The 223,449-nt window shown below is 64.2% G+C and carries 231 protein-coding genes, 8 pseudogenes and 1 riboswitch (1 of these 240 only partly in view); of the genes and pseudogenes, 161 read left to right on the top strand and 78 right to left on the bottom strand.

The window, feature by feature from the left end:
* A protein-coding gene (locus FJ951_RS17005; protein ID WP_140516127.1) for a hypothetical protein crosses the window boundary here: on the bottom strand, positions 1–225 show its 5' portion. 42 nt of this gene lie to the left of the window's left edge; only the first 225 of its 267 coding nucleotides appear in the window; the start codon lies at positions 223–225; its stop codon lies beyond the left edge, outside the window.
* A gap of 608 nt (positions 226–833) precedes the next feature.
* Between FJ951_RS17005 and FJ951_RS16995 the strand changes: the two genes are divergently transcribed.
* Positions 834–2,456, top strand: coding sequence for an ABC-F family ATP-binding cassette domain-containing protein (locus tag FJ951_RS16995; RefSeq protein WP_140499032.1), 1,623 nt, complete (start codon positions 834–836; stop codon positions 2,454–2,456).
* Positions 2,457–2,492: 36 nt separating this feature from the next.
* Here FJ951_RS16995 and gcvA read toward each other — a convergent pair whose 3' ends face one another.
* A complete protein-coding gene (gene gcvA, locus FJ951_RS16990) occupies positions 2,493–3,377 on the bottom strand; it encodes a transcriptional regulator GcvA (RefSeq protein ID WP_140499030.1) in 885 nt (294 codons plus the stop codon).
* Between the two features lie 111 nt (positions 3,378–3,488).
* On the opposite strand from gcvA, the gene FJ951_RS16985 reads away from it, so the two are divergent.
* Positions 3,489–3,974 carry a VOC family protein gene (locus tag FJ951_RS16985; RefSeq protein WP_140499028.1) on the top strand — a complete coding sequence of 162 codons (486 nt, stop codon included), beginning with the start codon at positions 3,489–3,491 and terminating at the stop codon, positions 3,972–3,974.
* Positions 3,975–4,006: 32 nt separating this feature from the next.
* Positions 4,007–4,738 carry an SDR family oxidoreductase gene (locus FJ951_RS16980; protein ID WP_140499026.1) on the top strand — a complete coding sequence of 244 codons (732 nt, stop codon included), beginning with the start codon at positions 4,007–4,009 and terminating at the stop codon, positions 4,736–4,738.
* Between the two features lie 24 nt (positions 4,739–4,762).
* Here the strand turns inward: FJ951_RS16980 and FJ951_RS16975 are convergent, their stop codons facing one another.
* Both FJ951_RS16975 and FJ951_RS16970 read right to left on the bottom strand, forming a co-directional pair.
* Complete coding sequence (locus FJ951_RS16975; protein ID WP_246671743.1) at positions 4,763–5,380, bottom strand: DUF1629 domain-containing protein; 618 nt, start codon at positions 5,378–5,380, stop codon at positions 4,763–4,765.
* 1 nt (position 5,381) lies between these two features.
* Positions 5,382–5,735, bottom strand: a complete 354-nt coding sequence (locus tag FJ951_RS16970; protein WP_140516125.1) for a hypothetical protein — start codon at positions 5,733–5,735, stop codon at positions 5,382–5,384.
* A gap of 126 nt (positions 5,736–5,861) precedes the next feature.
* Between FJ951_RS16970 and FJ951_RS16965 the strand changes: the two genes are divergently transcribed.
* From FJ951_RS16965 to FJ951_RS16900, 14 genes and pseudogenes are all read left to right on the top strand, one after another.
* Complete coding sequence (locus FJ951_RS16965; RefSeq protein WP_140516123.1) at positions 5,862–6,989, top strand: KamA family radical SAM protein; 1,128 nt, start codon at positions 5,862–5,864, stop codon at positions 6,987–6,989.
* A 124-nt stretch (positions 6,990–7,113) separates the two neighbouring features.
* Entirely contained in the window at positions 7,114–8,151 is a 1,038-nt protein-coding gene (locus FJ951_RS16960) for a helix-turn-helix domain-containing protein (protein ID WP_181172248.1), read from the top strand.
* Positions 8,152–8,478: 327 nt separating this feature from the next.
* Entirely contained in the window at positions 8,479–9,441 is a 963-nt protein-coding gene (locus FJ951_RS16955; protein ID WP_140516119.1) for an AraC family transcriptional regulator, read from the top strand.
* Positions 9,442–9,446: 5 nt separating this feature from the next.
* Entirely contained in the window at positions 9,447–9,947 is a 501-nt protein-coding gene (locus FJ951_RS16950) for a hypothetical protein (RefSeq protein WP_140516117.1), read from the top strand.
* 283 nt (positions 9,948–10,230) lie between these two features.
* Entirely contained in the window at positions 10,231–10,476 is a 246-nt protein-coding gene (locus FJ951_RS16945; protein ID WP_140499012.1) for a DUF680 domain-containing protein, read from the top strand.
* Between the two features lie 109 nt (positions 10,477–10,585).
* Positions 10,586–11,557, top strand: a complete 972-nt coding sequence (locus FJ951_RS16940; RefSeq protein WP_140499010.1) for an MBL fold metallo-hydrolase — start codon at positions 10,586–10,588, stop codon at positions 11,555–11,557.
* Positions 11,558–11,588: 31 nt separating this feature from the next.
* Positions 11,589–12,086 (top strand): tetratricopeptide repeat protein, encoded by a 498-nt coding sequence (locus tag FJ951_RS16935; RefSeq protein ID WP_140516115.1) that lies wholly within the window; start codon positions 11,589–11,591, stop codon positions 12,084–12,086.
* A 217-nt stretch (positions 12,087–12,303) separates the two neighbouring features.
* On the top strand, positions 12,304–12,825 hold the full coding sequence (locus FJ951_RS16930; RefSeq protein WP_140516113.1) for a DoxX family protein: 522 nt from the start codon (positions 12,304–12,306) through the stop codon (positions 12,823–12,825).
* 111 nt (positions 12,826–12,936) lie between these two features.
* Positions 12,937–13,533, top strand: coding sequence for a BA14K family protein (locus FJ951_RS16925; RefSeq protein WP_140516111.1), 597 nt, complete (start codon positions 12,937–12,939; stop codon positions 13,531–13,533).
* A gap of 277 nt (positions 13,534–13,810) precedes the next feature.
* On the top strand, positions 13,811–14,062 hold the full coding sequence (locus FJ951_RS16920) for a hypothetical protein (RefSeq protein ID WP_140516109.1): 252 nt from the start codon (positions 13,811–13,813) through the stop codon (positions 14,060–14,062).
* A gap of 200 nt (positions 14,063–14,262) precedes the next feature.
* Positions 14,263–14,595, top strand: coding sequence for a DUF2934 domain-containing protein (locus FJ951_RS16915; protein WP_140498999.1), 333 nt, complete (start codon positions 14,263–14,265; stop codon positions 14,593–14,595).
* Between the two features lie 511 nt (positions 14,596–15,106).
* Complete coding sequence (locus FJ951_RS16910; protein WP_140516107.1) at positions 15,107–16,264, top strand: sulfite oxidase; 1,158 nt, start codon at positions 15,107–15,109, stop codon at positions 16,262–16,264.
* Positions 16,265–16,497: 233 nt separating this feature from the next.
* Positions 16,498–16,577: pseudogene (locus FJ951_RS28825) on the top strand (PRC-barrel domain containing protein); the annotation flags it as partial.
* Between the two features lie 156 nt (positions 16,578–16,733).
* A complete protein-coding gene (locus FJ951_RS16900) occupies positions 16,734–17,081 on the top strand; it encodes a hypothetical protein (protein ID WP_140500147.1) in 348 nt (115 codons plus the stop codon).
* Between the two features lie 189 nt (positions 17,082–17,270).
* Here the strand turns inward: FJ951_RS16900 and FJ951_RS16895 are convergent, their stop codons facing one another.
* Both FJ951_RS16895 and FJ951_RS16890 read right to left on the bottom strand, forming a co-directional pair.
* Positions 17,271–19,328 carry a TRAP transporter permease gene (locus tag FJ951_RS16895; RefSeq protein WP_140516105.1) on the bottom strand — a complete coding sequence of 686 codons (2,058 nt, stop codon included), beginning with the start codon at positions 19,326–19,328 and terminating at the stop codon, positions 17,271–17,273.
* Positions 19,329–19,413: 85 nt separating this feature from the next.
* Entirely contained in the window at positions 19,414–20,403 is a 990-nt protein-coding gene (locus FJ951_RS16890) for a TAXI family TRAP transporter solute-binding subunit (protein ID WP_140516103.1), read from the bottom strand.
* 337 nt (positions 20,404–20,740) lie between these two features.
* On the opposite strand from FJ951_RS16890, the gene minC reads away from it, so the two are divergent.
* The 4 genes from minC to FJ951_RS16870 all read left to right on the top strand — a co-directional run bounded on the left by minC (position 20,741) and on the right by FJ951_RS16870 (position 24,641).
* Positions 20,741–21,586 carry a septum site-determining protein MinC gene (gene minC / locus FJ951_RS16885; protein ID WP_140500141.1) on the top strand — a complete coding sequence of 282 codons (846 nt, stop codon included), beginning with the start codon at positions 20,741–20,743 and terminating at the stop codon, positions 21,584–21,586.
* 173 nt (positions 21,587–21,759) lie between these two features.
* The gene (gene minD / locus FJ951_RS16880) at positions 21,760–22,575 is read left to right on the top strand and encodes a septum site-determining protein MinD (RefSeq protein ID WP_140500139.1); all 816 of its coding nucleotides are present in this window, start codon (positions 21,760–21,762) and stop codon (positions 22,573–22,575) included.
* Positions 22,572–22,844: a cell division topological specificity factor MinE gene (gene minE / locus FJ951_RS16875; protein ID WP_140500137.1), complete on the top strand. Its 273-nt coding sequence runs from the start codon at positions 22,572–22,574 to the stop codon at positions 22,842–22,844. The genes minD and minE overlap by 4 nt, the downstream gene beginning before the upstream one ends.
* A 339-nt stretch (positions 22,845–23,183) precedes the next feature.
* Positions 23,184–24,641, top strand: a complete 1,458-nt coding sequence (locus FJ951_RS16870) for a hypothetical protein (RefSeq protein WP_140516101.1) — start codon at positions 23,184–23,186, stop codon at positions 24,639–24,641.
* Positions 24,642–24,803: 162 nt separating this feature from the next.
* Here the strand turns inward: FJ951_RS16870 and FJ951_RS16865 are convergent, their stop codons facing one another.
* A complete protein-coding gene (locus tag FJ951_RS16865; RefSeq protein ID WP_140516099.1) occupies positions 24,804–25,340 on the bottom strand; it encodes a DUF6428 family protein in 537 nt (178 codons plus the stop codon).
* Positions 25,341–25,382: 42 nt separating this feature from the next.
* Here FJ951_RS16865 and FJ951_RS16860 point away from each other — a divergent pair, with 42 nt between their 5' ends.
* The 4 genes from FJ951_RS16860 (at position 25,383) to FJ951_RS16845 (ending at position 28,465) form a co-directional block, all read left to right on the top strand.
* On the top strand, positions 25,383–25,736 hold the full coding sequence (locus FJ951_RS16860; RefSeq protein WP_140516097.1) for a metalloregulator ArsR/SmtB family transcription factor: 354 nt from the start codon (positions 25,383–25,385) through the stop codon (positions 25,734–25,736).
* Positions 25,737–25,821: 85 nt separating this feature from the next.
* Positions 25,822–26,235 carry an arsenate reductase (glutaredoxin) gene (gene arsC / locus FJ951_RS16855; protein WP_140516095.1) on the top strand — a complete coding sequence of 138 codons (414 nt, stop codon included), beginning with the start codon at positions 25,822–25,824 and terminating at the stop codon, positions 26,233–26,235.
* A complete protein-coding gene (arsK, locus tag FJ951_RS16850; protein ID WP_140516093.1) occupies positions 26,216–27,454 on the top strand; it encodes an arsenite efflux MFS transporter ArsK in 1,239 nt (412 codons plus the stop codon). The genes arsC and arsK overlap by 20 nt, the downstream gene beginning before the upstream one ends.
* A gap of 129 nt (positions 27,455–27,583) precedes the next feature.
* Positions 27,584–28,465 carry a DMT family transporter gene (locus FJ951_RS16845; RefSeq protein ID WP_140516091.1) on the top strand — a complete coding sequence of 294 codons (882 nt, stop codon included), beginning with the start codon at positions 27,584–27,586 and terminating at the stop codon, positions 28,463–28,465.
* A 52-nt stretch (positions 28,466–28,517) separates the two neighbouring features.
* Here FJ951_RS16845 and FJ951_RS16840 read toward each other — a convergent pair whose 3' ends face one another.
* Together FJ951_RS16840 and FJ951_RS16835 are read right to left on the bottom strand one after the other, a co-directional pair.
* Positions 28,518–32,606 (bottom strand): autotransporter domain-containing protein, encoded by a 4,089-nt coding sequence (locus FJ951_RS16840; RefSeq protein ID WP_281405591.1) that lies wholly within the window; start codon positions 32,604–32,606, stop codon positions 28,518–28,520.
* 225 nt (positions 32,607–32,831) lie between these two features.
* The gene (locus FJ951_RS16835; protein ID WP_140516087.1) at positions 32,832–33,791 is read right to left on the bottom strand and encodes an AraC family transcriptional regulator; all 960 of its coding nucleotides are present in this window, start codon (positions 33,789–33,791) and stop codon (positions 32,832–32,834) included.
* Positions 33,792–33,990: 199 nt separating this feature from the next.
* On the opposite strand from FJ951_RS16835, the gene FJ951_RS16830 reads away from it, so the two are divergent.
* Entirely contained in the window at positions 33,991–35,127 is a 1,137-nt protein-coding gene (locus FJ951_RS16830) for a helix-turn-helix transcriptional regulator (protein ID WP_140516085.1), read from the top strand.
* Positions 35,128–35,280: 153 nt separating this feature from the next.
* Here FJ951_RS16830 and FJ951_RS16825 read toward each other — a convergent pair whose 3' ends face one another.
* From FJ951_RS16825 to FJ951_RS16815, 3 genes are read right to left on the bottom strand one after another with little or no spacing between them, the layout of a single operon-like run.
* A complete protein-coding gene (locus FJ951_RS16825) occupies positions 35,281–37,578 on the bottom strand; it encodes a xanthine dehydrogenase family protein molybdopterin-binding subunit (protein ID WP_140516083.1) in 2,298 nt (765 codons plus the stop codon).
* Positions 37,575–38,558: a xanthine dehydrogenase family protein subunit M gene (locus FJ951_RS16820; protein ID WP_140516081.1), complete on the bottom strand. Its 984-nt coding sequence runs from the start codon at positions 38,556–38,558 to the stop codon at positions 37,575–37,577. Before FJ951_RS16820 ends, FJ951_RS16825 begins: the two co-directional genes overlap by 4 nt.
* A complete protein-coding gene (locus tag FJ951_RS16815; RefSeq protein ID WP_140516079.1) occupies positions 38,555–39,034 on the bottom strand; it encodes a (2Fe-2S)-binding protein in 480 nt (159 codons plus the stop codon). The genes FJ951_RS16820 and FJ951_RS16815 overlap by 4 nt, the downstream gene beginning before the upstream one ends.
* A gap of 302 nt (positions 39,035–39,336) precedes the next feature.
* Between FJ951_RS16815 and FJ951_RS16810 the strand changes: the two genes are divergently transcribed.
* Both FJ951_RS16810 and FJ951_RS16805 read left to right on the top strand, forming a co-directional pair.
* Positions 39,337–39,951 (top strand): TetR/AcrR family transcriptional regulator, encoded by a 615-nt coding sequence (locus FJ951_RS16810; protein ID WP_140500115.1) that lies wholly within the window; start codon positions 39,337–39,339, stop codon positions 39,949–39,951.
* Positions 39,952–40,008: 57 nt separating this feature from the next.
* Positions 40,009–41,007: a bestrophin family ion channel gene (locus tag FJ951_RS16805; protein WP_140516077.1), complete on the top strand. Its 999-nt coding sequence runs from the start codon at positions 40,009–40,011 to the stop codon at positions 41,005–41,007.
* A gap of 312 nt (positions 41,008–41,319) precedes the next feature.
* On the opposite strand, the pseudogene FJ951_RS16800 reads toward FJ951_RS16805, so the two are convergent.
* Positions 41,320–41,574 (bottom strand): annotated as a pseudogene (locus tag FJ951_RS16800) (hypothetical protein); the annotation flags it as partial.
* Positions 41,575–41,694: 120 nt separating this feature from the next.
* On the bottom strand, positions 41,695–42,447 hold the full coding sequence (locus tag FJ951_RS16795) for a DUF899 domain-containing protein (RefSeq protein ID WP_140516075.1): 753 nt from the start codon (positions 42,445–42,447) through the stop codon (positions 41,695–41,697).
* 107 nt (positions 42,448–42,554) lie between these two features.
* Here FJ951_RS16795 and FJ951_RS16790 point away from each other — a divergent pair, with 107 nt between their 5' ends.
* The 3 genes from FJ951_RS16790 to FJ951_RS16780 all read left to right on the top strand — a co-directional run bounded on the left by FJ951_RS16790 (position 42,555) and on the right by FJ951_RS16780 (position 45,434).
* A complete protein-coding gene (locus tag FJ951_RS16790; protein WP_140516073.1) occupies positions 42,555–43,775 on the top strand; it encodes a helix-turn-helix domain-containing protein in 1,221 nt (406 codons plus the stop codon).
* Between the two features lie 35 nt (positions 43,776–43,810).
* Positions 43,811–44,443 (top strand): PQQ-binding-like beta-propeller repeat protein, encoded by a 633-nt coding sequence (locus tag FJ951_RS16785; protein ID WP_140516071.1) that lies wholly within the window; start codon positions 43,811–43,813, stop codon positions 44,441–44,443.
* Positions 44,444–44,603: 160 nt separating this feature from the next.
* The gene (locus tag FJ951_RS16780) at positions 44,604–45,434 is read left to right on the top strand and encodes an aldo/keto reductase (protein ID WP_140516069.1); all 831 of its coding nucleotides are present in this window, start codon (positions 44,604–44,606) and stop codon (positions 45,432–45,434) included.
* A 223-nt stretch (positions 45,435–45,657) separates the two neighbouring features.
* Here the strand turns inward: FJ951_RS16780 and FJ951_RS16775 are convergent, their stop codons facing one another.
* Positions 45,658–45,963 carry a hypothetical protein gene (locus FJ951_RS16775; RefSeq protein WP_140500102.1) on the bottom strand — a complete coding sequence of 102 codons (306 nt, stop codon included), beginning with the start codon at positions 45,961–45,963 and terminating at the stop codon, positions 45,658–45,660.
* Positions 45,964–46,184: 221 nt separating this feature from the next.
* On the opposite strand from FJ951_RS16775, the gene FJ951_RS16770 reads away from it, so the two are divergent.
* The 12 genes from FJ951_RS16770 (at position 46,185) to FJ951_RS16715 (ending at position 61,079) form a co-directional block, all read left to right on the top strand.
* Complete coding sequence (locus FJ951_RS16770; RefSeq protein WP_140516305.1) at positions 46,185–46,826, top strand: glutathione S-transferase family protein; 642 nt, start codon at positions 46,185–46,187, stop codon at positions 46,824–46,826.
* 254 nt (positions 46,827–47,080) lie between these two features.
* Positions 47,081–48,604 (top strand): ATP-binding protein, encoded by a 1,524-nt coding sequence (locus FJ951_RS16765; protein ID WP_140516067.1) that lies wholly within the window; start codon positions 47,081–47,083, stop codon positions 48,602–48,604.
* Positions 48,605–48,735: 131 nt separating this feature from the next.
* Entirely contained in the window at positions 48,736–50,508 is a 1,773-nt protein-coding gene (locus FJ951_RS16760; protein WP_246671741.1) for an N-6 DNA methylase, read from the top strand.
* Positions 50,505–51,596 (top strand): BsuBI/PstI family type II restriction endonuclease, encoded by a 1,092-nt coding sequence (locus tag FJ951_RS16755; RefSeq protein WP_140516063.1) that lies wholly within the window; start codon positions 50,505–50,507, stop codon positions 51,594–51,596. Before FJ951_RS16760 ends, FJ951_RS16755 begins: the two co-directional genes overlap by 4 nt.
* Positions 51,597–51,783: 187 nt before the next feature.
* Positions 51,784–51,984 carry a hypothetical protein gene (locus FJ951_RS16750; protein ID WP_140500096.1) on the top strand — a complete coding sequence of 67 codons (201 nt, stop codon included), beginning with the start codon at positions 51,784–51,786 and terminating at the stop codon, positions 51,982–51,984.
* 189 nt (positions 51,985–52,173) lie between these two features.
* Complete coding sequence (locus FJ951_RS16745; RefSeq protein ID WP_246671746.1) at positions 52,174–53,283, top strand: AraC family transcriptional regulator; 1,110 nt, start codon at positions 52,174–52,176, stop codon at positions 53,281–53,283.
* Positions 53,284–53,457: 174 nt separating this feature from the next.
* A complete protein-coding gene (locus FJ951_RS16740) occupies positions 53,458–53,976 on the top strand; it encodes an AraC family transcriptional regulator (RefSeq protein ID WP_140500094.1) in 519 nt (172 codons plus the stop codon).
* 196 nt (positions 53,977–54,172) lie between these two features.
* Entirely contained in the window at positions 54,173–58,576 is a 4,404-nt protein-coding gene (locus tag FJ951_RS16735; RefSeq protein ID WP_140516061.1) for a YadA-like family protein, read from the top strand.
* Positions 58,577–58,583: 7 nt separating this feature from the next.
* A complete protein-coding gene (locus tag FJ951_RS16730) occupies positions 58,584–59,171 on the top strand; it encodes an invasion associated locus B family protein (RefSeq protein ID WP_140516059.1) in 588 nt (195 codons plus the stop codon).
* 13 nt (positions 59,172–59,184) lie between these two features.
* On the top strand, positions 59,185–59,871 hold the full coding sequence (locus tag FJ951_RS16725) for a hypothetical protein (RefSeq protein WP_140516057.1): 687 nt from the start codon (positions 59,185–59,187) through the stop codon (positions 59,869–59,871).
* Between the two features lie 50 nt (positions 59,872–59,921).
* Positions 59,922–60,389, top strand: a complete 468-nt coding sequence (locus FJ951_RS16720; RefSeq protein ID WP_140516055.1) for a DUF4189 domain-containing protein — start codon at positions 59,922–59,924, stop codon at positions 60,387–60,389.
* Between the two features lie 198 nt (positions 60,390–60,587).
* The gene (locus FJ951_RS16715; protein WP_224684818.1) at positions 60,588–61,079 is read left to right on the top strand and encodes an invasion associated locus B family protein; all 492 of its coding nucleotides are present in this window, start codon (positions 60,588–60,590) and stop codon (positions 61,077–61,079) included.
* An 18-nt stretch (positions 61,080–61,097) separates the two neighbouring features.
* Here FJ951_RS16715 and FJ951_RS16710 read toward each other — a convergent pair whose 3' ends face one another.
* Positions 61,098–63,083, bottom strand: coding sequence for an ABC transporter ATP-binding protein/permease (locus FJ951_RS16710; protein ID WP_140516051.1), 1,986 nt, complete (start codon positions 63,081–63,083; stop codon positions 61,098–61,100).
* A 296-nt stretch (positions 63,084–63,379) separates the two neighbouring features.
* Here FJ951_RS16710 and FJ951_RS16705 point away from each other — a divergent pair, with 296 nt between their 5' ends.
* Entirely contained in the window at positions 63,380–63,820 is a 441-nt protein-coding gene (locus tag FJ951_RS16705; RefSeq protein WP_140500175.1) for a hypothetical protein, read from the top strand.
* A 48-nt stretch (positions 63,821–63,868) separates the two neighbouring features.
* On the opposite strand, the gene FJ951_RS16700 is transcribed toward FJ951_RS16705, so the two are convergent.
* The 8 genes from FJ951_RS16700 to FJ951_RS16660 all read right to left on the bottom strand — a co-directional run bounded on the left by FJ951_RS16700 (position 63,869) and on the right by FJ951_RS16660 (position 73,263).
* The gene (locus FJ951_RS16700) at positions 63,869–64,855 is read right to left on the bottom strand and encodes an ABC transporter permease (RefSeq protein ID WP_140516049.1); all 987 of its coding nucleotides are present in this window, start codon (positions 64,853–64,855) and stop codon (positions 63,869–63,871) included.
* 229 nt (positions 64,856–65,084) lie between these two features.
* The gene (locus FJ951_RS16690) at positions 65,085–66,056 is read right to left on the bottom strand and encodes an ABC transporter permease (RefSeq protein ID WP_140516047.1); all 972 of its coding nucleotides are present in this window, start codon (positions 66,054–66,056) and stop codon (positions 65,085–65,087) included.
* Positions 66,053–67,603 (bottom strand): sugar ABC transporter ATP-binding protein, encoded by a 1,551-nt coding sequence (locus FJ951_RS16685; RefSeq protein ID WP_140516045.1) that lies wholly within the window; start codon positions 67,601–67,603, stop codon positions 66,053–66,055. Before FJ951_RS16685 ends, FJ951_RS16690 begins: the two co-directional genes overlap by 4 nt.
* 277 nt (positions 67,604–67,880) lie before the next feature.
* On the bottom strand, positions 67,881–68,930 hold the full coding sequence (locus tag FJ951_RS16680; RefSeq protein ID WP_140516043.1) for an ABC transporter substrate-binding protein: 1,050 nt from the start codon (positions 68,928–68,930) through the stop codon (positions 67,881–67,883).
* A gap of 101 nt (positions 68,931–69,031) precedes the next feature.
* On the bottom strand, positions 69,032–69,946 hold the full coding sequence (locus FJ951_RS16675; protein ID WP_140516041.1) for a sugar phosphate isomerase/epimerase: 915 nt from the start codon (positions 69,944–69,946) through the stop codon (positions 69,032–69,034).
* A 38-nt stretch (positions 69,947–69,984) separates the two neighbouring features.
* Positions 69,985–71,520 carry a mannitol dehydrogenase family protein gene (locus tag FJ951_RS16670; protein ID WP_140516039.1) on the bottom strand — a complete coding sequence of 512 codons (1,536 nt, stop codon included), beginning with the start codon at positions 71,518–71,520 and terminating at the stop codon, positions 69,985–69,987.
* Positions 71,517–72,299 carry an SDR family oxidoreductase gene (locus FJ951_RS16665; RefSeq protein ID WP_140516037.1) on the bottom strand — a complete coding sequence of 261 codons (783 nt, stop codon included), beginning with the start codon at positions 72,297–72,299 and terminating at the stop codon, positions 71,517–71,519. Before FJ951_RS16665 ends, FJ951_RS16670 begins: the two co-directional genes overlap by 4 nt.
* Before the next feature lie 70 nt (positions 72,300–72,369).
* Positions 72,370–73,263, bottom strand: coding sequence for a MurR/RpiR family transcriptional regulator (locus FJ951_RS16660; RefSeq protein ID WP_140500070.1), 894 nt, complete (start codon positions 73,261–73,263; stop codon positions 72,370–72,372).
* A gap of 331 nt (positions 73,264–73,594) precedes the next feature.
* Here FJ951_RS16660 and FJ951_RS16655 point away from each other — a divergent pair, with 331 nt between their 5' ends.
* Complete coding sequence (locus FJ951_RS16655; RefSeq protein WP_140516036.1) at positions 73,595–74,779, top strand: Gfo/Idh/MocA family oxidoreductase; 1,185 nt, start codon at positions 73,595–73,597, stop codon at positions 74,777–74,779.
* Between the two features lie 280 nt (positions 74,780–75,059).
* On the top strand, positions 75,060–75,593 hold the full coding sequence (locus tag FJ951_RS16650) for a sterol desaturase family protein (protein WP_140500066.1): 534 nt from the start codon (positions 75,060–75,062) through the stop codon (positions 75,591–75,593).
* A gap of 47 nt (positions 75,594–75,640) precedes the next feature.
* Here the strand turns inward: FJ951_RS16650 and dinB are convergent, their stop codons facing one another.
* Positions 75,641–76,882, bottom strand: a complete 1,242-nt coding sequence (gene dinB / locus FJ951_RS16645) for a DNA polymerase IV (protein WP_140516035.1) — start codon at positions 76,880–76,882, stop codon at positions 75,641–75,643.
* A gap of 141 nt (positions 76,883–77,023) precedes the next feature.
* Between dinB and FJ951_RS16640 the strand changes: the two genes are divergently transcribed.
* Entirely contained in the window at positions 77,024–77,260 is a 237-nt protein-coding gene (locus tag FJ951_RS16640) for a hypothetical protein (protein WP_140500063.1), read from the top strand.
* Between the two features lie 144 nt (positions 77,261–77,404).
* On the opposite strand, the gene FJ951_RS16635 is transcribed toward FJ951_RS16640, so the two are convergent.
* Positions 77,405–77,821 carry a helix-turn-helix domain-containing protein gene (locus tag FJ951_RS16635; protein ID WP_140516034.1) on the bottom strand — a complete coding sequence of 139 codons (417 nt, stop codon included), beginning with the start codon at positions 77,819–77,821 and terminating at the stop codon, positions 77,405–77,407.
* 140 nt (positions 77,822–77,961) lie between these two features.
* Here FJ951_RS16635 and FJ951_RS16630 point away from each other — a divergent pair, with 140 nt between their 5' ends.
* Complete coding sequence (locus FJ951_RS16630; RefSeq protein ID WP_140516033.1) at positions 77,962–78,549, top strand: dihydrofolate reductase family protein; 588 nt, start codon at positions 77,962–77,964, stop codon at positions 78,547–78,549.
* A gap of 150 nt (positions 78,550–78,699) precedes the next feature.
* Here the strand turns inward: FJ951_RS16630 and FJ951_RS16625 are convergent, their stop codons facing one another.
* From FJ951_RS16625 to ada, 4 genes are all read right to left on the bottom strand, one after another.
* Positions 78,700–79,443: a 2OG-Fe(II) oxygenase gene (locus tag FJ951_RS16625; RefSeq protein ID WP_140516032.1), complete on the bottom strand. Its 744-nt coding sequence runs from the start codon at positions 79,441–79,443 to the stop codon at positions 78,700–78,702.
* Positions 79,440–79,994, bottom strand: a complete 555-nt coding sequence (locus tag FJ951_RS16620; RefSeq protein ID WP_140516030.1) for a methylated-DNA--[protein]-cysteine S-methyltransferase — start codon at positions 79,992–79,994, stop codon at positions 79,440–79,442. The genes FJ951_RS16625 and FJ951_RS16620 overlap by 4 nt, the downstream gene beginning before the upstream one ends.
* Before the next feature lie 283 nt (positions 79,995–80,277).
* On the bottom strand, positions 80,278–80,508 hold the full coding sequence (locus tag FJ951_RS16610) for a hypothetical protein (RefSeq protein ID WP_140500055.1): 231 nt from the start codon (positions 80,506–80,508) through the stop codon (positions 80,278–80,280).
* A gap of 12 nt (positions 80,509–80,520) precedes the next feature.
* Entirely contained in the window at positions 80,521–81,600 is a 1,080-nt protein-coding gene (gene ada / locus FJ951_RS16605) for a bifunctional DNA-binding transcriptional regulator/O6-methylguanine-DNA methyltransferase Ada (protein WP_181167217.1), read from the bottom strand.
* A 123-nt stretch (positions 81,601–81,723) separates the two neighbouring features.
* On the opposite strand from ada, the gene FJ951_RS16600 reads away from it, so the two are divergent.
* On the top strand, positions 81,724–82,122 hold the full coding sequence (locus FJ951_RS16600; protein ID WP_140516028.1) for a type II toxin-antitoxin system HigA family antitoxin: 399 nt from the start codon (positions 81,724–81,726) through the stop codon (positions 82,120–82,122).
* Positions 82,123–82,136: 14 nt separating this feature from the next.
* On the opposite strand, the gene FJ951_RS16595 is transcribed toward FJ951_RS16600, so the two are convergent.
* Positions 82,137–82,829: a helix-turn-helix domain-containing protein gene (locus tag FJ951_RS16595; RefSeq protein WP_140500050.1), complete on the bottom strand. Its 693-nt coding sequence runs from the start codon at positions 82,827–82,829 to the stop codon at positions 82,137–82,139.
* A 177-nt stretch (positions 82,830–83,006) separates the two neighbouring features.
* Here FJ951_RS16595 and FJ951_RS16590 point away from each other — a divergent pair, with 177 nt between their 5' ends.
* Positions 83,007–83,333 (top strand): DUF1330 domain-containing protein, encoded by a 327-nt coding sequence (locus FJ951_RS16590; RefSeq protein ID WP_140500048.1) that lies wholly within the window; start codon positions 83,007–83,009, stop codon positions 83,331–83,333.
* Positions 83,334–83,454: 121 nt separating this feature from the next.
* On the top strand, positions 83,455–83,991 hold the full coding sequence (locus tag FJ951_RS16585) for a hypothetical protein (protein WP_181167216.1): 537 nt from the start codon (positions 83,455–83,457) through the stop codon (positions 83,989–83,991).
* A 55-nt stretch (positions 83,992–84,046) separates the two neighbouring features.
* On the opposite strand, the gene FJ951_RS28820 is transcribed toward FJ951_RS16585, so the two are convergent.
* Together FJ951_RS28820 and FJ951_RS16575 are read right to left on the bottom strand one after the other, a co-directional pair.
* On the bottom strand, positions 84,047–84,745 hold the full coding sequence (locus tag FJ951_RS28820; RefSeq protein ID WP_246671740.1) for a phosphatase PAP2 family protein: 699 nt from the start codon (positions 84,743–84,745) through the stop codon (positions 84,047–84,049).
* A 635-nt stretch (positions 84,746–85,380) separates the two neighbouring features.
* Positions 85,381–85,830, bottom strand: coding sequence for an ester cyclase (locus FJ951_RS16575; RefSeq protein ID WP_140516026.1), 450 nt, complete (start codon positions 85,828–85,830; stop codon positions 85,381–85,383).
* 216 nt (positions 85,831–86,046) lie between these two features.
* Between FJ951_RS16575 and FJ951_RS16570 the strand changes: the two genes are divergently transcribed.
* On the top strand, positions 86,047–88,143 hold the full coding sequence (locus FJ951_RS16570) for an EAL domain-containing protein (protein WP_140516024.1): 2,097 nt from the start codon (positions 86,047–86,049) through the stop codon (positions 88,141–88,143).
* 145 nt (positions 88,144–88,288) lie between these two features.
* Here FJ951_RS16570 and FJ951_RS16565 read toward each other — a convergent pair whose 3' ends face one another.
* Entirely contained in the window at positions 88,289–88,486 is a 198-nt protein-coding gene (locus tag FJ951_RS16565; protein ID WP_181165267.1) for a hypothetical protein, read from the bottom strand.
* 205 nt (positions 88,487–88,691) lie between these two features.
* On the opposite strand from FJ951_RS16565, the gene FJ951_RS16560 reads away from it, so the two are divergent.
* Both FJ951_RS16560 and FJ951_RS16555 read left to right on the top strand, forming a co-directional pair.
* Entirely contained in the window at positions 88,692–89,411 is a 720-nt protein-coding gene (locus FJ951_RS16560) for a 3-keto-5-aminohexanoate cleavage protein (RefSeq protein WP_140516022.1), read from the top strand.
* Positions 89,412–89,559: 148 nt separating this feature from the next.
* Positions 89,560–90,114 carry a cytochrome b gene (locus FJ951_RS16555; RefSeq protein WP_140500038.1) on the top strand — a complete coding sequence of 185 codons (555 nt, stop codon included), beginning with the start codon at positions 89,560–89,562 and terminating at the stop codon, positions 90,112–90,114.
* Here FJ951_RS16555 and FJ951_RS16550 read toward each other — a convergent pair.
* From FJ951_RS16550 to FJ951_RS16540, 3 genes are all read right to left on the bottom strand, one after another.
* A complete protein-coding gene (locus tag FJ951_RS16550; RefSeq protein WP_140516020.1) occupies positions 90,077–91,198 on the bottom strand; it encodes a serine hydrolase domain-containing protein in 1,122 nt (373 codons plus the stop codon). The two genes, FJ951_RS16555 and FJ951_RS16550, sit on opposite strands and share 38 nt — an antisense overlap.
* A 183-nt stretch (positions 91,199–91,381) precedes the next feature.
* A complete protein-coding gene (locus FJ951_RS16545; RefSeq protein WP_140516018.1) occupies positions 91,382–92,986 on the bottom strand; it encodes an ABC transporter substrate-binding protein in 1,605 nt (534 codons plus the stop codon).
* A 50-nt stretch (positions 92,987–93,036) separates the two neighbouring features.
* The gene (locus tag FJ951_RS16540; protein WP_140516016.1) at positions 93,037–94,170 is read right to left on the bottom strand and encodes an FAD-binding oxidoreductase; all 1,134 of its coding nucleotides are present in this window, start codon (positions 94,168–94,170) and stop codon (positions 93,037–93,039) included.
* Between the two features lie 131 nt (positions 94,171–94,301).
* Here FJ951_RS16540 and FJ951_RS16535 point away from each other — a divergent pair, with 131 nt between their 5' ends.
* Positions 94,302–94,919, top strand: coding sequence for an XRE family transcriptional regulator (locus FJ951_RS16535; protein ID WP_140516014.1), 618 nt, complete (start codon positions 94,302–94,304; stop codon positions 94,917–94,919).
* A gap of 44 nt (positions 94,920–94,963) precedes the next feature.
* Here the strand turns inward: FJ951_RS16535 and FJ951_RS16530 are convergent, their stop codons facing one another.
* Positions 94,964–95,959, bottom strand: a complete 996-nt coding sequence (locus tag FJ951_RS16530) for an ornithine cyclodeaminase family protein (RefSeq protein ID WP_140516012.1) — start codon at positions 95,957–95,959, stop codon at positions 94,964–94,966.
* A 131-nt stretch (positions 95,960–96,090) separates the two neighbouring features.
* Between FJ951_RS16530 and FJ951_RS16525 the strand changes: the two genes are divergently transcribed.
* From FJ951_RS16525 to FJ951_RS16515, 3 genes are all read left to right on the top strand, one after another.
* Complete coding sequence (locus tag FJ951_RS16525; RefSeq protein ID WP_140516010.1) at positions 96,091–96,558, top strand: Lrp/AsnC ligand binding domain-containing protein; 468 nt, start codon at positions 96,091–96,093, stop codon at positions 96,556–96,558.
* Positions 96,559–96,680: 122 nt separating this feature from the next.
* The gene (locus FJ951_RS16520) at positions 96,681–97,385 is read left to right on the top strand and encodes an SDR family oxidoreductase (protein WP_140516008.1); all 705 of its coding nucleotides are present in this window, start codon (positions 96,681–96,683) and stop codon (positions 97,383–97,385) included.
* A 94-nt stretch (positions 97,386–97,479) separates the two neighbouring features.
* A complete protein-coding gene (locus FJ951_RS16515; protein ID WP_140516006.1) occupies positions 97,480–98,538 on the top strand; it encodes a Gfo/Idh/MocA family oxidoreductase in 1,059 nt (352 codons plus the stop codon).
* A gap of 16 nt (positions 98,539–98,554) precedes the next feature.
* Here the strand turns inward: FJ951_RS16515 and FJ951_RS16510 are convergent, their stop codons facing one another.
* Positions 98,555–99,202 (bottom strand): DUF922 domain-containing protein, encoded by a 648-nt coding sequence (locus tag FJ951_RS16510; RefSeq protein WP_140516004.1) that lies wholly within the window; start codon positions 99,200–99,202, stop codon positions 98,555–98,557.
* 236 nt (positions 99,203–99,438) lie between these two features.
* Between FJ951_RS16510 and FJ951_RS16505 the strand changes: the two genes are divergently transcribed.
* From FJ951_RS16505 to FJ951_RS16480, 6 genes and pseudogenes are all read left to right on the top strand, one after another.
* Positions 99,439–99,891 (top strand): GNAT family N-acetyltransferase, encoded by a 453-nt coding sequence (locus FJ951_RS16505; protein ID WP_140500024.1) that lies wholly within the window; start codon positions 99,439–99,441, stop codon positions 99,889–99,891.
* A gap of 148 nt (positions 99,892–100,039) precedes the next feature.
* The gene (locus FJ951_RS16500; RefSeq protein WP_181172251.1) at positions 100,040–101,239 is read left to right on the top strand and encodes a PLP-dependent aminotransferase family protein; all 1,200 of its coding nucleotides are present in this window, start codon (positions 100,040–100,042) and stop codon (positions 101,237–101,239) included.
* Between the two features lie 110 nt (positions 101,240–101,349).
* Entirely contained in the window at positions 101,350–101,730 is a 381-nt protein-coding gene (locus FJ951_RS16495; protein ID WP_140500021.1) for an ester cyclase, read from the top strand.
* An 11-nt stretch (positions 101,731–101,741) separates the two neighbouring features.
* A pseudogene (locus FJ951_RS16490) lies at positions 101,742–101,906 on the top strand (PLP-dependent aminotransferase family protein); the annotation flags it as partial.
* 115 nt (positions 101,907–102,021) lie between these two features.
* Positions 102,022–102,813 carry a hypothetical protein gene (locus tag FJ951_RS16485; protein ID WP_140516000.1) on the top strand — a complete coding sequence of 264 codons (792 nt, stop codon included), beginning with the start codon at positions 102,022–102,024 and terminating at the stop codon, positions 102,811–102,813.
* 134 nt (positions 102,814–102,947) lie between these two features.
* A complete protein-coding gene (locus FJ951_RS16480; protein ID WP_140515998.1) occupies positions 102,948–103,496 on the top strand; it encodes a YbhB/YbcL family Raf kinase inhibitor-like protein in 549 nt (182 codons plus the stop codon).
* Between the two features lie 133 nt (positions 103,497–103,629).
* Here FJ951_RS16480 and FJ951_RS16475 read toward each other — a convergent pair whose 3' ends face one another.
* Positions 103,630–104,100 (bottom strand): nucleoside deaminase, encoded by a 471-nt coding sequence (locus FJ951_RS16475; RefSeq protein ID WP_140515996.1) that lies wholly within the window; start codon positions 104,098–104,100, stop codon positions 103,630–103,632.
* Positions 104,101–104,318: 218 nt separating this feature from the next.
* Between FJ951_RS16475 and FJ951_RS16470 the strand changes: the two genes are divergently transcribed.
* The 8 genes from FJ951_RS16470 to FJ951_RS16435 all read left to right on the top strand — a co-directional run bounded on the left by FJ951_RS16470 (position 104,319) and on the right by FJ951_RS16435 (position 111,914).
* Complete coding sequence (locus FJ951_RS16470) at positions 104,319–104,936, top strand: C39 family peptidase (protein ID WP_140515994.1); 618 nt, start codon at positions 104,319–104,321, stop codon at positions 104,934–104,936.
* A gap of 35 nt (positions 104,937–104,971) precedes the next feature.
* Positions 104,972–106,057 (top strand): D-alanine--D-alanine ligase family protein, encoded by a 1,086-nt coding sequence (locus FJ951_RS16465; RefSeq protein WP_140515992.1) that lies wholly within the window; start codon positions 104,972–104,974, stop codon positions 106,055–106,057.
* Positions 106,058–106,130: 73 nt separating this feature from the next.
* Positions 106,131–106,553, top strand: a complete 423-nt coding sequence (locus tag FJ951_RS16460) for a VOC family protein (RefSeq protein WP_140500011.1) — start codon at positions 106,131–106,133, stop codon at positions 106,551–106,553.
* Between the two features lie 209 nt (positions 106,554–106,762).
* Positions 106,763–107,122 carry an SPW repeat protein gene (locus FJ951_RS16455; RefSeq protein ID WP_140500009.1) on the top strand — a complete coding sequence of 120 codons (360 nt, stop codon included), beginning with the start codon at positions 106,763–106,765 and terminating at the stop codon, positions 107,120–107,122.
* A 190-nt stretch (positions 107,123–107,312) separates the two neighbouring features.
* Positions 107,313–108,686, top strand: coding sequence for a nodulation protein NfeD (locus tag FJ951_RS16450; protein WP_140515990.1), 1,374 nt, complete (start codon positions 107,313–107,315; stop codon positions 108,684–108,686).
* Complete coding sequence (locus tag FJ951_RS16445; RefSeq protein ID WP_140515988.1) at positions 108,683–109,447, top strand: slipin family protein; 765 nt, start codon at positions 108,683–108,685, stop codon at positions 109,445–109,447. Before FJ951_RS16450 ends, FJ951_RS16445 begins: the two co-directional genes overlap by 4 nt.
* 326 nt (positions 109,448–109,773) lie before the next feature.
* Positions 109,774–110,766, top strand: coding sequence for a sterol desaturase family protein (locus FJ951_RS16440; protein ID WP_140515985.1), 993 nt, complete (start codon positions 109,774–109,776; stop codon positions 110,764–110,766).
* Entirely contained in the window at positions 110,763–111,914 is a 1,152-nt protein-coding gene (locus FJ951_RS16435; RefSeq protein ID WP_140515983.1) for a GNAT family N-acetyltransferase, read from the top strand. Before FJ951_RS16440 ends, FJ951_RS16435 begins: the two co-directional genes overlap by 4 nt.
* Positions 111,915–111,940: 26 nt before the next feature.
* Here FJ951_RS16435 and FJ951_RS16430 read toward each other — a convergent pair whose 3' ends face one another.
* Positions 111,941–112,948, bottom strand: a complete 1,008-nt coding sequence (locus tag FJ951_RS16430; RefSeq protein WP_140515981.1) for an aldo/keto reductase — start codon at positions 112,946–112,948, stop codon at positions 111,941–111,943.
* A 147-nt stretch (positions 112,949–113,095) separates the two neighbouring features.
* On the bottom strand, positions 113,096–113,386 hold the full coding sequence (locus tag FJ951_RS16425) for a hypothetical protein (RefSeq protein ID WP_224519116.1): 291 nt from the start codon (positions 113,384–113,386) through the stop codon (positions 113,096–113,098).
* 257 nt (positions 113,387–113,643) lie between these two features.
* On the opposite strand from FJ951_RS16425, the gene FJ951_RS16420 reads away from it, so the two are divergent.
* Both FJ951_RS16420 and FJ951_RS16415 read left to right on the top strand, forming a co-directional pair.
* Positions 113,644–113,889, top strand: coding sequence for a hypothetical protein (locus FJ951_RS16420; RefSeq protein WP_140499998.1), 246 nt, complete (start codon positions 113,644–113,646; stop codon positions 113,887–113,889).
* A 281-nt stretch (positions 113,890–114,170) separates the two neighbouring features.
* Positions 114,171–115,235: a PAS domain S-box protein gene (locus FJ951_RS16415; protein WP_140499996.1), complete on the top strand. Its 1,065-nt coding sequence runs from the start codon at positions 114,171–114,173 to the stop codon at positions 115,233–115,235.
* Between the two features lie 58 nt (positions 115,236–115,293).
* On the opposite strand, the gene FJ951_RS16410 is transcribed toward FJ951_RS16415, so the two are convergent.
* Positions 115,294–115,500 carry a hypothetical protein gene (locus tag FJ951_RS16410; protein WP_140515979.1) on the bottom strand — a complete coding sequence of 69 codons (207 nt, stop codon included), beginning with the start codon at positions 115,498–115,500 and terminating at the stop codon, positions 115,294–115,296.
* Between the two features lie 109 nt (positions 115,501–115,609).
* The gene (locus FJ951_RS16405; protein WP_140515977.1) at positions 115,610–115,900 is read right to left on the bottom strand and encodes a hypothetical protein; all 291 of its coding nucleotides are present in this window, start codon (positions 115,898–115,900) and stop codon (positions 115,610–115,612) included.
* A gap of 227 nt (positions 115,901–116,127) precedes the next feature.
* Here FJ951_RS16405 and FJ951_RS28475 point away from each other — a divergent pair, with 227 nt between their 5' ends.
* Entirely contained in the window at positions 116,128–116,280 is a 153-nt protein-coding gene (locus FJ951_RS28475; protein WP_181172247.1) for a hypothetical protein, read from the top strand.
* Between the two features lie 28 nt (positions 116,281–116,308).
* Here FJ951_RS28475 and FJ951_RS16400 read toward each other — a convergent pair whose 3' ends face one another.
* Both FJ951_RS16400 and FJ951_RS16395 read right to left on the bottom strand, forming a co-directional pair.
* Positions 116,309–116,623 carry a plasmid stabilization protein gene (locus FJ951_RS16400; RefSeq protein ID WP_140515975.1) on the bottom strand — a complete coding sequence of 105 codons (315 nt, stop codon included), beginning with the start codon at positions 116,621–116,623 and terminating at the stop codon, positions 116,309–116,311.
* 154 nt (positions 116,624–116,777) lie between these two features.
* Positions 116,778–117,710: an alpha/beta hydrolase gene (locus FJ951_RS16395; protein ID WP_140515973.1), complete on the bottom strand. Its 933-nt coding sequence runs from the start codon at positions 117,708–117,710 to the stop codon at positions 116,778–116,780.
* 194 nt (positions 117,711–117,904) lie between these two features.
* On the opposite strand from FJ951_RS16395, the gene FJ951_RS16390 reads away from it, so the two are divergent.
* Together FJ951_RS16390 and FJ951_RS16385 are read left to right on the top strand one after the other, a co-directional pair.
* Entirely contained in the window at positions 117,905–118,882 is a 978-nt protein-coding gene (locus tag FJ951_RS16390; RefSeq protein ID WP_140499988.1) for an SDR family oxidoreductase, read from the top strand.
* 75 nt (positions 118,883–118,957) lie between these two features.
* Positions 118,958–119,254 (top strand): hypothetical protein, encoded by a 297-nt coding sequence (locus FJ951_RS16385; protein WP_140499986.1) that lies wholly within the window; start codon positions 118,958–118,960, stop codon positions 119,252–119,254.
* 60 nt (positions 119,255–119,314) lie between these two features.
* Here FJ951_RS16385 and FJ951_RS16380 read toward each other — a convergent pair whose 3' ends face one another.
* The 3 genes from FJ951_RS16380 to FJ951_RS16370 form a co-directional block, all read right to left on the bottom strand.
* Positions 119,315–119,566, bottom strand: a complete 252-nt coding sequence (locus FJ951_RS16380) for a DUF982 domain-containing protein (protein ID WP_140499984.1) — start codon at positions 119,564–119,566, stop codon at positions 119,315–119,317.
* Between the two features lie 87 nt (positions 119,567–119,653).
* Positions 119,654–120,097 (bottom strand): GFA family protein, encoded by a 444-nt coding sequence (locus FJ951_RS16375; RefSeq protein WP_140515971.1) that lies wholly within the window; start codon positions 120,095–120,097, stop codon positions 119,654–119,656.
* Between the two features lie 81 nt (positions 120,098–120,178).
* Positions 120,179–120,358, bottom strand: a complete 180-nt coding sequence (locus FJ951_RS16370; protein WP_115144153.1) for a DUF3606 domain-containing protein — start codon at positions 120,356–120,358, stop codon at positions 120,179–120,181.
* A gap of 396 nt (positions 120,359–120,754) precedes the next feature.
* On the opposite strand from FJ951_RS16370, the gene FJ951_RS16365 reads away from it, so the two are divergent.
* The gene (locus FJ951_RS16365; RefSeq protein WP_140515969.1) at positions 120,755–121,183 is read left to right on the top strand and encodes a DoxX family protein; all 429 of its coding nucleotides are present in this window, start codon (positions 120,755–120,757) and stop codon (positions 121,181–121,183) included.
* On the opposite strand, the gene FJ951_RS16360 is transcribed toward FJ951_RS16365, so the two are convergent.
* Positions 121,184–121,489 (bottom strand): hypothetical protein, encoded by a 306-nt coding sequence (locus FJ951_RS16360; RefSeq protein WP_140499979.1) that lies wholly within the window; start codon positions 121,487–121,489, stop codon positions 121,184–121,186.
* A 253-nt stretch (positions 121,490–121,742) separates the two neighbouring features.
* Here FJ951_RS16360 and FJ951_RS16355 point away from each other — a divergent pair, with 253 nt between their 5' ends.
* The 8 genes and pseudogenes from FJ951_RS16355 to FJ951_RS16315 all read left to right on the top strand — a co-directional run bounded on the left by FJ951_RS16355 (position 121,743) and on the right by FJ951_RS16315 (position 128,067).
* Positions 121,743–122,390, top strand: coding sequence for a glutathione S-transferase family protein (locus tag FJ951_RS16355; protein ID WP_140515967.1), 648 nt, complete (start codon positions 121,743–121,745; stop codon positions 122,388–122,390).
* Positions 122,391–122,508: 118 nt separating this feature from the next.
* Positions 122,509–123,486, top strand: a complete 978-nt coding sequence (locus FJ951_RS16350) for an IS1595 family transposase (RefSeq protein ID WP_140515965.1) — start codon at positions 122,509–122,511, stop codon at positions 123,484–123,486.
* A 244-nt stretch (positions 123,487–123,730) separates the two neighbouring features.
* Positions 123,731–123,994 (top strand): hypothetical protein, encoded by a 264-nt coding sequence (locus FJ951_RS16345; RefSeq protein WP_140515963.1) that lies wholly within the window; start codon positions 123,731–123,733, stop codon positions 123,992–123,994.
* A gap of 223 nt (positions 123,995–124,217) precedes the next feature.
* Positions 124,218–124,850, top strand: a complete 633-nt coding sequence (locus tag FJ951_RS16340) for a hypothetical protein (protein ID WP_140515961.1) — start codon at positions 124,218–124,220, stop codon at positions 124,848–124,850.
* A 723-nt stretch (positions 124,851–125,573) separates the two neighbouring features.
* Complete coding sequence (locus tag FJ951_RS28815; protein WP_246671739.1) at positions 125,574–125,960, top strand: hypothetical protein; 387 nt, start codon at positions 125,574–125,576, stop codon at positions 125,958–125,960.
* Positions 125,953–126,348, top strand: a complete 396-nt coding sequence (locus FJ951_RS16325) for a hypothetical protein (RefSeq protein WP_140499976.1) — start codon at positions 125,953–125,955, stop codon at positions 126,346–126,348. Before FJ951_RS28815 ends, FJ951_RS16325 begins: the two co-directional genes overlap by 8 nt.
* Positions 126,305–126,964, top strand: a pseudogene (locus tag FJ951_RS16320) (terminase family protein); the annotation flags it as partial. The gene FJ951_RS16325 and the pseudogene FJ951_RS16320, both read left to right, overlap by 44 nt.
* Before the next feature lie 347 nt (positions 126,965–127,311).
* A complete protein-coding gene (locus tag FJ951_RS16315; protein WP_140515959.1) occupies positions 127,312–128,067 on the top strand; it encodes a terminase family protein in 756 nt (251 codons plus the stop codon).
* A gap of 100 nt (positions 128,068–128,167) precedes the next feature.
* On the opposite strand, the gene FJ951_RS16310 is transcribed toward FJ951_RS16315, so the two are convergent.
* Positions 128,168–128,626, bottom strand: a complete 459-nt coding sequence (locus tag FJ951_RS16310) for a nuclear transport factor 2 family protein (protein WP_246671738.1) — start codon at positions 128,624–128,626, stop codon at positions 128,168–128,170.
* Positions 128,627–128,697: 71 nt separating this feature from the next.
* On the opposite strand from FJ951_RS16310, the gene FJ951_RS16305 reads away from it, so the two are divergent.
* A complete protein-coding gene (locus FJ951_RS16305) occupies positions 128,698–129,231 on the top strand; it encodes a hypothetical protein (protein WP_140515957.1) in 534 nt (177 codons plus the stop codon).
* Between the two features lie 4 nt (positions 129,232–129,235).
* Complete coding sequence (locus FJ951_RS29015; RefSeq protein ID WP_263486360.1) at positions 129,236–129,361, top strand: hypothetical protein; 126 nt, start codon at positions 129,236–129,238, stop codon at positions 129,359–129,361.
* 143 nt (positions 129,362–129,504) lie between these two features.
* Here the strand turns inward: FJ951_RS29015 and FJ951_RS16295 are convergent, their stop codons facing one another.
* Positions 129,505–130,119, bottom strand: a complete 615-nt coding sequence (locus FJ951_RS16295) for a methyltransferase domain-containing protein (RefSeq protein ID WP_224519113.1) — start codon at positions 130,117–130,119, stop codon at positions 129,505–129,507.
* A 259-nt stretch (positions 130,120–130,378) separates the two neighbouring features.
* On the opposite strand from FJ951_RS16295, the gene FJ951_RS16290 reads away from it, so the two are divergent.
* The 6 genes from FJ951_RS16290 (at position 130,379) to FJ951_RS16260 (ending at position 134,833) form a co-directional block, all read left to right on the top strand.
* Positions 130,379–132,157 (top strand): portal protein, encoded by a 1,779-nt coding sequence (locus tag FJ951_RS16290; protein ID WP_140515951.1) that lies wholly within the window; start codon positions 130,379–130,381, stop codon positions 132,155–132,157.
* Positions 132,154–132,477, top strand: coding sequence for a hypothetical protein (locus FJ951_RS16285; protein ID WP_140515949.1), 324 nt, complete (start codon positions 132,154–132,156; stop codon positions 132,475–132,477). The genes FJ951_RS16290 and FJ951_RS16285 overlap by 4 nt, the downstream gene beginning before the upstream one ends.
* A 458-nt stretch (positions 132,478–132,935) precedes the next feature.
* Positions 132,936–133,595 carry an HNH endonuclease gene (locus tag FJ951_RS16275; RefSeq protein ID WP_140515945.1) on the top strand — a complete coding sequence of 220 codons (660 nt, stop codon included), beginning with the start codon at positions 132,936–132,938 and terminating at the stop codon, positions 133,593–133,595.
* 135 nt (positions 133,596–133,730) lie between these two features.
* Positions 133,731–134,045, top strand: a complete 315-nt coding sequence (locus tag FJ951_RS16270; protein ID WP_140515943.1) for a hypothetical protein — start codon at positions 133,731–133,733, stop codon at positions 134,043–134,045.
* A gap of 190 nt (positions 134,046–134,235) precedes the next feature.
* Complete coding sequence (locus FJ951_RS16265) at positions 134,236–134,583, top strand: SMI1/KNR4 family protein (protein WP_246671737.1); 348 nt, start codon at positions 134,236–134,238, stop codon at positions 134,581–134,583.
* A 43-nt stretch (positions 134,584–134,626) separates the two neighbouring features.
* On the top strand, positions 134,627–134,833 hold the full coding sequence (locus FJ951_RS16260; protein WP_140515941.1) for a hypothetical protein: 207 nt from the start codon (positions 134,627–134,629) through the stop codon (positions 134,831–134,833).
* A gap of 251 nt (positions 134,834–135,084) precedes the next feature.
* Here the strand turns inward: FJ951_RS16260 and FJ951_RS16255 are convergent, their stop codons facing one another.
* The 3 genes from FJ951_RS16255 to FJ951_RS16245 all read right to left on the bottom strand — a co-directional run bounded on the left by FJ951_RS16255 (position 135,085) and on the right by FJ951_RS16245 (position 136,153).
* A complete protein-coding gene (locus FJ951_RS16255; RefSeq protein WP_140515939.1) occupies positions 135,085–135,399 on the bottom strand; it encodes a YMGG-like glycine zipper-containing protein in 315 nt (104 codons plus the stop codon).
* 222 nt (positions 135,400–135,621) lie between these two features.
* Complete coding sequence (locus tag FJ951_RS16250) at positions 135,622–135,981, bottom strand: type II toxin-antitoxin system HicB family antitoxin (RefSeq protein ID WP_140515937.1); 360 nt, start codon at positions 135,979–135,981, stop codon at positions 135,622–135,624.
* Positions 135,982–135,985: 4 nt separating this feature from the next.
* On the bottom strand, positions 135,986–136,153 hold the full coding sequence (locus tag FJ951_RS16245; protein ID WP_140500170.1) for a type II toxin-antitoxin system HicA family toxin: 168 nt from the start codon (positions 136,151–136,153) through the stop codon (positions 135,986–135,988).
* Positions 136,154–136,268: 115 nt separating this feature from the next.
* On the opposite strand from FJ951_RS16245, the gene FJ951_RS16240 reads away from it, so the two are divergent.
* From FJ951_RS16240 to FJ951_RS16195, 10 genes are all read left to right on the top strand, one after another.
* Positions 136,269–137,180, top strand: coding sequence for a hypothetical protein (locus tag FJ951_RS16240; RefSeq protein WP_140515935.1), 912 nt, complete (start codon positions 136,269–136,271; stop codon positions 137,178–137,180).
* A gap of 45 nt (positions 137,181–137,225) precedes the next feature.
* On the top strand, positions 137,226–138,215 hold the full coding sequence (locus FJ951_RS16235) for a Coat protein (RefSeq protein ID WP_140515933.1): 990 nt from the start codon (positions 137,226–137,228) through the stop codon (positions 138,213–138,215).
* A gap of 177 nt (positions 138,216–138,392) precedes the next feature.
* Positions 138,393–139,004: a hypothetical protein gene (locus tag FJ951_RS16230; RefSeq protein ID WP_140499954.1), complete on the top strand. Its 612-nt coding sequence runs from the start codon at positions 138,393–138,395 to the stop codon at positions 139,002–139,004.
* Positions 139,004–141,460, top strand: coding sequence for a hypothetical protein (locus FJ951_RS16225; RefSeq protein WP_140515931.1), 2,457 nt, complete (start codon positions 139,004–139,006; stop codon positions 141,458–141,460). Before FJ951_RS16230 ends, FJ951_RS16225 begins: the two co-directional genes overlap by 1 nt.
* A 293-nt stretch (positions 141,461–141,753) precedes the next feature.
* A complete protein-coding gene (locus FJ951_RS16220) occupies positions 141,754–142,407 on the top strand; it encodes a hypothetical protein (RefSeq protein ID WP_140515929.1) in 654 nt (217 codons plus the stop codon).
* A gap of 2 nt (positions 142,408–142,409) precedes the next feature.
* On the top strand, positions 142,410–142,913 hold the full coding sequence (locus tag FJ951_RS16215; RefSeq protein ID WP_140515927.1) for a hypothetical protein: 504 nt from the start codon (positions 142,410–142,412) through the stop codon (positions 142,911–142,913).
* Complete coding sequence (locus FJ951_RS28470; protein WP_181172246.1) at positions 142,913–145,294, top strand: HNH endonuclease signature motif containing protein; 2,382 nt, start codon at positions 142,913–142,915, stop codon at positions 145,292–145,294. Before FJ951_RS16215 ends, FJ951_RS28470 begins: the two co-directional genes overlap by 1 nt.
* The gene (locus FJ951_RS16205) at positions 145,291–145,770 is read left to right on the top strand and encodes a hypothetical protein (RefSeq protein WP_246671736.1); all 480 of its coding nucleotides are present in this window, start codon (positions 145,291–145,293) and stop codon (positions 145,768–145,770) included. The genes FJ951_RS28470 and FJ951_RS16205 overlap by 4 nt, the downstream gene beginning before the upstream one ends.
* 384 nt (positions 145,771–146,154) lie before the next feature.
* Positions 146,155–146,589, top strand: coding sequence for a hypothetical protein (locus tag FJ951_RS16200; protein WP_140515925.1), 435 nt, complete (start codon positions 146,155–146,157; stop codon positions 146,587–146,589).
* Between the two features lie 297 nt (positions 146,590–146,886).
* Positions 146,887–147,360, top strand: a complete 474-nt coding sequence (locus FJ951_RS16195) for a hypothetical protein (protein ID WP_246671735.1) — start codon at positions 146,887–146,889, stop codon at positions 147,358–147,360.
* Positions 147,361–148,216: 856 nt separating this feature from the next.
* On the opposite strand, the gene FJ951_RS16190 is transcribed toward FJ951_RS16195, so the two are convergent.
* Positions 148,217–148,399 (bottom strand): hypothetical protein, encoded by a 183-nt coding sequence (locus FJ951_RS16190; protein ID WP_140515921.1) that lies wholly within the window; start codon positions 148,397–148,399, stop codon positions 148,217–148,219.
* Positions 148,400–148,733: 334 nt separating this feature from the next.
* Between FJ951_RS16190 and FJ951_RS16185 the strand changes: the two genes are divergently transcribed.
* A complete protein-coding gene (locus FJ951_RS16185) occupies positions 148,734–151,307 on the top strand; it encodes a hypothetical protein (protein ID WP_140515919.1) in 2,574 nt (857 codons plus the stop codon).
* Positions 151,308–151,486: 179 nt separating this feature from the next.
* On the opposite strand, the gene FJ951_RS16180 is transcribed toward FJ951_RS16185, so the two are convergent.
* Positions 151,487–152,314, bottom strand: coding sequence for a class I SAM-dependent methyltransferase (locus FJ951_RS16180; protein WP_140515917.1), 828 nt, complete (start codon positions 152,312–152,314; stop codon positions 151,487–151,489).
* 184 nt (positions 152,315–152,498) lie between these two features.
* Between FJ951_RS16180 and FJ951_RS16175 the strand changes: the two genes are divergently transcribed.
* From FJ951_RS16175 to msrA, 6 genes are all read left to right on the top strand, one after another.
* Positions 152,499–153,236 (top strand): glycosyl hydrolase 108 family protein, encoded by a 738-nt coding sequence (locus tag FJ951_RS16175; RefSeq protein WP_140515915.1) that lies wholly within the window; start codon positions 152,499–152,501, stop codon positions 153,234–153,236.
* 2 nt (positions 153,237–153,238) lie between these two features.
* Positions 153,239–153,439, top strand: a complete 201-nt coding sequence (locus FJ951_RS16170) for a hypothetical protein (RefSeq protein WP_140499933.1) — start codon at positions 153,239–153,241, stop codon at positions 153,437–153,439.
* Positions 153,436–153,675, top strand: coding sequence for an ABC transporter permease (locus FJ951_RS16165; RefSeq protein ID WP_140499931.1), 240 nt, complete (start codon positions 153,436–153,438; stop codon positions 153,673–153,675). The genes FJ951_RS16170 and FJ951_RS16165 overlap by 4 nt, the downstream gene beginning before the upstream one ends.
* Positions 153,660–153,860, top strand: a complete 201-nt coding sequence (locus tag FJ951_RS16160) for a hypothetical protein (RefSeq protein WP_140499930.1) — start codon at positions 153,660–153,662, stop codon at positions 153,858–153,860. The genes FJ951_RS16165 and FJ951_RS16160 overlap by 16 nt, the downstream gene beginning before the upstream one ends.
* Positions 153,861–153,960: 100 nt before the next feature.
* Positions 153,961–154,272 carry a hypothetical protein gene (locus FJ951_RS16155; RefSeq protein WP_140516297.1) on the top strand — a complete coding sequence of 104 codons (312 nt, stop codon included), beginning with the start codon at positions 153,961–153,963 and terminating at the stop codon, positions 154,270–154,272.
* Positions 154,273–154,457: 185 nt separating this feature from the next.
* Entirely contained in the window at positions 154,458–154,976 is a 519-nt protein-coding gene (gene msrA, locus FJ951_RS16150) for a peptide-methionine (S)-S-oxide reductase MsrA (protein ID WP_140515913.1), read from the top strand.
* A gap of 127 nt (positions 154,977–155,103) precedes the next feature.
* Here the strand turns inward: msrA and FJ951_RS16145 are convergent, their stop codons facing one another.
* Entirely contained in the window at positions 155,104–155,421 is a 318-nt protein-coding gene (locus FJ951_RS16145) for a hypothetical protein (RefSeq protein ID WP_140515911.1), read from the bottom strand.
* Between the two features lie 218 nt (positions 155,422–155,639).
* Positions 155,640–155,753: riboswitch (TPP riboswitch) on the top strand.
* Between FJ951_RS16145 and FJ951_RS16140 the strand changes: the two genes are divergently transcribed.
* The 4 genes from FJ951_RS16140 to FJ951_RS16125 all read left to right on the top strand — a co-directional run bounded on the left by FJ951_RS16140 (position 155,744) and on the right by FJ951_RS16125 (position 158,985).
* Positions 155,744–156,352, top strand: a complete 609-nt coding sequence (locus tag FJ951_RS16140) for a YkoF family thiamine/hydroxymethylpyrimidine-binding protein (protein WP_140515909.1) — start codon at positions 155,744–155,746, stop codon at positions 156,350–156,352. (Overlaps the previous riboswitch by 10 nt.)
* A gap of 35 nt (positions 156,353–156,387) precedes the next feature.
* Positions 156,388–157,206, top strand: a complete 819-nt coding sequence (locus FJ951_RS16135; protein ID WP_246671734.1) for an ABC transporter permease — start codon at positions 156,388–156,390, stop codon at positions 157,204–157,206.
* Positions 157,203–157,970 carry an ABC transporter ATP-binding protein gene (locus tag FJ951_RS16130; RefSeq protein ID WP_140515907.1) on the top strand — a complete coding sequence of 256 codons (768 nt, stop codon included), beginning with the start codon at positions 157,203–157,205 and terminating at the stop codon, positions 157,968–157,970. The genes FJ951_RS16135 and FJ951_RS16130 overlap by 4 nt, the downstream gene beginning before the upstream one ends.
* Positions 157,963–158,985 carry an ABC transporter substrate-binding protein gene (locus tag FJ951_RS16125; RefSeq protein ID WP_140515905.1) on the top strand — a complete coding sequence of 341 codons (1,023 nt, stop codon included), beginning with the start codon at positions 157,963–157,965 and terminating at the stop codon, positions 158,983–158,985. The genes FJ951_RS16130 and FJ951_RS16125 overlap by 8 nt, the downstream gene beginning before the upstream one ends.
* Positions 158,986–159,153: 168 nt before the next feature.
* Here the strand turns inward: FJ951_RS16125 and FJ951_RS16120 are convergent, their stop codons facing one another.
* Positions 159,154–161,556: a tetratricopeptide repeat protein gene (locus tag FJ951_RS16120; protein ID WP_140515903.1), complete on the bottom strand. Its 2,403-nt coding sequence runs from the start codon at positions 161,554–161,556 to the stop codon at positions 159,154–159,156.
* A gap of 148 nt (positions 161,557–161,704) precedes the next feature.
* On the opposite strand from FJ951_RS16120, the gene FJ951_RS28810 reads away from it, so the two are divergent.
* From FJ951_RS28810 to FJ951_RS16035, 17 genes are all read left to right on the top strand, one after another.
* Positions 161,705–161,884 (top strand): hypothetical protein, encoded by a 180-nt coding sequence (locus tag FJ951_RS28810; protein WP_246671733.1) that lies wholly within the window; start codon positions 161,705–161,707, stop codon positions 161,882–161,884.
* Positions 161,885–161,979: 95 nt separating this feature from the next.
* Positions 161,980–162,144 carry a DUF3309 family protein gene (locus tag FJ951_RS16110; protein WP_023757858.1) on the top strand — a complete coding sequence of 55 codons (165 nt, stop codon included), beginning with the start codon at positions 161,980–161,982 and terminating at the stop codon, positions 162,142–162,144.
* A gap of 481 nt (positions 162,145–162,625) precedes the next feature.
* Complete coding sequence (locus FJ951_RS16105; RefSeq protein WP_140515901.1) at positions 162,626–163,351, top strand: GntR family transcriptional regulator; 726 nt, start codon at positions 162,626–162,628, stop codon at positions 163,349–163,351.
* 3 nt (positions 163,352–163,354) lie between these two features.
* Positions 163,355–164,407, top strand: a complete 1,053-nt coding sequence (locus FJ951_RS16100; protein WP_140515899.1) for an ADP-ribosylglycohydrolase family protein — start codon at positions 163,355–163,357, stop codon at positions 164,405–164,407.
* Positions 164,404–165,387, top strand: a complete 984-nt coding sequence (locus tag FJ951_RS16095; RefSeq protein ID WP_140515897.1) for a PfkB family carbohydrate kinase — start codon at positions 164,404–164,406, stop codon at positions 165,385–165,387. Before FJ951_RS16100 ends, FJ951_RS16095 begins: the two co-directional genes overlap by 4 nt.
* A gap of 39 nt (positions 165,388–165,426) precedes the next feature.
* Positions 165,427–166,488 (top strand): ABC transporter substrate-binding protein, encoded by a 1,062-nt coding sequence (locus tag FJ951_RS16090; RefSeq protein WP_140515895.1) that lies wholly within the window; start codon positions 165,427–165,429, stop codon positions 166,486–166,488.
* A gap of 65 nt (positions 166,489–166,553) precedes the next feature.
* Positions 166,554–167,423 carry an ABC transporter permease gene (locus FJ951_RS16085; protein WP_140515893.1) on the top strand — a complete coding sequence of 290 codons (870 nt, stop codon included), beginning with the start codon at positions 166,554–166,556 and terminating at the stop codon, positions 167,421–167,423.
* The gene (locus FJ951_RS16080) at positions 167,423–168,211 is read left to right on the top strand and encodes an ABC transporter permease (protein WP_140499911.1); all 789 of its coding nucleotides are present in this window, start codon (positions 167,423–167,425) and stop codon (positions 168,209–168,211) included. Before FJ951_RS16085 ends, FJ951_RS16080 begins: the two co-directional genes overlap by 1 nt.
* A complete protein-coding gene (locus tag FJ951_RS16075; RefSeq protein WP_140515891.1) occupies positions 168,211–169,275 on the top strand; it encodes an ABC transporter ATP-binding protein in 1,065 nt (354 codons plus the stop codon). The genes FJ951_RS16080 and FJ951_RS16075 overlap by 1 nt, the downstream gene beginning before the upstream one ends.
* A gap of 58 nt (positions 169,276–169,333) precedes the next feature.
* Entirely contained in the window at positions 169,334–170,584 is a 1,251-nt protein-coding gene (locus FJ951_RS16070; RefSeq protein ID WP_140515889.1) for an aconitase X, read from the top strand.
* The gene (locus tag FJ951_RS16065; RefSeq protein ID WP_140515887.1) at positions 170,581–171,030 is read left to right on the top strand and encodes a DUF126 domain-containing protein; all 450 of its coding nucleotides are present in this window, start codon (positions 170,581–170,583) and stop codon (positions 171,028–171,030) included. Before FJ951_RS16070 ends, FJ951_RS16065 begins: the two co-directional genes overlap by 4 nt.
* Positions 171,031–171,276: 246 nt before the next feature.
* Positions 171,277–171,873 carry a thioredoxin family protein gene (locus FJ951_RS16060; protein WP_140515885.1) on the top strand — a complete coding sequence of 199 codons (597 nt, stop codon included), beginning with the start codon at positions 171,277–171,279 and terminating at the stop codon, positions 171,871–171,873.
* Between the two features lie 27 nt (positions 171,874–171,900).
* Positions 171,901–173,526, top strand: coding sequence for an FAD-binding protein (locus tag FJ951_RS16055; RefSeq protein ID WP_140515883.1), 1,626 nt, complete (start codon positions 171,901–171,903; stop codon positions 173,524–173,526).
* The gene (locus FJ951_RS16050; protein WP_140515881.1) at positions 173,523–173,849 is read left to right on the top strand and encodes a ferredoxin family protein; all 327 of its coding nucleotides are present in this window, start codon (positions 173,523–173,525) and stop codon (positions 173,847–173,849) included. The genes FJ951_RS16055 and FJ951_RS16050 overlap by 4 nt, the downstream gene beginning before the upstream one ends.
* A gap of 13 nt (positions 173,850–173,862) precedes the next feature.
* On the top strand, positions 173,863–174,699 hold the full coding sequence (locus FJ951_RS16045; protein WP_140499899.1) for an ABC transporter ATP-binding protein: 837 nt from the start codon (positions 173,863–173,865) through the stop codon (positions 174,697–174,699).
* Between the two features lie 12 nt (positions 174,700–174,711).
* Positions 174,712–175,611 (top strand): ABC transporter permease, encoded by a 900-nt coding sequence (locus FJ951_RS16040; RefSeq protein ID WP_140515879.1) that lies wholly within the window; start codon positions 174,712–174,714, stop codon positions 175,609–175,611.
* A 36-nt stretch (positions 175,612–175,647) separates the two neighbouring features.
* Positions 175,648–176,667, top strand: coding sequence for an aliphatic sulfonate ABC transporter substrate-binding protein (locus FJ951_RS16035; protein ID WP_140515877.1), 1,020 nt, complete (start codon positions 175,648–175,650; stop codon positions 176,665–176,667).
* Positions 176,668–176,718: 51 nt separating this feature from the next.
* Here the strand turns inward: FJ951_RS16035 and FJ951_RS16030 are convergent, their stop codons facing one another.
* Positions 176,719–177,747: a LacI family DNA-binding transcriptional regulator gene (locus tag FJ951_RS16030; RefSeq protein ID WP_140515875.1), complete on the bottom strand. Its 1,029-nt coding sequence runs from the start codon at positions 177,745–177,747 to the stop codon at positions 176,719–176,721.
* A gap of 459 nt (positions 177,748–178,206) precedes the next feature.
* Between FJ951_RS16030 and FJ951_RS16025 the strand changes: the two genes are divergently transcribed.
* The 9 genes from FJ951_RS16025 to FJ951_RS15985 all read left to right on the top strand — a co-directional run bounded on the left by FJ951_RS16025 (position 178,207) and on the right by FJ951_RS15985 (position 186,646).
* Positions 178,207–179,304: a Gfo/Idh/MocA family oxidoreductase gene (locus tag FJ951_RS16025; RefSeq protein ID WP_140515873.1), complete on the top strand. Its 1,098-nt coding sequence runs from the start codon at positions 178,207–178,209 to the stop codon at positions 179,302–179,304.
* Between the two features lie 42 nt (positions 179,305–179,346).
* A complete protein-coding gene (locus FJ951_RS16020) occupies positions 179,347–180,261 on the top strand; it encodes a sugar phosphate isomerase/epimerase (protein ID WP_140499891.1) in 915 nt (304 codons plus the stop codon).
* A gap of 55 nt (positions 180,262–180,316) precedes the next feature.
* A complete protein-coding gene (locus FJ951_RS16015; RefSeq protein WP_140499889.1) occupies positions 180,317–181,261 on the top strand; it encodes a substrate-binding domain-containing protein in 945 nt (314 codons plus the stop codon).
* A 43-nt stretch (positions 181,262–181,304) separates the two neighbouring features.
* Positions 181,305–182,324, top strand: a complete 1,020-nt coding sequence (locus FJ951_RS16010; RefSeq protein ID WP_181165269.1) for an ABC transporter permease — start codon at positions 181,305–181,307, stop codon at positions 182,322–182,324.
* A 2-nt stretch (positions 182,325–182,326) separates the two neighbouring features.
* Entirely contained in the window at positions 182,327–183,103 is a 777-nt protein-coding gene (locus FJ951_RS16005; protein WP_140499887.1) for an ATP-binding cassette domain-containing protein, read from the top strand.
* A gap of 4 nt (positions 183,104–183,107) precedes the next feature.
* Complete coding sequence (locus tag FJ951_RS16000) at positions 183,108–184,289, top strand: aldose 1-epimerase family protein (RefSeq protein ID WP_140515871.1); 1,182 nt, start codon at positions 183,108–183,110, stop codon at positions 184,287–184,289.
* 85 nt (positions 184,290–184,374) lie between these two features.
* Positions 184,375–185,457 (top strand): fatty acid desaturase family protein, encoded by a 1,083-nt coding sequence (locus tag FJ951_RS15995; protein WP_140516296.1) that lies wholly within the window; start codon positions 184,375–184,377, stop codon positions 185,455–185,457.
* Between the two features lie 28 nt (positions 185,458–185,485).
* Entirely contained in the window at positions 185,486–185,797 is a 312-nt protein-coding gene (locus FJ951_RS15990) for a MocE family 2Fe-2S type ferredoxin (RefSeq protein WP_140515869.1), read from the top strand.
* Positions 185,798–185,845: 48 nt separating this feature from the next.
* On the top strand, positions 185,846–186,646 hold the full coding sequence (locus tag FJ951_RS15985; protein ID WP_140515867.1) for a 3-methyl-2-oxobutanoate hydroxymethyltransferase: 801 nt from the start codon (positions 185,846–185,848) through the stop codon (positions 186,644–186,646).
* On the opposite strand, the pseudogene FJ951_RS15980 reads toward FJ951_RS15985, so the two are convergent.
* Together FJ951_RS15980 and FJ951_RS15975 are read right to left on the bottom strand one after the other, a co-directional pair.
* Positions 186,611–187,045 (bottom strand): annotated as a pseudogene (locus tag FJ951_RS15980) (aromatic amino acid lyase); the annotation flags it as partial. The gene FJ951_RS15985 and the pseudogene FJ951_RS15980 overlap by 36 nt on opposite strands.
* Positions 187,045–187,272 (bottom strand): annotated as a pseudogene (locus FJ951_RS15975) (ornithine cyclodeaminase family protein); the annotation flags it as partial. The pseudogenes FJ951_RS15980 and FJ951_RS15975, both read right to left, overlap by 1 nt.
* A gap of 37 nt (positions 187,273–187,309) precedes the next feature.
* Between FJ951_RS15975 and FJ951_RS15970 the strand changes: the two are divergent.
* The 7 genes from FJ951_RS15970 to FJ951_RS15940 all read left to right on the top strand — a co-directional run bounded on the left by FJ951_RS15970 (position 187,310) and on the right by FJ951_RS15940 (position 196,659).
* Positions 187,310–188,743 carry a DHA2 family efflux MFS transporter permease subunit gene (locus tag FJ951_RS15970; protein ID WP_140515865.1) on the top strand — a complete coding sequence of 478 codons (1,434 nt, stop codon included), beginning with the start codon at positions 187,310–187,312 and terminating at the stop codon, positions 188,741–188,743.
* Positions 188,744–189,014: 271 nt separating this feature from the next.
* Entirely contained in the window at positions 189,015–190,001 is a 987-nt protein-coding gene (locus FJ951_RS15965) for an ABC transporter permease (RefSeq protein WP_140515863.1), read from the top strand.
* Between the two features lie 118 nt (positions 190,002–190,119).
* Positions 190,120–191,145 carry a sugar ABC transporter substrate-binding protein gene (locus FJ951_RS15960; protein WP_140499876.1) on the top strand — a complete coding sequence of 342 codons (1,026 nt, stop codon included), beginning with the start codon at positions 190,120–190,122 and terminating at the stop codon, positions 191,143–191,145.
* Positions 191,146–191,404: 259 nt separating this feature from the next.
* Positions 191,405–193,528, top strand: coding sequence for an SMP-30/gluconolactonase/LRE family protein (locus tag FJ951_RS15955; RefSeq protein WP_140515861.1), 2,124 nt, complete (start codon positions 191,405–191,407; stop codon positions 193,526–193,528).
* Positions 193,525–194,574: a hypothetical protein gene (locus tag FJ951_RS15950; RefSeq protein ID WP_140515859.1), complete on the top strand. Its 1,050-nt coding sequence runs from the start codon at positions 193,525–193,527 to the stop codon at positions 194,572–194,574. Before FJ951_RS15955 ends, FJ951_RS15950 begins: the two co-directional genes overlap by 4 nt.
* Positions 194,574–196,070 (top strand): sugar ABC transporter ATP-binding protein, encoded by a 1,497-nt coding sequence (locus FJ951_RS15945; protein ID WP_140515857.1) that lies wholly within the window; start codon positions 194,574–194,576, stop codon positions 196,068–196,070. Before FJ951_RS15950 ends, FJ951_RS15945 begins: the two co-directional genes overlap by 1 nt.
* Before the next feature lie 181 nt (positions 196,071–196,251).
* Positions 196,252–196,659 (top strand): carboxymuconolactone decarboxylase family protein, encoded by a 408-nt coding sequence (locus FJ951_RS15940; RefSeq protein ID WP_140499869.1) that lies wholly within the window; start codon positions 196,252–196,254, stop codon positions 196,657–196,659.
* Positions 196,660–196,670: 11 nt separating this feature from the next.
* Here FJ951_RS15940 and FJ951_RS15935 read toward each other — a convergent pair whose 3' ends face one another.
* From FJ951_RS15935 to FJ951_RS15885, 11 genes are all read right to left on the bottom strand, one after another.
* Positions 196,671–197,558 carry an amidohydrolase gene (locus FJ951_RS15935; protein WP_181167212.1) on the bottom strand — a complete coding sequence of 296 codons (888 nt, stop codon included), beginning with the start codon at positions 197,556–197,558 and terminating at the stop codon, positions 196,671–196,673.
* Positions 197,558–198,634, bottom strand: coding sequence for a VWA domain-containing protein (locus tag FJ951_RS15930; RefSeq protein ID WP_181167242.1), 1,077 nt, complete (start codon positions 198,632–198,634; stop codon positions 197,558–197,560). The genes FJ951_RS15935 and FJ951_RS15930 overlap by 1 nt, the downstream gene beginning before the upstream one ends.
* A 101-nt stretch (positions 198,635–198,735) precedes the next feature.
* Positions 198,736–199,617, bottom strand: coding sequence for a MoxR family ATPase (locus FJ951_RS15925; protein ID WP_140515853.1), 882 nt, complete (start codon positions 199,615–199,617; stop codon positions 198,736–198,738).
* A gap of 8 nt (positions 199,618–199,625) precedes the next feature.
* Positions 199,626–200,630, bottom strand: coding sequence for a molybdopterin cofactor-binding domain-containing protein (locus FJ951_RS29010; RefSeq protein WP_140515851.1), 1,005 nt, complete (start codon positions 200,628–200,630; stop codon positions 199,626–199,628).
* A 1-nt stretch (position 200,631) separates the two neighbouring features.
* The gene (locus FJ951_RS29005; RefSeq protein ID WP_140499863.1) at positions 200,632–201,999 is read right to left on the bottom strand and encodes a xanthine dehydrogenase family protein molybdopterin-binding subunit; all 1,368 of its coding nucleotides are present in this window, start codon (positions 201,997–201,999) and stop codon (positions 200,632–200,634) included.
* Positions 202,000–202,009: 10 nt separating this feature from the next.
* Positions 202,010–202,492 (bottom strand): (2Fe-2S)-binding protein, encoded by a 483-nt coding sequence (locus FJ951_RS15910; protein ID WP_140499861.1) that lies wholly within the window; start codon positions 202,490–202,492, stop codon positions 202,010–202,012.
* 52 nt (positions 202,493–202,544) lie between these two features.
* Positions 202,545–203,339 carry an FAD binding domain-containing protein gene (locus FJ951_RS15905; RefSeq protein WP_140515849.1) on the bottom strand — a complete coding sequence of 265 codons (795 nt, stop codon included), beginning with the start codon at positions 203,337–203,339 and terminating at the stop codon, positions 202,545–202,547.
* Positions 203,340–203,349: 10 nt separating this feature from the next.
* Positions 203,350–203,793 carry an SRPBCC family protein gene (locus tag FJ951_RS15900; protein ID WP_140515847.1) on the bottom strand — a complete coding sequence of 148 codons (444 nt, stop codon included), beginning with the start codon at positions 203,791–203,793 and terminating at the stop codon, positions 203,350–203,352.
* 117 nt (positions 203,794–203,910) lie between these two features.
* Complete coding sequence (locus FJ951_RS15895) at positions 203,911–204,738, bottom strand: AraC family transcriptional regulator (RefSeq protein WP_140515845.1); 828 nt, start codon at positions 204,736–204,738, stop codon at positions 203,911–203,913.
* Between the two features lie 177 nt (positions 204,739–204,915).
* On the bottom strand, positions 204,916–205,914 hold the full coding sequence (locus FJ951_RS15890; protein WP_140515843.1) for an ABC transporter permease: 999 nt from the start codon (positions 205,912–205,914) through the stop codon (positions 204,916–204,918).
* A 61-nt stretch (positions 205,915–205,975) separates the two neighbouring features.
* Positions 205,976–206,719: an ATP-binding cassette domain-containing protein gene (locus FJ951_RS15885; RefSeq protein ID WP_140500157.1), complete on the bottom strand. Its 744-nt coding sequence runs from the start codon at positions 206,717–206,719 to the stop codon at positions 205,976–205,978.
* A gap of 455 nt (positions 206,720–207,174) precedes the next feature.
* Here FJ951_RS15885 and FJ951_RS15880 point away from each other — a divergent pair, with 455 nt between their 5' ends.
* Together FJ951_RS15880 and FJ951_RS15875 are read left to right on the top strand one after the other, a co-directional pair.
* Positions 207,175–208,164 (top strand): sugar-binding protein, encoded by a 990-nt coding sequence (locus FJ951_RS15880; RefSeq protein WP_140515841.1) that lies wholly within the window; start codon positions 207,175–207,177, stop codon positions 208,162–208,164.
* Between the two features lie 181 nt (positions 208,165–208,345).
* Positions 208,346–209,128 (top strand): FadR/GntR family transcriptional regulator, encoded by a 783-nt coding sequence (locus FJ951_RS15875; RefSeq protein WP_140515839.1) that lies wholly within the window; start codon positions 208,346–208,348, stop codon positions 209,126–209,128.
* A 136-nt stretch (positions 209,129–209,264) separates the two neighbouring features.
* Here FJ951_RS15875 and FJ951_RS15870 read toward each other — a convergent pair whose 3' ends face one another.
* On the bottom strand, positions 209,265–210,203 hold the full coding sequence (locus FJ951_RS15870) for an NAD(P)-dependent oxidoreductase (RefSeq protein ID WP_140515837.1): 939 nt from the start codon (positions 210,201–210,203) through the stop codon (positions 209,265–209,267).
* Between the two features lie 118 nt (positions 210,204–210,321).
* On the opposite strand from FJ951_RS15870, the gene FJ951_RS15865 reads away from it, so the two are divergent.
* Together FJ951_RS15865 and FJ951_RS15860 are read left to right on the top strand one after the other, a co-directional pair.
* Complete coding sequence (locus FJ951_RS15865) at positions 210,322–211,218, top strand: NAD(P)-dependent oxidoreductase (RefSeq protein WP_140500155.1); 897 nt, start codon at positions 210,322–210,324, stop codon at positions 211,216–211,218.
* Positions 211,219–211,321: 103 nt separating this feature from the next.
* Entirely contained in the window at positions 211,322–212,098 is a 777-nt protein-coding gene (locus FJ951_RS15860) for a FadR/GntR family transcriptional regulator (RefSeq protein ID WP_140516293.1), read from the top strand.
* Between the two features lie 33 nt (positions 212,099–212,131).
* On the opposite strand, the gene FJ951_RS15855 is transcribed toward FJ951_RS15860, so the two are convergent.
* A complete protein-coding gene (locus tag FJ951_RS15855) occupies positions 212,132–212,419 on the bottom strand; it encodes a DUF3175 domain-containing protein (protein ID WP_140499848.1) in 288 nt (95 codons plus the stop codon).
* A 198-nt stretch (positions 212,420–212,617) separates the two neighbouring features.
* Here FJ951_RS15855 and FJ951_RS15850 point away from each other — a divergent pair, with 198 nt between their 5' ends.
* From FJ951_RS15850 to FJ951_RS15820, 7 genes and pseudogenes are all read left to right on the top strand, one after another.
* Complete coding sequence (locus FJ951_RS15850) at positions 212,618–213,862, top strand: MFS transporter (protein ID WP_140516291.1); 1,245 nt, start codon at positions 212,618–212,620, stop codon at positions 213,860–213,862.
* Positions 213,863–214,026: 164 nt separating this feature from the next.
* The gene (locus FJ951_RS15845; protein WP_140499846.1) at positions 214,027–215,055 is read left to right on the top strand and encodes a LacI family DNA-binding transcriptional regulator; all 1,029 of its coding nucleotides are present in this window, start codon (positions 214,027–214,029) and stop codon (positions 215,053–215,055) included.
* A 309-nt stretch (positions 215,056–215,364) separates the two neighbouring features.
* Positions 215,365–216,492: a sugar ABC transporter substrate-binding protein gene (locus FJ951_RS15840; RefSeq protein ID WP_140515835.1), complete on the top strand. Its 1,128-nt coding sequence runs from the start codon at positions 215,365–215,367 to the stop codon at positions 216,490–216,492.
* Positions 216,493–216,571: 79 nt separating this feature from the next.
* Positions 216,572–218,119, top strand: a complete 1,548-nt coding sequence (locus FJ951_RS15835) for a sugar ABC transporter ATP-binding protein (protein ID WP_140515833.1) — start codon at positions 216,572–216,574, stop codon at positions 218,117–218,119.
* A gap of 13 nt (positions 218,120–218,132) precedes the next feature.
* Positions 218,133–219,112: pseudogene (locus tag FJ951_RS15830) on the top strand (ABC transporter permease).
* The gene (locus FJ951_RS15825; protein ID WP_140499839.1) at positions 219,109–220,095 is read left to right on the top strand and encodes an ABC transporter permease; all 987 of its coding nucleotides are present in this window, start codon (positions 219,109–219,111) and stop codon (positions 220,093–220,095) included. The pseudogene FJ951_RS15830 and the gene FJ951_RS15825 overlap by 4 nt, the downstream one beginning before the upstream one ends.
* 69 nt (positions 220,096–220,164) lie before the next feature.
* A complete protein-coding gene (locus FJ951_RS15820; protein ID WP_140516289.1) occupies positions 220,165–220,647 on the top strand; it encodes a gluconokinase in 483 nt (160 codons plus the stop codon).
* A gap of 62 nt (positions 220,648–220,709) precedes the next feature.
* Here the strand turns inward: FJ951_RS15820 and FJ951_RS15815 are convergent, their stop codons facing one another.
* Complete coding sequence (locus tag FJ951_RS15815) at positions 220,710–221,159, bottom strand: Rrf2 family transcriptional regulator (protein ID WP_013530871.1); 450 nt, start codon at positions 221,157–221,159, stop codon at positions 220,710–220,712.
* Positions 221,160–221,417: 258 nt separating this feature from the next.
* Positions 221,418–222,404 (bottom strand): sulfate ABC transporter substrate-binding protein, encoded by a 987-nt coding sequence (locus FJ951_RS15810; RefSeq protein ID WP_140499837.1) that lies wholly within the window; start codon positions 222,402–222,404, stop codon positions 221,418–221,420.
* Between the two features lie 212 nt (positions 222,405–222,616).
* Here FJ951_RS15810 and FJ951_RS15805 point away from each other — a divergent pair, with 212 nt between their 5' ends.
* Positions 222,617–222,925, top strand: coding sequence for an antitoxin (locus tag FJ951_RS15805; RefSeq protein ID WP_140515831.1), 309 nt, complete (start codon positions 222,617–222,619; stop codon positions 222,923–222,925).
* Positions 222,891–223,300, top strand: a pseudogene (locus tag FJ951_RS15800) (type II toxin-antitoxin system VapC family toxin). Before FJ951_RS15805 ends, FJ951_RS15800 begins: the two are co-directional and overlap by 35 nt.
* A gap of 2 nt (positions 223,301–223,302) precedes the next feature.
* Here the strand turns inward: FJ951_RS15800 and FJ951_RS15795 are convergent.
* On the bottom strand, positions 223,303–223,449 hold a 147-nt coding region (locus FJ951_RS15795; protein ID WP_181172152.1), incomplete at its 5' end, for a TOBE-like domain-containing protein.

Genomic DNA, 223,449 nt, shown 5'->3' with positions numbered 1-223,449 from the left:
GTGCTTGCGTACAGGCTTCTTCACATGCCTGCTGGTGTGCTTGCGATGCTTGACATGCTTGTGCGCGGCTGCCTTGACCGGCTTCTTCACGGCAGCGGCAGCGAGCGGAGCCGCGGTCGAGGCTGCCGTGGTGGCGGCCGTGTTGACGGTGCTGGCGCCGAGAACCGGCATTGCGAGACCGAGTGCAATGGCCAGGCCGAGCGCGGAGAGGAGGGGCTTGTTCATGAAAGGCTTCCTTGTTTCAAAGATGGTGGACGTCACTGGTTCAGGTCGACCGGTGTCACGCCCAGAAGCTTCGAGGCCTTGGCGAAGGTACGGATGCCCTGCGCCTCCTTGCGTTCGGCACAAAAACGGCTGGCCTTGTTCTGGAGCGCGGTTGCCTCGGCCAGATGGATCGCACTGGCACCGATGTCGTTTTTCGTCTCGATGGCTCCGTCGAATTGAAGACCGAGCCGGCTGCAAGACTCGCTCCGGGTAACCGCGCTTCCGCACCCGACGGTGCGACCGCATTGATGGCAAACGAAATGCCAAGCAGGGCACCCATCCATCCGGTCGAACGTGGTTTCATTTTCGGGACCATCCCTTTGCGTTGCGCCGCGACCGGTTCCGGCCGCCGCGGGGGTGGTTATCGCAGCACCGCTTTTCTCCAGTTTTTCCCGGACGTTGAATCTTGTTTCTAAAGTGTGTCTGGAGGGCGCTTCTCCCTCCTCCGCTGTGGGAAAACGTAAGAGCGCTGCGCCCGCTGCGGCGCTTCTGCCTCTTTCCCCGCCGCTGTCATTCGCGTATGGGCCGGGGCAACTCCCGCACCCTCACATCAGCCTCCCGGACCACTCATGATCAGACTTGAAAACATCGGCAAGCAGAACGGCCGTCAGCTTGTCTTCATCGAGGCGTCGGCCGCCTTGCAGAAAGGCGAAAAGGTCGGGCTCGTCGGCCCCAACGGCGCCGGCAAGACAACACTGTTTCGCATGATCACCGGGCAGGAACAGCCCGACGAGGGCCAGGTGCAGGTCGATCGCGGCGTCACGATCGGCTATTTCAGCCAGGATGTCGGCGATATGGACGGCCGTAGCGCGGTGGCCGAAGTGATGAACGGCGCCGGGCCGGTGAGCGAAGTGGCGGCCGAGATGGCGGCGCTGGAGGCGGCTATGGCTGATCCCGACCAGGCGGACCGGATGGACGAGATCATCGAACGCTATGGCGAGGCGCAGCACCGCTTCGAGGAACTCGACGGCTATGCGCTCGACGGCCGGGCGCGGGAAGTGCTCGACGGTCTCGGTTTCTCGCAGGAGATGATGGATGGTGACGTCGGAAAACTCTCCGGCGGCTGGAAGATGCGCGTGGCGCTGGCACGCATTCTGCTGATGCGGCCCGACGCCATGCTGCTCGACGAGCCGAGCAACCATCTCGACCTGGAAAGCCTGATCTGGCTCGAGCAGTTCCTGAAGAATTATGACGGCGCGCTCCTGATGACCTCGCACGACCGCGAGTTCATGAACCGCATCGTCAACAAGGTGGTGGAGATCGACGGCGGGTCGCTTACCGCCTATTCCGGCAATTACGAATTCTACCAGCAGCAGCGCGCGATCGCGGACAAGCAGCAGCAGGCGCAGTTCGAGCGCCAGCAGGCGATGCTGGCCAAGGAGATCGCCTTTATCGAACGGTTCAAGGCGCGCGCGTCGCATGCGGCCCAGGTGCAGAGCCGGGTGAAGAAGCTCGACAAGATCGATCGCGTCGAGCCGCCGAAGCGCCGCCAGACGGTGAATTTCGAGTTCCAGCCGGCGCCGCGCTGCGGCGAGGACGTCGTGACGTTGAAGAACGTCCACAAGGCCTATGGCAGCCGTTCGATCTATGAAGGGCTCGACTTCCAGGTGCGCCGGCGCGAGCGCTGGTGCATCATGGGCGTCAATGGCGCGGGCAAGTCGACGTTGTTGAAGTTGGTGGCCGGCGCGTCCGATCCCGACCAGGGTTCGGTGGCGCGCGGGCCTAGCGTGAAAATGGGCTATTTCGCCCAGCATGCCATGGAGCTGCTCGACGGCGAGCGCACCGTGTTCCAGACGCTGGAGGACAATTTTCCGCAGGCCGGCCAGGCGCCGCTTCGGGCGCTTGCCGGCTGCTTCGGTTTTTCCGGCGACGAGATCGAGAAGAAGTGCCGGGTGCTTTCGGGCGGCGAAAAGGCGCGGCTGGTGATGGCGCTGATGCTGTTCGACCCGCCCAACCTCCTGGTGCTGGACGAGCCGACCAACCATCTCGACATCGTCACCAAGCAGATGCTGATCGAGGCGCTGTCGCAGTATGAGGGCACCATGTTGTTCGTCTCGCACGACCGCCATTTCCTCGCGGCGCTGTCCAATCGCGTGCTGGAACTGACGCCGGATGGCATCCACACCTATGGCGGCGGCTACACCGAATATGTCGAGCGCACCGGGCAGGAGGCACCGGGGCTGAGGGGATAAGCACAGAGGCTACTCTCCGGAAGCGGCCGTGGAACGCTACGCCGTCATTTCCGAAAAGAGCCAATCGCGAAAAGCCTTCACCTTGCGCCGTCGGACCGCGTCCGGAGGGTAGACCAGGTAGAAGCTGGAAACCGATTTCAGCGCGTGGCCGAAAGGGCGGACAAGCCTTCCGGTGGCGAGGTCGGCCGCCACGAGCATGGTCCGGCCAAGTACCACGCCTTCACCTTGCACGGCCGATTCGACGGCGAAAGTGGCGGAATCGAAGGTAATCCCGCTCCGCGGATCCACGCCTTCCACTCCCGCGCTGGACAGCCAGGCCGCCCAGCCGATCGGGAAACCATCATGGATCAGCGTGTGGTGCCTGAGATCGTCGGGCTTCTCCAGCGGCCAGGCGCCCTGCATGAGCCTCGGGCTACACACTGGAAACACCTCCTCGCCAGTGAGGAATTCCGATGTGAGACCCGGATAGTTTCCGGCGCCATAGCGGATGGCGACGTCGATGCCGTCGCCAAGGAAATTGGTCAACCTGCCCGTCGTCGAAATCCTGACGTCGATGTCGCCATGCGCGCGATGAAAGCGATAGAGCCGCGGCACCAGCCATTTTCCCGCGAAGCCGTCGGAGGTGGAGACGTTCAATGTCGAGCCCGAATGGGCGGCCGTCGCCGATTGGGTGGCGGCCGCGAGCTGGTCGAGCATCTCGTGGACCGCCCTCGCATAGGGCTCGCCCACGGCGGTGAGGCGCACCGAGCGCGTCGCGCGCTCGAACAGAAGCACGCCGAGCTGTTCCTCAAGGTGCTTGATCGCCCGGCTGACGGCGCCGTGCGTGACGTTGAGCTCGTCGGCTGCCCTGGAGAAATTCAAATGCCGCGCGGCGGCCTCGAAGGCCGGCAGCGCGTTGAGTGGGGGAAGTCTGCGGATCATGGCCAATCTGTGAGATTTGATCACAAATCCTTGCCAAAGTTTGGATTGTCTGTCCAGCGCATGCTGGACAGAATGCTCGCAGGATTTGTGATCAAACGTCACGAGAGCAGCATGGCTACCGTTCACCCCTTCCTCTGGTTCAATCTCAACGCCGAAGAGGCGCGCGACTTCTATCTGTCTGTGTTCAAGAATGGCCGGGCGCTTGAGGCGATCGAATTCACCGATTTCGTCGGCGGCACGAATAAAACGGTGCCGCACGCGATCTTCGACTTCGAGCTCGAGGGCCAGCGCTTCACCGCGCTCAATGCCGGCTCGATGCCGCCGTTCAATGAGCGGATCTCGCTCTACATCGAGACCAAGGACCAGGCCGAGACAGATTATTACTGGAACGCGCTGACGGCGGGCGGCGGCGCTGAAAAGCCTTGCGGCTGGCTGAGGGACAAATTCGGCGTCTACTGGCAGGTGATCCCCGAAGCGGCGCTGCGCCTGATGAACGACCCGGACCGCGACAAGGCGGGGCGGGCGCGGCAGGCGATGTACAAGATGAGCAAGATCATTGTCGCCGACATTGAGGCGGCCCACGCCGGCAAGGCGTAATCCAGCAGTCCATCCTGAAGACGGAGGTTCCCATGGCATCGCTCAAAGGCAAGAGAATTATTGTCGTCGGAGGCAGTTCCGGCATAGGGCTCGGCGTAGCGGCAGCCGCGCTGGAGCGCGGCGCGGAGCTGGTGATCGTCGGCCGCTCGGGCGAAAAGCTCAAGGCCGCGGAACGGACGCTCGGCCCAGGCGGTCGCGTGCGAAGCCTTTCGGCTGATATGACGAAGGAAGCGGACATTGCCCGGATGTTCGACGAAACCGGTGCCTTCGACCACCTCGTCTCGACGGCCGGCACGCCGCCGCCCAACGACCCGATCGGCCAGACCGACATGGACTACGTGCGGCGCTTCGTCGACAACAAGCTGATCGGCGCCGTGATGCTCGCCAAACATGGCGTGCGCACGCTGAAAGCCGGAGGGTCGATGACCTTTACATCAGGCATCAACAAGGACCGCCCGCCGGTTCCCGGAGGCTCGGTTGTTTCCGCGATCGCCGGTTCATTCAGCTATTTCGCCCGGGCGCTGGCGCTGGAGCTGGCCCCGACGCGCGTCAATATCGTGTCGCCGGGATGGGTCGACACGCCGATGTGGGACGAACTCGTCGGTGAGGCCAAATCCGGTTTTTTCGCCGGCATAGCCGCCCGCCTGCCCGCGAGAAAGGTCGCTACGCCCGCCGACGTCGCCCCTGCCTATCTCTACCTCATGGAAAGCGAATTCACGACCGGCGAGACGATCCGCATCGATGGCGGACAGAACCTGATCTAGTTGGCATCGCAGGGTCGTCAAACGTCACGCTTCGATGCGACGCCACCTGGGTTTGAACGATACCGTCCGCAGTCCGGCGTCGCGCACGCGATTGACGAATGTGTCGTTGACGAACACCGGGGACGCGCGCATCGGCAGCTTGAAAATTTCGGCGGTGCCGATCTTGTCCGCATCGAATTCGTATCGCTCGATCGCGAGAATGGCGCCGTCATCAAAATAGACGATTCCAGACCGCTCATCGTCCAGCGCATCGATCATGGTGGTCGCGTTGAAAAGCCAGACCTCTTCCCCGCGCAACGGGATCAGCTGGCCATAGGGCAGCAGATATACCTTCAGCGCGTCGACGGCAGGCTTGCGCAAAAGCGGCGCATGCTCGCCAAGCCAAGGGAAGTCCGAATAGAGGGGGTCGCCCTCCGACACGCGGCGCATGACCGGTGGGTCCCAGTTATCGAGGGGTGTTCCGTCAAGGGAGGAGAAGACCTCGTAATAGGCCTCGTCGACCGGAAGCACCCATTCCTGGCCCTCGACAACCGCGAATTCGTAAATGGTCGTCATGGCCGGCGTTCCCAAATTCAGTCCTGCTTCCGCTTCTGCGATCCCATCAAACGCTGGCCTGCCTTCAGAAGCATCAAAGCATATCAATCTATGGATATTTTGTCGTGGCCGGGGGGCCCGGCTCGCCCGCGAGTTCGTTCGGCAGCGGCAAACTCGAGCACTGCAAATGTATCCTGCGGGCGAATATCTTGCGCTCCTTTTGCTCGTGCTCCTTGATGGCTGCCGCGAGACCCAATCCGTAAGGGCCAAGGAAGACACCGGTCCCCCAACCGGGATGCTCTTTTTCACGCGCATCATAGTTCGAGGCCTCGACCCGGGCCTGTTGGCATTCCGGCGATATCCATTTCGGGTCTTGCGTCGAAAGCGAGGCCCCATAATCCACCGGAGAGCTCACACATCCAGTTGCCACCGTGGCTAGCACCACCAACACCACAAGTCTCATCCCGGGTCTTCTCCGCGGCATTTTCGAGAGCACAGACCCTCCTTGCTACACGGGGAAGGCCGGCGCAAGGCGGTTGACCCGGCAGGCCATCCGGCCGATAGGTCCGCTAAAAACCTCGAGAACCCCATGACCACACAGCTCCACGATGCGACGACGGCCGCAGCTGAGCCCGTTTCCGATGCCGACGCCGCCTGGCAGGACGACATCCGCGCCGGCGTGCGCCATGTGCGCGACCTGGCCCTGCTGCCGCTGTCGCCGGGCGAACGCGCGGCGGCCCAGGAAGCAGCCTCCCGCCACAAGGTGCGTATCCCCAAATCCTATCTCGACCTGATCGACTGGGAAGACCCCGCCGATCCTATCCGGGCGCAAGTCATCCCGTCTCCCGACGAGCTGGTGACCGGCGAAGGCGAGCTCGACGACCCAATCGGCGATCACGCCTTCAGTCCGGTGCCCAGGCTGACGCATCGCCATGCCGACCGGGTGCTGCTGTTTCCCACCTATCAATGCGCGGTCTATTGCCGCTTCTGCTTCCGCAAGGAGTCCCTGACCTCGATCGGACGCGGCTATACGCGCGAAGCCCTGGAGCCGGCGCTCGCCTATATCGCTTCCCACCCCGAGATCCGCGAGGTGATCCTGACTGGCGGCGACCCGCTCTCGCTGCCCGACAAGGCGCTCAGCGAAATCCGCGCCCGCATCGAGGCGATCGCGCATGTGCGGCTGATGCGCATCCACACCCGCGTACCGGTCGCGCTGCCTTCACGCATCACGCCAGGGCTGGTCGCTGCCTTGCAAGGCCGGCTGATGATCACGGTCGTCACTCATTTCAACCATCCGCGCGAGATCACCGATGCGACCGAGGCGGCCTGCCGTGGCTTGCGGCAGGCGGGTTTCGTGCTGCTCAACCAGAGCGTCCTGCTCAAGGGCGTCAACGACACTGTCGAGGTGCAGGAAGAACTCTGCCGCGAGCTGATGTACCGCCTGGGGGTAAAACCCTATTACCTCCACCACGGCGACCTTGCGCGCGGCATGGCGCACCGCCGCACCACGATCGCCGAAGGCCAGGCGCTGGTGGCCGCGCTGCGCGCGCGCCTGTCCGGCATCTGCAATCCCATCTACGTGCTCGACCTGCCCGACGGTGGCGGCAAGGTGCCGATCGGGCCGGGTTACGTGGAAGACCGCGACGGCGGCAACTGGCGCATTCGTGGGCAGGATGGAAAGGTGAGGGAATATACCGAAGTGGTGAGCCAGCTCTGAGTCCACATTCCCGGCGGCGTCCGTGCGATCAGGCGTTGTCGCGCCCCGGCATAAATGCATATTGTGAGCGGTTCGCGGTTGCGGAGCATGGGCGGTGGCAGCGGCAGGCAGCAGTCAAGCCGTTGTGTCCCAACGGCAATTCGTCGACACCGGGGTTCAGCGCTGCGTGCTGGACACGGCAGGCCTGGCGCCTCGGCAAGCCCTTGCGTTGTGGCAGGAGAATATCGGCCTGCTCTACGACGTTCGCCTGCGCAACGCCGGCGATGACCGGTTTCATTTCCACGCCGATGCCTTTCACTTCGGCGAGATCGTTCTCACCTCGTATGGGTGCATCGCGCAAAGCTTCGACCGCTCGCGCGCCCGGATCAGCCGCGACGGCCTCGATCACATCACTGTGCAGGTCTGCCTGCGCGGAAGCCATGGACGGCGCGATGGCGCATCGGATGAAAAGGCCTCGTCGGGGGACCTGATCGTGGCCGACCTGGCACAGGCCCAGTCGACGGGTACGTCCGATTTCGACAGCCTCAACCTGACCATGCCGCGCCGCCTGCTGGCGCCATTCCTAAAGGCGCCGGACGAGCACAATATGCGCGTCATTTCCGGCAACGCGCCGTTGGCGGCGCTGTTGCGTGGGCATCTTGTGGGCCTCTACGGGGCCGCGCCCGCAATGAGCCGTCAGGACGCCGAGGCGGTGATCGGGCCGACGCTGGAACTCGCCGCCGCAGCCGTGAATTCGGCCGTGGCGGAGGAAAACGCCGCCTCGGTCCACCTGGCGCTGACCAGCGAGATCCGTCGCCACATCGACGCGCATATCCGCAGCCGGCACCTCACCGCCGAGGCCATCGCCGCCATGTTCGGCATTTCCATGCGCAAGCTCTATTACCTCTTCGAGCCTCATGGCGGTCTTTCCAGATATATCCAGGAGGAGAGGCTGCGCCGCTGCCGCGCCGAACTCGCCGATCCCGGCCGCCGGCACGAAAGCATTGCCGAGATCGCCGATCGCTATGGTTTCGGTCACCGCAAGAGCTTCGTGCGCGCCTTCCGCCGCTCTTTCGACATGACCCCGCGGGAGATGCGGGCACATGCCGCCCATGGGCGCAGCCAGTCCCTCGGCCATGGCGAGAACCGCACCATGTGGCACTGGATCCGCGAACTGCGATAGAGGCGGCGTGCCAGCCGAAAGGCAAATGAATCAATGGACAAGCGGTGTCCGATCAGCAGGCATGTGAAGAGCCTTCCCGTGCTTTCCGAGGCGATTTCCCCGATCGGTTGCACCAGCGGCCACATTCCCTGCGCCTCATGCCACATTTGCGCGGAGCCCTCACATAGGTCTTGAAATTCTGCCGCAGCCCGCGCGAAAAGCGGCCGAAGGCTCACACCACGTCGAGGGCACTGGAGGGGTTCATGGCACTGTCTAGAGCGGAGAGGCAGCAAACGGCGCCCGCCATCGGCGGCACCCCGTGAGGTTCTGAGCGGGGATCGAACGCAGGTGGCCGACCAGGACACCATCATAGTTCTGTCCACGGACGCGATCGCGGCCCGAGAGCGCGAAGCTGCCGTGCGCGAGTTCTATGGCCGCATCTGCATGCGGCTGGACCTTGCGCCGCTTGAACGCGGCGAGTTGCGGCTAAGCGCCTCCACCACCATCCTGCCAGGGGTGAGCGTGGCCCACGGGCAGGTCGCGCCCATGGCTTGGGAACGCACGCCCGCGCTCCAGCAGGACGCCAATGACGACCTGGTGGTGTCCTGGATCGCGGGCGGGTGGCGTTTCGATACGGCACGGCACGAGGCGGTTGAGACCTCGCCCGGTGCGCCCTGCATCATGCCGATGGACCGGAGCTGGCGAGCGAGGGCGCAGAACGGCGATTGGACGATCTGCGCGCGATTTGCCCGATCGACGCTCACTCCTCTCCTTCGCCATGTCGGCGATCTCAGGCCGGATGCCATCAATCCCGGCACGCCTGAAGCGCGGCTTCTGCTGGCCTATGTCGAGGCGGTGGCGGGTGGGGCGATCGGCCCCGGTCTGGCGCCGCTGGCCGCCCAGCACATTGCCGATCTGTTCGCCGCGGCGGTCGGCGCCAACCGCGAGGTTGACCAGGTGGTCGCCGGCCGCGGCGTTCGTACCGCCCGCATGCATGCCATCAAGCGTTATATCGAGGAGAACCTGCACCGAGCGCGCCTCTCGGCAGAGACGGCGGGCCGGGGGCTGGGGCTCAGCCCGCGCTACATCAGGCGCCTTTTCGCCGAAGAGGGGCAGGGGTTTTCCGACTATGTCATGCAAAGACGGCTGGAGCGGGTCCACCGGCAGCTCGCCAGCCCGCTTTTTTCAGCAAGGCCGATCGCCGACCTCGCTTTCGAGGCGGGGCTGGTCGAACCCTCGACCTTCTACCGGCAGTTCCGGTCCCGCTATGGCATGACCCCATCGGAGGTGCGCGCCGGCCGCGCGCCGTGAGACGCATGCGGCCGCTCACGCATGGCAAACCCGGTCACCTGTTCCGTCAGTGCCACTTGCCTGTGCCGCCAGTGCGATACGCCTTTATCCACGGTGCGGGCATGGTCGCGCCGGCGGACGCGGGTGCAACGGCATGCGCGGGAGCGGGGGCGAGCGGCCAGGCCTCCGTGACATCGGAAAGCTGGCCCTTGGAGATAAAAATGCGTGCGGCGAGAAGCTTGATACTGGGCATTACGGTTTTCTGCGCAATTCTTCCGACCGAGGTCTTCGCGGCCTACAAATGCATGAATCCGGCAATCTGCAGGGCGGTCTGCGGCAGCGAAACATGCGGCAAGATCGCCGCGCGCGATCCCGACATGAAGGCGCTGGACCTGTCCAAAGGCGCGTCCGGGCAGATCGCCGCTTCCAGCAGCGGGTCTTCGTCCGGGACCAGCTCGAGAAAAACCTACACCTGTTCGAACCCGGCGATCTGCATCGCGGTCTGCGGCAAGAAGACCTGTCCGTAACCAGAACGGACTCGGCGTATCATCAGAGGCGCCGGCGCGCTGCGCCGGCGCCTTTCGTGCGTGCACGCGGTCGGCGTGCCGGAACGCGGCGGCATTCCCAGCCTGGTTCCTCTCGCTAATATTCGTGGGCGAGGACTTCAGTCCTGGCCGCCGAGCCCCTGATTTTTCTCCTTCAAAAGAATCTCATCGCGCCCGGGAATAAAGCGCGGGGCTGCAGGGTCTTCACTGTAGCGGGCCAATCTGACGGCCCGCGCCGAGGAAACGAAACAAGGACCTAGCCAAAATGACCAAGCTCGCTCTCAGCGTGGCTGCCATGATGCTTGCCTCGAGCGCTGCCTTCGCCGGCAGCGATCATGGCGCCAATAACGCCAACCAGCCGGTCGCTCCGGTCGACACCAATGCCACCGGCTCGATCGCCTACACCGCACGCCCCAATGGCGCCGACACCAAGATAAAGACGGGGCCGAGCCAGGGGTCGGTGCAGGACATCATCACCAGACACAACAACGACAGCCTCTGGGGTCGCTGAATTCATGGGGCCGGGCCGGCTCCCGACGGGTACCGGCCTCTCCTCGTCATTCCTTCCAGGACTTTGGCCATACGCGACTTTTAGCCACCACCTCGAACAGGAGATCACCATGTTCACCATGACACGCCGCACAGTGCTTGGCACCGCCGCCGCTGCTGCTGCCTTCGGCCTTGCCGGCAAGCTTGAATTCATCCGTCCGGCCTTCGCGCAAGCTCCGGTGGAGCCCACCGTCGGCTTCTACGGATACAAGGTCGGCGATATCGAGATCACCGCCATCTATGACGGCATCTGGCGCAAGCCGCACGACCCGGCCTTCATCAAGGATGTCTCGGTCGAGGACACCAAGGCAGCACTCGCCAAAGCGGGGCTGACCACCGACTTCATGCCCATCCCGCTCACTGTCGTCGTGCTCAAGATGGGCGGCAAGCTGATCATGATGGATGCCGGCTCGGGCGTCGGCCAGTGGCAGGCCAATGCCACGCATCTGCCGGCCAACATGGCCGCGGCCGGCATCGACTACAACGCGATCGACACCGTCATGATCTCGCATTTCCACCCCGATCATGTCTGGGGCCTGATGGAAAAGGGCACCAACGCGCCGGTGTTCCCCAATGCCGAGCTCATCGTCAACGCCACCGAATACAAGTGGTGGACCGACCCAAGCCGGCTGGCCAAGCTGCCCGAGGGCCGCAAGCCGGCGGGCAAGCGCATCGCCGAGAACTTTCCGAAATGGAAGAACTGGAAGCTGGTCGAGGACGGCGCCGAGGTCACGCCCGGCATCCAGATCATCGCCGCGCCCGGCCACACACCAGGCCATTCTGTCTACCTGGCCAACTCCGGCAAGGAGCAGATCATGATCTCGGCCGACACTATGTATGTGCCGGCGCTGCTGGCGCCGCATCCGGAGTGGCAGGGCGCTTACGACCAGGACGGACCGACGGCAATCGCCACGCGCCACAAGATCATCGACCGGGTGATATCGGACAATATCCGCATTTCCGGGTCGCACTTCCCGTTCCCGGGCACCGGCACCTTCGTCAAGGACGGCAAGGCATACGGATTTACCCCGGTCCAGATCTGAGCACGAGCTTCCAACGCAAGCGAGAAAGACAATGAAACGATCCCTTTTGAGCAGAAATGCCCTGTCGGGCGGACATGCCCTGTTCGGCCTGCTCGGCGCCATTGCCGTGCTGACCGTGCTTCCCGTTGCGACAATCATGCCGGCCTATGCGGTCGACGACATCGAAGGCGCCGACGCGCCGGATCTCACCGCCATCAAGGCCAAGATCGATGCCAAGGACTATTCCGGCGCATTGGCCGAGCTGCGCGATCTGGCGCAGGACACGCAGCAGGCGGACGTCTACAACCTGCTCGGCTTCACCCTGCGCAAGACCGGCGACTACAAGACCGCGCTCACCTACTACACCAAGGCGCTGGAGCTGAAGCCCGACCACAGAGCCACCCGCGAATATCTGGGCGAGCTCTATGTCGAGACCGGCGACATGGACAAGGCCAAGGAGCAGCTGGCCTCCCTGCAGCAGCTGTGCCCGGCCGGGTGCGACGAGCTTTCCGACCTGCGGCAGGCCATCGACACCAAGGTGACGAAGTAGGACCTTTTCTCTTCCCCACAAATGGGGAGAGCTGGCTCGGCGTAGCCGAGACGGAGCAGGGGCGTTGGCACCGAACTCGCCCCTTCGTCCACCACGGTTGGGCGCTCGTGGCTGGCGCGCTTTGCCGGAGCCGGCATCCTCTCCCTCGCGCCGGCTCCGGCCTTTTCAACATCAGGCGCTTGGCGCCTGCCCGTGCCAAAAAGATCGGAGGCTGACCATGACATTGACCGAACGCTCCGCGAAGCTGCAGGGTCTTGCCGCTAAATACCACCTCGGGGACGTGGGCCTGCTTGCCGGCCGCCTGCTTCTGTCTCTCATCTTTTTGCATGAGGGCGCCATGCTGGCCGCCCATTTCAATGCCGCCGCCAGGGCCATGGCAGCGCTTGGTGTCAACCTGCCGCTGTTTGTCGCCACCGTCGCGTTGCAACTGGGGGCAGGGCTCTCCCTCGCGTCAGGCCTGCTGACGCGGCTTGGCGCCATCGCGCTCGGCCTGTTCTGTTTGGCAACGGCCATGCTGTTCCACACCAATTTCGGCAGCCAGAACGAACTGCTGCATTTCGAAAAGGACCTGGCGATATCGGGCGGCATGTTCGTGCTGGCCGTTGCCGGGGCCGGCAGGGTCTCGCTGGACCGGCTGTTGGCGCTCCATCTGCGGCAGCGCCAGCGCGGCGAGGACATGCCGGCCGCGTTGCCCACAGCGGAGACCCAATTGCCAGTGGACGTGAAGCAGCTGGTTTGAACGGCGCCGCCTTCGCATTCGCCCAGCGGAGCGCCGCGCCTATTTCCCGCGCTTTGCTGGAACCAGCCTTGACCCCCCGCATTGCTTTAGCAGGGGCTCAAGGAGCGCGGCGTGAAAGCATTGTTGGGACTGGTCTGCGGTTTCGTTTTGACCCTTGCGGTGTTCGGTAGCGGTCTGGCCTTCGCCGTCTGGCTAATCACCGCGAACCCATCGCGCCAGGCACCGGCCACCGTCAGTATGGCGGAGCTTTGGACCAAAACGGCGCGGCCGGTGGACAGAACGGCGCAGAATCTCGAGCGCCTGCCGGCCGAGCAGCCCGCGCCCGCCAATATCGAGCCCAAGCGCCAGGCCGGGGAGACCGATCCCACCGCCACCGGCGCCATCGCGCCCGCCACGGCCGAACTGCCGCAGCCGCATGTCGCCTGGTGCGCGAGCCGCTACCGCTCCTACCGGCCGCAGGACAACAGCTACATGTCCTATAGCGGGCAGCAGCGCCCCTGCATCTCGCCCTATCTCGACGCCGACCGTGCCGCGCCGCCCGCCGCCGAGGCCAGCTACGTCGAGGACAACGGCACTGGGCCGGGCGCCTATGCGGCCGCTGGCGATGATGACCATGTCGCCTCCTGCTTCAGCCGCTACCGCTCCTACCGCCCGGAAGACAACAGCTACCAGCCCTATTCCGGCGGGCCGAGGCGGCAATGCCAATAGCGGGCGCTGCGCTTTCCGGCTGCATTCCACGCAAAATTCCACTCCGGCAAGGGTTTCTACCACGCCGCCTACCACGCCCACACAAACACCACGCCCTTATCAAGCCGCCAACAGCGCAACAACGGACCGAGACGGTCGTGCGCTGAACGACCTGTCACTGCAAGATCCAGTGGGATCGCGGTTGGCCGGTTTCGCCTGAAACAACAAACACGGTCCCATGAACGCGGGCGGGCGGCGCGTCGGGGCCAAATGTCAACTTCAAAAGATGGAAACCGAAATGAAGAAGATCGTATTGACCGTTGCCTCGTTGTTGTTCGCCTCCGGCATGGCTTTTGCCGGCAGCGACCACTTTGGCTCCGACTTCATCCCTGCCGCAAGCAGCTATCCAACCGCCCATGCCATGATGTCGGGCGGCGCCAAGGCGGTTGTCCCGAGCGTCACAAACAGCATCACTGACAGCGCAATGGGGGCAAACTCGAACTCCGACATGCCTGCACAGGGCTATGGTCAGGGCATCTGGGGACGCTGACAACAAAGCCGGCCGCCGCGGCCGGCATCCAGGCGGCGGGGGGACCCGCCGCCTGGATCATTTCGCTCCATGACCGGGCTCTGCCCGGCGCGCCTCGTGTCATCCCAATCTCCAACGACCCGGCCCGGCGATCACGCAAATTCTTTGGATCGTTCGGAGGCGGGCGGCGTTCAGATGCTACCCAATGGAGGATTTGAGAAATGGGCGACGACCAACGGCATGGGAAAATCCAGGAGCGCGCCTATCGGATCTGGGAGCGCGAAGGCGGCGGCGACCCCGAGCAGCACTGGCACCGGGCCGAGGCAGAGATCGACAGGGAGCTGTCGATGGCGGCAGGCAACGCGCCGCCGCGCGAGATCGCCAGCACCGACGTGCTTACGGTCGAGGAATTGGCCATGCGCACCGGCATATCAGGCAAGCAGGCACAGGACCTGATCGACAGGCTGGGCAACGACCGCGCCGCGATCGAACAGGCAGCACTCGGGCTGAAGGGCAAGCGGCGGCGAAATCCCGGTCAGGAAGAGGCCAAATGATCTGCAAACTCAAGGACGGAAAATACCGGCTCTATTCGCGCAAGAAGGATGAGAAGACGGGCAAGCGACGGAACCTGGGGACTTTCGATAGCCGCTAGGCGGCGGAGAAGCATGAGCGCGAGGTGCAGTATTTCAAGCGCCATTGAGGAAATCGACTCGTTGGTCCTTATTCTCGGCGTTGTCCCTGCCGCTCACAAAATCCGACCCACCAATTGTAGGCTGCATTGGATTTTGGAACACGAGGCAGATGCCAATCGTGATGCGAAGATGCGGCCCTTGCCCTCGCCACGAGGACAGATAGGGCATATAGTTGAAGATCGCCGGCTCGGACCTGACAAGCTGGCGATTGAGAGCGGAGACGTCGCTTTAACTACGGCGCGCTTCTAACTCGGGTTGTTTCACACGCTCTCATAATTGCCCGCCGCGGCCGGCCTCTGCTTTGCGCGATCCCGGTCGCTATTGCATCTATCACTGAAGGAGAACTGAGCTTTTCACTGGAGGAGAAGTCGTCATGCATTACCTTCCCAGACGTGAATTCATCGTTCAAGGCGGGGCAGCCCTCGCAGCGTTGGCGTCCTTTCAATCGCGGATTGCCTCTGCCTTTCCAAGCCGGGCCGGCGAGGAAGTCATCAAATGGTTGGATCAGCTGCCGCCGAACCCGGTTCCGGAAGTCATCAAAAATCAGCTGGTGTGGGAGGATCTCGATTCCTGGGTGACGCCCAACGACAAGTTCTTTTCAATCGCGCATTTCGACCGGCCGGTGATCGACGAAAGCACCTGGAAACTCGAAATCGGCGGCTCCGTTAAAAAGCCGACAACCCTGACGCTCGCCGACATCAAGGCTCGACCGCGCCAGGAAGTCACCTTCACGGTCGAATGTTCGGGCAATACCGGTCTGCCGTTTTTCAATGGCGGCATTGGCAATGCGCGCTGGGCGGGCACGCCGCTCGCGCCGATCCTCACGGAGGCCGGAGTCCTCGACACTGGTATCGAGGTCGTCTTCTGGGGCACCGATAAAGGGGAAATCAAGCGGGCCGACGACGTCAAGTTCACGCAGAATTTTGCGCGCAGCATGTCACTTCCCGACGCCATGGATCCCAAAAACATCCTTTGCTACGAGATGAATGGGTCCCCCTTGCCTCCTGACAACGGCTTCCCGCTGCGGCTGATTGCGCCGGGATGGTACGGGATCGCGAACGTCAAATGGATCAAGCGCATAGACGTGAACGATCAGCGCTTCGAGAACCGGTTCATGGGACGCGATTATGTCACGCTGCGCGAGGAAGACCACAACGGCGAGACAGTATGGGTGGAAACTTCGGTCGGGCGGGCGAGGCTGAAATCGGCACCGGCCCGGGTCACTCATATCGGCGATGACTACCGGATCGTCGGGGCCGCCTGGGGCGCACCGGTCGACCGGGTCGAGGTGAAGATCGATGACGGGCCATGGATGCCGGCGGCCATCGACGAAACCGACAAGGCGGACTTTGCCTGGAAACTATGGTCCGTCGACTGGCCCAAGCCTTCCGCCGGAGAGCACGCCGTCACCTCGCGCGCGGTTGATACGGGAGGGCAGGTCCAACCCGCAATGGACGATCCCATCATTGCCAAGAAGCATACCTATTGGGAAAGCAACGGTCAGGTGACGCGACGTATCAACATTCACTGACTGGCGGGCAGTCGTATCAAAGTGTCTGAGAGCGATGTGCCCCCATGTCTTTGGCATGGGGTCACCCACATCCGACCAGGCGCCGGCCTGAAGCTGGCCAGAGACGATGCGATGACGACTCCATCGCAGCGCCAAGAGCGGTGTTTAGTGACCTGCGCGGACGCGGAGAAAACTTGAACGGCTGGCGTTCCTCGCCCTTCGCCGAGCCCGGTGGCCGTCACCGAGCTCGACTCATGCGCGACGAGGACGGCGCCACGCCGTGACCCAATGGACCAAGGACCAGCTGAAAGGAGTGCCGGAGCACCGCGACTGAAGGGCCCGACCGTGGCCCTTTTCGAAAGGAGAGTGAGATGATCCGAAAGTGCCCGGACAAGGGCAATTCGCCGTGCCTGAGGGTGGTAGTGCTTAGTGACTTCGGCCAACCGAGAGTCTAGGCTGGCATCGGTTCTGTCAGCGCGAAGACCGTCACATGCCCCGCTTTCTTGCCGTCTACACCATGAAGCCTGAAGACCTTGCCCGCTTTCGCAGCCTGCCCAAGCCCGAGCAAGATGCGATTGATAGCGTCGGCCTACAGCAGTGGACGGACTGGGAGGAGAGAAATGCCGCATCTTTCCCCGATCGCGGCGGCATGGTCGGGAGGACGACGCGCGTTACCAAGGATGGGGTCGCAGACGCCGTGAACCCTTTCTGCGGCTACATTGTCGTCGAGGCCGATACAATCGATGCCGCCGCCCGCCTGTTCGAAAGCCATCCGCATTTCACCGTCTTCCCGGGAGACGGCGTGGACATCATGCCTTTCGTCACTGACCCTCAATGACTTGAAACTCCGGCTGTCGCTTTCTGATGTCGAAGGCTGTCTGTCAGCTCTCGGGGAACTTTTCCCCCGCGGAACCGATCCTGGCGGTTCGCGTCAGATTCAGGTTGAGAGCACGCTGACTTCCTGAAGTCCCCAAAACGTTTCCGGCCCCTTTGAGTTCTCGGGGAGGGATCGTTGGGGCGGCGCTGATCAAGCCGGTCGCGCCTCTTCGACGTTGCGCGCGCTCCAATGGCGCCAGATGACGGGAATGGTCAGAACCAGGCCGAGTAGGGACGAATAGAGTTCGGGCGCCACCAGAAGCAGGGCGGCCAAGACCAGCAACACGTTTTCCCATGGCCGGGTGCGCACGAGCAGGTAGCGCGAGAGGGCGGCCCCCAGGCAGGTGATGCCGAGCACGCAGCCAAAGAAAGCCAGGAAGAAGTTCGGCCAGGTGAAATCTTTCGTCACCAGCAGAAGCGACGGCGAGAAGACAAAGACAAAGGGCACCAGCGCCTTGCCGAGCCCGAGCCGAAAGGCAGTGTTGCCGGTCTTGAATGGATCAGCTCCCGCCATGCCGGCGGCAGCGTAGGCAGCCAGCGCAACCGGCGGCGTGATGTCAGCCAGCAGGCCATAATAGAAAACGAAGAAGTGGGCGACGATCGGCTCGGTGCCGAGCATCACCAGTGCCGGCGCGGCAATCGTCACCATGATGATGTAGTTCGCTGTCGTCGGGATGCCGCAACCCATCAGGATGCAGACCACGCCGGTCATGATCAGCGTGAACAAAAGGGTCAGCCCGTGCGTCGAGAAGATCGCTTCGGGGATAAAGGTGCCGAACAGCAGCGACAGATGGCCTGCCGTCGAAGTGACGATGTAGGACAGCTTGAAGCCGACGCCGGTCAGGGTGACAACGCCGACGACGATGCCGACCGTGGCGGCGGCAGCGCCGACGGCGAGCGCATACTTGGCGCCGTCGCGCAGGCACACCACGATGTCGGCGACAGACATGCGCCGGCGCGGGTTAAACAGGCCGACCAGGATGCACAGGGTAATGCCCCAGAAGGCAGCCATGTAGGGCGTATAACCCGCAAGAAGCACGCCGATCAGGACGACGAGAGGGATGATGGTCGGCCAGTCCCGTTTCAATGCCTCGACCACGTCGGGCATCTCGTCCGGCCGCAGGCCGCGCAAGCCGGTGCGCTTGGCCTCGAAATGCACCTGCATGAACACGCCGAAGAAGTGCATGAAGGCCGGCACTATCGCTGCCAGGATGATGGTCGTGTAGGGCAGTTCGAGGAACTCGATCATCAGGAAGGCGGCGGCTCCCATGATCGGCGGCGTCACCTGCCCGCCGGTGGAGGAAGCCGCCTCCACCGCGGCGGCGAAATGCTTCTTGTAGCCGAGCCGGATCATCGCCGGGATGGTCAGCGAGCCGACGGTGACGGTGTTGGCGACCGACGAGCCAGAGATCATGCCGAACAGGGCCGAGCCGAAGATCGATACCTTGGCCGGACCGCCGGCGTAGCGGCCGGCGACCCATGCCGCGCAGTCGAGAAAGAGCTGGCCGAGACCGATGCGGGTGGCGAAGACGCCAAACAGGACGAAGTGGAAAACGTAGGTGGCGACAACGCCGAGCGCGATGCCGTAGATGCCTTGCGTCGTCAGGTAGAGGTGGTCGACGAGCTGGGAGACGGACGCGCCGGGATGCACCAGGATGCTCGGCATATAGGGGCCGAACAGCGCATAAGCCATGAAGAGGATGGCGATGATGGGCAGCGGGATGCCGACGGACCGGCGCGTCGCTTCCAGCAGGAGCAAAATGAGGGTCAGCCCGAGCACCACGTCCGTCGTCGTGGGGTTGCCGACGCGGAAGGCAAGATCGTCGAGCGGGATCATCGGCACGTGCAGGACCGCTACCACCGCGGCAAGCGCCAGCAGCCAGTCGAAAACCGGTATGCCGAGGGGCCGCAGAAAGCTGGATTGGGCGGGCTGGTCGTAGCCCTTCTTCACCAGAGGGAAGACGAGGAAGATCAGCGACAGCACCATCGACAGGTGGATGCCCCGGTGCAGCATCTCCTGCAGCAAGCCGAATCCAGCCGTGTAATAGTGAAACAGCGACAAGGCCACCAGGAGGAAGCCGACCAGCCAGCCGGCGGCCCGGGTCAGCGGCCGGAACCGGATCTCGGAGTCGAATTTCTCCTCCAGTTCGCGAGCCTTTTCCTCGTCGAACTCCATGCCGGAAAGCCTGATTTTGTCGTCGTCGCTCATAGTCGGTTCCGTATCCTGAATCCCCAGACAAACGAGGCGGAAAGCACGCCTTCCGCCTCGTTGTCGCCAGTCTGTTGATGGCCTCTTATTTCAGGGCGCCGACTTCCTTGTAGAATTTCTCCGCGCCCGGATGGAACGGAATGCCGGCGCTGGTGACCGCGTTCTGGAGCGTGATCAGCTTGCCCTTGGCATGACCAGCCTGCAGCGCCTTCTGGGTCTCGTCGCTGTAGAGCGACTTGACGATCTTGTAGATGAGGTCATCGGTCTGCTTGGCGCTGGTCACCCATTGCGCGGCGACCGAAATGGTCTTGGTCTCGCCGACATTCTTGTAGGTGCCCGCGGGCACGATGTCGGTCGAGAAGAACTTCTGTTCGGACAGGAGCTTGTCGGCCTCGGGGCCGGTGATCGGCACCAGCGTGATGTTCTTGGTGCTGGCAAGCTCGACGATGGCGCCGGTCGGATAGCCGCCGACGAAGAAATAGGCGTCCATGGCGCCGTCCTGCAGGCGCTCGCCGGCCGGGCCGGGCTTGAGATATTCGGGCTTTACGTCCTTCTCCGTTAGACCGTAGGCGCCGAGCACCAGGCGCGCATCAACGATGGTGCCGGAACCCGGCTCGTCGAGGGAGACGCGCTTGCCCTTCAGATCCGCCACAGTCTTGATGCCGGCGTCGGCGCGCGCGACCAGATGGATGGTTTCAGGATAGAGCGTCGCAATGAGGCGCAGATCCTCTACCTTGGGCTTGCCCTCGTAGAGGCCGGTGCCCGAATGCGCCCAGTAGGCGACATCGGATTGCGTGAAGCCCGATTCGGAAGCGCCCGACTGGATGGCGCTGATGTTGGCCACCGAACCGTTGGAGGACGTGGCGCTGGCAACCAGGCCCTCGACGCCGGCCGGCCCCGTCGCCGAGATCGCGTTGGCGATCAGCCCGCCCACCGGATAGTAGGTGCCGGACGTGCCGCCGGTGCCGATACGGAAAAAAGCCTGCTGCGCGCGCGCCGGCGAAAACCCTGCCGCGGCCAGCGCCAAAGTGCCCGCGCCGACGGAAAAGACGCGACGGTTGATCGAAACAGTCATACTACCTCCCGGTCAAAGATCGGCAGGATGTTGCATCAACCCAAGGATTGTCAACCTGCGCGCGCCTTTCGGGAGGGGATCTGTCGTCGCTGGCGGTGCCCCCTCCCTGTTGCCGTCATGGCGCATTTTGAGATCTAGCTTGTCGATTGAACGGCGGTAATCCGCTTGCTGACGCGGCGCTATCAACACATTCCGCGTGTTGTCAGCCGGCATCCGCAACTGGCGGTTAGCCGACCCTCCAATTTCTGGCGGCTTCCAAGGTGCCAGCCGTCTTTATTAACCATTTGTTAACCATTCGGCCGGCACCCTTTAACCATTGAGTAAGGATTCGCCAGCCGTGACCTTTGCCGCTCCCCTGGAGACCAAATCCATTCGCTTTCGCGCCCGTTCGTTCGTCGCTTTCACGCTGACGCCGGAGGCGCCGATCGGTGCTTGGTTGGAGGGGCTGGATCATTGGATCGGCAATTCGCCGGGCTATTTCTCAGGGCGGCCGGTGGTGCTCGACCTCAATGCGCTGAAGCCTGCGGCCGACGAGATCGCGGCGCTGGTCGCTTCGCTCGGCACGCGTGGCATCCGGGTCTATGCCATCGAGCTCGAAGGGGCCTCGCTCGGGCCCGAGCTGCCGCCGCTGCTGGCCGGCGCCAAGGAGGCCACTTCAGATGGCCTGCTGGCGCAGCCCGGCCGCAACGGCAAGGCAGGCCTGGCGGAAGAGGCCGGCAAGACGGAAGCGGTGTCTTCGGAACGCGGCAAGGAAACGGGCAAGCCCGACGAGGGCAGGGCCGAGGCTGGAAGGGTCAAGGCGGCCAAGGCAGCCAAGACAGAACAGCAAGCCGGCGCGGCGGAGCCGGCCCTGGCCGGAACGCTGATGGTCAAGTCGCCCCTTCGCTCGGGCCAGTCGATCTTTCATCCGCATGGCGATGTCATCGTGCTTGGATCGGTCGCTTCCGGTTCCGAGATCATTGCGGCGGGCTCGATCCATGTCTACGGCACGCTGCGCGGCCGCGCCATTGCGGGCTCGGAAGGCAATATTTCGGCGCGCATCTTCTGCCGCAGGAACGAGGCCGAGCTGCTCGCCATCGACGGCTGGTACACCACGGCGGAGGACATGGAAGGCGCCTCGCGCGGCAAGCCGGTGCAGGCCTTCCTCGAAGACGGCGTGCTGCGCGTCGTGCCGCTGAACTAGGGCGCCGGGATGAAAACGCCGAACCAGTTCTTGTCTTGTGCGACCGCGAACAGGACGCTCAGGTCCGCAAGGTTGGGACCGGTTTCGCGTGGGATGATGGCAGGTTCCAACAATAGCCGTGCGACGCACGGAGCAATAACAAACGACAACATCAGGCGACGGAGGCTTTTTTCATGGGCAAGGTAGTGGTGGTCACCTCAGGCAAGGGAGGTGTCGGCAAGACGACCTCGACGGCCGCATTGGGGGCCGCGGTCGCCAGGACCGGCAAGAAAGTGGCGCTGGTCGATTTCGACGTCGGCCTGCGCAATCTCGACCTGATCATGGGCGCCGAACGGCGCGTGGTGTTCGACCTCGTCAATGTCATCCAGGGCACGGCCAAGCTGTCGCAGGCGCTGATCCGCGACAAGCGCGTCGACACGCTGTTCCTGCTGCCGGCCTCGCAGACGCGCGACAAGGACGCGCTGACCGAAGAAGGCGTCGGCGAGGTGATCGAGAAGCTGCGCTCGGTGTTCGACTATGTGTTCTGCGATAGCCCGGCCGGCATCGAACGCGGCGCGCAGCTCGCCATGCGCTTCGCCGACGAGGCGGTCATCGTCACCAATCCGGAAGTGTCGTCGGTGCGCGATTCCGACCGTATCATCGGCCTGCTCGACGCCCGCACCATGCGCGCCGAACAGGGCGAGCAAATCGCCAAGCACGTGCTGGTGACGCGTTACGATGCCGGCCGCGCGGCTCGCGGCGAGATGCTGTCCATCGACGACGTGCTGGAAATCCTGTCGGTGCCGCTCCTTGGCATCATCCCGGAGAGCCAGGATGTGCTCAGGGCCTCCAATCTCGGTTCGCCGGTGACGCTGAGCGATCCGCTGAACGCCGCCGCCAAAGCCTATATCGAAGCGGCGCGGCGGCTGGAAGGCGAAGACCTGCCGGTCGTGGTTCCCTTCGAGCGCAAGGGCTTCCTCGACAGGCTGCTCGGAAGGAGGGCGGCATGAACATTCTCGACCTCTTCAAGCGGCGCTCCAGCGCGCCCGTGGCGCGTGAGCGGCTGCAGGTGCTGCTCGCCTACGAACGGCGCAGCCGTGGCCAGCCCGATCTCGTCTCCGTGCTGCGCGAGGAGATCATGGCCGTCATCGCCAAGCACGTGCAGATCGACCAGGACTATCTGCAAATCTCGATGGACCGCGGCGAGACCATGTCGACGCTGGAAATCGACATCCAGATCCCCAACAAAAGCGCCGTGCCGCTGGCCATGGCGGGCTGACTTTTACCCTCCCCTTGTGGGGAGGGTCGCTGCAAGCAGCGGGCGGAGTTGGCGCGGCGCTACAGGACGAGCATCCTTCAGCGCCAGCGCCTCAGTCCTACCTTCCACGAGGGGAAGGTAGGATCCAGGATTTTCCGCATCAGATTCCACCCAGAAATCGGGTGCGTCAATTCTGCAAAAAGACGGCCGCGGCACTGGTCGCCCGCCGCATCCCAACCCCAAATGTCCAACTTTACGCTCCCCCTAATGGGGGGCTTCCCCTGCGCAATCAGTGGATGTAAGCATACATATTAGCCAATTATTAAATACTGAATGGGGTATGCGTAAAGGGCATTCGTTATGAATTTCAAGGGTCTGATCAAGCGTGCCGAAGACGTAGATGATGCACTCCAGGAGCTGCAGGCCGATCTGGCGGACGCTCTGGATGCCAGCCTCGATACCGAATACGACGCGCCGCCGGACAGCGGCTATATCCCAGATTCCGCGCCAGGAGCCGAGGCCTCGGCACCCGAGGCCAATGCGGATGATGCGGATAATCCGGACGGCGCGGGCAACGCCGACGATACCGAAACCGCACCACGACTGACGCCCCATACCCAGACCCGGATGGCGGCATTGAGTGCCTTCGAAGGGATGTTCCACGACGCCAGGAACTATATGGACGAGATCAACGGCAAATTGTCGGAGATCGCGACCTCACACCATTTGACGCGCGAATTCCTCAACATCCTCCACACCGATATTATTCGCGCCAACGAGCTGGAGCTCGCAAATGGCGACCTGATCGCGGAACAAAGAACGCTGTCGGAAAAGCTGCACGACACGGCAAGAAAGCTGCGCGAGCGTGAAAGCGCCTGCGAATTGCTGCAACAGCGCGAGACAAGCCTGGTCCAGGACAGGGAGGCGCTTCGCGCAGCGCTCGCAGCGGCCAGGCTGGAACTTGCCGAGACGGCCAATGCGAGCGCAAAACGCGACGCGGAGTTCGGCGACATCGCCAAGCGGCTGACGGCCAGGGCGGTCGAGGCCAACAGGCGCCTGCGCGAGAGCAAGATGCTGCGGGAAAAACATGTCAGCCTGTCGATCGAGCTCGACAAGGCGCTGAAGCGGGAAACCCAGACGCGCCACAGGCTCGACGAGCTCTCGACGATCCATGCCAGCGAAGCAGCGCGGCTTGCCGAACTGCTGACCGCGCTCGGCAAGAGCGAAAAGGAGGAGATAAGGCTCCAGAAATCACTCGAGACCGCGCAGGCGAAGCTGTCGGAAATGACCGAAGCGGCCAGCATGATGGAAGGCGACAGGCAAGCTGAACTCGCCCGCAGCCAGACGGAAATGCGCGGATTGCGTTCCGAGATCCAGGACCTGCAATCACGGCTGGAGCGGGCCTCGCACGAGAACAGCGAGGCCACAGCCGAGATCGCCAGGCTCAAGACCGACTTGAACGACACGCTGGCCGAAAAGAAAATCGCCGATCAAAGGTTGTCCTCGCTCACCGACGAGAACGAAAACGACAAGACGAGCCTTTCGAAAGCGAACGCCAATCTTTCGCAGCTTGCGCTGCAACAAGCATCGGAACAGATACAGCTGGATGTCCAGAGGCAGGAATGCGAGGACCTCAAAGCTGAAATCGCGTCGCTCAACGCGCGGATCAAGGAATTGCTGCCTTACGAGCGGCTTCACAAGGCCACCAACGGCAGATCGCGCGAGGCCGACGTGGTCGACATCGCCGCCGTTGTGGCGGAGAAAGCCCGTGGAACGGGCAGGCGGCGCATCCGCAGGAACCTCCGCGCCACGCCGTAGCTCATTTCGCCGGCATGGCCGCAGGTCCCGCTGCGGGGCAGCGTTCCGCGCCCGCTGCCTCAACGCGATCGCACGCCGCCGCCGCGGCGCAAATCGCTGAACTGAGGGAGCGGAAGGCCGTCCGTCAAGACGGCGCCAAGCCATCTGCTTGGCTGCGAAACGTCAGCCGCAGCAAGGTTGCGGTCCGGCCGAAGGTCCGCAACAGGCCTTGGCTTTCCTCTCTTCCTCCAGCCAGCGGTCACGCGGCTTGCAGCTTGCCGGCCGCGGCGAAAGCTCGACATGCACCGCATCACCGGCGAGCCGGGGAAGCGCGGCGCGGTAGAGCTGCATCGGGCGCACGCCGTCGCTGACTTCGAAAGTAAGCTTGGCGGAATGGTCGAGGCCGACATGCTCCGTCACCTTGCGGATGATCGCCGAGAATTTCCCGGCCGGCATATGCGTGCGGTCCTCCTCGACGTCCCAGAGCTGCACGAAGATCTCGGCCCAGGATTCCGGGTTTGCACCGCAGTCCAGCGCAGCGAACTGGCCGGCCTTCACCTCGGTGACGTGGTAACCAGGCCTCACCGGCCGGCCGTCGTAGAAGAACACCAGCCGCCGGTCCTCGTAGCCCGCCAGAAACTCCAGCAGGCCAGCGATGGTGATGTCGTCGGGATCAACGACGTCAGCGGGTTCAAATTCCCGATTGTCAGAAACGAGCATGTGCGGTAATCCTTGTTTCAACATTTTTAGGATTGTTGAAATATGGATGAACGTCAAGCCCTTTCCGCCTTTGCGGCTCTTTCGCAAGAAACGCGCCTGCGCATCCTGCGGCATCTGGTGATTGCCGGTCCCGACGGGATTGCCGCCGGCGCCATCGCCGAAAAAGTCGAGGTCTCGGCCTCGAATGTGAGCTTCCACCTGAAGGAGCTCGAGCGGGCAGGGCTGGTCAGCGTGCGGCGCGATTCGCGCTCCATGGTCTACAGCGCCGAATATGACGCGTTGAGCGGCCTCATCCGTTTCCTGATGGAGGATTGCTGCTCCGGCCGGCTGGAGATCCGCGCTTCGGCGTTGGCTCCAGACTGCTGCGCGGCCGATGTGAAGGGACCGGTTCAGTGATCGTCGCGCCGACAGCCCGGGCGATCGTCCCGACCGCGCCGCATCAGCAATCCGAAATCCAACCTCTTGCCGTCGAGGCCAAGCCATGACCGCTACGATCTTCCACAATCCCGACTGCGGCACCTCGCGCAACACGCTTGCCATGATCCAGGCGAGCGGCGAGAAGCCTGACATCATCGAGTATCTGAAACATCCGCCCAGCCGGGACCGCTTGCGCCAGCTTGTCGCCGCCATGGGAATTCCGGCGCGCGCCCTGCTGCGCGAAAAGGGTACGCCCTATGCCGAACTCGGCCTGGGTGACGCCAAATGGACCGATGAACAGCTGATCGACGCCATGCTGAGGCATCCGATCCTGATCAACCGGCCGATCGTCGAGACGCCCAAGGGGACGCGGCTGTGCCGTCCGTCCGAGCTCGTGCTCGATCTGCTCGACCATCCGGTGGTCCGCTTCACCAAGGAAGATGGCGAGGTAGTGAACCATGACCGTGGTATCACGTGATCGAAGCCTTTCCGATCTCGAAGTCCCGGAGCGCTCGCCGCTGGCCGCCATTGCCGCCCTCGGCGTCACCCAGATCATCGGCTACGGCACGCTGTACTACAGTTTCAGCATTCTCGCCGCCGATATGGCCAGGGATCTGGGCTGGCCGACCGAATGGATTTTCGGCGCGCTCTCGGCGGCTCTGCTGGTTGGCGGGCTGACGGCGCCCTGGCTCGGAAACTGGATCGACCGCTTCGGCGCCGGCAAGATCATGACCGTCGGCTCGATCCTTGCCGCGGCTGCGCTCGCCGCCTGTGCCTACGCGCCGGCGGCCGGGGCCTTCGTGGCGGCGCTGATCGTGCTGGAAGTGGCATCGAACCTGGTCCAGTACGGCGCCGCTTTCGCGCTGCTTGTGCAGATAAGGCCGCGTGCAGCGCAACGCAGCATCACCTATCTCACCCTCATCGCCGGCTTCGCATCGACCGTGTTCTGGCCGATCACCTCGGCCCTGCACGCGCAGATGTCATGGCGAACCGTCTATCTCGTCTTCGCGGGGCTGAACCTGCTCGTCTGCCTGCCGCTGCACGCCTGGCTCTCGCACGGGCTGGCCAAGAGCAGGCGCTCGGCGACCGAGCCGCCACGGCATGTCCAGGGATCGCTTCCGGCCTCGGCGCGGCCGCTCGGCTTCGCGTTGATGGTCATCGCCTTCTCGCTGCAGAACCTGCTTGGCGCCGCTGTCCTGGTGCATATGGTGCCGCTGCTTTCCGGACTTGGCCTCGGGGCGACCGCCGCCATTGTCGGAACGCTGTTCGGGCCGTCACAAGTGTTGAGCCGCTTCATCAACATGATCTTCGGTATCAACCTGCCGCCATTGACGCTGGCCATCATCTCGGCCGGCCTGATGACGAGCGGGGTCGTCGTGCTGAACTGCACGGCGCCTTCCGTCGCAGGCGCGATGGTTTTCGCCGTCGTCTTCGGCATGGGCAACGGGCTTTTCAGCATCGTCATCGGCGCCCTGCCGCTGACATTGTTCGGCAGTGCGGACTATGGCCGTCTGCAGGGGCGCGTCACATCGGCCCGGCTGCTCGTTTCGGCCGTCGCGCCCTTTGCGCTGGCCTTTGCCATCGTCAATGTCGGCATTGCCTGGTCGCTGGGGGCCATGGCGTTTCTGGGCGGCACCGCGCTGTTGGTCCTGACAGCGATCACGAGACTGCCGAACGCGCGCAACGGCCGCGTCTGAGGGCGGCCGGCTCGTCCGGCCCTTTCTTGCCCCATCGAGATGCCGGTCCTGCCTCACGACGGACGGGCCGGTTCGCCCTATCTCCCATGACGCAGCGTTTGCCTGATGGCGCACGGAGGACGGGATCAAGTGACATCGACGCCGGTTGTCGGTCGCGAAGCGGCGCCTTTGCCCGTGATGGCGCTGTTGGGGGCCATGGTGTCGATCCAGATCGGCGCTACTTTCGCCAAGAGCCTGTTTCCGGTGATCGGCGCGCAGGGCACGACGACGCTGAGGCTGGTCGTCGGCGCGCTGATGCTGATCGCCGTGCTACGGCCCTGGCAGATGCGGCCTTCGCGCGCCACCATGCCGTGGCTGGTCGCTTATGGGGTAACGCTGTGCGCGCTCAACCTCCTGTTCTACGCCGCGCTCGCCACGATTCCGCTTGGCGTTGCGGTGGCGCTGGAGTTTTCGGGACCGCTGCTGGTGGCGACGCTGACCTCGCGGCGCGCCGGCGACTTTGCCTGGATCGCGTTGGCGGTCGCCGGCATCGTGCTGTTGTCGCCCTTCATCCGTTCGTTCCAGCCGCTCGATCCGACTGGGGTGATGCTGGCGCTGGCGGCCGGCGGTTTCTGGGCGCTCTACATCGTGCTGGCGCAGAAGGCGGGCGCGGAGCTCGGCACCCGCACCACCGCCTACGGCATGGCGATCGCCGCCGTGCTGGTGCTTCCTTTCGGCGTGGCGCAGGCGGGAGCTGGCCTTCTCGCGCCGTCGATCCTGGTCAGTGCCTTGCTCGTCGGCCTGTTCTCGAGCGCGCTGCCGTTCTTTCTGGAGATGGTGGCGCTGACCCGGATGCCGGCCCGCATCTACGGCACGCTGACCTGCCTGGAGCCAGGATTGGGCGCGCTGGCCGGCTTCCTGTTCCTGCATGAGAGCCTGACCGCGCCGCAACTGGCCGGCATCGCCGCCGTCATCGTCGCGGCCGCCGGCACCGCGCTGACCTCGAAGCCGCCGGTGCCGTCGCCGGAGTAGGGGCGGGTCAACGTGCAGGTTCGTGCTGCAAAGCCGGTTTCGCCACCGTCGTTCAGAACTTCACGCCCAGATCGACCTTGGCGCCCTGGTCGACCGTGCCACTGCCGAACTGGCCGGTATAGGACAGGCCGAGCGTCGCATTGGCCGACATGTTGAGATCGAGGCCGGCCTCGATCACCGCGGCATCCCTGGCGATCGGCACGCCGGCGATGGTGAATTGATCGCCGCCGGCGAAGGCGAAGACCGAGGTCGGCGTGACATCGCCGAAGGCGTGACGCCAGCCGAGCATGCCGCGAGCGGTGGCATCGATGCCGCCAAGCGCGAAGTCGGTCGCGCCGCGAAGGCCGAGCGTGGTGAAGGTGGCGTCGTTGTTTGTGCTGGCGCTGGTCAACGCCGCGGCACCACCCGTTTCGGTGAAGCCGTCGGTGTGCACGCTGACATAGGCGAGGTTGGCGAAGGGTTCGAAATGGAAGCCACCGGCATCAGCCTTGTAAGCGAGTTCGCCGAACACTTGCGCGGTGCCGGCGTCGTAGTCCGCCGACAGTTGATCGGCAAAGCCGTTGAAAGCAGCCGAGCGCCTGGTCGAGATGCTGCTCCAGCTATAGGCTGCACCGCTGCGGAAGGCGATGGCGCCCCAGTTCGTGCCGCCATAGAGACCGAGATGGTAGCTGTCGCTCTTGCCTGACGAATCGCGGTCGTCGGCATCGAAGGAGGAATGGCCGTAGCCGCCGAGCACGCCGACACGCCAGCCGCCGACCAAAGTGTCGGCGCCGGCCAGCAGGCCGCCGGTCGAGCGATCGAAGGCGGCGGCATTGCCGTCGCTGTCGGTGTTGCTCCACGAACCGAACACCTGGCCCCAGACAGCGAAGCGGTCGGTATCGGCCGCCACCATTTCCGGCCCACCCTCGCCATAGGCCATGACCGGCAGCGCCGCCGCGCCGCCATCGCCAAAGGCAGCAGCAATGCGATTGCTGGCGGCGTCGCGGACGAAGCGGCTGTCTTCAAGCAGCATGCCCTTGGCCGAGGCATGGATTTCCCCGGAAAGCTGGTCGAAGGCGTCCTGGGCGGCTGCTTCGCTCGGCAAAGCAAATATCGCATCGAACAGCGGATTACCGCTGCCAAGACTTTCGGCACCACCGCCGGTGGCGATCTGGTTGGGTGTCAGGCCGACCTCGGCGAAGGATTTTGCCTGCGTCGCGTCGAGATAGACATGCGTCGGGTCGTAACTCGCGAAAAGGCCGGTGAACGGGCCTAGGCCGCTGAGCGTGTAGGTGCCGGTGACGCCCATGTCTGCCTGCAGCACGGTGTAATGCGTGCCCGCCACGTAAGGTGCTGCGTCGGTCTTGATCACGTCGAGGACCGCACCGGCGGCGATCGTCGCCGTGCCCGTCGCGTGGATGAGATCGGACTGGCCGGTCGAGGTCAGCTCGACCTGGTAGATCGAGGCCGCCGCCTGGTCGAGATTGCCGGCGACGTGGAGCGTACCGATCGAATTACCGGGTGCGATGATGCCGCCCGACCGCGCCATGACACCGCCCACCGTGCCGTTGCCGCCCAGCGTGCCACCGAAGATCGTCATCAGCGAATTGGCCAGCGAACCATTTACGGCCAGCCGCCCGCCATCCACATTGGTGGCACCGGTGAAGCCGCTCGAATCGGCGGTGAGGTTCGTCGCGCCGGCGATCTGGTTGATCGTGCCTGCGCCACCGATCGCCGACGCGAAGGCGTAGTTCGTATCGGTGTGGTTGAAGTTGATCGCACCCGCGCCCGGCCCGAACTGGACGCTCGCCGCATTGAGCGTGCCCGCGGCCGCCGCTGGCGATCCGCTCGCCGCACCGATGTTGAGCGTGCCGACGGAGCCCGCCATGGCGGCGATGTTGACCACGCCGCCGCTCGACACCGCGCCGCCATTGGCAATCGTCAGCGTGCCTGTTCCACTAACGCCGACATCAAGATCTCCGCTGCTGGCCCATGTCGAGCCTGTGCCGTCGACCGCTACCGTGCCGACCGAACCTGCGGCGTAGCCAACCAAGCCCAAGCCATTGCTGACCACGCCGCCTTTCGAAACCGTCACCGTGCCCGTGCCAAAGCCTCCGACATAGAGGTCCCCGCTGTTCGTCCACTTCGATCCCGCGCCGTCAACCGCCGCCATGCCGGTCGAACCGGCAACGTAGCCGATATAGCCCCAGCCATTGCTGACCGTGCCGCTGTTCGAGATCGTCAGAGTACCCGTGCTGAAACCGCCTACGAACAGGTCCGAGCTGTTGTTCCAGGCCGACCCCCCGCCGTCGACCGTCACCGTGCCGGTCGAGCCAGAGAATGCGCCCACATAGCCTGTGGTATCGCTAACCTTGCCGCCGTTCGAGATATTCAGCGTGCCAGTACCCTGATCGCCGACGAACAGGTTGGAACTGTTTGTCCAGGTCGATCCCCCGCCGTCGACGGTCACTGTGCCGGCGGAACCCGAACCGAAACCAACGAAGCCCAGGCCACTGTTGACCGCGCCGCCGTTGAGGATGTTCAGTTCGCCCGTGCCGGCGAAACCGACGAAAAGGGCTACGCTGGCCCAGGTCGAGCCTGCACCCTCGACCGTCGCCGTGCCGGTGGAGCCCGCAACATTTGCCAAAATGCCGTTCTGATTGCTGACCGTGCCCTTGTTCGAAACCGTCAGCGTACCTGTGCCCTGATCGCCAACGATCAGGTCCGAACTGTTTGTCCAGGTCGAGCCGGCACCGTCGACGAATACGATGCCGGTCGAGCCCGCCTTCGCGCCAACAGTTGCCCAACTGTTGCTGACCGCGCCGCCTTGCGTGATCTGCAGAGCGCCCTTGCCGAAATCGCCGACGATCAGCGACCCGCTGTTTGTCCAGGTTGAGTCGACGACTATCACGATGCCGGTCGAGCCCGCCGACTTGCCAACATAGGCCTTGTCATTGCTGACAGCGCCGCCGTTGCTGATCGCTAGCGTGCCGGTGCCGAAATCGCCGACAGCCAGGTCGGAACTGTTGGTCCAGGTCGAGCCGGCATTTTCGATGAACACGCTGCCGGTCGAGCCGGCATTCGCGCCAATAGTCCCCCCATTGGAGCTGACGTCGCCGCCATGGCTGATCGCCAGAGTGCCGGTGCCGAAATCGCCGACACTCAGCGATCCGCTGTTTGTCCAGGTCGAGTTGTCGACGAACACCTTGCCGGTCGAACCCGCGGAGGCGCCAATATAACCTGAAGTATTGCTGACCTTTCCGCTGTTCGAGACCATCAACGTACCTGTCCCGTCGACGCCGACGGACAAGTTCCCGCTGTTGAGCCAGGTTGAGCCGATGCCATCGACCATCACCTTACCGGCTGAATCGGTGCTGTAGCCCACCATGGCATCAGCATTGCTAACCACACCGCCGTTGGTGATTATCAACGCGCCGTCGCCATCATGGCCGACATAGAGCGTTCCATTGTTTGTCCAGGTGGCATCATCGATCGTCGCCGAGCCGATCGAATCTGAATATTGGCCAATATAGGCGCTGTCGCTGATGACGTTGCCGCCGTTGGAAACCGTTACCGCACCAACGCCGGAACTGCCGACCGTGAGGCTATCAGTGTTAAGCCACGTTGAGCCGGCGCCATCGATCTTTACGACGCCTTGAACGTTGCTGCCGCCCGCAACAATACCCACAGCATCCGTCACGACACCGCCATTGAGGATATCGAGCGTAGCCAGCCCGAAACTACCAACCACCAAACTGCTGCTGGTCCACGAGGAACCCGCACCTGTTACGGTGACATCAGAAGTGGAGTTATCCCCCCAGGATAAGAATGCTCGGTCGGTCGTCAACGTGCCGTTCGAAATGACAAGGCTGCCGTCCGAAGAAGCTACAAAGCCAAGGTAAATATCGTCGGCAAAAGCGTTGCCAGCGTTGATAACAGTCGGATTCGGTGTCGAATTGCTGATATATACAATACCGGCCGCCGTCGGCACTGACCCAGCGTTCCAGTTTCCGGCGGTAAACCAATCCGTGGAGGTGGTGCCGGTCCAGGCATCGGCCGCCGTCGCGGCGATCGGCTGGCCGAGTCCGACCAGCGCGGTCGACGTCAGCGCCAGATATTTCCATGCGTTAGCCCTGCGGCCACCAAAACCATTCTGCGGCATCCAAACCCCTGACATGATAGTCATTTCACCTTGAGGCTGACATGTCATTGGAGCTCGGGCTTGTCTTGGGCAGGGCCGCACTGGAATTGGACTGGAGCGAAAAGCCGAGCCTTTTGCGCGCACTGTGGCAGTTCTGCGCCACGATCGCGCAGGTGCCGCTTCACCGGCCTCTCAAAGAGAGAATCGGACGCCGCGCCAAGGCCGGCCACAGAAAATGCCGCAACCCTATCTGGCGCTGGTCGGCGTATAGCCGAAACGGCGACGAAAGCAGCGATTGAAATACGATACATCGCTGAACCCGCTCGTCATCGCGATATCGCTGACCCGCATGTCGCTGTGTCTCTGAGAGAGCATCCTATGGGCGCTCTGCAACCGCAGTTCGAGAACGCGCTCGGAGAAGCTCACTCCGGTTTCCTGAAGGAGATCATGGACGTAGCGCGCCGACAGGCCGAGCTGTTGCGCGACACCTTGGGCGGAGATGCCAGGATCGGCGAAATCCTCGGCAATCGTTGCCAGGATCGCCTCCAGCCTGGCGGCGCGCAGGCCGCGAAGGCCGACCAATTCGGCAGCCCGGCCTTTCGCCCCGGTCACCAGGCCGATCAGGTCCACGATCGTGTCCGTCGCATGGGTTATGAGATCGGCCGAGGCGAGCGGGCTGCCGCTTTCAAGAAGCTCGCAATAGCGCTTGAGAAGATCGAGGGCTTCGTTGTCGGCGCCGATCTTCAACCCCAGCCGGTCGTCGATCTGCGGGAAGGCGCGCATGAGGACCGCGCGTGGGACCACCACATTGGTCCAGATATTGCTGTCGGCACCGGTCATTTTCAGCGCCTCCGAGGCCGTGACGAGGACCGCTTCTCCCCGACCGACGGCATATTCGCGGCCGACCTGCACGCCCGACAAGAGGGTGTCGGCCTTGTTGATCAACAGCAAATAGCCGTCATTGTCGTCCTCGGCGATGTTGCTCGCCTTCCTTGTCGCCTGCTTGATCGTTCCGGACATCTGACCGAGAACCAGTGAACCGACAGCCGTGGCTTCGATCGAGGCCTCGAAGGGCAGGTTTTCCGATATGCCGTATTCCACCGACCAGATTTCCGCGACGTGGATGTCCTGCCACAGGGAAAATCGCTCGCGTTCGCCAAGATGCGGCGGCAACTGAGCCGATGAAAACACCGTCTTTCGCGACAATGGAAAACCTCGATAAAGTATCCGCGCTTAAAAAATACCGATCGCCATACTTTCAATCGGCAGAATAACCGGCAACAGTGGCGGCTGGCGTCAAGCAATCGAGTTGAATCCTAATCGAGATCGGCCAGGAGTGGCGTCATCCAAAAGTATGACGCCACAAAATTCTCCGAGGCGAGATCGCAGTGTGTCTGGAGGCGTGGTGGAGAGGCTGAGCAGCGAAGTCCTTGGTTCCATTATCGGCGATATCTACGATTGCGTTTTGAACCCGGAAGGCTGGGCCGGGGTCATGACCCGGATCACGACGGCCATGGACGCGGCCTATACAACCATCGCGCTCGCCAGCACCGCCGACAATCATGGCCGCTTCGCCGCTCAATCGCCCTGGGATCCCGTGCAAATGCGCGTGCTCCAGGACTATGACTTTGATGCAATTCCCGGTCTGAAGACGGCGGTCATCGGCGACGTCGACACGCCCGTCGCGACGCTGTCGCTGATGAGCGAAGCCGAACTCGGGCAGACGGCATTTTTTCAGAATTGGGCCAAACCGCAGGGATTGCGCGAAGCCTGCATCACCAAATTCGTCCACACATCGGACCGGATCGGGCTCATGGGTTGCACCACATGGGCCGACAGGGGGATCATATCAGCCGAGGACCAACATTTCCTGGCGTTGCTCTCGCCGCATCTGCGCCGTGCTTCCCTGATCGGAGACCTGCTCGACCAGGCTCGCGTTACCGCCAGCCTTTACCGCCAGGCGCTCGACAATCTCGCAGTGCCTGTCGTGCTTGCCGGCGCCAACGGGGCCATCCTCCATGCCAATGGCGCTGCCGAACGGATGTTGTCGGCGCAAGGTCCGATTCTTTCCAGGAACGGCCTGCTCCAGGCGCAGAATCCGGCGGTCGCCCGCGCCCTGCTGGAAGCGATCGCCAGCGCCGCGAACGCAGATGCTTCGCTTGGCGCCCGGGGCATAGGACTGCCGGTCTCGGCCCCAGGCCGGCCGGCCGCTGTCGCCTATGTGCTGCCGCTGACCGAAGGAACCGCGCGCGCGGCTTTCCGGCCGGCATGCGCGGCTGTCTTCATATCGACCACAACGTCGGCTTCTCCTCTCCCGGAGGCCGTCCTGACCACGCTGTTCGACCTTACGCCCGCGGAGGCGCGGGTCCTGCTGCGGATCGGCAGCGGATTGTCGGCGTCGAAGAGCGCTTTGTCGCTCAGCATCGGCGAAAACACCTTGAAGACACACCTCAATCGTATCTTCGCCAAAACCGGGACGAGACGCCAAGCCGATCTCGTCAAGCTCGTCTCGGACATAGGCACGCCCCTGGCAGCGCATTGAGGCTGAAGGCGTAGTCCGCAGCGCGAGATCGGCTCACCGCCTCCAGAGCGGCTCCGGCGCGAAGCGCTCGCTCGCCGGGATCGGGCCTGGCCGCCCCCCTCTGGCCTGCCGGCCATCTCCCCCTCAAGGGGGGAGATTGCTCGCTTCCACCGCTCAGATCAGCTTCTCCAGCGTGATCGGCAAATCGCGGACGCGCTTCCCCGTCGCGTGGAACACCGCGTTGGCGATCGCCGGCGCCACGCCGACGATGGGCAGTTCGCCGACGCCCTTGCCGCCGAGCACCGAGGAGTGCGGGTCGGGGATGCCGACCGAGATCACCTCGATGTCGGGAATGTCGGCATTGGTCGGCACCAGATAGTCGGCGAGGTTGTTGTTGACGATGCGGCCGTGGCGGCGGTCGATGATGCCTTCTTCCAGCAACGCCTGGCCGATGCCCATGATGATGCCGCCCTTCCACTGGCTTTCCGCCAGCTTCGGATTGTAGAGCCGTCCCGAATCCAGCGCCGACACGACGCGCGAGACGCGCACCGTGCCGAAATCCTCGTCGACCCGGACCTCGATGAAATGCGCGCACCAGGAGTGACGGGAATAGTCGCCTTCGGTGTGCGGCAGCGCCATGGCGATGGTGGTGTAGTTCTTGTAGCGGTCCTCGGCGCTCGAATTGGCCGGCATGGTGTCGCCTGTCGCCTCGATGCGGTCGCGGCCGATACTTTTGAGGAGCTCGGCGATCGACACATCGGGGCCGTCGCCACGCGGTGCGGTGATGCGGCCATTGGCGACGACCAGCGTGTTGGCCTGCAGCGCATGGAAGGGCGAGCGCGGGTCGCTGATCGCCAACCCGACCAACTGGTCGAGCGCCGAGGTGGCGGCCTTGTAGACGGCACCGGTCATGACGCCGGCCAGGCGCGAGCCGCCTGCGACGCCGGCGCGGGGAAAGCGGGAATCGCCCAGCTTCACCACGACGTCGTCGGCCGGCACGCCCACCGTCTCGGCCGCCGTCTGCGCCAGGATGGTGTAGGTGCCCTGGCCCATGTCGATCGAGGAGCTTTCGACCTCCACCGAGCCGTCGGCCAGGATGCGCACGATCGCCTCGCCATAGGCGCGCCGCACCGGATAGGTACCGGCGGCCACGCCCCAGCCGATCAGCTGGTTGCCGTCGCGCATCGAACGCGGCTCCGGTGAGCGCCTGGCCCAGCCGAAGCGCTCGGCGCCCGTGGCAAAAGCCTCGCGCAACTGCCTGGTGGACCAGGCTTTTTTCACTTCCGGGTCCTGCTCGGCATAGTTCCGCAGCCGGATCTCCAGCGGGTCGATGCCAACCTCATAGGCGAGCTCGTCGATGGCGCTTTCGATGCCGAAGGCCGAAGGGTTCTCGCCCGGCGCGCGCATGGCGCCCGGCACCACGGAATTCACCCGCACGACGTTCTGCCGGGACGAAAAGTTCGGCGTCGCGTACATGATCGAGGTAACCGAGGCCAACGGCTCCACCCACATGCCATCGATCGACGTTTCATTGACGCCGCGATGCACGATCGACTGGATTTTTCCTTCCGCATCCGCGCCGAGCGCCACCGTCTGGCGCGTCGCGGCGCGGCCGCCATAGCCGGTGAAGGTCTGCGGGCGCGTCATCACCAGGCGCACCGGCCGGCCGAGCATTTTGGCTGCACTCGCGGCAACCGCGCCGTGGCCGAGCGCCAGCGCCTTGGAGCCGAAGCCGCCGCCGATATAGGGCGAGACCAGCCGCACATTCTCGAACGGCACATCGAACCACTCGGCATAGGTGCGCGCCATCCCATCGAGCCATTGGCTCGGCTCCCACACGGTGAGCCGGTCGCCCTCCCAGCGGGCGATCAGGCCGTGCGGCTCCATCGGCGCCTGGTATTCGCGCGGCGTGTTGTAGGCGGCGCAGATCCGGACCGGGGCGGACGCAAAGGCAGCCTGCGCGTCGCCCCATTCCTTGGTCATGGCCTCGATCGGAATGCCGTCGCCGGCTTTGGCATCGTTGAGGTCGACGATGGCCGGCGTCTCGTCATAGTCGACCTTGACCAGGGCCGCTGCCGCAACCGCCTGCTCGAAGGTTTCCGCGACCACGGCGGCGATATGCTGGCCCGAAAAGCTGATGTCGCGCGCCAGCGGGCAATAAGGCTTGTCGGGCGGGGGCGTGCCGAACCAGTCCGACGCGGTTTTCAGGGCCATGATGGTGTCCGGCGTCAGCACTTGCAGCACGCCGGGCGCCGCCTCAGCCTGCGCCGTATCGATGGCGCGCACCTTGCCGGACGCGATCGTGCTGTCGACCAGCACGCCATAGGCCAGGTCTTCGAGCTGCTGTTCGACGGCGTATTTGGCCGCGCCGGTGATCTTGGCCGGGCCGTCGACGCGCGACAGCCGGCCTCCGACGGCTTGTGCCAGCACGCCGTCGGAGGCGTCGCCATGTCTTGCGATGTGAACGGTCATGCCGCTTCTCCCAGTTTGAGGATCGCTCTGGCCACCACGCGCGGCGCGAGCTCGATCTTGTAGTGGTTGGCGCCATGGTCGACGGCGCCCTCGACGGCGAGCAGGCTGGCCGCGCGGACAACCTCAGGCTCCAGCACCTTGCCTTTAAGCGCCTCTTCCACGGTGCGCGCCCGCCAGGGCTTGGTGGCAACGCCGCCGAGCGCGACGCGCAGGTCGCGGACGGTGCGCCCGTCGGCCTCGAGTTCGAGGCCGACGGCGGCACTGGCGGCGGCGAACTCGTAAGACTGCCGGTCGCGGACCTTCACGTAGCTCGAGCGGCGGGCGGCGGCGGATCCCGGGATTTCGATGGCGGTGATCATCTCGCCCGGTTCGATCGCGTGTTCCTTCTGAGGCGTGGTGCCGGGCAGCAGGAAAAAGTCGTCGACCAAGACGCGGCGTTCTCCGAGATGGACCACCGCATCGAAGGCGACCAGCGCGGTGGCGAGGTCGCCGGGATAGGTGGCGATGCAGGCCTCGCTGGTGCCGAGCACCGCATGGCCCCTGGTGACGCCGCCGATCGCCGAACAGCCGCTGCCGGGCTCGCGCTTGTTGCAGGCGGCAAAATTCGAGGGATCGCGGAAATAGGGGCAGCGTGTGCGCTGCATCAGATTGCCGCCGACGGTCGCCATGTTGCGGAGCTGCGCCGAAGCCGCCTGCCACAGCGCCTCCGAGACGGCGGGAAAGCCGCCCTTGATGCCGGCGTGGTCGGCGACATGGCTCATCCTGGCGAGCGCGCCGATGACGGCGCCGCGCTCGTCGATCTCGATGGTATCGAGCCCCTTGAGATGGCTGATGTCGACCAGGCTATCGGGCTCGGCGACGCCGCATTTGGCGAGGTCGATCAGCGTCGTGCCGCCGGCCAGCAGCATGGCGCCGGGCAGGGCGGCCGCTTGGCGTGCGGCGTCGACCGAGGCGGCGCGAAGATAGGAAAAATCCCTCATGACGCGGCCTCCAGCGCTGCCTGGCGCACGGCGGCGATGATGTGCGGATAGGCGCCGCAGCGGCAGAGATTGCCGGCCATGTATTCGCGGATCTCGTCATCGGAGCCGGCATGGCCTTCGCGGATGCAGGCGACCGCCGACATGATCTGGCCAGATGTGCAATAGCCGCACTGGAAGGCGTCCTGATCGAGGAAGGCAGCCTGCACGGGATGCAGTTCGCCCTCCCGTGCAAGCCCCTCTATGGTGGTGACGGTGCGGCCTTCGGCCTGTGCCGCCAGCGTCAGGCAAGCCAGCACGCGCTCGCCGTCGACATGCACCGTGCAGGCGCCGCACTGACCGTGGTCGCAGCCCTTCTTGGTGCCTGTCAGGCCGAGGCGGTCGCGCAAGGCGTCGAGCAGTGTGACGCGCGGTTCGAGGTCCAGCGTATGCGGCTGGCCGTTGATATCGAGATGGACGGGGATTGTGGTGTTCGTCATGGGCGTCTGGCTCCAGTTGCTTGACGCTGAGGGAAATGAAGTGGTGTCGGGGCGGGGAAGGGCAAGGCGCAATGTGGTCAGCTTGGCCGATCTCCCCCCGCAAGGGGGGAGATTACGCTCTTCGGCGCCTTCACCAGTCCCTGACGGAAATCGGCTTTGGCTTGCAAGCTTTCAGCACGTGACATACCGGTTCCCCTGATTATATGATAAAGGTGCTCCACTAAAGCGGAGGCGCCTCCGTTTATTACGTGGGGGCTGACCCGATGGGGTTCAAGCCCCATATTTCGACAGTGGAGAAAAAATTGGCCGCAGAGCCGTCCGCCATCCCCGACCAGAAGACAGCAGAGGCCAAGCCGCTGCGCGCCGACGCGCAGCGCAACCGCGACCGGCTGGTCGAGGTGGCGGCCTCGGTCTTCGCCGAGCGCGGGATCGACGCCTCGCTGGAGGAGATCGCGCGCCGCGCGGGCGTCGGCATCGGCACGCTCTACCGGCATTTCCCGACACGCGAGCACCTGGTCGAGGTGGTCTACCGCCGCGAGGTGGAGGGGCTGTGCGCGGCCGCCGGCGAACTGGCGGCAAAGCATCCGTCTGACGTGGCGCTGGAAGAATGGATGCGGCGCTTCGTCGACTATATCGCCACCAAGCGAGGGCTTGCGACCAGCCTGCGCATCCTGTTGACGGCGAATGCCAATCTCTATTCCGACACGTCGGGTCGGGTCTCGGCGGCGTTGCGGCAATTGGTCGAGGCGGCGGTGGCCGAGGGCACCATCCGTGGCGATGTCGACGCGTCCGACGTGCTGCACGCGCTGGGCGGCATCTATTCGGCGCCCGACACCCCGGATTGGCGCGATCGCTCGCGCCGGCTGGTCCGGCTGCTGATGGACGGATTGCGGTTCGGCGCCGCCAAGGCTAGGTGAGGGCGACTGGAGACTGGCCTGCGGCTAGCGGGCACGTCCGCGATTTGGGGGCATCTTATGTATGTGGGCCGTTCCTACAAGGTGATGGATTTCGCGCTCTGGTCGCGGCGCAGCGTCATCTACATGGTGGTGGTGAGCGGACTGGCGGTGGCCGCCTACCGTTTTCCCGGACTTGCCGGGTTCTCGGTGCCGTGGTCTGTCGTGCTGGTGCTCGGCACCACGGTGTCACTGGTGGCCGGCTTCAAGAATTCGCAGGTGTTTACCCGCAGCGGTGAAGCGCTGCAGGCGTTTGCGCAAATCACGGCCAGCAGCCGGTTGTGGTCCAATTTCTGCAGGGACTTCACCGACGCCCCGACAGCGAAGCAACTCATCTATCGCCACATCGCCTGGATGACGGCGCTGCGTTTCGCGCTGCGGCGGCCGATGCCATGGGAATCCATGGCGCGGGCCGCCAATATCGAATACCGGCGGCGTTACCATGTCCAGGAGGATACGGGCTCGATTGCCGACGAATTGCGGCCGTTGCTGGGCGAGCAGACCGGGGGCGTCCTGAAATCGCCCCGCCCGGCGATCGCCTTGCTCGAAATGCAATCGGTGCAGGTCAACGGCTTGTTCAAGGACGCCAAAATTCCTCCGCAGATCTATGGCGAACTGACAAAACTCATCCGCGACTTCCACGACCAGCAGGCGCGCTGCGACCGCATCAAGAACAATCCCTATCCCCGCCAATACGCCATCGTCAGTTCCATGTTCGTCATGATCTTCTGCACGCTGTTGCCGTTCGGCGTCGTTCCGGTCTTCGCCGAGATGGGCAAATTCGGCGGGGCGCTGGGCTCGATCGCGATCTGGCTGACGATCCCGTTCAGCACGCTGCTGGGCTGGGCATACATGTCGCTCGACCAGGTCGGCGAGAGCAGCGCCAACCCTTTCGAGGGCAACGCCAACGATGTGCCGATTTCGCAGATCTGCCGCGACATCGAGATCGAGATGCGGACCGGGCTCGGCGAGGTCGACCTTCCCGCGCCATTGCTGCCTGTCAACGACATCGCGACGTAAACGCCAGCGCGCTTGGCGGCGATGAGCAGGGCGAACGGCCGGCTTCATTGCGCCTGGGCGGCGCGCCGCTCCGCCGTCGAAGCGTCAGGTCTTTTCGGGCGTGCACCAGGGGCAGCCCTTGGCGGGTTGCGACGGCTCGTCGCCGCGCCGTGTCGGCTCCGCCTCGATCGGCTCCCGTGTGTCGGGACCGTGCGTCTCACTCGTCCGTGTCATGGTTCTTCTCCTTGATGGGTTGCATCGGCGATTCAAACTGGTTTGCGCAATGCTCTGTTTTTGCAGAGTTTTCTCCAAGCGCTTTGCTTTCTCCCGGCCCGCCTGCCTGTTGGAAATCACGCGCAGCCAAGGCGCCAGATGGAAGGCGCTCATCAGCAGGTACATGGCCGGCATGCCGGTGAGCGGCGAAGAGGTGCCCATGCACAGCATCGCCGCATCGCCGCCGAAGATGCCGGCCAGCAGCGCCATCAGGGCGAAGGTCGGCGCGGCGGCGAGGCCCAGCCAGTCGGCGATGCCGAGGCGGGCCGCGTCCTGATCGGGACCGGGGCGGGCGCCTGTATGGAGGTCGCTCATGTCTTTCTCCTCGGTTGCGCATTGGCGCCACCCCGGAAAGCTGCAGCGGTTCTGGGAAAGCTGCCGCCTTGCGAAGAGCGTCCGGCCGCGCTTGCGTGGAGCCGGCGCTCTAGCCAGGCTCTACTGGGCGTCCTTGTTGCGGAACGCCGCCTCGCCGGCAGCAGACACTTCGTCCCATTTCCTGTCCGGCGCGGTGTCGGCGTCGTAGTTGTCGCTCCAGTTCCACCATTTGTAGGTCGGGGTCTGCGGATAGCCTTCGGGCGAGTCCTCCCAGACCTCCTGGCGGCCGAGCGGCGTGGCATCAAGGTAACTCCAGACGGTGCCCATCGCCTCGTCGCCGCGGTTGTTGATCAGATAGGTGCGGAAGATGCGGTCCTTGTCGCGGATGAAGATGTTGTGGCCGTGCCATTCGTCGACGCCGAAGTCTTTGTCGAAGCTGTCGGTGATTGTGTACCAGGGCATTGCCCAGCCCATCCGCTTCTTCAGCCGCGCAATGTCGGCCTGCGGCGCGCGCGAAGCGTAGGCCAGCGTGGTGTCGCGGGCGTTGAGATGGGCGAGGTTAGAGACCTGGTCGGCGCCCAGCGAGCAGCCGCGGCAGGCGTGATCGGGCCAGCCATACACACCGGGCTCGAAGAAGGCGCGGTAGACGATCAACTGGCGGCGGCCCTCGAACAGGTCAAGCAGGCTCGCCTTTCCGTTGGGTCCTTCGAACGTGTAGTCCTTCTCGACGGCCATCCACGGCATGCGGCGGCGCTCGGCGGCCAACGCATCCTTGGCGCGGAGCGTCGCCTTCTCCTTTACGAGCAACTGCTGGCGCGCCGCCTCCCATGCTTGCTGGGAAACGATCGGCGGTGTGTGCATTTGCTTGGTCATGGCTTTTGCCTCGCTGTTCCGGTTTGATGTGACGGGACTGACATAGCGCCGGACAGCGGGATGGTGAGAGTTACAAGTATGGCGGGATTCGCCGTGGCGGGATTTTGATGGATTCGCTGATCACGGCCGCGGGGCTGTTGCTGGCGGCGGGTGATCCGCTCGGCGCGCTCGACCGCGTGGCGTTGCGCGAGGACGCGCCGGCGCTGGCGCTGCGCGGCATCGCCATGGCGCAGCTCGGCGATCTCGACCGGGCCAGGGCTCTGCTGCGGCGGGCGGGGCGCACCTTCGGGCCGAGGGAAGCGGTGGCGCGCGCCAGATGCGTCATCGCCGAAGCCGAGATCGCGCTGGTTTCGCGCGACCTCGGCTGGCCGGCCAAGGCGCTCGACGCGGCGCGGGCGACGCTGGAAAAGCAAGGCGACCGGCTGAACGCCGCGCATGCGCGGCACCTGGAAGTGCGATTCCTGTTGCTGATCGGCCGTCTCGACGAGGCCGAGCAGGTGCTGGCCGGGCTCGATGCGACGCCGTTTCCGCCGGCTTCGCGGGCCGCGCACGAGCTGGTCGTCGCCGGCATCGCCATGCGGCGCCTCAGGACGAAGACCGCGCGCGCGGCACTCGAGCGGGCCCGCCACGCCGCATGGCGGGCCGGCATTCCCGGACTGATGGCCGAGGTCGACAGCGCGTTCCGGGTGCTGGCAACGCCGGCGGCGCGGCTGATCGCGAACGGCCAGGAGCATCCGCTGCTGCTCGAGGAAGTCGAGACCTTGCAGGCATCGGAAGCGCTGGTGGTCGACGCTCTTCGTCATGTCGTGCGCGGGCAGGGCGCGCTGGCCTCGCTGGCGACGCGCCCGGTGCTGTTTGCGCTGGCGCGCGCGTTGGCCGAGGCCTGGCCCGGCGACATGCCGCGTGCGGCGCTCATCGCCAGGGCCTTCGGCGGCAGGCACGCCGATGAATCGCATCGCGCCCGGCTGCGGGTCGAGATCGGCCGGCTGCGCGCCGAGCTGCGCGGGCTGGCCGACATCCAGGCGACGAAGCGCGGTTTTTCGCTGGCGCCGAAACGGGGCGGCGAAGTGGTGGTGCTGGCGCGGCCTCTCGAGGAGCGGCATGCGGCAGTGCTCGCCTTCCTCGCCGACGGCGAAGCCTGGTCGAGCTCGGCACTGGCGCTGGCGCTCGCATCCAGCCAGCGCAGCGTGCAGCGCGCGCTGGAGCAGCTTGCCGAGACCGGCAAGGTGCAATGGTTCGGCCACGGCCGGGCGCGCCGCTGGATGACGCCGCCGGTGGCGGGTTTCACGACCACCTTGTTACTCCCGGCGCCGTTGCCGAACGGCTAGGAATGGATCACACGATCAAGGGTGAGGATGAAGACATGAAACATGCGGCGGCCGAAATCCTGCGTGAATACGGCCCCTTTGCGGGCGTGGACAGCGTGCATGGGGTGAGCTTCGATGGGCAGAACGTCTGGTTTGCCTCGGGCAAGCGGCTCACCGCCTTCGACCCGGAGAGCGGGCAGGCGGTGCGCTCGATCGATGTCGCCGCGCATGCCGGGACGGCCTATGATGGCCAGTACCTCTACCAGCTCGCCAAGGACCGGATCCAGAAGATCGATCCCGGCACCGGCGCGGTGCTGTCCACCATTCCGGCGCCCGGCGGCGGCGGCGATTCCGGCCTCACCTGGGCCGAGGGCACGTTGTGGGTGGGGCAGAACCGCCAGCGCAAGATCCACCAGATCGACCCTGAGACCGGGGCGATCCTGCGCGTCATCGAATCCAACCGCTTCGTCACCGGCGTGACCTGGGTCGATGGCGAGCTGTGGCACGGCACCTGGGAAGGCGACCAGAGCGATGTGCGGCGCGTCGACCCGGAGAACGGAGACGTGCTGGAACGGCTCGACATGCCGCCCGGCAAGGGCGTGTCGGGGCTCGAATCCGACGGCGGCGACCGCTTCTTCTGCGGCGGCGGCCCGGGCGGCGTGGTGAGGACCGTGCGCCGACCGAAATGAGGGCTGATCTTTGCGGTGAGCTCACGTGCCGACGCCTGCGGACAAGCGACAGGAGCATCGTCTGTGTCGATCACAGATTCGGCAATTTGTCCGCCGCCGGCTGGCCGTTGCCCGATGCCGGGCCTAGATAGGCTGGACCATCTTCGCAGAGGACCAGACCATGCCTGAACAGATTTCGTTGAACGACGGCTCGACCATTCCCCGGCTCGGCCTTGGCGTGTGGCAAGTCGATCCCGCTATCACCGCCAAGGTGGTGGGTTGGGGGATCAAGGCCGGCTATAGGCTGATCGACACCGCCGAAGGCTACCAGAACGAGAAGGGCGTCGGGGAGGCGATCCGGGGCGCGGGCGTGCCGAGGGGCGAGCTGTTCATCACCTCGAAGCTGCGCAACGGCGCGCACCAACGCGATGCCGCATTGCGCGCCTTCGACGATACGATGGACAAGCTCGGTATCGAACAGATCGACCTGTTCCTCATCCACTGGCCGGTGCCCAGCCAGGACAAATATGTCGAGGCCTGGCAGACATTGGTCGAGCTGCAGAAAGCCGGCCGGATCAAATCGGTCGGCGTGTCGAATTTCAACCGGGATCACCTGGAGCGCATCATCGGCGAAACCGGCGTCACGCCAGCCGTCAACCAGATCGAGCTGCATCCGCGTTTCCAGCAGCGCGAGATCAGGGAGTTCCATGCCCGGCACAACATCCACACCGAAAGCTGGAGCCCGCTCGGCAGCGGCAGGCTGCTCAGCGACGCGACCATAGCAGGCATCGCCGCAAAGCACGGCAAGTCCGCGGCGCAGACGATGATCCGCTGGCACCTCCAGGAAGGGCTGATCGTCATCCCGAAATCGGTTCACCAGGACCGCATATCAGCCAATTTCGACGTCTTCGATTTCGAACTGGACGCGCAGGACCTGAAGGCCATCCGCGGCATGGATTCAACCGACGGCCGCGTCGGGCCGAACCCTGCGACGGCGGCGTTCTTGTTTTGAGGCCACCAACGTTTTTACTCTACGGCGCCCCCCTCTGTCCTGCCGGACATCTCCCCCACGAGGGGGGAGATTGGCAGCTTTGGCTCCGGCGCTACATTCTTCAACGTTGAAGATTGGCGAAAGCATTCGCGACAGCCGATCTCCCCCCTTGTGGGGGAGATGCCCGGCAGGGCAGAGGGGGGCTGTCCCGCCGGCGTCTCAGGAGATCAGCAGCTTCAGTGCCTCAAATCCCCGAGCCGTCCAGCTGCTGGGCGTCGTCGCCTTCCCAGGGCGAGGGCATGGAGGCGCGGGCGAGGTTGGCCGAGGGCATCGGCATCCAGCATTTCAGCTCCGGCTCGGCATATTCGACGATGCGGCCGGGCGAGGAGTCCGACGCGCGCCAGCCTTCTTCGCCGAACTGGTCGCCATCCGACCAATAGGCGAGGTCGACTTCCGCCGGCCCCTGCTCGGACGGCCGGACCGTGACGAGGATCCGGCTGCCGTCCTTGGGCGCGCTTGACATGTGGCGCCAGCGGTCGGGCTCATCCATCGCTCATCCTCCTCGAGATCCATTGCCATGCTTCGAGAGGGATAGTCGCCTCGCGTCCGGAAGCGGTCAACCCGGACTTTTCGCAAAACCGGTCCTTGCGGTCGCGACCGCATTGTCGGATTCGATCGGCGCTATCCGTCCTTGGCGTGCATGCCGCAACAAGGAGCGAGGCGATGGCGAGTGACAAGGTCGGGCCGAAACCGCACGGGGCGGACGCGGAGATGAAACTGTTCTTCAGCCGCAACCCCAATCCGCGCCTGGGAGTCGCGGTGGCCCGTCACCTCGGGGCGAAGGTCGCGTTCGAATTCGCTTCGCCTATGGCGCCGGGCCAGGCGGAGCGGTTCCGTCCGCTCAATCCCAATCTTTCCCTGCCCTTGCTGGCCTGGCCTGGAGGGAGCCTCTGGGAAGCGGACGCCATAGCCTGCCGGCTTTCGCGCGACATGGGTTCGGATTTCTGGCGCGCGGGCGACGACGAACCCGAGATGATCCGTTGGCTGAGCTGGGGCAAGGAAGAGTTCGTCAGGGCCTGTGACATCGTGCATTTCGAGCGCGGCACCAAGCAGCGCTATGGCATCGGTCCGATCGACGCGGAAAAGGTCGCGGAGGGACTGGAACAGTTCCACAGGACGGCGCCGATCCTCGAGGCGGCACTTGGCCGGCGGCCATGGCTGGCCGGGACTTCGGTTTCCTATGCCGATTTCCGCATGGCGACGTTCCTGCCCTTCAACGACGCCGCCCGCTTGCCGCTCGGCGACTATCCCGAGATCGAGCGCTGGTATCGCCGGCTCGAAGAGATCGAGGCCTGGCGCGATCCGTTCCAGGGGCTGGACGCGCCCGCATTGGCGCCGGTCCCCGGACGGTGATGCCCGCGTGAGACGACGCGGGAGCGGCCGACCAGGCTTCAGGATTTGATTCGCGATTCCGCTTCAACTGCTTGTTTTCACATCCATCCGAAACGATTGCGCGCTTGTCATGCGATCGTTCAGCCGGTCCGAGGTTCGCATCAGGCAGGCAGCATTCGCACAACTGTGCGCAACGCCCAACCGGCGGCCATCGGCGCTCGACGCTTTGCAATCGGATTGATAAGTCCCTCTGCGAAGGAGCGGCTGAGTCTGACATGACCGTTGCGATCGAGATGGGACAGACGACCGCCGGCGCGCCGGCGGCGCTGGACCTTGAGGAACTGCTGGCGACGCGGCTTTTGGTGCAGGGCAATTCGGGCTCCGGCAAATCTCATTTGTTGCGCCGGCTGCTGGAGCAGAGCGCGCCCTGGGTGCAGCAGACCATCATCGACCCCGAAGGCGACTTCGTGTCGCTGGGCGAACGCTTCGGCCATCTGGTGATCGATGCCGAGGAACATACCGAGCGCGGGTTGCAGAGCGCCGGCGAGCGGGCGCGCATCCACCGCGTCTCCACGGTGCTCAATCTCGAAGGGCTCGACGCCGAGAACCAGATGCGGCGCGCCGCCGCCTTCCTCGGCGGGCTGTTCGAGGTGGCGCGCGACCATTGGTATCCCATGCTGGTGGTGGTGGACGAGGCGCAGCTTTTCGCGCCGGCGGTGGCCGGCGAGGTTTCCGACGAAGCGAGAAAGCTTTCGCTCGGCGCCATGACCAATCTGATGTGCCGCGGGCGCAAGCGCGGGCTTGCCGGCATCATCGCCACGCAGCGCCTTGCCAAGCTTGCCAAGAATGTCGCGGCGGAGGCTTCCAATTTCCTCATGGGCCGCACCTTTCTCGACATCGACATGGCGCGCGCGGCAGACCTGCTTGGCATGGAGCGGCGACAGGCGGAGGCCTTTCGCGACCTGGAGCGCGGGCATTTCATGGCGCTGGGCCCGGCATTGTCGCGCCGCCCGCTCGGCCTGCGCATCGGCCCGACGGATACCAGCCCGCGCAACGGCACGCCGCGCCTGATGCCGTTGCCGGAAGCGGCATTGGAGGACGCCCGCGCGATCATCCTGGCGGCACCGCCGCCGGAGGCCGTGCGGCCGCAGCGGCGGGTGACATCGCCGGACCTGCTCGACCAGCTGATGGCGGCGAAGTCCGCGGCGCTGGAGATCCGCCCCGAACCGGCCGAGCCGGCGCCCAGCGCCGAGGACCTGGCGGAGCGGCGCGAGCGGATGGACCGCATCCTGCGCGCCATATTGGCGGAGCCCGACGCGGGCTTCCGCGTCATCGGCGTGCTCTACCAGGAGTTCGTGGTGCGCTGCCGCATCGAGGGGCTGGCGTCGGTCGTGCCCGATCTGCAGGAGTTCCGCCGCATGCTGACGCGCGCCCGCGCCGGCGTGGGTTCCGATATGGCCGAGGACGATGCGTGGCGCGACGTCTCCGTGCGCGCCTCGCTGCTGCCCGAGGACATGCAGGGCGTGTTCATGATGATCGCCCGCGCGGCAAAGGAAGGCTGGCCCTGCCCGAGCGACGCCGCGATCGCCCGCGCCTATGGCTCGCACTCCATGCGCCGCGCCCGGCGCCTGCTCACCTACATCGAGGAGCAGGGCCTGATCGTGTGCCAGCTCGACGGCACCGGCCGGCGCACCGTGACGCTGGTGGAACTCGCCTGGGCGACGGCGCCGGGCGACCCCAATGCGGCGCCGGGCGATCCCAATGCCGAGGAGGCGGAGCAGGGCAGCCTGGCGCTGTGATGGCGTGGGCGGGACGGTTGCGGTTGTCCACTGGAACATAACGAGAACATGTGATACTCTATCGCATCGGTGAGTCTTGCGCGGTACGGTCGAGGGCGATGGGAAAAATTTCACAGATTCGCGGGTCGAAATTGCCTGCCGTCTTGCGCTCGGTGGCTGATGCATTGCGAGCGGCGCGCGCGGAGCTGTCGAAGGCCCGCCTTCTGGCACGCGCATGGTGCGAGACGATCGACGAATGCGACCGCGAAACCTATGCGGTTTCGCTGACCCGGCGCGCTCTGGAGGCCTTGTCGGCGGCCCTCGGCATTTCTCCGGCGATCTGCCCCTCGCTCGCCTTCGAAACGGAAGCGCTGGACGAGCCGGCCTCCGCGCTTGCGCACAGCATCGGAGAGACCGCCGCGCGGCTGCCGATCCTCGAAGCGCTGCATCTCGTCACCAGCCTCTATCCGGTCCTGCTGCCGACCAGGGAGCGCGGTGAGCGCGGTGCCTTCTACACGCCGCCGGCGCTGGTCAACCGCCTGCTCGACCAGGCCGAGGAAGAGGGCCTGGACTGGCGCAGCGCGCGGGTTCTCGATCCCGCCGCCGGCGGTGGGACGTTTCTGTTTCATGCCGCGCACCGCATGATCGCCGCGCTCGGCGATTGCGAGCCCGCCTTCGCGCTCAGCCATGTCGGCACCAGGCTTGCCGGTTTCGAGCTCGATCCTCTCGCGGCGCGGCTGGCGCAAGGCGCCCTGGAGATCGCGCTCGCCGATATCGCGACCATGGCCGGGCGCGCCGCCCCGGCCATGGTGACGGCCTGCGACACGCTTGAAGCCGATCCGGAACCCGTCTTCGATCTCGTCGTCGGCAATCCGCCCTATGGGCGGGTCTCGCTGCCGTCGCAATTGCGCGAGCGCTATGCGCGCGGCCTCTACGGGCACGCCAATCTCTACGGCGTTTTCACCGATGCCGCGCTGCGCTGGACCAAGCCTGGCGGCCTCATCGCCTTCCTGACGCCGACAAGCTTTCTCGGCGGCCAATACTACTCGGCGCTGCGCAGCCTTCTGGCCAAGGAGGCGCCGCCCGTCGCGATCGACTTCGTGCATGCGCGGCGCGGCGTTTTCGAGGATGTGCTGCAGGAGACGCTGCTTGCCGTCTACGTCAACGGCGCCGAGCCGCGGCGCGCGCAGATCCACTACCTGACCGTCGCCTCCGAGACCGAGGCCGGGATTGCCCGCAACGGCACGATTGGCTTGCCATCCGACCGCGCCATGCCCTGGCTTGCGCCGCGCACGCCGGAGCACAGCCGGCTCATCGCCCGGGCCGAGACGATGACGCATCGCCTCGTCGACTGGGGCTATGGGGTCTCGACCGGCCCGCTGGTCTGGAACCGCTTCAAGGGTCAATTGCGCGATCGCGCCGGCGGCAAGGGGGTGCATCCGTTGATCTGGGCCGAAGCCGTGACCGCCGACGGCCAGTTCGCCTATCGCGCGCGCAAGAAGAACCACGCCCCTTACTTCAAGCTGGAGGCCGGCGACGGCTGGCTGCTTGTCGAGGCGCCCTGCATCCTCGTCCAGCGCACCACCGCCAAGGAACAGGCCCGGCGCCTGATTGCCGCCGAACTTCGCCAGGAATTCATCGATGCGCATGGCGGCGTCGTCGTCGAAAACCATCTCAACATGGTCCGCGCGACCGGCAGCACGAAGGTGCCGGCGGCGGTCGTGGCGGCGCTTTTGAACAGCCGTGTCGTCGATGATCTTTTCCGCTGCATCAGCGGCAGCGTCGCCGTTTCCGCCTTCGAGCTCGAAGCGCTGCCGCTGCCGCCGCCCAAGAGCACCAGCACGTTGGCGAAGCTCGTCGCAGCCGGTGCGACGCGCGAAAAAATCGAGGCGGAATGCAGCCGCCTCTACGGTGAGCCTGCATGACGGCACGGCCGCCCTATGCGACGCGCGATCTTGTCGCCGGGCGCTTGCCGCTGATCTTTCCGGAGGGCACGCCGAACCGCATCTATTGCATCCGCGAACTTGCCGCCAGCACCGTGTTCGCCGCTCTCTACATCGGCGCCGTCGAGGGTTCGGGGCGGTTCCTGGGCCCTGTCCATGTTTATCGCATGACCCGCGAGCAGGCGGCGCTGGCGGACGATGCAGATCGGGATGCCTACGCCGCAACCGTCCTGCGCAAGAACGGCGCCGTCGCGGGCTCGCGCTGGTACGCGGACAATACGCGCGAGCCCATCCGCGACGAGACGCTGCGGGACGGGTTGGTGGCGATCGGCGCCGTGCTGCGTCGCGAGGATCTGCCGACGACCTCGGGCCAGCCCCGCTACGCGCTGAGGGCGGCGTTTGCAGCCCTGTTCGACCCGGCGCTGGAAGGCGAGGCGCTGGAAACCGCCATCGCGGAGTTCCAGGAAACGCATCTCAGCAAGGGCGCGCTGGCCCGCGTGACCATCATGCGCGCCGGCGCTGTCGCCAACACCGCCGGCATCCGCGTCACGTTTCCGAACGGCGACACCAGGCTTTTGGCGCCGGGACCGAGTTCGGTCATCGCGCAAGCCGTCATCGAGGTGTTCGCCAAGCGGTTTCTCGCCGCCCCTGCCATGTTGTGGCTGAGCGAGAGCGGCAACAAGGTGGTCCTGCGCGACGACGCCATCGCCAGTGCGATCGGCCTCAAGATCGAGGCCGACAGGAACTTGCCCGACATCATCCTCGCCGATCTCGGCCGCAAGGAGCCGTTGATCCTGTTCGTGGAAGTGGTGGCGACCGATGGCGCGATCACGGATCGCCGGCGCGATGCCCTCCATGCTGTCACGGACGCGGCCGGTTTCGACCGAAAACAGATCGCGTTCCTGACCGCCTATCAGGATCGCCAGTCCGCCGGCTTCAAGAAGACCGTCGCGCAGCTTGCCTGGGGCTCGTTCGCCTGGTTCGTCTCCGAACCCGGCCAACTCCTCGTGCTTCATGACGGCGCGGCCGACGGGCGTCCATTCGGCAGCTTGCCTTGGACAGTGATGTAATAACGCTTCCCCAGCGTCACTAGGACAGCCGGTCGATACACGGATTATCCGGTGTTGCGCTCCGTTGGCGGCCTAGCCTGCTATGTTTAATGTTGGAGTTATTGTATAGGAATAAGGTCTGGCGAATAGCACTTCGTTTGTTGGGAACGAGTAGCATTTCGTTTGATGGCGAGGGGAGCGCCAAACGATGAAGTTCAACTTCGATGGACCTCCAGTGGATGAATCCGAGGCTGACATCCCGCTCGCCTGCCAGCGCCAATTGTTGCCTCTCGTGGGCGAAATCGTCGAGGCGGCTGTCGCAGCCGGCTGGGACAAGGATGATGTGCTTCTGGCTTTTGTGGAACTCGCGTGGGATCTCTACGAAAAAGGTCGCGGGGACCCGCAATAGACAGCCGTGAACGACTGGCTCCGCGCCGCGCCGTTGCGTGCCACTGATGCCGAACAACGCTGTCGAACCATGGGGCCGACACAGCCTCGCATGTGAACTCTTCCTTCGTGACCGATGCGTTGCCGGCTTACGCCCGGGCCGACGAATCCGGAAGCGAAGATGCGTCAAGGCTCTTAGCTATTGACAGAAATGCTGCTGAACTTCCTCGACGATCAGTTCTTCTTTCTTATCTCGAATAAAGAATTTTCTTTGCGCGTGGAAGTTCTTTTCAATTCGAGGCGTGTGCGTTACGTTGATTCCGGGTCAGGGGAAGGGGATACCAAGCGGCGGTGTGAGCCGGCTGAGGCAACACGTATGAAACATGCGGGCGGGGCTCGGGAAAGCGGCGATTCCCAGGGCGTCGATCAAGAGCGGACAGCTCGATACGTCCTGGATATCATTCCGGAAAGTGCTGGTCCCAGAAGAGCCACCGCCCGCGGAAGCGTCATCTATTCCGTCCGCAGTCCGGGATCGCAGAAATTCCTGGCCAGGGAGCATTCCACGGGGATTGTGCTGAGGCCGGCACGCAAGCTGAGAGCCTCGCTCGGCAGTGACAGGATCACGCAGTACGATGCGCCGGTCGGCTGTCTCGTCGTCAATCCGGCGGGCGTCGACAGCACGCTGGCCTGGTCGCAGACCAGGGAGAACGCCGTCGTTTCGATCTCTCCCGAAGCGCTGTCCGAACTGGCGGCCCATGAGTTCGACCTCCCGGACGTCAAGCTCGAGCCGCCCGCGTTCGGCACGGTTGACCTGAGGGCGCTCAACATAGCCCAGATGATCACTGCCGAACTGACCGACAGGCTGCCGCCGAACGAGCTCTATCTGGACTCGCTGCTGACGGTGTTCGGGGTGCATCTGCTGCGCGGTTATACGGGTCGCAAGAGGCAGGCCGCGTCGCCCAAAGGCGGGCTCTCCGCCGTTGGCGCCCGACGCGTGCGAGAGTATCTCGACCAGAACTTCGTGCGGAAAGTCATGGTCGCCGAGCTCGCGTCGGTCGCGGGGGTGTCACCAAATCATTTCATAGCAAGGTTCGCCGGGACATTCGGCATGCCGCCGCATCGGTATCTGATCAACCTGCGCCTCGACCTCGCGGAAAAGCTGCTGGCCGGCGGAGAGTTGCCGATTGCCGAAGTCGCCTACCTTGCCGGATTTTCGGATCAGAGCCACCTGGCCGCGACCATGAAGAGATACAGGGGAAGGACGCCAGGCGGGCTGGTGACGCTTTCCGCAGGAATTGAAAGCCCGACCATGGCAAAGTAGCAACAGCTGCCGGCCAGCGATCCAAGACCGGAATTTCCTACAAGGCTTCCGGAGTTTTTCAAAATACGTCCGTCACCACCTGTGCCCCAAGCTTTGCTGGAGTCATTTGGAATGCCATTCAGTTCGCGCATTGCTTGCCATCCGGCCGGATCGATCACATGAGCGGGGTTGGCGATGCGGGCCCGCTTCGATCAATCACGAATTGTTTTTCAGGGGAACGGGGAGGGAGGCCTCGGGTTGAAGTTCATCTGGGAAATATCGGGAGGCCGAAAAATGCCGGGCGATGATGGTCCCCCCGGATCGGTATCCGGAGCCAATCCGGCCCGGCAGCCGCTGCTCAACGTGAAGGGCGGGCTTTCCGTCCGCAGTGCGCGCAAGGTGCAGGAGTTCCTGAACGAGAACTTCTCGCGCAAGCTGGCGCTTGCCGAAATGGCCGCCGTCTGCGGATTTTCATCGTACCACTTCGTGCGCGCCTTCTCCAAGACGTTCGGCATGCCGCCGCATCAATATGTTCTCGATCTCAGGCTGGACTTCGCGGAAAGACTTCTTGCCGACAGCCGCATGACCATCGCCGACATCGCCCATCTCAGCGGGTTTTCGAGCCAGAGCCACTTCACCACCATGATGAAGAAATACCGGCAGATGACGCCGATGCAGGCGCGGGCGGGCAAGTTTAACGCAAAGATTAGATGAAGCCGCGCTCTCGTCATTATTTGATTACTTGATTTTAAAGCAGTTGCTAAGGTAACGAGCCGTTAACCTCCGCGTATATGCTCGTATCTTTTCTCACAAGACAGCAATTTCGTGAAATACTGCGAAGGGGAATCATGTCTTCCTGCTGTGGAGTGGAAGTGTCAGACATTTCGTGCCGGCCAGCGGAGAGGGAACCATGACCGACAATCATATTTCGGGCGGCCATATTTCGGGCGGCTCGCTCCTTGTTCAGCGCCGTGCGGCGCATTTCGCCAGTCACTGGATCGCGAATGGCGATCCTCGGTCCCGTTCGGCCCGGCGCCGCTTGATGGCGGTCCTGCGCATGGCGCATCGTGCGCTGGGCATGGGGCGCAAGCGCTTGGGGCTGGGAACGCTGGGCGTCGGCGGGGCGCTCGGGACAGCCGTGACGCTGGGCGCCTTCGCGATCGGCATGGCCGCGACGCCGGCTCAGGCGCAATATCAGGCCGGCGGCGGTTCGGCGACCGCTCCCGAGGCCATCGCGGTCGGAAACGGCTCAAACGCCAGCCTTAACTGGGCCATAGCGCTCGGCTTCCAGGCCCAATCGACGGCGCAATACGGCGTCGCCATTGGTCGCACCGCGTCGGCCACGGGCACCGGCGGCGCAGTGGCGATCGGCTCCGGTACGATTTCAAACAATATCAACACGGTAGCGATCGGCGTCGCCGCGGGTGCCACTGGGGCCGGGGCCAGCGCGCTGGGCACCAACGCCCAAGCTTCGGGAGGGAACTCCACCGCAGTCGGTGTCAGCGCCACGGCCAGCAACAACTATGCGTTCGCCGCTGGCTACGGATCCGTAGCCAGCGGGCTGCGCAGCACTGCGATTGGGCAGTTCGCAGGGGCGTCCGGGCTGGATGCTGTTGCACAAGGCACCAGCACCGTTGCGAACAGCCAAAATGCCGTCGCCGTCGGCTTCCAGTCGACCGCAACCGCGATAAACGCCGTCTATCTCGGCTCGCGCACCGCTGCCGGGACGGGAGCCTTGGCCCAGAGCGCCATTGCTATCGGTACGGACGTGACGGCGTCTCAGGTCGACACCACCGCAATCGGACGCCAAAGCAAGGCAACGGGAACGGGCGCCACGGCGATGGGTAAGAACGCCAGCGCCTGGGGCAACCAGTCCATTGCATTCGGTGTGGGCGCGCAGGCAGGCGTGCAGGCCGACACGGCCGTGCCCAACAGCATCGCCATCGGCACCAGCGCGCTTGCGAATAAGAACAACGCGATGGCGCTCGGCACACTGGCCAATGCCACGGAGGACGGTGCCATCGCCATGGGCTCCTCTACCAACGCGACAGCCACGCAGGCCGTGGCGCTTGGCGTTTCCGTCAACGCCACTGGCGCCGGCGCCACCGTGGTGGGCAGCGCAGGCTCCACTGCGTCCGGCGCCTACTCCATTGTGGTAGGCGCCACCAGTACCGCGAGCGGAGCCAATTCCATCGCCATCGGCCCCTCGACCAACGCGACGGCGGCTAACACCATCGCCTTGGGCGCCAGCGCCAAGGCGGATTCCGCCGAAGCGGTCGCCATGGGCACCAATGCGGTAGCGACCGGCGGCAAGGCCGTCTCCATCGGCTCCGGCAACACCGCCTTTGGCGACGGCGCGGTCTCGATCGGCGACCCGAGCTATGCCAGCGGCACCGGCGCCTTCACCGGCGGCGCCAACAACATCGCCAACAGCGACGGCACGGCGACCGCCACCGCGGCCAACATGGCCAACGGCGCCGTCGCGATCGGCAACAGCAACAAGGCGATCGGGCAGGGCTCGGTCGCACTGGGCAACGGCTCGACGGCGGGCGCGGCCGGCCTCGCCGGAAATGTCGCGCTCGGCGATGGCGCGACGGCGGCGGCAAGCTCCGGCGACGTGGCGCTCGGCTCGGGCTCGGTGACCACCACGGCGGTCGGCACGGCCAGCGGGGTGGTCAACGGCACCACCTACGCCTTCCAGGGCACCAACCCGACCTCGACGGTCAGCATCGGCGCGGCCGGCGCGGAACGCACCATCACCAACCTGGCGGCTGGGCGGATCAGCGCGCTCTCGACCGACGCCATCAACGGCTCGCAGCTCTTCGCCACCAACCAGGCGGTCGATGCCATCGGCGCCGTCGTCAACAACATCAATGTTGGCGGCGGCATCAAGTATTTCCATGCCAACTCGACGCTGGCGGATTCGCAGGCGCTGGGAGCCGATTCCGTCGCTGTCGGCCCGAATGCGGTCGCCAACAATGCCGGCGATGTCGCGATCGGCCTGAATTCGACGTCGGGCGCCACGACCAATGTCGGCGGCACGACGATCGGCGGCGTCAACTATACCTTCGCCGGCGGCACGCCGGCGGGCGCCTTCTCGGTCGGCTCGGCCGGCGCCGAGCGCCAGATCCAGAACGTCGCCGCCGGACAGTTGAACGGCGGTTCGACCGACGCGGTCAACGGCTCGCAGCTCTTCGCCACCAATCAGCAGGTGACGGCCAACACCACCGCCATTTCCAATATCGGCGCAGGCGTGACCAATCTCGGCAACACGATCAACAACATCACCGGCGACACGTCGACCGTCTTCACCGACGTCAATGGCGAAGGCATCCGCTATGCCCGCACCAATGAGTTCGGGCTGGCGCAGACCGATTCCTTCGCCCAGGGCGTCGGCTCCACAGCGGTCGGCTACAATGCGACCGCCACCGGCGTCAGCGCGCTGGCGCTCGGCCGCGACAGCAATGCCAGCATCGACGGCGGCGTGGCCCTCGGCTCGGGTTCGCTCTCCGATCGCCCGATCGCTCCGGCTACCGGGCAACTGCCCGCCGGCCCATCCAACTTCATCCAGTACAACACCACCGACAAGGCGCTGCTCGGCGCCGTTTCGGTCGGCAACGCCACCTCCTACCGGCAGATCACCAATGTCGCCGACGGCACGCAGGACCAGGACGCGGTGACGGTGCGCCAGCTCGCGGGCGCCATCGCCGCCGTGTCGGCCACCTCGACCAAGTATTTCCATGCCAATTCGGTGGCGGCCGACTCGCTGGCGGTCGGCGCGGAATCGGTCGCGGTCGGTCCGACCACGGTCGTCAACGGCGATAACGGCATCGGCATCGGCAACGGCGCCATCGTCGACCAGACGGCGCCCGGCGGAACCGCCATCGGCCAGAACGCCCATGTGATGCTGGCGGACGGCCTGGCCTTCGGCACCAATTCGCTCGCCTCCGGCATCCAGTCGGTGGCGCTCGGCGCCGGCGCGCAAAGCACCTTCATCAACAGCGTGGCGCTGGGCGCGCAGTCCATCACCTCGGTCGGCGCGCAGGCCGGCTACGCGGCCTTTGCCCTGACCGCTCCGCAGACCTCGGTGGGCGAGGTGTCGATCGGCGACGCCGGAGCTGAACGCAAGCTCACCAATGTCGCGGCGGGCTCGGCCGACACCGACGGCGTCAACGTCTCGCAGCTGCGCGGCGTGTCGCAAAACGTGACCAACCTGTTCGGCGGCACCACCACGCTCAACCCCGACGGCTCGATCACCGGGCCGACCTACACCGTCCAGGGCAACACCTACACGACCGTCTATGACGGGCTCACGGCGGTCGACAATGCCTTGACCACCATCAGCAATGGCGGCGGCATCAAGTACTTCCACGCCAATTCGTCGCTGGCCGACAGTATCGCCGGCGGCACCGACGCCGTGGCGATCGGACCCGAAAGCGTGGCGAGCGGCAACGACAGCCTGGCCGCCGGCCATGGCTCGACGGCTACCGGGGCGGGCGCGGTCGCGCTCGGCCAGGGCGCGCAGGCCAACAACGCCAACGATGTGGCGCTCGGCTCCGGCTCGGTGACGCAGACCGCCGTCGGCACCTCCAGCACCGTCATCAACGGCAAGACCTACGCCTTTGCCGGCACGACGCCGACCGGAACAGTCAGCGTCGGCGATGCCGGTGCGGAGAGGACGATCACCAATGTCGCAGCCGGACGGATCGCCGCCGACAGCACCGACGCGATCAATGGTTCACAGCTCTTCGCCTCCAACCAGGCGATCGAGGCCCTGCAAACCGGCGTCGGAAATCTCAACCAGAATGCGGTGACCTATGACACGCAGGGCGGCGCCAAGACGAACACCATCACGCTGCAAGGCGGAGACGTCAACGCGCCGGTCGTCATCTCCAACGTCGGACCCGGCGTCGCCGGCACCGACGCGGTCAATGTCAACCAGCTGACCAAGGGCCTCGACACCGCCATCAGCACATCCAACAGCTATACCGACAAGGTGGCGGCCACGACCCTGCAACAGGCCAACGACTATACCGACCAGAAACTCGGCCAGCTGAATTCGGACATCAGCGGCATCCGCGACGAAGCCCGGCAAGCGGCGGCAATCGGCCTCGCCGCCGCCTCGCTGCGCTACGACGACCGTCCCGGAAAGCTGAGCGTCGCGGCGGGCGGCGGCTTCTGGCGGGACGCCAGCGCCTTTGCCTTCGGCGCGGGCTACACCAGCGAGGACGGCCGTATCCGCGGCAACGTCTCGGGCACGGCGGCGGGCGGAAATGTCGGTGTCGGCGCCGGCCTGAGCTTCACGTTGAACTGAGGCGGGAATGAACGGGGCAACCAGTCGTCATGCCCGGCTTTTCCTCCTGACCTGCCTGGCGCTTGCCGGCGGCCTGTCCTTGGCCGCCGGGCCGGCCGCCGCGCAAGCGACCGCGCCCTACAGGATCAAACCGTCCGACGTGGCGGTGCCGCCGGATGTGAAACTGGGCCAATACCAGCGCACCATCCGGCCCTTCGAGAATTGGACGCTGATCTGCGACGAGAACCTCAAGGCGCGCAAGAAGGTCTGCAATGTCTCGCAGGTGATCGAGGACGGGGCCGGCAAGATGGCCTTCAGCTGGTCGCTCGCCGCCACGCAGGACGGCAAGCCCTACATGATCCTGCGCACCGCGCCGAACGCCAAAAGCGACGGGCTGGTGTCGCTGAAGTTCGACGGGCGCGACCCGATCGACGTCCACTTGAATGGCTGCAACGAAGTGGTCTGCGTCGGCATGCTGCCGGTGGGGCCCGTCATGCGCCAGCAGATAGTGCAGAAAGCGACGCCGGCGATCTCCTACCTGACCGTCGACGGCCAGACGATTACCGTGACCGCAACGCTCAAGGGGCTGTCCGAGGCCCTTGCGCCAATCAAATAACCGAGGCAGCACCGTGAACCAGCAAGACCCGTTCATCTCCCCAGCGCGCGGCCCGAGCGTGGAGCCGGACCGCAAGAGGATCGTCGAGCCCGATCGCAAGAGGGTCGCCGAGCCGCAGCGGCGGTGGCCGCGCGTCCTAGCCTTCTCGCTGCTGGGGCTGGCCATGATCGGCATCGGCTTCGCTGCCGCCAACTATGCCGCGATCGCCGGTCTCGTCGGCACCCCGACGGCCGCACAGGCCGGGACCGCGCCGCCCGCATTGCCGGACTCGCCTTTCCTCGAACATGTCAAACAGGCCGGCGTGCAGGCCTGCTCGACGATCTTTCCTGTGCTCGGACAGGTGCTGACGACGGGCTCGAAATACAGCGTCAAATCCTTGTGGAACGACCAGGCCGCCGACAAGCACGCCGTGCAGGCCCTCGTCGGCATGAACTATTCGACGGAAAAATACAGCGGACCGGCCGCCGGCGTAGTTTTCGCATCGCCCACCGCTTCCGGCTGCGAAGGCGCGATGGTGCGGGTGGCGCCGTTCGCCAGCCCGTGTTCGGATATCCCGTCCGTTCTTCCGCAAGGCAGCAAGATCACCGACCATCTCGGCCAGGTCGAGGTGTACGAGCTGGGCGGCAATTCGGGTGAAGCGCTGCTGCTGCCGACCGGCAATAGCTGCGTGGTGATTTCCATCGCGTCGGCGTCGAAGTGAGACAACGGGATAGGCGAATGGGCGAGAGCTCCTGGAAAGGATTGCAGACCATGATATCGCGACGTCTGGCAGTTTTGTGCATGGCCCTGCTGTGGAGCGGGCAGGTTGTCTCGGCCGACCTTGTGGCGCCGCCGGAGCCGGAGCCGAAGGAGGAAAAGGGCATCTGGGGGGCGATCGCCTATTCCAGCATCGATACCAAGCACGGCTTCTTTTGGGGCGCCGACAAGCGCCAGGAGGCGAAGGACGCCGCGATGAAATATTGCGAGAACGCCGGCGGCAAGGGCTGCACTGTTGTCACGGTGTTCCGCAATCATCGCCATTGGACAGACGACGACGAGACGGGCTTTCCCTACAAGCACTGCGGCGCCCTGGCCGTGGCTAAGGAGAAGCAGAGCGACCGGCTGATGCCCTGGGGCGCGAACTCGGCCGAGACCCGCAAGGACGCGGAAGATCTCGCTCTGCATGCCTGCGAGGCGGCGGGAACCGAATGCAAGATCCGCGAGTGGGTCTGTACCTGAAGCGCACCGCGCCCGACGGCTTCATACGACGCGCTTTGGAATTGCTTTTGCACCCTGCGTGAGGCAGATGACCATGCCCGCGGCCCCGAAAATCCCATCCGGTTTTCGGGGCCATGCGCGTGAACCCCGAAGAGAAAGTCGCCATCGTTGTTTGACAGATTTGTTCTTCTGAAGGCGGCCGCAGTCTGCGCGGCGGCACTGGCCGCATCGGGTGCCTGTGCGCAACAACAGCACGCGGCCACGCTTCCAAACGGCGCGTCGTCGCTCCAGGAGACCTATCAGGACTGGAGCCTGGCCTGCACCATCCAGGACAATGCACGCGCCTGCTCGGTTTCGCAGGACCAGACGCAGAAGAACGGCCAGAGGCTGCTGGCGGTGGAGTTGCGGGCGGGGCCGAAGGGTGGATTGACCGGAACCCTGCTTCTGCCGTTCGGCATCCTGTTCGACCCAGGCGTGACGATCCAGATCGACGACCAGCCGCCCCTCGGCCAGTTGCGGTTCCGCACCTGCCTGCCGAACGGATGCGTGGCGCAGTTTCCGATCGATCGGGCGCTGGCGCAGAAGCTGAAGGCGGGCGGCGTATTGACGCTCAACGTCATCACCGACGCCGAGACCAAGCTCAACTTCCCCGTCTCCCTGAAAGGCCTCGCCGCCGCCCTCGACCGCGTCGCGGCGCTGAGCGGGCGCTGAGGAGGGACGAAGTCGGTTTTACTCCAGCTCGCGCGGCCTTTGGGCCGCAGCGCCGGAGCCCCACAAGGCGCGCCTGAGCAGGTTCCGTCCGCCCTTGCGCGGCACAAGATTAATATCGCTGACAAGCTTTGCGCCGCCCTCGCGCCGCTCCAATGTGATCTTGCGGCTGTGGAAGGCTTCCAGCTCGGCGCGATGCGCGACGCTTATGATGGTCACCTTCGGTAATTCATGGATGACCGTCTCCATCATCTTGTCCTGGCTCTTCTCATCGAGCGCAGACGTCGCTTCGTCCAGAACGACGATATCGGGATGATGCAGCAGGAGGCGCGCGAAGGCGAGCCGCTGCTTTTCGCCACCCGACAGGGTCTGGTCCCAGGGCGCGTCTTCCTCGATCCGGTCCTTGAGATAATCGAGCCCCACCTTGTCGAGGGCGGCGTTGATCTTCTCCAGCGTCCAGTTGTCGGCGGCGGCCGGATAGGCGACCGCGCGGCGCAGCGTCCCGGAGGGGATGTAGGGACGTTGCGGCAACATGAACAGCCGCCTGCCGGGGTGGAAGTCGACGCTGCCGCCACCCCACGGCCAAAGGCCTGCGACGGCGCGCACCAGCGTGCTCTTGCCCGAACCGGATTCGCCGGCCACCAGCACCCGCTCGCCAGGCTCGATCTCTACCTCGGTTTCCTTGACCACGCCGGTGCCGTCGTCGAGCGACACCGAGAGATTGTCCAGGCTGAGCATCGCACCGTCTTCGGTTTCGCCGTGCCTGATGCGGCCCAGCGCGTCGCTGCGTTCGGCGCGCTCCAGCCCGTCAAGCGACATCATCAGCGAGGCAATACGCCGTGCCGAGGCGTTCCAGTCGGCGAGGCGGGGATAGTTGTCGACCAGCCATCCGAACGCGGCCTGCACGATGGCGAAGGCTGAGGCAGCCTGCATGATCTGTCCAAGGGTCATGCTGCCTTCGAGAAATTTTGGCGCGCAAAGCAAGATCGGCACGACCGGCGCAAACAGGCTCGACCCCTGCGACACCAGCGCTGTGCGCATGTGCTGGCCTGTCAGCAGCGCCCATTGCCGGAGCACCGTGCCGAACGTCTTGTCGATGCCGCTGCGCTCCTCCTCCTCGCCGCCGAGCAAGGCGATGCTCTCGCCGTTTTCGCGCACGCGCGTCAGCGTGTAGCGGAAATCGGCTTCCGCTTGGTTCTTCTGCTCGGAGAGCCGCACGAAATGGCGGCCGATGACCACCATCGAAGTGGAGGTGATGGCGGCGTAGATCACCGCGGTCACGACCAGGAAGCCGGGAATGGTGACGCTCCAGCTTCCGATCGGCAAAGTCAGCGCCCCGCCGATCGTCCACAGCACCACGATGAAAGTGGAGGCCGACAAAAACGCGTTGATCACGCCGGAGATGAAATCGACGGGCGATTCCGTGGCGGTCCGCAAATCCTCCGCGATGCGTGCCTCGGGGTTCGTGTGGTCGCCGCCCACGAGGTTCAGCTGATAGTAGCGGCCGCTTGCGAGCCAGCGCGCGATGATGGCGGTGGTCGACCAGGAACGCCAGCGGCGCTGGATCGTCATGCGAAGGTAGACTTGCGCGACGACAAGGCTTGCGCTTCCAACCACGAGCGGCGGGAACACGGCGCTGAGCACATAGACGGTGTGGGCGTTGCGCTGCTCGATGGCGTCGAAGATCGAGCGGTTCCAGATGTTGATCCCATACTGGAAGCCGACATTGATGCATATCAGCATCAACAGCCCGATCGTGAACGGCCAGGCCAGCTTGTCGCCGCGCGTGCTCCAGTAGCCGCGCGCGCTGATCCAGAAGCGCCTCAGCAGGTATCGCTTGCGCGCCTGCTCGGCCTCCTGCGGCGTCAGCTCCGGACCGGGTTCGATGGCCCCGGGCGGCGGCGCAGCCTCGCCCACGACCTCGGACGCAACTTCGACTGTCGAGGCCTTCTCCTGGTGCGACTTCTCTGCCTTGCGCCGCCTGGCGCCGTCGACCGTTTTCGGCATGAGTTCAGCCTCGGATGTAACGGCGACAACGGCCTAAAAATCAAAAAGTTTCACCAGGCCCGCTCCAGACGGCGCCATGGGTCTCCCCGTGCTCCCCTGCTCGACCCGCGATGCCGCCAGCCGCCGCTGGACAATTCGCCAGCCGGCGGGCCCGTTTAGCGACGGTCTCCTCGCAGCCGGAACGAGACCGTGTGCTTGGAACCAATGATGGGCGAGACTGTTTAGCCATGAACTTCGATGCGACGCCGACGTCCCGGCCCGGTCGGGTGAGCAGCGACCTTGAGGAGCCCCTTGTCATGAAGATTTCGTCCAGATTTCGTTCAGTCGCCATCGCCGTCATCACTGCCGCGGGCGTTGGCTTTGCCAGTGTCGCGCACGCCGACACCGGAACGATCCGCTTCTCCATCTACAAGGCGGCCTTCTTCATCGGCGGCGCCGGAGGCGAGGGCACGCTGACCTTCCATGGCCGCCGGTATCCGATCTCGGTCGGCGGCATTTCGGGCGGCCTCGCCTTCGGTGCCTCCAAGACCTATTTCCGGGGCACCGTGCGCCATATCAAGCGCGCCCGGGACGTGACGGGTGTGTACGGCGCGGCGGGCGGCGGCGGCGCGCTCGGCAAGGGCGCCCAGGTGATCGTCATGACCAACGACAAGGGCGCCCAGCTCGAGCTCACGGGCAGGCAGGTAGGGCTGCAAGTCAACGCCGATCTCAGCGGCATGAGCATCACGGTGAAGTGAGGGCGATCACTGCGTCGGTGTTTCCAGGGATGAGCCGGCGGCCCCTCCCTACCGCTCCTCCACGATCCGCAGATAGGCCGCAGTCACGAACAGCACGATCAGGCCGAACAGGATCCTTCTTGCCCCCTCCGGCATCTGCAAAATCGTCAGCAGCGTCGTCAGCACGGTCAGGATCAAGGCACCGATGATGGTGCCGGTATAACCGCCGCGGCCGCCGAAGATGGAGGTGCCGCCGATGACGGCGGCGGCCACGGAGGGCAGCACCAGCGGTTCGGCGAGAGACAGGGAAGGGGCCTTGATCAAGCCGATATAGAGCAGGCCGGTGATGCCGGCGAGCAGGCTGGAGAGGACGTAGAGCGCGGTGATGACCTGCCAGTAGCGCACGCCGGAAAGGCGGGTCGCGCGCTCATTGTCGCCGACGGCGTAGAGCAGGCGGCCGAAACCGGTGCGGTTGAGGCCGAAGACGATCAGCACCGCGACGGGGACGAACAGAAGCAGCGCGTTGGGAAACCCTGCGGTCACGCCGGTGCCGAGCCAGGCGAGGAAATCGGGGATCTTGGCGCCCGAGGCGATCACCGTGCGTTGATAGACCTGCAGGAAGCCGGTGCCGATCAGGCTGGTGCCCAGCGTCATGATCAGCGGATGGACGCGGAAGACGCCGACGCCGATGCCGTTGACGAGGCCGATCAGCACCGCCGGCATCATCGCCAGGAGGAAGGCCACGGCTGGGTCCTGGTTGACGGCTTGCGTAGCCATGATGAAGGCGCTCATCGTCGCCACCGTGCCGACAGAGAGATCGATGCCGCCGGTCAGCATGGTCATGGTCTGGCAGCCGGCAAGGATCGCCAAGGGAATGGCGAATTTGATGGTGTTGGCGATCCAGCGCTCGTTGACGATGCCGGGGCGCAGGATCTGCAAAATCACAACCAGGATGACCAGCAGGATGACCAGCGGAATCAGCGGCCGGTCGGCCATGAAGCGTTTGACACGGCGGCCGAAGGGGACGGGTTGGGGCGTGATTGCTGACGTGCTCATGGGGTGGCTCTTGTCTGCAAATGTAGCGCCCTACGGCGGCCCCCTCTGTCCTGCCGGACATCTCCCCCTCTAGGGGGGAGATCGGATGGGGTGACGGCTTTCGCAAATTGTCGGCGTTGCAAGAATGAGCGAGACGCCGAAGCTGCCAATCTCCCCCCTTGAGGGGGAGATGTCCGGCAGGACAGAGGGGGGCGCCGTAGAGCGCTATGCGCCAATTCATTCTCCCTCATCATTGCCGACCCCGCATCGTAATGAAAGCCCCGAACATCACCACGGCGACCATGATCAGGCCCTCGATGATGGCGGTGACGTTGGGGTCGATGGCAAGCAGGGTGAGGTCGGTGCGCACCAGGCGCAGCACGAAGACGGCGACGATGGGGCCGAGCAGGCCGCCCTTGCCGCCGCCCAGCGCCACGCCGCCCAGCACCACGGCCGCGACGCTGGCGAGCAGATAGGGGCCGGGAATAGGAGCGCCGATGCCGGTGCTCATGGTCAGCGCCAGGCCGCCCATGGCCGCGAACAGGCCCGACAGCGCATAGGCGATGATGCGGGTGCGCTTGACCGGCACGCCGCTGCGGAACGCCGCCAGCTCGCTCGAGCCGATGGCGTAGATGGACAGGCCGAGGCGCGAGCGCCTCAGCGGAATCCAGACGATGCAGAGGCAGATGATCAGCACCAGCAGAGCCTTCGGCAGCCAGGCGTCGATGTTCTGCGGCAGGCCGGGTATCGGGACCGTGCCTGAAATCATCGCCTTCAGCCATTCGGCGGCGCCGCCGCCCGGCGCGCCGAGCACAAGAAGCGCTGCCCCTTGCAGCACGAACAGCATGGCGAGGGTCACCACGATGTCGGGGACGCGGGTGACGACAATGAGCAGGCCGTTGAGCGCGCCGAGCACAAAACCCATGGCCAGTACGAAAGGCACCACGAACAGCGCGTATTCTTCCGAGGCGCCGGCCATCATCGAGGCGGCGGTGACGCTGGTCAGCGCCATCATGGCGGCGACCGACAGATCGATGCCGCCGGCGATGACGACGACGGTCTGCGCGGCCACGGCAAAGGCGTAGGGCAAGACGGCCCGCGCCAGCGAGCCGAAATCGCCGCTGCCATAGCCGGGCTGGATCAGCTTGGTGACGACGAACAGCACGATGAGGAGGGCGAACAGGCCGGCGACCCAGCCCTGGCGGCGCAGGAGATGGCTCATGGCGTCGCCTCCGGCGCATCCGGGGCATTTGCTGTCGGGTCCGCCAAAATGCCGACATCGGCCTTGGCGCCGCGCGGCAGGCCGTAGGCGGCGCGCATCAGTGCCGGCTCGTCCGCCTCCTCGACCGGGAAGATATCGACGACGCGGCCGCCGAAGATGACGATGACGCGATCGCAGACGCGCTGCACCTCTTCGAGTTCCGAGGTGTAGAACAGCACCGACTTGCCGTGGCCGGCGAGCTCGCGCAGCAATTTATAGATTTCCTGCTTGGTGCCGACATCGATGCCGCGCGTCGGGTCGAAGCACAGGATGGTGCGGGCATCCGCCGCGATCCAGCGGGCGATGGTCACCTTCTGCTGGTTGCCGCCGGACAGGCGCTGCACCTCGCCTTGCGCGCGGGTGTCGATCTGGAGGCGCGCGATGGCGCTCGCCACCGTGGCGCGCTCCTTGCGCATGGCGATCGGCCCCCAGTTGCGCAAGGCGGCGCTGAAGGGCAGCGCGATGTTCTCGCGCACCGAGCGCTGCATGGCGAGGGCCTCGGAGCGGTCGCCCGGCACATAGGCGATGCCGGCGCGGATGGCGTCGATCGGATGGGTGAATTTCGCCGGCTGGGCGTCGACCTCGATCGTGCCGCCGGACGGTTTGATCGAGCCGGCAAGGGCGGCGAACAATTCATCCTGGCCCTGGCCTTCGAGCGCGACGACGCCGGCGACCTCGCCGTCGGCGAGCTCGAAGGAGACGTCGTTGAGCTTGGTGCCGACGCGCAGATTGCGCACGGCGAGACGCGGGCGGGCAGGGGCCGATGTGGCGGCCTGGCCGGCGGCGCGGGCGGTCACCTTGGTCTTCTCGATGCGGGCGCCGAGCATCAGCTCGACGATCTTTTCCTCCACGCCGGGCTCGATGTCGAGAACGCCGACGGTCGCGCCGTCGCGCAGCACGGTGGCGCGGTCGCAGAGCGCCGAGATCTCGACGAAGCGGTGCGAGATGAAGATCACGGCGCGGCCGCTGTCGCCCTGGCGACGCACGACTTCCAGTACCTTTTCGGCAAGATTTGCGGGGAGCGCCGCGGTCATCTCGTCGAGCAGCAGCACGTCGGGCTCGACGGCGAGCGCCCGCGCCAGGTCGAGCACGCGCAGCACCGCCAGCGGAATGTCGCGCGCGGTGTCGCGCAGGTCGAGGTCGGGAATGCCAAGTTCGCGCACCCAGGCGCGGAACGGCTCGACGGGCGTGCCGGTCAGCCGCAGATTGGACAGTATGTCGAGATCGGGGATCAGCGACGGTTCCTGGTAGACGGGCAGAAGGCCAGCGCGGCGCGCGGCGGCGGGCGAGCGTATGTCGCGCGCCTCGCCACGGATCAGGACGCGCCCGGCGGAGGCAGGAACCGCGCCGGTCAGGATCTTCACCAGCGTCGACTTGCCGGCGCCATTGGCGCCCATCAGGGCATGCACCTCACCCGGCAGGACAGACAGCGACGCGTCGCGCAGCGCGGCAACCGCGCCGTAATTCTTGGCGACGCCGGAGGCGTCGAGGAGGGGTTTGGTGGTCAAATTGCTGTCCGTACCAGAAACTCAATTGCTGGCGCTCTACGGCGCCCCCCTCTGTCCTGCCGGACATCTCCCCCACAAGGGGGGGATTGGCCGTAACTTCGGCTTTCGCCAATTTTCAACGTGGCAAGACGAGAGCCGGCGCCGAAACTGCCAATCTCCCCCCAAGTGGGGGAGATGTCCGGCAGGACAGAGGGGGGCGCCGTAGAGCGCTAACCTATCAAACCTTTGGTTGGCGAGGACGGCAAACGCCATTCTCGCTAGCCAGTCAAAATAGCCCTTACTCCCCCGGCCCCTTGCACGCGACGATCTGGTCCTTGGTGTACGTCGTCCAGTCCGGGATCGAGATCGAGACCGGCCATTCGGGGCTGAGCGACGGATCGGCGGCGGCTTTCAGCTTGGCCTTGCCTTCCTCGGTGGCGTTTTCCCAGAGCTGCGGCTCGACCAGAACGGTCTGCTGCGCCGGCTTCTTGCCGTCGAGGATCTGGAGCGCGAGCGTCACGCCGGCGCCGCCGATCGAGCCGGGATTGGTCACGGCGGCCCCGACCAGGTCCTTGACCGAATTCAGCTGGCCGACGAAGCCGGCATTGTCGGCGCCGACCACGGGCACCATCGGCGCCTGCGATTCCACCAGCGCGTCGACGATGACGTTGTCGATGCCCGAGGTCCACACGCCGTTGAACGGCGTGCCGGTGGCGAGGAAGGACAGCATCTGCTGCTTGGCCTGGTCCTGCTGCCAGCCGGTGAACACTTCCTGCGCGACCTTCACGTCGGGGAATTCGGCCAGCGCCTTCTTGAAGCCCTTGTCGCGATCCGAGTCGGCGGAGGCGCCGGCGGCGCCGCGCATGTAGAACACCTCACCCTTGCCGCCCATCTGCTGGAACAGCCATTTGGCGCCGAGATAGGCATATTGTTCCTGGTTGTTGGAGATGATGTAGGCCGAGGGTTCGGTGACCGCCTGGTCGACGGCGACGACAACGATGCCGGCCTTGGTGGCTTCCTCCAGCCCCGCCTTGATGCCGGCGGGATCAGCCGGATTGACGACGATGGCGTCGACCTTGGCGCTGATCAGGTTGCGGATGTCCTCGAGCTGCCCGGCGGCGTCGGTGTTGCGGTGGGCGATGTTGAGCTTGGTCACTTCGCCGGAGGCCAGCGCCTGCGCCTTCATGGCGCAGACCATCTCCTCGCGCCAGCCATTGCCCTGCACGGTGTTGGAGATGCCGATCGTGTATTTGCCCTCGGCGGACGAGGCGCCCATCGAGGCCAGCAAGGCAGCACCGGCGAGGAGCGGAACAATGGGCAGCGGCACCATGGTCAGGTATTTCTTCATTTCAGATTTCCTCCACTTTGATTTTCATTTCAATTCCAAGTCGTTACACCGGGCCGCGCAGAAAGAGATTCAGGCGGCGCCTCGATGTTGTTTTTGCGCCTTCATTTGACGAAGGGACGCAGCACGTCGCGGGCAAGCAGGAAACCGCGCTTGACCTTATCGTCGCTGCCCTCGAACCACCGGTCCTCGTGCTCGATGATGATCGGGCCGTCATAGCCGGCACGGTAGAGGCCGGAGAAGAAGCCGTTCCAGCCGACATCGCCCAGCCCCGGCATGCGCGGCACCTGCCAGCCTATGCCAGACGAAAGGATTCCGCGCTCGTACAAACCATCATGATCAATCATCAGGTCCTTGGCGTGGACATGCAACATGTAGGGGCCGAATTCCCTGATGAAGCGGGCCTGGTCGATCATCTGCCAGACCAGGTGTGAAGGATCGAAATTCATGCCGACATCGCCGCCCCAGGTTTCGAGGATGCGGCGCCAGACCAGCGGCGAATAGGCGATGTTGTGGCCGCCCGGCCATTCGTCATAGCTGAAGATCATCGGGCAGTTCTCGAAAGCGAGCTTGACGCCGTGGTCGCGCGCATGGGCGACGATGTCGGGCCAGATTTCGAGCGCGTGCTGCCAGTTGACGTCGACGGTCTTCGAGGCATCGCCGCCGCAAAAGGTGTTGACCAGGGGAACGCCCATATTCGCGGCCAGCACGATCACCCGCTTCAGATGGTCGATCACTGTCTTGCGGTGGGCGGCATCGGGATGCAGCGGGTTGGGATAATAGCCGAGACCGGAAATGGTCAGCCCCTTGCCGGCAAGGTTTGCCGCGATGTCCCTGGCCTGCGCCGGCGAGGTCGCGGCGGTGTCGATGTGGCTTGTACCGGCATAGCGGCGGCTGGCGCCGGAGGCTCTCGGCCAGCAGGCGATTTCCAGCGCCTCGAAGCCTGCCGAGCTTGCCCAGTCGGCGACCGCGTCGAGCGGCGTCTCCGCGAACGGTGCGGTGAGCAGTCCAAGCCTCATAGTGCCTCCCCTGGTCGTGAATTCACGACCGATTCCTACTATGCAGATCGTGCCGGTTGCTTCAACCGCTCATCTGCCGGTTGCGCGCATGCATGCCTGACGGTTGCCATCGGATCGTCCGACAACAGCCCGTCGAGCGCCGATGTGACGGCCTTGCGGAACATGTCGTTGGCGGCGAGGGCGGGATCGAAGATGGCGTCAATCGCCAGGATGCCCGCAGCCAGTACCGGGACGTCGCGTCCGCTTGCCTCCGCTATGCCTGCGATCTTGCCGGCATAGGGGTCCGACACCGGCCAGCGCCGGCCGAACCGGGATGAAGCCTGGATCAGATAGGCCATCCAGCCGGCGACGGATACCGACAGCAGCGCAATGCTTTTTTCCTCGCCCAGCTGATCGCGGATCGGGTTGAGCAGGCGCTGCACGATCTTTTGCGAGCCGTCGGTGGCGATCTGGTGGTTGCGGTGGCGGATCGCGGTATTCTGCAGACGGCCAAGGCTCTGCTCGACATAGGCTGATGGGTCCATGCCGGGCACCGGCTTCAACGTTGGCAGCGTCTCCTCGACGAGCATGCGGCGCACGAAGGCCGACAGCAGCGGGTCCGCCATCGCATCGAAAGTGTGTTCAAGGCCGGCCAGCACGCCGAGATAGCTGAGCGTCGTCTGAGCGCCGTTCAGCACACGCATCTTGAGATGCTCGAACGGCGTGACGTCGTCGACGAAGGTTGCCCCCACCAGGTCCCAGCGCGGCACGCGGCCGGCGAATTTCTGCTCGATCACCCATTGCCGGAACGGCTCGCCGGCAACGACGGCTCCATCGCGGTAGCCGAAAAGCTGCTCCACACCGTCGAGATCGGCCTGCGTGCTCGCCGGCACGATGCGGTCGACCATGGCGCTGGGGAAGGCGGCATTGGCCGCGATCCAGCCGGCAAGGCCGTTGCCGCGCCGTTCGGCAAAAGTCCGCACGACATTTTCCAGGATGGTGCCGTTCGCCGGGATGTTGTCGCAGGAGAGCAGCGTCAGCGGCCGGCCGTGCGTGGCCATGCGTTGCTCCAGCGCCCGCGCCAGAATGCCGGGCACGCTGCGCGGCGTCAGCGGGTTTGCGAGATCGTGGACGATGTCGGGATGGTCGAGGTCGAGCGCGCCGCTGGCCGGAATATGACAATAGCCCTTTTCGGTAACGGTCAGCGTCACGAATTCGATGTCCGGGGAGGAGAGCACTTCGAGCGCGGGCATAGCGCTCGCCTGGCTATCGACAATGCGCACGATGCTGCCGATGACGCGGGCCTCGACATGGGAATCCTGGCGGATGAGCCTGGTGTAGAGCCCGTCCTGAGGGCCGAGCGTATCGGCGAGCGCCGGCGGACGGATGTTGATGCCGACCACGCCCCAGCGGCCGAAGCTCCGCGCCAGGAGGTCGTCGGTGTATTCGGCCTGGTGGCAGCGGTGGAAGGCGCCGACGCCGAGATGCGCCATGCCTGCCTGGAGCAAGGCACGGTCATAGCCGGGCCTTTGCACCGTCGCCGTCAGGCGGCCGAGCAAGGCCGGACCGAGCGTCTCGTGCGCGGCTCTGCTCACCGGTTGGCTCCGATCACCCACTGTTCCTGGTCGATCAGCGAGCCGGTCATCGGTCCCGCGGCGTCGGAGAGAAGGAAGACGGCGAGCCTGGCCACGTCCTCCGCCGAGAACAGCCGGCCGAAGGGCTGCGCGGCGTTGGCGGCATCGAGCCAGCCGGCGCCGTGGCCGAGCGTCTCGGCCTGCATGACGCGCTCGGCGGGCGTATCGGTCCAGCCGACATTGATGCCGTTGACGCGGATGCGGTCGAAGCGGTGGGCGTTGGCGGCGTTCCTGGTCAGCGTCGCCAGCGCGCCCTTGGTGGCGGAATAGACGGCGAGCTCGGGCGAACCGCAATGGGCATTGATCGACAGGATGTTGACGATCGCGCCGCCCTGGCCCCGCTTCCGCATGTCGGCAATCGCCGCCTGCACGAGGAAGAAAGGGGCGCGGGCATTGACGGCGAACAGCGAGGCCCAGTCGTCGGGGGTCGCATCGAGGAAGGAGGCCCGGTCGGTCAGGCCGGCGGCATTGACGAGACCGTCGATACGGCCGAAGCGGTCGATGCAGGCTTGCGCCAGGAGGGCAGGGGCTGCCGGGTCGGAAAGCTCGGCGGCGATGAAGTGTGCCGGCGTGCCCGCTTGCGAGAGCTCCGCAGCAACGGCCTCGCCGCGCGTCCCGTCGCGGCCGGTGACCAGCAGGCCGCCGGCGCCGGCACGCGCCAAGGTTTCGGCGACTGCCCGGCCGATGCCTTGCGTCGCGCCGGTGACCAGCACCATCTTGCCGTCGAGCTGAAGCTCCATTCCTCCTCCCGGAACAAAGTTTCTATTTCTGAAGATATGGAATGTCAGTTCCCGTTAGTCAACCGCGCAATCATTCTGCCCGTTGGGCCACGACACCATGGACCAAAGCCATGCCGACGGCGAGCGACGCCGCCAGCGAGCGGAAGCCTGCGAAGTCCTGTTCCACAACTTCCAGCCAGGTGTCCGAGAACTTGACCAGCGGAGAAAAAGTGCTGTCGGTGATGGTGACGATCCGCGCGCGCCGCTCGTGGGCGACCGCGACGAGGTCGGGCGTGATCGAATTGTAGGGACTGAAGGAGACCGCCAGCACCGCGTCGCGTCTGCCGATGCAGCCGACCTGGTCGAGCGCGGTGGAGCCGACATTGTCGACCAGCACATTGCGCACGCCTTGCTGCGACAAGGTCAGCGAGAGATAGCTGGTGACGGGAAAGGCGCGCTTGGAGCCGATGACGTAGATCAGCTCGGCGGCCGAAAGCAACGCCACCATTTTCTCGAAGCTCTCGATATCGAAGCCGGTTTCGATGCGGCCGAGCGAGGCCTGCGAGGCGCCGACCATGCCGCGCAGGAAATGCAGGTCGGCATTGGATACGCGCGGCGTGCGTTCCTGGCCGCGCCCTTCCGGCCAGGACGCCTTGACATGGTCCTTGAACAGGCCCTGGAAATCGGAAAAGCCGGCATAGCCGAAGATCTGGGCGAAGCGCACCAGCGTCGAAGGCTGCACCCCTGCCTGCGCGGCGACCTGTGCGATGGTGCCGAGCGCGACGTCGCTCGGATGCTGCCACAGGAAGATCGCGACCTGGCGCAGCCGCTTGGGAAAATGGACCGTGCCCGACGACAGCACCGCGCGCAGCTCCTCGTAAGTCTGCGGCTTGATATAGCCGAGCGCCGCCAGCGAGCGCCCGCGCTTGCGGGTCGTCGCCTCGTCGGCGCTGGACCGTCCGGATGATTTGCGCGCCCCGCTCATGATTTCAGGCTAGCGCGATACGATCGTTTTACAATATGAAAATTGGAAATCCTGTTCGAGGGTGGTAGCTGTTCTGCAGCGAAGAAGTTCGATGCATTCAACATAGCACCCTATGGCGCCCCCCTCTGTCCTGCCGGACATCTCCCCCACAAGGGGGGAGATCGGATGTCACGCCGGCTTTCGCCAAATTGCCAGCGTTGCATGAAAGGCGTCGCGGTCGACGCTGCCAATCTCCCCACCTGTGGGGGAGATGTCCGGCAGGACAGAGGGGGGCGCTACAGAACTCGACGGTGGGTGCTGGCTTGACATCCTTAAATCGGAGGAGACAAACATGGTCTATGCGACATCGGACGGATCGGCGGGCAAGCGTTTGCGCGTCGGCATGGTGGGAGGCGGGCAGGGCGCCTTCATCGGCGCGGTGCATCGCCTCGCCATGCGGCTCGACGACCAGATCGCGCTGGTGGCCGGCGCGCTGTCGTCCGACCCCGGGAATGCCGCCGCCTCGGCCGCCGAGATCGGCATCGCGCCGGAGCGCAGCTATGCCGATTACCGCATGATGGCCAAGGCGGAGGCGGCGCGCCCGGACGGCATCGAGGCGGTCGTTATCGTCACGCCCAACTATCTGCACGCGCCGGTCGCGACAGCCTTTCTGGAAGCCGGCATCGATGTGATCTGCGACAAGCCGCTGTCGACGACGCTGGGCGAGGCGCAAGCCCTGGTGGCGCTGACGCGGGAGAAAAATCGCCGCTTCGTCGTCACCCTCAACAACACCGGCTACGCCATGGTGCGCCAGGCGCGCGAGATGGTGGCGGCGGGCGAACTCGGCCGCATCGTCTCCGTGCACGGCGCCTATATCCAGGACTGGCTGACCAGGCCGATCGATGCCGACGGCCAGAAACAGGCGGAATGGCGCACCGACCCGGCGCGCGCGGGCCAGTCGGCGGTGCTGGCCGATATCGGCGTGCATGCCTTCAACCTGGCGAGTTTCATCAGCGGCCGCGAGGCCGAGACGGTGTCGGCCGACCTGTTCACCGCCGTGCCGGGACGGCGGCTCGATGACAACGCGCATGTGCTGGTGCGCTGGGCGGGCGGGGCACGCGGCACGATCCTGGCCAGCCAGACGTCGCCCGGCCACTATAATGATCTCTCCGTGCGCATCTATGGCGACAAGGCGGGGCTTGAATGGTCGGGCACGCGGCCCGAGGAACTGCGCTTCTCCAGATATGGCGAGGAAAGCCGCACGCTCGTGCGCGGCGGCCATGGCTCGACGCAGGAAAGCCGGCGCGTGTCGCGCATGCCGGCCGCTCATCCCGAAGGCTATATCGAGGCCTTCGCCAATTTCTACCGCGACGCCGCCGACATCATCCGCGCGCATCGTTCGGGCGCCGCCGTCGATGCGGCCCGGGCGGCGCAGGTGCCCGATGTGGTCGACGGCGCGCGCGGCGTGAAGTTCGTCGCCGCGGCGGTGGAGTCGAACGCGGCTGACGGGGCGTGGACGGCGGCAAGGTTCGGGTGAGGGTGTGCCATCCAATGTGACATCGCGGCCACGCCCGACGGTGCCGCGCGGTTGACGGCGATCAAGAGTTGGCCGTCCATTCGGGACCGCGCTGTGTTCCGCCATTTTTCAAGCCCGTTGCGAGGCTGGTTTCGAAGGCAACAGCCGGTTGACTGGCTTCCAAATCGTTGCCGCCGACCTCGCGCGAGGTGATTGCGACGCTATGTCAGGCGCATCCGCGTTGCTCCCCGCCCGCGCATTCGGCAATCTGTCGCTTCTTCGGCGTTGAAGGCTTGCTCCGATGGAACTCGGTCTCATTGGATACTACAGCGACTTCGTGGTTTACCCCCTGGCGATCGCCCTGCTGGCTGTGGCCGGGCTTATCGAGGCCGGCGAAGAGAGCGCGCCAGGCTGGCTGGCGACGGCGCTGGCGTGCCTGTGTCTGTGGACGCTGATCGAATACGTCATGCACCGCTTCGTCCTTCACCACATTCCCTGGATCAGGGATCTGCACGCCCGCCATCATGTCGAGGAGCGCAGTCCGGTGGGCACGCCGACCTGGCTCAGCCTCGGCGTGCATGCGCTTGTCGCGTTCTTTCCCGTATGGATGGTCTCGGATTTCGCGGTCGCCAGCGCGGCGAGCTGCGGGCTGATGCTGGGCTACCTATGGTACGTCAGCATCCACCATGTGATCCATCACTGGCATCCCACTCATCCGAGCTATCTCTACACGCTGAAGCGCCGCCACGCGCTGCATCATCATGTCGACGAAAATGTCAATTTCGGCGTGACGTCGCTGTTCTGGGATCGGGTCTTCGGCACGATGCGGCTCTGAAGCCAACTGGTGTGCGCCATTCGGGAAGCGCAGACAGCCATTCCCGCTTACAATTCCTTCTGCGCCAATTCCCTGAACTCGTCGGGCACCGAGCGGGCCGCCTCCAGCGCCACGGTGCCGTAGCCGACGGCCTGTTTGCCGAAACGCTCGCGGATCTTGTCGATGGCGCGGTCGGCGCCGAAGCGTGCGAGGCCCTTCCTGGTGCCGGGGCGGCGCTTTTCGTCGGCGAGGCCGAGCGGCAGTTCGAGCTGCAATTCGGCACTTTCCTCCAGATGCGAGACCGAGATCGCCAGCAGCGAAATCGTCCTGTCATGCGGATGATCGGCAAGCACGCCCCGCACCAGGTCTGTCGCGATCTCGGCCAGCATCACCGTCGCCGAGATCGGCTGGTCGAGCGTGATCGAGCGGGTGACGGCGCTGAGGTCGGCGAAGCGCACGCGCACCGTCACCGTGCGGCCGGGGCGCGCCTTGGCGCGCAGCCGGCTGGCGACCCGGTCGGCCAGATGCAGCAGGACGGGGATGTAGACGCATTCCAGTGCCGGCTTGCGGCCAAGCGCCGACTGGGCACCGGCCGAATGGGCGCGGCGACGTGTTTCCAATTTGCGCGGATCGCGGTTCCACGACAAGGCGGCAAGCTTTTCGCCGGCGGCAGGGCCGAGCAGCCGCGCCAGCGCGCCGCTGTGCGTCCTGGCCAGTTCGCCGATTGTCTGGACGCCGATCTCGGCCAGCCGCGCGCTGGTCGCCGGGCCGACGCCCCACATCAGGGAGACCGGCAGGTCATGCAGGAAGGCGATCTCGGTGCCGGGCTCGACCACCACCAGCCCATCGGGCTTGGCCACCTGCGAGGCGATCTTGGCCAGGTGCTTGGTGCGCGCCACGCCGATCGAGATCGGCAGGCCGAGTTCGCTTCGCACGCGGCGGCGAATGGTCGAGGCGATCTCCCGCGGCTGGCCGAACAGATGCGTGCAACCGGCGACATCGGCGAAGGCCTCGTCGATGGAGATGCGCTCGACCAGCGGCGTGAAATCGTCGAGCACCTTCATCGCGGCGTCGCCGAGCCGCTGGTAGTCGCGGAAATTTCCGCCGACGAAAATCAACTGCGGGCAGAGCTCGCGCGCCTTGCGCCCCGGCATGCCGCCGCGCACGCCGAAGGCGCGGGCTTCGTAGGAGGCGGCGAGCACGACGCCGCCGCCGACCGCGACCGGCTTGCCGCGCAGCGAGGGGTCGAGAAGCTGCTCGACCGAGGCGTAGAAAGCGTCGAGATCGGCATGCAGGATGGTGGGCTCCATCCCCGGTTCCTCGCGACGTTGTAGAGTATGGAACATAAAGAGAACAAACATTGCTCGCTGTCAAGCGAGGTCGCGATCCGCCGGAACATTGTCGCTCACAATCGCGTTGACGGCCGAAGGGCGCCGCGTGCGGAGGCTGGCATGGGCAACTTTGAAATGATCGATCTGGTTTGCGTCGTCAACGCCTGCTCGACCGACCGCGCCGCGGGGCGGCTGGTTTCGATGGCCAAGGCCGTGGAGGAATTGCGGGTGCTGACCGGCGATTTCGTCTCGGCCGACGAAACAGTCGCGAATGCGCTGAGTGAAGTCGCGCTGCAGTGCGGCTGCGCCGTGCTGTTCGATGAGCAGGCGGGCGCCGACATATTGCGCACGCCATAGCTCGTCGCCGGCGTGCTGCAATGCATCACGCAACCGTTCCAATCGCTTGTTTTTGCGCTATTCCGAACAGAGGGCCGTGACGCACTTTCTAACGCGCGTTGCCTGTGCGGGTCGTTGTCCCCGAGGCCGCCTTGGCGACATCCATCAACCGAGATGCTCCGCCCGCAGCGCCTGCTTGAGGCGCTCCAGCGCCGGCTCGCCGTCGGCAGCGAGCTTATCGGCGATCCTTGCCAGATCATCGTCGGCCTTGCGGTGCTTGCTGCCCCAGGCGCCGAGCGTGGCCAGCACGGGCACAAGGTCGATGCCGGCCTCGGTCAGGCGATAGATCGCCTTCAGCCCATGCGAGGGATCACCGCTGCGGGTGAGGATGCCTTCGTCCTGCAATGTCTGGAGGCGCTCGGCCAGCGTACGCGAGGAAATGCCCTCATCGGATTGCAGGAATTCGCGAAAGTGCTTTTTTCCGGCGAAGACTAGGTCGCGGATGATGAGCAGCGTCCAGCGGTCGCCGAGCAGTTCGAGCGACAGGTTGATGGGGCAGCCAGACCGGTCCCGTGTCGACATGTGTATGGTTCCATTTTTAAATCGCTTTACTATTGACATCATTTTCATCTCAGGTCAATAGTTCCAAATGTAAACCATCGGCAACCGTGCCGGCCGGACGGGTAAAACGAGCCGCTCGGCCCTTGACTGGGAGAACCATAATGAAAAAGCTGATCCTCCAGATGCAGATGTCGGTCGACGGTTTTGTCGGCGCCGCCGGGGATCATCGCTGGCAGCTCTGGGAATGGGGCGACGACAGCGCCTGGGACGAGGAGCTGAAGCGGGACTTCAACGCCGTCTTCGCCGGCATCGATACCATCCTCTTGAGCCGCAAGATGGCCGAGGAAGGCTACCTCACCCATTGGGGCAATGCGGCGAAGAGATATCCGCGCGACCCGTTCTATGCTTTCGCCCAGCGCATCGTCGAGGCGAGGAAGGTGGTGCCGAGCGACAGGCTCAAGGCCTCGCGATGGGAGGGCACGACAGTGGTCAGCGGCGACCTGCCGCGGGAGGTCGACTTGCTGAAGAGGGGTGAGGGCGGCGACATCGCGGTGTTCGGCGGCGCCGGCTTCGCCTCGGCGCTGATCGCGGCCAGGCTGGTCGACGAGTTCCAGCTGTTCATCAACCCGGCCGTGCTGGGCGCCGGCCGCCGCATCTTCGACCAAGGCGGGTTCGGCAGGCTGCGGCTGCTCGGCTCGAAATCCTATGCGAGCGGCATGGTGGTGAGCCGCTACGCGCCGGCCGGCTAATCGAAAGGCATTGCACTGATATCATGCCTGCCGTTGAGCTTGGGCATGGCAGTCGGCGATGCAGCACCAAGCGCGGTTGTGCCTTAGCCCCAGGGGCGAAGGGAACACGCGCCTCGATGTACTCTTGGTCAACACCTTGGCCTCACCAATTCACTTCGCATCATGAAAAATGATGCCCACCGTGTGCCGCATGCCCGAGCGCAGGCGGCTGACGCCGTGGCGCAGATTGACGCGGTAATTGCCCTTGGTGCCCTGCACCGGCCGATTGTGGACGGCGAAGGAGACGGCATCGCCCTGGCGCAAGGGCACCACTTCCACCCGGCTCTGCATGCGCGGCCGCTGTTCGGTCAGGGCGAACTCGCCGCCGGTGAAATCCTCGCCGGGTTCTGAAAGCAGAACCGCCACCTGCACCGGAAAAGCGAGGTCGCCATAGAGGTCCTGGTGCAGGCAGTTGAAGTCGCCGGGCACATATTGCAGCAGAAGTGGCGTCGGCCTGACCTGGCCGGCGGCGTGGCACTGCTTGAGAAAGGCGGCATGCGTTTCGGGATAGCGCGTGGCGATGCCCATGCGTTCGTTCCACCGGTTGGCGACCTCGGCGAGCCTGGGATAGAGCGCCGTGCGCAGCCCGCCGATCAGGTCTGGCAAGGGGTAGCGGAAATAGCGGTATTCGCCCTTGCCGAAGCCGTGCCTGGCCATGTGGATATGGCTGCGGAAATGTTCTTCATGCGGATAGAGCCCGGCGAGTTGTCGGCACTCCTGCGGCGTGAGCAGCTTTTCCATCACCGCACAGCCGAAGCCGTCGAGTTCGGCGGCTAGGGCTGGCCAGTCGTAAGCGGCAACGCGTTCCTCGGCGGCTTTCACCACCGATGCCGCAACCTTGGCATGGGCGGTCATATCGCGGCCTCTTTGTCCAGCAAAGCGTGCTTGCGCTCAGTGCCCCAGCGGTAGCCGGAGGGCGTGCCGTCGGCGCGGACGACGCGGTGGCAGGGAATGCCGAGCGCGATCGCGTTAGCGGCGCAGGCCGTCGCCACGGCGCGGGCGCCGTTCGATTGGCCGAGACGCTGGGCAAGGGCGGCGTAGGTGATGGTTGCGCCGCGGCGGATGCTGCGAAGCTCGCCCCAAACCTTTTGCTGGAACGGCGTGCCGTGGCTGATGTCGAGCGGCAGGTCCAGGCCGGCGGCGGGCGTTTCGATGAAACATGCCATCGCTGCGAGATCGTCATGCAAGGCGGTCTCGTTCTTGACCAGCATCTTGCCGGGAAAGCGGCTGGCGAGGTCCTGCGCCAGCGCCTCGGCGTCGGAGCCGATCAGGATGGCGCAGACGCCGAGGGAACCGCGCGCGGCGAGGATTTTGCCGATGGCGGATTGGGCGACGGCGTAGGTGATGGTGTCGAGGGCGGCCCCGCCGGCAGCTATCGCCGGCGTGTGGGTTTGCGTGAGGTTCATTGCTTCACTCCTTCTGTGGGCCTGAACCTTAGCCGCGTGCTTTCCGTTCCTCACTCCGATGCTTGCTTTCAAATTCAATTTCCGGAACGGTGCGGAGGTAAGTACCCTACGGCGCCCCCCTCTGTCCTGCCGGACATCTCCCCCACTTGGGGGGAGATTGGCTGTCACAACCGCCTTCGCCAATCTACGACGTTGCAGGAATGAGTGGGACGCCGAAATTGCCAATCTCCCCCTCGTGGGGAGATGTCCGGCAGGACAGAGGGGGGCGCCGTAGAGCGCTGATTTATGCGATACGAATGACAGCAACCTCGCCAAGCAAAAAAACCTCGCCTGATAACAGCCGCAGTTCGATCTCGCCGGTCGCGCCACGGCTCCACTCGGCCTTGCCGCTCTCGACAAGCTCCCCGAGCGCAGCCATCACCAGCGACCGCGCATCTTTGGCGCGTCTGACGGCGCCGCGATGGGGGATCCCAATGTCCGCATCGGTGGTGGAAGACCTTGCCATCGCGCCCATTGCCGCTCCTCCTCAGGCCTCGCGGCCGAGCAGCGCGCGCTTGCGCTCCGCGCCCCAGGCGTAGCCGGACAGGGCGCCGTCCTTGCGGATCACGCGGTGGCAGGGAATGGCGACCGCGAGCGCGTTGGCGGCGCAGGCGCCGGCAACGGCGCGGGTCGCCTTCGGCGCGCCGATGCGCCCTGCTATCTCGGCATAGGAGACGGTGCGGCCGGCCGGGATGTCCCGCAGGGCCTGCCAGACGCGCTGCCGGAACGCGGTGCCGCGCAGGTCGAGCGGCAGGTCGAGACCAAGCCTTGGAGCCTCGACGAAACCGACGACGCGGGCGACGAGCGCCTCATAATCGCGGTCGGCGCCGATCAGGCGCGCCTTGGGGAAACGGTCCTGCAGGTCGCGCACCAGCGCGTCCGGGTCGTCGCCGAGCAGGATCGCGGCGACCCCCTTCCTGCTCGATGCGACAAGGATGGCGCCGAGCGAGCATTCGCCGACGGCGAAGCGGATCTCCTCGCTGGCGCCGCCGGCGCGGTAGCGCGTCGGCGTCATGCCGAGCATGCCGGCCGACTTCTCATAGAAGCGTCCGCTCGAATTGAAGCCGGCATCGTAGATCGCCGCTGTCACGCTGGCGCCGTCTTCCAGGCCCCGGCGCACCCTTTCGGCGCGCCGGGCGGCCGCGTAGTCCTTTGGCGTCAGGCCGGTGACGGCCTTGAAGGTGCGGTGGAAATAGCCGGCGCTGCGGCCGGCGGCGGCGGCCAGTTCACCGAGCGACGGTTCCTCCTCGCTCTGTTCGATCCTGCGGCAGGCCTCGGCCACCATCGCGGCGTTGCCGGCCTCGAGCGAAGGTCCGTCGGGATTGCAGCGCCGGCAGGCGCGAAAGCCGGTCGCCCTGGCCTCGTCCAGCGTGTCGTGGAGCTGCACGTTCTTCGGGTTGGCGCGCCGCGACGGGCAGGAGGGCCGGCAATAGACGCCGGTCGTGGCCACCGAATACCAGAAGCTGCCATCGGCCGATTTGTCGCGCGCCACGACTTGCGTCCAGCGCGGATCGTCGGCGACCGGCAGCGGCGCGGGTTTGAGATCCTTGGCAAGGGTGATGAACATGGCCGGCATTGAAGCCGCAGACGACCCGCGTCGCCACCCGTTTCCTGCCAACTGAGAGGTGGACGCGAGCCTATTCGTCGGGACACACAAAGAGTATGACAAGATTGATCCGGAGAAGGTGTGATGGAAAACATTCGACCTCTTAAGACCGAAGCCGATTACGATCGGGCAATTGCCGAAATCACCCAATATTTCGAGAACGAGCCGGAAATCGGCTCTCCCGATGGCGACCGATTTGATGTTCTCGCAACCCTGATCGAGGCCTATGAGGACAAGCACTATCCCATTGAAGCACCCGATCCCGTTGAAGCCATTCAATCCCACATGGAGTTGTTCAACTTGCCGCGAAAGGCTCTGGCCGAGGTGATCGGATCATCACCCCGGGCAACGGAGGTGCTGAACAGGAAGCGGGCCTTGACCCTGGACATGGTCTTCAAACTGAACAAGGAATGGAACATTCCGGCCGAAATCCTCGTGCAACCCTATCATCTTGCAAATGATCGGGGTCGAAAGCGCGCCTAACGGGCTCCAGAATTCTACGCCGCCCGTTTGGGCTCGACCGCGAACGGGCTGAGGCCGAGCCAGGTCTGCATCTTCCTTGCGATGTGCTGATCTCCGGTCAAGGCGACCTTCGCGCCGGCCTTCTCGACGGTGATCAATCCCATCCAGATCGCCGTCATCGTGTGCAGGTCGGTCGAGACGTAGAGGTCGATATCGAAGCCCGGATCGTACCAGCACAGATCGACCTCGCCATGCTTTTCGACGATCAGCCACCACGACCGTTTGGACGCCGGCAGCTCCTGGTACAGGAATTGTATCACGGTGCGCCCGTCGGGCAGCGGCGAGGGGTTCAGATTGCGCCGCATGTCCCACATCAGCAGCGACGGATCGAGGTTCTTGAGGGACAGCCGGGACTCGACCCATTTCTGTCCCCAAAAGCCCATCGCCTCGACGACGGGGCGCAAATCCCGGCCGGCCTCCGTCAGCCGGTATTCGGAGATGCCCTTCTCGCCCGGCACCTCCTTGCGCTCGACGATCCCGGCGAGCTCGAGCTCTTTCAGCCGTTGCGACAGAAGGCTGGGCGACATTTTGGGAACGCCGCGGCGCAGGTCGTTGAAACGGGTCGAACCCGCCACCAATTCGCGCATCAGCACCATCGTCCAGCGGGTGCACAGCACCTCGGCGGCCATCGATAGCGGGCAGAACTGCTTGTATCCGTGCTGGGCCATGATCCGACGTCCTCCCTCGAAACTGGGCTGAACATTAGGCCTTCATGAAGGAAGCGGCCAGTACGGAAACTGTACCGGCCCGGTACAGATCGCGGACTGGCCGGCGCCGGCCCTGCCATGCGAGCCCTTTGACCGGCCGCGGGGATCTCCCCTGTGCGCCGTAACAGGGAGAAGACCATGACCACCTACGTAATCGCAGACATCAAGGTGAAGAACCCGCAGTGGATGCCGGCCTACGCCGCATCGGTGCACGACCTCGTCCACAAGCATGGCGGCAAGTATCTGTCGCGCAGCGGCAATGTGAAGACGCTTGAAGGCAAGCCGCTCGACACCACTCTGATCGCGCTGATGGCATTCCCGTCGGAAGCGGCGGCGCGCGCCTTCGCCAACGATCCGGCCTACGCGCCCTTCGTCTCGGCCCGTCAGGACGGTAGCGACAGCCGCTTCCAGATGATCGACAACACAGACCTGGCGGGGACGATCCCGTATCTGCCGAAGGGATGAAGCTTTCCTCCATCCGTCGCATCGCTTTCGGGCTCTCCGAGCAACGACAATCACGGCGCTTGCCTGCCGCGCCTCCGTATTTCCGGCGGCCGGCGCGCTGGGCCTTTTCAAGAAGAATGGAATGAACATGATACGCAAATTCCACAACGGGCTTCTCATGGCGGGGGCCATGCTGGCCGTCTGCGCCACTTTCGCCCAGGCCCATCAGGACGAGGTCGCATTTACATCCGGCGCGAATCCACTGGCCGGTAAGGTGCGGGCGGCGAACGGCCGGTTCCTCGACGTCAAGGTCGCCACGGACGAAGGCTATGCGCCCATTCCCTGCGCCAGCGGCATCACCGGCGGCGCGATGGGCATTCACTATGTCAACGGCCAGTACCTGAAGGACGACAAGATCGACATTGCCCGTCCCGAGGCCGTGATGTACGAGCCGATGGCCGACGGCACACTGAAGCTGGTGGCGGTCGAATACATCACCGCCAAGGGGCCGGCGTCACTGGACGGCCAATTGTTCAACTTCAACAGTGCGCCCAACCGCTACGGCCTGGGCGAATTCTACGAGCTGCATGTCTGGGCCTGGAAGGGCAACCCGACCGGCACCTTCGCCGACATGAACCCGAAAGTGTCGTGCGAACACGCGGTGGCGCCCAGCCAGTAAGCAATGAAGCCAGGCGGTGAAGGCCGCCTGGCTCGACGCTGTCCGCTCCGGCCCGTTATCGCGGCGCGGGATTGGGGGCCGCCGATCCCGTATCGGAAGACTGTTGGGCCACGTCGGAAGCCTGCTGCCCCGATGCCGGTAGAACGAAGCGTCCGGTCAGGTACCAGAGCAGAGAGACCACGATGATCGATAGGTAGCCGTCCACGGCATAGTGCCAGCCGGTATAGACCGAGCCGAACAGGATGAGTGCGGCGAACGACCAGCCTGCAACGGCCCAGCGGCGACCAAAGCCGGTGAGGAAGAAGGCATTGAGCGTGACGATGGCGACATGCATGCTTGGCATCGCCGTGATGCCGCTGCCCAGCGCGGAGCTGCCGCTGTCGTGTGCATCGAGCAGATAGCTGGCGGCGAACCGCACCGGCAAGGCATACGGGTCTGCCATCAGCGCTGCGAGCACCCCGGCAAATCGGCTGCCGCCATAGAACCGGTCGTAGAATATCGGCCCGCTGGATGACAGCATGATTGGAAGAACGGTGCCACACAACATCATGGTGAGCGCGAACGCCCAGAGATAGCGGATGCGCCGGGCGGGACTGTTCCAGAAGGCGACGAAGAGCACGACGCCAAGCCATTGCATGAACCACCAGGACATATAGGCCTTGAAAACCAGCATGGAGGCGGGCTCTGAAACGATGCCGTGCGTCCATACCCAAGGATCGACGCCGTGCAGCCAACGATCGAGGTCGGCCAGCATGGGATCGCATAGTAAGGCACGATCTCCGGTATGGTGATCCTGAATGTCGTGAAAGCGATGATGCCGAGAAAGAATAGCAAGACGACCCGCGCGGCCGCCGGCCCGCGTTCCTTGAGTATGTGCACCATGAATCTTGTCGGCCTGGGCCCGCCATACACCAATGCCGTTAACCCGAGGCCAACCACCAGCAGCACCGGCAGCAAGCCGAGGAATGTCCCGAAGTACTTTATGGACAGCAGAAGATATCGCTCAGGCCGCAGGCAAAGCGCCGTCGCGACGCAGACCAGGCACAGGCCCGTCAGCAGCCAGCTGCTTCTGGTTGTCGCCACGCCAAGATCAACAGTGGAAACCGATCGGAGATCGCCGCCCTGTGTTCCGGTGTAACCACTCATCAGGGAGGTCCCGCCAGCTTTCGAACTTGTCATGAATGTTCTGGCGGCAACGTATTAATATCTTGTTGCACCCGTAATGGTGTCTGGTTTCCAATGTAATACTCAATAGTGTAGTATTGTATTCAAATACGGGCTGAGGACGATGGCGGTGCTGGCCCTGTGTTGGGTTGCTGCCAAGAGGCCTTTCGTCACGCACGTGCAATCGAGAGGGACCACTGCCTGGACGGCGATGGTCCCTCTCATTCAAGCCGCCTTGATCAGGCCGAGCTGGGTCAACGCCGCGACGCCGTCGTCGAGGCCGATCTCCTCGACGATCCTGCCCTCGATCACCTTCAGCACCGTGGTGCCGGTGAAGCGCATGGTGCGGCCGGTGGCGGCGGGCAGCGAACCGACGAGGAAATCGCTGAAGGCCGGACCGGCATGGGTGCCGCCGCCTTCCCACTGGCCGACGACATAGTCGCCTTCGGCGATGAGGTCGGCGGTGGCCCAGAAGTTGAGGTCCGGGAAGGCAGCGCGGAAATCGGTCATGAAGGCCTTGATGTCCTCGCGGCCGCGGCGCGGTTCATGCAGCGAATATTTGAGGAGCATGTCGGGCGCGGCGATGGCGTCGACGACGGAAAGATCGCAGGTTTCACCCCAGAAATCAGTGAACCATCTAACGACGACGGCCTTGTTGTCTTCCTGTTTGGTCATGGGAAAAGTCCTCTTGTGTTTGCACGAGATCGCCAGGGCGGGCGGCGACCCCGCGCAAACACTAGGAGGATCGCCGGGCGGGCAAACTCCGCTTCTTGCCCGCCAATCGAAAGTCGGGACCGCAAGCGAGGAACGCGGCGGAGGCACCGGCGTGGTAACGCTTTCTTCTCTGGTTTTGCCGCAGATTGTCCCCGGCGGGGTTGGACGAAACGGAAGATGGCGGGTCAGGACAAGAAAAGCCGTGATGGAACGTTCTGGGAGAAGGCCCTGGAGCGCGCCCAACTTGGCGTCTGGGACTGGGACCTTCGGACAGGCGAGTGTTTCTATTCCGCCACCTGGGCGCGGATGCTGGGCTATGACGAGGACGAGCTCGCCAACAGCAGCGACCTCTGGCTGCGGCTTACCCATCCCGACGATCGCGAGCAGGCGCTGGCCAGCGGCGACCGTCACATCGCCGGCCTGACCGACACCATCGAGACCGAGCTCAGGCTCCGGCACAAGCAAGGCCACTGGGTCTGGGTGCTCGACCGCGGCGGCATCGTCGAACGCGACGGCGACGGCCAGCCGATCCGGCTGATGGGCGTGCAGACCGATATTTCGAAACAGAAGGCGGCAGAGGCCGCGCTGGAACAGGTCAACATCCGCTTCCGCCTGGCGCTCGCGGCCAGCGGCACCGGCATCTGGCACTACGACATCGCCAGCAACAAAAGCTATTGGGATTTCCGCACCAGGGAAATTTTCGGCCTTGTCGCCGTTACCGACGAGGTGACGGCCGACCTGTGGCACAGCTACCTGCATCCCGACGACAAGCAGGCGGCCGAACGCGCCCACAGGGCGCCGCTGGAAACCGACGGCGTCATTGCCGCGCAATATCGCATCATCAGGCGCGACGGCGATATCCGTCATGTCGAATCGCTGGTGCGTTTCGTCGCCGCCGCCGGTGCCGCCGGCCAGATCCTCGGCACGGTGCGCGACATCACCGAGGACAAGCTGCGCGAACAGGAACTGGCCTATGCCGCCCGCCACGACGCGCTGACCGGCCTGTGGAACCGCGCCGCCTTCGACAGGCTGCTTGGCGAGCATATTGCGGTGGGGGCGCCGCTGGCGGTGTTCTATGTCGATCTCGATTACTTCAAGGCGCTCAATGATTTCGCCGGGCATGCCGCCGGCGATCTGGCGCTGAAGAGCGTCGCGGGGGGCATACGCGGCTGCCTGCCGTCGTCGGCGCATGCGGCGCGCCTGGGCGGTGACGAGTTCGCGCTGCTGGTGCCGCATTGCGACGCGGTGCAGGCCGAGCGGATCGCCGGGGCCGTGCTTGGGGCAGTGCGCGAGGCCGATCTCGGTCCGGCCGCGTCATCGCGCCGACTGGCGGCTTCGATCGGCATCGCCTTCATCGATGACGCCACGACCACCGTGGCCGATGCGCTGGCTTGCGCCGACGACGCCTGCTACGCGGCCAAGGCGGCGGGGCGCAACCGCTTCGCGGTGTTTTCGGCCGCGGCGCGATCGGGAGCCGCCGGCCTCAATGCGGCGCGCATCGCAGCCGACACCGTCGATGCCATGGACGACGGGCGGCTGAAACTGTTCGGCCAGGAAATCCATCTCCTGGGAAAGCCATGGCAAGAGTGCCGGCACGTCGAAGTGCTGGCGAGGCTCGCCGCGCGCAACGGGCGGCTGGTGCCGCCGGGCGAATTCATCCCGGTGGCCGAGCGTTTCGGTATCGCCTCGAAACTCGACCGCTGGATCATTCGCACGGCGCTGTTGCGGCACGGACCGGCGCTGCGTGCCGGGGCGCTGACGCTGGGCTTCAACCTGTCGGCTCAGACATTGAGCGATCCGGGGCTGTGGGATTTCGTCGACAACACCATCGAGGAAACCGGTGCGCCGCATTCCGGCATCGGATTCGAGATCACCGAAACCGCGGCCGTCACCAATTTCGATGCCGCGGAGGACTTCGTGCGCAAGGCGCGTGAGCGACGCTGCCGGGTCAGCCTCGACGATTTCGGCGCCGGCATGAGCTCGTTCGAGTATCTCAGGCGCTTTCCCGTCGATGCGATCAAGATCGACGGCTCGTTCATCGAACATATCACCGACAGCCGCTTCGACCGCGAGATCGTGCTGGCGATGACCGGCATTGCCAGGAGCCTCGACTTCGCCGTGGTGGGCGAAAAGATCGAACGGCACGATACGCTGGCCATGCTCCAGGACATGGGGGTCGCCTACGGTCAGGGCTTCTTTCTGCATCGTCCCGAGCCGCTGGAGGCGATCGTTTCGCGCGCGACGGCCGGAACGCCCGACAGGCGGCGCGCCTGAAGCGGGCAAGCCGCCCGCCAGAATCGCCGAGCCACTCCAACACTCCATTAGGCAATCCCGAAGAGCTGTATTAGGCAATCCCGAAGAGCTGTTAAGCACGGCCCCTGGAACGGCTCCGGGCGGTCGGCCGGGCGCGGCGGAACGATCACTGGCGGTCGGCGAACCGTGCCGATCGCGGAAACTCCAACACCTCTGCCTCCGATCGCCTGTGCTGCGCCTCCGCGACCGCTTCGATCAGCAGGTCGAGGGCTTCGCATGCCGAGCGGCTTGTCTCGTCATCGCCGCGCAAATAGTGATAGGCGCGTTCGAGATGCACCCGGGCGGCTGAAAAATCGCTGGTCAATGATCCCTCCATTACCTCGCCCTAATATATCTTGGCCGGTCTGGCGGAACACAGGGTAAATATCCACAGGCGGATTTTATTCAAATGCCGGGGGATTCCGGCAAGAAGGGCGAGGCGGTGGCTGTCAGGAGAGACAACGCCCAACCCCTTTGCCATGCCTTGCCACGCGGCTAGAATGCTACTCCCTTGTCCGAGGATGGCAGCCATGATCGTCCAGGCCTGCATCAATGGCGCACGACCGCGCGATTTTCATCCGAAATTGCCGCTGACGGCGCAGGCGATGGCGAGCGATGCGGCCGCCTGCGTCGTCGCGGGCGCAGCCGAGCTGCACATCCATCCGCGTGGCGCGGACGGGCGCGAGAGCCTGGCCGCCGTCGACGCGACCGTGCTGGCGGTGCGTCGGGCCTGTCCCGGCACGCCGATCGGCGTGTCGACAGGCGCCTGGATCGAGAATGACGTCGAGCGCACCCGCGCGGCGATCGCCGGCTGGCGCGAACTGCCAGATTATGCCTCGGTCAATCTTTCGGAGGCCGACGCGCCCGGCGTGATGGAGCTTTTGCGCCAGCGCGGCGTCGGCATCGAGGCCGGCCTTGCCACAACGGAAGATGCCGAGCGGTTCGTCAGTCTTGCCGATCACGACCGGGTGCTGCGCATCCTGATCGAGATCGACATACAGGAATTGCCCGCCGCACTCGCCGAGGCGCACGGCATCGTCGCCGCGCTGGACCGCGCCGGGGTGCGGCGGCCGATCCTGCTGCACGGCGCCGACGCCACGGTCTGGCCGTTCGTGGAGCTGGCGCGTCGAAGGCGCTGGTCGACGCGAGTCGGACTGGAAGACGGCAGGACGCTTCCCGATGGAAAGGTGGCGCTGGACAATGCGGAGATCGTCGCGGCGACGGCGGCGGTGTTTTGGTCGAAAACCTGAAGGGTCTCAAGCGCCTTGGCTGTGCAGCCGGTGCGACAAGCCGACCCGACCTGCTCCGCCATGAATCGTTCTCACTCGAGGCGCAGCTAAATAAAGGCAAATTCGGCCTGGCGCGGGGAGCCTTGTGCAACTGCCGCGGAGTTCCTGCATGTCACTGTCCGGTACCACAACTCGCTACGGAAGCCTTGCCCAGGCATTCCACTGGTTGACGGCACTGCTCGTGCTCATCGCCTTCCTGGTCTCGGCAGGCGGCCCTCCTACGCGCGTTTATTCAGCGCCCAGGGCCTCGATGCTGCTGCTTCATGAATCGCTCGGCTTCGCGGTTTTCTGGCTGCTGGTGATCCGCCTGGCCTGGCGGCTGTTCGATCGCATTCCCGATGCTCCGTCCATGCCCGCCTGGATGTATGTCGGGTCGAAGGCGGTACATTGGGCGCTCTACGCATTGATGTTCGCTGTGCCGGTGACCGCCATGCTCGGCGCATGGTTTGGCGGCCATCCGGTCACGGTGTACGGCTTCGGTCCGATCGGTCCGCTTTTCGCCCCATGGGACGTCGGCGCTTCGCTGGCGGAAATCCACGGCACGCTTGGCGACATCCTCATGTGGCTGGCCGGCCTGCACGCCGCGGCGGCCGTCTTCCACCACGTTCTTCTGCGAGATCGCGTGCTCAGCCAGATGCTGCCCGGCTTGGCTGCTCCAGAATGATCCGGATCGCCTGATCCACCACGGGATGCAGGCCGCTGGCCTGGAAGGACAGGCGGTTGCCGGAGCCGACATTGCTGGTCATGGCGATGGTAAGACCGGTCGCCGGATCATGCAGCATGACCGCGACATAGCCCGGAATGCTGCCCTGATGGCCGTAGAAGGCGCGGTCGGCATAGGCGCTCTGGAACATGCCGGCGCCGGTCTCGCGCATGCGGGTGCCCGGGAAGCTCGCCGGCACGCGGCGTTCGAACATCTCGGCGAAGAAAGGCGGCGACAAGAGCTTGCCGGAGAACAGGCTGCGCATGAAGCTCACCATGTCGGACGGCGTCGACACCATGTCGCCGCAGCCATAGGCGGCGCCGAATGGGAAGGAATCGGAAGAATCCTGCAATTCGTCGGAGTAGGGCAGCACGCCGTCCATGCGCCACATCTCGCCGCCGGAAGCGATGTCTGTCGGTGCGCCCGGCGCCAGCGGCGGCCGGTGGTAGTAGCCGCGCACCATCGACCTTTCCGGGAATGCTTCGGTGGCTGGCGACCAGGTGTTTTCCAGGGCGAGCGGCCGCAGGACCGCGCTTCTGACATAGGCGCCGAGCGACTGGCCGGTGACGGCCTCGATCACCATGCCGGCCAACACATAGCCGGTGTTGTTGTAGACAGCGGGTCCGCCCGGTGCCTTCTGTTTGTCGGAGGCGAAGGCGATGTCGACCAGCTGCTGCGGCGTCCATTGCCGGCCCGGATCCATCGGTATGTAATATTCGAATTCCGGCAGGCCGCTGCGATGGTTGATCAGCTGGCGCACCGAAATATTCCCGGCGCCCGGCAGATCCGGGAACCAGGAGGAGATCGGCGCGCCGAGCTCGAGCTTGCCGGTCTCGGCGAGCTTGACCAGGGCGGCGGCGACGAAGGTCTTGGTGCAGCTGCCGATCTTGAACAACTGGTCCGGTGTGACTGATGTGCCATGTGCGCGATCGGCTAGGCCCGCGGTGAGGGCGATTGGCGCGGCGCCTGTCGAATAGGCCAGCGAGGCACCCACCGCGCCGTCGGCGAGGTAGCTGTTGAGGAGGGAGGTCAGGTCTTTCGGCATTGATATCGCTTTCTTTTTTCCTTCTCCCCCTGTGGGAGAAGGTGGCCTCGCGAAGCGAGGTCGGATGAGGGGTGCTCCAGGGAACACCAACGTCTCATTCCGCTGGAACACCCCTCATCCGTCTCGGCGCTGCGCGCCGATCCACCTTCCCCCATATGGGGGAAGGACAGGGAGCGCCTGCCCTCACTCAGCCACATCGACCGCGGCGAAATTCTGCCGGCCGAAGGGGTCGAGGATGTAGTTGAGCACGCTCTTGCGGATCGGGATCGCCACCAGCGAATGGGCGATCGGCGCCACCGGCACCTCGGCCTTCAGGATTGCCTGCGCCCTGCCGTAGATCGCGGCGCGTTCTTTCGGGTCGGCGGCGACGCGGCCTTCATCCAGCAGCTTCTCGAAATCCTTGTCGCACCAGCGCGACCGGTTCGAGCCACCCTTCACGCCGTCGCAGGACAGGAGATAGCTCAGCATGTTGTCGGGATCGCCATTGTCACTGCTGCCGCCGAGCAGGAAAGCGTCCTGCTCGCCCGCGGCGGTGCGCTTGAGATATTCGCCCCATTCGAAGCTGACGATCTCGGACTGCACGCCGACCTTCGCCCAGTCGGCCTGGATCATCTCAGCCATGCGCTTGGCGTTGGGGTTGTAGGGGCGCGACACCGGCATCGCCCATAGGCTGATCTTGAGGCCGCTTTCGTGGCCTGCTTCCTTCAGCAGTTTCTTCGCGCCGTCGGGATCGTAGTCGATGCCGGCATCGGTGACGGCGCCGAGCTGCGCCGGCGGCACGACGCTGCCGGCAACCGTGCCGGCGCCGGCATAGACGGCATCGACGATTGCCTTGCGGTCGATGGCCTTGGCAAGCGCGGTGCGCACGCGGACATCGCCCAGCGGCTGATGCTCGACGTTGAAGCCGAGGATGCCGATATTCTGGCCCTTGAGGTCGAGGACCGTGATGTCTGGATCGGCGCGCAATTCGGCGACGGCACTGGGCGGGGGCGGGGCCGCCACCTGGCATTCATTGGCCTTGAGGCGCTCGACGCGGGTGGTCGGCTCGGGCGTGACGGCAAAGACCAGCGTGTCGATCTTCGGCGCGCCGCGCCAGTAATCCTTGTTGGCGGCGTAGCGCACCTGGCTGTCGGGCACATAGGCATCGAGCATGAACGGGCCGGTCCCGACCGGCTGGCTGTCGATCAGCTCCGGCGTGCCGGCGGCCACCATCTTTTCGGTCTGCTCCAGCGACAAGATCGAGAGGTAGTCGAGCGCCAGCCCGGCCAGGAAGGTGACGTTGGGGGCCGTCAGCGTGAAGCGCACGGTGTAATCGTCGACCTTGTCTATTTTGTCGATCAGCGTGCCCATGCCCAGCGCGTTGAAGTATTCGTAAGAGCCGCCGCCGAGCTTGTGGTAGGGATTGTTGGCGTCGCGCTGGCGATTGAACGTGTAAAGGACGTCGTCCGCGTTGAACTCGCGCGTCGGCGTGAAATGCTCGTTCGACTGGAATTTCACGCCTTGGCGCAGGTGGAATGTGTAGGTTTTGCCGTCCGGCGAGACATCCCAGCTCTCGGCCAGCGCCGGTCCGACTTCGGTCGTGCCCGGCTTGAACTCCACCAGCCGGTTGAAGATCGTCTTGGCGGCGGCATCCATGGTGGAGTCGGCGATGCCGATCGCCGGGTTGAAGGTCTCGGGATTGGCCTCCGAGCAATAGACGAGCGTCTTGGCATGAGCCTGCCCGCCGAGAAGGACGGACGAGGCCAGAAGGGTCGAGCCAAGCACTGTGCGCAGAACGGTGGATTTCATCGCAAACGCTCCTGATGACATTTTTTCTGGTTGAGGGAAGGGCATGAAATTCATGGCGTCGCCGCCGGGGCCAGGAAGCGGTCGGGCGCCAGCCCCGCGGCGGTGACGCCAAGCGCGGTGACATCGTCGGGCAAGGGTTGGCCGCGCATCAGCGCCGAGCCGAGCCGCGCCAATGTCAGCGATACCTGGAAACCATAGCCGCCCTGGCCGCCGAGCCAGAAGAAGCCGGGGAGGCGCGGGTCGAAGCCGGCGACCGGCGTGCGGTCGGGCGCGAAGGTGCGCAGGCCGGCCCAGGGCGTCGACGGGCGGCCTATGCGCATGGACGTTGCCTGCTCGATGCGGTCGACGGCAATGGCGACGTCGATGTCTTCCGGCCAGGCGTCGCAAGGCTCGGAATCGGTTTCGTCGGCCAGCGAGCCGATCAGCCTGCCGGCGTCTGGCTTGAAGTAGAATTGTTCGTGCAGATCGACCACCAGCGGCCAGCCGGCAATGTCGGTGCCCGCGGGCGGGTCGAACAGGAAGGCGGTGCGCCGCTTGGGCTGGAAGCCGAGGCCGGTGAGCCCCGTCAGGCCGGCCACGACATCGACCCAGGCGCCGGCGGCGTTGACGACGATGTCGGCGGGATAGGCGCCGGCACTGGTGGCGACGCGCAAGCCATTGCCGGCGGGCGCGATCTCGCGCACCTCTTCGCCCGTGCGCATGATGCCGCCCCTGGCCTTCAGTGCCGAAGCGCAGGCCGCAAGCATCTTGCCGGTATCGACGTCCACCGCACCCGGTTCATGGACACCGCCGCATGTGGTTTGCGGATCGATGACGGGAACCAGCGCATGCAGCTCAGCGGCGGAGAGGCGGCGTACGCTCGGCACCATGGCCTGCAATTCGCCGGCCAGCCGGTCGACGGCCGCGCCGTCATCGGCGCGGCCGACATGCAGCGCGCCACGTTGATGCGCGACGAAGCCGCCGTCGAAGATCGCCCGGCGGCTCGCCAGCGTCAGCGCGCGCACCAGGCGGTTGCCATAAGTCTCGGTGAACAGGGCGGCCGAGCGGCCGCTGGCATGATAGCCCGGCTGGCTCTCGCGCTCGATGAGGGTGACGTCGGCCCAGTCCGCCACCTCGGCGGCAAGCGAGAGGCCGGCAATGCCGCCGCCGATGACGACGATTTTCGGGAGTGAATTCGACTGCATCGTTCAGTCGTAAAAATAATTTCTTATCCAGTCAATATTTAGCGTATAAGAAAATTGTTGGCGTTGTTGATGACGGCGGGAAGTTCAATTACCTAGGATGGAGCGGCGCGATCCCGCGGCATGGAGCTGATATGTCGGAGCAACCGAAGCTGGGTGATTGCCTGCGCGGCTTGAGGAAGACGCATGGCTGGACCCTCCAGGAGGTGAGCAGGCTCACCGGTGTCGCGGTGTCGACGCTGTCCAAGGTCGAGAACGACCAGATGTCGCTGAGTTACGACAAGCTGCTGCAGATCTGCGAAGGGCTCGGCATCCATGTAACGGAACTGCTCAGCGGCGACCGCAAGCAGCCGGCGGCGCGCACCCGCCGCTCCGTGACGTCACCGTCCAACACACTGCGCCAACTGACCCGCAATTACGACTACCGGTACCTGGCCACCGACCTGGTGCGCAAGCGCATGGTGCCGATCCACGCCTATGCGCGCGCCCGCACGCCCGAGGAGTTCGGGCCGCTGACGAAACATGCCGGCGAGGAATTTTTGATCGTGCTCAAGGGCGAGATCGAGCTGCACACCGACCAGTACGCGCCGGTGCGGCTGAAACAGGGCGAGAGCGTCTATATCGATTCCACCATGGGCCACGCCTACCTCTCTGTGGGCGACGGCGACGCCGAAATGCTGTGCGTCTGCTCCGGCGACGAGCCCGACATGGAAGGCACGCTGCTCAGCGTGCTGGAGACGGTGGAAGGATAGGGCGGAAAGGCCGGGGCAAAGCTGCACGACCTTCTCACTCCTCGCTATAACGAAACGGTTTGCCCCAATCCCTGCCGCACCGCCTCGCGATAGGCGAGGTCGGCTGCCACCATGTCCTCCATGGCCACACCCATGGCCTTGTAGATGGTGATCTGTTCGGCGCTGACCCGCCCTGGCCTGAGCCCCAGCAGCATCTCGCCGAGTTCGGTTCCGGTTTGCGGATCGAGGCCGTCAAGTTCGCAAGAGCCGACCGGAGTAGGGGCGAAGGCATCGGCCGTCTCGACGAACAGACTGCCCCTACCGATAAGCGAAACAGGCAGTTCGCCGCCGGGCGGAGCGACGCCGACCGACGAGACATGGGTGCCGGGCCGCACCCAGTCGGCCGAGATCACCGGCTCGTAGGAGTGCGTTGCCAGGCAGACAACATCCGACGAGCGTATCGCGGCCTCGAGATCGTCGACGGCGACGACGCCGACATGCCGGGCGGCAAGCGCTTGCGCATCGGCGAATTCCTTCGAGACCACGCGGATCTCGGCGAAGTCGCGCACCAGCGGCAGGAGATTGAGATGTTGGCCGGCCTGCACACCGGCGCCGACCACGGTCGCGATCCTTGCGTCGGGGCGGGCGAGTTCGCGCACCGAAAGCACGGCTGAGCCGGAAGTGCGCACGGCGGTGATGTAGGTGCCGTCCATGACACAGACCGGCATGCCCGTCGCAGGGTCGAACAGATGGATGGTGGCAAGGTGGCTTGGGATGCCGTCGGCGATATTGCCCTCGAACACGTTGACGATCTTCACCGTCAGGTGCATGCCCGCCATCCAGGCGGGCATCGCCAGCGAATAGCCGGCCTGCGGAATGTCGAGCTGCGGCCGGGCCGGATTGACGACTTTGCCGCCGGACAGCGCCTTGAAGCCGCTGGCCAGCGCGTTGAGAAGCTGGCGAAGATCGACGCATGTCTTCACCTCGGCCTCGCTCAGGACGAGCACCGGTGTGTCGCCCTTGGCCTGGGCGCTGCGGGAGATCGATAGGGCTGTCGTCATGGATACGCTTTCGTTGGTGGCTGGAGTGCACGGCAACGGTATTGCGATCCATGGGCGTGATGAAATATGCTGTTTTGGCTATTTCGGCGTGATTATCGCGTTTGCTCCCGTTCGAAAGTGTGAATCCTGAAATGGACGATCTCGACCGCATCGACCGCTCGCTGCTGCGCTTGTTGCAGGAGGATGGCCGCCGCACGACGCTCGATCTGGCCCGCCGCGTCGGCCTGTCGCCGACGGGAGCTGCGCAGCGCGTCAAGCGGCTGTTCGCCGAAGGTTTCATCCGCGCGGTGCGAGCCGTTCTCGATCCGGCCAGGATCGGGCAGGCACAGCTCGTCTTCATCGAGGTGCGGCTCGACCACACGGCGCCGCATGTCTTCGACCGCTTCGCCGAAGCGGTGCTGCGGGCGCCCGAGATCATCGAGTGCCACATGGTGGTTGGTGGCTTCGACTATCTGGTCAAGGCACGGATCGCCGACATGGCGATGTTCCAGGATTTTCTGCAGCGTGTCATCCTGCCGCTGCCCGGCGTTCGGGAAACGCACACCTACGCCTCGATCGCCAATGTAAAGCCGGATGCTTTGCTGCCCGTCGCTCCTTGAAGTCGAGTGACATGTTCGCATTTTCTGCAGGTCGGTTCAGCCTTTCTGGTTCGAAGCGGCCGACGAAACCGGCTATATGACCGCTGAACCGCAACTCCCGCCAACCCGAGAAGGAAAACCCAATGAGTTCAGAAAAAGTGGCTGTCATCGTGGCCGGCGGCAGCGGCATGGGGGCTGCGGCGGCGAAGCGGCTGGCGGCGGACGGGTTCAAGGTCGCCATCCTGTCTTCATCCGGCAAGGGCGAGGCACTGGCCAAGGAACTGGGCGGCATCGGCGTCACCGGCTCCAACCAGTCGAACGAGGATCTGCGGCGCCTCGCGGACCTGACGCTGGAGCGCTATGGCCGCATCGACGTTCTGGTCAACAGCGGCGGCCACGGGCCGCGCGCGCCGATCCTGGAGATCACGGACGAACAGTGGCACGCCGGCATGGACGTCTACCTGCTCAACGTCATCCGGCCGGTGCGCATCGTGGCGCCGCAGATGGTCAAGCAGAAGGCCGGCGCCATCATCAACATCTCGACCGCCTGGGTGGTGGAGCCGAGCCCGATGTTCCCGACCTCGGCCGTGTTCCGCGCCGGCCTCGCCGCCTACACCAAGATCTTCGCCAACACCTATGCAGCGGACAATGTGCGCATGAACAACGTGCTGCCCGGCTGGATCGACAGCCTGCCGGCGACGGAAGAACGCCGCGACTCGGTGCCGATGCAGCGCTACGGCACGTCGGAGGAGATCGCCGCGACCATCGCCTTCCTGGCCTCGGACGGCGCCGGCTACATCACCGGCCAGAACATCCGCGTCGACGGCGGGATCATTCGCGCTATTTGAGGCGGGTCCGGGAGGGGAGGCCTGTCCGACGCGCGCCGCGGAGGGGATCCGGCATCCCGCCTGACGCGACGACATCTCGCACCAAGGAGGAAAAATGCGGCTTCTGATACTTGGCACCGGCTGGATGGCGCAGGAACATGCACGGCAATTCAGCGCCATCGATGGCGTCGACATTGTCGGGGCCGTCGACCTCGATCCGGCGCGCGTCGGCGAGTTCGCCGACGGCTTCAACATCCCCAACCGCTTCACCGCGCTGGACGAGGCGCTCAAATGGGGCGCCTTCGACGCCGTGGCCAATGTCACGCCGGACCGCATCCACCACCCGACCACCATGCAGCTGATCGCGGCCGGCAAGCCGGTGCTGTGCGAGAAGCCGCTGGCCGAGAATTTCGGCAAGGCGATCGAGATGGCCGAGGCCGCCGAGAAAGCCGGCATCGTCAACATGGTGAACCTCACCTACCGCAATGTGGCGGCGCTGCAGAAGGCCCGCCAGATGGTGCAGGCCGGCGAGATCGGCACGGTCCGGCATGTCGAGGCGTCCTATCTGCAGAGCTGGCTGGTGTCGAAATTCTGGGGCGACTGGCGCAGCGACCCGAAATGGCTCTGGCGGCTGTCGCGCGGCCACGGCTCCAACGGCGTGCTCGGCGATGTCGGCATCCACATCCTCGATTTCGCCAGCTATGGCGCGGCCCTCGGCATCGATCATGTGTTCTGCCGGCTGCGCTCCTTCGACAAGGCGCCGGGCAACCGCATCGGCGACTACGGGCTCGACGCCAATGACAGTTTCGCCATGACGGTGGATTTCTCCAACGGCGCCTTCGGCGTGGTGCATGCCAGCCGCTGGGCGACCGGCCATCTCAACGAATTGCGCCTGCGCATCTATGGCGACAGAGGCGGTCTCGAAGTGGTACACAATCTCGACGGCTCGTCGCTCAAGGCTTGCCTCGGCGAAAATGTCGACGACGGGATATGGGAAGAGCTCGACGCCGGCACGGTGGCCACCAACTACCAGCGTTTCGCCGACGCGGTGCGGACCGGCGTGCAGGCCGAACCGTCCTTCCGCCACGCCGCCGAACTGCAGAAGGTGCTGGATCTGGCCGTGGTGTCGGACGAGAAGCGGGCGGAGCTCGCGGCGAGCGCGCAGACGCGGTGAGGGTGGCGCCTTCCTCTCAGGGACCGGTCACGAGGCCAAAAACCAGTTTTTGCAAATTGCCGCCATTGCCGAATTCGACGCGGTCGAAATCGCGGCTTGCCTGCCGCTGCGCCCGCGACAATTCGGAGAGGCGCCTGGTCATCTCGGTCCGGATCTTGGCGCATTTGGGATCGTCGGCAACCCTGAGGCCGACGGTCGCCGCCTCGATCTTGCGCACCATGGCGATGATATCGGCGCCATGCACCTTCTCATGGGCGGCGACGCCGGCGATGAAGCTGTCCCAGCTCTTCTGCACGGCCGGCGGCAGGGACCCTGACGGCTTCGGCAAGGCATAGGTGATGATGAGTTTCGGGCTGGCCGATGCCAGGACGCAATCGCCGCCTTTGTTCTGGTAGTCCCTGGTCCAGGTCAGCTTGAAATTGGTGTAGGCGATGGTGCGCGTTTTGGCGCCGCGGATCAGCGGTCCGTTCTCGCCGATCGACCGGTAGAGCTCCTGTCCGGTCCGGCCCGAGATGGTGTAGGGCTCGATCGTCTCGACCGGCTTCCATTGGGCATAGGCGACAAGCGGCAAGGCGAGCACCGCGACCAACGACAGGCACAGACGAACACACGCTCTCAACACCGCTCTCCGCGAAACCAGGACCGGCGCCGACGCCAATGCCATCTTGTGGCTTTTCCTATATGCTGCCGGCGGGTGCTGCAAATGTGTTGGAGGGAGGCGCTGGCGCCGTGCGGCAAGACCAGGATGGGTATGGGGTTGAAGAAGTTCCCTCGGTTCGTCATCCTAGGGCGGAGCAAGGAGCGAAGCGACGCGGCGCAGACCCTAGGATGACGAAGATAGGGTGAGGCTTCCAAACCAACGGCCTTGCCGGCGCCGGCGCGTCGCCGTAAGTCGTGCTCATGATCACCTTCCGCAAGGCCCTGGCCTCCGACCTGCCTGCCCTCGTGGCCATGCTGGCGGACGATCCGCTTGGCGCGGCCAGAGAGGATGCCTCGCTGCCGCTGGCGCAGGGCTATGTCGATGCCTTCAACGCCATCGATGCCGACCCCAACCAGTTGCTGGCGGTGGCGGTCGATGGCGCCGACGTGGTCGGCACCTTGCAGATCAGCTTCCTTGCCGGGCTGTCGCGGAAGGGCGCCTGGCGCGGTCAGATCGAGGCGGTGCGGGTCGCCGGGCACCGCCGTTCCGAAGGCATAGGCAGGCTGATGATCGAATGGGCTGTTGATCAATGCCGGGCGCGCGGTTGCGGCCTCGTCCAGCTCACCACCGACAAGACCAGAGCGGACGCGCACCGCTTCTATGAAAGCCTCGGCTTCACCGGCACCCATCTCGGCTACAAGAAGACCTTGTAGCGCAGGCGGGGCCGTCGCTTTCCGCTAAGGCGGGCGGCTGGCGCATGCGGGAAGGCTAGCAGGCCCTATTCAATTTGCGGCGAGACCAGATATAGGTCAGCTAAGTTGACCTATATTCGATGCGTCCGGGGAGGCGTGCTTGACCCTTATGAACCTGTTGGCGTCGCGCTCGTCGCGCATGAAGGCCTCGGAAATCCGCGAGCTGCTGAAGCTGCTCGACCAGCCGGACATCATCTCCTTCGCAGGCGGCATTCCCGATCCGGCGCTGTTTCCGGCCGAGGCGATCCGCGACGCCTATGCCGACGTGCTCGGCGGCGGCGAGGCGGGGGCCGCGCTTCAGTACCAGGTGAGCGAGGGCTATCTGCCGCTGCGGCGATGGATCGCCGGGCAGATGGGCAAGCTCGGCGTCGCCTGCGAGGAAGCCAACATCTTCATCACTTCGGGCTCGCAGCAGGCGCTCGATTATATCGGCAAGCTGCTGCTGTCGCCCGGCGACACCGCACTGGTGACGTGGCCGACCTATCTCGGCGCGCTGCAAGCCTTCAACGCCTATGAACCGCGCTACGACCGGCTGCGGCCGGAAGGCGGTAACATGACGCCGGATGCCTATCGCGCGGCGGCGGCGGCGAATGGCGGCCGGGTCAAGTTCGCCTATCTGGTGCCGGATTTCGCCAACCCGACCGGCAACACGCTGGACAGGCAGCAGCGCGCGGCGGTGCTCGACCTTGCCGGCGAGCTCGACATCGCAATCGTCGAGGACGCCGCCTACCGGGCGCTGCGCTATGATGGCGAAAGCGTGCCGCCGATCCTGGCGCTGGACTGCGCGCGCTCCGGCGGCATCGACAAGGCGCGCACGCTCTATTGCGGCTCGTTTTCGAAGATCCTGTCGCCGGGCATGCGCGTCGGCTGGGTCTGCGCGCCGCGCCATGTCGTGGACAAGCTGGTGCTGATGAAGCAGGCTTCCGACCTGCACAGCCCGTCGATCAACCAGATGGTGATGCACCGGGCGGCCGAAGCGGTGTTCGAGGCCCAGGTCGAAAAGCTGATCGGCGCCTATCGCGAACGCCGCGACGGCCTGCTCGGCGCGCTCGCGGCCAACATGCCGGAAGGCGTGACCTGGAGCCGCCCGGAAGGCGGCATGTTCGTCTGGGTGACGCTGCCGGAAGGCGCTGACGCCACCGCGCTCCTGGCGCGCTCGGTGAAGGAAGCACGTGTCGCCTTCGTGCCCGGCAATGCCTTTTATGCGGACGGCACCGGGCGCAACACGCTGCGGCTGTCCTTCACGCTCGCCGACCGCCGCGCGGTGACCGAGGGCATCCCGCGGCTGGCGGCGCTGCTCAAGGCTTAAGGCGCCGGCCAGACGACGGTGCATCGCTCCAGCGGCGAACAAACCCGGGTTGCCCTGACTTGTTGCGGGTGCAAAATAGCCTTGTGTCCACGAACGCGGGTTCATGCGCCATGACCGACCTTTCCGGTATCTACCGCGACTACATTGCCTGCCTCAACCGGCAGGACTGGCCGAACCTCGGGCAGTTCGTCGACGACGACGTGTCCCACAATGGCAGGCGGATCGGTCTCTCCGGCTACCGTGCGATGCTGGAGAAGGATTTCGACGACATTCCGGATCTTCGTTTCGATATCCGGCTGCTGGTCTGCGATCCGCCTCATGTCGCGAGCCGCCTGATGTTCGACTGCACGCCCAGGGGAAATTTCCTCGGGCTTGCCGTAGACGGCCGGAAAGTGTCCTTCGCCGAGAACGTCTTCTATGAATTTCGCGGCGCGAAGATCCGGCTCGTGTGGTCCATCATCGACAAGGCCGCCATCGAAGCCCAGCTTTGAACCACGAACCTCTCCTGGCGTGCTCGGTGAAGGAAGCGCGTGTCGCCTTCGTGCCCGGCAGCGCCTTCTTCGCCGATGGCACCGGGCGCAACACGCTGCGGCTGTCCTTCACCTTGGCCGACCGCCGCGCTGTGACCGAGGGCATTCCCAGATTGGCCAAGCTGCTGAGGAACTAGCAACCGACCGGATTCCTGGCCCCGGGGCGTCAGGCCGGCTTGTCGGCAGCCCTTGTGCGCCTGGCAAGGCGTGCGGTAAATGCGGGCGTGCCTTTGCCGGTCGAATGAGGATGTCATGGTCTCCGCAACGCCCAGAGTGACGCTGCTTCTCGGCAGCGCGCCCGACGTCGTGCGCTGCGCCGCCTGGCCGAAGGAGACCTTCGCCAGCATCGTCGCCATCAACAATGCCTGGCGCGTGCGCCCCGACTGGGACGTGCTGGTGCATGCCGGCGATTTCCCGTCCAACCGGATGCCGCCTCTGGAACCGCTGCGGCAGGCCGAGATCTTCAGCGCCGCGCATTACGTGCCGGCCCAGAATACTTTCGGCGGCTTCGTCTATGCCGGCGCCACCATGTCGCTGACAGCGGCCTATTGGGCCGTCCACAGCCAGAGGCCGGACGTGCTCGCCTTCCTCGGCTGCGACATGATCTACGACACGGCCGGCGACACCCATTTCTACGGCATCGGCCGCGCCGACCCGCTGCGCGACGATGTCACGCTGCGAAGCCTCGAGGCCAAATCCGCCCGCCTGCTCATTCATGCGCTGCGACGCGGCACGCTCTGCATCAACCTGTCGGACCTGCCGCAAAGCCGCCTGGTCTTCCCAAGGCTGTCCTTCGAGGAATTGCGGTTACTGTCCCCCGAGCGCCTCGCCGGCATGAAGATGGATGCGCGTGCGGGCATCCATCAGCATAGGGTCGAAGTGGCCGAGCAAATCGAGCGCGAGCTCGGCTATTTCTACGAGGATGGCATGTACTGGAACCATCTCGACGAAATCGACCGCGCGCAGCTAGCCGACATCGACCGGCTCTGGATCTCGGCGATCGGTCCGGCTGAGCCGACCGAAGAATGCAGCGCGGCGGAATAGCGCCGTCCGGCAGCTTTTGTTGCAGGGACCAGCAATTCCCGCGGCTCCCACCAGCAGTTTCGCGCCAAATTGCCTAATTTCGGGCCGCTTTTCGGCTAAACTCGTCGGCATCTTGGCTGGAAGTGGAGGAAGCCATGAGCTTGCGCCTCGGTTTCGCCGTGCTGGTGCTGTTCGGCCTCGCCAATCAGGCGGCGGCTTTCGAGATTTCAAGCCCGTCGGTTTCCAACGGCAAATGGGCCGAAAAATATCTCGGCGACAAGGCCGGCGGCTGCAGCGGGCAAAGCGTATCGATCGCCTTGAGATGGAAGGACCCGCCGGCAGGCACCAAGAGCTACGCGCTCACCATGTTCGACCCCGACGCCGGCGGCGGCAAGGGTTTCTGGCACTGGCTGGCCTGGAACATCCCGGCAAGCGCGAAGGGCCTGGCCGAAGGGGCTGGCTCGAAGCGCGGCAAAGGCTTGCCCAAGGGTACGGTGCTCGGCAAGGATGGCATCGGCCGCGCAGGCTATTTCGGGCCATGCCCGCCGCCCGGCAGCGGCACGCATCACTATGTCTTCACGCTCTATGCGCTCGGCGCGCCGAAGCTGCGCGCGCCGGAGAATCCCTCTCCGGAAATGGTGGCAGTGGCCGCGAAGAGCCAGGCGCTCGGCGAGACCAGCGTGACGTACACCTATGGGCGGTAAGCATGACCGGTTCAGGCAGTCGCCCGGGCCACCAGCGCATTGACGACGCTGTTGGCAAACACGTTGCAAGAGATCGTTTGAATTCCGTTCCGGTGGCCATCTGGCGGCTTTGCGCGCGGCCTCGGCCGGCGCGTCAGCGCGTCCAGAAATCGCGATGCGGCGCGATCAGCTCGTCCTCGATCTCGGGGAAGGGGCCAAAGACCTCGATCTTCTTCTGGCCCGAGGCGAGCACTGTGCGCGAGGGCAGGCTCATCGTCGGATTCTCGGCGTGATCGCCGGTGAGCGCCAGGAGCTTCGTCTCCTCGAAGCCGTAGACCAGGCGGCCGATATTGGCCCAGTAGAGTGTTCCGGCGCACATCGCACAGGGTTCGCCGGTCGAGACCAGCGTGCAGGACCAGAGGAAATCCGGCTCGTAGGCAGCCGCGGCGCGCCGGGCGAGCTCCGTCTCGGCATGGCGCACCGTGTCGAGATTTCCCTGGCGCATAAGCACGCGATCGTCCGGCCCGACCAGCACACAGCCGAACGGATGATGGCCGTGCACGGCCGCCTCGCGAGCGACGGCGTCGGCAGCACGCAGGTGGGCGAGCATCTGGTCGCGGGTCATTGCGCAATCCTAACACGACGGGCGAGGAGAAGAACCGACACCCGGCGACCGGCTTCGTAGGGCTGAGAGTGCGCCGATCGGCGGGCATTGGCAAGCTTCGCCCGGCGGGCAAAACCCGAGCGCGGGCCATCGCCTGATCAGGCGAATGAGGTTTGAAGCACTGTTCTCCGCTCTCGTATCCCTGTATACGAAATTGAAATAGTCTGTTTGAGGAATTGATGAGCCCACCGCCTGGAACCGTGCCGTTTTTCAGCCAGTGGGAGACGCCCGATATGACTTCGGCCGTCCTTGCCGATGGCGCCGAGGTGGCGCTGCGGCGCGATCCGCTGTGGGAGAACTCGGGCGCGCGCACACTCGACGAATACGCGCTGTGGGCCGCCAATGTCTGCGGCATGGCGTGCCTCAAGATGATCCTGGCGGCGCGCGGCCAGATCGTGCCGACCATCGAACTGGCCAGGCGCTGCACCGGATATGGCGGTTATGTCGTCACCGAACGATCGATCAAGGGCCTGATCTACGCCCCCTTTGTCAGGTTCGTGAAGGCGGAATTCGGCCTGGAAGCGAAGGTGATGACCAGTGTCGCTACATCGGATATTCCGGCGATCCTCGGGCAGTCGCGCTTCTTCATCGCCTCGGTCAGCAGTTCGATCCGCTGGCCCGAACGCGAGCCGCCGTCCAAGGGCGGCCATCTGGTGCTGGTCATGTCGGCATCGGATGAAGGTTTTCGCTTTCACAATCCGTCCGGCCATACCGGCGCCACACAGGCGAACGCAGTGTTGGCGGCCGCCGATTTCGATCGCTTCTTTGCCAATCGCGGCATTGCCGTCAGCATTTGATCTTGTGGGATTTCGATGAAGGACAAGGCTTTTCAATGAAGAACAAGATTAGGGTCGCCGTCCTCTATGGCGGACGTTCGGCCGAGCATGACGTATCGCGCCTTTCGGCCGCCAATGTGCTGAAGGCCATCGACCGGACGCTTTACGAGGTGGTCCCGATCGCCATTTCCAGGGACGGAAGATGGCTGCTGCAACCATCCTCCGAGGCTGGCGACGACAGAGCCGGGGCACCGGTGTCTGAGGACGGCGTGGAGGTCGCATTGTTGCCCGGTGGTAGAGGCAGGCTGGTGGCCGCACGGGGCGGCGGAGCACAGCCCGACCTGCCGCCGGTCGACGTCGTCTTTCCCGTGCTGCACGGTCCTTTCGGCGAGGACGGCTCGGTGCAGGGCTATGCCGAGGTCGCCGACGTCGCCTATGTCGGCTGCGGCATTCTCGCCTCGGCCGCCGCCATGGACAAGGATGTCGCCAAGCGGCTGCTGCGCGAGGCCGGGCTGCCGGTTGCCCGTTCCGTCACCGTGCATCGAAACGATGTCGGGCCGTTCCAGGAGATCGCCGGCGCGCTCGGCCTGCCTTTCTTCGCCAAGCCGGCGCGCCAGGGCTCGTCGTTCGGCGTCAGCAAGGTGAACGACCGGGACGGCTTCGAACGGGCCGTCGAGACGGCTTTCCGCTACGACGGCAAGGTCCTGATCGAAGAGTTCGTCGACGGCCGCGAGATCGAATGCTCGGTGCTGGAGCGGGCCGACGGAACGCTGACCGTATCGCTGCCCGGCGAAATCATCCCGGCCGGCAAGCACGGCTTCTACACCTATGAAGCCAAATATCTCGACGCCGACGGCGCCGTGGTGAACGTGCCCGCCGATGTCCCGGCCGCCGTCGCCGACAAGGCAAGGGAGATGGCCGCGCGGGCTTTCCAGGCGCTCGGCTGCGAGGCGATGGCCCGCGTCGACTTCTTCCTGCGGGCTGACGGCTCGCTGCTGGTCAACGAGGTCAACACGCTGCCCGGCTTCACCGACATCTCGATGTATGCCAAGGCGCTGGCGGCGATCGGCATCGGCTACAGCCAGGTCATCGACGTGCTGATCGAGCACGCACTGGCGCGGCATGCCGCGCGAAAGTCCTGACGTTCGGCGCGGCATTGACGGCGGATCACGCGAAGCTAGTTAGATTCGAGCCCTTGGCGAGAGGAGAGCTTGCATGGAAGAACTGCATCGCGGCCGGCTCATCGATCATATCCAACTGGTGGTCAGGGACATCGCCGCCAGCCGCCGCTTTTACGAAGCAGTATTTCGAGTGCTCGATATTCCGATCGGCGGCAGCGCCGCCGATTATTTCTGGGCCGACGAGCTTTTCATTTCAACCGCCGACAGCCGCGCGGCTCGGGGAGAGTTGACCGGTCGCCATCACCTGGCATTCCAGGCGAAAGACCGCGCCATGGTCGATGCGTTCTATAAGGCCGGGCTGGACGGCGGCGGCAGGGACAATGGCGGGCCGGGTGAACGCCGGTACCACCCCGGCTACTACGCCGCTTTCCTTCTCGACCCGGACGGCAACAACATCGAAGCGGTGCATCACGGGGCGGCCAACCGCAGTGCCGCCTCGGTGAAGATCACGTTCTAGAATGCGCCGACAAGAGGCGGGTGGTTTTGCCTTGATGTGGCCCGTCCCGGCTTGATCCCAATCGGGTGGAGGGAGCTCGATCCACGCGGAGGCGACCCGTCCGTGGGGCAGGCCTTGAAGGCCATGTGAGGCATAGTTACATCAACCATTAAGCGTGCGTTTGCACGCGAATACAACGCTTTGGCCAAGCTTCATCTATGGAGGTTGTCATGGCAAATACACTCATGGAAGGAAAGAAAGGCCAGGACTGGCTCAATCTGGTCCTTGCCGTCTGCCTGTTCATCTCACCCTGGATAATCGGCTTCGCTGCTGAAACCGCTCCCGCATGGAACGCCTGGATTGTCGGCGTCGTGCTGGGCGCGGTGGCCGTGGCGGCGCTTGCCGCCTTCGCCGAGTGGGAGGAATGGGTAGGTGTCGTTCTCGGGCTCTGGCTGATCGTGTCGCCCTGGCTGCTCAAATTCATGGCGAACACGAATGCGATGGCCACCCACGTCATTCTCGGCGTGCTGGTGGTTGCCGTATCGGGTTGGGCCGTCTGGGACGTCCGTCACCCGCACGCACATGCGTGACCGCTGACCAAGGACGGGGCCGGCGCGCGAGCGGGGCCCCTTCCGGCTTTGAACGTCTGCCCATTGCGTTTGCCGCCGGCTGCGAAGGGCAGGGTCGCCGGCTTGCAATCTGAGGCCAGGCCATGGATTTCGACGGACCGAACGCCATATCCTGCACAGCATATCCTGCGTAATCCAGGGAGTTTTGAGCGTGACCCTCGCGCGGATGGCGGTTCTGGCAGCGGCCTTCATGGCCGCCGCGGCCGCCAGTCACTCTCCCGTGACCGCGGAGGCTACGGAGAAGGTCGCGTTGCGCGTCGTGATCGACGGCGCCATCGGCCCGGCGAGTGCCAGGCAGCTCAACGAAGCGCTGGCCAAAGCCGCCGAGCGGCACGCCGAAGCCGTTGTCCTCGAGATCGACACACCGGGCGGGCTGGTCACCTCGATGCGCGAAATGATCGCCGATATCCTTGCCTCGCCGGTTCCCGTCATCGGCTATGTCGCGCCCGCCGGCGCGCACGCGGCAAGTGCCGGGACCTATATCCTTTATGCCACCCATGTCGCGGCGATGGCGCCCGGCACCAATCTGGGCGCCGCCACGCCGGTCGAGCTTGGCGGGCTGCCGTCCCTTCCCGGTGGCGACGAGAAGGACAAGGGCGACCAGAAGAATGCCACCGGGCCTCCGGCGGGCGACGCGATGATGACCAAGGTGACGAACGACGCGGTCGCCTTGATCCGTTCGCTCGCCGAACTGCGCGGCCGCAATGCCAACTGGGGCGAAAAGGCGGTGCGCGAAGCGGCCAGCCTTTCCGCCAATGCGGCACTTCAGGCACATGTAGTCGACCTCGTCGCCCGCGACACGGCCGAGCTGCTCCAGCTTGCCGACGGCCGCACGGTCGAGGTGGCCGGCAAGCAACAGGTGCTGGCGACCAAGGGCGTGGCGGTCGAGACGCTCGATCCCGGCTGGCTGATCCGGCTTCTCGCCGTCATCACCGATCCCAACATCGCCGTCGTCCTGATGCTGGCCGGCGTCTACGGCCTCGTCTTCGAGTTCACCAGCCCAGGCGCCGTGGCGCCCGGCGTGATCGGGACCATCTGCCTGCTGCTCGGGCTCTATGCCCTCAATCTGCTGCCGATCAGCTATACCGGCCTCGCCCTGATGCTGCTTGGCATCGCCTTCCTCGTCATCGAGGCCTTCAACCCGACCGTGGTGCTCGGGCTTGGAGGCGTGGCAGCCTTCCTGCTCGGCGCCGCCATGCTGCTCAAGGTCGAGGGCCCGGGCTTCGAGATGTCGTGGGCGCTCATCGGCACCGCCGCGGCGCTGACGCTTGGCCTGGCGCTGCTGGCCGGCAGCTATCTGTGGAGGGCGCGCAGGAGCCTGCCGCGTGTCGGCGCGCAGGCCATGCACGGGCTGCCGGCCAGGATTCTCGACTGGTCGGGTAGCGAAGGCCATGTGCTCGCGCAGGGCGAGCGCTGGCGGGCGAAAGCCGATGAACCGCTCGCCCCCGGCGACAGCGTCGAGGTGGCCGACGTCAGGGATCTCGTGCTGACGGTCCGGCGCAGGAACAATGGAGCAAGGCAATGATCATCGGTTACGTCGCCTATCTGGTGCTCGCCCTCATCGTGCTGATCTTCCTGTCCGCCGCCATTCGCATCCTGCGGGAATATGAGCGCGGCGTGGTCTTCACGCTCGGCCGCTTCACCGGGGTGAAGGGCCCCGGCCTCATCCTCCTCGTCCCCTTCGTCCAGCAGATGGTGCGGGTCGACCTGCGCGTGGTGGTCCAGGACGTGCCGCCGCAGGACGTGATCTCGCGCGACAACGTCTCGGTGAAGGTGAACGCGGTGCTGTATTTCCGCATCGTCGACGCCGAGCGGGCCGTCATCCAGGTCGAGGACTTCATGGCCGCGACAAACCAGCTCGCGCAGACCACGTTGCGCTCGGTTCTCGGCAAGCACGAACTCGACGAGATGCTGGCCGAGCGCGACAAGTTGAACAGCGACATCCAGGAGATCCTGGACCAGCGGACCGACGCATGGGGCATCAAGGTGTCCAATGTCGAGATCAAGCATGTCGACCTTAACGAGAACATGGTCCGCGCCATCGCCAAGCAGGCCGAGGCTGAAAGGCTGCGGCGCGCGAAGGTGATCAACGCCGATGGCGAGCAGCAGGCGGCGGCAAAGCTGGTCGAGGCCGGCAAGATGCTGGCGCAGGAGCCACAGGCCATGCAACTGCGGTATTTCGAGGCGCTGCACGACATCGCCGGCGAGCGCTCGTCGACGGTGGTGTTTCCGCTGCCGATGGACCTGCTAGCGATCTTCAACAAGCAGCCGGGCGCCGGGAAATAAGCTTGGGAGGGGTTTGGCAGCCCGGCCGCGGGCCGGCGAGCTCGGGACCGGCACGATCACCCGGCGATTCCCCGAAGTTGCGATCTCCACGCCAAGCGCTGCCGGTCCTTTGCTGTCAATTTTAGGAGTTTTATTCAGAATTCGGCAATATATAGCGGGCTTTTTAGCGGATTCATTGTTTTTAATTAGCTTAAGCTTTCGCTATGGATTCTCGACTAGGGTGACGGCGAAATGATCGAGAGCCCTGACGGCGTGGCGGCTTGCCCGGCCAGTCAGGTCAATCGCCTCCTGCAAGTCAAGCTTCGGTTGCATAAATGAGTGGGCCCATGTCGATTGCCGGCATCATCGAAAGGATCCTGGACAAGTTGTCCGGCTCCAGCCTGCTTGCGGCCGGCCTCTTGCTGCTGACCGCGCTGGGCAGCGCCCTGATCGCCTATTGGCGGACGGCGGAGCGCAAGAGCTTCAGGGAATTCTTCGATTTCGTCTTTCCCAACGAGATCGTCACGCATCCCTCGGCGCGGGCGGACCTGCTTTTCTGGATCACCCGCAAGGCGATTATGCCCTTCCTGATGCTGCCGGCGGGCGTGACCTTCGTCGTCGCCGTCGGTTACGCGACGAATCGGACGCTGGCGGCACTCCTGCAAATCGAGCCGCCGCTGCTGCCGGGACCGCCGGGAGCGGTGACGATCGTCGTCTTCACGGTGACGATGCTGATCGCCTACGACATATCCTATTACCTCTACCATGTGGCCCAGCACCGCTTCCCGTTCCTGTGGGAGCTGCACAAGGTGCATCACTCGGCGGAGGTGATGGTCGGGATCACCAAGGACAGGGTTCATCCGCTCGACGAGCTCATGAACCGCGCCTGGGACGGCGTCATACCCGGGATCTGCTTCGGCATCTGGACCCTTTTGTCGCTTAACCTCGTCGAAGTGACGATCTTCGGCGTCAACGTCTACGTCATGCGCAATATCCTGATGATGGATTTCGTCAGGCACACCCATTTCAAGATATCGTTCGGGCCGCTCAACAACATCGTGCTGTGCCCGCATTGGCACCAACTGCACCACAGCGTCGATCCAAGGCACTACGACAAGAATTTCGGCTTGCTGTTCTCGTTCTGGGACCGGCTATTCGGAACGTTGTGCGTGCCCAAGCCCGATGAGGATTTCAGGTTCGGATTGATGGAACGCGGCGCGCGCGACTATCAATCCCTGTCGGGGCTTTACGTGCTGCCGCTCAAGAAGATGTGGGGGCACATCGCCCGGCGGTTTCGCCGCCGCGCTTCGTCCGAGCCGACACGGAGCCCGCAGCCATGAACGCTCACGCCGCGATCGAGGGCCCGAAGGCCGGCGCTTTGGAGATCGTCACCTCCGAGGAGCGCCTCGCGTCGGTCGGGCCGGCCTGGACGGAGCTGTGGCGCCGGGCGGAGGGGCTGATCTTTCAAAGCCACGCCTGGGTCACGGCGTGGTGGCAGACGGCCCCGGACCGGGAGCTGCGTGGTCTCAGGATCGGCCTCGTCTGGAACGGTGACCGGATCGACTCCGTCATCCCGCTGGCGACGGTGCGGCGCAAGGGCGTCAACGTCCTGGAATGGGCTGCCAAGGACCACAGCGACTATGGCGACGTGCTGGTCGCGCCGGACTGCGATCCGGCGGCGGTCGCGGCGCTATGGCAGGAAATTTCGGCCGCGGGCGGCTTCGATCTCGTCTATCTGAACCGCCTGCTGCCGGACGCCGCGATGCGCACGCTGCTTGCTCCCGCTTCGGCGCCCAAGATGGCGCTGCGCCCGAACCGCCGCAGCGAAACCAGCTTCCGGGTCGCCGGGCCATGGCGTACGGGCGCGGACTGGTTCGGGGAACAAACGAAGAAGATGCGCCAGAATTATCGCCGTGGCCGCAAATTCCTCGAGGAAGGCGGCGAAGTGCGGTTCCGCCTCATGTCGCCGGACGAGCCGATGCAGCCCGTCCTCGACAGGCTCGCCGAGTTCAAGCGCAAATGGCTCGCCGCGCGCGGACACGAATCCAACCTGTTCGATGAGGGGTCGCCGGCCCTGGCCGCGCTGGTCGCGGTGCTGGCCAGGGAAGGGCTCCTGCATGTCTTCGTGCTGGAATGCGCCGGGATGGTGGTGGCGGTCTCGATCAATTTCGTCCAGCGCAACACGATGATGGCCTTCGTCACGACCTACGATCCGGATGTCGAACGGGCGTCTCCCGGCATGGTGCTGATGATGGACTACATCCAGTGGTCGATCGACAGAGGGCTGACGATGGTCGACTTCCTGTGCGGCGGCGAGGACTTCAAGCGGCGCTTCGCGACCCAGTCGGTGACGCTGGATTCGGTGCTGGGAACAAGGACCTTGCGCGGAACACTCGCCGCGCTGGCGGACCGGACCCTGCACGCCGGCAGGGAACTTCACCAGCGGTTGCGGCCCGATCCTCGGCAAAAGCCCGCACCGGTGGAATAGGCCCGATTCACCGGCGACGTGCGAACCTATCGGTCGATCATCATCATGGTGCGGTCGCCGTAGCGCGGGCCGGAGACCTTCCCCGGGGCCAGCGCGTCGTCGAGCGCCGCCATCTCGGCGGCCTCCAGTTTCAGCGACGCAGCGGCGACATTTTCTTCCAGATATTTGATCCGCTTGGTGCCGGGGATCGGCACGATGTCGACACCGAAGACGTTGCCCTTCTCCAGGAGCCAGGCCAGCGCGATCTGCCCTGGCTTGACGCCTTTGGCGGCGGCGATGTCGCGGACCTTTGCGGCGGCCTCGACATTGGCGTCATAGTTCGCACCCTGGTAGCGCGGGTCGCCGCGGCGGTAATCGCCTTCCGGATAGTCCTCGGCGCGCTTGGCGCCGCCGGTCAGGAAGCCGCGGCCGAGCGGTGAGAACGGCACCAGGCCGATGCCGGTTTGCCGCAGCAGGGGAATGATTTCCGGCTCGAGATTGCGCTCCCACAGCGAGTACTCGCTCTGCAGCGCCGAGACCGGAAACACGGCGTGCGCCCGCTGGATGTTCGCGGCTCCCGCCTCCGACAGGCCGAAGAAGCGGACCTTGCCCTGTTTGACCAGTTCGCCGACCGTGCCGGCGACATCCTCGGCCGGCACGGCTGGATCGACACGGTGCTGGTAGAGAAGGTCGATATGGTCGGTGGCGAGCCGCTTCAACGACCCTTCAACCGCCGCCCTGATGGTTTGCGGCCTGCTGTCGCGTTCGGTGCCGACCTGCCGGCCATTTTCGATGCGAAAGCCGAATTTGGTGGCGATGGTCACCTGGTCGCGCTTGCCCTTCAAGGCGCGGCCGAGCAGCGCCTCATTGGCGTAAGGGCCATACACCTCGGCGGTGTCGAGGAAGGTGCAGCCGAGTTCGATGGCGCGGTGCAGCGTGGCGATGGATTCGGCTTCGTCGGCCGGGCCGTAGGACTGGCTCATGCCCATGCAGCCGAGGCCGATGGCCGAGACCCGCAGCCCCTGGCTGCCGAGCTTGCCTGTGTCGAGCGTCATGGCGTGTTCTCCAGAGGGGGGAATTCAAACACCATATAGCGCGCGCGCTCAATTTCCACAGGTAGGCGGCGTCCAGCGGGTTCGCCCGGCCACCGGAGCCCTGATGCAGGTCGCCCGAAATGACTTAGCGCGTCGCCTCAAATCCGTTCAGACGAGGCGCTTCAGGGCAGGGGCCGGTCCGCCGGGGCGGCCGTTGACATGAGCGTCCGGCAGGCGGTCGATCATGGTCAGGCCCTCGAATTCGATGGCGGCGCCAAGCAGTTGGGCGGCCGCCAGGACCAGGTGCTCGACGTCCTCGAGAGCAACGTTTTCGTCGAGGTTCCTGAGCCTGATCCGTTCGGCCACCGCGGTGATGTTGACGATGCCGTACGTCCTGAAAGCCGTGGTGACCGCGGATTGAACGTCATCGCGCAACCGCGTCGAGTAGTCATACCGCATGGAAACCTCCTGGACTGGTTTTGCCTTTGTAGCATGCGCCTCGCATCGGTGTGTGGCAAGCGGAAATCTGAAAATACTCGATATATATCAGTTAGTTAGCATGGTTACGCAAAGGCGCGCCCGACGCTTTATAGTCATCATGAGCAGGATGGGGAGGTCGCGTATTTGCCGACCTTGACGTGTTAGGATTGCTATCCTAATTATTAGTGGAATGAGACAGATACTCATTCACGTATTCGGTTGTGCGAGGAAGTGCCGTGACTGAACTGGAACGTCCTGAACGCTTGCAGGTCATGCTGACCGCCGATGAACTGGCGGCATTGGAGAACTGGCGCTTCGACAAGCGCATGCCGAGCCGCTCGGCCGCGGTCAGGGAGCTCTTGCGGCGTGGCCTCGCCTCGGACGGATTCCTGGCGGCGGAGCAGGGCGTCAAGTCCCAGGACTTCGGACTGCTGTCCACCCCAGGCGGCAACGGCAATGTGGGCGACGGCCACTCTGACTGAGGTGCGGTGACATTCAGGTGATGCCGGCCCGCAAGGACGGCTTCTGCGCTTCCGGTGCCCATAGACTTGAATGTCCGCCCTGTCCTGGTGCTCGAAAAGCATTTGTATGGTCGCTGGCGTCTTCGATGCCGGCTCCGCCTGATCTGCGGAACGACCTCCCCTCGATTATGTTAGCCGGCGAGGCGATTTCGATGAAGTTGAAGCAGCAGGCCGCTTCAAGGTGATTGCCTTGTCCGGCGCACGCGTTATCTAGTGGCTATAGGCTGACACCTGGCGGGGCAATGGCTGACATAGCAAGCGGTGAAAAACAGGACGCAACGGCCGATGCGCAGCTGGCGGCGATCGTCGATTCCTCCTTCGACGCCATCATCAGCAAGGACCTGAACAGCATCATCAAAAGCTGGAACCAGGCGGCCGAACGCATGTTCGGCTACAGCGCGGAGGAAGCGTTGGGGCAGTCGATCCTGATGCTCATCCCCGACCACCTCAAGAACGAGGAAACCGAGATCATCGCCAAGGTCCGCCGCGGCGAACGCCTCGCGAGCTACGAGACGACGCGAAAGCGCAAGGACGGCACCTTCATTGCCGTTTCGCTGACGGTGTCGCCGATCAGGAACGCCAGCGGCGAGATCGTCGGCGCCTCGAAGATCGCCCGCGACATCAGCGCCAGCAGGGAGAACGAGCGCCGGATCAAGATGCTGATGCGCGAGGTCAACCATCGCGTCAAGAACCAGTTTGCGGTGATCCTGTCGATGGTCAGGGAAACCAGCAAGCGCTCGCAGGACCCGCGCGAGTTCGAGGAGATGATCCGCGCCCGCATCATGGCGCTGTCACGCTCGCACGATCTGCTGGTCACCTCGAACTGGGCGGGAGCCAGCCTGTTCGACCTGGTCCAGGAACATCTCAAACCGTTCGGCCGCGAGGAGCAGATACTACTTTCGGGACCGCTGCTGACCTTGCAGTCGAATGCGGTGCAGAATCTCGGCATGGCTTTCCACGAGCTTGGCACCAATTCGTCCAAGTACGGAGCGCTCGCCAGCGATTCCGGCCGGGTCGAGGTGACCTGGAGCATGAGCGACGACGCTCTGGCCGAACGCGAATTCCAACTTGTCTGGGAGGAGCGGTCGCCCCCCTATAGCGGCGGCGACGAGCGCGACGACACCACGCGCAAGGGGTTTGGCACCGTTGTCCTGCAAAGGGTGGCGCCGCAGTCGCTCGGCGGGTCCGCCGTGATCGAGCGCTCGCCCGGCTATTTCAGATGGACGCTGAACGCGCCGCTGGCGTCGATCATCGTGCCGCAGCACCCTATGGAAGACGCCGGCCAGACGATCGGCTTAGGCATCTGAAAGCTGCCGCTGCCGATCCGCCGTGGCCAAGGCGCGCCGCATTTGCGGATTCAGGCGACTACAGGATGTTGCCCGTCACCTCGACGATGATCGCAGCCCCTTCGAGCGAACCGTCGGGCACATGCACGACGCGCGAAACGCGCAGGTCCTGGGCGTTTCCGTCGACGGACAGCGAAACGCTCTCGCCGATCCGGGGCACGGCCTGGAAAACGGCCTCGATCGATTGAGGCCGGTTGTCGATGGATACGCGGCAGTTGACGGTCATGGGCATCTCCTGTGGCGGCCACCCCACGCGTCAACGCCGGCCCCTCGGAATGGTTTCAGGCAGGGATGCGGCAATCCCCGAACGTCGATGCCGGCGCCTGGCCGACCGGTCAATTCGGGAAATTGTTGACCGGCTCCTCGCAGCGGTAGACCGGACAGTGCCCGTCGCGGGCCGGGATATAGGCCGACATCGGCACTTCGGGCCAATCGCATTCATTGCCGAACTGCCTGACATAGCGGTCATAGGTGTTGGGGCCGGTGGTCAGCACGACGGCGCGGTGGCTCTGGATCACGGCGCGGATCTGCGCGCAGCTCATGGCGCGGCTGTCGGGCCGGGCTTCGGCCAGGCCAGTGGCGGCAAGCATGGCAGCCACGGTCGGCAACAGGATTCGAACGGACATGGCGGTCTCTCCAAGGCATGATCCGCAACGCCGGGCGATTAAGCTTGGTTGCGGCATGCCGGGGAGATTCGCACTTTGTCTGGCGGTTGCGCAACAGCCGGCGTCTTCTCTTGCGAGGGACGGCGCGGGCGCGCAACCAAATCGCGCCTCGCGCATTGCTGGGCATGCTCGGCAGGAAGCCTTACCAGACCCCGCGATGGCCGCCCGGGAACAGGGAGCGCGAAGCCATGTGCTGTTCGTTCTGCGGCGGCCGCGACCACGGCTACGAGGACTGTCCGCAAAGGCCGCCGTCCGACAATCCGGCCGAGCCCAACTTCGATGATCCGCCGGGCGACGATCTGATCAAGAGCGGCCCGGGCGAGGGCGGGCAGGGCGCATAGGAATTTCGCGGCCCGGTCGCCCCGCGCATCAATGAGCGTGCGCTTCGTTGCGCTTGCGGGTCGCGGCTGCCTTCCTGGCCGATGCCGACCGGCTCGCGGCCGAACGCGAGGCGGAAGCCTTGCCGCCCTTTTCGCCGCCCTTGTGCGCGGCGGGATGGCCGGTGTGCTTGCCGCGGCCGGAGCCGCCCTCCTTCTTGCCGCCGCCATCATCCTTGTTGACGGTGGCCCAGGCGCGGCGCTCGGCTTCCTTCTCGGACACGCCGCGATGCTCGTAGCCCTCGGCGATGTGGTCTGCCTTGCGCTCCTGCTTGTCGGTGTATTTCGATTTTTCTCCGCGTGGCATGGTTCTGCTCCCGGGTTCATTCGATGCCCCTGCAACTGCGCAGCCAAGGATGTGGTTCCAATTCCCTTGGTCGCGGCCGGCTGGGGAGGTTCCCGCTGAACCGCTCCAGACGTTTCGACGCGATTCCCCAGGGAAAGTGGTAGGTGGGAAACCGCTAGGCACTTTTCCTGACATTGCCCTCTCGGGCGGTGGTTTTGGGGCCGGCGAAGAAAGCGCTCAATTCGGCGGCCGTTTGCGCGTGTGCTTCTTCGGGAAAGAAATGCCCGCCCTGGACCGCATGGCCGCGCAGATCGCCGGCCCAGCCGCGCCACAAGGCCAGTGGTCCGCCTTCGCCGGCATACCATTCAGCGAGCGCGCCTTGCCCGCTCCACAGCGCCAGCACCGCGCAGGCTATGCGCCGGTCGGCGGCGCGATCGGCATGGTCGTGCTCGCGGTCGAGCCTCGCGGCCGCCCGGTACTCCTCGCAGATCGCATGGGCATGGGCGGGATCGCGCAGGGCCTCGACATAGGCCTGGCGCACGCCGGCGGAAAATGTCTCTGGCGACGAGCCCCAGCCGCCCAGGGCATCATCGACGATCGCGTCGGCCGCGCCCGCCAGGAGCTTTTCCGGCAATGGCTCGGGTTGGGCCAGCAACGACCACGGCCAATAGCCGAGCGCCAGCCTGGCGTCGGCCCGGTCCCAGGCGTCGGCGGTGGGCACGATGTCGAGCACGGCAAGCCTTTCGACGCGGTCGGGATGGTCGAGCGCGAGGCGGTAGGCGACACGCCCGCCGCGATCATGGCCGGCGACCATGAAGCTGGAAAAGCCGAGCTCGGCCATCAGCGCCACCATGTCGCGGGCCATGGCGCGCTTGGCGTAAGGGGCGTGATCGGCGCTCGACGCCGGGCATGAGCTGGCGCCATAGCCGCGCAGGTCGGCGCATATGACGGTGAACCGGTCCGCCAGGCGTGGCGCCACGTCGCGCCACATCAGATGCGTCTGCGGAAAGCCGTGCAGCAGAAGGACGGCGGGCCCGTCGCCGGCGCGCCGGGCGAAGATGCGGGCGTCGCCGCAGTCGACCTCGAGGGTCTGAAAACCTTCGAACATGATTGCCTCCGGCAGGCGAAACGGCGGCAGGACGCGAGCGGTTGCAATGCGCGCCTGCGAAAGCCGCCAACTTTTTCCGCCGACATGCGTTGTCCCTGCGAGCAGAGCGTTTGGACCGAAGACATCGCGAACAGTTCCGCGCGTTGCGCGTGGAGGTTCGGGATGTCTCCGGTCCAAACACAGAGGAGATGACCATGCCGACCAGCACCCAGAGCGACAGTTCGAAAGCAACCAGCAAGCAGCGCAGCATCCAGCGCAAGGTCGACGCCAAGGACCGCGCCAAGGCCAAGCCCAAGGGCGACGGCGCCATGCAGGCCGGCGCGCGAAAATATCCCGCGCCGCCTTTTCCCGCCCAGCATCATCCCAAACCCGGCGAGGAATGGGCCATCGAGCCGGCGCCGCTCTATGACGCGCCGTTCTGGCGCGGTTCGGGAAAGCTGGAAGGCAAGGCGGCGTTGATCACCGGCGGCGATTCCGGGATCGGCCGGGCGGTGGCCGTGCTGTTCGCGCGCGAGGGCGCCGATATCGCCATCGTCTATCTCAGCGAGGACCGCGACGCGGAGGCGACCAAGCAAGCGGTCGAGGCGGAGGGCCGCCGCTGCCTCGCCTTGCGCGGCGATGTCGGCAATCGCGCCTTCTGCGCCAAGGCCGTGGCAAGGGTCGTGAAGGAACTGGGGCGGCTCGACGTGCTGGTCAACAATGCCGCCTTCCAGATCCATTCCACCGATTTCGCCGACCTGACCGAGGAGCATTTCGACACCACGCTGAAGACCAACCTCTACGGCTACTTCCATATGGCGCAGGAGGCGGTGGCGCATATGAAGCCGGGTTCGGCCATCATCAACACCGGTTCGGTCACCGGCATCGAGGGATCGAAGGACCTGGTCGACTACTCCATGACCAAGGGCGGCATCCATGCCTTCACCCGGGCGCTGTCGGGCAACCTCGTCGGCAAGGGCATCCGCGTCAACGCGGTGGCGCCGGGGCCGGTGTGGACGCCGCTCAATCCGTCGGAGAAGGAGGCGCAGGACGTGTCGCAGTTCGGCGCCAAGACGCCGATGAAGCGGCCCGCCCAGCCGGAGGAAATCGCGCCGGCCTATGTGTTCCTGGCTTCGCCGCAATGCTCCAGCTACATCACCGGCGAAATCCTGCCGATCGTCGGCGGTTATTGAGGCAAGCCTGTCGAAGGCAAGCCATCGACCATTGGGCGGCCGGTGAGGGCGGCCTAACCCGGAAAGGAGGCCGAGATGAGACTTCTCGCCATCATGTCCGTCAGCCTGATGCTCGCCGCGCCCGCCGCGGCGCTGGCGCAGGCCGAGCAGCAGAACCCCGACAAGCAGGCGCCCAGCGAAAAATGCCGGGCCAAGCCCGACGGCAACCAGCAGCCGACCGACAACACGCTGACCGAGACGCTGAACGATTGCGGCGGCGTGCTGAAGCCGCCGCCGACAGGCGACCAGGGCATGGCCGCGCCGGCGCCCAACGAAGGCAAGACGCCGGTGATCAAACCGGGTGAAGTGCCGCCGCAGCCGCCGAAACAGTAGCCGGCGGCTTGCCGCGATGCAGCTATCGGGTTCCGGACCACCCCGTGAGGCGGGTGGTTTTCAGGATTTGCCGTTGCCGGGCAGGAATTCCGCCTCGCGCCCGGCATCGATCATGGCCCGCATCGCCTTCTCGGCCGGGGTCCAGCCATCGAGGGCATCGCGGCAGCTGCGCCATGCGGCGCGGTAGCGCCGGCCGTGCTTGCCGGGCCAGTCGCGCAGGCATTCCAGGCCTTCCCAGGCGCTGCGCACCACGCGCTCGCGGGCCGGTCCGACCTTCAGCCTGACCGGACGGGGAAAGAACTTGTCGTTCACGGCGATCTCCATTGAAACTGAGGCGCCCGATAACGCCGGCCGCCGTTCCGGGGTTCCGTCGCAGCCGCTAAACTTTTCGACTAATTTTCAGCCGCCGGGAGCTGCGTCCGACAGCGGCCTCGGCGGCGGCGGGCCGGGAGCCTGCGCGGCGGGCCGGTCGTGCTCGAACTGCCGCGTATCGGGCAAGGCATGCAGCCAGGATTCGCGCCGGCCGATCCACAATTCGTACTCCGGCATGAGATCGGTCGGCGCCACGTCCAGGCTGCCGATCATCACCTCGGCTTCGTCGTCGCTGAGCGAGGCGACACGGCTGCCGCAGGTCGGGCAGAAGCCGCGGCCGGCATAGGTGCCGAGGAGGCCCGATGTCTCGAAGGCCTGGCGCGGCCAGATGGCGAAGGCGGCAAAGGCGGAGCCGCTGGTCTTGCGGCAATCCTTGCAATGGCAGAGACCAACCCGCAGGGGCGGACCGCTGACGGTGAACTGCACGCCGCCGCAAAGGCAACTGCCGGTTCTGCGCGCGGTGTCGGGCATGGTAGTGGCCTCCAACCATTCGGTGCCGCAATGAGCCCGGGATCTTGCCCGGGCAACGCTTCCAAAGCCGGTCGCGCCGAGCTATCCGCGCGCGGCCATGTGGTTGTCGAGCTTCTTCCTCGACGGCCCGTAGCGCTTGATGATGGTCTGGGCCTCGCTCTGCGGGATGCCGTATTTGCGGGCGAAAGCGGCAACCTCATAGGTTTCCTCGCTCGAAACCAGCTTGCGATCCTGCTTGATCTTCGATTTGTCGTCCGCCATGCCGAGCCTCACTTTCCAACCCCGGCGCGCCGCCGTCGCGGCGCGACCCTGCGGTCATACATAACAGCATTTGACGCCGCTGGTTCCATAGCGGCTTTCGCAGGCTTTGGCGATCACGGACCGGAATATCGGCTCCGCTGCCTCAGGCCGGCTCCAGGCGCATGGCGGAGAGATACATCAGGGCCGATGCGGCCCCCTCGATCAAGGAGCCGGCAAAAACTGACTCCGGTTTTTGCGACAGCGGCCCGATCATGTGGCGCCGATCGCGACATCCGGAAAAAACTTCGGCGGATATGTCGGATGCGCGGTGCGTGGCGCGTCCTAGGAGCAATTCCAGGAAAGTTCGGTTTCCATCCGGAATTGGGTAAGACAAGCAAACGAAACGGGAGAACAACCATGCCGTCGCCAACCGTCCAATCGCCGTGGCAGACCGCCGCCTTGCTCATCGCCCGCCTGATCTTCGCGGCCGTCTTCCTGATGGCGGTGACGTTCAAGTTCATGGGCATGGGCGCCACCGCCGGCTATATCGCCGCCGCCGGCTTTCCGTTTCCGCTGTTCCTGGCCTGGTGCGCGGCGATACTGGAGGTGCTGCTGGTGATCGCTTTCCTCACCGGCGCCTTCTTCACGCCGGCCGCGCTGGTCGCGGCGGTCTACGTGCTGTTCCTCGGCTTCGCCTTCCACGGACCGAGCCACTGGGCCGGCAACCAGGCGGAATTCGGCTTCTTCGTCGACCATTTTTCCTTCCTGGCCGGGCTGCTGTTCGCCGCCGTGCACGGGCCGGGCCGCGTGCTTTCGCTCAATCCGGGATGGCCGGGCAGGGCGTAGCTACATCTGGTCGTTGTAGGGTTCCTTCATCTGGCCGACCATGCGCGCCAGTTTCGAAAAGGACGGCATGTCAGCTTCGGGCTGGCACTGGTTGGCGAGCTCCAGCAGCCGGATCGGGAAATTGACGGCGTCGCGGCTCGACGCCGACATGCCCTCGGACCGCTCCTCGCTGGTTTCGCCGGCTTCGGCCTTGCGCAGGGCGATGTCGATCTCCTCTGATGTCAGCACGCCCTTCCTGACCAGGACGTGGTTGATCGATGCGACGGCCATCAGCAGGCCCTCGAGTTGCAGGTTGGCGACGTTCATGGCGGTTGCTCCCATCGGTGAGGCGCGTCACGCTGAACAGGGCCCGTGCGACGCACTTGCAGGTATCGGCCTACGCATGTCGCCCAAAACCGAGGTCACTTTGAGGCGGCGTGCATAGGCGTTCAAAACGCGCTGGCACGCATTCGCGATCCGCGCCCGGCAAGGAAAATAGTTCAAGACCGATGTCGGGCTGCCGCGCAGGCTTGTTCGTCATCGCCAGGAAGCCCAGGAAACAGGCAAGGAAGCGGATGCAATGACAATCACCATTACGGCATTCAAACGGTCGCCCGACGGCGGCAAGGGACTGGCGCGCGACACGCGCGTTCGCTGGGCGCTCGAGGAAGTGGGCCAGCCCTATGAGGTTCGTCTTGTTTCCCATGCCGAGATGAAGGCCCCCGACCATCTGGCCATTCAGCCCTTCGGTCAGATCCCCACCTACGAGGACGGTTCGCTCTGCCTGTTCGAGACCGGCTCGATCGTCTTCCACCTTGCCGAGCGGTATCCGGGGCTGCTGCCGGAGGATCGCGATGCCCGCGCCCGCGCCATCACCTGGATGTTTGCCGCGCTCAACACCGTCGAGCTGCCGATCCTCGAACTGACGACGGCAAAAATATTCGAGGCCGACAAGCCCTGGAGCGAGGAGCGCCTGCCATTGGTGAAGGACCGCGTTCGCGCCCGGCTGGACAGGCTCTCGGCCCATCTGGGCGCCGCCGACTGGCTCGACGGTGCGTTCAGCGCGGGAGATCTGTTGATGGTATCTGTGCTGCTGCGGCTCAGAATGTCGGGCATTCTGGACGAATATCAAAACCTGGCTGCCTATGTGGCCCGCGGCGAAGCCCGGCCCGCCTATGGCAGGGCGTTCGCCGCGCAATTCGCGGTCAATGCTCCAGCACCCAACTGATAAAGCCGGCAGGCCCGGGGAGAACCAGGCTGGGATGGGCGAGATAGGATTTTTTTCCTAATTATATACTTGACGTACCACGGCCAATTTGCGATAACGAATGCAAGGAGTTATCGCAATGTTCGATCTGACCGCCGCAATCTACCACGACGCCGACAAGGCCCGCGAGCATCTGGAGGCTATCCATTGGCCTCATGGTCCGTTCTGCCCTCATTGCGGCAATGCCAGCCCCGAGCGCATCACCAAGCTTGCGGGCAAGTCCACGCGCCCCGGTGTCTACAAGTGCAACGAATGCCGCCTGCCGTTCTCTGTCACTGTCGGCACCGTATTCGAGCGCTCCAAGATCGGTCTGCACAAGTGGGTGCTGGCGTCGCATCTCTACGCCTCGTCCAAGAAAGGCATGTCCGCTCACCAACTGCATCGTATGCTTGGCGTCACCTACAAGACCGCTTGGTTCATGGCGCACCGCATTCGCGAAGCCATGAAGGAAGACGTTGCCTCATCCGGTCCGCTTGGTGGCGAGGGAAAGACTGTCGAAGCCGATGAAACCTACATCGGCAAACGTGAGACACCCCGCAAGCCTTCACCGCAGCGCAAGGGCCGCCCGTATATCAAGACTGGCGGCAATCAGAAGCGCACCGTGGTTGGCCTTGTGGAGCGCGGCGGCAAAGTCCGCATGTTCCATTTGAACGATGCCACGGCCTCAACCGTGCGCGACGTGCTGGTCCGCAATGTTGACCGTGCATCGACGCTCTACACCGACTCCTCGCGCCTCTACATCCGTACTGGCGAGGAATACGCTTCCCATAAGACGACCAATCATGCGCAGGGCGAATACGTTCGCTACGAAGGTGCTGAGACGATCCACTCCAATACCATCGAAGGCGTGTTCTCAGTGTTCAAGCGTGGCATGGTTGGCGTCTATCAGCATTGCGGCGAGGCTCATTTGCATCGCTACTTGGCCGAGTTTGATTTTCGCTACAATCGCCGCACTGCTCTGAAAGTCTCGGATGCAGAGCGCGCCGAAGACCTGCTCCGCATGGCTCGCGACAAGCGCCTTACCTATCGGCGGATTGGTGAAGCCGGTCACGCCTAAACAAAAGGCGCGAAGGCTTCTCCTCATTATGAAACGAAAGAAGAACAAAAAACCGTGTGAGTAACACCCTCAACGGGAGACTCCACGGTTGATTTAGCCTTAGAGTTGAAAACGGCGGTGATTCGCAGTCACCGCCGTTAATGCAACCAAGCCACAGGACGGCTAGGCACATGACATTCGCCAAACTAAACCTACCGGTGATTACGTCAAGCCGTCCTGTGGCCACACACAGGAACTTTTTACCATGGCCTATTTCGCAGTCAGCTATCAGCTCAATAAACAAAAGGACTACCAGCCCCTTTGGGATGCGTTCGATGCTTTGGGCGCGTTCAAGGTGATGCGAGATTTCTATCTCGTAGACACAGCCAACGCAGCAGATGAACTGCGCGGATATCTTGCGCAGCACATCGACACCGACGACTACGTGTTCGTCGCCCCGCTTGGGAGCGAGCCTTCCAAGCAAGGATGCTGGAAGGGCACACAAGCTTGGATCGATGCTCGATTTTAACCGTCGCTCGCTGACAGGATAACGCGTCGGCCAAGCGGAATTCCGTTTGAATCCCACGCGGTAAAACCGAGCAGCCTAAGAACGAGGTGAGCTATCTTTCTTCTCATCGTCTTTTCCTTTGGGCTTCTCTCCCTTCCCGGTCTTCGGATCGGGAGGGGTTTTCAGTAGGCGCCGCAACACCTCGTCGCCCTTATCCTGGTCTTTGTCTTTGGGGGATTCAGCCATGTCAGAACCTAGCATTGATACTCTGATCGCCATTCACGAACTATCCGTCCCCGTCACGGTCGGGCGCGCCACCATATCCTGGAATACGTTATCCGGCGAAGTTTTTGCCTTATTCCGAATGCTCTCTGAACTGGAAGAGGAAGAAGCAAAATCCATATTCTTCGTCGTCGCTTCCGACCGCTCCCAGCGCGATATGGTCACCAATCTTGTCAGCTTAAAGCTGAAACCCAAGAGTGGAACGTTGGCGAAGAGGGCCAACTCAATTCTGGGTGAAATCAACGCGATTGCAGGTAAGCGCAATGACATCCTTCATGTCGTCTACATCGACGAACATAGCCCTTCACAGGTCCGTCAATTCCATGATCGAGGCCATCTTAAAGGCAAAACGGGACAGGACCTCCTCAGCGCCATCAATGCCTTTACGATCAAGTGCCTCGACCTCACCTTGGACTTACTCAAGCTTCGCGGCGAGATGCTAGAGCTACCGCGCTACCAGAACCTAGCTCTGGCAGAAGCAATTCGGCTATATAGCGCTCAACGAAAAGCGGCAGAATGGGCCAGTCAGGGGGAATACGGTCTCCTAAGCGATCCTGCCACCAGTCCACACTCTTCTGAAGGAACTCAGGATTGATAGCTATTTCTGGTGCCGGCCTGTCGGCTTGCATTAGTGAGCTCTCGATTCTGGTACGTCAAGTATATAATTAGGATTTTTTTCTTAAAAGCTGTTGACGGGGTGAAGGCAACTATGCTATGTTTTTATCTATGGTGCTGAGTTGCGCCGATGACCCGCCCCCGAGGCGGGTTTTTGATTCTGGCGCCGCCGAAACAAGAGCGCCGGTCGTGCTGGGTATTGGCGCGATATTCGAGCGGATCTTCATTCAACGCGCTTAGCGACCTTCACAGCGAGATTGTGACGAAGCCCCGGTTCATTAGTTGGGCTGATCCTGTTCGCCCATGCCGTGAAGGCGTGCATTCGCTGCGCGGGGATGCCTAAAGCCGATAAGGAATTTTTTCCTAAAACCTGTTGACGGGGTGAAGGCAACTATGCTATGTTTTTATCTATGGTGCTGAGTTGCGCCGATGACCCGCCGCCGAGGCGGGTTTTGTGTTTCTGGTTTTGCTTTCCTCTTCGAACGATGGCGCTCTACGGCGCCCCCCTCTGGCCTGCCGGCCATCTCCCCACGGGTGGGGAGATCGGCTGTTGTCCCGGCTTTCGCCAATCGCCAACGTTGTAGAAAAAAGCGAGGCGCCGAAGCTGCGATCTTCCCCCTCGTGGGGGAGATGTCCGGCAGGACAGAGGGGGACGCGAAGGAATGCGACGTTTCCAACCTGACGATTATCCGCGAGAAATCCCATGCCACGCTATGCCACCATCATCACCGGGGATGACGGCCTTGAGGTCGTCAGCGCCATTGGCGAATTCGAGGGTGCGGCACCGCAGACGCGGCTCGGCCGGATCGAGCAGGTCGCAACCGGCGTGCTGATCGGCATGGTGCGGGACGCGGCCGGCGGCTTCGCTTTCCCGCAGCCAGCGATTCATAGCGGCGCCGTCGGCCTCGTGATGGCGGGCCTGAAGGGCCTGCCGGGCGCCGCAAAGCTTGCCGGGCGGCCGAAGGGCGGCACGAATGCCAGGAAGAAATCCGCCCGCTCGAAGAAGAAGCGGGTCCGGTCGGTCAAGTCCGCGCCGTCGAAGGCCAAGGCCCGCGCCGGCGACGCCGAGACGGTGACGGGCCATGGCTGACGAAACCGCCGCAGTGCCGGCGCGCGGCAAGGGGCGCAAGCCGGCCGCCAGCCGGAGCGCAAGCCCGGAAACCGCGCCGGAGACCCGCCGCAAACGCCCGAAGAAAACGCTGGGCGACGACTTTCTCGCCGCCGTGCGCGCCGATTTCCGCGCCCATGGCGCCGGCGTCATCGCCGAAGTGCGGGCCGACAAGCCTGACCAGTATCTGAAGATCGTGCTTTCGGTGCTGCCCAAGGATTTCGATGTCGCCGTCAACCATCTGGATGCCCTGAGCGATGAAGAGATCCGCAGCCGCATCCGCGCGCTCGAAGCCGCGGTCAAACCGTTCCTCGAAGACATCGCCGGTGGCGGCGAGGACGGAATATCTGGCGCTGCTGGCGGAGCTTGACCGCAGGCGTCGTACCAACCAGCTTGCCGCCTACCGGCCCTATGCCAGGCAGGCGGCGTTTCACGCGGCAGGCGCCGCCAACCGCGAGCGGCTGTTCATGGCCGGCAACCAGCTCGGCAAGACCCGCGCCGGCGGCGCCGAATGGGCCATGCACCTGACGGGCCGCTATCCCGCGTGGTGGCAAGGCAAGATTTTCGATGCGCCGGTGCGGCTGTGGGCCGCCGGCGTCACCGGCGAGGGCACGCGCGACAATCCGCAGCGCGTGCTGGTCGGCCCGCCGCAGCAGCAGGCGCAATGGGGCACCGGCATGATCCCGGCCGATGCCATCGTCGACACCATGATGGGCCGTGGCGCGCCGGGCGCGCTCGACAGCGTCGTGGTGCGCCATGGCGGCGGCGGCGATGTTCAGGCCGGCGAGAGCGTGCTGTCGTTCAAGAGTTTCGAGAAAGGCCGCGAGAAATGGCAGGGCGAAACGCTGCACGGCGTCTGGTTCGACGAGGAACCGCCGCTCGACATCTATTCCGAGGGCCTGACCCGCACCAACGCCACCGGCGGCATCACCATCGTCACCTTCACGCCGCTGCTCGGCATGTCCGATGTGGTGCTGCTGTTTTTGTCGGCGGCGGAGGTGGAGGGGATGGGGAAGGGGTGATGGAGAAGAAACTGATTGGGGACGAGCGGCATCGCACTTGGCGCTTGCTCGCCTTCGTCGGCGCTGCCCCTCATCCGGCTGCCGCCACCTTCTCCCCGTAATGACGGGGAGAAGGGAGCTGGCCGCAATCTCGGCGCCGATTCTTGAACGTTCGCGATTGGCGAAACCGTCGACAACAGCACCCCTCTCCCCGTCACTATACGGGGAGAGGATGCCGGCAGGCAGGTGAGGGGCGGCGCGACGTTGGTCCGAAAAACGTAGCCTTCACAAGACGCTACATCGATTATCTCGAAAGTGATTCAGGATCCCCCATGTCCCGTCACGTCACCTTCATGACCATAGACGACGCCGAGCATTATTCGCCCGAGGAGCGCGCGGCGATCGTTGCCGCCTATCCCGCGCATGAGCGCGAGGCCCGCGCCCGGGGCATTCCGGTGCTGGGGTCCGGCCGCATCTTTCCGGTGGCGGAGGAGCTGATTGCCTGCGCGCCGTTCCGGCTGCCGCGCTACTGGCCGCGCATCGGGGCGCTCGATTTCGGCTGGGACCACCCTTCCGCCGCGGTCGAGCTCGCCTGGGATACAGAGGCCGACGTCGTCTATGTCGCCAAGGCCGCGCGCGCCTCGCAGCAGACTCCCGCCATGCAGGCGCTGACCCTGAAGCCTTGGGGCGAATGGCTGCCCTGGGCGTGGCCGCGCGACGGCCGCCGCGAGACGCTGGAAGGGGCGGGCACGGCGCTCGCCAAGCAATATGCCGCGCATGGGCTCAACATGCTGACCCGCCACGCGCAATTCCCCGACGGCTCTGTCTCGGTCGAGGCCGGGCTGATGGAGATGCTCGACCGCATGCAATCCGGCCGCTTCAAGGTGTTTTCGACGCTTGTCCCCTGGTTCGAGGAGTTCCGGCTCTACCATCGCAAGGACGGCCAGGTGGTGAAACTGCGCGACGATTTGATGGCGGCGACGCGCTACGGCGTGATGATGCTGCGCGAGGCGATGGTGGATCCGGCGGAGTTCAGGGCGGCGAGGCGGGCGAAGGGGCAGAGCGATCCGCTGGGGGCGTTCAGGTGAGGGCGGAGGGCTCTTCGGAGCGTCGCGGCAGCGCAATTCCCGCTGGAGGAAACGGGCGCTCCGGCGCCGGCCCATGACCCTCGCTGCGATGTCCCTGCGCCTACTCCAGGATTTTCCAATATGAATCCTTGCGGATCACCTTGCCGTCGCGAAACGTGTAGAAGTCGCAACCCCGGACCTCCTTTTTCTCCCCCTCGCGTGTGGTGCCGGTGAGCGTCCATTTCGAGATGCCGGTATCGGCGGTCGAATCCACAAAATGTTCGGCGTTGCCGTAGTGGACATCGGGCAAGCCTTCAAAGCGTGTCGCCAGTGCTTTCCGTACGTTTGCCTTGCCCTCGAAACGAGAACCCCAGGGCTTGCCTCCCCTCGGCATCTCCAGAATGCAGTCGTCGGAAAAGAACGCCATGATCCGATCGAGATCGTGCGCGTTGAAGGCCTCGCATAGCTGCGTCAGCGTCGATCGAATGTCCATTCGCCCGTCTCCCTTCAATTGGATGACCGATGTCTTTGCTCCCGCATTCGATGGTCGAAGTAGGTCACCGGCGAGGAGACCGGTCAAGGGCGTGGGCCTTTCACAGGCTCCGCTGCACTCACAAAGATGAACCGCATTCCCGCGGCTCTGGCATCCGCATGACCTTCCGCATCGTCCCCGCCACCCTGCGCGACCTCTCCTACATCGCCGCCAATTTGCGGCCCGAGGACCGCGCCGAGATCGATTGCCAGCTCGACCACTGGTCGCCGGCGCTGCTGGCGCTTACCGCGCTGCAAGGACTTGCCTATGTGGCCGAGCTCGACGGCAATCCGGAGGCGGGCTTCGGTGCGGCCGAGCAGCGGAGCGGGCTTTGGATCGCCTGGAGCTGGGGCACGCGCCGCATGAAGCGTTGCGTGCCCGGCATCACCGGATTTTTTCACACTGTGCTCGGGCCGCAGATTTCCGCCCGCGGCGCCTGGCGGGTCGAGGCGCGGGCGCTGGCCGGCAATGAACTGGCGCTGCGCTGGCTTGGGCGGCTCGGCGCCACGCAGCGCTGCCTGCTGCCTGGATATGGCAGGAACGGCGAAGATTTTTTCCTTTACGACTGGACAAGAGAAGGCTGGAACCATGTGTCTGTTTCAAAAACCACCGGAACTGAAGCCGCTGCCGGCAGTGCCGACGGCCGGGGATAAGGACGTGCAGGCGCGCGAAGCAGCACTTCGGGCTGAGCTCGAACAACGCCAGGGCACGGCCAGCACCATCAAGACCGATCTGGCGCCCGGCAGCCTCGCCGGCCAGCGCCGCGTGCTTTTGGGGGTGTAACCATGACCGCGATGAAGCGCAGTTTTCGCCGGCGCGTGCTGGACTGGTGGTATTGGAGACGGCATGCAAGGTTGGTGAAGCGGCGTGGCGGGTGAACGCTGCCAATCTCCCCCACGAGGGGGGAGATTGGCAGCTTCCACCGCTCATCCCTTCTTCGCGAACGCCCAGACCATCATCGGGTATTCCTCGTCGTTGCTGAGGTCCCGCCACAGGCCGTAGGCGCGGACCGGGCCGCCTATGTGGGCGCGGGCGCAGGCCTTGTTGCCCCAGCCGAACGCCTGGACGTTGTCCTCGGCGAAGCCGCCATCGACCATCAACTGCTTCAGGCCGGCCGGCGTCCACCTGTTGTAGTCGTGCGGCCTGGCGTGGACGCGAAACAGGAAGGGCGTCGCCACCATCGCCCAGCCGCCCTCGCGGGTCATGGCGTGGATGTTCCGCGCCGCCGCCTGCGGCCGCTGTACATGCTCCAGCACCTGATCGGCGATGACGATGGAATATTGCTCGTCGGTGCGATCCTTGCAGATGTCGAAATCGGGGAAGTCGACCGAGCGATAGTTGGGGCACATCGCCTTCCAGTAGCGATTCCAGCCAGGCGAGATCTCGATCACGTCGCGCGATTTGCGGTTGGCGGCCGTCAGGAAGGTGGTGAAGGCCTCGATCTGGCGGATGCGCAGCCAGTTGCGGGAATCGTAGCCGATGAGCCGTTTAACGGTACGTTTGCTCTGGTTCTTCAGGGCGGCAAGGCTTGTCGTCGTCACATCGACCTCCTGCAAAACCCCGCCGCGAGACGTTCCTAGACCAAGAACCGCGCAAAAGAATGACATCGTCGGCTGAAGCTGCCGATCTCCCCCCTTGAGGGGGAGATGTCGCCGGAGGCGACAGAGGGGGTCGCCTCGCATGAAGCGCTAACCTCCTTCTGTTGCAGAAGGCCGAACCCGGTCGATCCGACCCCCTCTGGCCGCTTTGCGGCCATCTCCCCCTCAAGGGGGGAGATCCCCCAGTTTTAACGAGGCCCCCATGACCAGCGATTCCCGCGCCCGCGATATTCTTTCCCGCCAGTCCGAACTCGAGAGCGAGCGCGCCGCCTACGAGCCCGTGTGGGAGGCGGTGGCGGAGTTCTGCGATCCCGATGCGCCCGATATCCGCTCCGGGCGCGGTGCCCGCCGCGGCGACAGCCAGGCCGAGCGGCAGGAGCGGCGCGGCGCCCGCGTCTATGCCAACACCATCAACTCGGCCGCCAACCGGCTGGCCGCCGGGCTGGAAAGCCTGATCATCCCGCAGTCGGAGAAATGGCACGGGCTGACCACCGCCGAGATGGACGACGAGGAGACCGACGAGGAAAAGGAATGGGCGGAAAACCTGCGCGACTTCCTGTTTTCGCTGCGCTACTCCGCCAATTCCAATTTCGTGCCGGCGACGCAAGCCTGCCTGCGCAATGTCGTGCGCTACGGTCCGGCCTATCTCTATGCCGAGGAAGGGTTCGGTTCGACGCTGATCCGCTACGCCTCGATCCCGGTGGTGGAAGGCTATCTCTCGCGCAACCGCTGGGGCCAGGTCGACATCTTCCACCGCCGCTACGAACGCACCGCGCGCCAGGCGGCGCAGCTGCTCGGCTACGAAAAACTGCCGGCGCGCATCAGGACGCTGGTCGACGATCCCGCCAAATGCGAGGAGAAGATCGCGCTCATCCAGTGCATCCAGCCGCGTGACGAGCGCCGCATGTACCGCTCGGGCGGAAGCTACCGCTATCTCGACGCCGCCTTTGCCTCCTACCACGTCATCGAGGACGAGGAGGAGATCGTGCGCGAGAGCGGGTTTCGCACCTTCCCGGTGTCGGCCTTCAACTGGCGCCGCTACGAGGGCGACGCCTATGGCATCTCGCCGACCATCGAAGCCTTGACGACCGTGCGCGAGGAAAACGCAGTCCGCCGCTCGGGCCTGCGCGCGCTGCAACAAATCACCGATCCGCCGACGGCGTCGAAGGCCAGGCTCGACTACGTGCCGGTGCTCGATCCGGGCGAGAATTATCCTGGCCTCATCGACGACAATGGAAGGCCGCTGATCGCGCCGATCACCACCGGGCAGAACCCGAGCTACGCCTTCGACTATGCGGCGAGCCGGGCGGAGGAGATCCGCGACATGATGTTCGTCAACCTGTTCCAGACCCTGGTGCAGAACCCGCAGATGACCGCCACCGAGGCGCTGATCCGCCAGGAGGAGAAGGGCGCGCTGCTGGGGCCGTCGGGCTCGATCATCCAGGCGGGCTTTGCCACCAATCTCGACCGCGAGCTCGGCATATTGGAGGACAAGGGCCTCTATGACGAGGACAGCCGGTTCCTGCCGCCGGCGAGCCTGGCGGGCAAGGCGGTGCGGCCGACCTTCACCGGTCCGCTCGATGTCTTGCGCCGCTCGGCGGAAGCGCGCGACACCATCCAGCTGGTGACCACGGCCATGCAGATGGCGCAGTTCGACCCTGATGTGATGGACAATATCGACAGCGACGAGGCGCTCAAGATCGTGCAGAGCGCCGGCCGCAGCCCGCAGCGCATCTTCCGCCGCAAGGATGAGGTGGCGGGCCTGCGCGACGCGAGGGCCAAGGCCAGCCAGGCGCAGGCCGGCATGGCGGCGATCGCCACCGCCGGCAAGGTGGCCAAGGATACCGTGCCGGCGGCCGTGCAGGCGCGCGACAGCGGCCTGCTCGAAGGCCTGCAAGGCATGCTGCGGGGCGGCACCGCCGATGGGCCGGCACCTGATGCCGGCGCCCAGGGCGCGATGCCGGCCGGACAGCGCGCATGAGCCGCAAACGCTTCGCCCACGCGTCGCAAAACGGCGGCCCCGCCAAAGCACGCGAGGCGCTGGTCAAGGCGTATCTGCGCGTGTTCTCCGGCGAGGACGGCGAAATGGTGCTGGCCGATCTCGCGGCGACGGTCGGCTATTTCAGGCGCCCGTCATACGGCGAGTGGATGGCGCGGACCAGAACCCCCAATGGCTTCGAGCTGCACAGCGCGCTCAGCAACGCGCGCGCCGAAGTGGTGCAGCACATTATGGGGTTCCTGACGCTGGACGAGGCGCAGCTCGTGGCGCTGGAAAAGGCGGCACGGGAGGAGGAGAGGTGAGGCGCTGAAGCGCCGATCTCCCCCCTTGTGGGGGAGATGCCCGGCAGGGCAGAGGGGGGCGCTGTCCCGCCGGCCTTGCCGTGTTCATCGCACGGCGATCAAATCACGAGCGGTCGCTCAAGCCGGGCCCTAGACGACAAACATATGGCCATGTTCAAAGTTCGGCAGCGACCGAGGTCGGCGCTCTACGGCGCCCCCCTCTGTCCTGCCGGACATCTCCCCCACGAGGGGGGAGATCGGCCGTCGTGCATGCCGCGCCCCACTATTTGCCCCTTGGCTCCCGCGCCGCCGCCCCGGCAACGGCGGTCTGTCGAACATCCCGCACGAGCCGCGTCGCGATCCTTCCGCATCCGGATTCCCGCCGAATCTCCACCGTCCGCACTGCCGATCCCGCTGCCATGTCCGGCGGTCCGTCGCCGCGTGCGCTCCTTTCAAAACCAGCCGGCAGGAAACAGCACATGGTCAGCATCATTCCTGTCTCCATTGCCCAGCGCCGGCTCGATACCGGCAGCGCCCCGGAATATCCGCACCGATCGCCCGTTGGCGCCGCCATGCAAGGGCCGGGCGAGCACCTTTCGGCTGTCGCCGAGCGCCACCAGCAAATGAAGAACCAGCAGGAAGCGTTCGACGCCGAGCTGACTCGCCGCCGGTTCAACAGTCAGATCGCGCAGGCGGAAGACGAGGTGACGGCAAACGCGCCGGCCGATGGCAACGGCCTGTATGAGGCCATGTACGGCCAGGTCGATCCGCGCACCGTAATACATGAGATGCGATTGGACCCGACCTTGTATCCGGGCTCGTCGCGCCCAGTACACGTCCAAGCTGCAAACGAATCCCTATTGCAAACGATGGAGGGAGAAATTGCTTTCGCTCAGGATTTGCTGAATCAGGGTCTCAATCTTCAGCGAACGCCGACAGGGCTAGCCCCCCGCGCTGCACCTCCCGGCTTCAGCTGGCACCACGCAGATGAACCTGGTGTAATGCAACTCGTCCCTAGATCTCAACATGATCGAGGGAGTATCTTCCAGAAAACACTGCATCCGAATGGCCGAGGAGGATTTTCCCTATGGGGAAAAAATGAAGTTGCTGGATATCGTTGGGCGGTTGTCGGAATTTGACGAGGAGGACCGGTCTACGTAGCGGAGCCCACAATCTACGCGGCCGAGCCTTGCTTCGCAGAAAGAAAAGCCAAGCATTTCCGCCCTCTGCGAACACGTTATTTACTATGCCACCTATGATGCATGAGAGGTTAAATGTCGACTAACCCACGTTATGACGGACAGCCGCTGCTTAGACTGCTGGATGTTTATGTGCTCTGGGCGATCGGAGAACTTTCTCAAGAGTCGGAGAAGGGCTTGAAAAGAATGGCCCCCAAACTGCAATCTCTGTTTGATGGTGATGGACAATGGCATGATGCAGTCGCCCAGTCCATGCACATGCCCGAGGGAATGCCGGCAGCAATCCGGGATATGTGGCGGAGGAATGTCGAAATCGCTCGCGTCAACGGCACGACCCTCCCGCCCGAGAGATTTGCCGAGATGTTCGTGGACGAGAATTTCAAAAGTTGATTTATCGGAATTGCGGTGACAGTGCACTTTTATCGGCCGCATCACCTAGTTGGCTTGAACCACCGGACTGAAGCATGGAAGTAGCGCACTGTCACCGTAATTCCCAACAAAATCGTTCTGCCTCGCGAAGTGCATCGACAACTGGCTATGCCGTGGTGGATCAATTGCTGAAAGACCTGGGAGGATAGCAGTGAGATATAGTCTAACTGAGGGACAGTTCGACGCCCCGGCTGAAGCCGCAGTTGTCGATGGCCTGTCCGCAAAGTTGGGAGTGACGCTGCCCAAGGATTATACCGATTTCCTTAAGGAGCATGATGGAGGTGAAGGCTTCGTCGGCGACAGCTATATAATTCTTTTCAAAGCCGAAGAGTTGGCAGAATTTAATCGAGAATATGAGGTTGAAAAATATGCGCCGGGCATCTCTTGTTCGCATCGAACGGAGGAGGGGAAGCCTATGGCTTCGACACCGAGGATGTGGAAATGCCAATCCTGCGCATCCCGTTTATATTTATGGAACGGCAATCCGCCGAGACGATAGCGCGCGACCTCGCCGATCTATTTGCTAGGCTGGAGGATTGGAAATGAGTGTCAAAGATACAAATTCGCGCTCCAAGGGCATGGAACTGTTCGATGTCAAACCGATTGCGGTTGGCGGCGATCCAGTCAGTTTGGAGGATAAGATCTGGTTGACCAGACAAGAGCATTTTGAAGCGGTGCGCTTCTGGAATCGAACTATCGAAATTCAGCGTAAGACGGCGCTGGAGAAGGCGCCGCGGGCGGATGGGTAGGTTGCGGGGAGCACTGACCTTGCGGTGACCACGACCCGCTTCGGCCGATCATCGTGCAGAATTACCGTGACAGTGCACTTTTAAAGATTGCACCCACGTGATTGGAGTGAAGCGCCGTACTGCCACATGGAAAAGAGTGCACTGTCACCGTAATTCTGGTTCGGCAGCGCCAGCTTTTTCAAGCTTCGGCGCTGCCCCTCAACCCCCTGCCGGGACCTTCTCCCCGTGAACGGGGAGAAGGCGGCTAACGATCAATAATTGCCGTTGTAATAGCGGTCGTCGCAAGGCGCGGTGTAGATGCGGCCGTAGCGGTCCTGGTAGCGGCAGAGCTGGTCGCCGCGGCGCTGCGGGGTGGTGGCTGAGCCGACGACGGCGCCGAGCAGGGCGCCGCTGGCCGCACCGATCACCGTGCTCTTGGTGTTGCCGCCGATGGCCTGGCCGACGAGGGCGCCGCCGGCGCCGCCGATCAGCGCACCGGTTCCGGCCCGCTGCTGGCCTTCCGTCTGCGCGCAGCCCGCCAGCGCGGCGGCCATCAAAACGGCGGCAATGACTTTATGAAGGTTCATGTGACGTCTCCCTTAAATATCCGAAATCCCTATCGATCGTCCCGTGCGGCCGCATTGCGGCGGAACGGCGGCACAGGCTGTCACGATATAAGACATGGTTTCTCGGACGTTGATGAACCGACGGCGCGAAAACACCTCTTTCGAACAAGGCGCTAGCGCCGGTGCCTGTCAAAATGATTCAGCCGGCCTAGGCCGCCTCGATGATCTTCCTGGCGGCGGCGGTCAGAAATCCGAACGGCTATAGCCGTGTCGTTTTGCATAGTCGTCGATCTCGCCGAGGATATCTTCGGGGATGGTGACATTGACCTGTACCACCTTCGTTGTCTCGATCTTCAGGGGGATCAGAACGGCCACACCGGTAAGATTATCCTTGTCCTCCATCACTTGCTCGAGCGACGAGGGCTCGGGAATGGCCTCGCCATCCTCGACCAGACCATCGACATGAAAAGCGAGCGCTTCCTGCGCCATGGCACGGGCATCGTCCAGTGTCGTACCGGCAGTCACCACGCCAGGAAAATCGGGGAAGGAGACGCCGAAATCGCTGCCTGCTTCCTTGTGGATCAGTCCGACATACTGGCGCATCTCTCTACCTCAACTTGAGACCGGATTGCTTTTCGATGCTCTTCAGCGTGCCGATCGGGATGTCCCGCTTGGGATGCGTAACCGTAACCCGACCCGGCTTGGTCGTGTGCTTGAACTGAGCATGGCTGCCTTTTCGACGTCGCGCTCTTCGTGTTGTGCATGGAACACGCAGCTCAAGTGCCTGTCCATAGAGATCGCGCTGCCGATCGGGCGCTGTCCCGCCAGCCCTCTGGCCCGCCGGCCTGCCACCAGTTCACTTCCAACCTAACCCTCAAAAGGAACATCACATGACAGATCTGGCAGATGCCGGGTCCGTGGCTGCCTCGTCGCAGCCGGCGGGCAACCCGGAACGGCCACCGGCAGGCGCGGATAACGGGTCCGCCGTGCTTGCCGGCAAAAGTTGGTTTGACGGTCTTTCCGAAGGCAACCGCAAGCTTGCTGAAGCCAAGGGCTGGACCAAGCCTGAAAGCCTCGATCGGGTTTTCACATCCTATGCGGAGCTGGAGCGGCGGCAGGGCGAAAGCCTGCGCGTTCCAGCCAGGGACGCGCCGAAGGAAGACTGGGACAAATTCCATGCCCGGCTGCCCGAGGCGATGCGTCCGCTGACATCGCCCGAAAAGGTCGAATACCGGCGGCCCGACGGCCTGCCGGAAAGCTTCGCCTATTCGGACGAACTCGCCCAGGCGTCCAAGGCCTGGGCGGTCGAAGCCGGCGCCACGCCGAAGATCGCCCAGGCCTATCATGACAGGTTCGTCGGCTATATGGCCGAGCAGGCGGCGGCCCAGCAGGCAGCGCTCGCCCGCTCGGTCGAAGCCACCCATGACGACCTCGTCAAGGATTGGGGCCCGGCCGACAGCGATGGCTTTCGCCAGAAGCTGGAGGTGGCCAACCGGGCGATGAAGAAGCTCGGCCTGGTCGATGCCTACAAGCAGAAGGGCATCCTTCTGCCCGACGGCGCCCTGACCGATCCGCAGATCGCCAGGGCCTTCCAGGCGATCGGCGAGGCGATGTTCCGCGAAGACACGATCGACGCCGACGCGGCGCCGCGGGGGCAAAACCCCTTCCGGCGCAACGCCGCCGGCGAGCGCAACGTTTCGGCCATTTCAGCCCTTGTCAAAAGCGACCCTCAACGCGCCCGGCGGCTGGCCAGGGAAGCGGGCGAAAACCCGGATCTCTGGATGCCGAACAACCCGCTCTGATCCCGACGCATCAGCCGCCGATCAATCTCTCAAAGGAAAGACAAAATGGCAGACGCCTATACCCGTATCGCGGACGCGATCGTTCCGTCCGTTTATGCCCAATACGCTTTCGAGGAGCACGTCCAGTCGCTCGAAATCTACCAGGCCGGCATCCTGTTTTCCGATCCGGCCATCTCCTCGAAACTGTCGATGGGCGGCCGTTCCGTCGACATGCCCGGCTGGAAGGACCTCGGCAACGATCCGTCCGAGCCGGTCAATGACGACCCGGCCGATTCCATCGAGATGAAGAAGATCGGCTCGCGCCGCGAGGTCGCCGCCCGCAATGTCCGCGCCCAGGCGTGGGGCGTTCCCGACCTGACCTCCATCCTGGCGGGCGACGATCCGCAGAAGCTGATCGTCAAGCGGCAGACCGAGTACTGGCAGCGCGCCAACAAGCTGACCCTCATCGGCATGCTCAAGGGCGTCGTCGCCGACAATCTGGCCAATGACGGCGGCGACCTGGTGCGCGCCACCGGCGCCTCCATCGTCGACACCGACATCATCGAGGCGGCCTACCTGATGGGCGACCGCGCCGACAAGTTCCGCACCCTCTGGATCCATTCCAAGCAGATGAAAGCGCTGAAGCTCGCCGACCTCATCGACTATGTGCCGTCCTCGCAGCAGGGCGGGCCGCTCATCCCCTATTACATGGGGCTGCGCTGCGTGGTCGACGACGACATCCCGCAGGCGGCGGGCGTCTACACCGCGTTCATGTTCAAGGACAAGGCGATCCTGTGGAACGAGCTGCCCGTCAACACCGAAGGCGGGCCGCTCGAGTTCGACCGCAAGCCGCGCCAGGGCCATGGCGGCGGGGTGACGGAAATGGTCGGCCGCCGGCATTTCGTGCCGCATGTGCCGGGCACCCGCTTCCTCGACGCCTCCACCGCCGGCGAATTCGCCACCGACGCGGAGCTGGCGCTGGCGGCGAACTGGGACCGCACCGCGTCGAGCGTCAAGACCATGACGTTCATCGCTCTGAAGACGACCGAGGCATAGGGTTTCGTCTCCCGGGAGGTGGGCCAGGCCCACCTCCTTCCTGCGAGCGCCGGCGCTTGAACATTGACGCCAACCGTCGATGCCGGCGCTGCCCCTCATTGCCCTGCCGGGCATTTCTCCCCGTGAACGGGGAGAAAGACGCACTTCCCCCAATCACAACCCACGGAGGCCTTACCCATGGCCATAACCCCGACCGACATCGCCAATATGGCGCTGGCCGTCCTCGACGAGGCGCCGATCGACAGCCTTGACGAGGACATCAAGGCCGCGCGCTTGCTCAACATGCATTTCGACCTGACCCGCGAGGCCGAGTTGACGAAATACGCCTGGGTGTTCGCCATCCTTTCGGCATCCCTGGCCGGCAGCGATACCGGTTCCGGCGATTGCACGCTGAACTGGGTCTATGAACTCCCCGTCGATTGCCTTCGCCCGCTGCCGCTGACCCACAATGGCGAGCCGGACGGCATCGCGATCTCGTGGCGGCAGGAGGCGGGGCTGGTCTACAGCGACCGGGCGGGACCACTCACCATCCGCTATGTCGCGAACCTCACCGACCCCAACGACTGGGACGCGCCGTTCACCGAAGTGCTGGTGGCGGCACTCGCCATCAAGATCGCGCATCCGCTGACGCACAAGGCCGGCATGATCGACATTGCCCGTTCGGCCTACGACCGCGCGCTGGACGCCGCCTTCACCGCGCAGGCCATCCAGCGCGGCGGACGGCTTTCGACATCGAGTTGGGCGCGGCAGCGCGGCGACAGCCGGTTTTATGCGGGGGCCATGCGCTGATGGCGACGCTCTATCCGGTCCAGGACGTCTTCACCCGCGGCGAGATCTCGCCACGCCTGCACGCGCGCGCCTCGCTTGATCTCTACCGCGCGGCGCTGTCGAAATGCGAAAACTTCGTCACCCTGCCGCATGGCGGCATCCGCAAGCGCGGCGGCACCTGTTTCGTCGGCGAAGTCAAGACGTCCGCCAAGGCGACGCGGGCGATCCCGTTCATCTTCTCGGCCGACCAGGCCTACATGCTGGAGTTCGGCAATCTTTACATCCGCGTCTACGCCTATGGCGCGCGTGTCGGCACGGTCGAGGTGGCCTCGCCCTATCTTGAAGCCGACCTGTTCGATCTCGACTATGTGCAGTCCGCGGACCAGATGTGGATTTCCCACAGGGACTATCCGCTCAAGGTGCTGACGCGCACCGCCCATACGGCATGGGCGCTCGACGACTACGCGATCGACGACGGGCCCTATGACGACATCAACGATACGCCGACCACGCTGACGCCCGCGGACTATGGGGCGCTGACGCCGAAGATGACGTCGAACACCGCGCCTTCCGGCACGGTCTCAGGCATGGGCGGGGCAGGGGACGCCTTCCAGCTTTTCGACAAGGCGACAGAGACGGACAGCGGCATCGCCGGTGCCACCAACGGCCCGGTCACCTACCAGCTTGCCGGTGGCGCGCAGGCCATCGTCGAAAACTACTATCTGACCGCACGCACCGGCGGAACGGTCGACCGCACGCCGACTATCTGGGTGCTTGAAGGATCGAATGACGGCGCGACATGGGTGACGCTCGACAGCCGCACCGGCGAGACCGGCTGGTCGGGCGGCGAAACCCGCTACTACGAATTTCTGAACAAGCTGGCGTTCGAATATCACCGCTTTACTTGGAAGGCGATCAACGGCGCCTCGGACAGCGCGTTTTCCGAACTGAACCTCAACCGGGCGGCGGCCAGCCAGACGCCGTTCGACCTCACGGCGTCATCGACCGCCGGCATCAATGGCGGTGCCGGCTTCCAGGCTTCGGACGTCGGCCGGGCCATTCGCCTGCTTGCGTCCGATGGCCGCTGGCGCTGGGCCAAGATCACCAGCCGCACCAGCGCCACGGCGGTGAAAGTCCAACTGCATGGATTTGCCCTGCCGGACCTCAGCCCGATATCCCGCTGGCGCCTGGGCACGCTTGTGCCGGGGAAATATGTCGAAAGCGGATCGCTCTACGAGGAGCGCCTGGCCTTCAGCCGCAAGTTTTCGGTCTACGCCTCGGCAACGGGGGATTTCAACAATTTCGCATTGGGCGAGAAGGATGACGACGCGCTGGAATTCCTCCAGGCCGGCGGCGGCCAGGCGAACGACATCACGTGGATCGCGGAATCGGACGGCGCGCTGCTGATCGGGACGCTCGGCGGCGTCCGCGCGCTCTCCGGCTCCGGCATCGACGAGGCATTGACGCCGTCCTCGTTCAAGAACCGGCGCTCGCGCACGTCGGGCTGTGCCCGCATCCGCCCCGTCGATGCAGGCCAGTCGTTCCTCTATGTCACGCGCTCGCGCCGCTCGATCGCCGAGCTGACGCAGGCTTCGACCGGCCGCTTCACCTCCGACGATATCGGCCAGATCTCCGAGCATATCGCAAAGCGTGGCGTGGTCGAGCTGGCGTTCCAGACCGACCCCGACCCGATGCTCTGGTTTCCGCTCGACAATGGCGAGCTCGGCGGCTACACCCACCAGCCCTCGCAGGAGGTGCGCGGCATGCACCGCCACCGCCTCGGCGGTACCGTCGCCGGTTCCGGCTGGGCGGCCGTCGAAAGCGCTGTGGTGACGCCCGGCCAGGATGGCGTCGACGACATCTGGCTGATCGTCAGGCGGACCATCGGCGGCGTGACCAGGCGCTATATCGAGATCATGACGGCGCCGTTCGAATATGGGGCGCTGGAGGACGCCTTCCAGGTCGATTGCGGCCTGACCTATTCGGGCGCCGCCGTCAACACCGTGTCCGGGCTTGCCCATCTCAACGGCGAAAAGGTCGACGTGCTGGCCGGCGGCAAGGTCTATCGCGGGCTGCCGGTCGCCTCCGGCCAGGTGACGCTGCCCGGCGGCGCCGTCGCGGCCAGATGGCAGGCCGGGCTTGCGTTCCAGTCGCAGGCCGACACGCTGGAGCTCGACGTCGCCGGCCGGGACGGCTCGATCCTCGGGCGGCGCAAGAAGGTGGCGGGTGTCATCCTGTCGCTGCTCGAGACCGACACGACAGGGCTTCAGGTGCAGTCGCTGATCCGCGGCCGCTGGGAAAGCGTGCGCATGCCCTCCCTCGTCGCGCCCGACGGCAAGGCGAGCCTGTTCACCGGCAATGTCGAGGTGCCCATCGACGACAGCTGGGAAGGGCAGGGCCGGGTGCGGATCCGCCACGTCAACCCGACGCCCTGCACGATAAGGGCATTTACGCCAGTGTTCGACGCCGAGCCGTAGGGCGAGCTGGCGTTCCTCGCCCCCGCGAGGCGGGGGAGAGGTGGCCGCGAAGCGGTCGGAGAGGGGGCCTTCGTAAGGCGCAGGCGCTTCTGCCGGAGGGTCTCCGGCACAGGTCGGCGCCGTCCCTCTCCGTCTCGGCTTCGCCGAGCCACCTCTCCCCACTGAGTGGGGCGAAGAACCCAGGCTGAATCAACGCCGCGATCCTTCGCGCCTCCCTCTGCCCTGCCAATCTCCTCCACAAGGGGGGAGATCGGCGCTCCACCGCCTCCAGCCCACCACAAGGAACCCATCCCGTGACCACATCCCCCCATGCCGAACAGCTCGGCAGGGCGCGGACGGCTGCCGAATATGCTGCCGTCATCGCCTTGCTCGATGCCGACCTCAACGATGCGATCGCCCGCCGGCGCGGCTGCGAACAGGCCGAGGACCGCGCCGTTTTCGGCGACGGCGATCTCTCCGCCGCGCGCATCGCGCTGGACGACTGCAACGACGTCGTCGCGCTGCTGGAGAAGATCATCGCGGCAGCGGACAAATGCCGTGCCGCGGCCGCCGTGGGAGAGGCGCGCGCCGCCGTCGAGGCGCTGGGCGGGCAAGCGAAAGCCAAGGCGGAGGTGCTGACCGAGCGCTGGCGCGCCGTGCGCCGCCTGGTCGAGCTGTTGCGCCAGGAACTGTTCGAGGCCGATGCGCTCGCCCGCGCGCTCGCCACCGCCAACGGCCTCTTCGACGCCGCCGGCATGCCTGACCTGAAGGTGAACCTGGCCGTTGCCCGCCGCGCCGCCATGGCCGGGCCGCGCGCAGCGGCGCCGGCGCGCCTCAGCCGCCCGGCAATCCAGGCCGACAGGCTGCTTCTGTCGTTCACCAACCCCGGCGGCGCGCTCGACCCGCGACCGGCGCTCGGTGCGCGCCCGGCCAGGAAAACCCCCATTGCCGCATCCCAGCGAGGCTGACCATGTGCACATTAGCCCTTCTCGGCACGGCCATCTCGGTGGGTGGCGCATTGATCGAAGGCCGGCAGCAAAACCAGGCGGCCGGTTACCAGGCCAAGGCCTACGGGCAGCAGGCGCAGGCCGATGCGCAAAGTGCCGCCTTCGAACAGAGCCAGGAGCGCCACAGGCAGGATCTGCTGCTTTCGCAGGCGCGGGCCCGGGCGGGCGCCTCCGGCGTCGGCCTATCGGGCTCGCCGGCCGAGGTGCTGGCGGCCAATGCCAGGCAAGGCCAGCTCGACCTGAAGGCGATCCAGTACGGCTCGGCGCTGCGCCGCAACACTCTCGACAGCCAGGCGGCGCTCGCGCGCTACTCCGGCAGGCAGGCCGCGGCGGCGTCGATCTTCAAGGCCGGCGGCAGCCTCGTGTCCGGTTTCTCCCGTCTCTACGACCCGACCAAGGCCGTGACCTTCGGCAAGGGCGCCTTCCCGCCGGCGCCGGGCGGCGCCTTCACGGGAGGGCTCTACTGATGGCGACGATTCCACTCCAGCTTGCCCAGCGCCGGCTCGAGGCCGGCAATGGCGTTTCCTATCCCGAGGGGTCGCCGGCCGGCAGGGCGATGCAGGATCTTGGCGACGAGCTCTCGGCCGTCGCCGAGCGCTACCGGCAGATGAAGGAGCGGCAGGAAGCGTTCGACGCGGAGCTGGCGCGCCGCCGGTTCGCCGAGCGCATCGCGCAGGCGGAAGACGAGGTGGCGGCGAATGCGCCGGCCGACGGCAGCGGCCTGCACGATGCGATGTATGGCGAGGTCGACCCGCGCAGCGGGCAGGTGGTCAAGCCCGGCCTTTTCGACACGCTGTTCGACGAGACTCTGCCTGAGATACCGGAGAGCCAGCGCGCCGCTTTCGCCAGGCAGAAGGAGCCGATGCGCGCGGCCGGCTCGCCGCGCATGGCACAGCGGCAGCAAGAGCAGCGCGATGAGTATGAGCTGGCGGAGTGGGCGAAGGTCGACACCATGTCCACCAGCTCCATCGCAAAAGGCGACCCGAACGACATCGGAGCTTTCGAGGTGATCCGTCAAAACGGGTCCGATCTGATCGCCAAGATCGGAAACCCGGTTATCAGGCAAGCGGCGGAAGTGGCCTGGCGCAGCAACACGGCCAAGGCACTGGTTCAGGCGATGATCGCCCAGGATCCGAAGCGGGCCGCCGAGATGTTGGGCGGGGCGCGAGCGTCGATGCAGGTGAGTACGACGGATAATGCCGTGAATAGTTCGGCTGCCGCGACCAAACTCGCTGCGAACTCCAACGTCTCAATAGACGAGCCGGCGGGCTACCCTGAGACGCCTCATGCGAATGCCGCAACGTGGGCTGCGGGTTCATGGATTGCCGACCTGTCGCCGGACGACCTTCAGGAACTTGGCCAAAACGTCCAGGTCGCGATGACTGAGCAGCTGTTTGATGCGCACACCAACATCCGACTCGCTCGCCAGAACGCACCGGATGCCCTCATGTACACTGGCGGCTACGCTGGAAAGAAGCCGGACGACGGTGATTTCGCCGCAGTTTACGGCGTCGAGGAAGGCGGCAAACAGTCTCTGGTCCTCGAACGGACCTTCGAGGTCGGCCTTCAGGCATTCGACATGGTCAGAATGCCGAAGGCTGCCATTGACGCCAAGCTGTTTGCAGCCAAGCCAAAACCGGGCAGTACCACCTCGGAGCAGGATCAGGCGCAGTTTGAGATAGCATCAGCCGCCGCCAGGCAGGTTCTGCAGACTCGTGCCGCCGCTCCTGCCGACTTTGTCCGCAAGATCGACCCGACAGCGGACGCATACTGGAACGCGGTATCGAGCGAGGACAGCTACGATCCGGCTGCCTACCAGAAGGCGGTCGCCCGCTCTGTCGCCGTGCAGCTGCAGCTTGGAATCAAAAAAGTCCAGCCGCTGCCGCCGTCTGTCGTTAAGTACCTGGTCGACACGTTGAACGATGAGAGCGTGCCGCAACGCGAGCGGGATGCGGTGCTGCGCGATCTGTTCACGGGCACATCCGATCCAGGTGTTCTGGCAGCCATGGCGCTGCAACTGAGCGACGAAAACCAGTCTCGGATTGCACGAAGCATTGCGAACAACTCAGTTCCCGTATCCGCGGAGGAGCGTGTCAGCCGAAATCTGGCGGCTTTCGACGCCTTGCCTGACTACCTGAAGCCGCTCGTGGCGCTCAATGACACCGTACGCCTGATGGCAGACGGCGCGACCCTTGGGTATTCCGACAAATTTGCTGCCCGCATGAATTCATTGATCTCGGGGAGCAACTACGAGGAGGAGCTCGCCGCTGAGCGTGCCAGGACACAAGATGCACTGGATCGAGCTGGCCCCGCAGGGACGGCTGCGGAGGCACTTGGTGCGTATCTGAGCGGCCGCGGTCTTGGAGAGGCCGGCATCACGCTCAGTGGCAGGTTCGGCACAGCCACCATGGAAGGACTGTCCGGCCTTCTTGCTCGTACCGGCCTAATGGGCGCTGAGGGCGCTGCTTATGGTGGGGTCGAAGCCGCCGGCCGTGATGAATCGATAGTGAGCGGCGTAGCCTCCGGTGCGTTATGGGGCGCTGGCAATCAGTTCTTGAAAGAAGGGTCAATTGTAGTTCACGACCAGCTGCCAGGTTGGCTTGGTGGGCGTTCCAAGTCTCTTCGGAGGAAATGGGAAAAGGAGTACAATTTGGACTGGCCCAGAGATCCCGACACGGGTTGGTACATGGATCTTCATCACAAACAGCCAAAGTCTTTGGGCGGAACAGATGATGTGTGGAATTACGGGCCACTCAGCAAAGCCGACCACATCAAGCATCACAAAGAACAAGGCCATTTTAAAATGTGGGGCAGTTGGAGTAGAGGCAAGAGAGGGTTAAAGCCGTGAACACAAGCTTGGGTGATGCCGGTCCTGATCTGAGCAGCGTAAAACCTCTGCCCCCGGGCAATCGGTCTGGCAGCGTCGACTTCCAGGGCGCTCGCCACTATGCACGAATATATCTGGAATCGCATAGCTGGGTATCGGCTATCAAAGGTGAATACCTTGGATATCGACTCGACGGAATTATATATGTCTTTCTCTTCGAGTTCGTGCCGGCCGAGTCGAATGTACCGCCATGGACATGGGTGATCGTTGGCGACGTGCCCCCGGCCTATATAAGCTGCCACCACGCCAAGACGCCCTATGTGGCACTGGACGGCTATATAGGCGCTATGGAAGAATGGGTCGAAGCCGCGCGAGAAGGAAAGTCGGTCGAGGACATTATACCGGTGAACGTGCCGGCTATTCCTGAAAATGCGAAAATGTTGGGTGGGCGCCTCAAGTTCCTTGATGATAATGTTCTTCCGTTACTTCGAAAGTGAAGTGCTGGCGTCTCGCAATAAGCGCCAATGTTGGACGATCGTATCTGGACGTCTATTGGCATATATGGGCCAAATTATCGCGAAGGTGCGAGGCCTGCCACCAGGAACACCAGTGCGCATATAACGCTTGCGCAGATGGCTATATGGCCCCCACTGAGGCGATGGTTGCCGCCTCGGACCGGGAGTGAATGATGGCCGCCATCACAGTCGATCGACAATTCCGTGAGACAATATTTCTATGAAGTCGTTTTTGTGTATAAAAGTCATTCGATCAGAATTGACGAATAGGACGCACGCAACCGCCTCCCGGCAGCAAGTTCTTGACTACGCGACAGATTTAGACAAAGTATATGGGCATTTGTTTGACCCGCCGGTAGGTGATTGATGAGATATTATGAAGTTAAGCCTGACGTGGCTGGCGGGCTGGGTGAGAACACTGTTATGGACCCCAGCGTCCATCCGCCTGCCGTGAGCAAGCTCCACTATCAGGTTGAGGGATGGTTCGGCGACGCGCTTGTCACCACTTTTCCTTGTTTCCTGGTGACGGAAGAAGCCAAGCGCGGATTGCTCGATATTGGCATCTCCGGCGCTACATTCGCTCCTGCCGAAGTCACCAAATCCGAAAATTTTCTGGAGCTGCAGCCCGATGTCGAGCTCCCTCCGTTTGTTTGGCTCAAGGTGGACGGTAGAGCAGGTCACGACGACTTCGGCGTCAATCAGAAACTGAACCTCGTGATATCGGAGCGCGCCTTCGATGTGCTTGATGAACTGGGACTTCCTTCCGCGTCCATCCAACCGTTCGACGTCGGCAATAAGTAGTGGGGTCGCCCGCGTTGTTGCCGACGAACGTTAAAGCGCCTCGGATAAGTGTCGAGTTAATCATGACGATCAATGCCAAATCCAATTTTGAGCAGCGTCACACATCTGCCTTCGGTTTAATGTCAGCCGGGCTCGACGAAAAGATCTTATCGTCGCCAATGGTGGGCTAAATCACGTATCAAATATTAAGCCTCGTACCAGGGAAGAGCACATAAGGCTCCACATGGAAGCCGGCGATTTTCAGCGCTGGGCTAGGAGACGATGGCTGCGGACTAAGATAAGTAGTGGAGAGAAATTGTGAGCAAAATTACCCCGGATCTCGGTAAAGTAAGCCGTCTTCCTCTACCAGCAGACGACCCAGGTGCAGATGATGACCTTGACAGCGCCCTTCTGGAAGCTCGTGAATATATCAAATCATACGACTGGGTAAGGAGAATCGAAGGCGAGTATTTCGGATATGGTGCCGAAGGGATAATATACATTTTTCTCTTTGAGATTTCACCCGGGAAACCAGATGTGTCACGATGGATATGGGTGCTCGTCGGTGATGTACCCCCAGCGTACATGCCCGGTGACGATTTGGAGACCCCGTACGAGGCGCTGGACGGATATATCGGTGCAATGGATGAGTGGGTTGAAGCTGCGCGGCAAGGGAAGTCCGTGGCGAAGCTGATTCCCGTTAATGTCCCGGCGAATCCCGCCAACGCCGAGATGTTGAGTGGACGGCTTAAATTCCTCGACGAAAAGATTCTGCCGCTGCTTCAAGAATGATGTCTCGGCAAGCAGAAGAGCCTAAGATATGGATAAATGGAAGTTCGAAGATCCAGAAAATTTGGCCGTCATATCGACCGGAAAAATATTTGGTGGTGGCGGCTGGGTTGCCTAGGCCTCACATGATGCCGATGATGAGTCGTGGCAATTCTACGGAGATGAAGCTGAAGTTGATCAAGGCGACCTAATTTGGTGGGTTTGGCCGAAGTGGTAGAGCTTGATAATACGGTTGCACAATTGGCAGATTTGCCAGTGGGTTGGCATGCTCGGCGCGATACAAAGACCTCACCATGGAGGCGGAGCAAAATGCCCGACGAATTTCCGGAACTGAAGGAGAGCTAGTTCCGTCACCCAAATTCCTGGTGGGTGAATTTCTGGCCAGCCGGCACCCGATGGCCAAAGAATACAATTTTAAGCAAATGTTTCCGGATTGGTCTATTCTGTTACCTGGCGGCAGTTCAGGTGCAATACAGCGGAAACACCCACGGAACACCTTAGCTTTAGGGCTGCCAGTGCACTTCGATGGCGCAGCTGGCAGCTCTGCGATGTATAATATTAGCTAGGCGTAAACTTTGGCATGTTCGTTGCACCTTACCCCTTGAGGGGGCCACAGGGGTTGGAACCGATGTATCGAAATGACACAGAACTGTTCGCGCGGGCGAGCGAGCGGGGCATTACGATCTATCAACGCTCGAAAACGGTGTGGATTGCGGCCGGAAGCTACCGGGACCGCGAATATGCGGTGAAAGGTCGGACACCCGCCCTTGCGCTCGCCTTGTGGAAGGAGGCCACCAGATACAGCGGGTCGGGACTTTAGAGCCTGTCCTTGCCGTCTGGATGACGCCTTAAAGGCGATCTAGACGCCCGCCACGCGACAGAACATCTGCAACGCCGTCAGGGTGCGGGCCTCGGTCGGCTCTTCTGCCTGTAAATCCGCCGGCGCCGCCACCGCTCCAACGGATTTGTACCGGGAAGCGAACGGCCTTTCTTCTGCCGTGCGGTTGTCGTTTGCAGCGACGACAATCGCGGATTTTTTCATCGGAAATCACACCTTGTGGAAGCGCTGCGACATTGACGCTCCCATAGCGCAAGCCACCGCAGTGCGCGGGTGTTAACACGGCAGCCAGTCCGGGAGCAAGCCGGCATTGCTGCTTGTTCAGGAAGTGCGTGCCCAAGGACAGAAAACCGACCGCTGAATTGTCTCTCGCCCGGCCGAGCGGCCGTAACGAAATTTCTCAAAGAAGAACCTGAATGACCGTGGCGCCATGGCCGCACGGGCCAGCGCTTATCCCCTCCGAACCCGTCGCCACGCTGCCAACCAACCCGAATTCCAAGCCTTGCTTTCGCGAGGCTTTTTTTATGGAGCAAGCCTCATGGCCCGACCCGCAACTGCCGCCGTTCGCCTGCTGACGGGCGAGCGCGAACCCGTGCGCCTGGCGACGACGGCAAACCTGGAGACGGTCATCGTCGACGGCGTTGCCTGGATCCTCGGCCTGAAGACGATCGACGGGGTTTTGACCGCCGTCGGCGACCGGGTGCTGGTCAAGAACCAGTCGGACGCCCGGCTGAACGGCATCTATACGGCGAGCGAGGGCTACTGGTACCGCGCCGCGGACGCCCGCACCGCGCGCACGATGCAGAAGGGAACGACCGTTCACGTGCAGGAGGGGGTTGCTTCGGGTGGCCTGGTCTACGCTTTCCAGACCCTCAATCCTGTGATCGGCACGAGCGACATCGTGATCTCCTACTATCTGTCGGATGATCCGCTCGGGGATATCGGCGGGGCGCTGGCGGCAGTCATCCACATCGCGGAACTCGCGCGCGACCTGGCCCAGCAATATGCCGCCGACGCCGCGCAGGTTTCGGGCGTCAACGTGCCGATCTACGCATCCGTGGCGACAGCATCGGGCTCGACGATCGCTGCCGGCGTCAAGAGCATCAGGACCCAATTCTACGCCCCGGTCTTCACGACCCCGGCAACCCTGGTGGGCGGCGCCAACTATGCCCGCATGTCGCGCGCGGCGATCACCGCCGGCGGCTACCCGGCGCTGGCCTATTTCCGCTCCGCCGACCGCTTCATGCCGGACGGGACGACCGATGCGGTCAATGGCGGGTTTTGGGTGTTGAATGAAAGCGTCGCCACCGCCACGATGTTTGGCGCCCGTGAAGGGCTTGCCGACAACGCGCTTGCGTTAAACGCGCTCGGCTCCTATTGCCGGATTACCAAGGCCGTGCTCGTCCTGCCTGCCGTAGCAACATACTACGCGGTTGGCTCTTCTATCGACTGGCGCGACATCAGCGAGATCAATGGCAAGGGGGCGCTGATACGCGGTGCTTTCGACGGCCTTTCGGCGGTCCGCATCGGTGGGACCGGAACGAATGTTTTGCGCGGCGCAAAGATCTGGTTGGAAGTCCAGAATACACCAGACAAATCTGTTGTCGCCAACACGCGAGGCATTCACTTCGGCGGCATGGCCGAGAGCAAGCTCTGGCTTGCTGCCCGTGGTTACGACGAAGGGCTCTATTTCGACGGCCTGACGGCAAATACAAATTGGGTAAGCAACGAATTCAACATCATCACTCTCTACAACAACGGCTCCCATGTGCATTGCGATCTGGCTGGCGCGAGCTATTTCGTAAACAACCAGTTCCGCGGTGGAACCTGGTACATCGGCACCAACCAGAAGGCGGCGGGTCGCGGGACCTTCAAGCTGACTCTCGCCGGGACCGCTGCCGTTGAAGAGGTGTTGATCGACAGCCCCCAAATCGGCATTGATGGTGGCTCGGCCGGCGTTAGCCATGCAGCTTTCATCTACGCCGCGCTAGGCAGCACCAGCAACCTGACCACCGTGTTTTTCAAGAATGCGCGCATCGAAACTTACAGCGCCTTCACCAACACACTTGCTCTCGTCAACGTGCCATCCGCGACTGGCTTCGCCTCCTTCAACATTGATCTTTTGAGCGCGTCAGGCATCGATGACGCGAACATCCTTTCGCCTGATCTGAAGCGCCTGTTTGTCTCGCTGCGAGATATGTCGAATAGGCCGACTGGAGGGGCCAACTTGGTGAGGCGCTTTCAGGGCGAGCGGTTCTTTCCGGTGCAGGCCGAGGGCCGCATCACGGTACCCGGCGTCGTTTTGTACGACAGCGCGACCGGCGGTTATACAGCTCCATCGCCCTTCCTGACCAACGGTGTCACGGCGCGCACGTCGCGGGCCAACGGCGACGGCCAACTTGTGGTGTCAAGCTCGGGCCAGGCTGTCGGCCACATCTACAAAAAAGCCAACACCACACAGCACGCGTTCCTCAACTTCCTTAACGGTTCGCGCGCCATTACCGTCATCTGTTTCGACGCCTCTGGCACCGTGTTGTCAGGCAATGCCCCGTACTATGCAAAAGGTAGCAACGGCCAGTCAATCGCTCGAACCGGTGCATCGGTTTATGAATTTTCAACCAACTGGCTGTGGATACACCCATCTGTTGCCTCATTCTTCGTTGGGGCGTCCGGATGGATTGGCGCAACGATCATTGAAAGTATCGATTTTGAACAAGGCTTCGCCGCGCCCATACTGCGATTGCGTGATCAAGAGACCGACATCAGCCGGCTTTGCTATAGCTTCCTTATGGAAAGCTATCTTCCCGTTGGAGCGACCATCGAGCGGGCACAATTTGGTGGATATCGAAATACATTCCTACTGAAGACCACCGTCTCCACCGCCGCCATTTCCGGTGCCACCACGATTGGCTTAGCAAGCGTCGCGGGAATCACGGCTGGCGACCGTATTGGAATCGAACTTGACACTGTGATTACCGGAGCAGAGCTCCAATGGCACCACACAACTGTGAACGGCGCACCTTCGGCTAACACGGTGACACTGACCAATGCCTTGCCGGCAGCAGCCGCTGCCGGCCGCGCGGTCAGGCTCAATCGCTGGGTGGTGCGCTAGTTCGGTTTCTTGCAGGATCAGCAATGCTTCGTCGCCATCGGGAAGTACGGCACCTTCAGGTAGTCATCGGCCGCCATGGGGCGGGGTGTCGATGTTCCGGCGCATGCCGAGATAAAGCCTGCGGGCGATATTTCTGAGCAAGGTCTCGCCTCCGATGGTTTATCCGGGCTGTCGTCTCGTCACCGCCTGATGCCCCAGGCATAGGTTCTTTGCTTGGACGCGTTCAGACGGCGCACCTCGTACCGGCCCTGCCGCTCGATCTCGGCGACTGCTTCGACCACGCCATCGAAGGACCCTGGCGTGACGTCGTCGAATACGACCATGTCGCCCTCGCGCTGAACGCCCGAAACGCAGCGATGCTCGGCCAGCACGTTCTTCCTGGTGTGCTGCGCGTCGATGAAGGCGAAGTGGATCCGGTTCACGCCGACCCTGGGCAATTGAAGGAGTGAATCGCCTTGCAGGAAAATGATCCGGTCGGCCAGCGGCTGCCAAGGCCGAAGCAGTTCGGCGCGCGACTTCCTGCCGTCATGGTCGTCGATGCAATTCCAGTAGAAGCGATGATGGTGCGGCAGGACGTCGAGCGTGACGACATGCCCGCAGGCGCCGGCATCGGCGAGTGCCTTGGCCATGCAGATCGCGGAGAAACCACGCGCGGTGCCGGTCTCGACGACGGTGGTGAACGGCCTTGGGCTGTCGGCCAGCTGGCGGCGAAGAAGACTGTAGAGCACCCGCCCGTGCGGGTAGGCGAGCGCGCTGGTCTTGATGGTGATCTGGGTGTGGAGGGCCAGTTCGTCGAGCCAGTCGCGATCGACGGCAAAGCCGGTTTCGGCCTCGAGCCTGTCGATCTCAGCGAATGAGACGCGCCGGGTGGCTTCGAACAGCCTCAGATATTCCTTTTTCGAGGCACGCGGCGCCGAGCCCAGCGGGTCGACGTTCCAGCGGCGATCGATGGCGGCCGACAGCCTGTTGAAGGCCAGGCGCCGCGCGGCGCCAACAAAGTCTCTCATCCCAGACCTGTTCGTCCCAAAATTGTATTTTTTCTAACCATGCGCCGGCCGGCGCGCAAGGCGACCTCCGGTTTTGACGCACTGCAAGTAGGCACCGAGGCGCGCGCAACGGCGACTATCCGCACCCCTGTGCTGCCGGCGATCACCCACTCACCTCATCCACCAAGAAATCGAAAGGGATATCATGGACCGCAATTTTACGCGGGCGCTTGCGCTCGTCCTCAAATCCGAAGGCGGCTGGTCGGACAATCCGGCCGATCCGGGCGGCGCCACCATGAAGGGCGTCACGCTCGCCAATTTCCGCCGCTACGTGAAGGCGGATGCCGCCAAGGCGGATCTCAGGAAGATCAGCGATGCCCAGCTCGCCACGGTGTACCGCCGCTTCTACTGGGATGCGGTGGCTGGCGCCGAGTTGCCCGACGGCGTGGACTACGCGGTGTTCGACTATGCCGTGAACAGTGGGCCGGGCAGGGCGGCGAAATATCTTCAAGCAGTGGTCGGCACCGCCCAGGACGGCCGCATCGGGCCCGAGACGCTCGCGGCCGTCGGTTCCCGACCGGCCGCCGTCGTCATCGACAATCTCTGCGATGCCCGCCTGGCTTTCCTGAAGCGGCTTCCGACCTGGCCGACTTTCGGCAAAGGCTGGTCGAGCCGGGTCGGATCCGTCCGCGCACAGGCGCTGCTGCTGATGGCTGTCGGGGCAGGCGAGGCATCGGCCACGCGGCCAGATCCTGCGCCGACCGCTGCTGCGGCGGCGCCGGGCGGCGCTGCTGCCACAGATGCCGTCGAACCGGTCGCGGCGGCGCCTGCCGGCGCCAACATCCCAGCCGCCGCCAAGGCGGGCGGGATCATTGTCGCGTGCCTGCTCGTCGCCTACGCCGCCTGGCACCACGTCGCCGCCGCCTTGCAAGGAATGTTCTGATCATGGCCACGACAACCCAGCCGACCATCCGTCCGACCAACAAGCTGACGGCCGCGACCATCGCCGCCGCCGCCGTTTCGATTTCGGGCGTCTTCGTGCGCAATGTCTGGCCATCCTGGTACGATGCCGAGACATGGGCCACGCTGCTGCCGCTGGCCGTCTTTGCCGTCGGCTATCTCGTCAAGGACGCGCCAAACCAATGAGCGCGCTCCTCTCCTTCCTGCTCAGCAATTCGACCGTTCTCGGCATCGGCGCAGCCATCGTCGCTGCGTTTGGCTGGGGTGTTCGCCAGCGGCTTGCCGGCGAGCGCGCCGAACGTAGCCGGCAGGCCGCGGCCGAGGCGGCGGCGCGCGACGTCGCCGACCAGGTTGACAACGACATCGGCGCGCTACCCGCCGCCACTGCCCGAAAGGAGCTCAGGTCATGGGCAAGGGATTGATTGTCGCAGCGGCCGCAGCACTTGTCGCGGTAGCCGGCTGCACCACCGTCACCGGCGGATTTTGCGCGGTCTCGAGCCCGCTGCGCTTGTCCGCATCCGCCGTCGCAGCACTGTCGGATGCGGAAGTCCGGACGCTGCTGGCGCACAACCGCAAGGGCGAGAAACTGTGCGGGTGGAAACCATGACGATCGTATTGCCGCTCGATTCGGGCCCTGCTGCTCGGGGACCGCTCATCTTCGGTGCCGGATCGGTCATTCTGTTTCCTGATCGCGAGACAATGAAATGATGCATGATATTTTCGACCTGCTCGGTATCAAGGTGCCGGTGGTGGTCGCCGGCCTTTCCGGCGGCATATTGCGCGCGCTGTCGCGCCACCGCTACAAACCGCGCGAGATGGTGGCCTCGCCGATCTGCGGCGCGCTAGCCGCCGCCTATCTGACGCTGCCCGTGGTCCAGTATTCCCGCGCCATGGGCCTGCCGATGGCCAATGACGACACCACGACCCTGGCGGCCGCATTCCTCATCGGCGTCTGCGCGATGTGGATATCGGATATCGTATTCGAGGTCGTGGTGCGCAGGTTCAGGCCTGGGGAGTGACGCCGCGCGTCCGTGGTGATCGGCAGCAGGACGCGCCCGTCGACTGGACGAAGCCGACGACAATGCCCATCTATGGGAAATCCTGGAGCGGCTGTCATAGCGCCGGGCCTCCAGTTTTATCGTGCGCAATTCCGGACGGAAACGGCTACAACCTTTCCCCGGAGTTGCTTTTGGGGAGATTTGATATGGCGACTTCAAGCGAACGCGCGGTGCTTGCCGGCGGCTGTTTCTGGGGCATGCAGGATCTGATCCGACGCATCCCGGGCGTCCTGTCCACGCGCGTCGGCTACAGCGGCGGCGACGTGCCTGATGCCACCTACCGAAACCACGGCACCCATGCCGAAGCCATCGAGATCAATTTCGATCCCGCCGGGGTGAGCTACCGTACGCTGCTGGAGTTCTTCTTCCAGATTCATGATCCGACGACACGCAACCGCCAGGGCAACGATGTGGGGATGAGCTACCGTTCGGCGATCTACTACACCAGCGATGAGCAGAAGCGCGTCGCCGAAGACACCATCGCCGACGTCGACGCCTCGGGCCTGTGGCCCGGCAAGGTGGTCACCGAGGTGGCTCCGGCCGGCGCGTTCTGGGAAGCCGAACCCGAGCATCAGGACTATCTGGAGAAATACCCGAACGGCTACACCTGTCATTTCGTCAGGCCGGGCTGGAAGCTGCCGGTTCGCGAAAAGGCTGTTTCGTAGGCGAGACGAAGGCCGATGGCGGTTTACGTCTCAGGCGCCTGCCTGTTCGGCGAGGGTGAAACATAAAGAGACGGAAACGCCACGGAACAGGCGCCCCGTGGCATTCTCCAGCAGTTTCGGCGAGTGGCTACTTGCCGCAATGCTTGTCGTTGACAGTCGGCGAAGCCGTGCCCGGAGCGGTGTGGCTGGCATCCGGCTGAGCACCTTGTGGGCTGGCCGGACAGTTCCGGTCCGCGTTCGAATTCATGCCGTCGGGCATGACGGTCGTGCTCCCGGTCGTGCCAGGATCCACCGTGTTCGGCGATGCCGGCGTGTTCGGGTCGACCGTGACCGACTGGCCGCTGCCGGGCCCATTATTGGCGCCGTTTCCGCCAGCACTTTGCGCCATCGCCGAAGTCGCGAGACCAATGGTAAGAGCCGAAGCTGCGAGGATTTTCATGAGCATGGTTTGTCTCCATTTCTGTGAAGTCTTCGCTCGTTTCCACGAAGTTCGTCGCGTTTGCGACTATAGGGACAACCACTCGTCGTGGCTAAGGTTCCGGACAAATTTCCCTCAAGACCGGGCCCGACGGAACCGCCCATAAATCAGGCCTGGCGCAATGCATTTCCGGCGATGGTCCTGAAAAAACAGCTTTCATAGCCGCCCGATTGGTGCTTTAACGCGTCCATCCACAGGGGTGCTCCGTACGGTCGGGGCTGAGACGGGGGCGGCAAGCCCACAGACCCTAGAAGCTGATCTGGGTAATACCAGCGGAGCGAGGCGGGCGATGTTTTCAGGCGCACAGATTTCCCTATATCCCATGTCCAGCGATTTTGTCGGCGTCATCCTTGGCGCGCTCGGGGCACTGGACCCTTATCGTGATCGACTGCGGATCGAGACCGACGATATCTCGACCTTGCTGGTCGGACCGCCCGAGGTGCTGTTTCCTGCCATGCGCGACCTGTTCGTGGCGGCAGCGCGCAGCGGCAAGCATTGCGTGCTTTCGGCCGCCATCTCGCGCGGCTGCCCGGGCGAGCCGGACGATCTGATCTGCCGCTCCGACGCGTTTGGCGGACCTGCCGGGCCGCTCGGCCCGCGCAAGGAAGCCGCTATCGCCGCCGTGCGCGGCGTGGCCGCCACCGGCCAGCCGGCGGCGGCGCAGTTCTCGCTTTATGTCATGGGCACCGACGACCACATGGACGAGATCTATGGCTGCATCGACTTCCTGAAGCAGTCGGGCGTATATGAGCGCTCCAAGCATTTCTGCACAAAGTTGCGCGGCGACGCAGGCGCCATTTTTACCGCACTCAACGAGGCCTTTTGCCGCTTCGGGCCGGGTGCCGGCCACGTAACGCTCGACGTCACCGTCTCGGCCAACAGCCCCACCGCCGTCTGACGGCGCGCCCCGCGCCATCCGCTCCGGGTACCTGCGTGTCCTCCCCGTCCGCCCCTTCGCGTCCGATCGTGGACCTCATCGCCAGAACCGCTCCGGCGATGCTTTCGGTGGGGCTGCTGCTAGCCGCGTGGGAACTCTATGCGCGCTTTGGTGGCATCAAGCCGACAATCCTCCCGGCGCCATCGCGCGTCTTCGCTCAGGCAATGCTCAACCGGCACGCGCTGGCCGATAACGCCGTGCCAACCCTCCGCGCCACGCTCGCAGGCTTTGCCTGTTCGCTCGGCGGTGCCTTTGCGCTGTCGATATTGATCGACTTCTCCCAGCCATTGCGGCGCGCCCTTTTTCCGGTCTTCGTGGTCAGCCAGACCTTGCCGCTGGTGGCGATTGCACCGCTGGTGGTGCTGTGGTTCGGCTTTGGGCTGATGCCCAAGATCATGCTGGTGGCGCTGGTCACCTTCTTTCCGATGTTGGTGGCTTTGGCCGAAGGATATGAGGCGACGGAGGCTGAGATCGGCCAAATGCTGCGCGCCATGGGGGCAGGGCGCTGGCGTGTCTTCGTCCTGGCGCGGCTGCCCTCGGCGCTGCCCTACTTCTTCGCCGGTGTCAGGATCTCGATCACCTATGCTGTCGTGGGCGCCATCTTCGCCGAATATGCGGGCGCGGCGAAGGGCCTCGGCATCTACATGCTCAACGCCAAGAACAACTTCCGCCCGGACCTGGTGCTGGCCGCCGTCGCCGTCAGCGCCGTGCTGACGCTCGTCCTGTTCGGGCTGACGATGCTGGTCCAGCGCCTTGCCATGCCATGGGAACGGACCGCCGGCGGGCGGGCCGCAGGAAAGGGGCCGTGGCGATGAACCGGCTCGAACTGCGACATGTGCGCAAGGCCTTCGAAGGACTCGACGTGCTTGCCGACATTTCGCTCAGCGTCGGCGCCGGCGAATTCGTCTCCATTCTGGGCCCCTCCGGCGCCGGCAAGTCGACGCTGTTCCAGTTTCTGACCGGCGCGCTTCACGGCGAGGGCGAGATATTCTTCGACGGCAAGCCGCTCGATGACCACGGCCGGCATTTCGCTTTCATGCCGCAGCGCGACGCGTTGATGCCTTGGCGGCGCATTCTTGACAACGCCACGCTCGGGCTTGAGGTGCAAGGTGTCAGGCGCAAGGCTGCCCGCGCTCGCGTTGCTCCGCTGTTCGAGGAATTCGGGCTTGCCGGTTTCGAACGGCATTTTCCGGCGCAGCTTTCCGGCGGCATGCGCCAGCGCGCGGCCTTGCTGCGCACCGTGGTGCAGGAACGCGATATGCTGCTGCTCGACGAGCCGTTCGGCGCACTCGATGCGCTGACCCGCGCCGCCATGCAACGCTGGTTGGAACAGATGTGGCGGCGCCACTGCTGGACGGCGCTGCTGATCACCCACGACGTGCGCGAAGCTGTGTTCCTGTCCGACCGCATCTATGTGCTTTCGGCGCGGCCGGCGCGCGTCGTCGCTGAGATCACCGTGCCGCTGCCGCGTCCACGCGAACTGGCCGGCGGCGCTGCACGGCAGGCCGGCACCCTCGAAGCCGAGATCCTCGACATCCTCCTCAACCCGAGCCACCAGAAGGACACGGACCATGACTGACCTGACGCGCCGGCAAGCCTTGCTGCTCACTGCCGCTGCCGGCCTTCCCCTTATAGCCCGGCCAGGCCGATCTCTTGCCCAGGCGGCCGCCCGGAAAGTAACGGTGGCGCTGGACTGGACGGTCAACACCAACCATATCGGCCTGTTCGTCGCTCGCGACAAAGGGTTTTACAGCGAGGCCGGCCTCGAGGTCGACATCCTGCCCTACAGCGATACCGGTGCAGGCACGCTGGTTGCCAACCGCGTTGCCGATTTCGGCATCAACGGCTCCATCGGCCTCTTCACCCAGAAAGCCGCCGGCGCCGATCTCAAGGCGGTCTATGCCGTGGTGCAGTCCGAAACCGGACGGCTGGTGTTCAATGCAGCGCGTGACGAGATCAAAACCCCCAGGGATCTTGACGGCCTGACCTATGGCGGTTTCGGCAGTGCCTGGGAAAACGCGCTGATCTCGACCATCATCCGTCACGACGGCGGCAAGGGGGCTTTCGAAACGGTGACGCTCGGCACGTCCGCCTATGAGGCGCTGGCCAACGGTTCGGTCGACTTCACGTTGGAGGTCTCGACCTGGGAAGGCGTCGAGGCAGAACTGAAAGGCGTCAAACAGCGAAGCTTCGTCTATGCCGACTACGGCGTGCCCGACGAGCACACCACGCTGATCTCCTCTAGCGATGCGTATCTGCGTGCAAATCCGGAATTGGCGTCGGGCTTCATACGGGCAACGCGGCGCGGCTACCAGTTCACCGTCGATCATCCCGAAGAAGCGGCCACACTGCTGATCGCCGCCAACAAGGACGCCCTGACCAATCCGGCATTGATCCACGCCTCGCTGAAGACGCTGATCGACGGGCACTATCTGCGCCGGCGAAACGGCGCCATAGGCAGCATGGACCCGGCCAAGATGGAAGCGATCGGTTCCTATCTCTTCGCCGCCGGCATCCTCCGGAACGGGGACGGCGAGCCCGTTGCCCGGCAACCGGATTTTGGCAACTATTTCAGTAACTTCTATTTGGGGTAGGGATCAAACCGCATCGGGCGCCAGCGCTGCTCAAGCTGGTTGCCTTTCGTCAGCCTCGTCAGAGCTGCGCCCAAGGCAAAACCTTTACCGCAATAAAGCACAGAGCGGCGACTGCCATTACGCCCAAACCACTCCAACGCAAAATCCGCGCCCTCCCGAAAAGCCCGTCTAATCTACCCCAAGGCTCAGTGCCTTCTTGCGATCGGCCTGAGCACGCTTGCGGTTGCCCTTGGCTTCCCACGCCCGGCTCCGCGCCTCGTAGGCGGTTGCGAAATCCGGCTTAAGCCTTATCGCCTGGCTGAAATCCGCGATGGCCCCTTCATAGTCCGCTCTGCTGGTTCGGATCACGCCTCGACCGAAATAGCCAAAGGGGTTCTTGTGATCGAGGCTGATGGCCTTTTCGAAATCGTGCAGCGCGGCGACGTCCTCGTGCCCTCCCATCCATAGGAGGCCTCGATCGGCATAGACCCTTGCGTCCGCGGGGTTGAGATTGATGGCCTTTTCGAAGTCGGCAAACGCCCCGTCGTAGTTTTCCTGGAAACTGAGGTTCTGGCCGCGACTGTAGTAGGTCTCGGCTATATTCGGATTGATCGCGATCGCCTGCGTGTAATCGGCAACAGCATGAGCATAATCGTTCTTGGCCTCCCAAGCCATGGCCCGGGCCAGATAGGCGTCATGAAATGCCGGGACCAGTGCGATCGCCTTGCCATACAGGGCTATGGCGCCGTCATAGTCATTTTTCTCATGCAGCCTCCGACCCTTGGCGAAAAGCGCCTTGGCGGCCGAATCAGTATCGCTCGGTGCGGCCGAACCGGCGGCTGAACTGGCGGTGGCCGCCGCCGAGCTGACGGCGCCGAGCGTGGCGGCCGCCATATCGCCCTGTCCCTTCGCAGCCACAGCCGCCTTGCGGGCGACCGCGTAATCGCGATTGTCGGGATCGAGCTTGATCGCCTGGCCGAAGTCGGCGATTGCCTCGTCATAGTCCTTCCTGTCAGCACGCGCCATGCCGCGCCCATAATAGCTGGCGTCGTCTTTCGGATCGATCTCGATGGCTACCGAATAGGCGGCAATCGCGCGCCCCGCGTCGCCCTTGGCGTGCCAGGCCATGCCCATGCAGAAGTAGGCGTCGCGCGCTTTTGGATCGAGTGTTGAAGCCCGGCTGCAATCGGCAAGAGCGCCTTCGGCATCGCCTGACGTGATCTTGGCGAGGCCCCGGCGAGAATGAGCCGCAGCAAAATTGGGGGCGAGCTGGATGACCGTGTCGTAATCGGCGATCGCTTGCTCGTAAACGCGTTTGGCGGCCTGGGCCTTGCCGCGGCCGTAATAGGCGAACCGGTTGTTCGGATCGAGCGCAATCGCTTTGTTGTAGGCGCCGATCGCCTGATCGTACTTGCCCATGTCCAGGAAGGCATCGCCGCCAAGGATCGCTTCGAGGGCGCGCGGATCGGTCGCCTCCAGAACCCTTGCGGCCAGCGTGTCTTCGGTGGCAGTGATATCCGGAACGACGGCTCGCTGCTTTTGCTGTTGGGTGTCCGGCAACTGTGCCGGCTTGCTTTGGTCGGCGGCAAGCTGAGCGCCGCAGCTTCCTGCCCGCGTCGGATCAAGCTCGATGGCGCGCAGGCAATCCGCCGCCGCTCCGGCGCTGTCTCCCTTGAGTGTCCTTGCGCGGCTGCGCCCGAGATAGGCGTCCGCATTGTCGGGATCGAGGCTGATCGCCTTGTCAAAATCGAGAAGCGCGCCCTCGAGGCCATACTTCGACAGCCGCATTCCCGCACGCTCGATCAAGGTCTTTGCGGCTGCGCGATTGCTGGTCGTATCCTTGGCGGCGGATAAGTCCTCGCCGGGCGCCTGTTCAGCATCGTCATCGGTGACAGTGGGATCGAACTCACTCTCGGCGGCGCGGGCGATACCGCGTTTGACATTGGCCAATATGTTGTTGGGATCGATACGGACCGCCTCGTCATACTCGGCCAGGGCCTGTTTCGGGTCGCCCATCCTGTCCCAGGCGATGCCCAGGCCCGCATGCGCCTTGCCATTCTGAGGGTCCGCCTCGATTGCCTGTTGGAAATCGATGACGGCCGCGTCGATCTTGCCCTTGTGCAGGAAGGCGAGGCCACGGTTGCTGTAGGCATCGCTGGAAGACGGCTCCAGGCTGATGGCGATGTTGAAGTCCGCGATCGCACGGTCGTCGTCTCCATTGCTGAACCAGTCGGCGCCGCGGTTGAGATACGCGGAAGCGTCGTTCGGATCGAGCGCGATCGCCTCGCTGTAGTCGGCGATCGATCGGTCGTATTGCTTCTGGTCGCCGAGAGCGACGCCCCGTTGGAAATAGGCTGTGGCGCGGCTGCGCGCTGGCTCTGCGGCGTCCTCCGCAATCGCGGAGCAGGCAACAATGCGCTTGTCCGGCTCGATGTCCTCGCCGAAGCAGGTTGCATAATCCTTCTCGGCTGCTAGCGCAGGCGTGTTCCGGGCGAGAGCGGCGCCAAGCCCGGCTGAGGGCCACCGGTCGGGCGCAAGGCTTGTCAGCGCGATCGCGGCGGCGAGGAGCCGCGCATCCTTCCACCTCATCATATCGCTGGTCCCCCCAAAACTTTAATCCGCCTTGGCAGCTAGGTTCCCTACTGTTCCTTATTTGTTCCAGAAATGCAAGCATGAATTGCAAATCCGCTCTCACAGATCTGACGATGCAAGATCGAGATAAGTCGAAGTGGATCCGATCTTGACGCTCAACCACCTGTTTTTGCTGTCGGCTTTATCCTTCTACAATCTCGCCGTTTACGCCGTAATCACGTTCCTTCAGCTTTATCGTATCCTGCGCGTCGGCCGGTCGGAAAGCCCCGCCATTGCGGCAGGACTGCTGCACGAATTGCGCCGTCGCCTTCTCGACGTCATGCATTAGGTGGAACGCGAACGCGTTCAAAGCGTTGTCTGTGAGCAACATTCTCAACCCAGAAGTGCCGAACCGGCGCGCAAGTGCCTGCGGGAGTGGAAGCCATGAGTCTTGGAACCATCCTTATCATCATCCTTATCCTCGCCCTGCTCGGCGGCTTCAGCGGCCTCGGCGGCGGTCCGTTCTACGGAACCGGTTATTATGGTGGCGGCGGGCTGGGGCTTGTGTTGCTGATCGTCATTATTCTGGTCGTGCTCGGACGCATCTAAAGCGCGTCGTGCACGTCGTTCTCACAAGGCGAGAGCCGCTTTTGGGCGACATGCATTGTTTGGGCGACATGCATTGGTCGCTGATCGCGATCCCGTGACCAATGTCGATGCCGGTGCGCACCGGATCGTGATGCGGGCAAACAGGCTTGTGATCGGGCCTCTGGCGAAACTCCCGTAAGGTGATTTCGGTCCACACACCCCCCGTGGAAAGCAAGAGGAGAGGTCCCACCCCTTGTCCTCCTCCAAGGCCCGCCCCGGTTCCCGGAGCGGGCTTTCGTTCTTCTGCCGGTAGGGTCACCGCAGCAGGATCGCGACACGGTGCGACGCGTCCAGCACTGGGGAAATTCCTTCTTCGTTGCCGCCTGCGGCCGGCGGATCGTCGAAAGCAGTGCATCGGGGCACATGACCCGTCCCATTGACAAGTCCGCTATACGAGGAGAGATTAAACAGGACTAGACAGGTTCACTATACAGGTACGAATATGAAGCGGAGCGCGATCAAACTGTCTCCCGGCACGGGCAAGCCCGAGCAGATCGCCACCGTTCTGGAATACGAGATCCGCTCCGGCGTGCTGGGTTTCGGCGACCGTCTGCAAAGCGAAAACGAACTCGTGCAGCGTTTCTCCGTCAGCCGCAACACGGTGCGCAAAGGCTTGGAGGAACTGTCCAGCCGCGGATTGATCACCACAAAGGTCGGTATCGGCTCCTTCGTCACCTTTGACGGCAAGCCGGTCGATGATGCGATCGGCTGGTCGCGCGCGCTGGCCAATGCCGGCGCCAACGCCGAAACGCGGACGCTGCGGCTGGAGGTGATCGAAGACCACGACCTTGCCGTGCTGTTAGGCATCGAAAGTCCGCTCTTCATCGCCGTCGACCGGGTCCGCACCAATGCCAGCGACGGCCATGCCATCTCCATCGAACGCAGCCGCCTGCCGCTGTCGCCAGAGCTGGAGGACGTGCCTCTGCGGGGCTTGCGCGAAGGCTCGCTGCACCAGACGCTACGCGAAGCGGGGCTTGTACCCGACCATGGCGAGGAGTGGGTCGACATCGAGATGTTGAACGCCCATGACGCCGCTATCCTCGGGTGCCCGCAAGGCACACCCTTCCTGCGCGGCCGTCGCCTGACGCGTGCGGCCGATGAGCGGCCGGTCGAATATGTCACCAGCCTGCTCAATCCCGCCCATTTCGCGCTGCATATGAGGTTCTGAGCGATGCCGGAGAACGAGCTTGAGATGGACCGCGCCATGGGTGCGCTCGTCGGCGGGGCGCTGGGCGACGCGCTCGGCATGCCGACGCAGCTTCTGTCGCCTCAGCGCATCGCCGAACTCTACGGCCATGTCGAGGATTTCGTCTCGCCCTTTGCCGATCATCCGGTGTCGAAAGGGCTGCCGGCCGGGACTATCACCGACGATACCGAGCAGGCGCTGCTGCTCGGCCGCATCCTGGTTGCCTCAGGCGACCGCTTCGACCATGCGCGCTGGGTCAACGCGCTGCTCGACTGGGAGCGCGAGGTCAAGGCGCGCGGCAGCTACGACCTTTTGGGACCGTCGACCAAGCGCGCCATCGACGCCATCAACAAGGGCGTGCCAGCCGAGGAGGCCGGGCGCGGCGGCGACACCAATGGCGCGGCCATGCGCATCGCGCCGCTCGGCATCATGATGCAGCCGGAGCCGCTGGATGCGCTCGTCGACAAGGTGGCCGAAACCTGCCGGGCGACACACAACACCTCGATCGCCATTGCCTCCGCCGCGGCGGTCGCGGCCGCCGTCAGCCGCGGCATCGCCGGCGGCGACTGGCGCGCCGCGTCCGACAGCGCCGTCGCGGCGGCGAGGCGGGGGGCGACACACGGCCACTGGGTGACCGGCGGCGACATCGCCGCGCGCGTCGCCTGGGCGCAGGATCTGATCCGCGGCAAGGCGCCACGAGACGCGGTCCGGCTGATCACCGATCTGGTCGGCACCGGCGTTGCCAGCCAGGAGTCCGTTCCGGCCGCTTTTGCTGTGCTGGAGGTCGCCGGCGGCGATGCTTGGCAAGCGGCGGTCATCAGCGCCAATCTCGGCGGCGACACCGACACGATCGGCGCCATCGCCGCAGGCATGGCCGGCGCCTGCACCGGCCTTTCACGATTGCCGCAGGACCGCATCGCCCGCCTCAAAGGCTTTGACATGGCGGGCGTTCGTGCGCTCGCCGCCGATCTCGTCGCGGCGCGGACCTCGAACAGTCGCCTGGAGCAGGCCGGCCCCGGCAAGGACGCGGCGGCATGAGCGCGCGTCTCGTCCATATCGGCAGCGCGGTGGTCGACTATGTCTACCGTATCGATGCCTTGCCGGCGCCGGGCACGGAGAAGACGGCTTCGAGCTATGCGCAGGTCGCCGGCGGCGGTTTCAACATGATGGTCGCGGCAATCCGCACCGGCATGAAGGTGGTATTCGCAGGCCAGCTCGGCAGCGGACCCAATGGCGACTTCCTGCGCGCCGCCTTCAGTGCCGAAGGCATCGAGACGCTGATCCAGCCATCGCCACTGATGGACAGCGGCAATTGCGTCGCCATGATCTCCAGCGATGCCGAACGCACTTTCGTGTCGTGGCCGGGGGCGGAGAGCGTGCTCAGCCGCGATCTGATGGCGCCGGTTCTGGTGGCACCCGAGGATTGGGTGTTCACGTCAGGCTACACGCTGAGCTATCCCGGCAGCCGCGACGCGCTCACCGACTGGATCGAGACGCTGCCGGCGGACATTCCACTTGTCTTCGACCCGACGCCGGTCGTTTCGGACATTTCGCGCGCCACCCTGTCGCGGGTGCTCGCCCGCACGACCTGGCTGAGCTGCAATACGACGGAAGCCACCGACATTGCCGGCCCGGGCGATGCCGCCGCCCTTGCGGCGCGATTGCTTGCCGATCATTGTCCCAAGGCCGACGGCGTCGTCATCCGCTGCGGCGCCAAGGGCTGCCATATCCGACTGGCGGGCGGCTCCGCCCGAACCATTCCCGGTTTCAAGGTGGCGGCGGTCGACACCAACGGCGCCGGCGACACTCATATTGGCGCCTTCGTCAGTGCGCTCGCGCGCGGCATGCCGCCTTTCGAGGCGGCGCGCTACGCCAATGCGGCGGCGGCCATTTCGGTCACCCGCCATGGCGGTTCATCCGCGCCCACCGACGCGGAAATCCAGACTTTCCTGAGCCATGCCGACGGTGGCTCGACCGGCGCGCGAGGCCAGGACCGGAAGGCCCATCAGACAGCCTGACAAAGCTCGGGACGCGAGCAAACAAAGAGAGGAACGAACATGCGCATGCCTGACCTGACTGCTCTTTTGACGGCGACGGCCGTCTTCACCTCCGCACTTACTTTTGCCGCCAAGGCCGTTGAAGTGCATGTGCTCAACTGGAAGGGCTACGGCGCCGACGAGCCATGGGCGATCGCCGCCTTCGAGAAGGCGACCGGCCAACAGGTGGTCAACGACTTCTTCAATTCCGAACAGGAAATGCTGACCAAGATCCGCACCAATCCCGGCCTCTATGACGTCGTCATGATCAACGCCGCCTTCAACGACCAGGCGATGGCTGAAAAGCTGATCCAGCCGATCGACACCTCCAAGCTGCCCAACTATGCCGATATCAGCAAAGACAAGGCGAACTCGCCGATGCTCGACCATGACGGCAAGGTCTATGGCGTGCCGTGGGTGTGGGGCCTGACCGCCCTTGCCATCAACGAAAAGTCCTTCGACAAGCCGCCGACGTCGATCGCCGAAATGTGGAACCCCGCCCACAAGGGCCGCGTCGTCATCCGCGACGACGCCGTCGAGGCGGTGCAGTTCGGCGCCATCGCGACGGGCCAGAACATCAACGACATCAAGGATATGGACGCGGTCAAGACGAAGCTCACCTCGCTGATGCCGCAGATCAAGACCTTCTGGAGCTCGGAGAACGACTGGAACCAGATGGTGGCTTCCAACCAGATCGACATCGGCACCTATTGGAGCGGTTCGGCCGACCGCGCCAAGACGCATTTCAAGCTGCCGGTCTCGCTCGTGATCCCGCAGGAAGGCGCCGTCGCCTGGCTGGACGCCTTCTCCATCCCGGTTGGCTCCAAGAATGTCGCGGGCGCCGAAGCCTTCATCAATTACATGATCGATCCGAAATTCTATGTCGAATGGGTCACCAAGGTCGGTGCACCGGTGTCGGCCAACACCAAGGCGGTGGAAGCGTTGCCCGAGGATTCGTTCAACCGCAAGGTGATGGGTGATCCCACAGTCGCCAAGCGCATCCAGTTCCAGGCTCCGATCACCGATGCGCAGCGCAAGGCCTATCTGGCGCTCTGGCAGCAGCTCAAGGTCGACGTGAAGTAAAACCCGCGCCAGGGCCAGCCGGCGTTCGCGCCGGTTGGTCCTTCCAATCCGGGGAGGAGGATAGCATGGCAGCAGAGGGTGCGGTCGCAGTGCGCGGCGGGCTGAGGTCGGCACTGCCGCTGCTGGCGCCCGCCTATCTCTGGCTGACGGTGGCGATCTTCCTGCCGTTGTCGGCCATGGTGTTCTTCTCGTTCATGACCGACCTGCCGCTGACGGGAAAGCCGTGGGCGTTCACGCTTGGCAACTACGCCGCCTTCTTCTCGCAAAGCCTGTACCTGACACTGCTGCTTGCCTCGCTGCGCCTCGGCCTCGAGGTGACCTTGTGGTGCATCGTCATCGGCTATCCCGCGGCTTATGTACTGGCCAAGGTGCTGAAGGGGCGCAGCCGCGAGGCGATCTTCCTGCTCGTCATCCTGCCGTTCTGGTCGAACGGGCTGGTGCGCATCTTCTCCTGGGCGATGGTTTTGCGCGAAGGCGGCATTCTCGACACCGCGCTCAACGCTGTGCTGCCGTTCAAGATCAACATCGACCTCATGTATTCCTATCCGGCGATCATCATCGGACTGGTGCACTCCTATGTGCCCTACATGGTGCTGACCTGCTATCTCACTTTGCAGGCGATCGACGATTCATTGCTCGAGGCCGGACGCTCGCTCGGCGCCTCGCGGCTGCAGGTGCTGAAGCGGGTCATTGTCCCGCTATCGATGCCGGGCCTGGTGGCGGGCGCGGCCCTCATATTCGTGCCCGTCGTCGGCTCCTTCATGGAGCCGCGGATCCTCGGCGGCCGCAGCGGCACCTTTTACGGCACGGTGATCGAGGACCAGTTCGTCGCCGTGTTCAACTGGCCGCTGGGGGCCGCACTCTCCTTCATTCTGCTGGCCGTCGTGCTGATCATTCTGGCGCTGGCCGCACCGGTGCTGCGGAGGGTGGCGTGATGGCGACGACGCGTATCCTGGAGTGGCTCGGCCGCCTCTATATCGCGGTGCTGCTCGCCTTCCTGTATTTGCCCATCATTATCATGGCGCTGATGTCGTTCAACGTCTCGCCATTCTACCAGCTGCCATTCGAGTGGACGACGGAATGGTACGCCTCGCTGTGGCAGAACGACCAGCTCATCGCCGCCACCTGGAACAGCATCGAGATCGCCGTCATCACCACGGTCATCTCGACCGTGCTCGGCTCGGCGGCGTCCCTGGCGCTCTACCGCAATGAATTCCGCGGCAAGAAATTCCTGCAGGCGCTGTTGTTCCCACCGATCGCCATTCCCTGGCTGATCACCGGCACGGCGATGCTGATCTTCTTCTTCGGCATCGGCATTGGACGCGGCCTGTTCGCCATCCTGCTCGGCCATGTCGCGCTGGCGCTGCCCTATGTCATCGTCGTCGTCTCGGCCCGGCTGCAAACCTTCGCGCCGGAGCTGGAAGAGGCGGCCCGCTCGCTCGGGGCGAATCAGTGGCAGGTGACGAACCGGGTTACGCTGCCGTGGATCATGCCGGGTGTGATCGCGGGCGGCTTGTTTGCGTTCGCCGTGTCGTTCGACCAGTTCGTGGTGTCCTACTTCCTGGCGACGCCGGGGCAGACGACGCTGCCGGTCGAGATCTACGCCGCGATCCGCAAGGGTTTCACGCCCGAGATCAACGCGGTCTCCACCATCATCATCGTGGTGTCGATGGCGCTGATGCTGCTCACAGCGCGCTTCTTCAAATTCGGCGGAGAGAAATAATGGCGGGCGTCCAGGTATCAAACGTCTCGCGCAGCTTCGGCGCGCACAAGGCGTTGGACGACGTCTCGATCGATTTCGTCGATGGCGGCTTCTACGCGCTGCTTGGGCCATCAGGCAGCGGCAAGACCACGCTGCTCAGGCAAATCGCCGGCTTCGATTTTCCCGACAGCGGCCGCATCGCCATCGGCGGCGAGAGCGTCGAGCGGGTACCGGTCGAGAAGCGGCGCATCGGCATGGTGTTCCAGAACTACGCGCTGTTCCCCAATATGAGCGTCGCCGACAATGTCGCCTTCGGCCTGTCGGTGCGCGGCGAGGCCAAGGCGGCGATTGCCACCGAGGTGCAACGCGCGCTCGACCTCGTTCAGCTCGGCTCGCTCGGCGGTCGCAAGCCGCATCAGCTCTCCGGCGGCCAGCGCCAGCGGGTCGCGCTGGCGCGCGCCATCGTCACCAAGCCACGCGTGCTTTTGCTCGACGAGCCGCTCGGCGCCCTCGACAAGGCGCTGCGCGTCGACATGCAAATCGAGCTCAAGCGCATCCAGCGCGAGATCGGCATCACAACCATTTTCGTCACCCACGACCAGGAAGAGGCGCTGACGATGAGCGACCGCATCGGTATCTTGCGCGATGGCCGGCTGGTGCAGGAAGGGCCGCCGGAGGAGATCTACGACAGGCCGAAAAGCGAATTCGCCGCCATCTTCCTCGGGGATGCCAACATCTTTCGCGGCGATACCACCGGCAACGGCATCCGCTTGGCGGACGGCACGACGATCGCCGCCGGGGCCGGCGCCAGGCTTGCCGCCGGCGCAAAGGCAAGCTGCGCCGTGCGTCCGGAGCGTATTCGGATTGCCCTTGATGCCGGAACTTCGGAGGGCGATGCCAACATACTGAAGGGCCAGGTTTCCAAACGCATCTTCGCCGGCAACAACAGCACCTACTTTGTCGAGCGTGCCGGCCAGACGCTGAAGGTCATCGTCCAGAACACCGGCGCTGACAGGCTGGCGGAAGGTCAGCATGTCGTACTACGCTGGTCGCCGCAGAGCACGGTGTTGATCCCTGCGGGGTAGTTCACTGAACTGCTGGCGTTCCTTCGCGCCATAAGATCGAGTAGGGGCCAGAGCGGCAATGACGTTGGAATTGACTGCCGAGGACCAATCCATGCTCGACGGCGAGCAAGGGCCGTCGGCGGCCGCGGCCATGAAGATCCTCGTCGCCTTCTCCAAAGCCGTCGGAGCGGACAGCCTCCTCGACATTGCCGGCGCCCATATCGATGGCTGCCTCTACCATGGCACGGCAGGGCTCGATTTCGTCGAACGGCTGGTCGAGGGCGGCGGCCGCGTGCAGGTGCCGACGACGCTCAATGTCGGCTCATTCGATCTCATCCATCCCGGCATGGTGAAGATGCCGGCGGCGGAGGAAGCGCCGGCGCGGCGGCTGATGAAGGCGCATATCGAGCTCGGCTGCCAGGCGACCTTCACCTGCGCGCCCTACCAGACGCGGTTCCGGCCAGGTTTCGGGCAGCAGATCGCCTGGGGCGAATCCAACGCCATCGTGTTTGCAAATTCGGTGATCGGCGCGCGCACCAACCGCTATGGCGATTTCATCGACCTGTGCTGCGCCATGACGGGCCGCGCGCCGGCCTGGGGCCTGCATCTGAGCGAGAACCGGCGCGGCCGCATCCTGTTCGAGCTGGACTTTGCTGAGCCAGAGCCGAGCGACGCCCTGTTCGTCGGCGTCGGACTGATCATCGGGCAAGCCAGCGGCGATCGCGTTCCGGTTGTCACAGGCCTGCCACGGCCGCGCGACGAGGACCAGCTGAAGGCGCTGGGCGCGGCAGCAGCGACTACCGGCGCCGTGGCGCTGTTCCATGCGGTCGGCATCACGCCCGAAGCGGGAACGCTCGACGAGGCGTTCCATGGTCAAGCGCCGGAAGAGACGATCCGCATCACGCGCGCCGATATCGATCATGCACTGGCCAAGCTGTCGCGCGTACCCGACGGGGCGCCGCTGGCGGCCGTGTCGCTGGGCACTCCGCATTTCTCGCATGCGGAATGGATGCGCCTGCTGCCCTTGCTGCGTGCCATCGCGCCGGGCAGGGGCATCCCGATCTATGTCAACACCGGTCGCGCGACGCTGACGCGATTGCAGGAGGAGGGCGCGCTTGATGGCACACAGGCGTTCGGCCTGATCCCCGTCGCCGACACCTGCACCTATGTCACTGCGATTCTGGAACGGCTCGACGGCGTGGTGATGACCAATTCCGGCAAATGGGCGCATTACGCTCCGGGCAATATCGGCGTGACGGTTGCGTTCGCGGATATGGCGGATTGCATCCGCTCCGCCGCGGTGGGGCATGTCGTGCGGGGCGCGTCATGACCGCGTCGGTGGAACCGGGCGTCGTCCAGCGATCCGGCACCTTCCAACTGGCCGGGAGTGCCGAGGGCCGGGCGTTGGTATTCTCGCAACCGCTGAGCTTCTGGGGCGGCGTTGATGCCACGACAGGCGACATAACGGATCACTCGCATCCTGGCCTCGGCCAGAACGTCGCCGGGAAAATCCTGATCATGCCGAGCGGGCGCGGCTCCTCGTCCTCGTCCTCGGTGCTGGCCGAGGCAATCCGCAGGGGCACGGCTCCGGCCGGCATCCTCCTGGAACGGACTGACCCGATCCTGGCAGTGGGCGCCATCGTCGCGGAATTTCTCTACGGGATCAGCATGCCGCTGGTGGTCTGCGACATTGACGGCATTGTTTCCGGCGAGCGGATCGCGATCGATGTCGGCGGGGATGACAGGGCAATTGTCCGCAAGGAAACCGTTTCCTGACCAAGCTCGACGCGGACGACGAAGGCAGTTGCGGCTTCGCTCCCCGCCAAATCTCATTTCTTTCAAAACGGCCTTCCGTTCGAACAAACTTTTCGCCCCGCCCGAAACATTGGCACGATATTCCAAGCGGCGCGGTTGACCGGAGGCGGGTTGTCTAGCCTATAATTCTACTAAATTCATAGACTAACTTCGTCCGGCGCTGCACGGCATGGTCCGTCTGAGCGGCAGCAAGAAGGGAGCGCATCGATGCCGAAGACAGAATCCAACTCGATCGAGCTTGGCACCAAAGCGGCCGATTTCCTGCTGCCCGACGCACAAGGCGTGCTGCACCGGCTCGGCGATTTCGATGCAAAGCCCGCCTTGCTCGTCGCCTTTATCTCCAACCGCTGCCCTTTCGTCGTGCTGATCCGCGAGCAGCTTGCCGCTTTCGCCAGGGAATATGCGGGCAAGGGGCTGCAAGTGGTGGCCATCAATGCCAACGACCATGAGGCGCATCCCGAAGAGACGCTGGCCCGCATCGGCGAGGAAGTGGAGAAATTCGGCTATTCCTTCCCCTATCTCAAGGATGCCTCGCAGCAGACGGCGAAAGCCTATGGCGCGGCCTGTACACCCGACTTCTTCCTGTTCGGCGCCGACCGGCGGCTTGCCTATCATGGCCAGTTCGACGATGCGCGGCCGGGCAATGGCAAGGCGGTGACGGGTAACGACCTGCGCGCGGCGGTCGACGCGGTGCTGGAGGGCGGCAGGCCCGCCGCCGGCCAGGTGCCGTCGATCGGCTGCAACATCAAATGGAGCGCCGGCAATGAGCCGGCGTGGTTCTCGGGCGCTGCGCGCGCTGCTTAGCGCCTCGCACTCCTTCGCAGAGCATCCATGTCCATGCCTCAAAAATCCGCGTCCGACAGGCTGCAACTCCAGACCGACGTGCTCGTGCTGGGCGGAGGCCCGTCCGCAGCCTGGGCGGCGGTCGCCGCTGCCGAAAGCGGCGCGCAGGTGGTGCTGGCCGACAAGGGCTATCTCGGCACCAGCGGCGCCACCGCGCCGTCCAATACGGGTACCTGGTGCGTACCGCCGGGCGACAACAGGCATGCGGTGGTCGAGCGACGCTGGCAGCGCACTGGCGAGCTTGCGGACCAGCGCTGGATGCTGCGCTGCGTCGACACGGCCTATCGCAACCTGCTCAGGCTTTCCGAGTGGGGCTATCCGTTCCCAAGCGAGGATGACGGCCGGCTCTACATCGCCAATCTGCGCGGGCCCGACTACATGCGCTTCATGCGCCGCCGTGTGCTTCTGGCTGGCGTTACCGTGCTCGACCATCATCCGGCGCTGGAACTCCTGTCGGATGGCGATGCCGTCGTAGGCGCGGCCGGTATCGGCCGGCAGGCCGGCCAGGACTGGCGCGTCGACGCCAACGCAGTGGTGCTGGCGACCGGCGGCTGCGCTTTCCGTGAGCGCATCCTCGGCGGGACTGGACTGACCGGCGACGGCTATCTGATGGCGGCGGAGGCCGGTGCCAGCCTGTCGGGCATGGAGTTTACCGGCAAATACACGTTGGCGCCCTTTGGGTCTTCGCTGAACAAGGGGCTGCCGTTCCGCTGGGCCTCATTCCATCGCGAGGATGGATCGCCGATCCTGGGCCCTGCCGGTGAGCCGCTGCGCAACGGCATCGGCGACCGCGAGGACGAGGTGGCGCGCGCATTGATCGGGGGACCGGTCTATGCGCGGCTCGATCAGGCGGAGCCGGCGCTGCAAGGCTGGTTGCGCCAAGGGCAGCCGAACTGCTTCGTGCCTTATGACCGCGCCGGTGTCGATCCATTCACCGAGCTGTTCCGCATCACCCTGCGCGCCGAAGGCACGGTACGCGGTACCGGCGGCATCGACATCGTCTCCGACGACTGCGCCACCGGCGTGCCCGGCCTCTATGTCGCAGGCGACGCCGCCAGCCGCGAGATCATGACCGGAGCGGTATCGGGCGGCGGCGCCGTCAATTCCTCCTGGGCGCTGGCCAGCGGCTGGTGGGCGGGCAAGGGCGCCTCGACCCATTCGAAGCGTCGCGGCGGCAGGGCGTTCCGCGACACCGTTGAACCACTCGGTCAGGCCGGCCTGCGCCCGGCGGCCTCGCCGCGTGCCGACATCGCTGCGGGCGAGGTCATCGAGGCGGTGCGCAACGAGGTGACGCCGCTCGACAAAAATTTCTTCCGCAACGGCGAGAGCTTGGAGAAAAGCCGGGGGCGGCTGGAGAGTGTCTGGCGCGACGTGCGCGACCATCTGCGGGGCGAAGGGGTGGACCGGGTCCGCGCGCGCGAGGCGGCGTCGATCGCCGCCGCGGGGCGCTGGTCGGTGGCGGCCGCGCTGCATCGGACAGAAAGCCGCGGCATGCATCGGCGCACCGATCTGCAGGGCAAGAACCCGGCCCTCGCGCATCGGCTGGTCATCACCGGCGTCGACGACTTCCGCATTGCCGGGGCGCCGGAGCGCCTGGCGGAGCTGGCGTCATGATCGAGATCGTCTCGGCCGCGCGCTGCGTCGAATGCGACATCTGCGTCAAGGTGTGCCCGACCAATGTGTTCGACGCTACCAAGGACGGCGCGCCTGTGATCGCCCGTCAGGACAACTGCCAGACCTGCTTTCTCTGTGAAATCTACTGCCCGACCGACGCGCTTTACGTGGCCGAGTTCGCCGAGGGGCCGACCGGCATCACGGAAGCGCAGGTCGAGGCACGTCAACTGTTCGGCGGCTACGCCCGCGCGCTCGGCTGGAAGCGCGGCAAGGCCGGCGGCTCTGAATTCGACCCGACGCACCGCATCCGCGTGGCGCAATAGGAAGCGACAGGACATGGACCGCATCGTCGTCAGCGATATCAAGAAGACCTTTCTGCTCAAGCCGGGGCAGTTCGTCACCGTCGACGGCGAGGAGACCGACCGCGTCACCGTGCTCGACGGCGTCGATCTTTCGATCCGCAAAGGCGAGTTCATCACTTTGGTCGGCCCGAGCGGCTCGGGCAAATCTGTGCTGCTCGACATCATCGGCGGGCTGACGCAGGCGAGCGGCGGCGATGTCCAGCTCGACGGCCGGCGCATCACCAGGCCGGATCCTAAGACCGGCTATGTCTTCCAACAATATGCGCTGTTTCCCTGGCGCACGGCGCTGGCCAACATCGAATACGCGCTGGAGGTGCGTGGCGTCGCCAAGGCCGAGCGCACGGTGACGGCGCGCCATTTGTTATCGTTGTTCGGTCTTGCCGGTTTTGAGGACCGTTTCCCCAACCAGCTCTCCGGGGGCATGCAGCAGCGCGTGGCGATCGCTCGCGCCTTGGCGAGCAACCCGGAAGTGCTTTTGATGGATGAACCCTTCGCCGCACTCGACCAGCAGACGCGCGAGCTCCTGCAGGGCGAGTTGCTGCGGATCTGGGGCAAGATCAAGACAACAGTGATCTTCGTTACCCATTCGATCGACGAGGCAATCTTCCTCGCTGACCGCGTGGTGGTGATGACGGCGCGGCCGGGCGCGGTGAAGGAGATCATAGACATCGACCTGCCACGGCCGCGCGACGGGGACATCCGCGCCAGCGCCGGATTCAACGGATATCGCGGCCGCGTCTGGGACGCGCTGCGCGATGAGGTCAACAAGGCGCAAAAGGACTGGACGCTGTCGCCAGCCTTCAGTCATTGAGGAGGTAGAGCCATGGCTTATCTTACCGAAAAGTTCGGCCCTGCCGGCGCTCTTCATCTGTTTGCCGGCGCCGGCGAGACGGCGGCCGCCGCAAGAGTCCCGGCCATCACCGCCCACAGTGCCAAGGTCCGGCGCAAAGGGACGAGCCACGGGACTTTCCTTTACGGCTTGCCGCTGCTCGGCCTGTTCTTTCTCGTGTGGGAAATCGCGCCACGGCTCGGCTGGCTGAACCGCATCTTCTTTCCGCCGCTGAGCGAGGTGCTGGTCGCTTGGTGGAACCTGCTCGCCTCGGGCGTTCTGGTCGAACATATCGGCATCAGCCTGCAGCGCGCTGCGATCGGCTTCGCTCTCGGCGTGGTGGTGGCCATTCCGCTCGGCCTGCTGATGGGGCGCTACTCGCTGTTCGAGAAGGTCTCTGACCTGCTTGTGCAGACGCTGCGCAACACCTCGCAATTCGCGCTGCTTCCGGTGTTCATCCTTTTGCTCGGCATCGGCGAGGAATCGAAGGTGGCGATCACCTTCTACTCCTCGGTCTTCTTTCTGCTGGTCAACACGATCAGCGGCGCCAAGTCGGTCGATCCGCTGCTGATCAAGGCGGCGCGCTCGATGGGTACGTCTGACTTCGACCTGTTCCGGAAGGTTATCCTGCCGGCCAGCATCCCCTCTGTTGTCGCCGGCGCAAGGCTGGCGGTGAAGTCGTCGCTGTTCGCGGTGATCGGCGCCGAGATGCTGGCGGCCAAATCCGGCCTCGGTTTCCTTATTCAGAACTCGCAGTTGATGATGGAAACGGCGGACATGTATGCCGGCATCCTGACGCTGACCGTCATCGGGCTCACCGTCAACTATTTGCTCGTCTGGTTCGAGCGCTGGGCGACCGCCTGGAAAGGCCAGTCCGAGTCCTCGCTCATCTGAGCCGTTCACTCATTCCAATCAGCAAGGATTTTCCTCATGTCCAACATTGCATTCGACGGATTTCGCCGGCTGTTCCTGAAGGGCGCCATTGCCGTCGTCATCGGCCTTGGCGGCATGCCCGCCTTCGCGCAGGACAAGCCCGAATTCATCCGCATCGGCAGCACCGCGCCGGGGCACCTCAAATTCGTCCTCGCACAGAAGGACGGCTGGTGGGAAAAGGAGTTCGCCAAGGACGGCATCAAGGTCGAACTTGTCACCTTCAATGGCGGCTCCGAGGCGACGACGGCGCTTGCGACAGGCGCCATCGAATTCACCTATACCGGCAACAATCCCGCGTTGCGCGTCGCCGCCTCCGGCGCCGATGTCAAGCTGATTGGCCTGTCGAGCTATGTGCGGTCGGGCGGCTCGTATATCGTGGTCAAATCCGACTCTCCACTGAAGACGCTGCAGGACCTCAAAGGCAAGAAGGTCGCCTATCTCACCGGTACGGTGCGGCACTCGAATTTCAACAAGGCGCTGAACAGCGTCGGCCTGACGACCGGTGATGTCGAGGGATTGAACCTGCCTTTCGAGGCATCCGGCCCGGCACTGCTGCGCGGCGACATCGACGCCCTCGTCGAAACGGATTCGACCGCGGCCAAGCTGGTCGACACCGGCGAGGCACGGGTGCTCTTCGACACCAGCACCCATCCGGAATGGAACGTGCCGAACGTCATTTCGGTCAACGGCGCCTTCGCGGCGAAATATCCCGACCTGGTCAAGCGGCTCCTGAAGGTCGACATCGAGATTTCCCGCTGGGCCGATGCCCATCCCGACGAGACGATCAAGACATTCGTCGAGGCGACCAAGTCGTCGGAGAAATCGGTGCGCAAGACCTATGCCGACGGCGTCTTTCACCAGGATCCGAGGCTGACCGACGATGCGATCGAGGCGCTCAAGGGCGAAGAGAAATTCATGGCCGGTGCCGGGCTTTTGAAGGGCTCGATCGACTACGGCAAATGGATCGACAAGAGCTTTGTCGACGCGGCCGGCGCGGAAGTCGCGGCCGTCCAGTAGCGGGCGTGCTGAACGGGCAGGGGTTCCGGCGCCGCTCCATTTCAGAGAGTGTCAGATCTCCGGGATGTTCTCCTTGAAGATCACCTGGAGCCTCGGCTGGTGCAATTCGTAAGGCAGTCTCCGGACCGCATGGGTCAAGGTGTTGAGCGCTTCGCGCGCTTCGACGCGCGGGTTCTGGTCGATGACCGCGTCGAGCGTGCCGTCGAGCAGAAGCTCCTTGGTGCCTTCGGTTACCTCATGGCCGAGGAAAACCATCGATATCGCACGGCCGCGCTCCTTGAGCGCGCGGGCAATGCCGGTGTTGCCCGCGCCGACATTGTAGATCGCGGCCAGGTCGGGGTGCCGCTCCAGAAGGGCTGATGCCTCCGAATAGGCCTTTTCGCGGTCGTCAAGCATCTCGCGCATTTCGACGATCTCCAGATTGGGCGATTCCTCGGCCAATATGTGCCGGAATCCCATCTCGCGTTCCTCATGGCCGCGATAGGAGAGCGAGCCGGCGAACAGCGCCACCTTGCCAGGACGTTCCGACCCCATGAAACGGTTGAGCAAATAGCCCGCCAGCCGTCCGGCGGCGCGGTTGTCGATGCCGATATACGCGACCCTTGGCACATGCAGGATGTCGGAGGCGATGGTCACCACCTTGACGTCGTTGGCCGACAGCGAGCGGATCGCCTCGCGCACCGTCGGATGGTCGAGCGCGATGACGCCGACGCCCTGAGTCTGGCCGCGCAGATCCTGCAAAAGGCGTGCGAGCCGGTCGGGATTGAAGCCCTCTATGGTGGCGATGTGGACATCGAGATCCGGCCGCGCCAAGGCTTGGGCTTCGATGTGGCGATGCAGCATCTTGATGAAGGAATTGGTGCCGGCCGGCAGCGCGAAGTCGAGCCGGATGACATCGCCGGACAAGGGCTTGAGAGGCGCCCCGTTCGCGCCTTCGGCGATGTAGCCAAGACGCCGCGCCATTTCGAGCACGATTTCGCGCGTGCGCGCCCGCACACCCGGACGGTTGTTGAGAACACGGTCGACGGTGGCGGCGGAAACGCCGGCTTCCCGGGCGATGTCAGTCAGGGTGGAACGCACCGTCTTTCATCTCCTCAATGCATTAGGATCACGCAATGCCGACCGCCGGCCGGGTGGCGACTGCTCTTCGCCATCCGCGATTCTGATGGGAAATGATGTATCCGGCCTTGGCCGATGCGCAAGCCGCCGGGCTAAATCAGATCGCCCGGCAGGATCGCATCGCCGTGGGAAGATAGATTTCCCATCAAATCGAGGCATCAGGAGCGGTGTATGGATTCCGGTATGACGCATTCCTTCGCCTTTCTGCTAGATTGTGAGGTGTTTTGATTATTCATGATGTTGACAGCCTCCCGTGACTGCCGTCAATATCCCTCATGGGCTCGTGGAGGAAACATTGGCCCCGAGGGAGGGAATTCCAATGCCTGATCCGATCCGCATGCCGCGGCTCCGGTTGCCAGCATCTGGAGGCGCGTTGGCGAGATGACGACGGCCGCGAAGACAGAATTCTGGGAGGAAGACATGGCAGGCAAAGGCTTCGAGCCGGACGTGAAGGTTCGCACCAGCGAATTCAAGATCGGCTGCGTCGGCGCCGGCATGATCATGACTGAATGCCATCTCGCGGCCTATAAGGAAGCAGGCTTTCCTGTCGTGGCGATCGCTTCGCGTACAAGGGCGAATGCGCAGAAGGTCGCCATGCGCTGGGGCATTCCGACCGTCCACGACACGCCGGAACGACTGATCGAGGATCCGCAAGTCGAGATCATCGACCTGGCTTTCCCGCCGGACCAGCAGCCGGCGCTGATCCGCCACGCGCTGAAGCAGAAGCACATCAAGGCGATCCTGGCGCAGAAGCCGCTGGCGCTGTCGGTCGAGGAAGCGGTGAAGCTGCGCGACGAGGCGGCGAAGGCGGGCAAGATCCTCTCGGTCAACCAGAACATGCGCTACGACCAGTCGATGCGCGTGCTGAAGCAGATCATCGACAGCGGCGCGCTCGGCGACGTCGTCTTCGCGCAGATCGACATGCATGCGATCCCGCACTGGCAAGGCTTCCTCGAGGAGTACGACCGGCTGACGCTTGCCAACATGAGCGTGCATCATCTCGACGTGCTGCGTTTCCTGTTCGGCGATCCCGATGAGATCACCACGCTGACGCGCAAGGATCCGCGCACGACTTTCGAACACACCGACGGCATCACCGTCTCGACGCTGCGCTTCCCGTCCGGCGTGCTCGCCGTGTCGCTGGAGGATGTCTGGTCCGGTCCGCGGCAAGAAGGCTACAAGGACGACCAGCACATCAACTGGCGCGTCGACGGCACCAAGGGCGTCGCCAAGGGCACGATCGGCTGGCCGACCGGTGCGGCCTCGACGCTCACCTATGCCTCGGCCGAGACAACGGATGGCGAGTGGGTCAGCCCAAGCTGGGACACGATGTGGTTCCCGCATGCTTTCATCGGCGTGATGGAACAACTCCAGCACGCCGTGAAGACAGGCACGCCACCGGCGCTTTCCGTCGCCGACAACGTCAAGACCATGGCGCTGGTAGAGGCGGGCTATCGCTCGATCGCTTCGGGCCGCACGGTCAAGCTTTCCGAAATCTCGACAAACCCGATCAATTGAAATCACTGGTAACTGAATCGCTTACAGGGAGGAATTCACACCATGATGCAGGCAGGTATTTTCACGGGCTATTTCCCGTACGGCCTCGAAGAGACGGCGAAGAAGATCCGCGGGCTCGGTTTCAACACGGTGCAGCTCGACCTGCATTTCAGGGATATCGACCTGTCCGCCGGGCAGATCACCAAGGACAAGGCCAAGACCGTGCGCGATGTCTTCCGCGACCACAACCTGCCGGTCTGCTGCGTGTCGGGCTACACCAACATCATCCATCCCGACAAGGCAGAGCGCGACAAGCGCGTCGGCTACCTCAAGGAGATCATCCGCAACGCCCGCCATTTCGGCTCGCCCTACGTGATCTCGGAAACCGGCACCTACAACACCGAATCCGACTGGGTGCACCACCCCAAGAACAAGACCGAGGAGGGGTTCGAGGAATGCCGCAAGGTGATATCAGATCTTGCCCAGACGGCCTATGACCATGGCGCGGTCTTCCTGCTCGAAACCTATGTCAACAACGTCGTCGGCTCGGTCGAGGAGACGGTCAAGATGTTCGCGCAGGTCGATCACCCGGGCCTTGGCCTGCTGATGGACCCGACCAACTATTTCGAGACGCACAACATCGACCGGATGGACCAGATCCTGAACCAGGTGTTCGACACGTTGACGGACAAGATCAGGATAGCGCATGCCAAGGACGTCAAGCGCTCGGGCAGCGACAAGTCGGAAAAGCACGCCGACATCGGCGATGAGGATGCCATGGAAAGCCACACCTTCCGCGGCGTCGGCGAGATCGAACTGCCGGCGCCCGGCCTCGGCTCGCTCAACTACGACCTTTATCTTCAGCGGCTTGCCGAGAAGCACCCGAACATTCCGGTCATCATCGAGCACCTGTCGGAAGACGACGTGCCGCGCGCCAAGACATTCCTCGACGGGAAGTTCCGCGCCAACGGCCTGTGACGGCCGGCCGCGCCGCCTGTGCATGGCGGCACGGCTCCAAACAAGGAGGAAAGCAATGTTGAAATTTGCATTGAAATTGGCGGCCGCCGCGACTGTGCTTGCCGGCATCGCGTTCGGGTCGGCCGCGCAGGCACAGGACGGCCAGAAGACCTTTTATCTACTGTCGCATGGCGGCCCGTCGGATGCGTTCTGGATCGACTGGAACGCCGGCGCCACAAAGGCCTGCGACCAGCTCAAGGTGACCTGCAAGATCTCCTTCAGCGGCGGCGACATGGCGGCGCAGAAGGAAGCCTTCAATTCCGCGCTTGCCGCCAAGCCCGATGGCATCGCCACCACCTCGGCGCAGCCTGGCCTGTGGACCGAGGAGGTCAAGGCGGCGAAGGCCGCCGGCATCCCGATCGTGTTCTTCAACACCGACGATCCGGCGACGGGGCGGCAGGCCTATGTCGGCGCCGACCTGAAGGAGGCCGGCACGATCTGGGCAAAGTATCTTGTCGACCACAAAATGGTGAAGCAGGGTGACAAGGTCTTTCTGCCGGTCGAAGTCCCCGGCGCAAGCTACCAGCAGCTCGAGACCGAAGGCATCGCCAGCGTCTTCGATCCGCTCGGCATCAAATATGACGTGGTCGATTGCGGCACCGATCCGGCCGGCATCATCGCCAAGATGACCGACTATATGGTTGCCAACAATCCGCCGGCGATCATCGCGCTCGGCGATTCCGTGGCGGCCAGCGTCAAGCGGGTCTTCGACGGCGCCGGCGTGCCGGCAGGCAAAATCCCGGTCGTCGGCTGGGGCAATTCGAAGGAGACGGCGCAAGCCGTCCAGGACGGTTTCGTCAACGCTGCGGCCTGGCAGTACCCATCGGCGCAGGGCTTCATGCCGGTAGCACTGCTCGGGCTTGCCGCCTCGGGCGAGCCAATCGGCTACGACATCCACACTTTCGGTCTCTACGACGCGTCGAGCGTCGAGCCGATCCTCAAACTCTACGACAAGAAGTGAAAATGGACGCCCGCCGCGCCGGCGGCGGGCGCCTGCAAACAGCATGGTTCAGAACGTCATGGCAGTCACCGCGGAAGAGGGCGCAGCAAGCGCCAGGAGCAGGTCGAGGCTGATGCGCTCGCCGCAATTTTCCTCGTTCATCATCCTCGTCGTCCTTCTCGTGGTATTCGCGATCGCGGACGGCAATTTCCTGTCGCCGCTCAACATCTCCAACATGATGGCGTTCCTGCCCGAGCTCGGCATCATCGCGCTCGGCATGACGCTGCTTCTGACGGCCGGCGAGTTCGACCTGTCGGTCGGTGCCGTATTCGGCCTGGCGCCAGTGGTCGTGATGCTTCTGGTGCAGAACGGCGGGGTGGATATCGGCGTCGCCCTTCTGGCTGGACTTTTACTGTGCATCGCGATCGGGGCGATCAATGGGGTGATCGTCACCAAGATCGGCATCTCGTCATTCCTGGTGACCCTGTCCATGCTGCTGATCGTGCGTGGCGCGGCCCTCTACATCACGCAGGGTTTCCCGCTGAAGTCGTGGGACCAGCCTGGCTTCTTCGTGACGCTGCTTGCCGGCAGCTTCAATATCGGCTCGTTCCGCTTCTACACCTCGCTGTGGTGGTTCGTCGGCCTGTCGCTGCTGGCAATCTACGTCCTGCGCTATGCCAAGCTCGGCAACTGGATCAGCGCCATCGGTTCCAACCGCAACGCGGCAGTGGCCCGCGGCGTGCCGGCGGACGCCGTCAAGATATGGCTGTTCATCGCCACCTCGGTGCTGGCCGGGCTTGCCGGCATGATCAGCGCCTTTCGTATTTCGGCCGCTTCGCCGGTGGCCGGCACAGGCTATGAGCTCGAAGTGATCGCCATGGTGGTGGTTGGCGGCACGGCGCTGACCGGCGGACGCGGCACCATCCTGGGCACCATCGTCGGCGCGCTGATGCTGCGCGCCATCCGTAACGGCATCGTGCTCGTCGGCGTGCCCGGCCTCGCCTACAACATCTTCGTCGGCGTGATCATCCTCGCCATGCTCATCCTGCATGCTTTGCTGCAGAAAAACGCGGCAAGGAGCTGACTATGATGCAAGAAGTGCTTCGGCTGCAGAACCTGCAAAAATCCTTCGGCAGCGTGCGCGCGCTGAAGAATGCCTCGCTGACGCTGAGAGAAGGCGAGATAGTGGCTCTGCTCGGCGACAATGGCGCCGGCAAATCGACGCTGATCAAGGCGATCTCCGGCGTCTTCCCGGTCGATCGCGGTGACATCTATGTGCGCGGGCAGAAGGTTTCGATCCGCTCGACGCGCGACGCGATGGATCTCGGCATCGAGACCATCCACCAGGATACGTCGCTGGCGCCGGATCTCAGTATCGCGCGCAACCTCTTCCTCGGCCGCGAACCGGTCAATTTCAAATGGTTGGGCGTGTTTGCGCCGCTCGATCTCGCCAAGCTGCGCGATGCTGCCTCCTCCCTGCTGAAGCGCGTCGGCATCTCGAAGAAACTCGACGCCGACGCGCTGGTCTCAACGCTGTCGGGCGGCGAGCGCCAGTCGATCGCCATTTCGCGGGCCATGCAGTTCGCCGCCAAGGTGATTATCCTCGACGAGCCGACCAACAATCTCGGCGTCGAGGAAACCCATGGCGTGCTGCGCTTCGTCAAGGAGATGCGTCAGGCCGGCCATTCGGTGCTGCTCATCACCCACAACATCCATCACGTGTTCGAGGTTGCCGACCGCATCATCGTCATGCGCCGCGGCGAGATCGTTGCCGAGCAGACGGTCGCCGATACCGATCTGCTGACCGTGGAAAGCATCATCACCGGCGCCGACCTGTCGGCTCTGATGAAGAGGGCGCAGTGACGGCATGGTAGAGCTTTACGGCAAGACGCTCTCGCGCCGGCAGGTCTCGGAACGCTCCGGCATGCTGTCGCAGTTCGCCGGCGTGCGGCTGATGACGCTCGGCGACGGGGTGGAGCGCGGTATCCGCATGCTGGAGTTCCGCACCGGCTCCGGCCTGCGCTTCACCGCACTCGTCGACCGCGCGCTCGACATCGCCGATTGCGACTTCAAGGGCCAGGCGATCGGCTGGCACTCGCCGGGCGGTTTTCGTAACCCCGGTCTTCACGACTATGAGGGGGAAGGGGGGCTGGCCTGGGCACGCTCCTTTTCCGGTTTGCTGGTCACCTGCGGCCTCGACCATATACTGGGTCGGGAAGAGGTGCCGGCCGAGAACTACAACTATCCCGGCAAGAAGACCGTGATCCATTCGCTGCATGGCCGTGTCGGCACCATCCCGGCACGGCTGACCGGCTACGGTGAGGCGTGGGACGGCGACCGCTGCGTGCTGTGGGCGGAAGGCATCGTGCAGCAATCGGCGGTGTTCGGCGAGGATCTGCATCTGATCCGGCGGATCGAGGCGGATGTCGGCGGCAACGAGATCCGGCTGTCCGACCGCGTCGTGAACCATGGCTTCAATCGCACGCCGCATATGTATTTCTACCATGTGAATGTCAGTCATCCCCTGCTTGACGAGGGCTCGCGCTACCTCGCGCCAATCCGCGACGTGGTTTGGGCCGGCCATGCCGGCGAGCGCTATGAGGCGCAGAAGGTCGGCTACCGCACCGTGCCGGAACCGCGAATGGGGTTCAGCGAACAGGTCTGGCAGCATGAAATGGACGCCGATGGAAAGGGCGAGGTACCAGTGGCGGTGGTCAACGACCGGCTCGGCCTCGGCTTCGAAATGGTGACGCGGAAAGACCAGCTGCCTTGCGCCTATCAATGGCAGAATTTCCAGGCCGGACAGTATGCGCTGGGTATCGAGCCATCGACGCATCATGTGCTCGGCGATCTCGCCGCGCGCGAACGCGGCGAGATGATCTGGCTGGAGCATGACGAAGGCCGCGCCTACGATGCCGTGTTCCGGGTCCTGGACGGCAGGGAAGCTATCGCCGGCGCCGAAGACAGGATTGCGGCAATCGCCCGCCAGCCCGAACAGGATTATCCTCGGCCCTCCGGCAATTTCCGGAGACTGGCGGGCCCGGCATGAGCGCGACATGTATTCAAAGCAAGCCCTCCGGCCGGCGGGCCGGATTGCGAGCGGTGCGAGAAGTTTGGAGGCCCGTGTGAAGACGATGGCAAAAAAGCGGGATTACAGCCTGGTCGGTGAAAGCACCAGGGCCGCGATCGAGACCGGCCTGGCCTCCGCCGAATGGTACCACACCGATGTCCCCCGCAAGGTGATGAAGGAGCTGATGCAGCGTTCCGACGGGCCGGCGATCCGCGACACCATCATCTGGATTGTTGCGATCCTGGGCTCGGCCGCCGGCATTATCTGGTTCTGGGGCTCATGGTGGGTGGTGCCGTTCCTGTTCGTCTACGGCGTGCTATACGGCTCGTCGAGTGACTCGCGCTGGCACGAATGCGGCCATGGCACGGCCTTCCGCACGCGCTGGATGAATGATGTCGTGTACCACATCGCCTCCTTCATGCTGATGCGCAATCCAGTGCAATGGCGCTGGAGCCATGCCCGCCACCACACCGACACCATCATCGTCGGCCGCGACGCCGAGATCGCCGTCATGCGGCCGCCGGACCTGTTGAAGGCGGCGCTGGCCTTCACCGGCATCCTCGATTTCCGCTATTCGCTGCCGACGCTCGTGCGTCAGGCGTTCGGCAAGCTGTCCGACGAGGAGAAGAGCTATGTTCCGGAAATGGAATGGGCAAAGGCCGTGACGGCCGCGCGGTGGCATGTTGCCGTGTACATTGCGACGATCGCTGTCGCGGTCGTCCTCAGGTCATGGATACCGGTGGTGCTGATTGGTTTGCCGCGCCTCTACGGCACCTGGCACATGGTGACCACCGGCCTGCTGCAGCATATCGGGCTGGCCGACAATGTCGTCGACCACCGGCTCAACACGCGCACCGTTTACATGAACCCGATCAGCCGGTTCATCTACTGGAACATGAACTATCATGTGGAGCACCACATGTTCCCGATGGTGCCCTATCATGCGCTGCCCAGGCTGCATGAGCTGATCAAGCACGACCTGCCCGTGCCGAACCCGTCGATGTGGCATGCCTATCGCGAGGTCTGGCCGGTCTTGCTCAGGCAGCTGAAATACGAGGACTACTACCTCAAGCGCGAGCTGCCGCCGACGGCCAGGCCCTATCGCGGCGAATTCCATGAGTTCGACATGTCGGCGGCGGCTGAATAAGGATCGCGAATGGTTGCGGGAGACAGAGATGGTCGATTGGATTGAAGCGTGTGCGGTGGACGATGTCGAGGAAGAGGATGTCATCCGCTTCGACCACGGTGGCCGAACCTTCGCGATCTATCGCTCCCCGGACAATGAATTCTTCGCCACCGACGGTTTCTGCACGCATGAGAAGGCACATCTCGCCGACGGGCTGGTGATGGACGACATCATCGAATGTCCAAAGCACAATGGCCGCTTCAACTATAAGACCGGCCAGGCCAAGGGCGCGCCGGTCTGCGTCAATCTTGCGACCTATCCGGTGAAGATCGAAGCTGGCAAGGTGATGATCGAGATCTAAAGCGCGGCAAACCGATCCGGCACCGCGGCAAGCAAAAGAGGGACGTTTATGAGCCGAAAGAGACCGACCGTTGCCGACCTGCGCGCCATGAAAGGCAAGCGTCAGCTGACCATGCTGCGCGTGCTGACCCTGGACGAGGCGGAAGCTGCCGAGCGGGCAGGGGTCGATATCGTCTCCGTGCCGCCGGAACTCGTGCTCAACCCGCAATACCGCGATGCGGCACCGAGCCTGTTCACCATGCCGGGAGACAATTTCTACGAAATCGGCACATCGGATGATTTCCTGCGTTGGGCTTTCCGGCTCTACAAGGCCGGCGCCGACGCGGTCTATTGCAGCGCGGGCTACGCCACCATAAAGCGGATGGCGGACGATGCCATCCCCGTCATCGGCCATGTCGGCCTCATTCCATCCCGCGCGACATGGACCGGCGGCTTCAAGGCGGTCGGCAAGACCGCCGACACCGCCATGCAGGTGTTCGAAGCGGTGAAACAGCTCGAGGCCGCCGGCGCGATCGGCGCCGAAATCGAAGTGGTGCCGGTCGAGGTCGCCAAGGCGATCTCCGAGCGTACCTCGCTGATCATGCTGTCGATGGGCGCGGGCACCGGTTGCGACGCGCAATATCTGTTCGCCGAAGATATCCTCGGGCAGAATCGGGGCCACATGCCACGACACTCCAAGGTCTATCGCAACTTCGCCGCTGAATATGATCGGTTGCAGGCGGAGCGGGTGGCCGCATTCTCCGAATATGTCGCCGACGTCAACAGCGGCGTCTATCCCGAGGACAGGCATGTGGTGCACATGGACCCGGCCGAGCTACGTCTGTTCCTCGACAAGGTCGGCCTGGGCTAAGATCGGCTGCCAATTCCCATCGACAAGCGCGGCATGAAGCGCTTCGGCTTCGATGCCGAGCGGCCGATCCTCCTTCAGCGCCGGCACCAGCGCGCGTATCGCCTTATGGATAGCGGCCATGCGCGGCGCCAGCGTCTGCCCGTCGCGCAGGTCGACGGCCTGGGCGGCCGCCATCAGTTCGAAGGCGATCAACCGGCGCCACAGTGCGATCATGGCGGCGCATTTCGAAACGGCCAGCGGCGTCTGCGTGGCATGGTCCTCGACGCCCTCGGAGACGGGCAGGAAATCGAGCATCACCGGATTGGCCTTGTGGCGGATGGCGGCCAGGATCGATGTTACCGTCTTCTGCAGCGGCACGAAGCCGGCCGATGCGCCGCCGACCGGCGACAGGTATTTCGGACCGCGCTCATCGTGCCATAGGGCACGACCAGCGTGCCACGCTTGATCCACTCGGTCTTCAGCAGCGGCTGCGGTTCCGGCAGCCGCGAGGCCTCGACGACGATGTCGGCGCCTCGACGCAACTTTGCCAGTCGGCCACAGCCTTGACCGGCTTGCCGAGATCGGTGGAGAGCCTGGCGGCAAAGCCGTCGCGGCTTTTCCGGCCGGCGCGAATGGTCACGGATCTGGACGCCGCCGGCCAAATGCTGTTCAAAGCGGTCCGTCATGACTGCCATCCCCGAGACTGACGTTTTAGCCGACCCAGCCAGCAGTTCGCGGCGTGTGGCGCTGATCGTCGCCATTGCCTTCTTCATGCAGCTCTTGGATTCGACGATCATCTCGACGTCGCTGCCGCAGATGGGCGCCTCCTTCGGCGTGCCGGCGGTGGCGATGAGCATCGGCATCACCATCTATATGCTGACCATGGCGGTGTTCGTGCCGGCGTCGGGCTGGCTCGCCGACCGGTTCGGCGCGCGCAACATCTTCCTGATGGCGATCGCACTGTTCACGCTGGCTTCGCTCGCCTGCGGCTTCTCCGAGAATCTCACCGAGTTCGTCGCGGCGCGCGCCGCGCAAGGGCTGGGCAGCGCATTGATGACGCCGGTCGGCCGCATCCTGGTGCTGCGCAACGCGTCAAAATCGGAACTGCTCAACGCAACCGCGCTCATCACCTGGCCGGCGCTGTTCGCGCCTGTCGTTGGTCCGGTGCTTGGCGGTTTCATCACCACCTATCTCTCCTGGCACTGGAATTTCTTCATCAACATCCCGCTTGGGCTGATCGGGCTGGCGCTGGTCGCCCGCTTCATCCCCGGTGACCGTGAAGCCGATCCCAAGCCACTCGACTGGCCGGGTTTCTTCCTGACATCGGCGGGACTTGCTTGCCTTCTCTGCGGCCTCGAGCGTATCGCGCATCCCGACGACGGCGTGCTGCCGACGGTGCTGCTGGTCGCGGCAGGGATCGTCATCGGCTGGTTGGCGGTGCGGCATCTCCGGCGCGCGCCCCATGCGCTGCTCGACCTGTCCTCGTTCAAGGTGCTGACCTTCGCCATCTCGACGCTTGCGGCCGGCACCATATTCCGCGTCGCGATCAACGCCACGCCGTTCCTGCTGCCGCTTTTGTTCCAGGTCGGCTTTGGCATGAGCCCGGTCGATGCCGGCATGATGATCCTGGCCTATTTCCTCGGCAATCTCGGGATGAAGACGGTGACGACGCCGATGCTGCGCCACTTCGGCTTTCGTTCGGTGATGGTCGTCAACGGCGTCATTGCGTCCGCATCGATCATGGCCTGCGCGGCGATCTCGCCGCAGACGCCGCAGGCGCTCGTGGTGGGGCTGATGCTGATCGCCGGCCTGTCGCGTTCCATGCAGTTCACGGCGCTGAACACGCTGGCCTTCGCCGATGTCGCCGCGGCGCAGCGCAGCTCGGCGGCGACGCTGTCCTCGATGCTGCAGCAGGTGGCAATGCTGTTCGGTGTGGCGATAGCTGCGGCGATCCTCAACCTGTCGCAGATCACCAGGGCCCAGCCGGCGCTGGACCTCGTCGATTTTCGAGTCACCTTTCTGGTGATCGGCGTTATCGGGCTGGTGGCGTCGTTCCGTTTCCTGGTGTTGCCGAGGACCGCCGGCGCCGAGGTTTCCGGCCACATGGCCGGGAACTGAAATCGAATTTTCCCATCCACCGCAGGGTTAAATTCCATCTTCGCCTTGCGCCTTGGTGTCGTGCTTGCGCAAGACGCAGGGATGGCGCAAACAATTGCCAAAAGTGCTGAAGTTTCCAGGCATTGCGCCAGCATCAGCAATCAATGCGTCCACATCGCGAGTCTCGTCGGCAGTCCGTGTTTTGAACGCGGATTCATTTGACGAACCGACGTTGAGCCGATTAGCTTTCTTCCCAGGGGCGGCAGCGCTGCCGCCGGGGTGAAGACAGACAATGAACGCGATCGGTCGGCCGAGTTTCAAGAGCCTGAACCAGGAAGGTATTGTCTTTGCCATAGCGGTGATGCTGTTCATTGCCGCGGCCATAGGCCTGCCGGGCTTCATCGCTCCGAACAATCTCGTTGCCATCGTTCGTTCGGTTTCGGTACTGGGCATATTGGCATTGGGCATGGCGGTCGTCATCATTGGCCGTGGCATCGACCTCTCGGCGGTGGCGATCATGGCGATGTCGGTCGCCTGGTATCTGCAGTTGATGAATTCAGGAACGCCTGACGGGCTCGCCTTCGCCTATGTGCTGGCCAGCGTGCTCGCCATCGGCCTGCTCAACGGCTTTCTCGTCGCTTACGCCGACGTGCCGGCGATCTTCGTGACGCTTGCCACCGGCTCCTTCGTCTTCGGCTATGTGCGCTCGCAACTGATCACGCAGGATGCGGTTCCGGTGCCGCAGGGCCATTGGGTGGAACTGCTTGGCGGCCTGCGCTTCCTCGACATTCCCATCGAGGTGTTCGTCTTCGCTGCACTGGCTTTCCTGTTCTTCCTGTTCCTGCGCTACACCAAATGGGGCCGCTACATCTATTTCGCCGGCGATAATCCGGTCGCCGCGCGCAACATCGGTATTCCAGTGCGGCCGATGCTGGTGCTGCGCTATGTGCTTTCCGCCTTCGTCGCGCTGATCGCCGGCCTGCTGACAGCGGCCAGCCTGCATTCGATCAACACCCGCGTCGTCAACTCGACGCTGCTCTACGACATCGTGCTGGTGGCGGTGATCGGCGGCATCGGGCTTTCGGGCGGACGAGGCGGGGTGCGAAACGTGCTGGTCGGAGCGGCGCTGATCGGCATCCTGCTCAATGCGATGACCATCATCGACATTCCGCTGCTCTACCAAAACCTGATCAAGGCGGCGATCCTGCTCGGTGCCATCATCGTCGACGGCATCATCAATCCGCGTGACGAACAGACGGCGCAGCAGGGCGACATCTAGAGCATGATCCCGAAAAGTGGGAACTTTTCGGAAAAGATCATGCTCAAACAGGAAGACTAGACCAAAGCGGACGGTTGGGGCCGGCCGTAAATAACAACGACCAACCAGAGGATGTGACATGAAACTGATCAAAACATTGATGGCCGCCGCGACGGCGCTTGCGGTCACCGCGTTCGTGGCGCCGAGCTTCGCTGCCGACGATCCGGGCCCCGCTGCCTATGCGCAGGCACTCAAGGGCAAACGCGTCATGCTGGTGCCGCTGGCGATGGGCTTCGACCTGGCGCAGGGCTGGGCGCACTATTTGAAGACCGAAGTCGAGGCCTGGGGCGGCACGTTCGAGACGCGCGATCCGAACTGGGTCGTCGATGCCGGCGCGCAGGCGATCACCGATGCCATCTCCTCCGACACCAGGCCTGACGTGCTGATCATCCACGCGCCCGACCTCAATTCCTACTCCAAGCTGATGAAGAAGGCGCAGGCAGCCGGCACCTACGTGATCCTGGTCGACAATCCCGCCAATTTCCCGGCCGATGCCTTTGTCGGCAGCGATTGGGACCGGCTCGGCCAACTCGAGGCGGAAGCCGCGATCAAGGGCTGCGGCGAGAACTCGTCCAAAAAGATCGGCCTTGTGCAGGGCGATCAAGCGAACTCCTCCAGCCTTTATCAGTACGCCGGCATCATGAAGGTACTGGAAAAGCATCCCGAGTTTCAGGTCGTGGCCAAGCCCGACTCCAACTGGGATGCGACCACCTCGCGCAATGTCACGACGACGATGCTGCAGCAGAACCCCGACATCTGCTCGATCATCGACTTCTGGGATGGTGATGCTACTGGCGCGTCGGCCGCGATCCGTGATGCCAAGCTCGAGGGCAAGGTTTTCCTGGTCACCACCGGAGGCGGCGAAAAGGCGGCCGACTGCGACAAGCTGCAGGACGGCACTTATGGCGCGGTTGTCATGACCGACCTTGCCCGGCAGTCGGGGGACATGAACGCCATCATAAAGTTCCTGCTGCAGAGCGGCCAGCCGGCCGGCACGTCGCACACCTACATCTACACGCTGGAGAAGGCGACGACCAAGGCCGACCTCAAGCCCGACAGCTGCTGGGACCTGAAAGCGCTGCAAGCGGAAGCTGCGGCGAAGTAGGTCGCGAGTTTACGCCTGATATCAACATGGCGGCCGGGTTGTACGTGGACAATCTCCAACCTCGGCGCTGCCCCTCACCTTACCCTCTCTTCGTGAAAACGGGGAGAGGGGGTGTCGACGCTGGAGCTTATCCCTTCTCCCCGTTCTTCACGGGGAGAAGGTGCCGGCAGGCGGATGAGGGGCAGCGGCGAAGTTGAGAATTGCTCCGGAGCGATTACCCGGCCACCTTTTTCTCTTCTCTCGCAATAGCAGTGACCTGATGTCCTTTCGCGAACGCCTCCAGGCCTGGCGCTACAATCTCGTGCCCGACCATCTGGTCGGCGAGATACTGACCAAGCGCTGGACCGACAATGCCATTCCCTTCCTGGCACTGGTGGCGACACTCGGCGTGTTCGGTTCGATCATTCCGGGCTTCTTCAAACTGACCTCGCTGCAGGAATCGACCCGCCAGCTCGGTGAATTCTCGATGGTCGTCACCGGCATGACGGTGGTGATGCTTGGCGGCGGCATCGACCTGTCGGTCGGCTCGATCTTTGCGCTGTCCTGCTTTTCGGCCGTCTATGTCTTCTTCATCCTCGAACAGTCGATCTGGCTGGCGCTGGCCGCTTCGCTTGCCGCCGGCCTCGTCTTCGGCGCCGTCAACGGCTATCTCGTCGGATACCTCAGGCTGCGCGCCTTCCTCACCACGCTGGTGACCTTCATTTTCGGGCGGGCGCTGTTCGACATCCTGGTCACCACCTATGCCGCCGATGTGCAGCTGTCCCAAGCCACCTCCGATGTGCTCGACTTCATCGGCGACGGCACCTTCTGGGGCCTGTCGGTCTCGGTGTGGTTGGCCATTATCCTCGCCATCGTCACTCATATCGCGCTGACGCGCTCGCGGCCCGGCTGGCATGTGCTGGCGGTTGGCGGCTCCCGGCGCTCTGCCCACAATGCCGGCATCCGTGTGCGCCGCACCGTGTTCATGACTTATGTCTTCTCAGGCTTCTGCGCCTCGATCGGCGGCTTCCTCATAGCTTGCCGGCTGAGCGGAGCAGGGCCGGGCACCGGCCTCAACCTCGAGATCATGGCGCTGACCGCGGCGGTGGTCGGCGGTGTCAGCCTCGGAGGCGGGCGCGGCTCGGTGATCAAGGGGCTGATGGGCGCCATCATCGTTTTGACCATGACCAACGGCCTGATCAGGCTGGGCTACGGCACCGGCACCAACCAGATGGTGCTGGGCATCATGCTGGCAGTGGCGGTGACGATCGACATCCGCTGGCTGAAGAACCGCCACAAGGTGCTGAACGAGGTCTATGTCGCGCCGGTCTATCTCAGGATGGGCGAGACGCAGTCGGCGGCGCCCGGCTCCGGCACATCCTACGAACTCGACGACAGGCTGTCGGGCGCCGACCATATCGGGCTCGGCGAACTGGAGGGACCGGAAGATGTCATTCTCGACCGTGACGACCACCTCTATTGCGGCACGCGCCATGGCGAGATCGTCCGCTTCTTCGCGCCGGGCTATGTGAAGTCGGAAGTGTTCGCTCATATCGGCGGCTTTCCGCTCGGCCTTGCCTTCGACAAATCAGGCAATCTGATCAGTTGTGTCGGCGCCATGGGGCTCTATTCCGTCTCGCCCGATCGTGAGGTCAAACGCCTGTCGGCCGAAACGTCGCGCTCCTGGACATCGGTCGTCGACGACGCACGGCTGCGCGATCCCAACGACTGCGACATAGCACCGGACGGCCGCATCTATTTCACCGACTCGACCAAGCGCTACGACGCGCATGACTGGGCGCTGGATTCGATCGAGAACCGCGCCACCGGCCGCCTGCTGGTCTATGATCCGAAGGACGGATCGACCAGGACGCTGCTCGACGGCTACCGCTACACCAACGGCGTGTGCATGGCGCATGATGGCAAGTCGCTGTTCTTCGCCGAGAGCTGGGCCTGCCGTGTGCATCGCTACTGGCTGGAAGGGCCGAAGGCCGGCACCGCCGAATGCGTCATCCGGGACATGCCGGGCTACCCCGACAACATCAACCGCGCTTCCGACGGCAATTACTGGATGGCGTGGCTCGGCATGCGCACCCCGAGCTTCGACCTGTCGCTGCGCCATCCCGACATGCGCAAGCGCATGACACGCCGGCTGCCGCAGGACGAATGGCTGTTCCCCAACATCAACACCGGGGGCGTGGTGAAATTCACGGAGGAGGGCGAGATCGTCGAAGCGATGGGCGACCTCTCGGGCGGCGCGCATCCGATGGTCACCTCGATGCGCGAGCACAAGGGATATCTCTTCGTCGGCGGCATCCTCAACAACCGCATCGGCCGCTACAAGATTGCTGGCGCCGACCCGAATTGGACCAGCCCGGCTTCCTATTGGGGAGCAAAGCGATGATCCTCGATCCCATCCTGGATTTATTTCGCGGCAAGGCGGTGACGATCCCGCCGCTGGATGGCGCTTTCCGACCCAACACGCAGCTTGACGATGCGCCGGCGTTTGCCGAACTGACCGAGCCGGACAACCTGCTGAGTGCTGGCGACAAGCTGCTCGCTTCCAGCGGCAACGCCGTCTATTCGATTGCCGCCGGTACCGCGCCCAAGTTGGTCGAGACCTTTGCGTCCACCGTTACCGCGCTGGCGTTCTCGCCATCGGGTGAGCTGACGGTCGGATTGGAAAGCGGCAAGCTCCTGGTCGGCGGTAGGGATGTTTCGCGACCGGCTGGTGTCAGCTGCATCACCGCGCTCGCCTATGCCGGTGACGGCGCTCTGTGGCTGGCCAATGGTTCGGCCGAATTCGCACCATCACAATGGGCGGCCGACCTGATGAAGAAAGGCGCGTCCGGATCGCTTTGGAAGCAGGATGCGGCAGGCGGGACCTTCCGCAAGGTGGCCGGCGCCATCGCCTTTCCCTATGGGCTCCATCCCATCGGCAGGGATGTGCTGGTGAGCGAGAGCTGGCGCCATCAGCTCATCCGCTTCGAGGCGGCAAGCGGCAGCCGCTCGACGGTGTTGACCCATCTGCCCGGCTATCCCGCGCGGCTGTCGCCGGCAGCCGATGGCGGCGCCTGGCTGACCCTGTTTGCGCCGCGCAACCGGCTGATCGAATTCGTGCTGCAGGAGACGCATTACCGTCAGGACATGATCGAGCAGGTGCCGCCGGCCTATTGGATCGCACCGGCTCTGGCCTCAAGCCGCAGCTTCCTCCAACCGCTGCAATGCGGCGGCATCCGCACGATGGGCATCCACAAGCCCTGGTCGCCGAGCCGCTCCTACGGTCTGGTGGTCAGGCTCGACCAGAACATGCAGCCTCGGTTCAGCCTGCACAGCCGCGCCAACGGCATACGTCACGGCATTTGCAGCGTGGTTGAAAAAGATGGCGAACTGTTCGTCGCCTCGAAGGGCGGCGACTGCGTGTTGGCTGTCGATGCCGGGGGGTTTTGATGGAACCAATCGTGCGCCTGGAGAATGTCACCAAAAATTATCGCGGCGTGCCCGCGGTCAAGAATGTCAGCTTCGAATTGCGCAAGGGCGAGATCCACGCGCTGCTCGGCGAAAACGGCGCCGGCAAGTCGACGCTGACCAAGATCATCGCCGGAGTGGTCGACGCCAGTTCGGGCAAGATGTTCCACAAGGGACGCGAGATCGCTTACGCCTCGCCGCATGCGGCGCTCGAGGCGGGCATCGCAATGGTGTTCCAGGAGACCAGCCTGGTGCCGTCGATGACGGTGGCGCAGAATCTTTATCTCGGCACCGAGAAATTCCTCAACCGGCTGCGCGGCACCTACATTTCCGCGCAGCAGTTCCTGCAGTCGCTGAATTTTCCGGTCGACCCGAACGCCATGGTGGCGACGCTTGGCGCGGCCAAGCGCCAGATGGTCGAGATCGCGCGCGCCGTGCACCACAATGCCGAGATCATCATCTTCGACGAGCCGACCGCGACGTTGACGCCGGAGGAAAAGCGGCACTTCTTCGCGCTGATCCGGCGGCTCAAGGCGCGCGGCGTCTCCATCGTCTTCATCAGCCATGCGCTGGAAGAGGCGCTGCTGATTGCCGACCGCATCACCATCCTGCGCGACGGCGAGTTGGTCATCACCGACGACACGTCGGCCTTCGATCGCGACCGGATCGTTGCCGCCATGGTCGGGCGCATGCTGTCCGGGCAGATCTATCGCCAGCGAGACGAGGCCAGGCTGCGCAAGGCGGGCAAGAAAGTTCTGTCGGTGCAGGACATCTCAATGAGCAATGTCGTGCGCAACAATTCGTTCTCGATCTTCGAAGGCCAGATCACCGGCGTCTTCGGGCTGATCGGCTCCGGCCGTACCGAGACGTTCAAAATCGTGTCCGGCATCTACAAACGCGATTTCCTGCGCGGCGGGGCGATCGAGCTGGACGACAGGCCGGTGCGCTATCTCGTGCCGAGCGAAGCGGTGGCCGACGGCATCGTCTACGTCACGGAGGATCGCAAGAGCGAAGGCATTTTCGAGACGATGGGCATTGCCGAGAACCTGTTCGGCGGGCTGCTGGCGGCCGGCCGCGAAAAAGGCTGGGTGATCAATCAGCAGGAGATGCGCGCGCTCTCCGCCGAATGGACCAAGACGCTGAACATCAGGGCGATCAACGACAATGCGCGCGTGGTCGAGCTTTCCGGCGGCAACCAGCAGAAGGTGGTGATCGGCAAGGGGCTGGTGCAGAAGCCGCGCGTGGTCATCTTCGACGAGCCGACGCGCGGCGTCGATGTCGGCGCCATCGCCGAGATCCACCAGATCATCAACCGGCTGGCCGACGAGGGTCTGGCCGTCGTCGTCATCTCGTCCTACCTGCCGGAGATCATGAACCTGTCCGACCGGATCCTGGTCTGCCGCCAGGGCCGTATCGTCGAGGAGTTTTCGCCGGCCGAGGCGACGGAGGAGAAGATTATGTATGCGGCGGTGCATTAGAGAGTGTGTCGGTATTCAGGTGAGGCCGGCCTGCAAACGCCAGCTTGACTTGAATCTCGACATACCCTCGCGGTGCCGTTTGCGTCGCAAAAGGCGAATAGGCGAATGAAGTGAATGGATTGGCGGCGGCTGTTCAGCGTCCGATTCAAACGTCCGGCATTGAAAAACGAAAGGAAACACCATGGCCACCACCAGACTCCTGAGCGATGCCGAGGTGGAGAAAATCCCGGCCTTAAAGGCGGTGTTCGACGACATCCGCGCGACGCGCAAATCCGATTTCGTCAATAATTTCTGGCGCGGGCTGGCCAATGATCCTGCGGCGCTGAAGCGTATCTGGGAACAGCTCAAGGCGGTGATGGTTGCAGACAGTGCGATCGATCCGTTGACCAAGGAGATGATCTACATCGCGGTGTCGACCGCCAATGGCTGCTCCTATTGCGTCCATTCGCACACCGCGGCGGCGCGCGCCAAGGGCATGACAGATGCACAGCATGGCGAACTGGTGTCGATCATCGGGTTGGCGGGACAGACCAACCATCTGGTGACGGCAATGCAGATCCCGGTCGATCCACAGTTCGAGGTGAAGTGAGGAAAGACGCGCTACACCGGCCTGTAAACCTTCTCCGCCGCGTTCCAGAAAATGTCGGCTTCCGCCGCCGTGCCATGCTTCTCCACCGCATCGCGGTGCGCCTTGATCAGTTCGGCGTGGCCGGTCCAGAGCTTCTCGATCGGGAAGTTCGAGCCGAACATCAGATGGTCGCTGCCAAGAATATCGATCGCATTGTCGATGATGTAGGCGATCAGCGCCGGGTCGTTGCGGTGAACGAAGGTGCCGAGGCCAGACAGCTTGGCGTAGAGATTGGGCGCCGCCGACAGTGTGCGCAGGCCGGCCTTCCAGGCTTCGGTGGTTTCCGGTTCCATGCCGGTCAGCATGCCGGCGTGGGTCAGGATGAAATTCGTCTCCGGGTTTTCGCCGACCAGCGTCAGCCCGTCCTTCATCTGGGCGGGGAAGAGCTGCAGGTCGAAGGACAGGCCGTAATCCTTCAGCCGCGCGACGTTGGCGCGGACCTTGGGGTCGATCACCTGGTCGGCCGAGGCGGCGAAGCGGAAGGCCGGGGTCTCGTGCCAGTGCAGTTGCATGCGCACGCCGCGCAGCAGCCTGTATTTCATCAACCGGTCGATCTGCGGCCTGACATCGTCCACCGTCATGTCGGCATAGCCGACGATGGCGTGCGGCCAGCCGGTCTCGTCAGCGGTCTTCTGCAGGAAGGCGACCTCCTTCTCGAAATCCTCCTTGGCCCAGTTGGTCTGGACATAAACGGCTTTTTCGACGCCCGAACCTTTTTGGTCGGCCAAAAATTCATCGATCGGATAGTCGCGGCGGATCGGTTCGTAAGGGCCGAAGATGCGCGGCACCATCGGGCCGACCAGCCATGGTTGGTCCTTCTGGCGCCAGATGTGGAAATGCGCGTCGATGGCTTTCTGCATCACGATACCCTTTTCCAGATGGTCGCGGCCGCCGGGGCGGGGCGTGCGAGCGACAGGATGAAATCGGTGAGGCCGGCCAGCGACGAGCCGTCGACCAGATCGTCGAGGTCGGGCAGGATGGCGCGCAGCGCCGCTGTCGCCGGCTGGAAGCGCGGATCGCCGGCCAGCGGGGTCGCCAGCGACAGCCGGAAGGCGCGGGCGCTAAGCCTGCGCATGGCAATCTCCAGTTCGGCATGGTCGCCGCGCTCCAGCGCGTCGGAGAGAATGACGACCGCGGCGCCGCGCGTGAACGACGAAAAGCGCGGCACCGAGAGGAATGCCAGCAGGGTCGGTCCCATGCGGGTGCCGCCATCCCAATCGTCGACCTGGGCCGCCGCGCGCGCCAGCGCCTGATCGCGGTCGCGGATGCGCAATGCCGAGGTGATGCGGGTGAGCCGCGTGCCGAAGGTAAAGATCTCGGCGCGGTCCGCGCCCTGGACGGCGGCATGCGCCAGCTTGAGATAGTCGGCGGTGTGCAGCTTCATCGAGCCGGAGACATCGATCAAGAGCAGCAGTTTGCGCGGCACGGTCTGGCGGCGGCGCAGCAGCGGCGAGGGGACATCGCCATCTGCGCCGACGATTTCCCTGAGCGAGCGGCGCAGGTCGAGCTTGCCGCGCGAATGGGTACGCACGGTGCGGAAGGAACATCGGGCGGGCAGGGCCGATGACAGCTTTCGGCGAAACGCGGTCAGACTGTCGTCGTCGCGCTGGAAGTCGCGCGAGCTCAACTGCTCCAGGGCAGAAGACAACTCGCCGCCTTCCTGTTTCTGCTCGGCCTCGATCCGTTCGTCGTCGGCACCGCCATCATCCTTGATGCGCGTTTCCTCGTCTGCATCGCCTTCGATCACAGCTGACGCGTTGCCATAGAAATGGCTCTGGAAATGCGCTTCGAATTCGTCGCGGCGGTCAGGCGGCGGCGCTAGTGTGGCCAGGGCCGCCTCACGGATGTCCGCCATCGAGCGCGGCCCCAGCAGGGTCACGGCCTGCATGAAACGGGAGACTTGTTCCGGGGCAATAGCGAAGCCGTAGCGGCGCAGCAGGCGAGCGAAGCTGAGCAAGGGCGTTGCGGCGCGGGGGAGATGTCCGGCAGGACAGAGGGGGGCGCTGTCCCGCCCGCGTTGCTGAATGACGTCGCGGCTCACGCCAGCACCTCGTCGACGATCCGGCCGAGCTCGGGCGCGATGTAGGACAGATCCTCCTCGTCCTTGATCAGCACGCCGATGGCGCGGCGGAAGGCTTCCGGCCATGGACTGCCGCCTTTTTCGAGAATGGTCGCGGCATTGGCCCATTCGACCGCCTCGGCGATGCCGGGCGGTTTGGCGAGTGGACGCGCGCGGATGGTCTGCACGGCTGTGGCCACGGCGCGTGCCGTTGCCTCTGCGACATCGCCGGCGCGCAGCATGATGATGGCCGCCTCACGCTCGGCATCGGGATAGCCAATCCAGTGATAGACGCAACGCCGCCGGAGCGCTTCGGCGAGTTCGCGGGTGCGGTTGGAGGTCAGGATGACGATCGGCTGTGCGGTGGCGCGGATGGTGCCGCGCTCGGGAATGCTGATCTGGAAGTCGGAAAGAAACTCCAACAGCAGCGCCTCGAATTCGTGGTCGGAACGGTCGATCTCGTCGACCAGCAGGATGCGCTGCTCCGGCGCCTTCAGGACCTGCAGCAGCGGGCGGGCGATCAGAAAGCGGTCGTCGTAGATATCGACTTCTTGCTCGCCGGCATGGCGGATGGCGAGCAGCTGGCGCTGGTAATTCCACTCATAGAGCGCATGCGCGGCGTCTATGCCTTCATAGCATTGCAACCGCACCAGATCGCGGCCGAGCAGCCCGGCGATTGCCTTGGCCGCTTCCGTCTTGCCGACGCCCGGAGCGCCTTCGAGCAGCAGCGGCTTGCCCAGCCGGATCGCCAGGAAGATGGCCGTCGCCAGGCTTTCATCAGCCAGATAATGCGAGGCAGCGAGGCGCTCGGCGACCGCTTCTGGCGAAGTCGCGACCGTTTCGGCGTTTACCTCGGGCATGTCGGTCCTCAGGTCGTCGCTTGCGCCTTGAGCGCACGCAAAATGCGTTCCGGCGTGATCGGTAGCGTGTCGATGCGCACGCCGACAGCGTCGAAAACGGCATTGGTGACCGCCGGAATCTGTGGATTGGCGCACATTTCGCCGGGCCCCTTGGCGCCGTAAGGACCATCTGCCGAGGGCCGCTCCAGCACGATAATCTCGGTTTCGGCCAGGTCGCCGGGACCTGGCATCAGATACTGGTTGAAGTCGGTGCCGCCGTGGTCACGGTTAGGATAATAGGGCTCGGTCGTTTCGTAGAGCGCATGGCTGATGCCCATCCAGGAGCCGCCGACCAGCTGCTGCTCGACCATCTTGGGATTCAGCGCACGGCCGATCTCGAAGACGTTCTTCACCGTCAGCACCGTCACCTCGCCGGTCTCGTCATCGACCTCGACCTCGGCCACCGTGCAGGCATGCGCGTAACAGGTCGACGGCTTCATCGCGCCGGTCTCCTTCTCCGGATAGGAGCGCGGGATGAGGAACATGCCGCGTCCCGAGATCGAGCGGCCGCGCTTGAAATGCGCCGACAGAGCGACGTCGAAGATCGAGATCGATTTCTGCGGCGCGCCCTTCACCAATATGTTGCCCTGACCGTCGGTCTCGAGGTCGGAGGCGTTGACCTCCAACTCCTCCGCGGCCACTTCCAGCATCACCTGGCGGGCTTCCCTCGCCGCCTGGATGACGGCGTTGCCGGCGCGGTGCGTGCCGCGCGAGGCGAAAGTGCCCATGCAGTGCGGGCCGGTGTCGGTATCGGCGGTGTCGACGACGACGCGGTCGGTCGGCACGCCAATTGTCTCGGCGCAGATCTGCGCCATGATCTGCTTCATGCCCTGGCCGAGATCGACCGATGATAGGGTCACCATGAAATTGCCGGTTGGGGTCGAATGCACCAGCGCCTGGGTGGGATCGCCGCCAAGGTTCATGCCCGTGGGATAATTGATCGCGGCAACGCCGCGTCCGCGCCTGATCGCCATCTCAAGCTCCCTTCGCGTAGGAGGACATCGCCATGTACTTCTCGGCCACGGGCCAGTTGGCGGCGCGCGAAGCCTCCTGCATGCACTCTATGAGGGCCGCCCCTTCGGTCGGCTGGCGATGCGCCTTCATATCGCCGTCGCGATAGGCGTTGATGAAGCGGAATTCGAGCGGATCCATGCCGATCAGCCGCGCCAGCTTGTCCATCTGCACCTCCAGCGCGAAGTCACCGATGGTGACGCCGAAGCCGCGCATGGCGGAGGAGGGGGTGCGGTTGGTGTAGACGCAGTACGTGTCGATCCAGACATTGGGGATGGTGTAGGGGCCGGGATAGTGCCCCGCGCCCTTCTGGGCGCCATAGGGCGAATGGCGGGAGTAGGCGCCGGCGTCGGTGTAGCCGGTGACTTTGCGCGCGACGATGCGGCCGTCCTTCATCACGCCGTCCTTGATGACGACCTTTTCGGCCGCGCGAGGTGACGAGATCTGCATCTCCTCCTCGCGGCTGTAGGTAAAACAGACCGGTCGCCCTGTTAGCTTGGCGCCGAGGATCGCGATCGGTTCGACGATGACATCGACCTTGCCGCCAAAGCCGCCGCCGACCGTGCCGCCGACGAAATGCAGCTTGCTGCCCGGCATCTGCAAAATGATCGACGTGTTGTCGAGGGTGAAGAACATCGCCTGCGTGTTGGTATAGCAGGTGAAGCGGTCATTGCCCTCCGGTGCCACGATACAGCCGGTGGTCTCGGTCGGCGCATGCTCTATCGGCGAGGACTGGTAGCTTTGTTCGAGGACGTAGTCGGCCTCGGCAAACCCCGCCTCGACATCGCCGAAGCGCACCTTGCGGCACTCGCCGCTGTCATAGAGATAGTAGTTCTGGCCGTGATACTCGTTGACGAGGGGCGCGCCGGGCTTCAGCGCTTCCTCCATGTCGAAGACGGCCGGCAGCACCTCGTAGTCGACCTTGACCTTGGCCGCGGCTTCCTGGGCGGCGCGCTCCGTCTCGGCCAGCACCGCCACCACGGCCTCGCCCTTCCAGCGCACCTTGCCGTCGGCCAGAACCGCCTCGTCCTCCGGCCCGATCTGGATCAGGATCAGGATGGTGTAGACATTGTGCGGGACGTCCCTGGCGGTGAGAATTTTCACCACGCCCGGATGTTTTTCCGCTTCGGACGTATCGATCGATCGGATGCGGGCATGATGGTGCGGGCTGCGCACCATCTTCAGATGCAGCATGCCGGGAAAGTTGCGGTCGGCGAAATAGGCGGTTTTGCCGGTGACATGGCCGGGCGAATCCGAGCGGGGCCTCGGCTGGCCGATCTCGTTGAGGTCATCCTTGCGGACGTCCGAAAAATAGCTTTTGCGCAGTTCCATCTTGCTTCCCTCAGGCCGCGTTCTGCGAGTTGGCGCGAGCGGCGGTGAGCACCGCCTGGATGATAGGCTCGTAGCCTGTACAGCGGCATATGTTGCCCGACAGCGCTTCGACGACATCGTCGCGGCTGGGATCGGGCGTGTGGTCGAGCAACACCTTGGCCGCCATGAGCATGCCCGGCGTGCAGAAGCCGCATTGGGTGGCGAAGGCGTCGAGAAAGGCGCGCTGCAGCGGATGCAGGACGCCGCCTTCGGCAAGACCCGATGTGGTGGTGATGGCAGCGCCGTTGCAGGTTTCGGCGAGCGTCAGACAGGACAGCCGGAGCTCACCGTCGACGATCACCGAGCAGGCGCCACAGGTGCCTTGATGGCAGCCGCCCTTCGGCGAAGTGTCGCCGATCTTGTCGCGCAAGGCGTTGAGCAGCGTGGTGCCGCTTTCGACGAATTCGGCCTTCTCAGAACCGTTGAGCGTGAACTGGACGGGAACCTTTGCCATTCTTCCTCCTTGCGCGCCTGCCCCGCAGGGCAAGCGCGCGCACCGAATGTGACTAGCTGAGCAGCAGCCGACCGAGATGAACCGGCAGCACTTGCGCGCGATACCAGGCGCTGGCGATCGGGTCGGTGATTGGTGCGGTGCCGTCGCCCGCGGCGGCCAGTGCCGAAGCGATGCCGTCCGCGTCCAGTGTCCTGCCGAGCAGCGCTTTTTCGGCTGTCTTGGCTCGCATCGGCCGGTCGGCCATACAACCGAGCGCGATGCGCGCCGAGGATATCGTGCCGTCGCCGGCTTGTTCCAGGATAGCGGCGATACTGAGCACCGAGACGCCCTTGGGCTTTACCCGCGAGACCTTCACGAATCGAAAGCTTCCCTGCGCCGGCCGCGTGAAGCTGACCGAGGTGACGATCGCGCGGCTCCCGCCCCGCTTGGCCAGAAACGCTTCCATCGGCATTTCGCCGTCATTGGTGCTCACCATGGCGTCCAGCGCCAGCAGGGCGACTGCGAAATCGCCATAGGGGCTTGGCGCAAACAGATTGCCGCCGACGGTCGCCATGTTGCGGATCGCCGGACCGCCAACGGCACGCGCGGCCTTGGCAAGCTGGCCGAGCTCGGGATGGCGGGCGATCGCCGCCATGGTCACCGAAGCGCCGATGCGGATCGTGCCGCCGGAGACCGTGATGACCGACAAGGCCGGGTCGGTCGACCTGACAAGGCCGGAGACCGAAACGTCGCCCTCATTGGCGGCGCGCAAGACGAGCGTGCCACCGCCGAGATAGCGCGTGCCGGCGGCTTTCAGCGCCGCGCTGGCGTCTTTCACCGTTACAAAACTCTGCAATGCCAGCGCCATGGCCCGCTCCTCAACCCTGGCCGGCGAAATGGCTCTTCAGGGCGTTGAAGCCGCCCTGGAAGACATTGGCGCCCATGCCCTCGGCCAGCTTGTCGGCTTCTTCGGGTGCTGCGTCGAAGCTGGCGGTCCATTCGGCATAGGTGCGGTCGCCGTCGGTGACGCGCCGCAATTGCAGCGTAGCCCTGTGGTTGGTGAGCGGCTGCGGCGTTTCCAGGATCGAATAGCTGACGAGGAAATTCTCATCGGAGAAATCGAGCAGCTTTTCGCGCAGCCGCGCGCCGCTGGCCAGCTGGAAGTTGCGCACGCAGCCGATCGTGGTGGCGTCCTTGCCGTCCTCGATATGGCTTTCGACCATGCGCGGATGCCAATTCGGCAGTCCGTTGAAGTCGCGGATGCGCGCCCAGACCTTTTCGACCGGCGCGTCGATGACGGTGGAGATGGTGACATCAGCCATATGCTCTTTCCCCTGCAAACGTTCTGCTTGGGACGGTAGGCCGATCGTGGTCGCGGTGCTTATCAATGCGTCTTGGGCACGTATCAATCAGTCTGAAAATAGCCGCTTTCCGGCCCGTCAGGACACTGCTCGCGCCGCTTCGCGATAGAGCGTCGGCGGCACGCCGACATGGTCGCGGAAGAAACGCGAGAAATTGCCCTGGGTGGTGAAGCCGAGATTGCAGGCGACCGATATCAGCGGCTCATGCGACCACTGGAGCTGGCGCACCGCTTCCTCCATGCGCAGCGTGTTCCAGTAGACGTTGGGCGTCAAACTGGTCTGTTCCTTGAACAGGGCGAAGAAATGCGGCCGCGACAGGCCGACGCTGCGCGCCACGTCATCGAAGGAGATACGCTCGCAGACATTGGCTTTCATCAGCTGGATCGCCTTGCGGACGCGGAAATCCTGCATGGTGTTCACGCGGCCGCGCGGCTCCTGCGGAGCTGAAGCGTCGGCGGCATCCAGCACCGAATCGATGAAGCGCTCGATCTCGTAATTGGCGACATCGTCAATGCTCTCATTGTCGGTCAGATGATCGAGCAGGCCGGCAGCGGCCTGGTGCAGCCAGGGTTCGAGCGTGATTGCCGCCTGCGCGAAAAGCGGCGCGGACGATGGCAGGTCACGGCGCCGCCGTGCCCAATCCGCGTCGATGTAGAAGGCGAGGAACAGGCCTGGGGTGCCGTCGTGCGACAGCACATGGCTATGCGGCTGCAGCGAGTTGATGCCGGCAGCCGTGCCAGGTCCAAGCAGGACCGTCTCACGGCCGATGGTCATCTCGCCGGCGGTGCCTTCCAGCCAGATGATGAGATGTGCCTCGACATGGGCATGGGTGACGAAGTCGCTCGCGACATTCAGGACAGAAACATGTCCGAACCGGCCCCAGTAGAGCCTGATCGCTTCCGTCATGGGTATATCCTCCCGCAGGCGACTGGCCTCCCTTCGCCTGCTTGGGGATTGTGCGGCCGGTTTTCCGTGTCCGTCAAGGCATAGCCGCACGCCCGGTATTCGCGGCAGGCCGCTTCAGCCGATTTTCAGACTGAGCGATAGGACCGAAATGAACGCCGCTTCGGCGAAGACAGGCTTTTAGTCGCTTCGCCTGAAGTTGCGGATGCGGTCGAACAGCACCGCCAGCAGGATGGCGCCGCCGATGAAGGTGCCCTGCCAGAAGGCGTTAATACCGAGCAGGCCGAGGCTGTTGCGGATCACCTCGATGAGGGCGGCACCCACGATGGCGCCAAAGGCGGTGCCGACGCCGCCGGCGAGATTGGCGCCGCCGATGACGGTGGCGGCGATGACCTGCAGCTCCATGCCGTTGCCGAGATTGGTGGTGACGGCGCCCAGCCAGCCGGTCTGGATGATGCCGGCTATTCCCGCCGACAACGCCGAGATCATGTAGACGGCGACCTTGATCTGGCGCACCGGAACGCCGGTCAGCGTCGCCGCATGCTCGTTGCCGCCAATGGCGAAGATGTGCCGGCCGAACTTGGTCCAGCGCAGGACGAAGCCGGTGATCAGCGTCAAAAGGATCATGTAGAGCACCGGATTGGCGATCCCGAACAGCCAGGCGCCGCCGCCCAGCGCCAGCAGCTTGTCGTGATCGGGCCCGAACTGGAAGACGACGGTGTTGTTGGAGGCGACCATGGCGAGGCTGCGGGCGATCGACAGCATGCCGAGCGTCACCACGAAGGGCGGGAAGCCGAGATAGGCGATCAGAATGCCGTTGAAGCCGCCGATGACGAGTGCCGTGGCGATCGAGGCCAGGATGCCGACTTCGATCGAAAACCCGGCATGCATGGTAACGGCCAGCACCATCGAGCACAGGCACAGCACCGAACCGACCGAGAGGTCGATGCCGCCGGTGATGATGACGAAGGTCATGCCCAGCGCGACAATGGCGACGAAGGTGACGTTGCGGGTGATGTTGAAGAGGTTCTTCGGGGTGGCGAAGGCATCCGTGGCAAAGGACAGGAAGATACAGGCGAGGATGACGGCGATCACCACCCAGAACGTCTGGCTGGAGAGCAGCCGCGACAGAAAACTGTGCTGTTTCTGCGTGATCGTCTGATCAAGGGTGACTGCCATTATCGACCTTTCCTGCTGGCAGCGAAACGCGCCAGCGCAATGAAATCCGGTTTTGCCGCTCTCACACCACCTGCTCGATGGCGCCGGTGATCAGCCCTGTCACTTCCTCGGGCGAACTCGAGGCGATCGCCTTGTCGGCGACTTTCCTGCCGCGCCGCATGACGATGACGCGATCGGCGACGTCGAAAACGTCGGGCATGCGGTGGCTGATCAGCACCACGGCGATGCCCTGGTCGCGCAAATGGCGAATCAGGTTGAGGACCTCCGCCACCTGGCGGACCGAAATCGCCGCTGTAGGCTCGTCCATCAGCACGATCTTGGCCTGTGACAGCATGGTGCGGGCGATCGCCACCGCCTGGCGCTGACCGCCGGACATCTGCTTGACGAGGTCGCGCGGACGCGTCTCGGATTTGAGCTCGGCGAATATCTGGCCGGCGCGCTTGTACATGGCGGCATAGTCGAGGATACGGAAGGGCCCGACGCCGCGGCGCAGTTCGCGGCCGAGATAGACATTGGCCGCCGCCGTCAAATTATTGCACAGCGCCAGATCCTGGTGGACGATCTCGATGCCGTGCTGGCGGGCCTCGACCGGCTTGTGCAGGATCAGATCCTTGCCGTCCATCTGCATGGTGCCGTGGCTCGGGCGGAAATTGCCGGCGATCATCTTGACCAGCGTCGACTTGCCGGCGCCGTTGTCGCCCATCAGGCCGACGACCTGGCCGGGCTCGATCGACAGCGACACGTCGTTCACCGCCTGGATGGCGCCGAAATGCTTCGAGATGTTGGTGAGTTCGAGAACCGCCACCAGCCTTTTGCCTCCCATGTCTGGCCGTCTGTCCCGGAAGGGGCGACGGCTTCGGTTCGCTACCCCAGCTCCTCCCGGAAGCAGCGACGCGGTCATTTACGCAAATGCCTGCATGGGCGTCAATTGTCTGACGAATAAGATTTGGGCAATTGTCGGACGAATGAGATCCCGCCTTTCGGGAAAAATCCGTTTTGTAGGACAAATAGCAATTGACGTTGGCGGCAAGCCGTTATTAGTTGAGCGTCGGAGGAAGATATGCCGGCTTTGACGACGTTGTTTGGCGGCGCAACCGGTAGAGGATTATCGACCGTGCCGGCATCGTTGCCGGGCTGGTCGCATCTGAAAATACTTATCGGCCTGGCCTGACGGCACGAGCGCTTGCTTCTGTCATCTCGCATTCGGCCGATCTGTGTGGCGGGCACGCCGTGTCCGTCTGTTTCCAAGGGAGGACTGACATGAGGAAAACAGTTTTGCTCGCCGCCGTCGCCGCCATGGCGTTGGGCGCCGGGCCGGCTTTGGCCAAGAAGCAGCTCGTCATCGTGGTGAAAGGTCTCGACAATCCGTTCTTCGAGGCGATCCACCAGGGCTGCGAGAAATGGAACAAGGAAAACGCCAGCTCGGAATATGGGTGCTTCTACACCGGTCCGGCGTCGACTTCCGACGAGGCCGGCGAGGCGCAGATCGTGCAGGATATGCTGAGCAAGCCGGACACGGTGGCGATGGCGATTTCGCCGTCCAACGCGCCGCTGATCGCGCAAACGATCAAAAGCGCCAACCCGTCGATCCCGATCATGACCGTCGATGCCGATCTTGCCAAGGAAGACGCAGCACTTCGCAAGACTTATCTCGGCACCGACAACTATCTGATGGGCAAGAAGATCGGCGAATACATAAAGAAGGCCAAGCCGAAGGGCGGCACGATCTGCACCATCGAGGGCAATCCGGCGGCCGACAACATCCTTCGCCGCGCGCAAGGCATGCGTGACGCGCTGTCGGGCAAGGAAGGACTTGCAGCCCTTGCCGGCGAAGGCGGCTGGACGGAAGTGGCGGGCTGTCCGGTGTTCACCAATGACGACGGCGCCAAGGGCGTGCAGGCGATGACCGACATCCTTGCCGCCAACCCCAAGCTCGATGCGTTCGGCATCATGGGCGGCTGGCCGCTGTTCGGCGCGCCGCAGCCCTATCGCGATCTGGTTGGACCGCTGAAGGACAAGCTGGCCAGCAACGACTTCGTCATCGGCGCCGCCGACACGATCGGCGACGAGGTGGCGATCGCGCGGGATGGCCTTGTCACCGCGCTGGTCGGCCAGCGGCCGTTCGAGATGGGCTACAAGGCGCCGTCCGTGATGATCGACCTGGTCGAAGGCAAGAAGGTCGACGATCCGGTGTTCACCGGCCTCGACGAATGCACCAAGGATACGGTCGACACCTGCATCCAGAAGTAGGCGTCTCGATCGGGGCGCCCGTCAACGGGCGCCCCGCCACCTCTGCTGACGAACAGGGACACGCATTTCAGGGGCAGCGGCTCCGGCTTTGGCGCGCCCGTGGTTCGAATTTTCGGCAATGGCATCGGCGCACCCGACAGTTCCTGACCGGAACAGGTACGGCCGACGCATTGGAACGTGGATGCCGGACGAAAAGTCAAACAAGCGAGCCATTCGGACCAAGGCACAGGCCGGCCGCCGTCCGGCCGCCATGCGCCGGCCCGATGCGGCGCACTTTCCCGGTGCCAGCGTGCACGCCTCGCTGGCCAGCGAGATCGGGCTCAGGATCGTGCGCGGCGACTATCCGCCAGGCACCATCCTGCCCAACGAAGCCCAATGGTCGCAAACGTTCAACGTCAGCCGCTCGGCGGTGCGCGAGGCGATCAAGATGCTGATGGCCAAAAGCCTGCTCGCTTCGCGCCCCAAGATCGGCAGCTGGGTCGAACCGAAGGAGCGCTGGAACCTGCTCGACCGCGACGTGCTCGCCTGGTACGCGACCGCGCCGGACCGTGAGGTGTTCCTGCGGACGGTACAGGAGTTCCGCCATATCATCGAGCCGGAAGCGAGCGCCTTTGCCGCGGTGCGGCGGACCGACGAGCAGATGGCCGAGATCAGCCAGGCCTGCCGCGAGATGGGCGAGGCGGCAAGCCTTCAGGAGCGCATCCGGGCCGACACGCGCTTTCATCTCGCCATCCTGCGGGCCTCCGGCAACGACCTGCTGGTGCCGCTCGGCGTGCTCATCGAGTCGGCGCTCGACCATCTCTTCGTCTTCACGACTCAGCAGGTCGGCGACCAACGGCGGGCCCAGAGGCTGCACGAGGCGATCGAGAAGAATATTCGTTTGCAGCGCCCCTCAGCGGCGCGCAACGCCGTGCACAAGCTACTCGCCGATACCGATGAAGGGATCGGAAGAGGGCGAGGGTGATCGACGCTCGCGCTTGGTGATCACCTTTCTATGGACAATGCGTAGCCTTCTGCGGCCTTTCGCAGGCTCCCGGCGTTCGAAGCTCGAAAAGCCAAGCTATTGGCTTTTCATCCGGTGCGCGGACCGCTTCTCACCCTTAAATCGTCTGTTTCTTTCCATCTTTCATCGGCATCAGATCGACACCGTTGACCTTGCCGATATGGGTGGCCAGCATCGGCACGTACTGCTCGGCCGGTCCGGTGGCGTGTGCTCCGGCGAAAGCGTTCTTGGTGGCGTTGCCGAGGGGGTTGGCAATGCCGGCAGAACCCGCCATCGATTCGAGGTAGGTCAAGTCCTTGAAGGCGTTGGCAATAGTGAATTTGTGGGCGTCGCGGTCGCCCTCCAACGTCCACCGCATGAAGGTCTGGTAGAAGCCGCAATCCATGCGGCCGTTGCGGATGACGCTGTCGAAGCGCTGCGGCGAGATGCCGACCTTCTCGGCCAAGGCCAATGCCTCGGAATAGATCGCCGCATAGCCCAGCGAGACGAAATTGTTGAGCAATTTCATGCGGTGGCCGTCGCCGGTGTCGCCGATATGGACGATACGGCCGGCCCAGGTTTCGATCACCGGTTTGACCCTGGCAAAGACGGCGTCGGGTGCGCCGACCATGGCGTCGAGCGTGCCTTCCCAAGCCTCCTTCGGCGTGCGGCTGAGCGGTGCATCGACATAGTTGACGCCGAGCGCCTTGAGTTCGGCGGCCAGCGCAACGGTCGAGACCGGGTCGGAGGTCGAGCAGTCGACGACGACCGAGCCTTTTCTCAATCCTTCCTTGAGACCGCCGGGGCCTCGAATGATGGCTTCGACCTCACGCGAACCGGTGACGCAGATGAAGACGATCGTCGATGCCGCCGCCACGTCGCGGGAGGTTGCGGCTTCGTGGGCGCCGCGATTAGCCATATCCTCCGCCGGCTTGCGATTCTTGCGGCCGAGAAAGGTCAGGTGATAGCCTTTATCGACGATGTTCTTGGCGATGCCATGACCCATCAGGCCAAGGCCGATGAAGCCGATCTTCTCGCTCGCGGCAGTCGTGTTCATGCTGTCTGTCCTGTGTTGGGATTATCGATAATGTCGCCGCTGTTTTAGCCGCAAGCCGTTGCAGAAAGCAATATTGTCTGACAATACACATAATTCCTGAGCTTTCGTGGAGACCAGAATAATGAAGCGGATCATGTTTACCGGCGGCAGCGGCAAGGCTGGGCGTCACGTCGTGCAATATCTGGTGGAGCAGGGCTGCCAGGTGCTCAACATCGACACCAAGCCGCTCGACAATCCCAAGGTGCGCACGCTGATCACCGACATCACCGACAGCGGGCAGGTGTTCAACGCGCTGTCGAGCTATGCGGGCTTGCATGAATTCGACCCGTCGCTGCGCCCCCAGCCCGTCGACGCCGTGGTGCATTTCGCCGCGATCCCGCGCATCATGATCACGCCCGACAACGAAGTGTTCCGCATCAACGCGCTCGGTACCTACAATGTCATCGAGGCGGCGGTGAAGCTCGGCATCCGCAAGGTGATCATCGCCTCCAGCGAGACCACCTACGGGCTGGTCTTCGCCAACGAGCCGCGCACGCCGAAATATTTCCCGCTCGACGAAGAATACGACGTCGATCCGATGGACAGCTATGCCCTTTCCAAGGTGGTCAACGAGAAGACGGCACGGGCCTTTGCGCAGCGCGACGGTGCCGACATCTATGCATTGCGCATCGGCAACGTCATCGAACCGCACGAATACTCCCTGTTTCCGAAATGGTTCGCCGATCCCGGTTTCCGCAAGCGCATCGCCTGGAGCTATGTCGATGCGCGCGACCTCGGCCAGATCACGCTGCGCGCCATCGAGAAGGATGGGCTCGGCTACCAGGTGTTCAACGCTGCCAATGACGACACGTCGTCGGACCTGCCGACCGCGGAACTGCTGAAGCGCTTCTATCCCGGAGTGCCGGTCAAGGGTGAGCTCGGCGAATTCGAGACGCTGCTGTCCAATCGCAAGGCGCGCGACATGTTGGGCTTTCGGCCGGAACACAGCTGGCGCAAATACGTGAGGATCTCTTGAAAACAGGCCCCGCCGGGGGTTGAGCTGTGCACAGAAGCCGGCTTTGCGGGTGAACCCGCTTGCCGTGCTTGACAGCTTGCTCAATCCGGACTTTCTGGAGCCTATGCGGGACGCGAAGCCGAACAAGGAAAAATCGCCGGCAAAAGCGGCATCGGCCGAGCGTCAGGCCGGCGTTCGCCGCACCGATGCGGCGCGCATTCCGGGTTCCAGCGTGCACACCTCGCTGGCCAGCGAAATCGGGCTCAGGATCGTGCGCGGCGACTATCCGCCCGGCACCATCCTGCCCAACGAAGCCAAATGGTCGGAGACCTTCAGCGTCAGCCGCTCGGCGGTACGCGAGGCGATCAAGATGCTGATGGCCAAAAGCCTGCTCGCCTCGCGCCCGAAGATCGGCAGCTGGGTCGAGCCGAAAGAACGTTGGAATCTGCTCGACCGCGACGTGCTTGCCTGGTACGCGACCTCGCCGGACCGCGAGGTATTTCTGAAGACGGTGCAGGAATTCCGCCACATCATCGAGCCGGAGGCATCCGCTTTTGCCGCCATGCGGCGGACCGACGAGCAGATGGCCGAAATCAGCCAGGCCTGCCGCGAGATGGGCGAGGCACCAAGCCTGCAGGAGCGCACCCGCGCCGACACGCGCTTTCATCTCGCGATCCTGCGGGCGTCTGGCAACGACCTGCTGGTGCCGCTCGGGGTGCTGATCGAATCCGCCTTCGACCATCTCTTCACCTATACGACGCGGGAACTCGACGATTTGCAGCACGCACAGAAGATGCATGAGGCGATCGAGAAGAACATCCGCCTGCAGCGGCCCGACGCGGCGCGTGCCGCGGTGCGCAGGCTGCTCGCCAACACAGACGGCGTGATCAGGTCACGATAAGCCGTTCCAGGAACCCGTCACGCGGCTTTCTGCCTACTCTTCCTTCTCACGTCCGAACGCCGCGCGCAGTTCGTCCTTGGCATCCTCGAGCACCTTCTTCTGCTTCGCCGGCAGGTTCTTGCCGGCACGGTTGATGTAGAAGTTCAGCATCGACATGGCGGACTGGAACGGTTCGGCCTTGCGCCGGTCGCTGTGTTCGGCCGACCGCTTGAGCGAAGCCGCGATCTTCTTCGGGTCGTGGGATTCGAAGACATGGTCTTCGAGATCCATGGCATTGCTGTGCTCGGTCACCTCAGCCGACCATTTCCGTTTCGCGGTCATGGCAATCTCCTTCGCGTTGAGCCGATTGCAAAACGTCCTTCATCGTCGCACGTTCCGGTGAGCCCGGAACCGGCAAACCCTGGAACCATGGAATTACCCACGTGGCGCTGCTCGGCGCCGCGAATGCGCCGATAGTGGTGGAAGGACCGTCGGCCGCTAGGCCGCATGACCGCGACAATGGTCAATGTCGATGACGGAATGGGAAACAGCTTGGCCTCGATCTTCTCCTCACCAGCAGCCGGCAATGCGGTCGTCGACAGCTCGCATGCATGGATACGGCTGGCGGTGTCGATGCTTTTGTCAACAGTCGGCGGCGTCGGCATGTGGGCCGTGGTCGTGGTGCTGCCGGCCGTGCAGGCCGAGTTCGGCGTCGACAGGGCCGACGCCGCTCTGCCCTACACCGCGACCATGGTCGGCTTTGCCGCCGGAAACGTTCTGGTCGGGCGCGCCATCGACCGTGTCGGCTACTGGATCCCGGCGCTTGTTTCCTCGATGGCGCTGGTTGCCGGCTTCCTGCTGGCGGCGCTGTCGACCTCGATCCTGCAGTTCACGCTCGCCCAGGGCTTGCTGATCGGGGTCGGTACATCGGCGATCTTCGGGCCGCTGATCGCTGACATCTCGCATTGGTTCAACCGCCGGCGCGGCGTCGCCGTGGCGGCGGCCGCGGCCGGCAGCTATCTCGCCGGAACGATCTGGCCTACCGTCATGCCACCCCTGATGAAGGCGGAAGGCTGGCGCTTCACCTATGTGGCCATCGGCATCTTCTGCCTGGCGACCATGGTGCCGCTGGTGCTGATGCTGCGGCGCGGCGCCCCGATCGCGGCCGCCGGTTCCGCGGGCAGCCGGCTGGTGCAGCCGATCTCGTTGTCGCCGACGGCACTCCAGGTGCTGCTTGTCATTGCTGGTCTTGGCTGCTGCGTGGCGATGTCGATGCCGCAGGTGCATATCGTGGCCTATTGCATGGATCTTGGCTACGGCGTCGCGCATGGCGCCGACATGCTGTCGATCATGATGGCGGCCGGCGTGGTCAGCCGCGTGGCTTCGGGCTTCGTTGCCGACCGCATCGGCGGGGTGAAGACCCTGCTTATCGGCTCGGTGCTGCAATGCCTGTCACTGTTCTTTTACATTCCCTTCGACGGGCTTGCCTCGCTCTATGTCGTTTCGCTGGTCTTCGGCCTGTCGCAGGGTGGCATCGTGCCCTGCTATGCGATCATCGTGCGGGAATACATGCCCGCCAGGGAGGCCGGCCAACGCGTCGGCATCGTCATCATGGCGACCATTTTCGGCATGGCGATCGGCGGCTGGATGTCGGGCTGGATCTACGACCTGACCGGCTCCTACGCCGCCGCATTCCTGAACGGCATCGCCTGGAACCTGCTGAACATCCTGGTGATGGTGCTGGTGCTTTGGAAGGCAAGACGCGTGGCGACGGCGATGGCCTGAGGCAAAGCGGAAGCACTCGCCCGCAAGCGCCTCGGCTTGACAATGGGCCGGGGCTGCGCGACGCCAGAGGTGAGTGGTGCGGCACAGGCTGGTGAAATGGCGACAGCAACGTCGATCGTATTGCGGCAGCGCCTTGGCGGCCAGGCACCGCATGGAGCCTGTCCTTGATCAAGCCGCGCTCGCGCCGAGGCGGCGGCCGCCCGACCATATCAGACGTCGCGCGCAAGGCGGGCGTAGGCGCCATCACCGTGTCCCGTGCTTTGCGCGAGCCGGAGCGGGTCTCGCAGGACCTGCGCCGCCAGATCCAGGCCGCCGTCGACGAGCTCGGTTACGTGCCGGATCCCAACGCGCGGGCGCTGGCCTCGGCCCGCGCCGAGGTGTTCGGCGTGCTGGTGCCGTCGCTTACCAACAACGTCTTTGCCGAGGTGGTGCGTGGCATCTATGACAGCCTGTCGGATAGCGCCTTCCGCATCCAGCTCGGCAACACCCACTATTCCGGCCTCGAGGAAGAACGGCTGCTGCAGGTGTTCGGGCCGCAAAGGCCGGCGGCGCTGATCGTGGCCGGCATCGACCAGACTCCGGCCTCGCGAAAACTGCTGGAGAACGCAGGCTGCCCGGTGGTGCAGGTCATGGAAACCGGCCCGGATCCGGTCGATATGATGGTCGGCTTCTCGCATCTGGACGGGGGCAGGGCGGCGACTGAGCATCTGCTCGAAGCGGGTTACCGCCGCATCGGATTCATCGGCGCGCGCATGGATCCGCGCTCGCAGCGGCGCTTGGCCGGATACCGCATGGCCGTGGAGAAAGCCGGCCTGTTCGATCCACGACTGATCACCACCACGCCGGTGCCGTCCAGTGTGACGCTGGGACGCGAACTTTTCCGCGACGCGCTGGCCAAGATGCCGACGCTCGACGGCGTATTCTGCAACAATGACGACATCGCGCTAGGCGCGCTGTTCGAGTGTCATCGCGCCTCGATCGGTGTGCCCAAGAGGATCGGCATCGTCGGCTTCAACGATCTCGACATGATGCAGGTGGCGTTTCCCTCCGTCACCAGCATCCGCACGCCCCGCTACGAGATCGGACGGCGGGCAGTGGCCATGGCGCTGGCGGCGATAGGAGGCGAGCCTCCGCAGCAGCGCGTCGTGGATCTCGGTTTCGAACTCATGCGCCGCGAGAGCACGGCGCGCTGAACACGCTTTCGCGATCAAGAGAAAGGGCGCTTTACACACCGTTCATGGTAGCGCTACCGTCGTCGTCGGACAGGAAAGAGAAATGCAACGGTACGGCGCCTGTCTATTATACATAAGCGACAACTAATTCTTGTTTATTATGTATAATATGCTATTTTCCCAGCAACCTGGGAACGACGGGGGAGGAGGCATCGCATAGACCATTGGCCATCGGAAAGGCAGGTGCGGCAAGGCAGGAGGAGCCGGAGCCGACCGTGCGAAATTCACATCGCGAAACGACGTCAGAATTACAAAATGGGAGGATTATCGATGATCAAGTCACTGGTAGGTGGCATCGTTGCCGCCAGCGCATTCGTCATGCTCAACTCGGCCGCGATGGCCGCCGGCCCCGAGATCGTGCCGGGCCCGGCCGCCCAAGCCGACTGCTTCGCGCCTTGGAGCGCGGACACGAAATTCTTCAAATATCCCAAAAAGGAAGGCCCATACCGCATCGCCTTCGCCAATGGCTATATCGCCAACACCTGGCGCATCCAGATGGTGCAGACCGCAAAGGCCTATGCCGCCCAGCCGGACGTCAAAGCCAAGATCAAGGAATTCAAGGTCGTCTCGACCGGCGAGGACGTGCCGGCGCAGATCTCGGCGATCAACAACTTCATCGATTCCGGCTATGACGCGATCGTCACCGACGCGCAGAACCCAACTGCTTTCGGCCCGGTCATCAAGCGCGCCAAGCAGGCTGGCATCGTGCTGGTCGCCTTCGACAACATCCTCGACACCAAGGATGCCATCAACGTCAATGTGGACCAGAAGGGCCTCGGCGAATTGTGGGCCAAATGGCTGGTCGCGAAGGTGCCGAATGGCGGCAAGATTCTCGAAGTGCGCGGCGTTGCCGGCACCTCCGTCGATACCGATCGCCACAACGGCATCCACGAGGTGCTCGACGCTTCCGGCAAGAAATGGGACGTCACCGAAGTCGCCGGCAAGTGGGACGACGGCGTGGCACAGAAGGTCACCGCCGACGCGATCGCCACCAACGGGCCATTCGACGGCATCACCGGCCAGGGCGGCGACACCGGCATCGTGCAGGCGATGATCGATGCCAAGCATCCGTTCGTGCCCTTTGGCGGTGAAACCGAAAACGGCTTCCGCAAGTTCTGCGCGGCGCATTCGGCCGACGGGTTGAAGTGCTCTTCCGCAGGCTCGGGCCCGGCCCAGGTCGCCGTCGCCATCAAGACCGCGATTGCAGCGCTCGAAGGCGAAGTGGTGCCGCAAGAGGTGAAGCTGCCGCTGGCGATCGCCGAAGATCCGAACATGAAGGAAGGCACGGATTACTTCCCGAAAGAGTCGGACAATTTCTTCGTCGGCAACTCCTTCCCAACCTGCGGCATCAACTTCAGCGCCCAGGAAATCATGGGTCAGACCAAGGAAAATCAGTAGTTTCCAGTGGATATCGTTTCGGCGCCGCGGCTAAGCCGCGGCGCCGGTTCTTGAATGTTCGAGCGCCCTGGGAGGGTTGATGGACGGTGCGGCTCCGCTCTTGCGCATGGAAGGCATATCGAAGCGCTATGGCGGCGTGCGGGCGCTGGAGAAGGCCGACCTGTCGGTCGAGGCCGGCAGCATCCACGCCATCCTCGGCGAAAACGGCGCCGGCAAGTCGACGCTGATCAAGATCATGGCGGGCGTCGTTGCGCCCGACGAGGGCCGCATGGTGCTGGACGGGCGAGAGGCGACCTTCGCCTCGCCGGGCGCCGCGAACAAGGCCGGCATAGTCTGCATCTTCCAGGAGTTGTCGCTGATTCCCGAACTCAGCGTCGCCGACAACATCGTCATATCCGATCCGCCGAAACGCTTCGGCATGATCGACCGCAAGGCGCAGCGGCGCATCGCCGAGGACGCGCTGGCGCGTGCGGGAGCATCCGACATTCATCCGCTGGCGCTGGTCAAGGACCTGCCGCTGTCACGCCGGCAGATGGTCGAGATCGCCAAGGCATTGGCCAGGAAGCCACGCATCCTGATCCTCGACGAGGCGACCTCGGCACTGACGGCGGCGGATGTGTCGAAGATCTTCGCTGTGCTGAAGCGGCTGCGTTCGGAAGGGCTGGCGCTGCTCTACATCTCGCACCGCATGAACGAGATCGCCGAATTGGCGGACCAGTGCACGGTGTTCCGCAACGGCCGCAATGTCGCCAGCTATCCCGCCGGCTCGAAGAGCGACAGTGAAGTCGTCGAACTGATGATCGGGCGCGAATACAGCCATATCTTCCCGCCCAAGCCGACATTCGCGCCGGCCACCACCGCGCCGGTGCTCGAAGCCCGCAAGCTCTCCTGGACGGATCGCCTGCACAACATCTCGCTGTCGGTCAGGGCAGGCGAGGTGGTCGGCCTCGGCGGCCTCGACGGGCAGGGCCAACGCGAATTGCTGCTCGCTTTCTTCGGCGTCCTGCGTGGCCTTTCCGGCCAGATCCTGGTCGACGGTAAGCCAGTGGGCATCGCCAGCCCCGCCGCCGCACGCGAGAACGGCATCGGCATGGCGCTCATTCCCGAGGATCGCAAGACCGAAGGCCTGATGCTGCCGATGACGGTGCGCGAGAACCTGTCTTTCGCCGCGCTCGACCGGCTGTCGAAAGGCGGCATAATAGACCGCGCCGCCGAGCAGCGGCTTATCGACGACATGGTCGGCCTGCTGGCGATCAAGACGGCCGGCCTCGACATTCCGGTCGGCGCGTTGTCGGGCGGCAACCAGCAGAAGGTCGTCATCGCCAAATGGCTGATGCGCCAGCCGCGCATCATCCTGCTCAACGATCCGACGCGCGGCATCGATGTCGGCACCAAGCAGGAGCTGTATCAGCTGATGCGCAAGCTGGCGGACGCGGGGGCGGCAATCCTGTTCTATTCGACCGACTATGACGAGCTGATCGGCTGCTGCGACCGTGTGCTGGTGCTCTATGACGGGGCGGTCAAGCGCGAATTGGTGGGCGCCGAAATCACCGAACGGGCTCTGATATCAAGCGCGCTCAACATGCCTGGCGGGGATAGCCCGGTGAACCGGGGAGCGAACGCGTGAAAGGGATTTTGGCGTGAAGGATTGGCGCTACTGGTTGGCGGAGCAGCGCGGAACGCTGCTGGCGCTTGGCATCTTCATCGTCATGTTCGTCATCTACACCGCGAACCATCCGGCCGGCTTCACCGCCAATGTCGTGCAGACGGCGGCCAACAAGGGCGTGCTGCTGGCCTTCGTCGCCATGGCGCAGACGCTGGTGGTGATCACCGCGGGCATCGACCTTTCCGTCGGCATGATCTTCCTGTTGACCAACTGCCTGGCCTCGTGGCTGGTGGTGGGCACGCCGGTGCAGACGGCGCTTGGCGTGTTGGCGGTGCTGGCCGTCGGACTGCTGTGCGGGGCGATCAACGGCGCCATCGTCATCTACGGGCGGCTGCAGCCGATCGTCGCCACGATCGCCACCGGCGCGGTCTATTATGGCATCGGGCTTCTACTGCGGCCGTTCCCGGGCGGATCGGTCAACGAGGATCTGGCTGACGCGCTGACGGGCCGTGTGTTTGACGTGGTGCCGGCCAGCATGGTTGTGCTCCTGGCCGTCGTGTTGGTGATCTGGGTGCCGTTCAGCCGTTCGGTGCTTGGCCGCGCGGCCTATGCGGCAGGGTCGTCGGAAATGGCGGCCTACATGTCAGGCGTGCCCATCCGGCGCGGCAAGTTCGCAGCCTATACGCTGGCGGGGCTGCTGGCCTCGATCGGCGGCCTGTTCCTGACGTTCTTCACCTATACGGGCGAAGCGGCCTATGCCAGCGGCAACTCCTACACGCTGTTTTCCATTGCCGCCGTGGTGCTGGGCGGCGTCTCGCTGTTCGGTGGCAAGGGGAGTGCCATCGGCGCGATCTTCGGCGCGCTCGCCTTCCGCACCATCGGCGATCTCTTGTCGTCTTCGATTTCGATCCGCTGTGGCAGCCGCTGTTCCAGGGCGTTATCCTGCTGATCGCCGTCAGCCTCGGCGCCTTCGCCCTGTTTCGGGTCCGCAACCGGCTGGAGTGGTTCCTGTGAGCGAGACGACATTGGGTGGCCTCGCCGGCCGCATGCCGAAATTCATTCGCCGCGCCGATCCCGCGGTGTTGACGGCCTTTGCCTGCATCGTGGTCCTGCTCCTGCTGGGCAGTCTTTATTCGCGCAGCTTCCTGTCGCCTGAATATCTCTTGCAGCAGCTCAAGGTGGCCTCGTTTCTCGGCGTCATCGCCACCGGCATGATGCTGGTCATCCTGCTCGGCCAGATCGACCTGTCGGTGCCGTGGTCGGTGGCGGCGGGCGCGATGATGGCTTGCGCTGCGGCCGCCTATGGCCCGGCCGGCGTTGCGTTGGCCATTCCATTCGGCATCTTGTGCGGGGTGCTGATCGGCATCGTCAACGGCATCGGCGTCGCCTATTTGCGCATTCCCTCCATGATCATCACGCTCGCCACCAACGCCGTCGCGCAAGGGCTGATGGTGGTCTACACCGGCGGCTTCTCGCCCCAGGATTCGGCCACCGGCGCCATGCGCTACCTGGCTACCGGCTTTGCCATTCCGGGAGTTCCCAACGCGGTCATCATCTGGGCGCTGATCGGCGCCGCGATGGTGTTCGTTCTGACCCGCACCGGCTTTGGCCGCACCGTCTACGGCATCGGCAACCGCGAGCGTGCCGCCTACCTCTCCGGCATCGACACAAGGCGCGTGGTGATGATCGCCTTTGCCGTCTCCGGCGGGCTCTCCGCCTTCGGCGGGGTGCTGCTTGCCGGCTACGCCTCCAAGGCGGCGCAGTCGATGGGCGACGCCTATCTCCTGCCGTCGATCGCGGCCGTCGTGCTGGGCGGCACCTCGATCCTTGGCGGGCGCGGCTCCTATCTCGGCACTGTCGCCGGCGTCATCCTGATCACGCTCCTGCAATCCATACTGTCGGTCATGCAGATGCCGGAGGCGGGTAGGCAGATCATCTACGGCGTCGTCATCGTCGCCATGCTGCTGCTCTACGGCCGCGCGCCGGCAAGCCGCTAGACCATCGTGGCGGAAAGGACAGTTCAATCGCCGACAGGCACCAACGGGCCGGTGCCGGTCATCGTGGCAATGGGCGTCGCCGGCTGCGGCAAGTCGGCCGTCGGCATGGCGCTCGCGGAGAGACTGGGCGCCGTCTTCATCGAAGGCGACCGGCTGCATCCATCGGAAAACGTCGCACGCATGGCCAGAGGCGAGCCGCTGACAGACACTTTGCGCGAGGGATGGCTCGATGCGATCGGCGAGCGCATCGCGGCCTCGGCCGGCAAAGGGCAGGGCGTTGTCGCCGCCTGCTCGGCGCTGAAGCGAAGCTATCGTGAACGACTGCGCGGCTTCCGCCGTGACATCGTCTTCCTTTACCTGGAGATCGATCCGGCCATGGCGAGGCTGCGGGTCGCCAGCCGCAAGGGCCATTTCATGCCGGCAAGCCTGGTCGACAGCCAATTCGCCATTCTCGAGCCACCGGCGGCGGATGAGCGGGCGCTGACGCTCGATGCGACGCGCCCGATCGCCGACCTCGTCGCCGAGGCGGTGCGCATGACGCGGCGGTTCTGAACCTTGATCGGCGCCATACCGGCATGCGACTTACGCCGGCAAGTGCGGCGCATGCGCAGGATCTAGATCTGCGACGTCAACTCGACCGGAAAATCATCATTGTCGGCATCGCGCATGGCGGCAAGGCTGCGGTTGTCCAGCACCTCGGCGATTGCCTGGCGCACCTCGAGCATCATGTGCCGGACCTGGCACGTCGCTTCGTCGCAATCCTCGCAGCGCTGATACTGCGTGCGGCTGGCGCATGGGATCGGCGCCAGCGGCCCGTCCAGCACACGCACCACATGGCCGATCTTGATCTCCGAGGCCGGGCGGGCGAGGCGATAGCCGCCTTCCTTGCCTTTGCGGCTCTGGACGAAGCCGGCATTGCGCAGCTCGCCCAGAATGGCATCGAGGAATTTTTTCGGGATGTTGTTGGCGACCGCGATGTCGTTGACGAAGGCCAATTGGCCAGCCGGCAAGCCGGACAGATGCACGAGGGCCTTGAGGCCGTATTTGCCTTTTTTAGTCAGCATGCCCGAGTCAACCCATGAAGCCCCAACAATCCGCATCTGGCGGCTGTTTGTGTGCAAATGATGACGGGGCTTGTGGAGCGCTGCCGTTTCGCGAACAAGCCGATTTGTCGGCACGTTAGGCGCAAACGCGTTGATTCTTCGTAACCTTTTGCGCGGCTGGCGTCGTATTTGCCATATTTTGCCGCAAACGGCGAAAGCCGGCAAAGCGCCGGCTTTCCTGATTTGCTTATCGTAACGTGCTATCGCGCCGCGAAAACCTTATCGGCTGCCATAGGCCTGGTCGAGCAGGCCGCCGGCGGCGAAATGCTCTTTCTGGATGTTGTCCCAGCCGCCGAAGACGTTTTCCACCGTCAGCAGGCGCACGTCCGGGAAGTCGGCCTTGTGTTTGGCGGCGACGGCCGTGTCGCGGGCGCGCAGGCCATTGTCAGCGGCGATGTCCTGCCCTTCGGGCGTATAGAGGAAATCGAGATAGCTTTTGGCCAGATCACGCGTGCCATGTTCGTCGGCGACCTTGTCGACGATCGCCACCGGGAATTCTGCCAGCAGGCTGACGGAAGGCGTGACCTGCTCGAATTTGTCGTCGCCATACTCCTTGCGGATGCCGCGGGTTTCGGATTCGAACGTGATCAGCACGTCACCGATCTCGCGCTGCACGAAAGTGGTGGTGGCTGCGCGCCCGCCCGTGTCGAAGATCGGCACGTTGTTGAACAACTTGGTGATGAATTCCTTCACCTTGGCGTCGTCGCCCTTGAAGGCCTCCTTGGCGTAGGCGGTCGCCGCCAGATAGGTGTAGCGCGCATTGCCCGAGGTTTTCGGGTTGGGGAAGATCACCTGCACGTCGTCGCGCACCAGGTCGTTCCAATCCTTGATGTGCTTGGGGTTGCCCGCCCGCACCAGGAAGGACGGCAGCGAATAGAAGGGCGAGGCGTTGTCGGGAAAATCCTTCTGCCAGTCGGCCGAGACGAGGCCCTTCTTGACCAGGAAGTCGATGTCGGTGACCTGGTTGAAGGTGACGACATCAGCGCCGAGCCCTTCGGCGATGGCGCGTGCCTGAGCCGAGGTGCCGGCATGCGACTGGTCGATGCTCACGCCCGGGTGCTTCTCGATGAATGCCTTGTTGACCTGGACGAACAGTTCGCGGCCGACGTCATAGGAGGCGTTGAGCAGCTTGTCGGCAGACCAGGCTTGGGAAGATGCGAGGAACAGGCCGGCGACGGTGGCGACGCCGAGGAGAAATCGCTTCATGAAATAAGGCTCCGTGTAGTGCTTAATCGCCCGACCATAGCCCTGCGCCACTGGCCCGACGAGGCACCTGCAATGGTTTCGCAGGTGCCGCCGTAAGAAAAAATGTCGTCAAGAGCGCTGTCATTAGAATTCTGTTCCTCCCAACGCTTCCTTACCCTTGCATTGCTGAGCCAGCATGCATGTACAATATGCATATACAAAGGGAGGCAACCATGCCCCGACATCGCCATTCAACAACGCGGCCGTCGAAGGAGGCGAAGCTGTTTCGCAATAACCGCAGCCAGACGGTGCGCATTCCTGTCGAGTTCGAGCTCCCCGGCGAGAAGGTCCTGATCAGCCGTGAAGGCGACCGCCTTGTCATTGAGCCGATCCGCAAAGCTGGGCTCGGCGCGTTGCTCGCCCAATGGGCAAACGAGCCGCCGCTCGGCCCCGAGGACGATCTTCCCGAAATCAATGATGCGCCAGTCGAATCCGAGGACATTTTTGATGCGGTTCATGCTGGACACCAACATCATCAGTGACATGATCCGAAATCCGGCTGGCAAAGCCGCCAATGCAGTGGAGCGCGAGGGAGACGACGCCATTTGCACAAGTATCGTGGTTGCCTCGGAATTGCGATATGGCTATGCCAGGAAGGGATCAACCAAGCTGCTCAAAAAAGTCGAGCAATTGCTGGCTGAGATTCCGGTCTTGCCGCTCGATGTGCCGGCGGATGCAGAGTATGTCGCCCTTCGTGCAGAGCTGGAGGCCGCCGGCCAACCCATTGGCCATACGACCTTTTTATTGCTGCGCACGCCTGCGCTATGGGCATCACTTTGGTAACGGCCAATACGGGCGAGTTCATGCGAATCCGCAACCTGAAGATCGAGAACTGGCTGGAGTGGTGCTCGGTCTAATATCAAGCCGCCGGAAACAGCTTCCAGCGGCCCGGGCGGAACGCTACCCGGCTCTTCTGTGCCGCGGGGTGGTCGACGGGCAGCTCGATCTCGACGCGCTGGCGTTCGCCGCCGATCTCGAGTTCCACCCGGCGGGTGCCGGCGACGCG

The organism is Mesorhizobium sp. B2-2-3 (assembly GCF_006442405.1).
GTDB lineage: Bacteria > Pseudomonadota > Alphaproteobacteria > Rhizobiales > Rhizobiaceae > Mesorhizobium.
The sequence above is the reverse complement of the archived record's forward strand: the minus strand, read 5'-3'. Positions and strand labels throughout refer to the sequence as shown.

Bases quoted from the DNA above. Each gene is read 5' to 3' on its own strand.
- FJ951_RS16995 (WP_140499032.1), top strand. From the start codon at position 834: ATGATCAGACTTGAAAACATCGGCAAGCAGAACGGCCGTCAGCTTGTC.
- gcvA (WP_140499030.1), bottom strand. From the start codon at position 3,377: ATGATCCGCAGACTTCCCCCACTCAACGCGCTGCCGGCCTTCGAGGCC.
- FJ951_RS16985 (WP_140499028.1), top strand. From the start codon at position 3,489: ATGGCTACCGTTCACCCCTTCCTCTGGTTCAATCTCAACGCCGAAGAG.
- FJ951_RS16980 (WP_140499026.1), top strand. From the start codon at position 4,007: ATGGCATCGCTCAAAGGCAAGAGAATTATTGTCGTCGGAGGCAGTTCC.
- FJ951_RS16970 (WP_140516125.1), bottom strand. From the start codon at position 5,735: ATGAGACTTGTGGTGTTGGTGGTGCTAGCCACGGTGGCAACTGGATGT.
- FJ951_RS16965 (WP_140516123.1), top strand. From the start codon at position 5,862: ATGACCACACAGCTCCACGATGCGACGACGGCCGCAGCTGAGCCCGTT.
- FJ951_RS16950 (WP_140516117.1), top strand. From the start codon at position 9,447: ATGCGGCCGCTCACGCATGGCAAACCCGGTCACCTGTTCCGTCAGTGC.
- FJ951_RS16945 (WP_140499012.1), top strand. From the start codon at position 10,231: ATGACCAAGCTCGCTCTCAGCGTGGCTGCCATGATGCTTGCCTCGAGC.
- FJ951_RS16940 (WP_140499010.1), top strand. From the start codon at position 10,586: ATGTTCACCATGACACGCCGCACAGTGCTTGGCACCGCCGCCGCTGCT.
- FJ951_RS16935 (WP_140516115.1), top strand. From the start codon at position 11,589: ATGAAACGATCCCTTTTGAGCAGAAATGCCCTGTCGGGCGGACATGCC.
- FJ951_RS16930 (WP_140516113.1), top strand. From the start codon at position 12,304: ATGACATTGACCGAACGCTCCGCGAAGCTGCAGGGTCTTGCCGCTAAA.
- FJ951_RS16920 (WP_140516109.1), top strand. From the start codon at position 13,811: ATGAAGAAGATCGTATTGACCGTTGCCTCGTTGTTGTTCGCCTCCGGC.
- FJ951_RS16915 (WP_140498999.1), top strand. From the start codon at position 14,263: ATGGGCGACGACCAACGGCATGGGAAAATCCAGGAGCGCGCCTATCGG.
- FJ951_RS16910 (WP_140516107.1), top strand. From the start codon at position 15,107: ATGCATTACCTTCCCAGACGTGAATTCATCGTTCAAGGCGGGGCAGCC.
- FJ951_RS16900 (WP_140500147.1), top strand. From the start codon at position 16,734: ATGCCCCGCTTTCTTGCCGTCTACACCATGAAGCCTGAAGACCTTGCC.
- FJ951_RS16895 (WP_140516105.1), bottom strand. From the start codon at position 19,328: ATGAGCGACGACGACAAAATCAGGCTTTCCGGCATGGAGTTCGACGAG.
- FJ951_RS16890 (WP_140516103.1), bottom strand. From the start codon at position 20,403: ATGACTGTTTCGATCAACCGTCGCGTCTTTTCCGTCGGCGCGGGCACT.
- minD (WP_140500139.1), top strand. From the start codon at position 21,760: ATGGGCAAGGTAGTGGTGGTCACCTCAGGCAAGGGAGGTGTCGGCAAG.
- minE (WP_140500137.1), top strand. From the start codon at position 22,572: ATGAACATTCTCGACCTCTTCAAGCGGCGCTCCAGCGCGCCCGTGGCG.
- FJ951_RS16870 (WP_140516101.1), top strand. From the start codon at position 23,184: ATGAATTTCAAGGGTCTGATCAAGCGTGCCGAAGACGTAGATGATGCA.
- FJ951_RS16865 (WP_140516099.1), bottom strand. From the start codon at position 25,340: ATGCTCGTTTCTGACAATCGGGAATTTGAACCCGCTGACGTCGTTGAT.
- FJ951_RS16860 (WP_140516097.1), top strand. From the start codon at position 25,383: ATGGATGAACGTCAAGCCCTTTCCGCCTTTGCGGCTCTTTCGCAAGAA.
- arsC (WP_140516095.1), top strand. From the start codon at position 25,822: ATGACCGCTACGATCTTCCACAATCCCGACTGCGGCACCTCGCGCAAC.
- arsK (WP_140516093.1), top strand. From the start codon at position 26,216: ATGACCGTGGTATCACGTGATCGAAGCCTTTCCGATCTCGAAGTCCCG.
- FJ951_RS16840 (WP_281405591.1), bottom strand. From the start codon at position 32,606: ATGCCGCAGAATGGTTTTGGTGGCCGCAGGGCTAACGCATGGAAATAT.
- FJ951_RS16825 (WP_140516083.1), bottom strand. From the start codon at position 37,578: ATGACCGTTCACATCGCAAGACATGGCGACGCCTCCGACGGCGTGCTG.
- FJ951_RS16820 (WP_140516081.1), bottom strand. From the start codon at position 38,558: ATGAGGGATTTTTCCTATCTTCGCGCCGCCTCGGTCGACGCCGCACGC.
- FJ951_RS16815 (WP_140516079.1), bottom strand. From the start codon at position 39,034: ATGACGAACACCACAATCCCCGTCCATCTCGATATCAACGGCCAGCCG.
- FJ951_RS16805 (WP_140516077.1), top strand. From the start codon at position 40,009: ATGTATGTGGGCCGTTCCTACAAGGTGATGGATTTCGCGCTCTGGTCG.
- FJ951_RS16795 (WP_140516075.1), bottom strand. From the start codon at position 42,447: ATGACCAAGCAAATGCACACACCGCCGATCGTTTCCCAGCAAGCATGG.
- FJ951_RS16790 (WP_140516073.1), top strand. From the start codon at position 42,555: ATGGATTCGCTGATCACGGCCGCGGGGCTGTTGCTGGCGGCGGGTGAT.
- FJ951_RS16785 (WP_140516071.1), top strand. From the start codon at position 43,811: ATGAAACATGCGGCGGCCGAAATCCTGCGTGAATACGGCCCCTTTGCG.
- FJ951_RS16780 (WP_140516069.1), top strand. From the start codon at position 44,604: ATGCCTGAACAGATTTCGTTGAACGACGGCTCGACCATTCCCCGGCTC.
- FJ951_RS16775 (WP_140500102.1), bottom strand. From the start codon at position 45,963: ATGGATGAGCCCGACCGCTGGCGCCACATGTCAAGCGCGCCCAAGGAC.
- FJ951_RS16770 (WP_140516305.1), top strand. From the start codon at position 46,185: ATGAAACTGTTCTTCAGCCGCAACCCCAATCCGCGCCTGGGAGTCGCG.
- FJ951_RS16765 (WP_140516067.1), top strand. From the start codon at position 47,081: ATGACCGTTGCGATCGAGATGGGACAGACGACCGCCGGCGCGCCGGCG.
- FJ951_RS16755 (WP_140516063.1), top strand. From the start codon at position 50,505: ATGACGGCACGGCCGCCCTATGCGACGCGCGATCTTGTCGCCGGGCGC.
- FJ951_RS16750 (WP_140500096.1), top strand. From the start codon at position 51,784: ATGAAGTTCAACTTCGATGGACCTCCAGTGGATGAATCCGAGGCTGAC.
- FJ951_RS16745 (WP_246671746.1), top strand. From the start codon at position 52,174: ATGCTGCTGAACTTCCTCGACGATCAGTTCTTCTTTCTTATCTCGAAT.
- FJ951_RS16740 (WP_140500094.1), top strand. From the start codon at position 53,458: ATGCGGGCCCGCTTCGATCAATCACGAATTGTTTTTCAGGGGAACGGG.
- FJ951_RS16735 (WP_140516061.1), top strand. From the start codon at position 54,173: ATGACCGACAATCATATTTCGGGCGGCCATATTTCGGGCGGCTCGCTC.
- FJ951_RS16730 (WP_140516059.1), top strand. From the start codon at position 58,584: ATGAACGGGGCAACCAGTCGTCATGCCCGGCTTTTCCTCCTGACCTGC.
- FJ951_RS16720 (WP_140516055.1), top strand. From the start codon at position 59,922: ATGATATCGCGACGTCTGGCAGTTTTGTGCATGGCCCTGCTGTGGAGC.
- FJ951_RS16710 (WP_140516051.1), bottom strand. From the start codon at position 63,083: ATGCCGAAAACGGTCGACGGCGCCAGGCGGCGCAAGGCAGAGAAGTCG.
- FJ951_RS16705 (WP_140500175.1), top strand. From the start codon at position 63,380: ATGAAGATTTCGTCCAGATTTCGTTCAGTCGCCATCGCCGTCATCACT.
- FJ951_RS16700 (WP_140516049.1), bottom strand. From the start codon at position 64,855: ATGAGCACGTCAGCAATCACGCCCCAACCCGTCCCCTTCGGCCGCCGT.
- FJ951_RS16690 (WP_140516047.1), bottom strand. From the start codon at position 66,056: ATGAGCCATCTCCTGCGCCGCCAGGGCTGGGTCGCCGGCCTGTTCGCC.
- FJ951_RS16680 (WP_140516043.1), bottom strand. From the start codon at position 68,930: ATGAAGAAATACCTGACCATGGTGCCGCTGCCCATTGTTCCGCTCCTC.
- FJ951_RS16675 (WP_140516041.1), bottom strand. From the start codon at position 69,946: ATGAGGCTTGGACTGCTCACCGCACCGTTCGCGGAGACGCCGCTCGAC.
- FJ951_RS16665 (WP_140516037.1), bottom strand. From the start codon at position 72,299: ATGGAGCTTCAGCTCGACGGCAAGATGGTGCTGGTCACCGGCGCGACG.
- FJ951_RS16660 (WP_140500070.1), bottom strand. From the start codon at position 73,263: ATGAGCGGGGCGCGCAAATCATCCGGACGGTCCAGCGCCGACGAGGCG.
- FJ951_RS16655 (WP_140516036.1), top strand. From the start codon at position 73,595: ATGGTCTATGCGACATCGGACGGATCGGCGGGCAAGCGTTTGCGCGTC.
- FJ951_RS16650 (WP_140500066.1), top strand. From the start codon at position 75,060: ATGGAACTCGGTCTCATTGGATACTACAGCGACTTCGTGGTTTACCCC.
- dinB (WP_140516035.1), bottom strand. From the start codon at position 76,882: ATGGAGCCCACCATCCTGCATGCCGATCTCGACGCTTTCTACGCCTCG.
- FJ951_RS16640 (WP_140500063.1), top strand. From the start codon at position 77,024: ATGGGCAACTTTGAAATGATCGATCTGGTTTGCGTCGTCAACGCCTGC.
- FJ951_RS16635 (WP_140516034.1), bottom strand. From the start codon at position 77,821: ATGTCGACACGGGACCGGTCTGGCTGCCCCATCAACCTGTCGCTCGAA.
- FJ951_RS16630 (WP_140516033.1), top strand. From the start codon at position 77,962: ATGAAAAAGCTGATCCTCCAGATGCAGATGTCGGTCGACGGTTTTGTC.
- FJ951_RS16625 (WP_140516032.1), bottom strand. From the start codon at position 79,443: ATGACCGCCCATGCCAAGGTTGCGGCATCGGTGGTGAAAGCCGCCGAG.
- FJ951_RS16620 (WP_140516030.1), bottom strand. From the start codon at position 79,994: ATGAACCTCACGCAAACCCACACGCCGGCGATAGCTGCCGGCGGGGCC.
- FJ951_RS16610 (WP_140500055.1), bottom strand. From the start codon at position 80,508: ATGGGCGCGATGGCAAGGTCTTCCACCACCGATGCGGACATTGGGATC.
- ada (WP_181167217.1), bottom strand. From the start codon at position 81,600: ATGTTCATCACCCTTGCCAAGGATCTCAAACCCGCGCCGCTGCCGGTC.
- FJ951_RS16600 (WP_140516028.1), top strand. From the start codon at position 81,724: ATGGAAAACATTCGACCTCTTAAGACCGAAGCCGATTACGATCGGGCA.
- FJ951_RS16595 (WP_140500050.1), bottom strand. From the start codon at position 82,829: ATGGCCCAGCACGGATACAAGCAGTTCTGCCCGCTATCGATGGCCGCC.
- FJ951_RS16590 (WP_140500048.1), top strand. From the start codon at position 83,007: ATGACCACCTACGTAATCGCAGACATCAAGGTGAAGAACCCGCAGTGG.
- FJ951_RS16585 (WP_181167216.1), top strand. From the start codon at position 83,455: ATGAACATGATACGCAAATTCCACAACGGGCTTCTCATGGCGGGGGCC.
- FJ951_RS28820 (WP_246671740.1), bottom strand. From the start codon at position 84,745: ATGCTGGCCGACCTCGATCGTTGGCTGCACGGCGTCGATCCTTGGGTA.
- FJ951_RS16575 (WP_140516026.1), bottom strand. From the start codon at position 85,830: ATGACCAAACAGGAAGACAACAAGGCCGTCGTCGTTAGATGGTTCACT.
- FJ951_RS16570 (WP_140516024.1), top strand. From the start codon at position 86,047: ATGGCGGGTCAGGACAAGAAAAGCCGTGATGGAACGTTCTGGGAGAAG.
- FJ951_RS16560 (WP_140516022.1), top strand. From the start codon at position 88,692: ATGATCGTCCAGGCCTGCATCAATGGCGCACGACCGCGCGATTTTCAT.
- FJ951_RS16555 (WP_140500038.1), top strand. From the start codon at position 89,560: ATGTCACTGTCCGGTACCACAACTCGCTACGGAAGCCTTGCCCAGGCA.
- FJ951_RS16550 (WP_140516020.1), bottom strand. From the start codon at position 91,198: ATGCCGAAAGACCTGACCTCCCTCCTCAACAGCTACCTCGCCGACGGC.
- FJ951_RS16545 (WP_140516018.1), bottom strand. From the start codon at position 92,986: ATGAAATCCACCGTTCTGCGCACAGTGCTTGGCTCGACCCTTCTGGCC.
- FJ951_RS16540 (WP_140516016.1), bottom strand. From the start codon at position 94,170: ATGCAGTCGAATTCACTCCCGAAAATCGTCGTCATCGGCGGCGGCATT.
- FJ951_RS16535 (WP_140516014.1), top strand. From the start codon at position 94,302: ATGTCGGAGCAACCGAAGCTGGGTGATTGCCTGCGCGGCTTGAGGAAG.
- FJ951_RS16530 (WP_140516012.1), bottom strand. From the start codon at position 95,959: ATGACGACAGCCCTATCGATCTCCCGCAGCGCCCAGGCCAAGGGCGAC.
- FJ951_RS16525 (WP_140516010.1), top strand. From the start codon at position 96,091: ATGGACGATCTCGACCGCATCGACCGCTCGCTGCTGCGCTTGTTGCAG.
- FJ951_RS16520 (WP_140516008.1), top strand. From the start codon at position 96,681: ATGAGTTCAGAAAAAGTGGCTGTCATCGTGGCCGGCGGCAGCGGCATG.
- FJ951_RS16515 (WP_140516006.1), top strand. From the start codon at position 97,480: ATGCGGCTTCTGATACTTGGCACCGGCTGGATGGCGCAGGAACATGCA.
- FJ951_RS16510 (WP_140516004.1), bottom strand. From the start codon at position 99,202: ATGGCATTGGCGTCGGCGCCGGTCCTGGTTTCGCGGAGAGCGGTGTTG.
- FJ951_RS16505 (WP_140500024.1), top strand. From the start codon at position 99,439: ATGATCACCTTCCGCAAGGCCCTGGCCTCCGACCTGCCTGCCCTCGTG.
- FJ951_RS16500 (WP_181172251.1), top strand. From the start codon at position 100,040: ATGAACCTGTTGGCGTCGCGCTCGTCGCGCATGAAGGCCTCGGAAATC.
- FJ951_RS16495 (WP_140500021.1), top strand. From the start codon at position 101,350: ATGACCGACCTTTCCGGTATCTACCGCGACTACATTGCCTGCCTCAAC.
- FJ951_RS16485 (WP_140516000.1), top strand. From the start codon at position 102,022: ATGGTCTCCGCAACGCCCAGAGTGACGCTGCTTCTCGGCAGCGCGCCC.
- FJ951_RS16480 (WP_140515998.1), top strand. From the start codon at position 102,948: ATGAGCTTGCGCCTCGGTTTCGCCGTGCTGGTGCTGTTCGGCCTCGCC.
- FJ951_RS16475 (WP_140515996.1), bottom strand. From the start codon at position 104,100: ATGACCCGCGACCAGATGCTCGCCCACCTGCGTGCTGCCGACGCCGTC.
- FJ951_RS16470 (WP_140515994.1), top strand. From the start codon at position 104,319: ATGAGCCCACCGCCTGGAACCGTGCCGTTTTTCAGCCAGTGGGAGACG.
- FJ951_RS16465 (WP_140515992.1), top strand. From the start codon at position 104,972: ATGAAGAACAAGATTAGGGTCGCCGTCCTCTATGGCGGACGTTCGGCC.
- FJ951_RS16460 (WP_140500011.1), top strand. From the start codon at position 106,131: ATGGAAGAACTGCATCGCGGCCGGCTCATCGATCATATCCAACTGGTG.
- FJ951_RS16455 (WP_140500009.1), top strand. From the start codon at position 106,763: ATGGCAAATACACTCATGGAAGGAAAGAAAGGCCAGGACTGGCTCAAT.
- FJ951_RS16445 (WP_140515988.1), top strand. From the start codon at position 108,683: ATGATCATCGGTTACGTCGCCTATCTGGTGCTCGCCCTCATCGTGCTG.
- FJ951_RS16440 (WP_140515985.1), top strand. From the start codon at position 109,774: ATGTCGATTGCCGGCATCATCGAAAGGATCCTGGACAAGTTGTCCGGC.
- FJ951_RS16435 (WP_140515983.1), top strand. From the start codon at position 110,763: ATGAACGCTCACGCCGCGATCGAGGGCCCGAAGGCCGGCGCTTTGGAG.
- FJ951_RS16430 (WP_140515981.1), bottom strand. From the start codon at position 112,948: ATGACGCTCGACACAGGCAAGCTCGGCAGCCAGGGGCTGCGGGTCTCG.
- FJ951_RS16425 (WP_224519116.1), bottom strand. From the start codon at position 113,386: ATGCGGTATGACTACTCGACGCGGTTGCGCGATGACGTTCAATCCGCG.
- FJ951_RS16415 (WP_140499996.1), top strand. From the start codon at position 114,171: ATGGCTGACATAGCAAGCGGTGAAAAACAGGACGCAACGGCCGATGCG.
- FJ951_RS16410 (WP_140515979.1), bottom strand. From the start codon at position 115,500: ATGACCGTCAACTGCCGCGTATCCATCGACAACCGGCCTCAATCGATC.
- FJ951_RS16405 (WP_140515977.1), bottom strand. From the start codon at position 115,900: ATGTCCGTTCGAATCCTGTTGCCGACCGTGGCTGCCATGCTTGCCGCC.
- FJ951_RS28475 (WP_181172247.1), top strand. From the start codon at position 116,128: ATGTGCTGTTCGTTCTGCGGCGGCCGCGACCACGGCTACGAGGACTGT.
- FJ951_RS16400 (WP_140515975.1), bottom strand. From the start codon at position 116,623: ATGCCACGCGGAGAAAAATCGAAATACACCGACAAGCAGGAGCGCAAG.
- FJ951_RS16395 (WP_140515973.1), bottom strand. From the start codon at position 117,710: ATGTTCGAAGGTTTTCAGACCCTCGAGGTCGACTGCGGCGACGCCCGC.
- FJ951_RS16390 (WP_140499988.1), top strand. From the start codon at position 117,905: ATGCCGACCAGCACCCAGAGCGACAGTTCGAAAGCAACCAGCAAGCAG.
- FJ951_RS16385 (WP_140499986.1), top strand. From the start codon at position 118,958: ATGAGACTTCTCGCCATCATGTCCGTCAGCCTGATGCTCGCCGCGCCC.
- FJ951_RS16375 (WP_140515971.1), bottom strand. From the start codon at position 120,097: ATGCCCGACACCGCGCGCAGAACCGGCAGTTGCCTTTGCGGCGGCGTG.
- FJ951_RS16370 (WP_115144153.1), bottom strand. From the start codon at position 120,358: ATGGCGGACGACAAATCGAAGATCAAGCAGGATCGCAAGCTGGTTTCG.
- FJ951_RS16365 (WP_140515969.1), top strand. From the start codon at position 120,755: ATGCCGTCGCCAACCGTCCAATCGCCGTGGCAGACCGCCGCCTTGCTC.
- FJ951_RS16360 (WP_140499979.1), bottom strand. From the start codon at position 121,489: ATGAACGTCGCCAACCTGCAACTCGAGGGCCTGCTGATGGCCGTCGCA.
- FJ951_RS16355 (WP_140515967.1), top strand. From the start codon at position 121,743: ATGACAATCACCATTACGGCATTCAAACGGTCGCCCGACGGCGGCAAG.
- FJ951_RS16350 (WP_140515965.1), top strand. From the start codon at position 122,509: ATGTTCGATCTGACCGCCGCAATCTACCACGACGCCGACAAGGCCCGC.
- FJ951_RS16345 (WP_140515963.1), top strand. From the start codon at position 123,731: ATGGCCTATTTCGCAGTCAGCTATCAGCTCAATAAACAAAAGGACTAC.
- FJ951_RS16340 (WP_140515961.1), top strand. From the start codon at position 124,218: ATGTCAGAACCTAGCATTGATACTCTGATCGCCATTCACGAACTATCC.
- FJ951_RS28815 (WP_246671739.1), top strand. From the start codon at position 125,574: ATGCCACGCTATGCCACCATCATCACCGGGGATGACGGCCTTGAGGTC.
- FJ951_RS16325 (WP_140499976.1), top strand. From the start codon at position 125,953: ATGGCTGACGAAACCGCCGCAGTGCCGGCGCGCGGCAAGGGGCGCAAG.
- FJ951_RS16315 (WP_140515959.1), top strand. From the start codon at position 127,312: ATGTCCCGTCACGTCACCTTCATGACCATAGACGACGCCGAGCATTAT.
- FJ951_RS16305 (WP_140515957.1), top strand. From the start codon at position 128,698: ATGACCTTCCGCATCGTCCCCGCCACCCTGCGCGACCTCTCCTACATC.
- FJ951_RS16290 (WP_140515951.1), top strand. From the start codon at position 130,379: ATGACCAGCGATTCCCGCGCCCGCGATATTCTTTCCCGCCAGTCCGAA.
- FJ951_RS16285 (WP_140515949.1), top strand. From the start codon at position 132,154: ATGAGCCGCAAACGCTTCGCCCACGCGTCGCAAAACGGCGGCCCCGCC.
- FJ951_RS16275 (WP_140515945.1), top strand. From the start codon at position 132,936: ATGGTCAGCATCATTCCTGTCTCCATTGCCCAGCGCCGGCTCGATACC.
- FJ951_RS16270 (WP_140515943.1), top strand. From the start codon at position 133,731: ATGTCGACTAACCCACGTTATGACGGACAGCCGCTGCTTAGACTGCTG.
- FJ951_RS16260 (WP_140515941.1), top strand. From the start codon at position 134,627: ATGAGTGTCAAAGATACAAATTCGCGCTCCAAGGGCATGGAACTGTTC.
- FJ951_RS16255 (WP_140515939.1), bottom strand. From the start codon at position 135,399: ATGAACCTTCATAAAGTCATTGCCGCCGTTTTGATGGCCGCCGCGCTG.
- FJ951_RS16250 (WP_140515937.1), bottom strand. From the start codon at position 135,981: ATGCGCCAGTATGTCGGACTGATCCACAAGGAAGCAGGCAGCGATTTC.
- FJ951_RS16240 (WP_140515935.1), top strand. From the start codon at position 136,269: ATGACAGATCTGGCAGATGCCGGGTCCGTGGCTGCCTCGTCGCAGCCG.
- FJ951_RS16235 (WP_140515933.1), top strand. From the start codon at position 137,226: ATGGCAGACGCCTATACCCGTATCGCGGACGCGATCGTTCCGTCCGTT.
- FJ951_RS16230 (WP_140499954.1), top strand. From the start codon at position 138,393: ATGGCCATAACCCCGACCGACATCGCCAATATGGCGCTGGCCGTCCTC.
- FJ951_RS16225 (WP_140515931.1), top strand. From the start codon at position 139,004: ATGGCGACGCTCTATCCGGTCCAGGACGTCTTCACCCGCGGCGAGATC.
- FJ951_RS16215 (WP_140515927.1), top strand. From the start codon at position 142,410: ATGTGCACATTAGCCCTTCTCGGCACGGCCATCTCGGTGGGTGGCGCA.
- FJ951_RS28470 (WP_181172246.1), top strand. From the start codon at position 142,913: ATGGCGACGATTCCACTCCAGCTTGCCCAGCGCCGGCTCGAGGCCGGC.
- FJ951_RS16200 (WP_140515925.1), top strand. From the start codon at position 146,155: ATGAGATATTATGAAGTTAAGCCTGACGTGGCTGGCGGGCTGGGTGAG.
- FJ951_RS16190 (WP_140515921.1), bottom strand. From the start codon at position 148,399: ATGAAAAAATCCGCGATTGTCGTCGCTGCAAACGACAACCGCACGGCA.
- FJ951_RS16185 (WP_140515919.1), top strand. From the start codon at position 148,734: ATGGCCCGACCCGCAACTGCCGCCGTTCGCCTGCTGACGGGCGAGCGC.
- FJ951_RS16180 (WP_140515917.1), bottom strand. From the start codon at position 152,314: ATGAGAGACTTTGTTGGCGCCGCGCGGCGCCTGGCCTTCAACAGGCTG.
- FJ951_RS16175 (WP_140515915.1), top strand. From the start codon at position 152,499: ATGGACCGCAATTTTACGCGGGCGCTTGCGCTCGTCCTCAAATCCGAA.
- FJ951_RS16170 (WP_140499933.1), top strand. From the start codon at position 153,239: ATGGCCACGACAACCCAGCCGACCATCCGTCCGACCAACAAGCTGACG.
- FJ951_RS16165 (WP_140499931.1), top strand. From the start codon at position 153,436: ATGAGCGCGCTCCTCTCCTTCCTGCTCAGCAATTCGACCGTTCTCGGC.
- FJ951_RS16160 (WP_140499930.1), top strand. From the start codon at position 153,660: ATGGGCAAGGGATTGATTGTCGCAGCGGCCGCAGCACTTGTCGCGGTA.
- FJ951_RS16155 (WP_140516297.1), top strand. From the start codon at position 153,961: ATGCATGATATTTTCGACCTGCTCGGTATCAAGGTGCCGGTGGTGGTC.
- msrA (WP_140515913.1), top strand. From the start codon at position 154,458: ATGGCGACTTCAAGCGAACGCGCGGTGCTTGCCGGCGGCTGTTTCTGG.
- FJ951_RS16145 (WP_140515911.1), bottom strand. From the start codon at position 155,421: ATGCTCATGAAAATCCTCGCAGCTTCGGCTCTTACCATTGGTCTCGCG.
- FJ951_RS16140 (WP_140515909.1), top strand. From the start codon at position 155,744: ATGTTTTCAGGCGCACAGATTTCCCTATATCCCATGTCCAGCGATTTT.
- FJ951_RS16130 (WP_140515907.1), top strand. From the start codon at position 157,203: ATGAACCGGCTCGAACTGCGACATGTGCGCAAGGCCTTCGAAGGACTC.
- FJ951_RS16125 (WP_140515905.1), top strand. From the start codon at position 157,963: ATGACTGACCTGACGCGCCGGCAAGCCTTGCTGCTCACTGCCGCTGCC.
- FJ951_RS16120 (WP_140515903.1), bottom strand. From the start codon at position 161,556: ATGATGAGGTGGAAGGATGCGCGGCTCCTCGCCGCCGCGATCGCGCTG.
- FJ951_RS16110 (WP_023757858.1), top strand. From the start codon at position 161,980: ATGAGTCTTGGAACCATCCTTATCATCATCCTTATCCTCGCCCTGCTC.
- FJ951_RS16105 (WP_140515901.1), top strand. From the start codon at position 162,626: ATGAAGCGGAGCGCGATCAAACTGTCTCCCGGCACGGGCAAGCCCGAG.
- FJ951_RS16100 (WP_140515899.1), top strand. From the start codon at position 163,355: ATGCCGGAGAACGAGCTTGAGATGGACCGCGCCATGGGTGCGCTCGTC.
- FJ951_RS16095 (WP_140515897.1), top strand. From the start codon at position 164,404: ATGAGCGCGCGTCTCGTCCATATCGGCAGCGCGGTGGTCGACTATGTC.
- FJ951_RS16090 (WP_140515895.1), top strand. From the start codon at position 165,427: ATGCGCATGCCTGACCTGACTGCTCTTTTGACGGCGACGGCCGTCTTC.
- FJ951_RS16085 (WP_140515893.1), top strand. From the start codon at position 166,554: ATGGCAGCAGAGGGTGCGGTCGCAGTGCGCGGCGGGCTGAGGTCGGCA.
- FJ951_RS16080 (WP_140499911.1), top strand. From the start codon at position 167,423: ATGGCGACGACGCGTATCCTGGAGTGGCTCGGCCGCCTCTATATCGCG.
- FJ951_RS16075 (WP_140515891.1), top strand. From the start codon at position 168,211: ATGGCGGGCGTCCAGGTATCAAACGTCTCGCGCAGCTTCGGCGCGCAC.
- FJ951_RS16070 (WP_140515889.1), top strand. From the start codon at position 169,334: ATGACGTTGGAATTGACTGCCGAGGACCAATCCATGCTCGACGGCGAG.
- FJ951_RS16065 (WP_140515887.1), top strand. From the start codon at position 170,581: ATGACCGCGTCGGTGGAACCGGGCGTCGTCCAGCGATCCGGCACCTTC.
- FJ951_RS16060 (WP_140515885.1), top strand. From the start codon at position 171,277: ATGCCGAAGACAGAATCCAACTCGATCGAGCTTGGCACCAAAGCGGCC.
- FJ951_RS16055 (WP_140515883.1), top strand. From the start codon at position 171,901: ATGTCCATGCCTCAAAAATCCGCGTCCGACAGGCTGCAACTCCAGACC.
- FJ951_RS16050 (WP_140515881.1), top strand. From the start codon at position 173,523: ATGATCGAGATCGTCTCGGCCGCGCGCTGCGTCGAATGCGACATCTGC.
- FJ951_RS16045 (WP_140499899.1), top strand. From the start codon at position 173,863: ATGGACCGCATCGTCGTCAGCGATATCAAGAAGACCTTTCTGCTCAAG.
- FJ951_RS16040 (WP_140515879.1), top strand. From the start codon at position 174,712: ATGGCTTATCTTACCGAAAAGTTCGGCCCTGCCGGCGCTCTTCATCTG.
- FJ951_RS16035 (WP_140515877.1), top strand. From the start codon at position 175,648: ATGTCCAACATTGCATTCGACGGATTTCGCCGGCTGTTCCTGAAGGGC.
- FJ951_RS16025 (WP_140515873.1), top strand. From the start codon at position 178,207: ATGGCAGGCAAAGGCTTCGAGCCGGACGTGAAGGTTCGCACCAGCGAA.
- FJ951_RS16020 (WP_140499891.1), top strand. From the start codon at position 179,347: ATGATGCAGGCAGGTATTTTCACGGGCTATTTCCCGTACGGCCTCGAA.
- FJ951_RS16015 (WP_140499889.1), top strand. From the start codon at position 180,317: ATGTTGAAATTTGCATTGAAATTGGCGGCCGCCGCGACTGTGCTTGCC.
- FJ951_RS16010 (WP_181165269.1), top strand. From the start codon at position 181,305: ATGGTTCAGAACGTCATGGCAGTCACCGCGGAAGAGGGCGCAGCAAGC.
- FJ951_RS16005 (WP_140499887.1), top strand. From the start codon at position 182,327: ATGATGCAAGAAGTGCTTCGGCTGCAGAACCTGCAAAAATCCTTCGGC.
- FJ951_RS16000 (WP_140515871.1), top strand. From the start codon at position 183,108: ATGGTAGAGCTTTACGGCAAGACGCTCTCGCGCCGGCAGGTCTCGGAA.
- FJ951_RS15995 (WP_140516296.1), top strand. From the start codon at position 184,375: ATGGCAAAAAAGCGGGATTACAGCCTGGTCGGTGAAAGCACCAGGGCC.
- FJ951_RS15990 (WP_140515869.1), top strand. From the start codon at position 185,486: ATGGTCGATTGGATTGAAGCGTGTGCGGTGGACGATGTCGAGGAAGAG.
- FJ951_RS15985 (WP_140515867.1), top strand. From the start codon at position 185,846: ATGAGCCGAAAGAGACCGACCGTTGCCGACCTGCGCGCCATGAAAGGC.
- FJ951_RS15970 (WP_140515865.1), top strand. From the start codon at position 187,310: ATGACTGCCATCCCCGAGACTGACGTTTTAGCCGACCCAGCCAGCAGT.
- FJ951_RS15965 (WP_140515863.1), top strand. From the start codon at position 189,015: ATGAACGCGATCGGTCGGCCGAGTTTCAAGAGCCTGAACCAGGAAGGT.
- FJ951_RS15960 (WP_140499876.1), top strand. From the start codon at position 190,120: ATGAAACTGATCAAAACATTGATGGCCGCCGCGACGGCGCTTGCGGTC.
- FJ951_RS15955 (WP_140515861.1), top strand. From the start codon at position 191,405: ATGTCCTTTCGCGAACGCCTCCAGGCCTGGCGCTACAATCTCGTGCCC.
- FJ951_RS15950 (WP_140515859.1), top strand. From the start codon at position 193,525: ATGATCCTCGATCCCATCCTGGATTTATTTCGCGGCAAGGCGGTGACG.
- FJ951_RS15945 (WP_140515857.1), top strand. From the start codon at position 194,574: ATGGAACCAATCGTGCGCCTGGAGAATGTCACCAAAAATTATCGCGGC.
- FJ951_RS15940 (WP_140499869.1), top strand. From the start codon at position 196,252: ATGGCCACCACCAGACTCCTGAGCGATGCCGAGGTGGAGAAAATCCCG.
- FJ951_RS15935 (WP_181167212.1), bottom strand. From the start codon at position 197,558: ATGCAGAAAGCCATCGACGCGCATTTCCACATCTGGCGCCAGAAGGAC.
- FJ951_RS15925 (WP_140515853.1), bottom strand. From the start codon at position 199,617: ATGCCCGAGGTAAACGCCGAAACGGTCGCGACTTCGCCAGAAGCGGTC.
- FJ951_RS29010 (WP_140515851.1), bottom strand. From the start codon at position 200,630: ATGGCGATCAGGCGCGGACGCGGCGTTGCCGCGATCAATTATCCCACG.
- FJ951_RS29005 (WP_140499863.1), bottom strand. From the start codon at position 201,999: ATGGAACTGCGCAAAAGCTATTTTTCGGACGTCCGCAAGGATGACCTC.
- FJ951_RS15910 (WP_140499861.1), bottom strand. From the start codon at position 202,492: ATGGCAAAGGTTCCCGTCCAGTTCACGCTCAACGGTTCTGAGAAGGCC.
- FJ951_RS15905 (WP_140515849.1), bottom strand. From the start codon at position 203,339: ATGGCGCTGGCATTGCAGAGTTTTGTAACGGTGAAAGACGCCAGCGCG.
- FJ951_RS15900 (WP_140515847.1), bottom strand. From the start codon at position 203,793: ATGGCTGATGTCACCATCTCCACCGTCATCGACGCGCCGGTCGAAAAG.
- FJ951_RS15895 (WP_140515845.1), bottom strand. From the start codon at position 204,738: ATGACGGAAGCGATCAGGCTCTACTGGGGCCGGTTCGGACATGTTTCT.
- FJ951_RS15890 (WP_140515843.1), bottom strand. From the start codon at position 205,914: ATGGCAGTCACCCTTGATCAGACGATCACGCAGAAACAGCACAGTTTT.
- FJ951_RS15880 (WP_140515841.1), top strand. From the start codon at position 207,175: ATGAGGAAAACAGTTTTGCTCGCCGCCGTCGCCGCCATGGCGTTGGGC.
- FJ951_RS15875 (WP_140515839.1), top strand. From the start codon at position 208,346: ATGCCGGACGAAAAGTCAAACAAGCGAGCCATTCGGACCAAGGCACAG.
- FJ951_RS15870 (WP_140515837.1), bottom strand. From the start codon at position 210,203: ATGAACACGACTGCCGCGAGCGAGAAGATCGGCTTCATCGGCCTTGGC.
- FJ951_RS15860 (WP_140516293.1), top strand. From the start codon at position 211,322: ATGCGGGACGCGAAGCCGAACAAGGAAAAATCGCCGGCAAAAGCGGCA.
- FJ951_RS15855 (WP_140499848.1), bottom strand. From the start codon at position 212,419: ATGACCGCGAAACGGAAATGGTCGGCTGAGGTGACCGAGCACAGCAAT.
- FJ951_RS15850 (WP_140516291.1), top strand. From the start codon at position 212,618: ATGGGAAACAGCTTGGCCTCGATCTTCTCCTCACCAGCAGCCGGCAAT.
- FJ951_RS15840 (WP_140515835.1), top strand. From the start codon at position 215,365: ATGATCAAGTCACTGGTAGGTGGCATCGTTGCCGCCAGCGCATTCGTC.
- FJ951_RS15835 (WP_140515833.1), top strand. From the start codon at position 216,572: ATGGACGGTGCGGCTCCGCTCTTGCGCATGGAAGGCATATCGAAGCGC.
- FJ951_RS15820 (WP_140516289.1), top strand. From the start codon at position 220,165: ATGGGCGTCGCCGGCTGCGGCAAGTCGGCCGTCGGCATGGCGCTCGCG.
- FJ951_RS15815 (WP_013530871.1), bottom strand. From the start codon at position 221,159: ATGCTGACTAAAAAAGGCAAATACGGCCTCAAGGCCCTCGTGCATCTG.
- FJ951_RS15810 (WP_140499837.1), bottom strand. From the start codon at position 222,404: ATGAAGCGATTTCTCCTCGGCGTCGCCACCGTCGCCGGCCTGTTCCTC.
- FJ951_RS15805 (WP_140515831.1), top strand. From the start codon at position 222,617: ATGCCCCGACATCGCCATTCAACAACGCGGCCGTCGAAGGAGGCGAAG.